Source organism: Clostridioides sp. ES-S-0001-03 (genome assembly GCF_020676075.1).
Lineage (GTDB): Bacteria > Bacillota > Clostridia > Peptostreptococcales > Peptostreptococcaceae > Clostridioides.
Map to the genome: position 1 here is coordinate 230,686 of NZ_JACVWJ010000002.1, position 230,686 is coordinate 461,371.

211 protein-coding genes and 2 other annotated features (2 of these 213 running past the window's edge) are annotated in these 230,686 nt (G+C 27.8%); of the genes, 155 read left to right on the top strand and 56 right to left on the bottom strand.

Going from position 1 to position 230,686, the window contains the following annotated elements:
- The 8 genes from IC174_RS04265 to IC174_RS04300 all read left to right on the top strand — a co-directional run.
- Positions 1-2,705: the 3' portion of a cell wall-binding repeat-containing protein gene (locus tag IC174_RS04265; protein ID WP_227482241.1), read on the top strand. 139 nt of this gene lie to the left of the window's left edge; the window shows 2,705 of its 2,844 coding nt (coding positions 140-2,844); its start codon lies off the left edge, out of view; the stop codon is at positions 2,703-2,705.
- 142 nt (positions 2,706-2,847) lie between these two features.
- Complete coding sequence (gene mnmA, locus IC174_RS04270; protein WP_227482242.1) at positions 2,848-3,927, top strand: tRNA 2-thiouridine(34) synthase MnmA; 1,080 nt, start codon at positions 2,848-2,850, stop codon at positions 3,925-3,927.
- A 141-nt stretch (positions 3,928-4,068) separates the two neighbouring features.
- Positions 4,069-4,313, top strand: a binding site (T-box leader).
- Between the two features lie 67 nt (positions 4,314-4,380).
- On the top strand, positions 4,381-7,020 hold the full coding sequence (alaS, locus tag IC174_RS04275; RefSeq protein WP_227434193.1) for an alanine--tRNA ligase: 2,640 nt from the start codon (positions 4,381-4,383) through the stop codon (positions 7,018-7,020).
- Positions 7,021-7,044: 24 nt separating this feature from the next.
- The gene (locus IC174_RS04280) at positions 7,045-7,302 is read left to right on the top strand and encodes an IreB family regulatory phosphoprotein (protein ID WP_003419418.1); all 258 of its coding nucleotides are present in this window, start codon (positions 7,045-7,047) and stop codon (positions 7,300-7,302) included.
- Between the two features lie 9 nt (positions 7,303-7,311).
- Positions 7,312-9,483, top strand: coding sequence for a hypothetical protein (locus IC174_RS04285; protein ID WP_227482243.1), 2,172 nt, complete (start codon positions 7,312-7,314; stop codon positions 9,481-9,483).
- A 151-nt stretch (positions 9,484-9,634) separates the two neighbouring features.
- The gene (ruvX, locus tag IC174_RS04290; protein WP_227434195.1) at positions 9,635-10,060 is read left to right on the top strand and encodes a Holliday junction resolvase RuvX; all 426 of its coding nucleotides are present in this window, start codon (positions 9,635-9,637) and stop codon (positions 10,058-10,060) included.
- 77 nt (positions 10,061-10,137) lie between these two features.
- Complete coding sequence (locus IC174_RS04295; protein ID WP_009889069.1) at positions 10,138-10,425, top strand: DUF1292 domain-containing protein; 288 nt, start codon at positions 10,138-10,140, stop codon at positions 10,423-10,425.
- Between the two features lie 275 nt (positions 10,426-10,700).
- Positions 10,701-11,159 carry a Fur family transcriptional regulator gene (locus IC174_RS04300; RefSeq protein ID WP_227434196.1) on the top strand — a complete coding sequence of 153 codons (459 nt, stop codon included), beginning with the start codon at positions 10,701-10,703 and terminating at the stop codon, positions 11,157-11,159.
- A gap of 120 nt (positions 11,160-11,279) precedes the next feature.
- Here IC174_RS04300 and IC174_RS04305 read toward each other — a convergent pair whose 3' ends face one another.
- On the bottom strand, positions 11,280-12,017 hold the full coding sequence (locus IC174_RS04305) for a metal-dependent hydrolase (protein ID WP_227434197.1): 738 nt from the start codon (positions 12,015-12,017) through the stop codon (positions 11,280-11,282).
- 216 nt (positions 12,018-12,233) lie between these two features.
- Between IC174_RS04305 and IC174_RS04310 the strand changes: the two genes are divergently transcribed.
- From IC174_RS04310 to IC174_RS04320, 3 genes are all read left to right on the top strand, one after another.
- Entirely contained in the window at positions 12,234-13,910 is a 1,677-nt protein-coding gene (locus tag IC174_RS04310) for a ribonuclease J (protein ID WP_227434198.1), read from the top strand.
- Between the two features lie 201 nt (positions 13,911-14,111).
- Complete coding sequence (locus tag IC174_RS04315; RefSeq protein ID WP_227434199.1) at positions 14,112-14,312, top strand: CD1290 family small acid-soluble spore protein; 201 nt, start codon at positions 14,112-14,114, stop codon at positions 14,310-14,312.
- Positions 14,313-14,365: 53 nt separating this feature from the next.
- Entirely contained in the window at positions 14,366-15,529 is a 1,164-nt protein-coding gene (locus IC174_RS04320; protein WP_227434200.1) for a D-alanyl-D-alanine carboxypeptidase family protein, read from the top strand.
- A gap of 114 nt (positions 15,530-15,643) precedes the next feature.
- Here the strand turns inward: IC174_RS04320 and IC174_RS04325 are convergent, their stop codons facing one another.
- From IC174_RS04325 to IC174_RS04335, 3 genes are all read right to left on the bottom strand, one after another.
- Positions 15,644-16,066, bottom strand: a complete 423-nt coding sequence (locus IC174_RS04325) for a DUF2000 domain-containing protein (protein WP_227434201.1) — start codon at positions 16,064-16,066, stop codon at positions 15,644-15,646.
- A gap of 3 nt (positions 16,067-16,069) precedes the next feature.
- Complete coding sequence (locus tag IC174_RS04330) at positions 16,070-16,924, bottom strand: AraC family ligand binding domain-containing protein (RefSeq protein ID WP_227482244.1); 855 nt, start codon at positions 16,922-16,924, stop codon at positions 16,070-16,072.
- A gap of 192 nt (positions 16,925-17,116) precedes the next feature.
- Positions 17,117-17,266 (bottom strand): hypothetical protein, encoded by a 150-nt coding sequence (locus tag IC174_RS04335; protein ID WP_227482245.1) that lies wholly within the window; start codon positions 17,264-17,266, stop codon positions 17,117-17,119.
- Between the two features lie 258 nt (positions 17,267-17,524).
- On the opposite strand from IC174_RS04335, the gene IC174_RS04340 reads away from it, so the two are divergent.
- The 8 genes from IC174_RS04340 to IC174_RS04380 all read left to right on the top strand — a co-directional run bounded on the left by IC174_RS04340 (position 17,525) and on the right by IC174_RS04380 (position 24,009).
- The gene (locus tag IC174_RS04340; RefSeq protein WP_227434204.1) at positions 17,525-18,121 is read left to right on the top strand and encodes a site-2 protease family protein; all 597 of its coding nucleotides are present in this window, start codon (positions 17,525-17,527) and stop codon (positions 18,119-18,121) included.
- A gap of 29 nt (positions 18,122-18,150) precedes the next feature.
- Positions 18,151-18,870 carry a segregation and condensation protein A gene (locus IC174_RS04345; RefSeq protein ID WP_227434205.1) on the top strand — a complete coding sequence of 240 codons (720 nt, stop codon included), beginning with the start codon at positions 18,151-18,153 and terminating at the stop codon, positions 18,868-18,870.
- A gap of 1 nt (position 18,871) precedes the next feature.
- Positions 18,872-19,411, top strand: coding sequence for an SMC-Scp complex subunit ScpB (scpB, locus tag IC174_RS04350; protein ID WP_227434206.1), 540 nt, complete (start codon positions 18,872-18,874; stop codon positions 19,409-19,411).
- 219 nt (positions 19,412-19,630) lie between these two features.
- Positions 19,631-20,263: a DUF2953 domain-containing protein gene (locus IC174_RS04355; protein WP_227434207.1), complete on the top strand. Its 633-nt coding sequence runs from the start codon at positions 19,631-19,633 to the stop codon at positions 20,261-20,263.
- Entirely contained in the window at positions 20,217-20,645 is a 429-nt protein-coding gene (gene ytfJ / locus IC174_RS04360) for a GerW family sporulation protein (RefSeq protein WP_227434208.1), read from the top strand. The genes IC174_RS04355 and ytfJ overlap by 47 nt, the downstream gene beginning before the upstream one ends.
- A gap of 260 nt (positions 20,646-20,905) precedes the next feature.
- Positions 20,906-21,346, top strand: a complete 441-nt coding sequence (locus IC174_RS04365) for a MarR family winged helix-turn-helix transcriptional regulator (RefSeq protein WP_227434209.1) — start codon at positions 20,906-20,908, stop codon at positions 21,344-21,346.
- A gap of 15 nt (positions 21,347-21,361) precedes the next feature.
- The gene (locus IC174_RS04370) at positions 21,362-22,813 is read left to right on the top strand and encodes a leucyl aminopeptidase (RefSeq protein WP_227434210.1); all 1,452 of its coding nucleotides are present in this window, start codon (positions 21,362-21,364) and stop codon (positions 22,811-22,813) included.
- 1,046 nt (positions 22,814-23,859) lie between these two features.
- Positions 23,860-24,009 carry a hypothetical protein gene (locus IC174_RS04380; protein WP_227434212.1) on the top strand — a complete coding sequence of 50 codons (150 nt, stop codon included), beginning with the start codon at positions 23,860-23,862 and terminating at the stop codon, positions 24,007-24,009.
- Positions 24,010-24,221: 212 nt separating this feature from the next.
- On the opposite strand, the gene IC174_RS04385 is transcribed toward IC174_RS04380, so the two are convergent.
- Positions 24,222-24,542 (bottom strand): MazG-like family protein, encoded by a 321-nt coding sequence (locus IC174_RS04385; protein ID WP_009905401.1) that lies wholly within the window; start codon positions 24,540-24,542, stop codon positions 24,222-24,224.
- Between the two features lie 118 nt (positions 24,543-24,660).
- Positions 24,661-25,398, bottom strand: coding sequence for an NAD-dependent protein deacylase (locus tag IC174_RS04390; protein ID WP_227482246.1), 738 nt, complete (start codon positions 25,396-25,398; stop codon positions 24,661-24,663).
- A 314-nt stretch (positions 25,399-25,712) separates the two neighbouring features.
- On the opposite strand from IC174_RS04390, the gene IC174_RS04395 reads away from it, so the two are divergent.
- From IC174_RS04395 to IC174_RS04545, 31 genes are all read left to right on the top strand, one after another.
- Positions 25,713-27,542, top strand: coding sequence for an SH3 domain-containing protein (locus tag IC174_RS04395; RefSeq protein WP_227482247.1), 1,830 nt, complete (start codon positions 25,713-25,715; stop codon positions 27,540-27,542).
- Positions 27,543-27,754: 212 nt separating this feature from the next.
- Positions 27,755-32,053, top strand: a complete 4,299-nt coding sequence (locus IC174_RS04400; protein WP_227482248.1) for a PolC-type DNA polymerase III — start codon at positions 27,755-27,757, stop codon at positions 32,051-32,053.
- A gap of 212 nt (positions 32,054-32,265) precedes the next feature.
- On the top strand, positions 32,266-32,727 hold the full coding sequence (gene rimP, locus IC174_RS04405) for a ribosome maturation factor RimP (protein ID WP_227434216.1): 462 nt from the start codon (positions 32,266-32,268) through the stop codon (positions 32,725-32,727).
- Between the two features lie 29 nt (positions 32,728-32,756).
- Positions 32,757-33,911 carry a transcription termination factor NusA gene (gene nusA / locus IC174_RS04410; RefSeq protein ID WP_227434217.1) on the top strand — a complete coding sequence of 385 codons (1,155 nt, stop codon included), beginning with the start codon at positions 32,757-32,759 and terminating at the stop codon, positions 33,909-33,911.
- Between the two features lie 6 nt (positions 33,912-33,917).
- Positions 33,918-34,199 carry an RNase P modulator RnpM gene (gene rnpM, locus IC174_RS04415; RefSeq protein ID WP_227434218.1) on the top strand — a complete coding sequence of 94 codons (282 nt, stop codon included), beginning with the start codon at positions 33,918-33,920 and terminating at the stop codon, positions 34,197-34,199.
- Positions 34,189-34,500, top strand: a complete 312-nt coding sequence (locus IC174_RS04420) for a L7Ae/L30e/S12e/Gadd45 family ribosomal protein (protein ID WP_227434219.1) — start codon at positions 34,189-34,191, stop codon at positions 34,498-34,500. The genes rnpM and IC174_RS04420 overlap by 11 nt, the downstream gene beginning before the upstream one ends.
- A gap of 21 nt (positions 34,501-34,521) precedes the next feature.
- Complete coding sequence (gene infB / locus IC174_RS04425) at positions 34,522-36,462, top strand: translation initiation factor IF-2 (RefSeq protein ID WP_227434220.1); 1,941 nt, start codon at positions 34,522-34,524, stop codon at positions 36,460-36,462.
- Positions 36,463-36,504: 42 nt separating this feature from the next.
- A complete protein-coding gene (gene rbfA / locus IC174_RS04430; RefSeq protein WP_227434221.1) occupies positions 36,505-36,885 on the top strand; it encodes a 30S ribosome-binding factor RbfA in 381 nt (126 codons plus the stop codon).
- A complete protein-coding gene (locus IC174_RS04435) occupies positions 36,866-37,849 on the top strand; it encodes a DHH family phosphoesterase (RefSeq protein WP_227482249.1) in 984 nt (327 codons plus the stop codon). The genes rbfA and IC174_RS04435 overlap by 20 nt, the downstream gene beginning before the upstream one ends.
- Positions 37,850-37,861: 12 nt before the next feature.
- Positions 37,862-38,767, top strand: coding sequence for a tRNA pseudouridine(55) synthase TruB (gene truB, locus IC174_RS04440; protein WP_227434223.1), 906 nt, complete (start codon positions 37,862-37,864; stop codon positions 38,765-38,767).
- 131 nt (positions 38,768-38,898) lie between these two features.
- Positions 38,899-39,828 carry a bifunctional riboflavin kinase/FAD synthetase gene (locus IC174_RS04445; protein WP_227434224.1) on the top strand — a complete coding sequence of 310 codons (930 nt, stop codon included), beginning with the start codon at positions 38,899-38,901 and terminating at the stop codon, positions 39,826-39,828.
- 103 nt (positions 39,829-39,931) lie between these two features.
- Complete coding sequence (rpsO, locus tag IC174_RS04450; RefSeq protein ID WP_227434225.1) at positions 39,932-40,189, top strand: 30S ribosomal protein S15; 258 nt, start codon at positions 39,932-39,934, stop codon at positions 40,187-40,189.
- A 238-nt stretch (positions 40,190-40,427) separates the two neighbouring features.
- Positions 40,428-41,273, top strand: a complete 846-nt coding sequence (locus IC174_RS04455) for a DegV family protein (RefSeq protein ID WP_227482250.1) — start codon at positions 40,428-40,430, stop codon at positions 41,271-41,273.
- Positions 41,274-41,397: 124 nt separating this feature from the next.
- The gene (pnp, locus tag IC174_RS04460) at positions 41,398-43,509 is read left to right on the top strand and encodes a polyribonucleotide nucleotidyltransferase (protein WP_227434227.1); all 2,112 of its coding nucleotides are present in this window, start codon (positions 41,398-41,400) and stop codon (positions 43,507-43,509) included.
- Between the two features lie 157 nt (positions 43,510-43,666).
- Positions 43,667-44,083 carry a MarR family transcriptional regulator gene (locus IC174_RS04465; protein ID WP_227482444.1) on the top strand — a complete coding sequence of 139 codons (417 nt, stop codon included), beginning with the start codon at positions 43,667-43,669 and terminating at the stop codon, positions 44,081-44,083.
- Positions 44,084-44,130: 47 nt separating this feature from the next.
- On the top strand, positions 44,131-45,531 hold the full coding sequence (locus IC174_RS04470; protein WP_227482251.1) for an MDR family MFS transporter: 1,401 nt from the start codon (positions 44,131-44,133) through the stop codon (positions 45,529-45,531).
- 384 nt (positions 45,532-45,915) lie between these two features.
- Complete coding sequence (locus IC174_RS04475) at positions 45,916-46,659, top strand: polysaccharide deacetylase family protein (protein WP_227434229.1); 744 nt, start codon at positions 45,916-45,918, stop codon at positions 46,657-46,659.
- 156 nt (positions 46,660-46,815) lie between these two features.
- Entirely contained in the window at positions 46,816-48,063 is a 1,248-nt protein-coding gene (locus IC174_RS04480) for a M16 family metallopeptidase (protein ID WP_227482252.1), read from the top strand.
- A gap of 34 nt (positions 48,064-48,097) precedes the next feature.
- A complete protein-coding gene (locus IC174_RS04485) occupies positions 48,098-48,343 on the top strand; it encodes a YlmC/YmxH family sporulation protein (protein ID WP_003419503.1) in 246 nt (81 codons plus the stop codon).
- A 9-nt stretch (positions 48,344-48,352) separates the two neighbouring features.
- Positions 48,353-49,576, top strand: coding sequence for an aspartate kinase (gene dapG / locus IC174_RS04490; RefSeq protein WP_227434231.1), 1,224 nt, complete (start codon positions 48,353-48,355; stop codon positions 49,574-49,576).
- Between the two features lie 111 nt (positions 49,577-49,687).
- Positions 49,688-50,422, top strand: a complete 735-nt coding sequence (locus IC174_RS04495) for a ClpP family protease (protein WP_227434232.1) — start codon at positions 49,688-49,690, stop codon at positions 50,420-50,422.
- 122 nt (positions 50,423-50,544) lie between these two features.
- Positions 50,545-52,956: an FtsK/SpoIIIE family DNA translocase gene (locus tag IC174_RS04500; protein ID WP_227482253.1), complete on the top strand. Its 2,412-nt coding sequence runs from the start codon at positions 50,545-50,547 to the stop codon at positions 52,954-52,956.
- A 2-nt stretch (positions 52,957-52,958) separates the two neighbouring features.
- Entirely contained in the window at positions 52,959-54,017 is a 1,059-nt protein-coding gene (mnmH, locus tag IC174_RS04505) for a tRNA 2-selenouridine(34) synthase MnmH (protein ID WP_227482254.1), read from the top strand.
- On the top strand, positions 54,011-55,345 hold the full coding sequence (rimO, locus tag IC174_RS04510; RefSeq protein ID WP_227482255.1) for a 30S ribosomal protein S12 methylthiotransferase RimO: 1,335 nt from the start codon (positions 54,011-54,013) through the stop codon (positions 55,343-55,345). The genes mnmH and rimO overlap by 7 nt, the downstream gene beginning before the upstream one ends.
- Positions 55,332-55,874 carry a CDP-diacylglycerol--glycerol-3-phosphate 3-phosphatidyltransferase gene (pgsA, locus tag IC174_RS04515; RefSeq protein WP_227434236.1) on the top strand — a complete coding sequence of 181 codons (543 nt, stop codon included), beginning with the start codon at positions 55,332-55,334 and terminating at the stop codon, positions 55,872-55,874. The genes rimO and pgsA overlap by 14 nt, the downstream gene beginning before the upstream one ends.
- Before the next feature lie 289 nt (positions 55,875-56,163).
- Complete coding sequence (gene recA / locus IC174_RS04520) at positions 56,164-57,210, top strand: recombinase RecA (RefSeq protein WP_227434237.1); 1,047 nt, start codon at positions 56,164-56,166, stop codon at positions 57,208-57,210.
- Between the two features lie 175 nt (positions 57,211-57,385).
- The gene (gene rny / locus IC174_RS04525; protein ID WP_227434331.1) at positions 57,386-58,927 is read left to right on the top strand and encodes a ribonuclease Y; all 1,542 of its coding nucleotides are present in this window, start codon (positions 57,386-57,388) and stop codon (positions 58,925-58,927) included.
- A gap of 325 nt (positions 58,928-59,252) precedes the next feature.
- Positions 59,253-61,046 (top strand): histidine kinase, encoded by a 1,794-nt coding sequence (locus tag IC174_RS21335; RefSeq protein WP_227434238.1) that lies wholly within the window; start codon positions 59,253-59,255, stop codon positions 61,044-61,046.
- 111 nt (positions 61,047-61,157) lie between these two features.
- Positions 61,158-61,856 carry a response regulator gene (locus IC174_RS04535; protein WP_227482256.1) on the top strand — a complete coding sequence of 233 codons (699 nt, stop codon included), beginning with the start codon at positions 61,158-61,160 and terminating at the stop codon, positions 61,854-61,856.
- A gap of 346 nt (positions 61,857-62,202) precedes the next feature.
- Positions 62,203-64,536 (top strand): diguanylate cyclase, encoded by a 2,334-nt coding sequence (locus IC174_RS04540; RefSeq protein WP_227482257.1) that lies wholly within the window; start codon positions 62,203-62,205, stop codon positions 64,534-64,536.
- Positions 64,537-64,889: 353 nt separating this feature from the next.
- Positions 64,890-66,677 (top strand): UvrD-helicase domain-containing protein, encoded by a 1,788-nt coding sequence (locus tag IC174_RS04545; protein ID WP_227434241.1) that lies wholly within the window; start codon positions 64,890-64,892, stop codon positions 66,675-66,677.
- A 77-nt stretch (positions 66,678-66,754) separates the two neighbouring features.
- On the opposite strand, the gene lepB is transcribed toward IC174_RS04545, so the two are convergent.
- Both lepB and IC174_RS04555 read right to left on the bottom strand, forming a co-directional pair.
- Positions 66,755-67,285: a signal peptidase I gene (lepB, locus tag IC174_RS04550; protein WP_227434242.1), complete on the bottom strand. Its 531-nt coding sequence runs from the start codon at positions 67,283-67,285 to the stop codon at positions 66,755-66,757.
- Between the two features lie 39 nt (positions 67,286-67,324).
- Positions 67,325-68,149: an undecaprenyl-diphosphate phosphatase gene (locus IC174_RS04555; RefSeq protein ID WP_227434243.1), complete on the bottom strand. Its 825-nt coding sequence runs from the start codon at positions 68,147-68,149 to the stop codon at positions 67,325-67,327.
- Positions 68,150-68,404: 255 nt separating this feature from the next.
- Between IC174_RS04555 and IC174_RS04560 the strand changes: the two genes are divergently transcribed.
- The 3 genes from IC174_RS04560 to IC174_RS04570 all read left to right on the top strand — a co-directional run bounded on the left by IC174_RS04560 (position 68,405) and on the right by IC174_RS04570 (position 71,664).
- Positions 68,405-69,316: a tyrosine-type recombinase/integrase gene (locus IC174_RS04560; RefSeq protein ID WP_227434244.1), complete on the top strand. Its 912-nt coding sequence runs from the start codon at positions 68,405-68,407 to the stop codon at positions 69,314-69,316.
- A 140-nt stretch (positions 69,317-69,456) separates the two neighbouring features.
- Positions 69,457-70,902, top strand: a complete 1,446-nt coding sequence (purB, locus tag IC174_RS04565; protein WP_227482258.1) for an adenylosuccinate lyase — start codon at positions 69,457-69,459, stop codon at positions 70,900-70,902.
- Between the two features lie 309 nt (positions 70,903-71,211).
- The gene (locus tag IC174_RS04570; protein WP_227434246.1) at positions 71,212-71,664 is read left to right on the top strand and encodes a MarR family winged helix-turn-helix transcriptional regulator; all 453 of its coding nucleotides are present in this window, start codon (positions 71,212-71,214) and stop codon (positions 71,662-71,664) included.
- Positions 71,665-71,751: 87 nt separating this feature from the next.
- Here the strand turns inward: IC174_RS04570 and IC174_RS04575 are convergent, their stop codons facing one another.
- Complete coding sequence (locus IC174_RS04575; protein WP_227434247.1) at positions 71,752-72,948, bottom strand: pyridoxal phosphate-dependent aminotransferase; 1,197 nt, start codon at positions 72,946-72,948, stop codon at positions 71,752-71,754.
- A 374-nt stretch (positions 72,949-73,322) separates the two neighbouring features.
- Here IC174_RS04575 and galT point away from each other — a divergent pair, with 374 nt between their 5' ends.
- Together galT and IC174_RS04585 are read left to right on the top strand one after the other, a co-directional pair.
- Positions 73,323-74,273 (top strand): galactose-1-phosphate uridylyltransferase, encoded by a 951-nt coding sequence (gene galT / locus IC174_RS04580; protein ID WP_227434248.1) that lies wholly within the window; start codon positions 73,323-73,325, stop codon positions 74,271-74,273.
- 135 nt (positions 74,274-74,408) lie between these two features.
- The gene (locus IC174_RS04585) at positions 74,409-75,161 is read left to right on the top strand and encodes an exodeoxyribonuclease III (RefSeq protein WP_227482259.1); all 753 of its coding nucleotides are present in this window, start codon (positions 74,409-74,411) and stop codon (positions 75,159-75,161) included.
- 92 nt (positions 75,162-75,253) lie between these two features.
- Here IC174_RS04585 and IC174_RS04590 read toward each other — a convergent pair whose 3' ends face one another.
- Positions 75,254-76,030, bottom strand: a complete 777-nt coding sequence (locus tag IC174_RS04590) for a 3'-5' exonuclease (protein WP_227434250.1) — start codon at positions 76,028-76,030, stop codon at positions 75,254-75,256.
- Between the two features lie 313 nt (positions 76,031-76,343).
- Here IC174_RS04590 and IC174_RS04595 point away from each other — a divergent pair, with 313 nt between their 5' ends.
- Positions 76,344-78,242, top strand: coding sequence for a glutamine synthetase (locus IC174_RS04595; RefSeq protein WP_227434251.1), 1,899 nt, complete (start codon positions 76,344-76,346; stop codon positions 78,240-78,242).
- 144 nt (positions 78,243-78,386) lie between these two features.
- Here the strand turns inward: IC174_RS04595 and IC174_RS04600 are convergent, their stop codons facing one another.
- Positions 78,387-79,517: an MGDG synthase family glycosyltransferase gene (locus IC174_RS04600; protein ID WP_227482260.1), complete on the bottom strand. Its 1,131-nt coding sequence runs from the start codon at positions 79,515-79,517 to the stop codon at positions 78,387-78,389.
- Positions 79,518-79,706: 189 nt separating this feature from the next.
- Between IC174_RS04600 and IC174_RS04605 the strand changes: the two genes are divergently transcribed.
- The 8 genes from IC174_RS04605 (at position 79,707) to IC174_RS04640 (ending at position 86,489) form a co-directional block, all read left to right on the top strand.
- The gene (locus IC174_RS04605) at positions 79,707-80,039 is read left to right on the top strand and encodes a PadR family transcriptional regulator (protein ID WP_009889116.1); all 333 of its coding nucleotides are present in this window, start codon (positions 79,707-79,709) and stop codon (positions 80,037-80,039) included.
- Positions 80,026-80,955, top strand: a complete 930-nt coding sequence (locus IC174_RS04610; RefSeq protein WP_227482261.1) for a DUF1700 domain-containing protein — start codon at positions 80,026-80,028, stop codon at positions 80,953-80,955. Before IC174_RS04605 ends, IC174_RS04610 begins: the two co-directional genes overlap by 14 nt.
- Complete coding sequence (locus IC174_RS04615) at positions 80,948-82,021, top strand: DUF4097 domain-containing protein (RefSeq protein ID WP_227482262.1); 1,074 nt, start codon at positions 80,948-80,950, stop codon at positions 82,019-82,021. The genes IC174_RS04610 and IC174_RS04615 overlap by 8 nt, the downstream gene beginning before the upstream one ends.
- A gap of 101 nt (positions 82,022-82,122) precedes the next feature.
- The gene (locus IC174_RS04620; RefSeq protein WP_227482263.1) at positions 82,123-82,653 is read left to right on the top strand and encodes a hypothetical protein; all 531 of its coding nucleotides are present in this window, start codon (positions 82,123-82,125) and stop codon (positions 82,651-82,653) included.
- Positions 82,654-82,779: 126 nt separating this feature from the next.
- Positions 82,780-83,487, top strand: a complete 708-nt coding sequence (locus IC174_RS04625; RefSeq protein ID WP_227434256.1) for a lantibiotic protection ABC transporter ATP-binding protein — start codon at positions 82,780-82,782, stop codon at positions 83,485-83,487.
- Between the two features lies 1 nt (position 83,488).
- Positions 83,489-84,208, top strand: coding sequence for a lantibiotic immunity ABC transporter MutE/EpiE family permease subunit (locus tag IC174_RS04630; RefSeq protein WP_227482264.1), 720 nt, complete (start codon positions 83,489-83,491; stop codon positions 84,206-84,208).
- 1 nt (position 84,209) lies between these two features.
- Complete coding sequence (locus tag IC174_RS04635; protein ID WP_227482265.1) at positions 84,210-84,965, top strand: lantibiotic immunity ABC transporter MutG family permease subunit; 756 nt, start codon at positions 84,210-84,212, stop codon at positions 84,963-84,965.
- A gap of 132 nt (positions 84,966-85,097) precedes the next feature.
- The gene (locus IC174_RS04640) at positions 85,098-86,489 is read left to right on the top strand and encodes a sensor histidine kinase (RefSeq protein WP_227434259.1); all 1,392 of its coding nucleotides are present in this window, start codon (positions 85,098-85,100) and stop codon (positions 86,487-86,489) included.
- Between the two features lie 80 nt (positions 86,490-86,569).
- Here the strand turns inward: IC174_RS04640 and IC174_RS04645 are convergent, their stop codons facing one another.
- Complete coding sequence (locus IC174_RS04645) at positions 86,570-87,391, bottom strand: pyridoxamine kinase (RefSeq protein ID WP_227434260.1); 822 nt, start codon at positions 87,389-87,391, stop codon at positions 86,570-86,572.
- A gap of 250 nt (positions 87,392-87,641) precedes the next feature.
- Here IC174_RS04645 and IC174_RS04650 point away from each other — a divergent pair, with 250 nt between their 5' ends.
- From IC174_RS04650 to IC174_RS04660, 3 genes are all read left to right on the top strand, one after another.
- The gene (locus IC174_RS04650; RefSeq protein WP_227434261.1) at positions 87,642-88,796 is read left to right on the top strand and encodes an amidase domain-containing protein; all 1,155 of its coding nucleotides are present in this window, start codon (positions 87,642-87,644) and stop codon (positions 88,794-88,796) included.
- Between the two features lie 182 nt (positions 88,797-88,978).
- Positions 88,979-89,179: a cold-shock protein gene (locus tag IC174_RS04655; RefSeq protein WP_227434262.1), complete on the top strand. Its 201-nt coding sequence runs from the start codon at positions 88,979-88,981 to the stop codon at positions 89,177-89,179.
- Positions 89,180-89,601: 422 nt separating this feature from the next.
- Complete coding sequence (locus tag IC174_RS04660; protein WP_227434263.1) at positions 89,602-90,030, top strand: CBS domain-containing protein; 429 nt, start codon at positions 89,602-89,604, stop codon at positions 90,028-90,030.
- A 148-nt stretch (positions 90,031-90,178) separates the two neighbouring features.
- Here the strand turns inward: IC174_RS04660 and IC174_RS04665 are convergent, their stop codons facing one another.
- The 3 genes from IC174_RS04665 to IC174_RS04675 form a co-directional block, all read right to left on the bottom strand.
- On the bottom strand, positions 90,179-90,934 hold the full coding sequence (locus IC174_RS04665; RefSeq protein WP_227434332.1) for a peptidylprolyl isomerase: 756 nt from the start codon (positions 90,932-90,934) through the stop codon (positions 90,179-90,181).
- 709 nt (positions 90,935-91,643) lie between these two features.
- Positions 91,644-92,150, bottom strand: coding sequence for an ImmA/IrrE family metallo-endopeptidase (locus IC174_RS04670; RefSeq protein ID WP_227434264.1), 507 nt, complete (start codon positions 92,148-92,150; stop codon positions 91,644-91,646).
- A gap of 82 nt (positions 92,151-92,232) precedes the next feature.
- A complete protein-coding gene (locus IC174_RS04675; RefSeq protein WP_227434265.1) occupies positions 92,233-92,553 on the bottom strand; it encodes an XRE family transcriptional regulator in 321 nt (106 codons plus the stop codon).
- Between the two features lie 467 nt (positions 92,554-93,020).
- Here IC174_RS04675 and IC174_RS04680 point away from each other — a divergent pair, with 467 nt between their 5' ends.
- The 14 genes from IC174_RS04680 to IC174_RS04745 all read left to right on the top strand — a co-directional run bounded on the left by IC174_RS04680 (position 93,021) and on the right by IC174_RS04745 (position 104,085).
- A complete protein-coding gene (locus IC174_RS04680) occupies positions 93,021-93,461 on the top strand; it encodes a hypothetical protein (protein WP_227434266.1) in 441 nt (146 codons plus the stop codon).
- A 251-nt stretch (positions 93,462-93,712) separates the two neighbouring features.
- Positions 93,713-94,156, top strand: a complete 444-nt coding sequence (locus IC174_RS04685; protein WP_227434267.1) for a DUF6838 family protein — start codon at positions 93,713-93,715, stop codon at positions 94,154-94,156.
- 4 nt (positions 94,157-94,160) lie between these two features.
- Entirely contained in the window at positions 94,161-95,225 is a 1,065-nt protein-coding gene (locus tag IC174_RS04690) for a phage tail sheath subtilisin-like domain-containing protein (RefSeq protein WP_227482266.1), read from the top strand.
- Positions 95,226-95,238: 13 nt separating this feature from the next.
- A complete protein-coding gene (locus IC174_RS04695) occupies positions 95,239-95,667 on the top strand; it encodes a phage tail tube protein (RefSeq protein ID WP_009896262.1) in 429 nt (142 codons plus the stop codon).
- Positions 95,668-95,748: 81 nt separating this feature from the next.
- On the top strand, positions 95,749-96,195 hold the full coding sequence (locus IC174_RS04700; protein ID WP_227434269.1) for a phage tail assembly chaperone: 447 nt from the start codon (positions 95,749-95,751) through the stop codon (positions 96,193-96,195).
- 26 nt (positions 96,196-96,221) lie between these two features.
- Entirely contained in the window at positions 96,222-96,389 is a 168-nt protein-coding gene (locus tag IC174_RS04705) for a hypothetical protein (RefSeq protein WP_227434270.1), read from the top strand.
- Complete coding sequence (locus tag IC174_RS04710) at positions 96,389-98,662, top strand: hypothetical protein (protein WP_227482267.1); 2,274 nt, start codon at positions 96,389-96,391, stop codon at positions 98,660-98,662. Before IC174_RS04705 ends, IC174_RS04710 begins: the two co-directional genes overlap by 1 nt.
- Positions 98,662-99,084 (top strand): hypothetical protein, encoded by a 423-nt coding sequence (locus IC174_RS04715; RefSeq protein ID WP_227434272.1) that lies wholly within the window; start codon positions 98,662-98,664, stop codon positions 99,082-99,084. Before IC174_RS04710 ends, IC174_RS04715 begins: the two co-directional genes overlap by 1 nt.
- A gap of 271 nt (positions 99,085-99,355) precedes the next feature.
- On the top strand, positions 99,356-100,840 hold the full coding sequence (locus IC174_RS04720; RefSeq protein ID WP_227434273.1) for an NlpC/P60 family protein: 1,485 nt from the start codon (positions 99,356-99,358) through the stop codon (positions 100,838-100,840).
- Between the two features lie 14 nt (positions 100,841-100,854).
- Positions 100,855-101,181 carry a DUF2577 family protein gene (locus tag IC174_RS04725; RefSeq protein WP_227434274.1) on the top strand — a complete coding sequence of 109 codons (327 nt, stop codon included), beginning with the start codon at positions 100,855-100,857 and terminating at the stop codon, positions 101,179-101,181.
- On the top strand, positions 101,181-101,612 hold the full coding sequence (locus IC174_RS04730; RefSeq protein ID WP_227434275.1) for a DUF2634 domain-containing protein: 432 nt from the start codon (positions 101,181-101,183) through the stop codon (positions 101,610-101,612). Before IC174_RS04725 ends, IC174_RS04730 begins: the two co-directional genes overlap by 1 nt.
- The gene (locus IC174_RS04735) at positions 101,605-102,657 is read left to right on the top strand and encodes a baseplate J/gp47 family protein (RefSeq protein WP_227482268.1); all 1,053 of its coding nucleotides are present in this window, start codon (positions 101,605-101,607) and stop codon (positions 102,655-102,657) included. The genes IC174_RS04730 and IC174_RS04735 overlap by 8 nt, the downstream gene beginning before the upstream one ends.
- The gene (locus IC174_RS04740; protein WP_227434277.1) at positions 102,654-103,271 is read left to right on the top strand and encodes a putative phage tail protein; all 618 of its coding nucleotides are present in this window, start codon (positions 102,654-102,656) and stop codon (positions 103,269-103,271) included. The genes IC174_RS04735 and IC174_RS04740 overlap by 4 nt, the downstream gene beginning before the upstream one ends.
- A gap of 1 nt (position 103,272) precedes the next feature.
- Complete coding sequence (locus IC174_RS04745; protein WP_227482269.1) at positions 103,273-104,085, top strand: phage tail protein; 813 nt, start codon at positions 103,273-103,275, stop codon at positions 104,083-104,085.
- A gap of 129 nt (positions 104,086-104,214) precedes the next feature.
- Here IC174_RS04745 and IC174_RS04750 read toward each other — a convergent pair whose 3' ends face one another.
- Together IC174_RS04750 and IC174_RS04755 are read right to left on the bottom strand one after the other, a co-directional pair.
- On the bottom strand, positions 104,215-104,670 hold the full coding sequence (locus IC174_RS04750) for a hypothetical protein (protein WP_227482270.1): 456 nt from the start codon (positions 104,668-104,670) through the stop codon (positions 104,215-104,217).
- Between the two features lie 235 nt (positions 104,671-104,905).
- Positions 104,906-105,316 carry a helix-turn-helix domain-containing protein gene (locus IC174_RS04755; RefSeq protein WP_227434280.1) on the bottom strand — a complete coding sequence of 137 codons (411 nt, stop codon included), beginning with the start codon at positions 105,314-105,316 and terminating at the stop codon, positions 104,906-104,908.
- A gap of 298 nt (positions 105,317-105,614) precedes the next feature.
- Here IC174_RS04755 and IC174_RS04760 point away from each other — a divergent pair, with 298 nt between their 5' ends.
- Positions 105,615-105,824 carry a helix-turn-helix transcriptional regulator gene (locus tag IC174_RS04760; protein ID WP_227434281.1) on the top strand — a complete coding sequence of 70 codons (210 nt, stop codon included), beginning with the start codon at positions 105,615-105,617 and terminating at the stop codon, positions 105,822-105,824.
- A gap of 37 nt (positions 105,825-105,861) precedes the next feature.
- On the top strand, positions 105,862-106,071 hold the full coding sequence (locus IC174_RS04765) for a hypothetical protein (RefSeq protein WP_227434282.1): 210 nt from the start codon (positions 105,862-105,864) through the stop codon (positions 106,069-106,071).
- A gap of 231 nt (positions 106,072-106,302) precedes the next feature.
- On the opposite strand, the gene IC174_RS04770 is transcribed toward IC174_RS04765, so the two are convergent.
- The 3 genes from IC174_RS04770 to IC174_RS04780 all read right to left on the bottom strand — a co-directional run bounded on the left by IC174_RS04770 (position 106,303) and on the right by IC174_RS04780 (position 110,197).
- On the bottom strand, positions 106,303-106,710 hold the full coding sequence (locus tag IC174_RS04770) for a helix-turn-helix domain-containing protein (protein WP_227434283.1): 408 nt from the start codon (positions 106,708-106,710) through the stop codon (positions 106,303-106,305).
- Between the two features lie 432 nt (positions 106,711-107,142).
- Positions 107,143-109,650: an MFS transporter gene (locus tag IC174_RS04775; RefSeq protein WP_227434284.1), complete on the bottom strand. Its 2,508-nt coding sequence runs from the start codon at positions 109,648-109,650 to the stop codon at positions 107,143-107,145.
- 4 nt (positions 109,651-109,654) lie between these two features.
- Positions 109,655-110,197, bottom strand: coding sequence for a TetR/AcrR family transcriptional regulator (locus IC174_RS04780; protein WP_227434285.1), 543 nt, complete (start codon positions 110,195-110,197; stop codon positions 109,655-109,657).
- A gap of 260 nt (positions 110,198-110,457) precedes the next feature.
- On the opposite strand from IC174_RS04780, the gene glpK reads away from it, so the two are divergent.
- Complete coding sequence (gene glpK / locus IC174_RS04785; RefSeq protein ID WP_227434286.1) at positions 110,458-111,972, top strand: glycerol kinase GlpK; 1,515 nt, start codon at positions 110,458-110,460, stop codon at positions 111,970-111,972.
- Positions 111,973-112,085: 113 nt separating this feature from the next.
- Here glpK and IC174_RS04790 read toward each other — a convergent pair whose 3' ends face one another.
- The gene (locus IC174_RS04790) at positions 112,086-112,715 is read right to left on the bottom strand and encodes a TrkA C-terminal domain-containing protein (protein WP_227434287.1); all 630 of its coding nucleotides are present in this window, start codon (positions 112,713-112,715) and stop codon (positions 112,086-112,088) included.
- Between the two features lie 585 nt (positions 112,716-113,300).
- Between IC174_RS04790 and IC174_RS04795 the strand changes: the two genes are divergently transcribed.
- From IC174_RS04795 to IC174_RS04810, 4 genes are read left to right on the top strand one after another with little or no spacing between them, the layout of a single operon-like run.
- The gene (locus tag IC174_RS04795; RefSeq protein WP_227434288.1) at positions 113,301-114,092 is read left to right on the top strand and encodes a LamB/YcsF family protein; all 792 of its coding nucleotides are present in this window, start codon (positions 113,301-113,303) and stop codon (positions 114,090-114,092) included.
- Between the two features lie 28 nt (positions 114,093-114,120).
- Positions 114,121-115,341, top strand: a complete 1,221-nt coding sequence (locus tag IC174_RS04800) for an NRAMP family divalent metal transporter (protein WP_227434289.1) — start codon at positions 114,121-114,123, stop codon at positions 115,339-115,341.
- A gap of 19 nt (positions 115,342-115,360) precedes the next feature.
- On the top strand, positions 115,361-116,056 hold the full coding sequence (gene pxpB, locus IC174_RS04805; protein WP_227434290.1) for a 5-oxoprolinase subunit PxpB: 696 nt from the start codon (positions 115,361-115,363) through the stop codon (positions 116,054-116,056).
- Between the two features lie 29 nt (positions 116,057-116,085).
- A complete protein-coding gene (locus IC174_RS04810; protein WP_227482271.1) occupies positions 116,086-117,072 on the top strand; it encodes a biotin-dependent carboxyltransferase family protein in 987 nt (328 codons plus the stop codon).
- Positions 117,073-117,274: 202 nt separating this feature from the next.
- Here IC174_RS04810 and IC174_RS04815 read toward each other — a convergent pair whose 3' ends face one another.
- On the bottom strand, positions 117,275-117,841 hold the full coding sequence (locus tag IC174_RS04815; RefSeq protein ID WP_227434292.1) for a helix-turn-helix domain-containing protein: 567 nt from the start codon (positions 117,839-117,841) through the stop codon (positions 117,275-117,277).
- 340 nt (positions 117,842-118,181) lie between these two features.
- Between IC174_RS04815 and IC174_RS04820 the strand changes: the two genes are divergently transcribed.
- Genes IC174_RS04820 through IC174_RS04830 form a run of 3 tightly spaced genes read left to right on the top strand, consistent with a single transcriptional unit; the run spans position 118,182 to position 122,539 of the window.
- Positions 118,182-119,249 carry a mandelate racemase/muconate lactonizing enzyme family protein gene (locus IC174_RS04820; protein ID WP_227482272.1) on the top strand — a complete coding sequence of 356 codons (1,068 nt, stop codon included), beginning with the start codon at positions 118,182-118,184 and terminating at the stop codon, positions 119,247-119,249.
- 19 nt (positions 119,250-119,268) lie between these two features.
- Positions 119,269-120,429: a DUF819 domain-containing protein gene (locus IC174_RS04825; protein ID WP_227434294.1), complete on the top strand. Its 1,161-nt coding sequence runs from the start codon at positions 119,269-119,271 to the stop codon at positions 120,427-120,429.
- Positions 120,430-120,442: 13 nt separating this feature from the next.
- Entirely contained in the window at positions 120,443-122,539 is a 2,097-nt protein-coding gene (locus IC174_RS04830) for a CocE/NonD family hydrolase (RefSeq protein ID WP_227482273.1), read from the top strand.
- Between the two features lie 96 nt (positions 122,540-122,635).
- Here the strand turns inward: IC174_RS04830 and IC174_RS04835 are convergent, their stop codons facing one another.
- Positions 122,636-122,980 (bottom strand): RidA family protein, encoded by a 345-nt coding sequence (locus IC174_RS04835; protein WP_227434296.1) that lies wholly within the window; start codon positions 122,978-122,980, stop codon positions 122,636-122,638.
- Between the two features lie 301 nt (positions 122,981-123,281).
- Between IC174_RS04835 and IC174_RS04840 the strand changes: the two genes are divergently transcribed.
- Positions 123,282-124,181, top strand: a complete 900-nt coding sequence (locus tag IC174_RS04840) for a DMT family transporter (protein ID WP_227482274.1) — start codon at positions 123,282-123,284, stop codon at positions 124,179-124,181.
- Between the two features lie 186 nt (positions 124,182-124,367).
- The gene (locus tag IC174_RS04845) at positions 124,368-125,654 is read left to right on the top strand and encodes a Gfo/Idh/MocA family protein (RefSeq protein ID WP_227482275.1); all 1,287 of its coding nucleotides are present in this window, start codon (positions 124,368-124,370) and stop codon (positions 125,652-125,654) included.
- Between the two features lie 78 nt (positions 125,655-125,732).
- On the opposite strand, the gene IC174_RS04850 is transcribed toward IC174_RS04845, so the two are convergent.
- The 4 genes from IC174_RS04850 to IC174_RS04865 form a co-directional block, all read right to left on the bottom strand.
- Positions 125,733-126,176 (bottom strand): regulatory YrvL family protein, encoded by a 444-nt coding sequence (locus tag IC174_RS04850; protein WP_227434299.1) that lies wholly within the window; start codon positions 126,174-126,176, stop codon positions 125,733-125,735.
- Positions 126,177-126,198: 22 nt separating this feature from the next.
- The gene (locus tag IC174_RS04855; RefSeq protein WP_227434300.1) at positions 126,199-126,993 is read right to left on the bottom strand and encodes a M55 family metallopeptidase; all 795 of its coding nucleotides are present in this window, start codon (positions 126,991-126,993) and stop codon (positions 126,199-126,201) included.
- 617 nt (positions 126,994-127,610) lie between these two features.
- The gene (locus tag IC174_RS04860; protein ID WP_227482276.1) at positions 127,611-128,087 is read right to left on the bottom strand and encodes an SAM-dependent methyltransferase; all 477 of its coding nucleotides are present in this window, start codon (positions 128,085-128,087) and stop codon (positions 127,611-127,613) included.
- A gap of 97 nt (positions 128,088-128,184) precedes the next feature.
- A complete protein-coding gene (locus IC174_RS04865; RefSeq protein WP_227482277.1) occupies positions 128,185-129,354 on the bottom strand; it encodes a M20 metallopeptidase family protein in 1,170 nt (389 codons plus the stop codon).
- Positions 129,355-129,527: 173 nt separating this feature from the next.
- Between IC174_RS04865 and IC174_RS04870 the strand changes: the two genes are divergently transcribed.
- Positions 129,528-130,391 carry a S66 peptidase family protein gene (locus IC174_RS04870; RefSeq protein WP_227434303.1) on the top strand — a complete coding sequence of 288 codons (864 nt, stop codon included), beginning with the start codon at positions 129,528-129,530 and terminating at the stop codon, positions 130,389-130,391.
- Positions 130,392-130,461: 70 nt separating this feature from the next.
- Positions 130,462-131,055, top strand: coding sequence for a DUF3867 domain-containing protein (locus IC174_RS04875; protein WP_227482278.1), 594 nt, complete (start codon positions 130,462-130,464; stop codon positions 131,053-131,055).
- A gap of 222 nt (positions 131,056-131,277) precedes the next feature.
- Here the strand turns inward: IC174_RS04875 and IC174_RS04880 are convergent, their stop codons facing one another.
- Positions 131,278-131,916: an isochorismatase family cysteine hydrolase gene (locus tag IC174_RS04880; protein WP_227482279.1), complete on the bottom strand. Its 639-nt coding sequence runs from the start codon at positions 131,914-131,916 to the stop codon at positions 131,278-131,280.
- Positions 131,917-131,995: 79 nt separating this feature from the next.
- Positions 131,996-132,727 carry a glycerophosphodiester phosphodiesterase gene (locus tag IC174_RS04885; protein ID WP_227482280.1) on the bottom strand — a complete coding sequence of 244 codons (732 nt, stop codon included), beginning with the start codon at positions 132,725-132,727 and terminating at the stop codon, positions 131,996-131,998.
- 336 nt (positions 132,728-133,063) lie between these two features.
- Here IC174_RS04885 and IC174_RS04890 point away from each other — a divergent pair, with 336 nt between their 5' ends.
- The 3 genes from IC174_RS04890 (at position 133,064) to IC174_RS04900 (ending at position 137,932) form a co-directional block, all read left to right on the top strand.
- Positions 133,064-135,253 carry an amino acid adenylation domain-containing protein gene (locus tag IC174_RS04890; RefSeq protein WP_227482281.1) on the top strand — a complete coding sequence of 730 codons (2,190 nt, stop codon included), beginning with the start codon at positions 133,064-133,066 and terminating at the stop codon, positions 135,251-135,253.
- 410 nt (positions 135,254-135,663) lie between these two features.
- Positions 135,664-137,592, top strand: coding sequence for an OPT family oligopeptide transporter (locus tag IC174_RS04895; RefSeq protein WP_227434308.1), 1,929 nt, complete (start codon positions 135,664-135,666; stop codon positions 137,590-137,592).
- The gene (locus IC174_RS04900; protein ID WP_227434309.1) at positions 137,579-137,932 is read left to right on the top strand and encodes a PqqD family protein; all 354 of its coding nucleotides are present in this window, start codon (positions 137,579-137,581) and stop codon (positions 137,930-137,932) included. Before IC174_RS04895 ends, IC174_RS04900 begins: the two co-directional genes overlap by 14 nt.
- A 146-nt stretch (positions 137,933-138,078) precedes the next feature.
- Here IC174_RS04900 and IC174_RS04905 read toward each other — a convergent pair whose 3' ends face one another.
- The 4 genes from IC174_RS04905 to IC174_RS04920 form a co-directional block, all read right to left on the bottom strand.
- Positions 138,079-139,998 (bottom strand): ABC-F family ATP-binding cassette domain-containing protein, encoded by a 1,920-nt coding sequence (locus tag IC174_RS04905; RefSeq protein ID WP_227482282.1) that lies wholly within the window; start codon positions 139,996-139,998, stop codon positions 138,079-138,081.
- A gap of 25 nt (positions 139,999-140,023) precedes the next feature.
- The gene (locus IC174_RS04910) at positions 140,024-140,806 is read right to left on the bottom strand and encodes a M15 family metallopeptidase (RefSeq protein ID WP_227482283.1); all 783 of its coding nucleotides are present in this window, start codon (positions 140,804-140,806) and stop codon (positions 140,024-140,026) included.
- An 81-nt stretch (positions 140,807-140,887) separates the two neighbouring features.
- Entirely contained in the window at positions 140,888-142,336 is a 1,449-nt protein-coding gene (locus IC174_RS04915; RefSeq protein WP_227434312.1) for a PLP-dependent aminotransferase family protein, read from the bottom strand.
- 23 nt (positions 142,337-142,359) lie between these two features.
- Positions 142,360-143,259: a D-alanine--D-alanine ligase gene (locus tag IC174_RS04920; protein ID WP_227482284.1), complete on the bottom strand. Its 900-nt coding sequence runs from the start codon at positions 143,257-143,259 to the stop codon at positions 142,360-142,362.
- A 259-nt stretch (positions 143,260-143,518) separates the two neighbouring features.
- Here IC174_RS04920 and IC174_RS04925 point away from each other — a divergent pair, with 259 nt between their 5' ends.
- On the top strand, positions 143,519-144,775 hold the full coding sequence (locus IC174_RS04925) for a competence/damage-inducible protein A (RefSeq protein WP_227482285.1): 1,257 nt from the start codon (positions 143,519-143,521) through the stop codon (positions 144,773-144,775).
- Between the two features lie 69 nt (positions 144,776-144,844).
- Complete coding sequence (locus IC174_RS04930) at positions 144,845-145,624, top strand: HAD family hydrolase (protein ID WP_227434315.1); 780 nt, start codon at positions 144,845-144,847, stop codon at positions 145,622-145,624.
- A 193-nt stretch (positions 145,625-145,817) separates the two neighbouring features.
- Here IC174_RS04930 and IC174_RS04935 read toward each other — a convergent pair whose 3' ends face one another.
- Positions 145,818-146,402, bottom strand: a complete 585-nt coding sequence (locus IC174_RS04935; RefSeq protein WP_227482286.1) for a zinc dependent phospholipase C family protein — start codon at positions 146,400-146,402, stop codon at positions 145,818-145,820.
- A gap of 199 nt (positions 146,403-146,601) precedes the next feature.
- A complete protein-coding gene (locus tag IC174_RS04940; RefSeq protein WP_227482287.1) occupies positions 146,602-148,023 on the bottom strand; it encodes a sigma-54 interaction domain-containing protein in 1,422 nt (473 codons plus the stop codon).
- Between the two features lie 325 nt (positions 148,024-148,348).
- Between IC174_RS04940 and IC174_RS04945 the strand changes: the two genes are divergently transcribed.
- Positions 148,349-149,293 carry a DMT family transporter gene (locus IC174_RS04945; RefSeq protein ID WP_227434318.1) on the top strand — a complete coding sequence of 315 codons (945 nt, stop codon included), beginning with the start codon at positions 148,349-148,351 and terminating at the stop codon, positions 149,291-149,293.
- A gap of 153 nt (positions 149,294-149,446) precedes the next feature.
- On the opposite strand, the gene IC174_RS04950 is transcribed toward IC174_RS04945, so the two are convergent.
- Together IC174_RS04950 and IC174_RS04955 are read right to left on the bottom strand one after the other, a co-directional pair.
- A complete protein-coding gene (locus IC174_RS04950) occupies positions 149,447-150,388 on the bottom strand; it encodes a TIGR01212 family radical SAM protein (protein ID WP_227482288.1) in 942 nt (313 codons plus the stop codon).
- A 118-nt stretch (positions 150,389-150,506) separates the two neighbouring features.
- Positions 150,507-151,055, bottom strand: coding sequence for a DUF308 domain-containing protein (locus IC174_RS04955; protein ID WP_227434320.1), 549 nt, complete (start codon positions 151,053-151,055; stop codon positions 150,507-150,509).
- Between the two features lie 152 nt (positions 151,056-151,207).
- On the opposite strand from IC174_RS04955, the gene IC174_RS04960 reads away from it, so the two are divergent.
- Positions 151,208-151,636 (top strand): DMT family transporter, encoded by a 429-nt coding sequence (locus IC174_RS04960; protein WP_227434321.1) that lies wholly within the window; start codon positions 151,208-151,210, stop codon positions 151,634-151,636.
- A gap of 90 nt (positions 151,637-151,726) precedes the next feature.
- Positions 151,727-152,377, top strand: coding sequence for a diphthine--ammonia ligase (locus tag IC174_RS04965; RefSeq protein WP_227434322.1), 651 nt, complete (start codon positions 151,727-151,729; stop codon positions 152,375-152,377).
- 111 nt (positions 152,378-152,488) lie between these two features.
- On the opposite strand, the gene IC174_RS04970 is transcribed toward IC174_RS04965, so the two are convergent.
- On the bottom strand, positions 152,489-153,844 hold the full coding sequence (locus IC174_RS04970) for an MATE family efflux transporter (RefSeq protein WP_227434323.1): 1,356 nt from the start codon (positions 153,842-153,844) through the stop codon (positions 152,489-152,491).
- Between the two features lie 948 nt (positions 153,845-154,792).
- Here IC174_RS04970 and IC174_RS04975 point away from each other — a divergent pair.
- A complete protein-coding gene (locus tag IC174_RS04975; RefSeq protein ID WP_227482289.1) occupies positions 154,793-155,080 on the top strand; it encodes a hypothetical protein in 288 nt (95 codons plus the stop codon).
- A gap of 701 nt (positions 155,081-155,781) precedes the next feature.
- Here the strand turns inward: IC174_RS04975 and IC174_RS04980 are convergent.
- Positions 155,782-156,099 (bottom strand): hypothetical protein, encoded by a 318-nt coding sequence (locus IC174_RS04980; protein ID WP_227482290.1) that lies wholly within the window; start codon positions 156,097-156,099, stop codon positions 155,782-155,784.
- 28 nt (positions 156,100-156,127) lie between these two features.
- Positions 156,128-157,114: a CPBP family intramembrane glutamic endopeptidase gene (locus IC174_RS04985; protein ID WP_227482291.1), complete on the bottom strand. Its 987-nt coding sequence runs from the start codon at positions 157,112-157,114 to the stop codon at positions 156,128-156,130.
- A gap of 196 nt (positions 157,115-157,310) precedes the next feature.
- Between IC174_RS04985 and IC174_RS04990 the strand changes: the two genes are divergently transcribed.
- On the top strand, positions 157,311-157,481 hold the full coding sequence (locus IC174_RS04990; RefSeq protein WP_227482292.1) for a hypothetical protein: 171 nt from the start codon (positions 157,311-157,313) through the stop codon (positions 157,479-157,481).
- 670 nt (positions 157,482-158,151) lie between these two features.
- Here the strand turns inward: IC174_RS04990 and IC174_RS04995 are convergent.
- Both IC174_RS04995 and IC174_RS05000 read right to left on the bottom strand, forming a co-directional pair.
- Entirely contained in the window at positions 158,152-159,885 is a 1,734-nt protein-coding gene (locus tag IC174_RS04995) for a sensor domain-containing diguanylate cyclase (protein WP_227482293.1), read from the bottom strand.
- A 413-nt stretch (positions 159,886-160,298) separates the two neighbouring features.
- Positions 160,299-162,533: an EAL domain-containing protein gene (locus IC174_RS05000; protein WP_227482294.1), complete on the bottom strand. Its 2,235-nt coding sequence runs from the start codon at positions 162,531-162,533 to the stop codon at positions 160,299-160,301.
- Between the two features lie 410 nt (positions 162,534-162,943).
- Between IC174_RS05000 and IC174_RS05005 the strand changes: the two genes are divergently transcribed.
- A complete protein-coding gene (locus IC174_RS05005; protein WP_227432767.1) occupies positions 162,944-163,753 on the top strand; it encodes a MerR family transcriptional regulator in 810 nt (269 codons plus the stop codon).
- 440 nt (positions 163,754-164,193) lie between these two features.
- Positions 164,194-164,877 carry a hypothetical protein gene (locus IC174_RS05010; RefSeq protein WP_227482295.1) on the top strand — a complete coding sequence of 228 codons (684 nt, stop codon included), beginning with the start codon at positions 164,194-164,196 and terminating at the stop codon, positions 164,875-164,877.
- Positions 164,878-164,920: 43 nt separating this feature from the next.
- Here IC174_RS05010 and IC174_RS05015 read toward each other — a convergent pair whose 3' ends face one another.
- The 3 genes from IC174_RS05015 to IC174_RS05025 all read right to left on the bottom strand — a co-directional run bounded on the left by IC174_RS05015 (position 164,921) and on the right by IC174_RS05025 (position 166,727).
- Positions 164,921-165,595, bottom strand: coding sequence for an MgtC/SapB family protein (locus IC174_RS05015; protein ID WP_227432770.1), 675 nt, complete (start codon positions 165,593-165,595; stop codon positions 164,921-164,923).
- Positions 165,596-165,815: 220 nt separating this feature from the next.
- Positions 165,816-166,370, bottom strand: a complete 555-nt coding sequence (locus tag IC174_RS05020; RefSeq protein WP_227432771.1) for a cysteine hydrolase family protein — start codon at positions 166,368-166,370, stop codon at positions 165,816-165,818.
- 78 nt (positions 166,371-166,448) lie between these two features.
- On the bottom strand, positions 166,449-166,727 hold the full coding sequence (locus IC174_RS05025; RefSeq protein WP_413926667.1) for a winged helix-turn-helix transcriptional regulator: 279 nt from the start codon (positions 166,725-166,727) through the stop codon (positions 166,449-166,451).
- A 312-nt stretch (positions 166,728-167,039) separates the two neighbouring features.
- Here IC174_RS05025 and IC174_RS21050 point away from each other — a divergent pair, with 312 nt between their 5' ends.
- Positions 167,040-167,174, top strand: coding sequence for a hypothetical protein (locus IC174_RS21050; protein WP_255287760.1), 135 nt, complete (start codon positions 167,040-167,042; stop codon positions 167,172-167,174).
- A gap of 195 nt (positions 167,175-167,369) precedes the next feature.
- Entirely contained in the window at positions 167,370-168,155 is a 786-nt protein-coding gene (locus IC174_RS05030) for a GNAT family N-acetyltransferase (RefSeq protein WP_227482296.1), read from the top strand.
- A gap of 93 nt (positions 168,156-168,248) precedes the next feature.
- Here IC174_RS05030 and pdaA read toward each other — a convergent pair whose 3' ends face one another.
- The gene (gene pdaA, locus IC174_RS05035; RefSeq protein WP_227432773.1) at positions 168,249-169,073 is read right to left on the bottom strand and encodes a delta-lactam-biosynthetic de-N-acetylase; all 825 of its coding nucleotides are present in this window, start codon (positions 169,071-169,073) and stop codon (positions 168,249-168,251) included.
- A gap of 224 nt (positions 169,074-169,297) precedes the next feature.
- Here pdaA and IC174_RS05040 point away from each other — a divergent pair, with 224 nt between their 5' ends.
- Together IC174_RS05040 and IC174_RS05045 are read left to right on the top strand one after the other, a co-directional pair.
- Positions 169,298-172,408 (top strand): helicase C-terminal domain-containing protein, encoded by a 3,111-nt coding sequence (locus IC174_RS05040; RefSeq protein WP_227482297.1) that lies wholly within the window; start codon positions 169,298-169,300, stop codon positions 172,406-172,408.
- Positions 172,409-172,432: 24 nt separating this feature from the next.
- Positions 172,433-173,032, top strand: coding sequence for a ribonuclease H family protein (locus IC174_RS05045; protein WP_227482298.1), 600 nt, complete (start codon positions 172,433-172,435; stop codon positions 173,030-173,032).
- Between the two features lie 184 nt (positions 173,033-173,216).
- Here the strand turns inward: IC174_RS05045 and IC174_RS05050 are convergent, their stop codons facing one another.
- Positions 173,217-175,340, bottom strand: coding sequence for a peroxiredoxin (locus IC174_RS05050; RefSeq protein WP_227432778.1), 2,124 nt, complete (start codon positions 175,338-175,340; stop codon positions 173,217-173,219).
- 264 nt (positions 175,341-175,604) lie between these two features.
- Here IC174_RS05050 and IC174_RS05055 point away from each other — a divergent pair, with 264 nt between their 5' ends.
- The 26 genes from IC174_RS05055 (at position 175,605) to IC174_RS05180 (ending at position 199,847) form a co-directional block, all read left to right on the top strand.
- The gene (locus IC174_RS05055; protein ID WP_255612780.1) at positions 175,605-175,853 is read left to right on the top strand and encodes a hypothetical protein; all 249 of its coding nucleotides are present in this window, start codon (positions 175,605-175,607) and stop codon (positions 175,851-175,853) included.
- 164 nt (positions 175,854-176,017) lie between these two features.
- Entirely contained in the window at positions 176,018-177,409 is a 1,392-nt protein-coding gene (locus IC174_RS05060) for a UbiD family decarboxylase (RefSeq protein WP_227482299.1), read from the top strand.
- A gap of 123 nt (positions 177,410-177,532) precedes the next feature.
- Complete coding sequence (locus IC174_RS05065) at positions 177,533-179,002, top strand: VanW family protein (protein WP_227482300.1); 1,470 nt, start codon at positions 177,533-177,535, stop codon at positions 179,000-179,002.
- Positions 179,003-179,066: 64 nt separating this feature from the next.
- The gene (locus tag IC174_RS05070; protein WP_227432784.1) at positions 179,067-179,660 is read left to right on the top strand and encodes a GAF domain-containing protein; all 594 of its coding nucleotides are present in this window, start codon (positions 179,067-179,069) and stop codon (positions 179,658-179,660) included.
- Between the two features lie 130 nt (positions 179,661-179,790).
- Positions 179,791-181,191 carry a tetratricopeptide repeat protein gene (locus IC174_RS05075; protein ID WP_227855086.1) on the top strand — a complete coding sequence of 467 codons (1,401 nt, stop codon included), beginning with the start codon at positions 179,791-179,793 and terminating at the stop codon, positions 181,189-181,191.
- 180 nt (positions 181,192-181,371) lie between these two features.
- Positions 181,372-181,743, top strand: a complete 372-nt coding sequence (locus IC174_RS05080) for a CidA/LrgA family protein (protein ID WP_227482301.1) — start codon at positions 181,372-181,374, stop codon at positions 181,741-181,743.
- Positions 181,736-182,425: an LrgB family protein gene (locus IC174_RS05085; protein ID WP_227482302.1), complete on the top strand. Its 690-nt coding sequence runs from the start codon at positions 181,736-181,738 to the stop codon at positions 182,423-182,425. Before IC174_RS05080 ends, IC174_RS05085 begins: the two co-directional genes overlap by 8 nt.
- 511 nt (positions 182,426-182,936) lie before the next feature.
- Positions 182,937-183,803, top strand: coding sequence for a YitT family protein (locus IC174_RS05090; RefSeq protein ID WP_227432788.1), 867 nt, complete (start codon positions 182,937-182,939; stop codon positions 183,801-183,803).
- 245 nt (positions 183,804-184,048) lie between these two features.
- Positions 184,049-184,858: a hypothetical protein gene (locus IC174_RS05095; protein ID WP_227482303.1), complete on the top strand. Its 810-nt coding sequence runs from the start codon at positions 184,049-184,051 to the stop codon at positions 184,856-184,858.
- A gap of 159 nt (positions 184,859-185,017) precedes the next feature.
- Complete coding sequence (locus IC174_RS05100) at positions 185,018-186,082, top strand: CAP domain-containing protein (protein ID WP_227432791.1); 1,065 nt, start codon at positions 185,018-185,020, stop codon at positions 186,080-186,082.
- A gap of 27 nt (positions 186,083-186,109) precedes the next feature.
- Entirely contained in the window at positions 186,110-186,829 is a 720-nt protein-coding gene (locus IC174_RS05105; RefSeq protein ID WP_227432793.1) for a polysaccharide deacetylase family protein, read from the top strand.
- Positions 186,830-186,854: 25 nt separating this feature from the next.
- Positions 186,855-187,439 (top strand): anthranilate synthase component II, encoded by a 585-nt coding sequence (locus IC174_RS05110; protein ID WP_227432795.1) that lies wholly within the window; start codon positions 186,855-186,857, stop codon positions 187,437-187,439.
- 1 nt (position 187,440) lies between these two features.
- Complete coding sequence (gene pabB, locus IC174_RS05115) at positions 187,441-188,790, top strand: aminodeoxychorismate synthase component I (RefSeq protein ID WP_227432797.1); 1,350 nt, start codon at positions 187,441-187,443, stop codon at positions 188,788-188,790.
- Positions 188,780-189,520, top strand: a complete 741-nt coding sequence (locus IC174_RS05120; protein WP_227432799.1) for an aminotransferase class IV — start codon at positions 188,780-188,782, stop codon at positions 189,518-189,520. Before pabB ends, IC174_RS05120 begins: the two co-directional genes overlap by 11 nt.
- Positions 189,521-189,556: 36 nt before the next feature.
- Positions 189,557-190,258: a hypothetical protein gene (locus IC174_RS05125; RefSeq protein WP_227432800.1), complete on the top strand. Its 702-nt coding sequence runs from the start codon at positions 189,557-189,559 to the stop codon at positions 190,256-190,258.
- A gap of 25 nt (positions 190,259-190,283) precedes the next feature.
- Positions 190,284-190,856 carry a GTP cyclohydrolase I FolE gene (gene folE, locus IC174_RS05130; RefSeq protein WP_003429416.1) on the top strand — a complete coding sequence of 191 codons (573 nt, stop codon included), beginning with the start codon at positions 190,284-190,286 and terminating at the stop codon, positions 190,854-190,856.
- Positions 190,857-190,922: 66 nt separating this feature from the next.
- Complete coding sequence (folP, locus tag IC174_RS05135; RefSeq protein ID WP_227432802.1) at positions 190,923-191,714, top strand: dihydropteroate synthase; 792 nt, start codon at positions 190,923-190,925, stop codon at positions 191,712-191,714.
- 10 nt (positions 191,715-191,724) lie between these two features.
- The gene (gene folB / locus IC174_RS05140; protein ID WP_227432804.1) at positions 191,725-192,090 is read left to right on the top strand and encodes a dihydroneopterin aldolase; all 366 of its coding nucleotides are present in this window, start codon (positions 191,725-191,727) and stop codon (positions 192,088-192,090) included.
- A complete protein-coding gene (folK, locus tag IC174_RS05145; protein WP_227432806.1) occupies positions 192,083-192,589 on the top strand; it encodes a 2-amino-4-hydroxy-6-hydroxymethyldihydropteridine diphosphokinase in 507 nt (168 codons plus the stop codon). The genes folB and folK overlap by 8 nt, the downstream gene beginning before the upstream one ends.
- On the top strand, positions 192,570-193,355 hold the full coding sequence (gene aroF, locus IC174_RS05150) for a 3-deoxy-7-phosphoheptulonate synthase (RefSeq protein WP_227482304.1): 786 nt from the start codon (positions 192,570-192,572) through the stop codon (positions 193,353-193,355). Before folK ends, aroF begins: the two co-directional genes overlap by 20 nt.
- A gap of 263 nt (positions 193,356-193,618) precedes the next feature.
- The gene (gene dnaG / locus IC174_RS05155) at positions 193,619-195,406 is read left to right on the top strand and encodes a DNA primase (RefSeq protein ID WP_227482305.1); all 1,788 of its coding nucleotides are present in this window, start codon (positions 193,619-193,621) and stop codon (positions 195,404-195,406) included.
- A 17-nt stretch (positions 195,407-195,423) separates the two neighbouring features.
- A complete protein-coding gene (gene rpoD / locus IC174_RS05160) occupies positions 195,424-196,590 on the top strand; it encodes an RNA polymerase sigma factor RpoD (RefSeq protein WP_227432810.1) in 1,167 nt (388 codons plus the stop codon).
- 148 nt (positions 196,591-196,738) lie between these two features.
- Positions 196,739-197,428: a class I SAM-dependent methyltransferase gene (locus IC174_RS05165; protein WP_227482306.1), complete on the top strand. Its 690-nt coding sequence runs from the start codon at positions 196,739-196,741 to the stop codon at positions 197,426-197,428.
- Between the two features lie 13 nt (positions 197,429-197,441).
- Positions 197,442-198,539 (top strand): Nif3-like dinuclear metal center hexameric protein, encoded by a 1,098-nt coding sequence (locus IC174_RS05170; RefSeq protein WP_227482307.1) that lies wholly within the window; start codon positions 197,442-197,444, stop codon positions 198,537-198,539.
- Positions 198,540-198,601: 62 nt separating this feature from the next.
- Positions 198,602-199,183: a flavodoxin family protein gene (locus IC174_RS05175; RefSeq protein ID WP_227432814.1), complete on the top strand. Its 582-nt coding sequence runs from the start codon at positions 198,602-198,604 to the stop codon at positions 199,181-199,183.
- Between the two features lie 142 nt (positions 199,184-199,325).
- Positions 199,326-199,847 (top strand): GNAT family N-acetyltransferase, encoded by a 522-nt coding sequence (locus IC174_RS05180; protein ID WP_227432815.1) that lies wholly within the window; start codon positions 199,326-199,328, stop codon positions 199,845-199,847.
- Between the two features lie 342 nt (positions 199,848-200,189).
- Here IC174_RS05180 and IC174_RS05185 read toward each other — a convergent pair whose 3' ends face one another.
- From IC174_RS05185 to IC174_RS05195, 3 genes are all read right to left on the bottom strand, one after another.
- The gene (locus IC174_RS05185) at positions 200,190-200,792 is read right to left on the bottom strand and encodes a TetR/AcrR family transcriptional regulator (RefSeq protein WP_227482308.1); all 603 of its coding nucleotides are present in this window, start codon (positions 200,790-200,792) and stop codon (positions 200,190-200,192) included.
- Positions 200,793-201,036: 244 nt separating this feature from the next.
- A complete protein-coding gene (locus tag IC174_RS05190; RefSeq protein ID WP_227482309.1) occupies positions 201,037-201,756 on the bottom strand; it encodes a hypothetical protein in 720 nt (239 codons plus the stop codon).
- Positions 201,757-202,054: 298 nt separating this feature from the next.
- Positions 202,055-202,522, bottom strand: a complete 468-nt coding sequence (locus tag IC174_RS05195) for a pyridoxamine 5'-phosphate oxidase family protein (protein WP_227482310.1) — start codon at positions 202,520-202,522, stop codon at positions 202,055-202,057.
- Between the two features lie 146 nt (positions 202,523-202,668).
- Positions 202,669-202,935: a binding site (T-box leader), on the top strand.
- 170 nt (positions 202,936-203,105) lie between these two features.
- On the opposite strand from IC174_RS05195, the gene IC174_RS05200 reads away from it, so the two are divergent.
- Positions 203,106-203,657, top strand: coding sequence for a tryptophan transporter (locus IC174_RS05200; protein ID WP_227482311.1), 552 nt, complete (start codon positions 203,106-203,108; stop codon positions 203,655-203,657).
- 118 nt (positions 203,658-203,775) lie between these two features.
- On the opposite strand, the gene IC174_RS05205 is transcribed toward IC174_RS05200, so the two are convergent.
- From IC174_RS05205 to IC174_RS05215, 3 genes are all read right to left on the bottom strand, one after another.
- Positions 203,776-204,252, bottom strand: a complete 477-nt coding sequence (locus IC174_RS05205; RefSeq protein WP_227432822.1) for an HD domain-containing protein — start codon at positions 204,250-204,252, stop codon at positions 203,776-203,778.
- 118 nt (positions 204,253-204,370) lie between these two features.
- Entirely contained in the window at positions 204,371-205,468 is a 1,098-nt protein-coding gene (locus tag IC174_RS05210) for a DUF5808 domain-containing protein (protein WP_227482312.1), read from the bottom strand.
- Positions 205,461-205,850, bottom strand: a complete 390-nt coding sequence (locus tag IC174_RS05215; protein WP_227432825.1) for a GntR family transcriptional regulator — start codon at positions 205,848-205,850, stop codon at positions 205,461-205,463. The genes IC174_RS05210 and IC174_RS05215 overlap by 8 nt, the downstream gene beginning before the upstream one ends.
- Before the next feature lie 206 nt (positions 205,851-206,056).
- Between IC174_RS05215 and IC174_RS05220 the strand changes: the two genes are divergently transcribed.
- The 6 genes from IC174_RS05220 (at position 206,057) to IC174_RS05245 (ending at position 213,543) form a co-directional block, all read left to right on the top strand.
- A complete protein-coding gene (locus IC174_RS05220; RefSeq protein ID WP_227432827.1) occupies positions 206,057-206,512 on the top strand; it encodes a hypothetical protein in 456 nt (151 codons plus the stop codon).
- A 268-nt stretch (positions 206,513-206,780) separates the two neighbouring features.
- A complete protein-coding gene (locus tag IC174_RS05225; protein WP_227482313.1) occupies positions 206,781-207,485 on the top strand; it encodes a response regulator transcription factor in 705 nt (234 codons plus the stop codon).
- On the top strand, positions 207,472-208,722 hold the full coding sequence (locus IC174_RS05230; protein WP_227432829.1) for a sensor histidine kinase: 1,251 nt from the start codon (positions 207,472-207,474) through the stop codon (positions 208,720-208,722). The genes IC174_RS05225 and IC174_RS05230 overlap by 14 nt, the downstream gene beginning before the upstream one ends.
- Before the next feature lie 79 nt (positions 208,723-208,801).
- Positions 208,802-209,479, top strand: a complete 678-nt coding sequence (locus IC174_RS05235) for an ABC transporter ATP-binding protein (protein ID WP_227482314.1) — start codon at positions 208,802-208,804, stop codon at positions 209,477-209,479.
- Positions 209,480-212,044: an ABC transporter permease gene (locus IC174_RS05240; RefSeq protein ID WP_227482315.1), complete on the top strand. Its 2,565-nt coding sequence runs from the start codon at positions 209,480-209,482 to the stop codon at positions 212,042-212,044.
- A gap of 224 nt (positions 212,045-212,268) precedes the next feature.
- Positions 212,269-213,543 (top strand): 4Fe-4S dicluster-binding protein, encoded by a 1,275-nt coding sequence (locus IC174_RS05245; protein WP_227482316.1) that lies wholly within the window; start codon positions 212,269-212,271, stop codon positions 213,541-213,543.
- Positions 213,544-213,618: 75 nt separating this feature from the next.
- On the opposite strand, the gene IC174_RS05250 is transcribed toward IC174_RS05245, so the two are convergent.
- A complete protein-coding gene (locus IC174_RS05250) occupies positions 213,619-216,663 on the bottom strand; it encodes a serine hydrolase (protein WP_227482317.1) in 3,045 nt (1,014 codons plus the stop codon).
- Between the two features lie 208 nt (positions 216,664-216,871).
- On the opposite strand from IC174_RS05250, the gene IC174_RS05255 reads away from it, so the two are divergent.
- Positions 216,872-217,171 carry a rhodanese-like domain-containing protein gene (locus tag IC174_RS05255; protein ID WP_227482318.1) on the top strand — a complete coding sequence of 100 codons (300 nt, stop codon included), beginning with the start codon at positions 216,872-216,874 and terminating at the stop codon, positions 217,169-217,171.
- Between the two features lie 303 nt (positions 217,172-217,474).
- Here IC174_RS05255 and IC174_RS05260 read toward each other — a convergent pair whose 3' ends face one another.
- Positions 217,475-218,044, bottom strand: coding sequence for a TetR/AcrR family transcriptional regulator (locus IC174_RS05260; RefSeq protein ID WP_227432836.1), 570 nt, complete (start codon positions 218,042-218,044; stop codon positions 217,475-217,477).
- 200 nt (positions 218,045-218,244) lie between these two features.
- Positions 218,245-220,473 (bottom strand): YhgE/Pip domain-containing protein, encoded by a 2,229-nt coding sequence (locus IC174_RS05265; protein WP_227432838.1) that lies wholly within the window; start codon positions 220,471-220,473, stop codon positions 218,245-218,247.
- 291 nt (positions 220,474-220,764) lie between these two features.
- On the opposite strand from IC174_RS05265, the gene IC174_RS05270 reads away from it, so the two are divergent.
- The 10 genes from IC174_RS05270 to IC174_RS05315 form a co-directional block, all read left to right on the top strand.
- Complete coding sequence (locus tag IC174_RS05270) at positions 220,765-222,540, top strand: ABC transporter ATP-binding protein (RefSeq protein WP_227482319.1); 1,776 nt, start codon at positions 220,765-220,767, stop codon at positions 222,538-222,540.
- 12 nt (positions 222,541-222,552) lie between these two features.
- Positions 222,553-224,376 (top strand): ABC transporter ATP-binding protein, encoded by a 1,824-nt coding sequence (locus IC174_RS05275; protein ID WP_227482320.1) that lies wholly within the window; start codon positions 222,553-222,555, stop codon positions 224,374-224,376.
- Positions 224,377-224,494: 118 nt separating this feature from the next.
- Positions 224,495-225,040 carry an NADH peroxidase gene (locus IC174_RS05280; RefSeq protein WP_107594844.1) on the top strand — a complete coding sequence of 182 codons (546 nt, stop codon included), beginning with the start codon at positions 224,495-224,497 and terminating at the stop codon, positions 225,038-225,040.
- Positions 225,041-225,204: 164 nt separating this feature from the next.
- Positions 225,205-225,816 (top strand): dienelactone hydrolase family protein, encoded by a 612-nt coding sequence (locus IC174_RS05285; RefSeq protein ID WP_227432842.1) that lies wholly within the window; start codon positions 225,205-225,207, stop codon positions 225,814-225,816.
- Between the two features lie 509 nt (positions 225,817-226,325).
- Positions 226,326-226,535 (top strand): FeoA family protein, encoded by a 210-nt coding sequence (locus tag IC174_RS05290; RefSeq protein WP_227432843.1) that lies wholly within the window; start codon positions 226,326-226,328, stop codon positions 226,533-226,535.
- Positions 226,536-226,547: 12 nt separating this feature from the next.
- Positions 226,548-226,769, top strand: a complete 222-nt coding sequence (locus tag IC174_RS05295; RefSeq protein WP_227432844.1) for a FeoA family protein — start codon at positions 226,548-226,550, stop codon at positions 226,767-226,769.
- A gap of 99 nt (positions 226,770-226,868) precedes the next feature.
- Entirely contained in the window at positions 226,869-229,025 is a 2,157-nt protein-coding gene (feoB, locus tag IC174_RS05300) for a ferrous iron transport protein B (protein WP_227432845.1), read from the top strand.
- Positions 229,026-229,050: 25 nt separating this feature from the next.
- Entirely contained in the window at positions 229,051-229,203 is a 153-nt protein-coding gene (locus IC174_RS05305; RefSeq protein WP_227432846.1) for a FeoB-associated Cys-rich membrane protein, read from the top strand.
- 180 nt (positions 229,204-229,383) lie between these two features.
- Positions 229,384-230,094, top strand: coding sequence for an AIM24 family protein (locus tag IC174_RS05310; RefSeq protein WP_227432847.1), 711 nt, complete (start codon positions 229,384-229,386; stop codon positions 230,092-230,094).
- Between the two features lie 88 nt (positions 230,095-230,182).
- On the top strand, positions 230,183-230,686 hold the 5' portion of the coding sequence (locus IC174_RS05315; RefSeq protein WP_227482321.1) for an ABC transporter permease. The gene runs 267 nt beyond the window's last position; the window shows 504 of its 771 coding nt (coding positions 1-504); it begins with the start codon at positions 230,183-230,185; its stop codon lies off the right edge, out of view.

Here is a 230,686-nt window from a genome sequence, read left to right on the forward strand (position 1 = left end):
GTAAAAAAGGATGGGATACATCTAAAAATGTGATATTAGTTAATGATAATACTATAGTAGACGCATTGACTGCAACTCCTTTTGCTGGTTCTAAGAATGCACCAATTCTTTTGACACAAAACAATAAATTAGATGATAGAACTAAAGCAGAAATAATAAGGTTAAAAGCAGAAAAAGTATATTTAATAGGCGGGACAAAAACTTTAGGTTCAGAGGTAGAGACACAATTAAAATCATTAAAAATTGATACAGAAAGAATCTCAGGAAATGATAGATATCAAACTTCTTTAGAAATAGCTAAAAAATTAGATGAGTCTCTTGTAAGAAAAACAAGTAGTAATATTTCAGAGATAGTTGTAGTTAATGGAGAAAAAGGTCTTGCTGACGCAGTAAGTGTAGGAGCTGCGGCTGCTCAAAATAAAATGCCAATAATTCTTTCTAGTCCAGAAGATGGAATAAAACAATCAAATCAATTTATAAAAGATAAAGGTATAAAAACATCTTATGTAATAGGAGGAGTGCAGTCGATTTCAGAAGCTACAAAAAGCACTTTACCTAGTCCTAAAAGATTATCAGGAAAAGATAGAAATGAAACTAATGCGGCTGTTATAAGTGGATTATATGGTTCAAAAGAGTTGAAAAATGCATATATAACAAAAGATGGTATGAATAAACAAGGAGATCTTATAGATTCATTAGCAGTAGGTTCATTGGCAGCAAAAAATAATTCACCAGTAGTTTTAGTTGGAAATAAATTAAATAAAGAACAAGAAAAAGTATTAAATACTAAAAGCTTAAAAACAGTTACACAGGTTGGTGGTTCAGGCAATGAGAATGCTTTTTCTGAGATAAAAAAATCACAATCTACAACAACATATGAAGTTAAAAATATAGAAGAGTTAAAAATAGCTTTAGATAAAGCTGATGCAAATGATGTTATAAATATTAAGCCATCAGGAACTATGTCAAATGATTTATCATTGAGTACTAATAATTCAATTTCTGTAAATTTAAATGGTACATATACAGGTACGATAGTAGTAACTGCTCCAAATGCAGATATAGTAAATAAAGGTACAATAAATAAAGTTTTGGTTAAGGATAGTAAAGGTGGAACAATAATAAATGAAAGTGGAGCAAAAATAGAAAAAGTAGAAATACAAAATAATTCTAGCAATGTTGTAGTTAAAAACAACGGAAAAATAACAAACATAAAAAATGATGCTACAGGAACAAATATAAAAAATGAAGGAACAATAACTGACAAAGTAGAAGGTTCTCAGACTCCAAGTGTAGATGGCACTAAACCAGGTGGAAGTTCATCTGGAGGCTCTTCATCAAGTGGAGGAAGTTCAAGTGGTGGTTCATCTGTAAAAGATAAATTGATAACATCAATAACAGCACTTGATAATTCAATAAAAGTACAAAATGTAGAAAATGGAACGGAATTAAGTAAGTTAAACTTACCAAAAGAGTTATCAGCAACTGTGTCTGGAGTGGCTAATACAAAAGTAGGTGTAACTTGGAAAAGTACACCAGAATATGCTAGCCAAGTAGCAGGAAAGTATATATTTAGTGCAAGTCTATCAAGTGGATATAAGCTATCAGAAGGAGTATCACTTCCAACTATTACAGTAACGGTAGCTGAACCTGCTAAAGTGGAGACAATAAAGATTACTGATACTGATACATTAGAAGAAGCACTTGCTTTACAAGAAGATGGTCAAGTGTGGGAAATAAGTGGACAAATAGATGTTAAAAAGCCAGTTGTTATAGATAAAAAAATAGTTATAAATGGTATTAATAATGCTGAATTGAAAAAAGCTGTAGAATTTACTGATACTAAACCAGGGTACGAAAATATAGTAACAATAGACAGAAAAGATGGTGTAAAAATAAACAATCTAAAAGTAACAGGTTTAGATTCAGACAAATTAAATAAATCAGGAATGCATGTTTATTTATCACGAAATGTTGAATTAAACAATGTAACTTTAAATAATAATAAGGGGGCAGGTTTAATAGTAAATGGTTCATCAGTAATAGCTTCAAATCTTGTAACAAGTGGAAACGGATGGTATGGAGTTAATGTAGAATATGTAAAAGATGATGGAATTGTAAATGAAACTAATGCAAGACTAGATTTAACAGGTGATTGCAATATAAGTGAATATACTCCAATAAAAACTGACAACTATGATAAAGATAAAGTGATTATTAATGGATATGGAGATTGTACATTATCACAAGATTCAAAAACTGCTACTTGGGGTAAAGCTTCTATAACTATAAATGAAAATAATGATATAGCTAATATAACGGAAGAAAATAAAATAGATGAGGATGAAAATGGCAGTATACCTAAGTTTGAAAGTGTAGATGGTAGAACGCCTGTAAAGATTACACTAAATAAAGGCAAAAATGATTATAATAATGTAAGAGTTCAAATAAGTCCAGAAGAAGGTTCAGCAGACTTAGATGGAATACAACTAATTGCTAAGGATAGCAATGGGAACTGGTTTAACATAGTAAACACAGGATGGGGACCAAAGGAAGGTTTTCCATTGCAAGGTGCAACAACAGAAGTTTATCTAGTTGGAAATAAAGAAGGTACTTATAAGGTGAAAATAGAACTAGTTGATGTTAGTAATTCTAATAATATAATAACAGAAACAACAGCGTCAGTAGTGGTAGTTAATAAATAAAAAATTACCCTTAAATCTTTTAAAATTACCTAATAATATTATTTTTTTTAGAAAATAGAGCAAGCTATATTTTAAATAAATACAATGCTTGCTCTATATGGTATAATAATAAGTAATGCAAAAGATGAGGTGAAATTTGTTTATGAATAAAAAAGTAATGATAGGTATGAGTGGAGGAGTAGATAGTTCTGTAGCTGCATATCTTTTAAAACAGCAAGGATACGACGTCATTGGTGTTACTATGAAATTATGGCAAGACGATGACGAAGTTGAAAATGAAGGTGGTTGTTGCTCTTTATCAGCAGTTGAAGATGCTAGAAGAGTAGCAAATAAAATAGGAATACCATTTTATGTTCTTAATTTTAGAGAAGTATTTAAAGAAAAAGTAATAGATTATTTTATAGATGAATATTTAGAAGGAAAAACTCCTAATCCTTGTATAGCTTGTAATAAACATATAAAATTTGACGATTTTTATAAAAGAGCTAGACAAATAGGATGTGATTATGTGGCTACAGGTCACTATGCAAAAATAGAAAAAGATGAAGATACAGGAAGATATTTATTAAAAAAATCTGTTACAGATAAAAAAGACCAGACTTATGCACTTTATAATCTTACACAAGAACAATTAAAACATACACTACTACCAATAGGTGATTATGAAAAGGATAGAGTAAGAGAAATTGCTAAAGAAATGGGAATGGCAGTCCATAATAAACCCGATAGTCAAGAAATTTGTTTTGTTAAAGATAATGACTATGCAAATTATGTAAAAAAACATTCTGAAAAGCGTATTGAAGAAGGTTTTTTTGTAGATACTAAAGGAAATGTACTTGGAAAACATAAAGGGATACTATACTATACAATAGGACAAAGAAAAGGTCTTGGAATTACTTTTGGCAAACCAATGTTTGTAGTAGATATAAATCCAATAAATAATACTATTGTCCTTGGAGACAACGAAGAATTATTTAAAAAAGAACTTATTGCAAAAGATGTTAACTTTATATCAATAGACAAACTAGAAGAGCCATTAAGAGTTCAAGCAAAAATAAGATACTCTGCAAAACCATCACCAGCTACTATTTATAATGTTGGAGAAAATACTATTAAAATAGTATTTGATGAAGCTCAAAGAGCTATTACAAAAGGTCAATCTGTTGTAATGTACGATGGAGATATTGTAGTAGGCGGAGGAATAATAGAGAAAAGTTTATAAAAATATCTAAGAAACTTATAAAATAAGTAATATAGTCTATAAATCTAAAACAAAGTTTATAAAATAAATTTATTGTATATGAAAATATAGTATTGATTAATTTTGTAAAATTTAGTAATATAATTATTATATTAATTAAAAACAAATACAGTGATAAGGAATAGTAAAGTATTTGATGTCTTACAGAGAGAGGGAACATGCTGAAAGCCCTTAGAATAAAATATTTGAAGCAGCCTTTTAGTAGCAATTTTGAACAATGTACTTTGAATTAACAAGGTAGATTTAAGTAGAGATTGACGGTAGTTACGTTATAGCTAAGGTTTTCCGAAGATATCATAATTTTTTATGATAATTAGGGTGGTACCGCGATTGTCCTCGCCCCTATAAATTTATTTATAGGGACGAGGTTTTTTATTTAAACGAAAAAATATAATTTATTAGGAGGAACATAATATGGAAAAGATGGGACTAAACGAGATAAGAAGTAAGTTTTTAGAATTTTTTGAGTCAAAAGGTCACTATGTAGCAGATAGCTATTCTTTAGTACCAAACAATGACAAGAGTTTATTGCTTATAAACTCAGGTATGGCACCTTTAAAAAATTATTTTTCAGGTGTAGAAGTACCTCCAAGTTTAAGAATGTGTACATCTCAAAAATGTATAAGAACTGGAGATATAGAAAATGTAGGTATAACTGCAAGACATGCCACTTTTTTTGAAATGATGGGTAACTTCTCATTTGGAGATTACTTTAAAAGAGAATCAATTAAATGGGGATGGGAATTTGTCACAGAATGGCTAAGTATCCCAGAAGATAAAATATGGGTAACTGTATATGAAGAAGATGACGATTCTTATGATATATGGGCAAAAGAAATGAATTTTCCAGAAGAAAGAATGGTTAGACTTGGTAAAGATGATAACTTCTGGGAGATAGGTACAGGTCCTTGTGGTCCTTGTTCAGAAATATATTTTGATAGAGGAGAAGAATATGGATGTGATAATCCAGACTGTAAACCAGGCTGTGACTGTGACAGATACCTAGAATTCTGGAACCATGTATTTACTCAGTTTGATAGAGATGAAGAAGGAAACTACAGTTTATTAGAAAGTAAAAATATAGATACAGGTATGGGCCTTGAAAGAATGGGATGTATCATGCAAGGTGTGGACACTATCTTTGAAGTAGATACTATTAAGTCTATATTGGAAGCAGTTGAAAAGTTAACAGGAGTAAAATATGGAGTAAATCCAAAAAATGATATATCAATAAGAATAATAACTGACCATATAAGAGCTGTGACATTCTTAGTTAGTGATGGAGTACTTCCATCAAATGAGGGAAGAGGCTATGTTCTTAGAAGACTTCTTAGACGTGCTGCTCGTCATGGTAAACTATTAGGTGTAAAAGAATTATTCTTACAAAAACTGATAGATGAAGTTATAAAGGTAAATGATAAAGCATATCCAGTTTTAGTTGAAAAAGAAAGTTATATTAAAAAAGTTGTTGGAATAGAAGAAGAAAAATTCAATGAAACTATAGACCAAGGAACAGAAATATTGAACTCATATATAGAAGCATTAAAGAATGAAGGAAAAACTGTTTTAAGTGGTCAAGAAGCCTTTAAACTGTATGATACTTATGGATTCCCTATAGACTTAACTAAAGAAATTTTGGAAGAAGAACATTTATCTGTAGATGAAGAGTCTTTCAATGAAGAAATGGAAAAACAAAAAGAAAGAGCTAGAAATGCTAGAGGAAATATGGATGGAGAAAGTTGGAAGGAAGACCCTCTATCAAAATTAGAGTCTACTATAGATAGTATGTTTAATGGATATAGTGAATTATATGGTGAAGGAATTATTGAAGCTATAGTTAAAGAGGATGAATTAGTTCAAAATGCAAAAGAAGGTGATAAAGTATCTATAGTACTAGACAATACTACTTTCTATCCTGAAGGTGGAGGACAAGTTGGTGATTGTGGATTAATAACTAACGAAAATTTAGTAGTGGAAGTATTAAATACTAAAAAAGGTGCTAATAATAGTATAAAACATATAGGTATAATAAAATCAGGAAAAATAAGTAATGGAGATAAAGTAAAGACATTAGTAGATAGAGATGTTAGAATGTCTGCTGCAAGAAACCATAGTGCTACACATTTACTTCATAAAGCACTAAAAGAAGTATTAGGAGAGCATGTTAATCAAGCTGGTTCTTTAGTTACTCCAGATAGATTAAGATTTGATATTACTCACTTTGAAGCTATATCAAATGAAGAATTAAAAGTTATAGAAGAAAAAGTAAATAATGTTATTTTATCATCTTTAGACATAAAATGTGATATTATGAATATAAAAGAGGCAAAAGAAAAAGGAGCTACAGCACTATTTGGTGAAAAATATGGTGATGAAGTAAGAGTAGTTTCTATGGGAGATTATTCTACAGAACTTTGTGGAGGAACTCACTTGACAAATACTTCTCAGATAGGAATGTTTAAAATATTGTCTGAAGGTGGAGTAGCAGCAGGAGTAAGAAGAATAGAAGCAATAACAGGAAAAGCTGTTTATGAATACTTAAAAGAAAAAGAAGGAATTATATCTGAAGTTTGTGTAAATTTAAAATCTAAAGAAGATAATTTAATTCAAAGAATAAGTTCTTTATTAGAAGAAAATAAAAATTTATCTAAAGAATTACATGATATAAAGACTAAAATGAGTTTACAATCAGCTGATTCTATTTTTGATTCTAAGCTTGAAGTAAATGGAGTTAACTTAATAACTAATAAATTTGAAGGTATGGATATGGATACACTAAGAGAAACAGCAGATAATTTAAGAGATAAGCTTGGCTCTGGTGTAGTAGTATTGGCAAATGTAGTAGATGATAAAGTTAACTTTGTAGTTACTGCTACTAAAGATGTGTTAGATAAAGGAATACATTCAGGGAATATAGTTAGAGAAGTTGCAAAAATAGCTGGAGGAAAAGGTGGAGGAAGACCTAATATGGCACAAGCAGGAGCTAGTGACATATCTAAGGTTGACCAAGCTCTAAGCTATGCAAGTGAGGTTATTAAGACACAAGTTAAATAACATTCACTTAAGGAGGTTTTTAGTTTGGAAAAAGATTTAGACTACACTATGAAATTTGAAGGAATACCAGAAGATAGAATGAGTGTGGGAGATACGATAGATTTTGTATATAAAGCACTAGTTGAAAAAGGATATAACCCTATAAATCAAATTATAGGGTATCTCCTTTCTGGCGATTCTAGTTATATAACTAGTCATAAAAATGCAAGAGCTATAATTAAAAAATTTGAAAGAGATGAGATACTTGAAGAAGTAATCACGCACTATCTGAATAGAAAGTAGGTCAAATAAATGAGAAAAAAGATTATGTCATTGTTGGCAGTAGTTATTATGATTTTTGTATCAACTGCTAGCTACAGTTCTGCTGAAGAAAAGGGCAAAGTCATATTTATTGATATGAATAGGACCAATCTTGGAAGTATGTTGAAGGTTCCAATCTTAAAGAGTGAGCTAGAAAAGAGAGGTCATATAGCTCTTATGAATATAAGAGGGGATCAAGGTACTGATGATAGAAGGTCTTATGCTAGTATGGGTGCAGGAGTAAGAGCTGATGTAACTACTGAAGACTATATCAATTTTCAAAAAGTAGACCAAGATACTGCTAAAACTTTTGAAGTTGCAACAGGTCAAAAAGCTAAAGAGATAAATAATTTAAGTATTAATAGGTCAATAAATGAAAATCTAGAGTATGGAGAATATGGAGCAACCTTAGGTTCATTGGGAAAAACTTTATCAGAAAATGGACTAAAAACATCCGTAATTGGAAATGCTGATATAATTGAAAATAACCAATTGGTTAAAAATAGAAATTTATGTTTAGTTGCTATGGATCAATATGGAAGAATTGATTCTGGGAATATTGATGATATTAACAAAAAAGATTCTAAGATGCCGTTTGGAATAGTTACAGACTACGATAAGTTATTAGATGAAACTAAAAAGTCTTATAAAAATAGTGATGCTATATTTGTAGAACTTGGAGATACATATAGATTAGATATGTATAGATTGAATTTAAATGATAATACTTATGCTGCAATGAAGAAAAATATTGTAAAAAATATAGATAAATACCTTAAAGAAGTATTTTCTATGGTTGGAGAAAATGATACTGTTTATGTATCAAGTGCTTTTCCAAGTGATTTAGATTATAAAAATAAGAGAAGACTTTCTCCAATAATAAAATTTAGTGGAGAAGGAAAGGGTCTATTGGAATCTGCTACAACAAGAAAAGCTGGTATTGTTGCAAACTTAGATGTTGGAGTGGACATATTAAATGAGTTTGGTCTTAAAAATGATGAAATGGTGGGTAGAAGTTATACTTTGGTTGACAAAGAAGATAATGCTAGTTACCTAAAATCACTTTATAAAAAGATAGTATCTATATCATCTATAAGGTCAAGTATCATAAATGGATTTGTAGGTGTAATATCTGCCTCTTGGGTGATTGCAATGTTTGCAATATTCTTTAGAAATTACATGCCACATAAAGAGCGTGTATTCAAAGTACTTAAGGAGTTTATAAAATTGGGTATAATAATGCCTCTGTCATTTATGTTGGCTCCTTTGATGAATTTTAAGACCCCAATTACAATATCTTTGGGAATCTTTGTAACTACACTAGTGTTATACTTATTAGGTCGAAAGTTATTTAAAGACAATGATATAAAACATATGGGATTTTTTGCAACACTGACTATTTTAATAATAGTCATAGATTCTGTATTTGGAACATACTTAATGCAAAATAATATAATGAGTTATGATGCTGTTATTGGTGCCAGATACTATGGTGTAGGAAATGAGTATGAAGGTGTAACCATAGCAAGTGCAGTATTTGGTTTAGCAGTTTTATTACATTACAAGAAGGTTTCTAAGCCACTTGTTGTAATATTTTCATTAATAATACTTATAACTAGCGCATATCCTTCTATGGGGGCAAATGTTGGTGGAGCAATATCAGAATGTGTAGCATATTTGTTGTTTATAATGCTTATATATGATGTTAAACTAGACATTAAAAAAGTTGCACTATTAGCTATTTCAGCTGTGGTTGTTGTTTGTGCATTTGCAGCTCTAGATATAATCTCAGGTAGTGAATCTCACTTAGGAATGTTTGTACAAAGAATTTTCTTAAATGGACCAGGAGAGATATTGCAGACATTTGGAAGAAAAATTCAAATGAATATGCAATTAGCACAGACAAGTGTATGGGTAAATATTTTACTTGTGGGAATTGCTGTGATTGCAGTACTTATATTTAAACCATCTAGACACTTTAGAAAGATAATGAATAATTTTCCGATTTTGTTTAAAGGATTCATTGCATCTATGGTTGGTTGTATAATTACTCTTTTAGTTAATGACTCTGGTATAGTTGCTGCATCTACAGCATCTATATATATACTTATACCACTTATAATAATAAGCATAAACATGATAATATTTGAAAAAAATAACTAAAAATTTTTTAATGTATATATGCTTTGAATAAAAAGTTGCAATATGATTATTAATGTAAACCAAACAGCTTACATCAAAAATTCATATTGCAATTTTTGTAATTAATGAAATGTATATGTTTTATAAAATAAGGTAAATAAAAGGAGAAAATATGTTAGATGGAAGAATAATGGGTCTTGATGTTGGAGATAAAACTATTGGAGTTGCTGTAAGTGATTTAATGGGATTAACTGCACAAGGGATAAAAACGGTAAGAAGAGTTGGCAAGAAGAAGGATATTGAAGAATTAAAAGCTATAATAAAAGAAAAACAAGTAAATAAAATTGTGTCAGGATTACCAAAAAATATGAATGGTACTTTAGGACCACAAGGAGAAAAGGTAATTAAGTTTTGTGAATTATTAAAAGAAGAAACAGGAATTGATGTAGAGTTTTGGGATGAGAGACTTTCTACAGTAGCGGCAGAGAGATCTTTGTTAGAAGCGGATGTTAGTAGACAAAAAAGAAAAAAGGTTATAGATATGTTGGCAGCAGTAATAATTTTACAAGGATATTTAGATTTTAAAATAAATTCATAAAAGAACTATAAAATTGAATACTTATGATATATAATATAAATAATAAAAATAAAAATAAATTTGAGGTGAATGACATTATGGAAGAAAATATAATAAATTTAATTGATGAAAATGGTGTAGAAAGCCAATTTGAAATAATATTAACATTAGAAGCAGAAGGAAAAGAATATGCAATATTAATGCCTTTAGATGATGAAGAGGCTGAAGAAGCTTTAATATTTAGAATTGATGAAGATGAAGAAGGAGAAATACTAATACCTTTAGAAAGTGATGAAGAGTATGAAACTGTTGTAGCTGTATATACTGCTATAATGGAAGAAGAAGGTTTAAATTACGACGAAGATGAATCAAATGGACTTAACTAGGTAAATAATTAAGTTTGTATATAAAAAATCAGGTATTTTACTGTATTTACTTTAATTAAGAATTATTAATTGTAAAAAGTATTTATAGTATATATCTGTTTTTTTATTTTTTATTAAAAAATTTATAGATTTTGGTGAATAATATATCTTTTATGGGTATATATTTATATTATGAGAAGAAATTAAATTTTTTCAAATGTCTTGACAAAAAAAGAATTATCAATTACAATATTATTTAATAAAGATTATCAATTGAAAATAGTAAGGGTGATGTTATGGCAAACACAATGGATTTATTAAAAGACAAGTTAAAAGAAACTGGTTTTAAGATTACGCCACAAAGAAGAGCAATAGTTGAGATATTGCTTCAACATGACCATTCACATTTAAGTAGTGAAGAAATCTATGATTTAGTTAGGGTTGACTGTCCTGAAATAGGTCTAGCTACTGTATACAGAACAATGCAGTTATTAGACGAAATAGGATTAATATCAAAACTAAACTTAGATGATGGGTGTATAAGATATGAGATTAGTCTACATAAAGAAGACTGTCATAATCATCATCATCTTATTTGTAAAAATTGTGGAAAGATAATGGAAGCTAAAGAAGACCTTTTAGACAATATAGAAAAAGAAATACAATCATTGTACAAATTTAAAATACTTGATCATGATGTTAAATTTTATGGATTATGTGATGAGTGCAATAAAATAAGTGATTCAGAAGAATAATTCTTCTGTAATTTAATGTTGATGGAAGAATAGTATAGAACTTTTATATTCTATGCTATTCTTCCATTTTTTATTATAAATTTAAATATATAGTATAAATATAAATAGCTTTAAAGCTTTTTATAATTTTAATATTGAAAATATAATTAATCCTATAAGTATGAAAATAAATGATTTTTCTATAAAATTACTAAATGGTCCTCCAACTGTTAAAAATCCTAAGGAAATCTTTTTTTCACTTAGTGGATAAAAAAGTGGTATTCCTTGTTTTGTAAATAAATCCCCTAAAAACATATGGCTTGCATAGCCAAGTGTTCCATAAAAAGATAAATTATTAATACTAGTGATTAATTCTATTTGTTTTAGTAAAAAATATATTATGATGGTTGCAAATATACTATGAGAAAAGCTTCTGTGCTTTAGCCAGGGAAAAATTGACAACATTAGACAAAAAATTATAAAATATATTTCAACTTCTACGATGTATAAGCATATAGCTAATAGTATAAATATTAATGATAGAAAGATTTTTCTCAGAAATGTATGGGTTAGTTTTGCCTCAATAATTATAATTGCAACAAATGTAATTATTGCACTTAAATAAAAATTATCATTTATATTTATTGAAATAAAGAAAATAATAATATTAATAGCGTATATAAAAATTCTATATATGTATTTGGATATATTGTTTTTTAGAATGAAATTTGAGACCATAGAATTAGATTTATCCAAATCGGGCAGTACTGCAAAAGTAGCTGAAACTAAAATATCTACTAGAGATATAGGAATTGTAAAAATTAAAGATGTCTGGATAGCTGTTAAAATTCCTATTGCACAATGAGTTTTACCACGCATAAATCCTCCTAAAATATCAGATATTAAATCATATAATATTTAGAGGATATCAAAATAAAATAGGTTTGTCAAAATAATACGTTAAATGTATTTTAAATATAGCTTAAAATATGATACGAATTATGGTACAATAAGAATAACTGGTAGCGAGTGCGTGATTTGATATTATTTAAGATTGTAGAACGTGTTAAAAAATTAAATAGACAGAAGGAGATGATGCAATTGTTCAAAAAGAACACCAACAAGATAAAGGTAATGGCTTTAGGTGGACTTAACGAAGTTGGAAAAAATATGACTGTTGTTGAGTATAAAGATGAAATAATTGTTATAGATGCTGGACTTAGTTTTCCAGAAGATGAAATGTTAGGAGTAGATATAGTTATACCAGACATAACTTATTTAGTCAAAAACAGGGATAAAATAAAGGGTATATTTATTACACATGGACATGAAGACCATATAGGAGCTCTTCCATATATACTAAAAAAGATAAATGTTCCTGTATATGGAGCGAGACTTAGTATAGGTCTTATACAAGTAAAATTGAAAGAACATAAGATGAATAATGTTAAGTTAAATGTCATAACTCCAAGACAAGTTATAAAGCTTGATAATATGGAAGTAGAGTTTTTGAAAAATAACCATAGTATACCAGATGCTTACTCTATTGCAGTACACACAGACCAAGGGATAATATACCATACAGGAGACTTTAAGATTGACTTAACTCCAATTGATGGTGATGTTATGGATATGCATAGAATCTGTGAGTTGAGCAAAAAAGGAGTTCTTTTAATGTTGGCAGATAGTACTAATGCAGAAAAACCAGGATTTACTATGTCTGAAAAAACTGTTGGAGTAGGTCTTGATGAGTTATTTGCAAAGGGAAATGGTAGAAGAATTATAGTTGCTACGTTTGCATCTAACATACACAGATTACAACAAATAATAAATACAGCTGAAAAGTTTAATAGGAAGGTTGCTATATCAGGTCGTTCAATGGTAAATGTAGTTGGAGTTGCCAAGGAATTAGGATATTTAGATATTTCTGACGATATGCTAATAGATTTAAATGATATATACAAGCATGAAGATGGCGAGTTAGTGATAATAACGACTGGTTCACAAGGTGAGCCTATGTCAGCTCTTGCTAGAATGGCTTTTTCAGAACACAAAAAAGTAGAAATAAAGAGTGGCGATTTAGTTATAATATCTGCTCATCCAATACCAGGAAATGAAAAATTAATATCAAGAGTAATAAACTTCTTATTTGAAAAAGGAGCAGAAGTAGTATATAGTGATATAGCGGATATACACGTTTCTGGACATGCTTGTCAAGAAGAATTAAAGCTTATACATGCATTAGTTAGACCAAAGTTTTTTATGCCAGCTCATGGTGAATATAGAATGTTAAAAAGACATGCTGAAATAGCTGAACAACTTGGAATGGACAAGGAAAATATTTTTGTCATGCAAACAGGAGATGTTTTAGAGTTAGATAAAAACTCTGCTAAAGTAGCAAATCGTATACAAACAGGAAATATACTAGTTGATGGATTAGGTGTAGGAGATGTAGGTAATATAGTCTTAAGAGATAGAAAGCATTTATCAGAAGATGGTCTTATGATAGTTGTAGTAACTATTTCTAAAGATGAAGGCAAAGTTTTAGCAGGTCCAGATATAATATCTAGAGGCTTTGTGTATGTAAGAGAGTCTGAAGATTTAATGGATGGAGCAAAGGATATAATTAAAAACGTTCTAAACGAGTGTGAAGAGAAAAATATTAAAGAATGGGCTTATTTAAAGAATAACATTAAAGAAAACCTAAAAGAGTATTTATATCAAAAAACTAAGCGAAATCCAATGATACTTCCTATAATAATGGAAGTATAGGATATAAAGTTTATAAAATTGAAAAGTAGACCTCTTGTAATTTTTAAAATGATATCAAAAGATTAAATTGATATCATTTTAAGAATTACAAGAGGTCTTTTTAATATTGAAAAATTCAGATATTACATAAAATACCAATTATAACAATCTTTTATTAGTAAAAACTACTTATATATAAATTTTATTAATAGGAGGATATTTATGGATAATATTTCAAAACAAAATGCTAGAAAAGCTTTAAAACAAACTAAGATGGAAATAGCAGGAGAATATGGAATGAATTATGAAGATGCCTTTGAAATAATAGAAAATGCATCGAATAAAGGTGTTTTAGAAGGTTATTTTAAAAAGCTTGAAAAGAAAAAAAATTTAGGTCAAGGTATATCTAGGCATTTAGAATAAAAAAAGTTAATTGTGAGAAAATAAGTTTAAATAAACTTTAAGAGGTGACATCTATGAAAAAATTAGCTAGTACTGCTTTGGCTATATTACTTGCATTTACTCCTTTGAGTTTTTCTTTTGCAAATAGTAAGGACAATGCTGATGCCAACCAACTAAATATATCTTCAAAATCGGCAATTTTGATGGATGTTGGTAGTGGACAAATTTTATATGAAAAGGATGCTCATAAAAAGCTTCCTCCTGCCAGTGTAACAAAGGTAATGACAATGTTACTTATTGTAGAAGCTTTGGATTCAGGTGATATTAAACTTGATGATGAAGTACAAGTGAGTGAAACTGCATCTAGTATGGGTGGTAGTCAAATATTTTTAGAACCAGGAGAAACTCAAAAGGTTGATACTTTATTAAAAGGTATAGCTGTTGCTTCTGCAAATGATGCCTGTGTAGCTATGGCTGAACACTTGGCTGGAAGTGTTGAAGGGTTTGTTGATAGGATGAATTCTAAAGCAAAGGAGCTAAATATGAATGATACTCATTTTGCAAATACAAATGGACTTCCAGTAGCAAATCACTATACATCTGCTCATGATATAGCTTTAATGTCCAGAGAATTATTAAAACATGAAATGATAAGCAAATACTTAACTACATGGATGGATAAGGTTGTAGTAGGTAAAAAACAAGTTACAGTAGGTCTTGCAAATACTAATAAGCTTATAAAGCATTATCAAGGAGCTACTGGTGTTAAAACTGGATTTACTCAAGAAGCTAAATATTGTCTATCAGCATCAGCAAAAAGAGGTAATACTCATTTAGTTGCGGCGACTTTGGGTGCAGAAACTTCTCCTGAAAGATTTAATGATGCATCTAGTCTTTTAAATTATGGATTTGCAAATTATGAAAGCGTTAAGCTGTGTAGTAAGGGAGATAATATCGCTACACTTACATTAGATAAAGCTGATGAAAATAAAGTCAAATTAGTTGCTAAAGAAGACTTAAATGCTCTTATTAAAAAAGGAAGTTCTAAAAAGTTTGAAAAGAAAATAGAAATAGTAAAAAATCCTAAAATGCCAATTAAAAAAGGTACTGTTTTAGGAAAGATAAAGATATGTAAAGATAAAAAAGTAATAGGTGAAGTAGAATTAATAAATAATAAAGATATAAATAAGGCAAGTTACCTACAAATGCTTCAAAGAATAATTGATAATATGATATAATAACTTGCGATAAGATACAGCTATAATTCACATAAAAAATGCCCGTATAGAAGTACTATATGGGTATTTTTATTTAGTATATTAAAGATTGTTATAAGTATATGCTTACAATGATTATCTAAGTAAAGGCATACTGCCTGTAAGTTTATTTACTTGCTTTTTATTTCCATATATTCCTATACCAAAATACTGTAGTTCATCTTCTTGGACAGTGGCAATTTTTTGTGTGAATTCCTCATAAATATTACAACCTTGTGCAACATCTGAAAAATCTACAACAGTTAATCCTTCAAATTCAGGAGTGTATAATTTTTTACGTAAATTCTTTATAATTTCTTTGTTTCCTTTTAAGATAGGCACAGGTATAGCAACAATTCCTAAATGATTATTACCTGTTTTGTCAACTACATCTGGACCTACTATTTCTGGAGTATATTTACCTAGTGTAACTCCCATTACTGCTGCTGTATTTGATATAATTCCCATTGGTAAATTTTCATCTATTACCATAACACATTTTACATTTTTATTTTCCATTTTTCAATTCTCCTTTTTATCCTCTTTAAAATTATTTTTATCATTGTTTATAAATATATTTTGATATTGTTTAGGTGTAAGACCAATAAAGTTTTTAAAGAAATTTGTAAAGTGACTTTGGTCCACAAAGCCTGTTTGTATAGCAGCATCTATAGGTTCTATTCCATTTTCTAAAAGTTTCTTAGCTTTATTTACTCTTATATTTTCAAGGTATCTATAGGGTGTAATACCTTTTAATTTTGTAAAATTACGAAGTAATGAGTACTTATTCATTTTTGCTAGATAACTTAATTCATCAAGTGCTATGCGTTCAGCATAATTATTTTCTAAATAATCACAGACTATTTGAATTTCTGTATTTATTTTTTCTGAGTTAGATTGTAAAACTGGCTCTGTATATTCATTGATTATTTGTTCAATTAGGAAAAAGAATATTTCTTCTTTTTTAAAATCTAATTGTTCTTCCATAATTATATGATGTAGTTCTTGTAGTAAAGGTACTAATTCACTACGAAATATTACCTGCTGATTGAATTGAGGTAAATAATTTTTCCCTGTAATTTCTAATATAGCTTTTTGCATTATTTCTGGTTTAATATTAATACATCTATAATCAAGAACTTCATTATCTATTTGTTCACAAGTATGACTATCAAAAGGATTAAAAAGTAATAAATCTCCTGTGCTTGTGGTATACTTTTTGTTTTTGCATGATAAATATCTTTGACCTTTTTCTATAAAACCAATCACATAGTGTTCATGAAAATGGTTTGGAAAATTTTGCATAATACCTTTGAATCTATATGCTTCAATTTCTAATTCACTATCAAAACATACTGTGCGTTCTTCTTGTTTCAACTGGACAACCTCCTTTCATAATGTATAAAGTGTAACATATATTTTTTTGTAGTTCTTGTATGATATTGACTAAAAATTAAGAACAACTAAAAAAATGACAACTTAATTTTTTTAGTTGTCAAATTAAATAATATTTATATGTAATTTATTTTGCTAACCAATTAAAACTTCTGCCTTTTTCTTTACAAATAGTTAATGATTAAGTATTTTTTCAGTTACAATAACTTCGTCTAACATGTTTTCATAAGAAGCAAGCTCTTTTATAAATTTTAATACAAGGTCTGTATCTGATTCAACTGTGTATCTAAATTTTAGTTCATTATTTTCTACAGTACTATTCATTTTGTTGTTACCTTCATTTGTAATACACCAATAAGATAACAACAATGTCAGTTTATGTCAATATAATATTATACTACCAATAAGTGTAATTATTATATTTTTACAGCTAATATGATATAATAATAAAAGTTATAAAGTAAAAAATGAATTTTAATTTTATGCTTATATACACAATTATTATAATATAAAATAATTTTGATTATAAGTTATTTAATTGTTATAATAGTATTAAAAATTTAATTTAGGAGATGTACATTAATGTTAAGTATGAATATAGGAGAAATCGTAGCAAGTTTAGTTGGTATAGCCATGGCAATATCAATACATGAGTTTGGTCATGCATACTCGGCACATTTATTAGGTGATGATACAGCTAAGGCTTATGGAAGAATGACATTAAATCCTGTAAGACATGTCGACCCAATTGGTCTTTTGGCTATGTTTATTCTTAGAATAGGATGGGCAAAACCAGTCCCAGTAAATCCTAATAATTTTAAAAATTACAAGATAGGCAATTTGATAGTTTCACTTGCAGGTGTTTTCTGTAATGTTCTGACCGCTATAGTCTGTGTCATTATAAATAAATATGTGCACATGTATGCGATAAATACAATAGCTGAATATGTATTCTTATATAGTATGGGATTTGCAGCTTTTAATTTACTGCCTATACCTCCACTTGATGGATGGGGAGTTATATCTACACTTGTTCCATATAAATGGAATGAATATGTATATAAATTTGAAAATATGAGTTATATAATTTTGTTGATTGCTTTATTTACAGGGATATATCAAATAATATTAACACCAATATATACAGTATTACTAAGAATAGTATATTTATTTGTTTAATAAAATAAATAACTTAAAGAGGGATTAATATGAAGTATAATATACAATTACAAGTTTATGAGGGACCATTAGATTTGCTGTATGACTTGATAACTAAACATAAGATAGATATAAAAGATATATCAATTATAGATATAACTAAGCAATATCTTAATTATCTAAAAATGTTAGACAAAATGGATTTAGAGATAACTAGCGAATTTATAACTATGGCATCTAAGCTTTTAGAGATAAAATCTAAATACTTACTTTACAAACAAAAGGATGAAGAAGAAGACCCAAGAATAGAACTTATGGAGAAATTAGAAGAATACAGAAAATTTAAAATAGCATCACAAGATATAAAGGAAAATATAACTTATATTAATGAAAGATTTTATAGAACTAAAGAAGAAATAGTTATTGATGATAATGTAGATTTAGAAGATATATCAATAGAGGCAATAAAAAATATACTTCCATATATATTTAAGGTTAAAACATCACAAATTGAAAATACTAATGATGAAAAATTGGATAAAATAGTGAGAAAAAAGATAATATCTGTGGAAGAAAAAATAGTGTATATAAGAAATGTCATAAAAGAGAAAATAGAAGTTACTTTTACAAATATCATAAAATCATATGAAAATGATGAAATAATTGCTACTTTTTTATCTATATTGGAGCTTATAAAAGAAAAAGAGATAGTAGTGGTACAAGATATATTTTTTGATGATATTTTAATTAGAAAAAGTTCGGAGTGTTAAAATGAAAAGAGAAGATATAAAGTGTATTATAGAATCTATTATGTTTGCATATGGTGACCCAATAAGTATAAAAGAATTAAATTATATAATAAATAAAGAACTTTCATCAAAAGAGATAGAGATTATGTTAAATTTACTTATTGATGAATATAGAGAAAAAAATAGAGGTATTCAAATAATCAAATTGGAAAACAAATATCAAATGTGTACAAATGAAGATTATGCAGAATATATAAAAAAAATTATTGAACCAAAGAAAAAGAAAAGTTTGAGTCAAGCTACACTAGAGACTCTTACTATAATTGCATATAAACAACCAATAACGAAGGTAGAGATAGAAGATATAAGGGGAGTAAAATGTGATAAGGTGCTACAAACTCTATTTGAAAATCAACTTATAAGAGAGGCTGGTAGACTTAATAAAATAGGAAAACCTATAATTTATAAGACAACAGATGAATTTTTAAAGTTGCTAAATATAGAAAGTCTTGAAGAGTTGCCTGCTATAGAAACTTATCAAGAAGCATTAACAAATGAATAAAATGTTATACAAAGAGAATCTTAATTTTACAATAGAAATGTTAATTTTAAAATAAAAATATGGAGAACACAGTAATTTAGTTTATAGTTTTAAATTTTTTAGAAGGTTTAAAATACTCTAAGTTATTGTGTTTTTTTGTGTGAATATAAAAAAGTGGTTTTGGTAAAATAAATATGGTTAATTAAGTATAAATAGTAATTTTTTGATGATAATATAGACATGGAGATTAATGAATTACTTAATTTTAAATACTTAATAATAGCAATAATTTTTATAATAAGTATAATTGTATTGTTTTTAATGTCTCATATAAATATCTTATTAATAGCAGATATAAACAATAAAGATGTTTGTTTAAAACTTAATATAAAATACATGTTTGATTTAATAAATATAAATAGACAACTATATCCAGCTGAAAATAGTAACAATAATGATAAAAAAGAGGGGATGAAGAATAATATAGACTCTAGTATATTATTAGCTGATGACCTTTTAAGTATTTATAGACTATTAAAAAAGATAAAAATACATGAATTTTATTCAAACATTGATTTTGGAACTAAAAATGTAAGTTTGACATCTTCTGTGTATGTATTAATAAATACTCTATATGGAAATTTATTTAATATAATTGATGCAGAAAAAATATATCTAAATGTAAATCCAAATTTTACAAAAGATTACTTTTTGGGAAATGTAAGGATACATATAAGGTCAAGAATAAAAGATTTATTTCATTTTATAATAATGGTTAATAAGGTTATGAATAAAAATAAAGGAAATTATAAGGGAGGTGATAGTAATGAGAGCAACAGGTTCGATACAAAGTCTTATGGAAACAACTCTTGAAACTATTAAAGGTTCTATAGATGCAAATACTATTATAGGAGACCCTATAAAAACAGATACTACAGTAGTTGTTCCTATATCAAAAGTAACAATTGGATTTGGTATAGGTGGAGGAGAATATTCAAAAGGATATGATGAGAAAGATAAAAATATTGAAATAAAAAGTGAAAAAGCAGATACAAATTTTGCAGGAGGTAGTGCAGGAGCTATATCTGTACAACCAGTAGCATTTGTAGTAGTTGAAAGTGGAGAAACTAGAATAATGAGTTTAGATAGTAATATTAATCTAGTAGATAATATCTTGTCTATAACTCCTAGAGTATTAGAAAAAATTCAGAATATATCTCAAAATAATAAAAATACAGACAAGAATAATATGTAGTATAAGATTAGAATACTTTTGAAAATAAAATATATCCTTAAGGAAAATAGTGAGATTGATATAAGTCTCACTATTTTATAATGTAATTTAAATGTTTTTTACTTTATACCTAATAATATTTTAGTTTAAAACAATTTAAATGGATAATAAAGTTTATCTATAGTATAATTATAAAAAGAAAAGAAGTATTATATTAGAGATATATAAACATATTGGGGGGATAAGAGGGAGTCCCAATTATTAATTTTGAGGTGAATTTTATGAGTGATAAAGAGTTATCTATTTTGTTGTTGGAAAGTATGAATAACTTTCATAATTTAATAAAGATTATTAATAATGAAAGATATAAAAAAGGTAAAGTACTTACAGAAAGGCAATTTTTTGCTTTAGTAAGTATAAGAAAGCATAATAAAATGGAACTTAAAAATTTAAGTAGAGACTTACATGTATCTACTTCTAGTTTGTGTATATTGCTTAATAAGCTAGTTGAGCAAGACTATGTATATAGAGAAGAAGATAGTAGAGATAGACGAAATACTTTTTATGGAATAACTGAAAGTGGAGAAAAAATACTAGATGATGAAATATTAAAATTTATATCTATAATAAGTGATAAAATGAACTGTTTAGATGTAAAAAACAAAGATAAATTATTTGATTCTTTGGAAGACTCTAGAAATATAATTGAGCAATTATTTTAAAAAGGAGAATTTGATATGCAGATAAAATGTTCTAAAGAAATATTAAAAAGCTTGGATGATGCTATAACTGTAGTTACTGTGTTTGAAGATGAGAATGTTTCTACAATGTTTGATAAATTAAATATTGTAAGTAAAAACTTCAGTGCTAAAGAAAATAACATAGAGATTGTGACATTGCTCGAAAATGAAAATCTAATAGATATTTGTCTAGTTGGTCTTGGTAAGAAAGAATCTTTAGATAAGGAAAAACTTAGAATCATAGGGGGCAATTTATGTAAAAAAATAAAAAGTATATTGAGAAATAAAGTATGTAAAAATAATGATATTAACATAATAAATATTAATTTAGATATAGAAGAGATAGGTGCTTTTTCAGAAGGAATATTGCTTGGAAACTATAAATTTGATAAATATAAGACAAAAAGTAAAGAATTTGAAGAAAGAGAAATAGAGAATATAATTATATTCACTGAAAAAGAAGCAGATTGTCAAATAGAAAAAGCTAGAATACTATCTAATTCAACTATAATAGCTAGAAATCTAGTTAACGAACCATCAAATATAATATACCCAAAGACATTGGCAATAGAGGCAGTTAGACTTGGGGCAGAGTATGGATTTAATGTTGAGATTTATGAAGAAGAAAAAATAAAAGCATTGGGTATGGAAGCTTTTTTTGCTGTATCAAGAGGTTCAGTTAATAAACCAAGATTTATAGTAATGAGATATTTTGGAGATGAAGAGAATTCAGATATACTAGGTCTAGTGGGCAAAGGATTGACTTATGATACTGGTGGATATTCTTTAAAATCAAATGCATCTATGCTAGATATGAAAACAGACATGGCTGGAGCTGCAAGTGTAATAGGAGCTATGTGTGCCATATCTCAGAGTAAATTAAAGAAAAATGTTATAGCAGTAGTAGCTGCATGTGAAAATGCTTTATCGGGAGGTTCATATAAGCCAGGAGATATAATTAACTCTATGGCAAGAAAAACTATCGAAGTTTTAAATACAGATGCAGAAGGTAGACTTACATTAGCCGATGCAATATATTACATTATTAATAATGAAAAAGTAACAAAAGTTGTTGATGTAGCAACATTGACTGGTGCAGCTTTAACATTATTAGGTAATGTTGCAACTCCTGTAGTAACAAATAATGATGATTTTTATTGTGAATTGGAAAAAGCATCTACTTTATCTGGAGAAAGAGTTTGGAAGATGCCTCTTTATGATGAGTTTAAAAATATGGTAAAGGGAGAAGAAGCAGACCTTAAAAATACTGGAGGTAAAAATGCTGGATGCATAACAGCAGGAGCCTTTATTGGAGAATTTGTTGGCAGTACTCCATGGATACATATGGATATAGCAGGTACAAGTACATCATCAAAATCAAAGGGATATAAATCAAAAGGAGCGACAGGAGAGCCTGTTAGGACATTGTATTATTTAGCAGAGGTATAAAATTATATATTACAAAAACTATAGTTTAATGTGTAAAGCCACTTGGATATTTTTAAAACTTAAAAAATATCTAAGTGGCTTTATTTATAAATTTAAACAAATTATTTACTCTTTTTCTTTTTTTCAAGGATAAAGGTATCTATATTGGATAAAAGAGGAAGTATGTACACAATGCTAGTAGCAAAAATAAATATGAAAATGGTAGTTGTATTGTAACTTAAAAAGCTATAGTAATATTGTGAATCAGTAAATGTATTTAGTAAAAATATAAATGAAAAATAAATAAGACAAATTCCAAAATTATCTCTAAATGCATGTCTGTTAACTTTAAATTTTCTTACATCAACCATATAAATATTTGCATATATTATCAAACATTTAGAGAAGATAAATAGAAAATATATGAAGCTAGGAAATTCGTATCCTAAGTTTTTAGAAAAAATAAGTTCTCCAACAGAACAAACTAAACTCCAAGAAAAAAATATGTTAAAAAAATGATACTGTTTAAAAACTAATATAGCTATACATATGTAGATACAAATATGGCTAATTCCAATTGGTAAGGAATTCAAGGTGCTATAATTCCCTGAAGAAATAATTAAAATTTGTTCTAAAGCAACGACTATTACCATTAAGGTACAAAGTATTTTTTCAACTGTGTAACTATAGGGTAAAATATTTTTTGTTAGCTTTGGACAATGATATAGAAATAATCCGAATATAAAAAGACTTACAAACTGTTCACTAGAAAAAAGAAAAATTTTAAACATAGAGCATTCTCTCCTATAATAAATTAATATGTACCTATATAAATATATTCATCCTCTGTCAATTTAATATATAAAAAATTTAATAAAGTTAAGATTTTATATAGAAAATTTAAAGAGATAAAAGTTTTTAAATTTCGTAGTCATAGTGGCCATATTAGAATCGTGTCAAAAAATAAAAATATTTTTATTTATTAAAGTTTTTGGGAATAATAATAACAAATATTAGAACTAATTAACAGTTTTTGTAAGTATTTGACAATAGAGAGGGTGTAACAAATGGGAATAATAGAATCAGCATCAAAGTTAGCTGAGATAGTTCATTTATTAGCAATTGAAAAAGGGATAACAGATATAGAAGCATGGGATGAAGCGATAGAAGAATATAGTAAAATTTATGAAAATAAGAGAGAACAATATAGAAGTTAAAAATAAAATTTTGCTGACAAAAAACTCATTATACTGGATAAAATTTAATTGTTTATGAAAATATCAAATAATATATACAAATAAAATAAAAAATGGTATCTCAATTACAATTTAAAAAATCATTTTGAGATACCATTTAATAGCAAATTTACATAGAAATTAAACATTTCAGACTTTAAATTTATTTTAATAAATATTTAGAGATAGAATGTTTACTTATCTATGTTTTTTATGTAGCCTCTTTTTTCTAGTTTTTTTATATGTTCTTTGCGTATTTCATCAAGATTAATACCATATTGTTCTTCTAGTTTAAACATCATAGTTACACATGTTTGAGCCACGTCCATCAATTCTTTAGCAGTTTTCTTTATAATATCAACTTCATCTAAGTCATTATTTTCTCCACTTAGATTTCTGAATTTGCCTATACATTCAGCTAGTTCGCCTTGCTCTTCACCCATTTTGATAAATGTAGATTCCAGTGTTGGGTCTAAATTATTAAGTTCTGGTAAAGATATAGTTTTTAGTTTCATAAAAAGCTCCTTTCAAATTATATATTTATACTAAAATACTATAACAAAAATAATAATAAAAAGAAACTTTAAATTCAACATAAAAACTCATATATATAATAAAAATATTGAAATAAATCTATATTTGTCTTAATACAGCTTCATATAGGACTTCTCCAATAGGTCTATTAATTACAAGAGATGCAGATTTATCATAAACTGTGTTTGCCTTATTAATAAGAGCAATATATTTACCTTTGTAATAATCTATAAAACTAGCTGCTGGATATACAGCCAATGATGTACCTCCTATAATCAGTAAATCAGCATTACTTATAGCAGAAATTGTCTTAGTAATAACATCACCATCAAGAGCTTCTTCATAAAGCACTACATCAGGTTTTACTATAGAGCCACAATCATCACAATGAGGAATATTACCTCCTAGATTTAGCATAGCTTCTAAATTAAAAAATTTACCACAGTTAGTACAGTAATTTCTATGTACAGAACCATGAAGTTCTAAAACATTCTTACTTCCAGCCATTTGATGAAGTCCATCAATATTTTGAGTTATAACAGCTTTAAGTTTCCCCATTTCTTCTAGCTTTGCCAAAGCTATATGGGCATTATTAGGTCTTGCATTAGGATATATCAGTTTATCTTTGTAGAATTCAAAGAACTCTTCTGGATATTTAACAAAAAAAGTATGTGAAACTAATTGCTCAGCAGTAAATTGTTTATTGAGTTTTTGACTAAAAAGTCCAGTAGAGCTTCTGAAATCTGGTATATTAGATTCAGTTGAAACACCTGCTCCACCAAAAAATACTATATTATTATGATTAGATATTAAGTCTTTTAGGTTATTTGCATCCATAGTTTACACCTCCAAAATTATTATATATAGATTGTACTACATATTATAAAGTTTATGTTACTTTATTAGATTCTGAGTATCTTCTTAATGTTTTACAAATCAATTTAAAGAGTGGGCATAAATAAAATTATATGAGCTAAAAGAGTTTATATTTTTCAATATATAAATAGATAAATTAAAATCAGAAATGAAAATAAAGAAAGTATAAATAAAATGTATACATAATATAAATAGACAATATTTACTAAAATCATAAGTTGTCGTATAATTATATTAAAATTGTTTTAGTGTTAAAAGAAGGGCGGGGGAAGTAAGTGAAGAAAAAAGCAGCTTTAGCAACATTAGCTGTATTGCCATTAACTATGGTAAATGCACATGCTGATGGAGAAATAGGTATAGTGACTATAAATTATTTAAATGTAAGAAATGAACCAACTGCCGAAAGTAGTATATCTTTTGTTGCTAAAAAAGATGATAAAGTTTTAATAAAAGACTCTTCTAATGGATGGTATAAAATAAAAGCTGAATCTGGACAAGAAGGTTGGGCTTCATCAAAATATATAGCAAAATCTAATGGTGACTTTTTAAGAACATCTACAAATAAAGAAAAACAGGTTACCTCAAATAGTTTAAATATGAGAAATGGAGCAGGAACAAGCTATAGAGTTATAACTGTATTAAAAAAGGGACAAAAAGTAGAAGTAATATCAGAAAGCAATGGCTGGTCAAAAATCAAATATGATGGAAGACTAGGTTATGTATCGAGTTCTTATCTAGGAGATGTATCAAGTTCAACTAATAAATCAAAAACTAAGCAGGTAAATACAACTTCACTAAATGTAAGAAGTGGCCCAAATACAAGCTATGGTGTATTAGGTAAGTTACAAAAAGGAAGTAAGGTAGAAGTAATATCAGAATCTAATGGATGGTCAAAAATAAAGTATAATGGAAAAGATGGATATGTATCTAGTATGTATTTATCAGATGCAGGTCAGAGTGATACAAATAATTCTAGCCAAGATACTGATAAAAAAAATACTAATAAATTTGTAAATACAGCCTCTTTAAATGTAAGAAGTGGTCCAGGCTCTACATATAGTAAATTAGGAAAAGTCTATAAGGGAAGCAAAGTAACTGTGATGTCAGAAAGTAGTGGATGGGCTAAAATTAATTTTAACAATAAAGAAGCATTTGTTGTGGGGAATTATCTAGCTGATTCGACAGATACATCAGATGATAATACAAATAATAATAACTCAAATAACAATTCCAATAATAATGGAAATAATGATTCTACAACGTCAGGACAAGTAAATGGTATGGCAAATATAAGTGGAGCTAAGATTGATTACAAATCTTTAAACTATACACTAGCTTCTCATGTAAGTAAACAAGTTGAGAAAGCAACAGCAGGAGGGAATGTAATAGCTCCAGGTAATAGAAAAAGTACCCCAAGTCCTGAATTTAGTACATTTTCAGCACAAAGAACAAGTTCATTTGTAAATGCTAGTTCAAGTGACATAGAATATTATTTAAATCCTAAAAACTTTACAAATACTACAAAAGGTATGATGCAATTCTTAAAAATTAATAGCTATAGAAGTGGTATATCAGAGTCAAGCTTAAATTCATACCTTAATGGATTATCTTCTAGTGTATTTAAGAATCAAGGAGCCGCATTTATAAACGCTGCTAAGAAGTATAATATAGATGTAGTATATCTAGTATCTCATGCTATGTGGGAAACTGCTTATGGTAAATCTACACTTGCACAAGGTCAGACATTGACTTCTTATAAAGGCCAAGCTCTTAGCAAACCAGTTAAAGTGTATAATTTTTTTGGAATAGGAGCAATAGATAAAAGTGCCAATGTTTCAGGAGCAGAGGCAGCATATTCTAATGGATGGACTAGTATTGAAGCTACGATAGATGGTTCTGCAAAATGGATATCTCAAAACTATGTAAATAGTTCTAAGTACAATCAAAATACTATTTACAAGATGAAGTGGAATTATGATTATACATGGCACCAATATGCAACTGATGTAAATTGGGCTAATGGAATTTCTGGAATTATGGAAAATTTAATTGGCCTTTATGGTGGTGGAAGTAGTTTAGTCTTTGAGGTACCACAATATAAGTAATACATAAGTAAAAAATATAGACTATGGGTAGTTTTTCATTTTGTTTAAATTATCTGTAGTCTTTTTGTATATAATTTACAAGATATAAATCTTAATATTAGCAAAATTTTTATGCTATAATATTAATTCTAAGTAAATATAAGTGAGTAATAGATAGAAATAGAGAAAAAGTGGTAATAATATATATATAATGTTAGGAAAGGAGGATATAAATGGAAAGTGTTAAGGAATATTTAGATAAATTAGAAATTAATAACAGCGGTCTTGGAAAGCAACTTAAAGAAGTTTACATAAGTAGAGTAGTTTATTTTAAAGAAAATAAAATTGTTTATTTTTACCTGACATCTAAAGATATTGTTTCACATGAACTTTTAGATAAATTTAGAGAAGAATTGATGTATAAGCTTGATTATTTTAAAGATATAAAGATGAAAATAAGATTTACTGGGTTTGAAAGAAAATCTAACAAAGATGTTATAAAAAAATATTGGAATAATATCTTGTATATATTAAAGTACCTGTGTCCATCCATTGCAGGATGGTATAAGCAAGTTGAATTTCTTTGTTTAGATGAAGAATTAAAAATAAAACTCCCAAAGGGTATATTTTATGAGAGATTAATAAAAAAAAATGTAGTTCATGTACTTAAAACTGTTCTTAGTGAAGAATTGGGATTGGATTTAGATATAACTATTGAAAAAGCTGTTGATGAAAAGGTAAATGTAGAAAGACTTATAAGAATAAATGATAGAGAAATGGAAGAAAAAATTAGAGCATTGGAAATTGGACAAATTAATAAGTGTGAAGAAAATGAAGAAGAAGGCTATGTTATTAAATCAGAAGTTGACGAAAATTTAGTCTATGGAGATAATGCAAATGCTATGATTGAAAATATATCTAGCTTAAATGCCTCTTCTGGAACAGTTGCAGTTGTTGGAGATATATTTGATGTTGAGACTAAAGAACTTAAAAATGGAAAAATACTTATGATAGCATCAATTACAGATTATACTAGTTCAATAAGTTGTAAGCTATTTTTAACAGATACCAATAAAGATGGAGTACTTGAAAATGTTAAAAAAGGAGCTTATTTAAAACTTAAAGGTGACATAGTTTATGATACATATCAAAGAGAAATTAGTATGATGATTAGTGGAATTAGACAAGAAGCTAGACCAGAGAGAAAAGATACTTCAGAAGAAAAAAGGGTGGAGCTTCATGCACATACTCAGATGTCTTCTATGGATGCTATTTGTTCTGTTAAAAAACTTGTAGAACGTGCAGCAAAATGGGGACATCCAGCGGTTGCTATAACAGACCATGGTGTTGTACAGGGATTCCCAGATGCTATGAATGCTGGTAAGGCAAACAACATAAAAATACTTTATGGAGTAGAAGGGTATTTAGTTGAAGATGATTCTCTTATTATAGAAGATGCAAATGATAAAGAACTTTCTCAGACGTTTGTTGTATTTGATATAGAGACTACTGGATTTTCTAATACAAATGATAAAATAACTGAAATTGGTGCTGTAAAAATAGAAAATTTTAAAATTGTAGATAGATTTAGTGAATTAATAAATCCTGAAAAAGATATTTCGTATAAGATACAAGAATTAACAGGAATAACTAATGAATTGATTAAAGATAAGCCAACTATTGAAGAAGTTCTTCCAAGATTTATGGAGTTTGTTGGAGATAGTGTACTAGTTGCACATAATGCGGAGTTTGATACTGGATTTATATCACAAAAGTGTAGAGAACAGGGGATAATGTATAATCACAAAAAAGTAGATACACTTATGTTAGCCAGAGTAATGCTTCCCAAGTTAAAAAGACATAGATTAAATGTTGTTGCTAAAGAGCTTGGCATACCTCTTTTAAACCACCATAGAGCAGTTGATGATGCGGAAGCAACTGCACTTATATTTAATAAATTTTTACAGATGCTTACAGAAAAAGGTGCCAAAACTTTAAGTGATGTGAATAATATTCTTGGAAAAATCGATTATACAAAGCTTAGTACAAATCATATAACTTTGATAGCAAAAAATTCTATAGGTATAAAAAACTTATATAAAATAATTTCAGATGCACATGTAAATCATTTTTTTAGAGCCCCAAGAATCCTTAGAAGTATTTTAAATGAGTATAAGGAAGGTCTCATAATTGGTTCCGCTTGTGAAGCAGGGGTTGTTTTTCAAGCTGTAAAGAAAAATGTATCTGATGAAGAAATGAAAAAAATAATAGATTTATATGATTATATAGAAGTAATGCCTATAGATAACAATAGGTTTATGATTGATAAAGGAGAAGTAAAGGATGAAGAAGAGCTGAGAGAATTAAATAGAAAATTAATTGATACAGCTAAGAGGTTTAATAAAATTCCAGTAGCTACTGGAGATGTGCATTTTTTAGATAAACATGAGGCTGTTTTAAGAAAAGTTCTAAAGTATTCTCAAGGATTTAAGGTAGATGAAGAAGAGACTTATTTACATTTTAGGACAACAGATGAAATGTTGGAGGAGTTTAGTTATCTTGGAGAAGAATTAGCATATGAAGTTGTGGTTGAAAATAGTAATTTGATTGCTGATATGGTTGAAAATATAAAACCTATACCAGATGATACATATCCACCAATTATAGAAGGTTCAGATGTAGAATTAAGGGAAATGTGCTATGAAAAAGCTAAACGGATTTATGGAGAGCCAATACCAGAAATAGTTCAAAAAAGATTGGATAGAGAATTAAATTCAATAATAAGTAATGGATATGCAGTTATGTATATTATAGCTCAAAAACTAGTTGCAAAATCTCTTTCAGATGGGTATTTGGTTGGTTCAAGAGGTTCTGTTGGTTCATCATTTGCAGCTACTATGAGTGATATAACAGAAGTTAATCCTCTACCAGCTCACTATATTTGTGAAAATGAAGATTGTAAATATTCCTTTTTTTATGAAATAGGTGAATGGGGGTCAGGTGTTGACTTGCCAGATAAGGATTGTCCAAAATGTGGAAGAAAACTTGCTAAAAATGGTCATGACATTCCGTTTGAGGTTTTCTTAGGTTTTGAAGGAGATAAAGAACCAGATATAGACCTAAATTTCTCAGGAAATTATCAGCCAACAATCCACAAATACACCGAAGAATTATTTGGAGAGGGATATGTATATAGAGCAGGAACTATAGGTACAGTAGCAGAAAAAACAGCTTTTGGATATGCAAGAAAATATGTAGAAGAAAATAATATAAGTGTACCAAATGCGGAGGTACTTAGACTTTCAAATGGGTGTACTGGCGTAAAAAGAACCTCAGGACAGCATCCTGGTGGAGTTATGGTTATACCAGACTATAAAGATGTATATGATTTTACACCTATACAATATCCAGCAAATGATACTTCTTGTGGCGTTATAACTACTCACTTTGATTATCATTCAATAAGTGGTAGGATACTTAAACTTGATATACTTGGACACGACGGTCCTACTATCATAAGAATGCTTGAAGATATTACTGGAATAAATATAACTGAAATTCCTCTAGATGATGAAGAGACTATGTCTTTATTTACATCTACAGAAGCGTTAGGAGTTACACCAGAAGAGATAAATTGTCCTATAGGATGTCTTGCTGTACCTGAATTTGGAACTAAGTTTGTACGACAAATGCTCCTTGATACAAAACCTACTACATTTGCAGAGCTCGTACGTATATCTGGTCTTTCTCATGGTACGGATGTTTGGGTAAATAACGCACAAGATTTAGTTAGAGAAGATATAGTGGGATTAAAAGATGTTATATCTACACGAGATGACATAATGAACTACTTAATATTTAAAGGCTTACCTCCTAAGATGAGTTTTACAATAATGGAGAGTGTAAGAAAAGGGAAAGGTTTAAAACCAGAACATATTGAAGAAATGAAGAAAAATAATGTTCCAGAATGGTATATAGGTTCGTGTAAAAAGATTAAATATATGTTCCCCAAAGCACATGCTGTTGCTTATGTTATGACCTCATTTAGAATTGCATATTGTAAAGTACATTACCCAGAAGCCTTTTATGCAACTTACTTTACTACAAAGGTGGAAGATTTTGATGCAGATTTAATTGTTAAAGGTTTAGATACTATAAAATCAAAAATAAATGAGATTGAAGCATTGGGAAATGATGCAACTACAAAGGAAAAAGGTATGTTGACCGTATTAGAAGTTGCACTTGAAATGTATGCAAGGGGGATAAGGCTGTTACCAGTTGATATATATAAATCGGATGCAAGTGACTTTATAGTTGTTGGAGAAAAAACATTACTTCCACCAATGGCAGCAATACAAGGTCTTGGAGGAAATGCAGCTTTAAATATTCAAAATGAAAGAAAAAATGGTGAGTTTATATCAAAAGAAGATTTAAGAAAGAGAGCAAAAGTATCAAAAACAGTAATAGAAACACTTACTAATCATGGCTCACTTGAAAATATGAGTGATGAAAACCAATTGTCACTGTTTTAGGTTAGTTCAAAAAGTTGCAAATAAAAGAATTTTATGATATCATAGTATAGAAAATAGTATACTTTGCAGAAACTAAGAGTGAGACAGCTGTTCTCACTCTTTTATTTTAAATATATTATTAAGAACTATTTTAAATTTATTAAATACATTTAATTTAAAAATTATTTAATAAATTTAAAATAGTCATTTACAATTGAATAGGAGGTAATTTAATGAAAAAAGATTTAGAAGTAGCAATTGAAGAAATTGTAACTAAAATAACGGATGAACATGGATTTGAAATGGTTGATGTTGAATATGTAAAAGAAGCGGGAGAATACTACTTAAGAGTATACATAGATAAAGAAGAAGGAATATCTTTAAACGAATGTGAATTAGTTAGTAGAGAACTAAGCCCAATATTAGACGAAAAAGACCCTATAAAAGAGAATTATTTCTTAGAAGTATCTTCTCCAGGGCTTGATAAAGCACTAAAAAAAGACAGAGATTTTGCTAGATACCAAGGTAGAGATGTAGATTTAAAATTATATAAACCATTAAATGGATGTAAACAATTTGAAGGTGAACTTGTAGGATTAACAGAAGATAATAATATAAAAATCATTATAAATGGTGAAGAAATGGAATTTAATAGAAAAGATGTTGCTATTGTTAGATTAGCAATAAAGTTTTAGTGGTATATTAAATAGGGAGGAAATAAAAAATGAATCATGAATTTATGGAAGCACTAAATGAATTAGTAGTTGATAGAGGTATAGATAAAGAAATACTTATAGATACTATAGAGCAAGCTCTTTTAACTGCATACAAAAAAAACTTTGGTTCAGCACAAAATGTTAGAGTTGAGTTTGATAGAGACAAAGGCGATATAAAGGTGTTTTCTCAAAGAGTAGTTGTCGATGAATCAGACTTGTATGATACTTTCTTAGAAATAGAGTTAGCAGATGCTAGAGAAATAAACCCTAATTATGAACTGGGTGATATTATAGAGCATGAAGTTACACCTAAAAACTTTGGGAGAATTGCAGCTCAGACAGCAAAACAAGTAGTTGTTCAAAGAATAAGAGAAGCTGAGAGAGAAATAGTGTATAATGAATTTATAGAAAAAGAAAATGAAATAGTTACAGGAGAGGTTGCTAGAGCAAATAAAAATATTGTTTATGTAAATCTTGGAAGAATAGAAGGGATAATGACTCAAAGTGAACAAATCCCATTTGAAAATTATAAAGCAGGTCAAAAAATAAAATTCTATATACTTGAAGTTAAAAAGACTAACAAAGGACCTCAAATAGTTGTATCAAGAAGTCATCCAGGTCTAGTAAAGAGATTATTTGAAGAAGAAGTTCCTGAAATATATGAGGGTATAGTTCAAATAAAATCAGTAGCAAGAGAAGCTGGGTCAAGAACTAAAATGGCAGTAAGATCTATAGATGAAAAAATAGACCCAATTGGAGCTTGTGTAGGTCCAAAAGGACTTAGAGTAAAAAATATAGTGGATGAACTTGGTGATGAAAAAATAGATATAATAAAATATAGTGAAAATCCAGCAGAGTTTATATCAGCAGCACTTAGCCCATCAAAAGTTGTTAAAGTAGATATAAATGAAGATGAAAAATCTGCCTTAGTTATTGTTCCAGATTATCAGCTATCACTTGCTATAGGTAAAGAAGGCCAAAATGCAAGACTTGCAGCAAAATTGACAAACTGGAAGATAGATATTAAGAGCGAATCTCAAGCAGAACAAGAAATGATAAATCTTGAAAATTCCAAAGAAATAGAAGATGAGGGTATTAAAGCTGAATTTATCAATCAAGATGAGTTAGATATCTCAGATGATAATTTCAAAGAAGAAGAGTAAGGAGGGATGGCTTTGAAAAAAGTAAAAAAAGTGCCTCAAAGAAAATGCATAGCGTGTCAAGATAGAGACTCTAAAAAAGAGCTTATAAGAATAGTTAAAAATAAAGAAGGAAAAATATTTTTAGACCCAACAGGAAGAGCTAATGGAAGAGGAGCATATGTGTGCAAAAGCTCTGAATGTCTAAAAAAAGCTATAAAAAGCAAAGCATTAAATAAAGCTTTTAAAATTGATGTTCCTGATGAAGTCTATGATAATCTACTTATGGAGTTAGAAGAATATGAAAAATAATAAAGAAAAGATACACTCGTTCTTAGGACTCGCAACTCGTGCAGGGAAAATAGTGTCTGGTGATGATTCAACTTTGCTTGACTTAAAAAAAGGAAAAGTAAAATTAATTTTAATTGCAGAAGATGCATCAAATAACACAAAAAAACTTTTTAAAGATAAATCAACTTTTAGAAATATTCCATATCTATTTTTTTCAACAAAAGATGAAATAGGATTTGCAATAGGAAAATCTCCAAGAGCAGTCGTAGGAATAAAAGATGAAAATTTTGCTAAAAAGATAATTGAACTAATAGAAATTTAAAATAAAATAGGGGGTGATCTTGTGTCAAAAACAAGAGTATACCAAATAGCAGAAAAATTAAATATATCAAATGAAGAGCTTATAAATAAGTTAGCTGAATTAGATATTAATGTAACTGACAAAGATTCAGTATTAGAAGGTGAAGCGTTAGAATTAGCACTTGAAGTGTTAAGTGAAGATTCATCTCAAGAAAATGGAAATATTATAGAAATAGATGGACAGTTGACAGTACAAGTATTGGCAACTAAATTAGATAAATCTCCATCAGAAATAATTATGAAGCTTATGAAAATGGGAACTATGGCAACAATAAATCAAGAGATAAATTTTGAGATTGCTGCTTTAGCTGCCAAAGACTATGGATTTGAATTAACAGTAGCAGAAAGTGATGATACAGAAGCTTTAGAAATAGAAGCTTTAATGGAAATTGAAGAAGATAATGAAGAGGATTTAAAACCTAGACCACCAGTTGTTACAGTTATGGGACATGTTGACCATGGTAAAACATCTTTACTAGATGCAATAAGAAAAACTGATGTAATTTCAGGTGAAGCTGGAGGAATAACTCAGCATATAGGTGCTTCAGAAGTTAAAATTAATGGACAAAAAATAGTCTTTTTAGATACACCAGGGCATGAGGCTTTCACATCAATGAGAGCAAGAGGAGCACAAGTTACAGATATAGCAATATTAGTTGTTGCAGCAGATGATGGTATAATGCCTCAAACAGTAGAAGCAATAAACCATGTTAAAGCAGCAGGAGTACCTTTAATAGTTGCTATAAATAAAATAGATAAACCAGGTGCAAACCCAGATAAAGTTAAACAAGAATTAGCAGACCAGGGATTATTAGTTGAAGACTGGGGTGGAGAAGTAATAGCAGTTCCAGTATCAGCTAAGAAAAAAGAAGGAATAGATACACTTTTAGAAATGGTATTGTTGGTTGCTGAAATAGAAGAATTAAGAGCCAATCCAAATAAAAGAGCAGTAGGAACTGTTATAGAAGCTGAGCTTGATAAGGGAAGAGGTCCAGTTGCAACAGTACTTGTTCAGGGTGGTACTCTAACAGTAGGTGATCCAATTGTTGCAGGTGTTGCATGTGGTAAAGTTAGAGCAATGATAAATGCAAAAGGAAAAAGAGTAAAAACAGCAGGTCCATCTACAGCAGTGGAAATATTAGGGCTATCAGAAGTTCCACAAGGTGGAGACCAATTTGTTGAGGTTCCAACAGATAAAATTGCTAGAAGTGTAGCAGCAAGAAGACAACAATTATTTAGAGATGAGATGTTAAAATCAACTCAAAGATTATCACTAGATGCTTTATTTAGTCAAATGAGTGAAGGTGCTATAAAAGACCTTAACATAGTTATAAAAGCAGATGTACAAGGTTCAGTACAAGCAGTTAAACAATCTTTAGAAAAATTATCAAATGAAGAAGTACAGGTTAAAGTAATACATGGAGGTGTTGGAGCTGTAACAGAATCAGATATATTACTTGCAGCAGCCTCTAATGCAATAATAATAGGATTCAATGTAAGACCAGTTCCAGGTGCAGAATCTCTAGGAGAAAAGGAAAATGTTGATATAAGAACATATACTATAATATACAAAGCTATAGAAGATATACAAGCTGCTATGACTGGTATGTTAGACCCTGAATATGTTGATGAAGAAACAGGAAAAGCTGAAATAAGAGAAATATATAAAATATCTGGTATTGGAACAGTAGCTGGATGTTATGTAACTAATGGTAAAATATTTAGAAACTGTAAAATAAGATTAGTTAGAGATAGTATAATAATACATGAAGGTGAACTGGCAGCACTTAAGAGATTTAAAGATGATGTAAAAGAAGTTAATTCTGGATACGAATGTGGTATGAGTTTTGTAAATTATAATGACATAAAAGAAGGCGACATAGTAGAAGCTTATATAACTAAAGAAGTAGAAAGAAAATTATAAATTCGTATCAAAGAAAATCAGTTAGTAAAGAAGGTCGATGGTATGGCATCATATAATAGAACAAGAAGAATTGCAGAAGAAATAAGAAAAGTAGTAAGCACTATGCTTATAAATGGAGTAAAAGACCCTAGAATAACATCTTTGGTAAGTGTAACTGATGTAGAAGTTACAAATGACCTAAGATATGCTTATGTATATGTAAGTATTCTAGGTGGAGATGAAGAATCCACATTAGCAGGACTTAAGAGTGCTGGAGGGTATATAAGAAGAGAAGTAGGAAAAAATATAAAGCTTAGATATATTCCTGAGATAATATTTAAACTTGATGATTCAATAGAAAAAGGAATGTATATGGATAGCCTTATAAAGAGAGTAAATGAAAAAAATACTCAAAAAAATGAGGATGAAAATTATGATGAATAATATTGATAGTATTATAAATTATATATATGAAGGTGACTATTTTATAGTTACCTCTCATATTAGTCCAGATGGAGATAATATTGGTTCCACACTTTCAATGTATTATACACTAAAAAATTTAGGGAAAAATGTATATTATGTACTTGATGATGAAGCTCCATTAAATTTAAAGTTTTTAGTTGAAGGTATAGAAATTTATAAGTCTCATGAATTTGATATAAATAAGTATTCTCTAATTGCACTTGACTGTGGAGATAAGATGAGAATATGTGTAAGTGATGAAATCAAAAATAATGCATCAAAAGTAATCTGTATTGACCATCATGCGAGTAATGATTCATATGGAGACTTAAACTATGTAGATATTGATGCATCTTCTACTTGTGAACTAGTGTATAATTTATTGGTTAGATTTCAAGAAATAAAAGACATTAAGATTATAAATAAAGACATAGCAACATGTTTATACACAGGTCTTGTAACTGATACCGGAAATTTTTCCTATTCAAATGTGCATGCAAGTAGTTTTGAAATGGCAAAGGATTTACTTATTTTGGGTGCAGAAAAAAATACTATAATACAAAATATATATCAAAGTAATTCTTCTGATTATTACAAATTATTAGGTGAAGCTTTGAAATCTTTGGAGATATTTGATTCAAAGGTATCTAGTATAATTTTAACTCAGGATATGATGAATAGGAATAACATGAGTTTCAATGATGTTGATGGTATAACAACATATACTAGAGATATAAAGGATATTGAAGTTGGAATTTTATTTAAAGAAAAAAAACAAGATGAAATTAAAGTGAGTTTTAGGTCAAAAAATTATGTTGATGTAAGTGAAATAGCTAAGGTATTTGGTGGCGGTGGTCACATAAGAGCTGCTGGATGCACTATCAAAGATAGTATTGATAATGCTAAAAAAATGGTATTAGAGGCAGTGTTAAAATCAATTTAAGGTGACAATAAAATGAATAAGATTATAAATATATTGAAGCCTACAGGTATGACGTCTCATGATGTTGTAAGTAGGGTAAGAAAGATTTTAAATATGAAAAAAGTTGGGCATACAGGTACTCTTGACCCAGATGCATCAGGTGTTTTACCAATATGTATAGGAAAAGCTACAAAAGTATGTGAACTTATTTTAAACAAAGATAAATCGTATATATGTGAACTTACTTTAGGTATAAGTACAGATACCTATGATTCATCTGGCGAAATTATAAAAAAAGTTGATGATTTTAAGTTAAGTAATGAAGATATAGAAAGAGCTTTTGATACGCAAAAAGGTGAAATAGATCAACTTCCTCCAATTTACTCAGCTTTAAAAGTAAATGGAAAGAGAATGTGTGATTTAGTAAGAAGTGGTAGAGGCTCTGAGATTACTTTAAAAACTAGAAGAATAAACATAAAAGATATAAAAATCCTTAGTATAAAAGGTAATAAAGTAATGTTTTATGTTGAATGTTCTAAAGGGACTTATGTGAGAAGCATTTGCCATGATATAGGAGAATATCTAGGGTGTGGAGGACATATGTCGTTTTTAAATAGAACATCTTCTGGCAAATTTAACTTGGAAAATTCGATAACGCTGGAAGAATTAGAATTATTTTATGCAAATGAAACTCTGGATAAACATTTATATGATATAGATTATGTATTGGATTCGTTTAATTATATTGTATTAAACCCTAATGCTATAAAATATTATAGTAATGGTGGTTCAATAGATGATAAGAGATTTTTAAAGAACAATCTCAGTAAAGATGATGAATTTGTAAGAGTATACAGTAAAGATAACTTCTTAGGATTAGGAAAATTATCAAAACATAATAATACAATAAGTGTTAAAAGTGATAAGATGTTTGTATAATCAATGTATTTGAAAAAACACCAAAAGAGATAGTACTATAATAACTTCTATAGTCTATCTCTTTTACTTATGCTATAATAGTTTGTGAATAAGTTAAGAGTAAATTATAATTTTAGCGGGGAAAATTTATTATGGTGATTATAAAATCTATAGCAGAAATAGCAAACATAAAAGAAAGTGTCATTACCATAGGGAATTTTGATGGCATACACAAAGGACATCAAGTTCTTATAAAAAAAGCAGTTGAATATGCAAAAAAAGAAAATATACAGAGTATTGTATTTACATTTGCAAATCATCCTGTAAACTACTTTAGACCAAACTCAACAAAAAATATTATAAGCAATGAGGACAAAATAAGATTATTGGAAGAATTGGGAATAGATATAGTTGTAATCATACCATTTGATGAGTATATGACCAAAATACCTGCAAAGGATTTTGTAGAGGAGATACTAGTAAAAAAATTAAAAGCTAAAAAAATAGTAATTGGACATGACTTTACGTTTGCCAGAGCGAAGGAAGGTAATGTCAATCTATTAAAAAGCTTAGAAGATGAATTTGGTTTTGAGGTGGAAGTAATAAAACCAATCAAAATAAATGATGTAAGAGTGAGTAGTACTTATATTAGAAGTTTAGTATCCCAAGGTGATATGACTAATGTCAAAGAGTATTTAGGTCGTAATTACAAGTTGGAAGGCTGTGTTATACATTCTAAACACCTTGGAAGAACTATTGGATTCCCAACAGCAAATATTGACCTTAAGAATAATATGCTCATTCCAAAGAGAGGTATCTATGCTTCTATTGTACATATTGGAGATGAGGTTTATTTTGGTGCTACAAATGTAGGTTACAACCCAACGGTTAATGGAAAATCTTTGTCTATTGAAACAAATATTTTAGAATTTGACAGAGATATTTATGGTGAAAATATAATTGTTGAATTTTTGGAAAGAATAAGGGATGAGAGAAAATTTAATTCAATAGATGACTTAAAAAATCAATTGTCTAATGACATAAACTATGTATATGAAAACTATGTTTGCAAAAACAGGTAATGTATGATAAAATGATTAAGGAAAATAACCATTACTCAGCTTTTGAATACTCCAATCAATGCTTAGTAATAGGCGTTTCTAAAAAAATACGGAGGTAATCTAAATGATAAACAAAACAGAAATAATCAAAGAATATGGAAGAGTTGAAGGAGATACTGGTTCTCCAGAAGTACAAATAGCTTTATTAACAGCTAGAATAAATGATCTAAATGGACATTTAAAAACTCATAAGAAAGACCACCATTCAAGAAGAGGACTATTAAAAATGGTTGGTAGAAGAAGAAACTTATTAGCTTACTTAAAAGAAAAAGATCTTGAAGGATATAGAGCATTAATAGCTAAATTAGGATTAAGAAAGTAATTTCATTCTTTATAAAAAAGCAGGTATAGTGTATACCTGCTTTTTTATAGTTAATTTATTATAGAGTAAAATAGTTAATAATAAAAGTAATTTATACATTATAAAAAATTATAAAATGAATAATATTGGGTAAGAATATAAGGTAATATATAAATACATAAGCAATTAAAAAGGAAAGACAAGATAAATATAGAAACTTTATACTATAATATTTAGTTGGAATAAGGAGGAAATTATTTTGAAAATAAAGTTAGTATGTGATAGTTTGTGCGATATTCCAGATGAAATATCAAAGAAAGATTATATAGAAATAGTTCCACTTACAGTTATTTTTAATGATAGAGAATACATAGAAGGAGTGGATATAGATAAAGAAGAGTTTTACAAGAAAGTAAAAGAAATAAAACAAATACCTAAGACTTCACAAGCTACATATATGGAGTTTAAAGAAGTATTTGATAAGTTTATAGAAGAGGGATATCATATAATCTGTTTAACAGGTGCATCAAATGCCTCAGGAACTTTTCAAAGTGCTGTAATAGCTAAGAATGATATGAATGAAAAAGAAAAAATACATATATTTGATACTCGAAACTTATCACTTGGTAGTGGGCAATATGTTATAAAAGCCTGTGAACTTATTGAAGAAGGTTTGGGGTTTGAAGAAATAATAAATGAGTTAGAAAACATTCGTAGCAGTATAAGATTACTTTTTGCTCCATATACCCTTGATTTCTTAAAACAAAGTGGAAGGGTTCCAGTAGCAACTGCTTTAATAGGAAATATGTTGAATATAAAACCTATATTTTTCTTTGATAATGGGGAAGCTAAGTTGGTAAACAAGGTCAGAGGAGTAAAAAATATAGCAAGTAAACTAGTAGATATAATTTTAGAAATGAATGAAGGGTCTTTAGAAGGGAAAATAGTAACAATAGGCTGTGGAGATAATCTACATGATTGTAAAATATTAAAAGAAGAAGTAAATAAAAGAATAAAAGCAAGAAGAGTCTTGTTTACTAGAGGTGGAGTTTCTATTTGCTCTCATACAGGGCCAGATATATTAGCTATAAGTTGTTCTAATTAGCAGGAATATAAGCTTCTTGCATATATAGGCAAAGATAATTTTTATATTGTTAATTTATAGTATTTTTGATAATATAGTAAATAGAGTGATATACGTGTTTTTAATAAGAGGAGGACAAGCATTAATGTTTGAACATAAAATATTTAAAATGGATTTCGCAGGGAGAGAACTTTCTGTAGAAATAGGAAAAATTTGTGAAATGACTAACGGTAGCTGTATAGTTAGATACAGCGACAGTATGGTAATGGTAAATACAACTAAGTCAGCTAAGCCTAGAGACGGAATAGACTTTTTCCCTTTAAGTGTAGATTATGAAGAAAAATTATACTCTGTAGGTAAAATACCTGGAGGTTTTTTAAAGAGAGAAGGTAAGCCTTCAGAAAAAGCGATACTTACATCAAGATTGATAGATAGACCAATAAGACCATTATTTCCAAAAGGATTTAGAAATGATGTTCAGGTAGTTGCAACAGTTTTATCAGTAGATCAAGATTGCACACCAGATATAGTAGCAATGATAGGTTCATCTATAGCACTTTCTATATCAGATATACCATTTAATGGTCCAACAGGTTCAGTATGTATTGGTCTTGTAGATGGTGCATTTGTTGTAAATCCAAATGCAGAGCAAAGAGAGAAAAGTTCAATGCATCTAGTTGTTTCAGGTACAAAAGAAGCAATAATGATGGTTGAAGCTGGAGCAGATGAAGTTCCAGATGATATAATGCTTGATGCTATTTTATTCGCTCATCAAGAAATAAAAAAAGTGGTTGAATTTATAGATGGTATAGTTGCAGAAGTTGGAAAAGAAAAAATTGTTGTTGAATTATACCATGCAGGAGAAGAAATAACTCAATTGGTTCGTGAATTTGCAACTGCTAAGATGAAGGACGCAGTTCAAACTTTTGAAAAACTAGAAAGAATGGAAAAGATGGATAGAGTTAAAGAAGAAACTCTAGCTCATTTTGAAGAAACTATTGAAAATTTTGAAGAACTTATTGGTGATATAGAGGAAGTATTACAAGATATAATAAAAGAAGAAGTAAGAAAACTTATAGTGCATGAAAATGTAAGACCAGATAATAGAAAATTAGAAGAAATCAGACCTATATGGTGTGAAACTGGTATGATACCTAGAGCTCATGGTTCAGCTATATTTACTAGAGGACAAACTCAAGTACTTAATGTAGCTACTTTAGGTGCTTTAGGAGATGTTCAAAAGTTAGATGGATTAGATGAAGAAGAAAACAAGAGATATATGCATCACTACAATTTCCCATCATATAGTGTTGGAGAAGCTAGACCATCAAGAGGTCCAGGTAGAAGAGAAATAGGGCATGGTGCTTTAGCTGAGAGAGCTTTACTACCAGTGATACCATCTCAAGAAGACTTCCCTTATGCTATTAGATTAGTTTCTGAAGTATTGAGTTCAAATGGTTCTACATCTCAAGCGAGTGTATGTGGCTCAACATTATCTCTGCTTGATGCAGGTGTACCTATAAGAGACATGGTTGCAGGTATAGCAATGGGACTTATAAAGCATGATGGTAAAGTAGCAGTGCTTTCAGATATACAAGGTATGGAAGACCACTTAGGAGACATGGACTTTAAAGTGGCTGGAACAGAGCATGGTATAACTGCGATACAAATGGATATAAAAATAGATGGTATAGATAAAGAAGTTCTACAACGTGCTTTAAAACAAGCTAAGGAAGGTAGAATCCATATACTAGGAGAAATGAGAAAAACTATATCTCAACCAAAACCAGAGCTTTCACCATATGCACCTAAGATTGTTAAAATGCAAATAAATCCTGACAAAATAAAAGATGTAATAGGACCTGGTGGAAAAATAATAACTAAGATAATAGATGAAACTGGAGTTAAGATAGATATTGAACAAACTGGAGAAGTATTCATATCAGGTATTGAAATTGATATGATTAATAGAGCTCAAGAACTTATAAATAATATAGTTATTGAACCAGAAGTAGGAAAAACTTATAAAGGTAAAGTAAGTAGAATAATGAATTTTGGAGCATTTATTGAAATACTTCCAGGAAAAGAAGGATTACTTCATATATCTCATATAGCTCATGAAAGAGTTGCTAAGGTTGAAGATGTGTTAAATATAGGAGATGAAGTTGAAGTTAAAGTTACAGAAATAGATGAAAAAGGAAGAGTTAACTTATCTAGAAAAGTTCTTTTACCAAAACCAGAGCATAAAAATAAATAATATATTAAATAATTAAAGGCAAAATCCTAGGGTTTTGCTTTTTTTTATTGCTAATATGATAATGACTATTAAATATCGTGTTAATATTGATTTTATTTACAACATATGGTAAATTACTAATAGTATTAGCAATTAAGGAGGTGATAATGTGGACTATATGAAATTAGCACTTGAACTTGGAAAGGTTAAGACGTTGATGGTAAAAATACCACATAAAGATAAAATTGCAGATATACAAAGTGGTGAAAAATTTGTATTGGGTTATTTATCTAAAAATAATAAAAAAGTAAATCCAAAAGAAATAAGTAGTACTATGAATGTTAGTACTGCTAGAATGTCTGCTATTCTTAATCAATTAGAATCAAAGGAAATGATTGAACGCTGTGTTGACCCACAAAATGGTAGACAGACACTAGTTCAATTAATGGCTAAGGGAATACAACAGCAGAAAATAAATGAAAAAGAATTTTTAGAGTATACAGTTGAATTTTTAAAAGCACTAGGTCCAGAAGATGCTATTGCTTACATACGTATTCAAAAAAAGATTATAAAGTTTTTTGAAGATAAAAAATAGAGATATTTCTTAAGTGTTGCTAATAAAAACAGAAAGAAGGTAAAGACATGAGTTTAAATAAGCAATCTAGAAATATGATTTTTGCTGTACTATTGATTGGTTCTATAGTTGGCTCATTACTTCAGACATCTCTTACTACTGCATTGCCAGTTATGATGGGGGATTTAAATATATCAGCCACAACAGCTCAATGGCTTACTAGTGCATATACGCTTGCTATGGGAATTATGGTTCCTGCCACTGCATTTTTGATTAGGAGATTTCCAACAAAACCACTTTTCATTAGTGCTATGAGTCTTTTTGCTGTAGGATTGTTGCTTTCTGCTAGTGCATCTTCATTTACACCCCTTTTGTTTGGGCGTATATTGCAAGCAATGGGGAATGGAGTGTTGCTATCCATGACACAAGTAATAATTTTAACAATTTATCCTGCAGAGCAAATGGGTTCTATAATGGGTATATATGGTTTGGCTGCTGGTGCTGCTCCAATATTTGCTCCAACTCTAGCAGGAATTGTCATTGATATTTTTAATTGGCAAGCTATTTTTTGGTTTTCTTTAGTTATAAGTATTATTGATATTATTATAGCATCTAGAGTGTTACAAAATGTAATAGAGACAAAAAAACAATCATTTGATACGTTTTCTATGATTTTATGTGCAGTAGGATTTAGTGGTCTTTTACTTGGGCTTGGGAATATTGGGACAACTGAGTTTTTTAGTATAAATATTGCTTTACCATTATTTGTAGGGATAGTATCAATTATAGTATTTTCTTTACGTCAGATTCACTCAAAAGAGCCATTTCTAGAACTTCGTATTCTTAAAAATAAAAGTTATAGACTTGCTGTAATTATAAGTATGCTTTTATATGTTGTAATGATGGCAGGTTCCACTTTAATTCCAATATATATCCAGACAGTAAGAGGATTTTCAGCAACTAAGTGTGGTCTCATTATGATGCCAGGTTCTCTTGTAATGGCACTTATAAGTCCTTTTGCAGGTAGATTTTATGATAGGTTTGGAATACGAAAGCTAGTTGTATGTGGAAGTATATTCTTGGCAATAAGTTGTCTTGGTGTATCTTTTGTAGGAGAAGATACTTCAGTATTGTATATCTCTGCTTTTTATATTATACGTCTGATAGCTATTGGATTAATTATGATGCCTATTGTTACCTGGGGAATGAGTGTGCTTGGTGAAAAAAATATTGCTCACGGAACAGCATTACTTACTTCATTGCGTACAATAGCTGGTGCTATTGGCTCAGCAGTTTTTGTTGCAGTAATGACAACTGCTACAGTAACATCACGAGGTATGACAAATGCTACAGCAAATGTATTTGGAATGGATGTTGCATTTATTTGTATTTCAATTGTTGCAGTAGTTCAGCTTTTAGTGGCTTTCTTTTTTATAGAAAGAAAAAGTTTAAAGAAATCAACAAACTAAAGCTGATTTGTAGATTTTAAAAGCACAATTACATAAACATGTTCTAGTTATTATAATAAATTTTCAAGTATGAAATTAAACTTTTGAATATGAAATTAAAAGCCTATGTTACTTTTGCTAACAGAGGCTTTTTATATAAAATGTATTATGTCCTCTTATATTAAAGGTAATGGAAGGAAGTACTATAGGAAATTCTAAAATAATAGGAAAAATAAATAGCTAATTTAAAATTTTTTTAATAATAGAGGTTTAGTTAAGAGATTTTTAAGATAATTTTTTATTGATATACAGAGAAAGGTTTATGTTATATTTAGTGCATAAATAGAGCTTTCCTTTAATAGTATTAAATAAGAAACAATTTGTACATAATTAGGGGGAGTTTTAATGATAATGATGGTACTTAATAAGAGTAAGCTCAAAAAAATTATAATACTAATTTTAGTGATATTATTAGGATTGTCAGGAGGGGTAATGGTATTAAAATTGTTTAACAATAAGCCCGTTTTCAACTTATTTAATGGAGTAGATTTACCATATGAGAGAGGCACAAAAGATAAAAGTGGCTACGTTGCATTAACATGCAACGTAGACCTTGGATGGGAAACAGAGTACATAGAATCTATTTTGGAAACTCTCAAAAAAGAGAATGTAAAAATTACTTTTAATGTAACTGGGAAGTGGGCAGAAAAAAACAAAGATGAACTATTGAAGATAAAGAAACAAGGACATGAAATAGGAAATCATGGATACAAACACTTAGATTATTCGACACTATCATATGAAGATAACTATAAACAAATAGAAACCTCTAAAAAGATAATTGAAGAAATTATAAATGAAAAGACTAAGTTTTTTCAAGCTCCAGCAGGTTCTTTTGGAGCAGAAACAGTGAAGGCAGCTAAAGAATTAGGATATACTTCAATTAAATGGGATGCTGATACTATAGACTGGAAATATAAAGATCAACCAGAAGTAATTATAGATAGAATGAAGAAAAAAGATATTAAAGATAGTAGTATAATCTTAATGCATCCAACTGATGCAACGACAAAATGTATTGATGATATTATAGCAATTGTAAGAGAAAAAGGATTAAAACCAGGTAAACTTAGTGATGTATTTAAGTAGACAAAGTATAAAAATTTGATTAAGATTGTATAAGTTGTAGTTGAATTAATTAAAAGACTGACTTATAATGTAATACATATAAAAATAAATAGAATTAGAACATAGTGTTTTCAATAATCCAATGTAAAATAAAGAATAAATTTTTAGGAGAATGTAATGTATAAGACAAAAATACTGGAAAATGGGCTTACAATAATTGGTGAAGAAATACCATATCTAAAGTCAATAACATTAGGTATTTGGATAAATGCAGGGTCTAGAATAGAAGAAGAAGAGGTAAGTGGAACTTCTCATTTTATAGAACATATGATGTTTAAAGGAACCAAAAATAGAACCTCAAAAGAGATTGCTAGCACAATTGACAATTTAGGTGGGCAAATCAATGCATTTACAAGTAAAGAATGTACATGTTATTATGTAAAATTAATAGATGAGCATATAGATACAGGAATAGATGTATTAAGTGATATGATACTAAATTCTAGATTTGATAAAAATGATATAGATAAGGAAAGACTTATAATACTGGAGGAACTTAAGATGTATGAAGATTCTCCAGACGATTTATCTTATGATTTATTAGTCGAAAATATATATGCTAATGATGGTTTAGGGATGAATATAATTGGGACAAAAGATTCTCTATACAATATAACTAAGGAATCTATGTTAGAGTACTTAAACAAATATTATATTCCAAATAATGCAGTCATTTCTATAGTTGGAAACTTTGACTTTGATGATATGGTAGATAAACTTGAATCTAAATTTGGAAACTGGAAAAAGAGAAATTTAAATATAGACGTAACTGAGGCTACGTTTAATCCTTGTTTTATATCAAAAAATAAAGATACTGAACAGGTAAATTTGGCTATGTGTTTAAAAGGTATTCCATTTGAAAATGATGATGAAGTTTATTCAATGGCAGTGGTAAACAATATTTTTGGTGGAAGTATAAGCTCAAGACTTTTTCAGAAGATAAGGGAGGAAAAAGGGTTAGTATATTCAATATATTCATCACAAACACTATACAGAAAATGTGGTGAATTGGGTATATTTGCAAGTATGAGTACAGAAAATTTACAAGATGTTTATAATTTAATAAAAGAAGAAATTGAAAATATAAGAAAAAATTATCTTACAGAAAAAGAAATATTTGAAAGTAAGGAGCAACTAAAAGGTAATTATATATTGGATTTAGAAAGTACTAGCAGTAGAATGATGTCTACTGGTAAATCTATGTTATTGAGTAAAAAAGTAAAAACTACAGATGAAATACTTGAATGTATAAATAATGTTGATATTAATTCAGTAAAAAAAGTTGTTGATAAGGTATTCAATATAGAAAATATTGGTACATGTATAGTGGGAAGAGATGTAGAAGATATTCTGCACTTGGATTAATATCTTAAAAAGTAAATCTCTGGAGGTATAAAATATGAATTTATCTGAAATAGCAGGTAAGGAAATAGTTAACTTAGTCACAGGAGAAAGATTAGGAGTTATTGGAGAGTGTGACCTTATACTAGATGAAACTACAGGCGGGATATTGGCGCTTTTAATTCCAAAAGAAAAAGGCTTTTTTGCCAGAAGAAAAGATAAGTCATTTTTAGAAGTTCCATGGAGAAATGTAAAAAAAATAGGCAATGATATGATAATTATAGAATATGAGGGATATATTTAGGAGGAAAAAATGAGTATTTTAGTGCAAAAGTTTGGTGGGACATCAGTAGAATCATATGAAAAAATGAATGAAGTATGTAAAATAGTAAAAGCATACAGAGATAATGATGAAGAGTTACAATTAGTATTAGTAGTTTCAGCAATGGGTAGAAAGGGAGCTCCATATGCCACAGATACACTTATAAATCTATGTAATTCAGTAAATGACGAACCAAATAAAAGAGAACTTGATTTAATAATGTCTTGTGGTGAAATAATATCAGGGACAGTTCTTGCTAATTTATTAAATGCAAAAGGTATAGAATCTGTTTTCTTTACTGGTCAACAAGCAGGTATAATTACAAGTGATGAGTATTCTAATGCAAAAATAAAATATATAAACCCTAAAAAGGTAAAAAGAGCATTAGATGATGGTAAAGTTGTTGTTATAGCTGGATTTCAAGGTGTAACAGATGATGGTGAAGTAACGACTCTTGGAAGAGGTGGAAGTGATACATCAGCAGTTGCTATTGGTAAATCTTTAGAATGTGAGACAGTTGAAATTTACACTGATGTAGATGGTATAATGACTGCAGACCCTAGAGTAGAACCAAATGCTAAAGTATTGAGTTTTATAGATTATGAAGAAGTATTTCAAATGGCAGATAAAGGAGCTAAGGTAATACATCCAAGAGCAGTACAGTTGGCTAAAAGTGGAAATATAACTCTAGCAATAAAAAATACAATGAATCCAACTTTTGAAGGTACAAAAATAGGTTCTTTATGTAAGCATTTAGAACAAAATATAGAATATGAACAAGAAAAAGACCTTAAAGTTGCTGTTGCAAATAAAGATAGTGTTGCTCAAGTTAAGATTAAATCAGCAGAAGAAGTGTTTACAGAAGTATTAAATGAAATAGAAAAGAAACTTATAAATATAGATATGATAAATTTCTTTATATCAGAAAAAGCCTTTGTTATTGAAGATGCTGATATAAAAGAATTAAAAGAAATACTAGATAAATTTGAATTAGATTATGAAGTAAATAGAGATTGTGCTAAAGTAACATTGATATGTTCAAGAATAGCTGATGAAATGTCTGGTATCATGTCAAAAGTAGTTAGAGGGTTATCAAAAGCAGGAGTATCTCTTTTACAAACATCAGATTCAAATATGACTATATCTTGTTTAGTTAGTGAAGAAGATATGCATACAGCAGTACATGCAATACACCAACAATTTTATGTAAAATAAGAATCGTAATACAATTACTTTTATTCAAAATTTAATAATTTTGCTTATATCTTAATATATTTGATTTATTTGGTAAAACTAAGTTAAATATATTTTGATAGGAGTTTTTTTATGAAAGATTATAAAGATGATAATGAAACATTTGATAAAGATAATTGTAGAAGAGATTCTAGCTGTGAGGAAAGAGAATGTATAAAACAATTTGGCACTAGTGAGATGCCTCCTCAGCCTCCTAAAGATACCCAATGTATAACTATAATTGGAGAAATTGAAGGTCATTTTATAGGAAATCCTCAGAAAAAAGCTACGAAGTATGAACATATAATTCCAATGCTTTATTCAATTGAAGAAAGTAATGATGTTAAAGGAGTACTAGTTGTTTTAAATACTGTTGGAGGAGATATTGAGGCAGGTCTAGCTATTGCAGAACTTTTAAATAGTACATCCAAAAAAGTAGTTACTCTTGTATTAGGGGGAAGTCATAGTATAGGTGTTCCTCTTGCTACTGCTGGTGATTACTCATTTATAGCTCCAACTGCAACAATGATTATACATCCTGTAAGAACAACTGGACTTGTAATAGGTATAAATGAAACTTTCGAGTATTTTAAAAAGATGCAAGAGAGAATAATTCAATTTATCATAAGAACATCTAATATCGAAAGAGATATACTTGATAAACTTATGCATGAGAAAGATGAGCTTATAAGTGATGTGGGTAGTGTTCTAATAGGAAAAGAAGCTGTAGATTATGGGCTTATAGATGAAGTTGGTGGATTAAAAGATGCTATTAAAAAATTAAAAGAGCTTATAAAAGAGTCAGAAGAAGAAAAAAATAATGATTAAAATTTGTTTAAATAATAAAATTTATGATATAATGATGTAATAAAGTAGGAGTGTTAGTGTTAAGGCATTAGCACTTTTTGCTATGAAGGGGTAAAACTTGCTAAAAATAAGGAGTGATATTAATGGCCACGAAAAAGAAGAAAAAAAAGAAGGTAAATACCTTAAGCTTTAATGCAGAATATCATAATTTGATAACCATATTTATAGGTGTATTTTTATTATATAGTTTAAATTCTAATTCTATGGGATGGATACCTGTGATAATGCAAAATCTCTTTAAAGGATTATTTGGAGGACTTTCCATAGCAATACCATTTATAGTAATTATAACAGGACTTCTAGGATTTTTTGATGGAAATGAATATATATATAGACTGAGAAAGACTAAATTATACTACATAATTATTTTATTTATTTTTGTATTTTATGGATTGTTAAATGCAGGAACTCTTCCTGTAGATAGCCCACTAAAAGGTAATATGTTTGATGATGTTATGAAATTGGGTGTAAGTGGACAAGGTAGTGGTTTAATAGCAACAACCATTGCGTATTATATGAGTAAAATATTTGGTATAGCAGGTGGATGGCTAATAAGTATATTTGCTCTTATACTTTCTATAATGTTTATATTTAATATTTCTATAAAAGACTTGGTATCAAATGCAAAGTCAAAATCTAAAGCATCAAAAGACAGTAATTTAACTTTTAAAGATAAAATTTCAAATATGAAAAAATCTGCAATAGATATGATAACTGATGAAGTGGATGATACTACTGTAAACAAGAAGCCTGGATTTTTTAAAGGGCTAATGTCAAAAGGTCGTGACAATGAAGATGAAGAAGATGAGTATTTAGAAGAAGAAAATGGTGATGGTGTAGACGATAAAACTATTAAAATAGTTGGTTTTAACAAGGCAGAAGATGAATATTTAGAAATATTAGAAGGAACTCAAAGTATGCCAGAACTAGATGTTTTAAAAGAGTTACAGAAAGCTACAAATGAAAATTCAGTTGTAGAGACTAAACCAGAAAAGAAAGTTGATATAAGCAAATCTAATTTAGCTGTAGAAAAAACTCAACCAATAAGCATTGTATCAGAGTCAAATAATGAAGACTATTCAAATTATAAAAAACCTGGTGTTGAACTTTTAAATAAAGTAAATAAAAAATCTGATGAAAATGGCAAAAAGAAGGTTTTAAAAAATGCCTCTCTTTTAGAAAAGACACTTTCAGATTTTGGAGTGGAAGCAAAGATTAATCAAGTTACAGTTGGTCCGACTATAACAAGATATGAGATACAACCAAGTCCAGGGGTTAAAGTAAGTAAAATTGTAAACTTAACTGATGATATAGCTTTGAGTTTAGCAGCTAAAAGTATAAGAATTGAAGCACCAATCCCTGGGAAAAGTGCAATTGGAATAGAGGTTCCAAATGAGGAAGCTCAAATGGTTGGAGTAAGAGAAGTTCTAGAAAGTGAAGAGTTTAATAATTTTGATTCACCTCTTGCAATGGGACTTGGAAAAGATGTAGCAGGTAAAATTATAATTGGAGATATAGGTAAGATGCCACATTTACTTATAGCTGGTTCTACAGGTTCAGGGAAGAGTGTCTGTGTAAACACTTTGATAAGTAGTATATTATATAAGGCAAACCCTGATGAAGTAAAATTACTTTTAATAGACCCAAAGGTAGTTGAACTTGCAAATTATAATGGAATACCACATCTTCTGATACCTGTAGTTACAGACCCTAAAAAAGCTGCTAATGCTTTAAACTGGGCAGTGACAGAAATGAATAGAAGATATAAATTATTTGCAGATGCTCAAGTAAAAGATGTAACAAGTTATAATGAAAAATCAGAGGAAAAATTACCTAAAATAGTAATAATAATAGATGAGTTAGCAGATTTAATGATGGCAAGCGCAAATGATGTAGAGGATTATATTTGTAGACTAGCTCAGATGGCCAGAGCTGCTGGAATGCACTTGATTGTAGCTACACAAAGACCATCTGTTGATGTCATAACGGGTGTTATAAAAGCTAATATACCATCTAGAATAGCATTTGCAGTGTCATCTCAAACTGATTCAAGAACAATACTTGATATGGGTGGAGCAGAGAAACTTTTAGGTAAAGGTGATATGCTATTTTACCCACTTGGAGCGGCAAAACCAGTTAGACTTCAAGGTGCATTTATATCAGAAAGTGAGTCAGAAAGAGTAATTGATTTTGTAAAAGACCAAGTTAAGGATGGAATAAAGTATGAGGAAGATATAATTGAAACTATATCTAAAGTTAACACATCAAAATCTAGTGATGAGGATGAATTTTTAAGTGAGGCAATAGAATTTGTTGTAGATAGTGGTCAAGCATCTGCTTCTATGTTGCAAAGAAGATTTAAAATAGGATTTAATAGAGCGGCTAGACTTATTGACTCTATGGAAGAAAGAGGTATAATTGGAGCTAGCGAGGGAAGCAAACCGAGAAAGGTACTAATAAGCAAACAAGATTTGCAGAATTTAGAAGGTGAATAGAATTGTCAGTTATAGAAATAGAAAAAGCACTTAAGCTAGAAAAAGTAGTTTTTGTAGATGTAAGAACAGAAGGGGAATATGAAGAAGACCATATATTAAATGCTTTTAATATGCCTCTTTTTAAAAACAATGAGCATAATGAAGTCGGAACTATTTATAAGATGCAGGGAAAACATGAAGCAATACAAAAAGGATTTGATTATGTATCATATAAGCTAAAGGATATATATTTACAGGCAGCAGAGCTTGCAGCAAATTATGATAATATCGTCATATATTGTGCAAGAGGCGGAATGAGAAGTGGAAGTATAGTAAATGTATTGTCATCATTAGGTGTAAATGTTTATCAACTTGAAGGTGGATATAAGGCTTACAGAAACTTTGTATTGGATTACTTAAGAAATATAATGAATACAAAGAACTTTATATCTGTGCATGGATTAACTGGTTCAGGAAAGACTGATTTATTGCATTTATTGAAGAAAAAAGAAATAGATGTATTAGATTTAGAAGGTATAGCTAAAAATAGTGGTTCAACCTTTGGTTTTATAACATTTGATGAGAAGCCACCATCTCAAAAGAACTTTGAAACTAATTTATTTGAAAGTATATTTTTCTCAAAGAAGGATTATATATTTGTTGAAAGTGAAAGTAAGCGAGTTGGAAGTGTCATAGTTCCTAATGAAATCTTCGATGCAATGATACGAGATGGGTATCATATACTACTGGAATGTGATATTGATAATAGAGTCAATAGACTTTGTAGAGATTATATTTATGGTAAAGGTGAAGATAATATATTGGTTTTAAAAGAGTGTATAAATAAATTCAGAAAAAGATTGGGTCATAAAGAAGTAGATGGATATATTGATTTATTAGAATCAGGTAAATATGAAGAGCTTGTAAAAAAATATCTTATAGAATATTACGACCCACTTTATATGCATTCAGTGGAAAAATATAAGTACAATAAAATTGTAAATTTTGATGACACACAAAAATCCCTAGAAGATGTTATAGGCTTATATGAGAGCATATTGGAAGGAGAGAAAAAATGTTAAAGATAGCATTAGAATCATTAGGATGCTCAAAAAATTTGGTGGATGCAGAAATAATGATGGGAATTTTAAATAAAAAGGGTTATAAATTAATAGGAGATTTTGAAGAAGCTGATGTAATTATAGTAAATACTTGTGGGTTTATAGAGTCAGCTAAGCAGGAATCAATTGATACGATAATAGAATTTGCAGAATTAAAACAGACTGGTAATCTAAGGCTATTGATAGTAACAGGATGTCTAGCTCAAAGATACTCTGAGGAATTAAAAACTGAAATTCCAGAAATAGATGCAATAGTTGGTACAGGAAGCTACCAAAATATAGATGACATACTTAAAGATTTGAGTGAGAAACATCAAATTGTAAGCCTTGATGATATAGAGTTTGTATTTAATGAGGACTTACCAAGATATCTATCTACACCTAGCTATATGGCATACTTAAAAATTGGAGAGGGATGTTCCAATAATTGTACTTATTGTATAATACCTAAGCTTAGAGGTAAATATAGAAGTAGAAAATTTGAAGATATAATTAAAGAAGCGAATAAATTGGCTGAATCTGGAGTAAAAGAACTCGTAGTTATAGCTCAAGATACTACAAAGTATGGTTTTGATTTATATGGTAAAGAAAGATTACCAGAACTTTTAGAAGAGCTTGCAAAGATAAATGGGTTTAAATGGATAAGAGTCATGTACTCATATCCAGAATCGATAACAGAAGAACTGATTAAAGTTATAAAAGAACATGATAATATATGTAGCTATTTTGATATGCCAATACAACATGCAAGTAACAGTATTTTAAAGTTAATGAATAGAAAAACTAGTAAAGAGGATATATTAAATAAAATTAAACTTATAAGAAAGAATATACCAGATGCTATACTTAGAACTACGATAATAGTAGGTTTTCCTGGTGAAACAGAAGAAGATTTTAAACAGCTTGTAGATTTTGTCAAAGAAGTTAAATTTGATAGGCTAGGTGCATTTGCATATTCAAGAGAAGAAGATACACCAGCAGATAAATTACCAAATCACATAGATGAAGAAGTAAAAATACAAAGAAGAGATACTTTAATGATGATTCAACAAAAAATATCTGAAGAACTTAATGATAAAAAAATAGGAAAAACATATGAAGTCCTTATAGAAGAGCAAATAGAAAATAATGTATATACAGGAAGAACACAGGGTGATGCAGAAGAAATTGATAGTATAGTATATGTAAAAAGTGTAGATAATCTTGAAGTAGGAGAATTCGTAAGTGTTCAAATAAATGATGCAATGGAATACGATTTAATGGGAGATGTTGTATATGAACTTGCCTAACAAATTAACTTTGTTTAGAATATTTTTAATTCCAGTATTTGTTTTAATAATGTTATTTAATGTACCGAACAAGTTTTTATTAGCTTGTATTATTTTTATAGTAGCTTCAATTACTGATGCACTAGATGGAAAGATAGCTAGAAAGTATAACTTAGTTACTGATTTTGGGAAGTTTATGGACCCATTAGCAGATAAGTTATTAGTAATCTCAGCACTTACATGTATGATAGAAGATGGTCTTGTAAGTAGTTGGATGGTAATTATAATAGTAGCTAGAGAACTTACAGTTAGCATATTGAGGGCTATAGCAGCTGCTGATGGAAAAGTAATAGCAGCTGGTGGCAGTGGAAAGCTTAAAACGATAACTCAAATGATATCAGTAGTAATTTTATTGTTAGGGGCTCAGTTTGAAAATGAATTAATACTAAATATAGGTGGAATTCTTATACTTATAGCAACACTGCTTACTTTATATTCTGGATGGGAATACCTATATAAAAATAAAGAACTTTTCATGTCTTCTAAATAGAATATTATCATTTAATAATCATAAATTGATTGATTAATAAATAAAAAATAGCAACTTAAAATTTTAAAAATGTAAAAAAGGGTATACTATAATAGTATACCTCTTTTCTTTTTTAGGAATATTTTCTTTTGTGTATATAATTATTGATAATGGTTTATAAATAAAATGTAGCAAATAAAAATATAATCATTAGGAGCGTTTTTAAATTGACTAGGTTTGATTTATGTTATATAATTAATATATAACAAGAGAACAAATGTTTGTAGATAAATGAAGGGATGGTATAGAGATGAGTGTAGATCAAGAAAAATTAAAAGCGTTGAATGAAGCTTTAGGTAAAATTGAAAAAGATTTTGGTAAAGGTTCAGTAATGAAATTGGGAGAAGCAACGTCTATGTCTATAGATGTTATATCAACAGGAGCAATTGGTTTAGATATAGCTATTGGTATAGGAGGTCTACCTAGAGGGAGAATAGTTGAAATATATGGTCCTGAATCTTCTGGTAAGACGACTGTTGCACTTAGTTGTGTAGCATCAGCTCAAAAAAATGGAGGAATAGCTGCATTTATAGATGCTGAACATGCGCTTGACCCAGTATATGCAAAAGCATTGGGTGTGGATGTTGATAATCTAATCATATCTCAACCAGATACAGGAGAGCAAGCCTTAGAAATAGCAGAGGCATTAATAAGAAGTGGTGCAATTGATATAATAGTAATAGATTCAGTTGCAGCATTGGTTCCAAAAGCAGAAATAGACGGAGATATGGGTGATTCTCATGTAGGTTTACAAGCTAGACTTATGTCTCAAGCACTTAGAAAATTAACTGGTTCGATTAAAAAATCAAATTGTGTTGCTATATTTATAAACCAATTAAGAGAGAAAGTAGGAATAATGTTTGGAAATCCAGAAACGACTACTGGAGGACGTGCATTAAAGTTCTATTCATCTGTTAGATTGGATGTTAGAAAAATAGACACAATAAAACAAGGTGACAAGGTTATAGGAAGCAGAACAAGAGTTAAGGTTGTTAAAAACAAAGTAGCACCACCATTTAAACAATCTGAATTTGATATAATGTATGGAGAAGGTATATCAAAAATTGGAGATCTTTTAGATATAGCTGCTGACATAGATATAGTTAAAAAATCAGGCTCATGGTATAGTTACAATGACACTAAACTTGGACAAGGAAGAGAAAATGTAAAAAAATTCCTAGAGGATAATATGGATTTAACTAATGAAATAGATGAAAAAGTTAGAACATTTTACAATTTAAATGAGGTTAGTGAAGAAGCCGGTACTTTGGTATCAGAAGAAGTTGTTGAAAAATAAGTGAAAATATAAAAAAATAACTATTAAATAAGGACATACCACGCTCCCTATTAGCTTGACACAATGTTGAAAAAATTATAAAATTAAGTGAGGATAAAATATCTAAATTTAATTTTAATTATTAGGAATATTTTTTAATCATAGTGATGACATTTTGGGATTATTAACGAAGGAGGTGGATGTCATAGATAGTGTAGTAATGATTGTAATAGGTGCAGCTGTTGGTATTATAGCTGGATATTTTGTTAGAAAAAATATATCTGAAGCAAAAATTGGACAAGCTGAAAACTTGGCCAAAGAAATAATAGATAAAGCACACCACGACTCAGAAACAGTACAGAAAGAAAAGTTATTAGAAGCTAAAGAAGAGATCCATAAATGGAGAACAGAAGCTGAAAGAGAAAACAAAGAAAGAAGAACAGAAGTACAAAAGTATGAAAAAAGAGTAGTACAAAAAGAAGAAGTCTTAGATAGAAAATTACAAAATTTAGAATCTAAAGAAGTAAATTTAAGTGAAAAATTAAAGACAGTTGAAAAGAAAGAAGAAGAAGTTGAAGTAATAAAAACTCAACAATTGGAAAAATTAGAAAGCATATCAGGAATTACATCTGATAAGGCTAAAGAAATTATTTTAACAAATGCTGAGAGAGATGTAAGACGTGAAATGTCTATAATGATAAAAGAGATAGAAGGTCAAGCTAAAGAAGAAGCTGATAAGAAATCAAGAGAAATTATAGGATATGCAATTCAAAAATGTGCAGCAGATCACGTAGCTGAAACTACTGTTACAGTAGTAAGCTTACCTAATGATGAAATGAAGGGTAGAATAATAGGTAGAGAAGGTAGAAATATAAGGACTCTAGAAACTTTAACAGGGATAGACCTTATAATAGATGACACTCCAGAAGCAGTAATTTTATCAGGATTTGATCCAATAAGAAGAGAAATTGCAAGAATTGCTCTAGAGAAGTTAATAGCAGATGGAAGAATACATCCAGCTAGAATTGAAGAAATGGTTGAAAAAGCGAGAAAAGAAGTTGACAATATTATAAAAGAATATGGTGAACAAGCTGCATTTGAAACTAGTGTACATGGAATTCATCCAGAATTAATAAGATTATTAGGTAGACTTAATTATAGAACTAGTTATGGACAAAATGTTCTTAAACATTCTATAGAAGTTGCTCATATAGCTGGTATAATGGCTGCTGAGATAGGTGCAGATATTAGATTAGCTAAGAGAGCTGGTTTGTTACATGATATAGGTAAGGCTGTAGACCATGAAATGGAAGGTACACATGTTGAAATAGGTATGGATTTACTTAGACGTTATAAGGAATCTAAAGAAGTTATACATGCTATGAGTACACATCATGGAGATTATGAACCTCAAACAGTAGAAGCTGTATTAGTTACAGCAGCAGATGCAATATCAGCTGCTAGACCTGGTGCTAGAAGAGAGACTTTAGAAGCTTATATTAAGAGACTTGAAAAACTAGAAGAAATAGCTAATTCATACGAAGGTGTAGAAAAATCATTTGCTATACAAGCTGGTAGAGAAATTAGAATAATGGTAAAACCAGAAGCTATAAATGATGAAGAAATACACTTATTAGCTAGAGATATGACTAAGAAAATAGAGGATGAACTTGAATATCCTGGACAAATAAAAGTAAGTATAATAAGAGAAACAAGAGCTATAGAATATGCAAAATAAAATATAAATATCTAAATGATAATAAAAATATTTTTAAAAATTTAGATTTGCCACAGGATTTAATAATTTATCCTGTGGCTTTTTAATTTTCAAGGTATAAAATGATATAATTTGAAATAATTATAAGGCTGATAAATATTAATTATAAAGAATTAATAAAATTAATCCTTATATACACATTGTTTGTATAATTATTTAAGTTTGTTTGATATAATGAAGTGATAAAATAATCTATTATATCTAAATAAATATTTTTAGGTTATATAATTTTTTTATATATTCAAATATATAAAAGATATACATATATTTTATGGAGGAAACTATTGTGGAAAAGAAAACATCTAGATGGTATATGTATTATTTACCAGTATTACTAACTTTATCAGTAATACTGTTGTTTGTTTGTGCTTTTAAATCAGATAAACATTCAAATCCTCGAAGCAATCTTATTCCAGTTTCATTTATTGGAGAATTTAGAACATCTAATTCTGAAAATCTTCAGCCGTTTATCAATGTTGACTCATTGAATGATATAAGAAAAGAGTCTATTTATTTGCGTGGACATTTTAGCAGAAATATTCCAGCTGGAGAGACACTTTTGCTACATATCAGCCATCTAAAAGTTGATATTCGTGTATCTAATAAAGAGGTATTTTCCATACAAGAAGGTAGAGAAAATGCACTAACAAAGTCTACAGGTCATCTTTGGACAGGTTTTAAATCTGATGGAATATCGGTTGACGATTTAGTTGAGATAAATATACAACGAGTGTACCCTAGTGGGCGAGCATTACAATTAGTATGTTTTTTTGATGAAATGCAGATTGGCTCCAAGGGCGATTTAATTGTTAGTATACTCCACGAAAACAGGATTGGTCTTATATTTACTATGTTAACAATATCTTTTGGCTTATTTGGTCTAATTGCAAGTATCATTTTGTTTTTTTTGAAAAGTGAGCTAACACGTCAGATTTTTTTGTTATCATGTTTTGCTATATTTGGAGGAATTTGGTGTTTAGCAGATTTTAATATACTTACTCTTATTATCCAATCTCCAACTCTTGTCAGTATTTTGGAATTACTGTCGCAGTTTTTACTTCCAACTTTTTGTATACTTTATTTGTCTACTTACTTAACTGAGTGGAGATTGAACGTTATAAATTTATGTGTGTATTTAATTATGACTATCATACTACTTTGTGTTATTCTCCAAATACTTCATATTTATGATTTGCATGAGTTTCTGATTTTACAAAATAGCATCTGTATTCTAATTGTATTACTTGGTATGGGGTTCTTGGTTATTGAAATTATTATATACAGAGAATCTGATGCTAAGATTGCTTTGTTTGCTTATCTACCAGCAACTATAGGTGGTATTGCAGAAATAGCAAATTATTATACTATATACATTAGAAGTCTACCATTTTTTTGTACAGGTTTTCTAACCACTATTGTATTACAGATTGGGCATATGATGCTATCTATCAAGAGAAAGGAAAAGTTTCAACAGAGATTAGAGGGAGAATTGATGGAAAATCGTATTTCTATAATGCTTAGTCAAATACAGCCTCATTTTTTATATAATGCACTTAACACTATCCAATATTTGTGTAAACATGATTCTAACATGGCAGTTCATGCAGTAGAAAAATTTTCTTCTTATCTTCGTGGAAATATGGATTCTCTTACACAAAAAAAGCTAATTCCATTTGAAAAAGAATTAGCTCATTTAAAAAATTATTTGTACATAGAGTTATTACGCTTTGGAGAGCGTATAAAAATACATTATGAGCTTACAATTACTGATTTTTTTATTCCTGTTCTCACTATACAACCAATTGTTGAAAATGCGATACGACATGGTGTTACAAAACAAAAAGAAGGGGGAACAATTATAGTATCAACATTCAAGGATGAAAATAACATTTATATTGTTATAAAAGATGATGGAGTAGGTTTCCAACCCTTTGAAAGAGTTAATGATGGAAAAAGCCATGTTGGTATTCAAAATGTAAAAAGACGATTAGAGACACAATGTAATGGAATTCTAAATATAGAAAGTGGTATAGGAAAAGGTACAATAGCAACAATAATCATTCCTATTAGAAAGGGGTAAAATTATGAATATAATTGTCGTAGATGATGAGCAAATTGCTCTTAAAAATTTGAATGAAAAATTAACATATATTTCTGGTATTGAAAAAGTTACTCTTTTGATGAACCTAAGTTGGCGCTAGAGTATTTAAAAAGAAATTTTGTAGATATTGCATTTCTTGACATTGAGATGTACGGTATGAATGGACTAGAGTTTGCATGTCTAGCAAAAGAAATTTTACCAAACATAAATATTATTTTTGTAACTGGTTATTCAGAATATGCGTTAGATGCATTTTCAATGCATGCCAGTGGATATCTTCTAAAGCCTGTTACAATAGAAGGAATTCAGAAAGAAATAGAAAATTTACGTTCTCCTGTTGTTTTGAACCATAAGAGCCATATATTTATTCATACATTTGGTAACTTTGAGGTATTTGTAGATGAAAAGCCATTAACTTTTAGTAGAGCAAAATCAAAAGAATTACTTGCTTATTTAGTAGATAGGAAAGGAGCAAGTGTGACTATTGCTGAAATTGCAGCAGTACTTTGGGAAGACAAAGAATACAATCGTTCTTTGCAAAATCAAACGCAAACTGTTATATCACATCTGATGAAAACCATAAAGGATGCAAAAATTGAATATGTAGTTATTAAAAAATGGAATAGCCTTGCAGTAGATATTACAAAATTTGATTGTGATTATTATAATATGTTAAGGTGGGATATGATGGCAATTAACACATATGCTGGAGAATACATGACAAATTACAGTTGGGCAGAATTAACTACAGGTATGCTGTATCAAAAAACTTTTAATTATAATTGTTAAAGATAGATAATATGTTTTTATACAGCAGAAGTTCTTAAGTTTTTTGTTTTGTTGATGTGCTTTGGATGTGCATTATCGATTATATTAATATATTATAGGAATATTAAAAATATATAATAATAAATAAAAATTATATAATAGATTTATATTATTAAAAATGATTTAGATGAGCAATTTATATGTTTTTACATGTAATATCTATGCATTAATGTTGATTTATGAAATTTAATATTTGAAATAAAATTAAGTTTTTGAGATAGTTTGCTGATTAAAATTAATTATATTGTAAGCACTAAAAAGTTGAGAATACAATGAGCCAAAGTGATGATGAAAGAGAGGATACATGATGAAAAAAAATACACTTTTACATACAAATGTTATTGTTTGCGTTATTATTACTATTGGTTTTATAGCTACATCTGTGATTGGGTACCAATCTAATACTAATATTTTTAAAAATGATATTGAACACGTATCTACATTGGCTGCTGAAGGTATTTATTATCAGATAGATAAACTTCTTTCACAACCTATAAATGTATCACTTACCATGGCCAATGATAGTCTATTAAAAAATTTTTTAACTAGTGAGAAAGAATATATAAATGATAGGAACTTTGTTTATAAATTACAGGATTACTTAAATACATACAGAAATAAATATTCCTATGATTCTGTTTTTTTAGTTTCAACCAAGACAAATAATTATTATCATTTTAATGGACTTGATAGGACACTTAGTGCTGACAACTCAGAGAATCAGTGGTATTATGATTTTTTAAAACAGGATGAAGAATATTCATTAAATGTTGATAATGATGAGGCAAGTAATAATAGTATTACTGTATTTGTAAATTGTAAGATAAAAGATGATAATGGATCAACTATGGGAATTATTGGGGTTGGATTAAAAGTTGACTCATTACAAATGTTACTTAAAGAATATGATGAAAAGTTTGATGTTGTAGCACGTCTAATTGATGATAAAGGATTTGTTCAATTATCATCTGAGGAAACAGGCTATGAACATGTTAATTTATTTGAAGACGAAAGTAGTAATTTATCTGCTTCAAAAGATTTAATCTTGAGCAATAAAAAAGAACAGAATAGTTTTTGGAATTCATCAGAAAAATTAAAAAGTTATGTTGTATATCAGTATATCCCAAGTTTAAAATGGCATCTTGTTTTGGAAAATGATTTGACTACAATGAGTAGACAACTTCAAATACAGTTTTTAAAAGGGATTGCAATTATAATTTTAATTATAATGTTTGTACTTTTTACAATTACACGTGTGCTTAAGAAATACAAGCAACAAATAATTAATCTCAGCTCTTCTCAGAAATTAGAATATCAAAAGTTATTGAGTAAATCTACTGAAGATCTCTATGAAAATATTTTTGAGATTGATGTTACTAATAACAAAGCTGGTTGTGAAGATGCAAATCGATATTTTAAAGAGTTTGGCTTAAGTCTTAGCACACCATATGATGAAGCACTCTATATAATTGCTAAAGGGCAAATTAAAGAAGAGTATGCACAAGGTTATTTAGATATATTTTTACCTGAAAATGTTCTTAAGTGTTATAATAGTGGAATCAATAACATAAGTTATGACTTTTTAATTAAAAGAGATGAAGAAAATTATCATTGGATGAGGATTACTGCTAGAATTTTCTTTTGGACATCAGATGAATCTGTTCGTATGATTTCTTATCGTGAAAATATAGATGAAGAAAAAAATAGAGAATTGCTGCTTCTTGAGCGTTCACAACGTGATTCTCTTACTGGTCTTTATAATAAGGGAGTAACAGAGGACTTTATTAGTACATTTTTAAAAAGTGATAAAAATCAAAATTCAGAACATATTTTTCTGATTTTTGATATTGATGATTTCAAAAATGTAAATGATAGATATGGTCATGCATTTGGAGATTTTATTATAAGTGAATTTGCATTAGAATTAAAGTCTCAATTTCGTGAAGATGATATTGTTGGGCGTATTGGTGGAGATGAATTTGTTGTGTTGATAAAAGATTTCAATAGCAGTAATTATGTAATTATGGATAAATTAGAGCGTTTTTGTTCTAAGATTAACCAGAAACGTTTTGCTGAACATGAAGAATTTTCTATTTCATGTAGCATTGGTGTGGCAGTATATCCTGAGCATGGCTGTAAGTATTCTGAACTCTATGAAAAAGCAGACCAAGCACTTTACTATACAAAGGGTCATGGAAAAAATTCTTTCCATATTTTTGGGGATGATTCTATTGATGGTATAGCATTTAATATAGACACTAGAGATGTAAAGTTATTGTTGGAGATGTCTACTGATGGTATTGCAAAATTTGCTTGTATGGAAAATTTGAAACTACTTTACTTTAATCAAAAAATGCTTGAGTTTACTGGTTATTCAGCTAGAAATGTTTCATCCAAAGATTTTGATGTACTTTCACCTATATTACCAGAGGATTTACAGGTTGTACTTGATACACTGAATAAAGCAATACCTAAGAGAGAAACTTTTGAAGTGATTTTTAACTTCCGTCATATAGATGGACACTATTTCCCTGTGAGAATGCAAGGTAAGTTTGTAAATGAACTATACCAAAATCGTTACCCTGTTTTTTATGCAGTTTACACAGATATATCAAACTTTAATGTTTTTTTAGGAAGATAATTTAAATAAAACCTGCTAATATGAATGAATTATTTTTTAGCAGGTTTTAAAATTTTTTGTTCGTTAATTTTTATATAATTAAGTAATATAAGTCACTAGTTAAAGAAATTTTACCTTTTTAGAGTAGATTTTATTTATTATTTAAAAAAATAATTCTGAAGTTTATTTTGTCAGTGCTTATCATAAAGAATTTTATATTTATATATATCTATACTTATTGCAATTTTTCTTTAATAGTTTTGTATTTATTTGTACTTATTTTGAATTTGTTTACGAAATTTGCCTATAAAAAGTATATATAAAAATATAGTTTAAAATGGTATAATTAGTTATAACAGAAGGAGGTAATATAAGTGAGCCAATACATAAATATAAACTCTCAGTTAGACGCCCTGAAATTGAAAGAATTCGAGAAAGTATTTTACGAAAATATCAATAAGGACGTTAAAGTAGTGCCAAAAGTTACTCCTTTTAAAGGAATAAATACTGACTTGTTGTATGTAAAAGATGGAAAAATTTTATTTATAAAATTTATGGATACAACAGAAGACATATATTTTATTTTGGAAGAAGAGTTACTTGAAGTTATGCATGAGGAATATGAGCTTTTGAAACTAAAAATGGGACAAAAGAATAGAAATATAAGCTATAACTATGTTTACATTATGCCATATGTTGAAGTAGACGAAGCTTATGAGTTTGAAGAATTTGTGAATAATAATATAATAGATAAAAATAAGCTTCAAGATATAATGGCTAGTGCTTCACTGGATGAATATCTTAAGGAAAAAAATGATGAAATAAATTTAAATTTATTTTTATTAGATATATGTTCAGAATACTATATAATAAATGACACACTTCACCTAAACGAAAAATTTAAAAAAATTTCCTTCTATAATGATGACTATAAGTATACAGCAACTATGATGGAAGAAATTCAAATTAAAGATGCTATTTCTATTAAATATGGAAATACACTTATTGAAGGCGGTTCTGGTATAGGAAAAACGGCAAATATGCTTTCTAGAGCTATAAAACTGGCAAAAGTATATCCACATCATAAGTTACTAATATTTACACATACAAAACAACTATGTAATGAACTTCGAGAAAGAATAGAATTATTATATAAAGACAATAACAATTTAGAAGTTCATACATTTAGTTCCTTTATATTTAAATTAGCTAAAAAATATAATCTAATTATTGACTATAATATGTTAAAAAATGATTATGAAAAAACATTTAATAATCTTGTAAAGCAAGCACAAAACATTATAAAGAATAAAAATATGTTTAAGGCGATTTTTATTGATGAAGCAGAAAGTTTTTTAGATTATGAAATAGATTTTATAAGAGAGTTTTTATATAAAACAAAATTCATATTTAATGTGTATTCTTGTAACTCTTTAAATATCTTTAATAGACTAAATATATTTAGGAAACTATACAGCAATATAGAGTTTGATGATAAAATAATATTAAATAAAAATTATAGGCAAGCTAAAGAAATTGTTGATTTTACAAATAATTTTTCCAATAATTCTAACGCTTATATTAATGAATTAAGACCTAATACAAAGTTTAATACTTTTTTTAATACAAAAGCACTTAGAGGTGGTAATAAGTCGGTTGATATAATAAAAGTAAGTGATTTAGATGACCAAATAAGTTCTGTAATATGGGAAATCGAATATTTAATAAGCAAAAAAGGTCTTGATTATTCTGAAGTTGCTATTGTATATCCTTATAATAAGAAGAAATTAAAAAGTGGAAAAACTATTTATTTTCAATACATGTTAAAAAAGGCATTAGAAGAAGCACAAATTCCTTATATATGTGCAGAAGATAACTTAACAAACATAAGTAAGAAGATAGGAACGACAATAGCAAATATATATACAATAAAGAATTTAGAATATAAAGCGATAATAATATGTGAGTTAGAAATGTTGTATAATCAAACAATAAATGATACAGAGCAAGATTATCAAGTAAATGACTTTGTAGGTGATTTAAATAAGGTTTATTTGGCTATGAGCAGGGCCACTGACTATCTAAGTATAGTAACAACCTTTAATGAAGATGCAAGTGATATAATAAGAATTATTACAGAATCAAAAGAAGATAGGGAATAAAATATATTTTGAATTCAAAAAATTAAAAGAGACTGAATTGTGTAGAATAAATATTACCAACTCAGTCTCTTATTTTTTTAACTTACTTTTCCAATATTATCAAAAGGTAATAACCTTACCATAACCTTACCAAGAATTTCGTCTTCATCAACCATACCTACATCTGGGAATCTACTATCATTACTATTTTCTCTGTTATCACCCATTGCAAATAACTTTCCTTCTGGAACAACTGTGTCTATATCTCCAGAAGTATAATTATTATGTATATATGGTTCGGTTAGTAATTTGCCATTTACATATACTTTAGAATTTGATATTTTTATACTGTCACCTTCAGTAGCTATAACTCTCTTTATTAAATCTTTTTTCTTTCCAGTATCTCCATCAACTAAATTAGTTTTAAAAACTACAATATCACCTTTTTCAGGTTTACCAACTTTATATGATATTCTATTTAAAATTAGATAGTCTTTATCATCTAAAGTAGGATACATTGATTCTCCACTAACAATAGAAGGTCTTATAAATTGTAATATTACAAATGCAAGTACAATAGCCATGGCTATTGACTTAATCCAATCAAATATTTCCTTTTTAACACTCATAATTTTTCTCCTTATCATTTGTCATTAAATTAAAATACTCTAGAATAAAAAGAAATAACCAAGAACAACTATACCCAAAATTATTCTATAATAGCCAAAGACTTTGAAATCGTGTTTTTTGATATAATCCATAAAAAACTTAATAACTACGATTGAAACTATAAAAGCTACTACAGAGCCAACACCTAAAATAAGCCATTCAAATCCAGTAAATCCAAACCCAGCTTTTAAAAGTTTTAATGCACTAGCTCCAAGCATTGTAGGAATAGCTAAGAAGAATGAAAATTCTGCTGCTACGTATCTAGAAGTACCAAGTAATACTGCACCGATTATAGTTGAACCAGATCTAGATGTACCTGGAATAAGAGCTAGACATTGGAATAAACCTATACAAAGAGCTAGTTTATATGTAACTTGAGAAAAATCTTTATATTTTGGTCTTTTATTTCTATTTTCAAGTCCTATCATTATTATACCATATACAATAAGAGCAATTGCAACTACTGTTGAATTGAAGAATAATCTGTCTATATCATCCTCAAACAGTATACCAATAACTCCAGATGGTATAACTGCAATTATAACCTTAAGCCATAAGCGAACTGTTTCTTTTTTTTGTTTAGTATTTTTTGCACTATCAAAAGGATTTAACTTCCTAAAAAATATAACAAGTACAGCCAATATTGAACCAAATTGAATTACAACTAAAAATGTATTTATAAATGTAGATGAAAAATTCAATTTTATAAATTCATCAACTAATATCATATGCCCTGTACTACTTACTGGTAGCCATTCTGTAATTCCTTGAACTATTCCCAAAATGACTGCTTTAAAAACTTCAAGCAAACTAAATGTTTCCAAATTTAAATACCTCCAATACAAATTTATAGTAGCATATTTTATTCAAAGATTAATAAAATATGCCATCTTTTACTAACTTATAATACCATAGTACTGTGTAGTGCACAATGGAAGATTGATATTTTCATAAAACCTTCATAATTTAAAATCATAAACTTGAAACTTGTCTATTGAATAAGGGGTATATATGAGGGGGAAATATATGGTATAGTAAAAGTATAACTATTTTATTTTATGAAAAGGAAAGGAGTTATTATGTATAGTACGAAAATATTGGATGATTATGAGTATGAAACTTTTAATGTTTTTTCTACAAAATTAAACCCAAATACAAAACACGATTATTTATCAAAGGTTATGTTATTTAAAGAGTTTCTAAAAGGAAAGGAATTAATTTATGTAACAAAAGAAGATTGTAAAAATTTTGTGGACTATATACAAACCAAATATGCAAAATCAACTTGTGAAAAGATATATAGTTATTTACATAGTTTTTACAACTTCTTAAAAAAAGAAGGATATATAGATATAAATCCATTTAGACATGTAGAAAAACCAACAGTAACTAGAATAAAGACAAAGGATGATGTTTTAAGCATACAGGAAATAAATAAGCTTATAGGTATTTTGCCAAAACTGAATATAAGAGATAGAGTGATAATAGTCTGTCTAGTTACTACTGGGTGTTTATTAAATGAATTAGTTAGCTTAAAGTGGAAAGACCTTATGGTAGATGAAAACGATAACTCGTATGTTAGACTAGGAAAGGGAAGAAAAGAGAGAGTAGTAAAGTTACATCCATACTTTTTTAGGCTTTTAGAAGACTACAGAAACTATTCTGGACTTCCAGAAGTAATAATACCTAATGATGATTTTATTTTTACAACTCAAAAAAGCAATTCTATAACAGATAGAAATGTCAGATTGATAGTAAAAAAAGCATTAGATTTAGCAGGACTTTCTCAATATTCAGCAAGAGACTTTAGACATTCATTTGCAGCAATAAGTTTAAGACTTGGGGCAGATGAGAGTGACGTAAAAAATCAACTTGGCTGGAGTGATAAATACTATGCAATTAGGTATAAATATGTATTGAATTTTGTTGATAGCGAGATTGTGGATTATTTAATTGAAAAAGATAATCTAGATATAAATAAAAAATATTAGCACATAAAAAATAATCTATATAAATATGAACAAAAAATAAAAAAGCCTTGTTATAGTTCGTAAAATTATATATAATTATTTATGTACTAATATGTACATAATAACTATACAACAAAAGATTTAAGGAAGGTGCTAATATAATGATAGATAACAAATATACTACGTACTCAAATCCGCTTACAGATAGATACTGTAGTAAAGATATGAGTTATATATTTTCTCCACAATTTAAATTTTCTACATGGAGAAGATTATGGGTTGCTCTTGCTGAAGGTGAGCATGAGTTAGGAATCAATATAACTGAAGAACAATTAGATGAGTTAAGAGCTAATATAGATAATATAAATTTTGATGAAGCTAGAAAAATAGAAAAAGAAGTAAGACATGATGTAATGTCTCATGTAAAAGCGTATGGTTTACAATGTGAAAAAGCTAAAGGAATCATTCATTTAGGAGCAACATCTGCTTATGTTGGAGATAATACAGATGTTGTACAAATGAATGAAGCTCTAAAACTTTTAAGAGTAAAGCTTGTAAATTTGATAAACAACTTAAAAGAATTTGCACTTAAGTATAAGGATATGCCAGCTCTTGGTTTTACGCACTTTCAAGCAGCACAACTTACAACAGTAGGGAAAAGAGCTTGTTTGTGGGCTCAAGATTTAATTCTTGATTTAGAAGACTTAAATTATAGAATAGACAATATGAAATTAAGAGGAGTTAAAGGGACTACTGGGACTCAAGCAAGTTTTTTAAGTTTATTTGAAGGAGACCATGAAAAAGTAAAAGAGTTAGATAAGAAAATCTGTAACAAAATGGGATATAGTTCTTCTTATGCAGTAAGTGGACAAACATACACTAGAAAGCTGGACTATCAAGTAATAAGTGTATTATCAGGAATAGCTCAAAGTATGCATAAAATGACTAATGACATAAGACTTTTACAAAGTCTAAAAGAATTAGAAGAGCCATTTGAAAAAAATCAAATAGGTTCATCAGCAATGGCTTATAAAAGAAATCCAATGAGAAGTGAAAGAATAGCTTCTTTATCTAAATATATAATATCTGAATCTATAAGCCCTGCAATGGTACAGGCTACTCAATGGTTAGAGAGAACATTAGATGACTCAGCCAATAAAAGATTAGCTATACCTCAAGCTTTTATGGCAGCAGATGCTATACTTGAAATAGGTATAAATGTAACTGATGGGTTAGTAGTATATGAAAATATGATAAATAAACGTGTAAATGAAGAACTTCCCTTTATGGCTACAGAAACAATACTTATGGAAGCTGTAAAAAGAGGTGGAGATAGACAGGAATTACATGAGATAATAAGAGAATATTCTATGAAAGCTGCTTATAGAGTTAAACATGAAGGTAAAGATAATAATTTAATTGAGCTTATAATGAATGATGATTCATTTAAAATGAGTAAGGAAGAAATATTATCTATAATGGACCCAAAAAACTTTATAGGTAGAGCTCCAGAACAAGTTGTAGAATTTGTAAATGAAGTTGTAGAACCAGCTATAAAAGATTATAAAGAAGATTTAGGAAAAGTAGATGTGGATTTAAGAGTGTAAGTTTTATAGATAAAATATAATTAAAAATGGCTATCTTATTTATAAATAAGATAGCCATTTTAATGGGCTAGCGTCTGCTCTTCACCGCTGTGAAGAGTTCTTCCTTATTTACTATATCATGAATTTAATAAAATAGCTATATAAATAATATTTAATCAGAGAAATATTATTAAAAATAAGAAAAACAATAAGATTACTAATTAAATTTAATCATTATTTAAAAACTATTGTACTTGCAATATTTTTAATGTAAACTGAAATAAGTTAGTTAGATAATTTAATAAATTTTAAAACAACTGAGGTGATTGTATGAAATACGTAGTAAAAGATACTATAAGTTTTTTGGTAAAAACATTTCCGAAGATTTATTCTAGCTTATATTTAGAAGACCTAAAAAAATTCGCACCAGACTATAATGTAAATAAAACACAATTAAGAGCATTAGTATTTATAAGAAATTATGGAGTAATAAGCATGACTGATTTATGCTCTAAATTAAATATAGAAAAAGGCAGTCTAACTAGTATGGTAGATGATTTAACAGAAAAGAAATATGTAACAAGAAAAAGAGATTTAGTTGATAGAAGAAAGTATTTAATTGATATTACAGAAGAAGGAGATAAGATAGCTTCTGATTTTATGGATAAATTGAGTGATGGATTAGAAGAGAAGCTTTCTAGACTAACTGAAGAAGATAGAAAGAACTATCTAGGAGCAATAAATACTCTTCAATATATATTAAATAAAGACGAATTTAGATAGAAAACTATGAAAAATCCCCTTTTCAAATATTGGTTGAAAAGGGGACTTTTTATCTGATAAAATTTACATAAAGTAAACTTTTAAAATTTATTTGTGTAAAGCTACATATTGCTCTAAACCTTCTTTTAATAATGTAGCAGCTCTATGAAGGTCAGTTTCATTTAGGATGTAAGCTAATCTTATTTCGTCACGTCCTAAACCTGGAGTAGCATAGAATCCTTCAGCAGGGCAAACCATAACAGTTTCATTATTTTTACTGAACTCTTTTAACATCCAGATTGTGAAATCTTCTGCATTTTCAACTGGTAATTTAGCAACTATATAGAATGCACCAGTTGGTTTTTTACATATAACACCTTCAACTTTCATTAATTCATTGTATAATACGTCTCTTCTTTTTTTGTATTCTTCATTAACTTCTTTGAAGTAAGAAGCTGGAGTTTTGTATAATTCAACAGCTCCTATTTGTTCTAATGTAGGAACACAAAGTCTTCCTTGACACAATTTAAGTATTTGAGCTATAAGACCTTTATTTTTACAAGCGATAGAACCAATTCTAGCACCACAAGCACTGTATCTCTTAGAAACACTGTCTATTATTATAACTCTGTCTTGTACACCTTCTAAGTTACCACAGCTAGTATACTCAAGTCCATCATAAACAAATTCTCTATAAACTTCGTCTGCTATTATCCATAGATTTTTTTCTTTAGCTATTTCAGCTAGGATATTAAGTTCTTCTTTTGTATAAATTGCACCAGTTGGATTTCCTGGGTTAGAAAGAATTATAGCTTTAGTTCTATCATCTACCTTAGAAGCTATTTCTTCTTTTGATGGAAGGTGGAAACCGTTTTCTGCTTTTGTTGTAACAGCATTAACTTCCACGTTTACACATTGACCAAATCCATTGTAGTTAGTATAGAATGGTTCTGGAACTAATAAATTATCTCCTGGGTCACAAACAGCCATCATAGTGAAAAGTAAAGCTTCACTACCACCATTAGTCACTAATAATTCATCTTTTTCAAAATCCATGTTGTAAGTTTTGTAGTAATTTTGAAGTGCTTCTAATAATTCTGGAATACCTTCAGAAGTAGCATATTCTAAAACTTCGCTATCAAAGTTTTTAACAGCATCAAAAAACCCTTGAGGAGTTTTTATGTCTGGTTGACCTATATTTAAGTGATATACTTTGATTCCTTTATCTTTTGCTGCTTGTGCAAATGGAACAAGTTTTCTGATTGGAGAGGCTTGCATTGCACTAACTCTGTTTGAATAATTCATTTTAATACCCCCTATTTAATTTAAATACGTATATTGTATTATGTAAATTGTATATTGGAATACAAGACATCTTTACAAGATAATAATAACATACTTATAGGTAAAAATCATCAAAAAAAATTAATATAGCTTTAAAATAAACTTTTAACAAATTACAGTGAAACACTCGTATTTATACTAATAAATTATATGTACATAAACTTATTTATAGTATGATAATATATGGATATATTAGTTATAATTTTTTTGTATTAGAAAATTAAAATACCTAATACTAAATATGTAAAATTATAAAAAATATTATAAATTTATTTAACAGATACAATAAATATCATATAATTATATTAAAGGCTATTAACTAAGAGGTGTTAATTATGAGAGAATTAAGAATAGATCCAATTACTAATGATGTTGTTATATTTGCTACTGATAGGCTGAAAAGACCATTAGATACAATTGATGTACCAAATGATGAAGAAGAAACGAATGAATACGATGAAGGATGCCCATTTTGTAAGGGAAATGAAGCTTATGCAACAGATACACTATTTGAAATAAAAGGTGATGAAGGTTGGCTTGTAAAATCTATATATAATAAATTTCCTATAATTGATGATTTGGCAAGAGATATATATGGTATTCATGAGGTAATGATAGAAAGCAATAAACATAACAGCAGTTTTTACAATATGAATCAAAAAGAATTTGAAGATGTTTTTTTTATGTATAGAAATAGATTTAAAGATTTGTCGAAAGATGACAAAGTAGAATATGTGAGTATTTTTAAAAATTTCTTGAGAAAGGCTGGAGCATCTTTGATGCATCCACATGCTCAAATACTATCTATGTCTTTTATTCCACCTGAAATTACAAATGAATTGTTGGTTTCAAAAGAGTATTATGATAGTAATAAAAGCTCTTTGTATAATGACTTGGTAGAAAATGAAATAAGTTTAAATAAAAGAGTGGTTTATAATGGAGACGCTTTTTTAGTGATTATACCATATGCAACTAAGTACAGTGGAGAAGTAAGAGTAATATTTAAAGACAACATAAAGTTTGATGAATTAACAGATAATAATGTAAAAGAGATTTCTATGATATTCGAAAAGTTATTTAAAAAATTATATAATATAAATGGGTATATGCCATTTAACTTATGTATCCATACTCATCCAACAAAAATTGAAACAAAATCATACTTTAATGTCCATATGCACATAATACCAAGAAAGTATAACCTTGGAGGATTTGAACTTGGAACAAATATGTATGTTTCTTCAATGAATCCTGAAGAATTAACAAAAAAATTAAAATTTGATTAAAGTATGTATCTTTTAGGTATTAAAGAAATAATGATTTTAAAATAAATTTATAGTATATTAATGTTAAAATAAAAACAAATAGAAAAATAAATAAAAAAACTAATAGAAAATTACTATTTAGATGAGGAGTGGAATATGAAATTTATATCGTGGAATGTCAATGGGATAAGAGCGTGTGTTGGGAAAGGATTTTTAGACTTTTTTAGAGATATTGATGCAGATATATTTTGCTTACAAGAGACTAAATTACAGGAAGGGCAAATAGAGTTAGATTTGCCAGGTTATTTTCAGTACTGGAATTATGCAGAGCGAAAAGGCTATTCAGGTACTGCTATATTTACAAAAAAAGAGCCTTTAAAAGTAATGTATGGAATAAATATAGAAGAACATGATAAGGAAGGTAGAGTTATAACTTTAGAATTTGAAGATTTTTATTTTATTACTGTATATACGCCAAATTCTCAATCTGAATTAAAGAGATTAGAATATAGAACTAGATGGGAAGATGACTTTATAGATTATTTAGTTAAATTAGATAATCATAAGCCTGTAATAGTGTGTGGAGATATGAATGTTGCACATAAAGAAATAGACTTAAAAAATCCTAAAAACAATACAAAGAACGCAGGTTTTACAAAAGAAGAAAGAGAAAAGTTCTCTAAATTATTAGATAGTGGATTTATAGACACATATAGATACTTTAATCCTGATAAAGAAGGAGTGTATAGTTGGTGGTCATATAGATTTAATGCAAGAAAAAATAACGCTGGATGGAGAATCGATTATTTTTGTGCATCTAAAAAATTAGAAGATAGATTGACAAGTGCAAATATACATACTGAGGTATTGGGGTCAGACCATTGTCCAGTAGAATTAGAGATAAGATAGAAGTTTAATCAGGATAAAAATTGGGCTGTAGATGTAAATTTAAAGTTAATTATTCTTTTAATCTACATGCCTTTTTTTAACCTAAATAAATTTCACTTATTTTTTCTTTGCTTAGAGTTTTCTAACTCAAATTGATTTGTTTTTCCCATGTTGTAAGCTAAATTAATAATTTTTTTCTCATCTTTAGTCAAATCACGATTTAGAATTTTCTTAAACTCATCAAATAATTTATCATAGTCAACTCTTTTTTTATTAGAATACTTTATAGATTTAGATTTAATATTTGTATACACATATATATCAGGTACTATGCTTGGATTATATATCTTAATAAAAACCTTCGCTGTATAATATGCATCATTTAAAGCGTTGTGATAAGACATTTTTTCATCAAGTTCCAATATAGAAATAGCATTTTTCAAGCCAATACTTTTTCCTGCTGGATTATTAAAATATTTAGATGCATGTTGTTGAATATTAATATAAGACTTAGGTAAAATATCTGATGCTAGCTTATGATAATTGATATTTCTGTATAACTCCTTTAAATCTCCAACCCCCCAAACACATAGTATAGGGTCGTGTGATGCTATGAATTTTATGAAATTGTTGTAAACCTCAGGAAAAGTAGGTGAATCGTTAAAATCAGAGTCTTTAATATTGGTCATACGACTAATAAAAGGGTGCATTGCCTTGTATAGTGTAGGTTTAATATAGCTATTAAATGTATCTACTATATTAAATTTAGAATCCAGTTTAATTGCTCCTATTTGTATAATTTCAAAAGGACATTTTTCATTGGACACAGTTTTATTGAGTTTTTTGTCAAATCCTTGGTTGAATTCCAAATCGAAAATTATGTATTCCATAAAGTTTATCTCCTAAATTTTTGTATTATTACTAGTATAGATTATATTATAAGCTAAATTAAATTTTTAAACAAAAATACTTTTATTTTAGTATACCCCATATTTATAAAAATGTTAAACTATTGTATGTATAATATTTTTCCAAGAAAAAATATTGCGAACTTTTTGTACTTGATATATAATAATATAAATAAAAACACGAATAAAACACGAATATTTTGCAAGAAAAATTCATAAATATAAGGAAAAATGAATTTTATCTTGTATATTTAATAAAATAAAATTTACACAAAAATCATAGGAGAGTGAAAAGATGGAGAGTTTATTATATGTAATAGAGAAAGATAAGCATACCAATGAAGAAATAAGAGAAATCCTAGAGAGCAATAAAAACATAAGGTTCGTTTCTTTAATGGGAGTTGACTTAGGAGGAAATGCAACAGATGAAAAAATTCCTGTAGAATTATTTTTAGAGGATATAGATAAATTCTTAGAATCAGCTATACAAACTGATGGTTCAAGTGTTGAACTTTACAATATAGCAACATTGAATAATGCAAAAGTAGACTTAATGCCAGATAAAAGTTGTCATTGGTATGTAGATTACAATATGGAATACATAGATGAAGAAGTAGGGTTGCCTGTAGGAACATTAAAGATACCTGCATTTCTAATACACGATAATAAAAAAGTATGTTCTAGGGGAATTCTTCAAAAAGCAGATAAATATTTTAAGAAATCTATGTTTGAAATATTTAGAGAATATCCACATGTAATAAACAATATAGGAATAAACTCAGTAGATGATATAGAAGAAATAATGTTAACAGCAGCTACAGAACTCGAATTTTGGGTTAATACTCCTGAAGATAAAGCTGACTTAGAAAAATTATATGTATCACAAAGCTTAAAAGAACAATACTGGAAAAGAACTCATGGTATTATAAGAACTTGTCTGGAACAAAGTTTAATAATACTTCAAAAGCTAGGTGTAAGCCCTGAAATGGCTCATAAAGAGGTTGGGGGAATTCAAAGTTCTATAAGTATAGATGGAAAAACAAACCATGCTATGGAGCAATTAGAGGTTTCTTGGAAGTTTTCTACACCACTACAAGCGGCAGATAATGAATTATTAGTAAGAGATGTTATAGAAGATGTATTTACATCGCATGGATTAGAAGTTACATTTAAAGCAAAGCCAATTCATGGAGTTGCAGGAAGTGGTGGTCATACACATGTAGGAGTAAGTGCAAAATTAAAAGATGGAAGTATCAAAAACTTATTTGCTCCAAAAGATTTAAAAGAAGACTATCTAAGTGAATTAGGGTATGGAGCTCTTATGGGACTTCTTTATAATTATGAAGTATTAAATCCGATTGTAACAGCTTCTAATGATGGATTTAATAGACTGGTTCCTGGATTTGAAGCACCTGTATGTATAGTTACATCTTTAGGTCATAGTTATGAAATGCCATCTAGAAATAGGTCGGTACTTGTTGGGTTAATAAGAGATATAAAGAATCCAAAAACTGTAAGATTTGAATTAAGATCACCAAGTCCTCTATCTAATACTTACCTAGTAATAGCAGGATGTTATCAAACAATGTTAGATGGTATAAAAGCAGCAGCTAAGAGTGGACTTAGTACTAAAGAACTAGAAAAAGAATTATCTAAAAATGTGGGAGAAGAAAGTTTCTATTTAGAAAAAGACAGAGCATATAGAGATGAAAATGATGTATTTGAACATTATAATTTAGAAGAAAGAAATGCAAGATTTGGAACACCTCCAGCAACAGTTTATGAAAATATGAAAAACCTAGAAATATATGCTTCTAAATTAAAATCTTTAAAACAAGGTGATGTATTTACTGATAGTATAATAGAATCATTTAAAGTTGGGGCAATAGATAAGTGGCAAAAAAAATTAAAAACTAGAATAATAGAAGCTGGAATTCAAAAGATAAGAAGTATTGTAAAAGTACACACAAAAGAAAATATGGATGCACTTGATGAAGTAGTTTGGAATTCAATATCAGACTTAAAGTTTAATATTATGAAAGATACTTTAACTAGGGAATCACTATTTACTAGAGTAAGAGAGGCTGTAGAAAATAAAGATTATCAAACTGCTTCGGATTTACAAATAGAACTAAAGAGAAGCATGGAAGAAATACAACAATTATATATGCAATACAAGAAAAATATATATTAAGATAAAGTAGTAATAATTTGATTTTGATGTTATAAAGGCAATTAAGTATGATTAAATCATTTTGAGTTAAATCTCAAATGTAAAAACCATACTCAATTGCCTTTAATTTTGGATTTTAAGTTTTACAATAAAATTAATATAAAATTAATTATATTGATTATCTATTAATTCTGATATATAATCAGCAATTTCATCTGGATGAATGACTGTTTTAAATTCTTCTAGATTCTTTTTCATAAAATTTATTATAGAATCAAACTCATTTGATACTAACTTATAAAATATATTTTTTAGGTCTAAGTCATCACTATAAATCATTCCAAGTCCTTTATCTATTATAAATTTAGCATTTTCAATTTCTTGACCAACTTTTGGCATTTTAACAAGTACTGGAGTTTGAGACTGGATTGCTTCAAATATAGTTGCTCCTCCAGGTTTAGTCAACATTAAGTCACATTCTTTTATCAGATTGTACATATCATTTACAAATCCAAGTACTTTTATATTTTTTAGAGGTTTTTTATGAGTTAAATTATCATATAGTTTTTTATTTTTACCTGTAACTATTGTAATCTCTATGGAATTAATTTGTTCTTCAATGAAGTCATCTATCCAATGCATAAAATCCTCATCTATATCAAATAGACCTCTTCCTCCACCCAAAAGCAATAGCCTATATTTTCCACAACAAGGTTCTTTACTTTCAATCTGGAATCTCTTATCTACAGGAACACCAGTAACCTTTATGGAATCTGGATTTATTCCTTTTTGAAAAAATCTATTTTTTATCTCTGGAGATGGAACAAAATATAAATCTGTATTTTCAAAAACCCATTCCATACTGTCTACAACATCTGTGATAACTGTCAATGTTGGTATATTTATATCAGGGTTTTTTATCTTGAAATTATTTACACAAGCAGCAGCTAGTGGAAATGTAGAGATAATCAAATCTGGATTTATATCAGAAATATACTCAGAAAGTTTAGGTGTATATAATTTATGAGAGAAATCATGTCTTGAGTCAAACGATTTCTTAAAATAATAATAATAATTATATAATCCAGGAGTATATTTTGTATTGTTTTCATAAAGCTTCACCATAGGCTTATTCATCATAGGTATACTTGCATTTATAAAGTTTTGTATAACAACATTGTAATTACTATATTTTTCCATGATACATTCTTTAACTGCTTTTGCAGCACTTATATGACCAGCACCAAATTGAGCTGTTAAGATTAATATAGTTTTATCTTCTTTTGTTTTAGACAATTTATCACCACTTTCATAAAATATATCTGATTAGAGTATTATACATTTACATAAGAATTTAATCAATAATAATATTAAAAAATAACTATTGTGTAAAACATAGTACTGTGTTATTATAAAAACATAAGAAGTTTTAACATAGTACCTTGTAAAACACAATACTGTGTATTTAAAGAAAGGATGGAGTATATGAACACACAATTTAGAAAGGGTGTCTTAGAAATTTGTGTACTTGCTCTAATATCTAAAAAAGATATGTATGGATATGAAATAGTACATAATATTTCCAAAGTAATAGATGTAAATGAAGGAACGATATATCCTATTCTAAGAAGACTGACAAAAGATTTGTATTTTGAAACGTATATACTAGAATCTAATGAGGGTCCTGCTAGAAAATACTATAGAATAACTTCACTAGGAAAAGAAAACTTATCCAATCTGATGGAAGAGTGGAGAGAATTTGTAAAAGCTGTTGAGATTTTAATAAGTGAAGATGAGGGAGGTAATGAACTTGAATAAAACTGAGTTTCTGGAAATTTTAAAGGATTATCTAAAAAAAGATTTTTCTGAGAGCGAAGTTAATGATATATTGAGAGATTATGAAGAATATTTTGTAGATGGGATTATAGAAGGAAAGAGTGATATGGAAATAATAGCATCGCTTGGTTCACCAAAATCTATAGCAAGAGAACTTATTCTACAGACAAAAGAAAAAAACATTGAAGATGAAAAAATAATAAACACAGATATTTTAAATGATAAGTTTAGTAAATTCAAGTTAGATATGAAAAAGGGTTATTCTATTTTAAAAGATGAAGCTAAAGAAAAGTACAATAAATCGAAAGAAAGAGTAAATGATAAGCTTACTCCAAGTATAGAAGAAGGTGTCGGAGGAGTATCTAGAGAAGCTATAAAGATTTTATTAGTATTTTTATCCTTATTATTGATTATTCCAGCATTTGCATTTGTATGTGCTATTATTTCAGTTGCTATTGGGTTAGTATGTACATTGATTGCTTTTGTCATATCAATTCCATTTGTGATTAAATTTATTTCAATGGTTCCAGATGTTACAATGTTTTGTATATTTGCGACTATAGCATTTATAGGTTTAGAGATACTTGCATGGCAAATTTTACTGTTTGTTATAAAGTTAGGTAAACAATTGTTAGGCAGTTATATAAATTGGATAAAGAGAAAAAACATTTATATAAATGCAAATAAAAAGATGGAAAAAAGAAATAAGGATACTTTAAGTGAGAAAGATTTAAATAAAGATAGTAATGAAGATTTATATGATGATTATTGTAATATAGAAAAAGAAGAGAATATAAAGGAATCTGATAATTACAACGATGATAGTATAAATTTTGAGGCAATGTATAAAGATTTTGAAGAAATAGATGATAAGAAAGGAGAAGATAAACATGAATAAGAAACTTGCCATATTTGCTGCGGTTTTATTGGTAATAGGTATAATTGGAACAACATGGTCAGGGATTTTAGTTATGCCAAGCTTAATAAACTTTGGACTCGAAAAAGAAGCTGAATTCAAAAAGGAAAATAAACTTTATCAAGAAAAAGTAAATATTGACAAGTTAGATGTATCTGTTGGCAATATAAATGTTACGATAAATAGACATTCAAGTGAAGATGTACGTGTGACAACAAGAGGAAACAATGAATTTTACAAATATAATGTAACTTTAAAGGATAAGACATTAGTTGTAAAAGGTGAAAGAAAATATGAAAATCGTGTTAAAAAAATTAAAAATTTTGACCAATTATTCAATACATCTATAAATAATATGTTTTCAGGAGATTATAGGGAAATAGTAATCTATGTACCAAATAATGTAGATATAAATGTATCAAGTGTAGATTCATCTTTATTAGTATATGATAATGTAGCTTCAAGCAATATAACATATAAGACTTCTTATGGAAGATTTGAGAGAGTTATAACTGAAAATAATATAAATAAGCTAGATACATTAAACTTAATATCTAGCAATAATCTTGAATTATCTACAAAATCAGTCTTAGGTGTTAAAAACGTAAATATAGAAACAGAATCATTAGATATATCTTCAGAATATGAAGACATATTTGTCAATAATGTAGAACAATATATACCTGAAAATATAAATATAAAAGAAAAAATAGGTAGAAATTCACATTACGATAACAACTTTAGCATATATTGTGATTTTCCAATTGCTAAAAATTTAGATATAGAGGTTCCAAATTCTAAAGTAAGTCTTAGTCTACCAGTAAATAAGTATAAGTTTAATTGCGATATAAAATCTAAAGAAAGAATAGAAGAAATTAATGATGAGTCAGAAGAATACAATGATAGTTCAATTGAATATGAACACAGTGAAGAAAATCATAACGCATATAAAAATATAAGAGAAATAAAAGGGCTTTTAAATGAAAACTTGTCGAATTTAGAACAAGAGTATACTATAAAAATAAATTCAAATAAATTAGAAATGTAAATAATTCATTACTATAATTAATAAATTGACCTAAAAGTATAAAAATATAGTCTATACTATGGTATAATAAGTATCGAAATAGAATTGGGAGAGGGATACTTATGAATAAAATAGCAGTAAGTTTTTTAATAATTGCTACTACTTTATTGAGTACAGCATGTATGGATTATAAAGTTGACAAAGTAGAATTGGTTGATTCTAGAGATTCTGCAGTTGTAAATAAAGGTGAAGATATCAAAGAAGAAACTGATACAATTAATCCTAGAAGAACAGCTAAAATACCTATAGAGATAGTTTCAAAGGATGAAAAGATAGTAAAATACTTACAAATAGATGAAGAAAGTACATTAAAAGAAAAACTACAGTTAATCTTAGATACTTTATCACATGAGTATTTTAATGGTTTAGATATGGAAGTAGAAGTTCAGGAAAAAGATAGTCTAGTTAAGATAAACTTAGTTGAACCTGATGAAAAGGGGAGAGTTTCTTGGAAAGATGATTATTTAAATGAACAAAATATAATATATACTATAAATAATATTATCAAAAATGTCATTCAAGAAGATGATAATAGTATTTGGATTGAAGAAGTAGAGATATACTACAATGGAGAATTAATAGAGTTAACATAAGAAATGATGTGTTTTATTTAAAAGCACATCATTTTTTTTATAATTTTTTAATTCTTATAAAATCCTTATATTTATGATTTAGAATGATTCTTGTAAATAAGTTTGACAAAAGAAAGGATGAAAATTATGAGTAATTATATTTTGGAAGTAAAAGGAGTTTCTAAAAAGTTTAAGGAGCAGGTTGCAGTTGATAATATTTCAATTGCAATTAAACATAATTCTATTTATGGATTATTAGGACCGAATGGAGCTGGGAAATCCACTTTATTAAAAATGATAACAGGAATCTTAAACCCCACTTCTGGGAAGATATTATTTGAAGGTCATAGATGGACTAGAAAAGATTTAGCAAACATTGGGTCTCTTATTGAATCACCTGCTATATATGAGAATTTAACAGCAAGAGAAAATTTAAAAGTTCATACTACATTACTTGGTCTTCACGACTCTCGCATTGAAGAAGTTTTAGGGATTGTTGATTTAAGAGATACTTTTAAAAAGCGTTCAGGTCAGTTTTCTCTGGGTATGAAGCAACGTCTTGGTATTGCTATTGCATTATTAAATCACCCAAAACTTTTAATCTTAGATGAGCCTACAAATGGACTTGACCCTATTGGAATTGAGGAACTTAGAGAACTGATTCGTTCTTTTCCAAAACAAGGAATTACAGTTATTTTATCAAGTCATATTTTATCTGAGGTTGAGCAAGTTGTAGATGAAATTGGAATAATTTCTAATGGAGTAATAGGGTATCAAGGAGAAGTATCAAGGGAACAAAATTTAGAAGAACTTTTTATGAAAGTTGTAGCTGAAAATAGAAAGAGAGGTAAGTAACATGGAAAGATTTGTTAGAGCAGAATTCCTAAAGATGAAAGGAACTTTTGGAATGAGATTGTCTTGGATAGCCCCAATATTTTCTATACTTATCTGCTTTGGACTAGGTGGAGGACAAAATGGTGCTTACAATTGGTGGTATACTATGTTTCTTCCAGGAGCAATAACTTTGATTTGTTCTTTAGTAGTACAAAAAGATGAAAAAAAGAAGTATCGAGGTGTATTGTCATTGCCAGTTGACAAAAAAAATATCTGGACTGGAAAAATACTTTATTGTACCATTATACTTTGTATATCTTCAATTATTTTCATGATAGGGATAGTTTTTATTGGAGTAGTTTATAAGAAAACTATTTTAATAAATCAAAATATTATTGGAACTATAGTACTTATCTTACTATTTATGTGGCAAATTCCACTTTGTATGTTTTTAGCCTCAAAATTTGGTTTGTTTATTACAGTTTTAATAAATATGTTTTTCACTGTATTTGGAGTAGCTGTTTTTTCAACTACAAGTTCATGGTGCTTATTTCCATATTCAATTCCATCAAGATTAATGGCTGCAATATTGCATATTTTACCAAATGGACTTCCTGTACCAGAAGGAAATGAACTTTTAAGCCCTAATGTCATTTTACCAGGTATATTAATATCTATTGCTTTATTTATATTATTTACTTTAGCTACAAGTGCTTGGTTTAAAAATAGAGAGGTGAAATAATATGGCACAACTAATAAGACTATTTAATTCTGACTTGATAAAACTAAAAAGAACTTACATAGTACTAATACACTTTTGTATTGCATTAGTAGGAATAGGCTTATTTTTAGGATATTACAATATTTCAGGTTATGATAGTATATCAAAGATAGTAGCATATTTACAAGTTATAGCTATAGCTTTTCCTTTATTATCAAGTATTATGTGTTCAATGTGCGTTGAACAAGAATATTACTCAGGAAATTATAAGCATATACTAACATCATCTAATCCAAAATACCTTACAATTATAAGTAAATATGTAATTTTAATATGCCTTGGTTTTGGAGCAACATTAGTTTCTGTGTTAGGTTTTGAATTTGGTATAGATACTATTTTTAATAATAATCATTTTACACTAAGTTTTTATATGATTTCAATTTTAATTTTAGCAGGAAGTAATCTATTTGAATATATATTACATTTATTCTTAAGTTTGAGATTTGGAAAAGGAGCATCAATTGGGGTAGGTATAGTGGAGACTTTACTTTCAGCACTATTACTAACTGGACTAGGAGATGGTATATGGCAGTATATTCCTTGTGCATGGGGTGTTAGATTTGTAAGTGTTTGGGCATCTTTTTCAAGTTCTAAAGAAATTGAATCAATTCAAGAGTTCCAGTCAATAGGTTTAATTTGTGGCTTTGCAACTATTTTTGCATTTGTAATTTTATGTATTTGGTTTTCTAAATGGGAAGGTAAGAAATCTGAAGAATAAAATAATTAATTGTTTATTTAGATTATTTGTATTATTATATTATAGTATAATTTGATAACAGAAAAGAGATAAAAATAATCAGATATACAGTTGCTTAGGTGTTAATTAAACTGTTTGGAGGATATGATACGAATGTTTCGGAAAAAAAATTCTAATAATAAAAAAGTTGTAAAGTTAAGAACTATTTTTGTAAGATATTTGTCTGTATTCTTTGTTACAACAATTACTTTGGGAGTTCTTTTAGTATTTTTGTTTTCTGTGTTATTATCATTAGGAGTAGTGTTGCCATCCAATTATACAGAAAAGCAAATCTACAAATATAAAGATGAAATTATTTCAAGTGAAAAAGTAACTAAAGATATAATACCAGATTTTTGTGACTATGGAATCTACACTTTAGATGGTAAATTGACTTCGGGAACTTTTAATAATAAAGAAGCAAAAAAAACCTGGAATTTAATGAAAGGTATTGAAGTAAAAAGTGGACATTCGTCAGACAATTATATAAAACTTTTTAGACAAAATGAAGTATGTATAATAAGATATGATATAGTATCAGAATTCAATTCTCCAGCTTTAAGAAAATATTTGCCAAAGCCAGAAGTATTAGGGATAATTATTTTTGTTGTAGCATTTTTTATTGAAATGGTTATACTATCAAAATCTTTTGGTAAAAAAATTAATGCAAAAATGGACCTTTTGAAAAATGCTACAGAAAAAATACAACAGCAAGATTTAGATTTTACAATAGAATCTAGTGATATTTATGAAATTGATAATGTTCTCTTTTCTATAGAAAAAATGAAGCTAGCATTAAAAGATTCTCTAGAAAAGCAGTGGAGACTGGAAGAAACTCGAAAAGAACAGATATCTGCATTAGCACATGATATAAAGACCCCATTAACCATTATACATGGAAATGCGGACTTATTGATTGAAATAAATGACAATCCTGAGCTATCAGAATATATGGAATATATAGCAAATGGTGTTACTCAGATAGAAAAATATATTAACACTCTAATATACATATCTAAAGCAGATAAAGGTTATACAATTAATAAAGAAAGTATTAATATTGATAAATTTATAGAGGATGTTTTGGTGCAAATAGAAGCACTGGCCAGTACAAAAAGTTTAGATGTGGAATTTTATAAGCAAGATGATTTACCTAAGAATATAACAATAGATAGAGAATTATTATTTAGAGCTATTATGAATATAATTTCAAATGCTATTGATTATTCAACAAATCAAAGTAAGTTATATTTTGATGTATTAGTAAATCAAAGATATTTAAAATTTGTAATTACAGATTGTGGAAGAGGTTTTTCTAAGGAAGATTTATCAAAAGCTACAGAACAGTTTTATACAGGCGATTCGAGTAGGAACTCTAAATCTCATTATGGTATGGGTCTATACATTGCAAATACTATTATACAAAAACATAATGGTAATTTAAATGTTGAAAATTCTATAAAAACTAGTGGAGCAATGATAACAATTGAAATACCAATAATTTAATAATTATATCCATTTTATAAATACCTAAATTTTATATACTTGGTAGGTATTTGTAAAATGGATAATTTTTGTGGTTAATTTTATATATTAATTAAATCTGATAAAAAGTTTTCGAACATCACTCCATCATTTCTATCAGTGTCAAATTGAGACGTATAATTTATCGTTTTATATATAAAATCTGTTGCAGTATTAACAGCTATTCCTAAGTCATGGTTATTCACTAGCATACCACAAAGTATAGATGTAAATATATCTCCAGTTCCACTATAAGAACAGTTATTGTATTTAACAGAAGTAAAGAATATATGGTCAGTATCTCTATCATAAGCTAAATTTAATATATTATCATCTTCTAATATACCTGTGATTACAACTTTACTAGGTCCTAAAGAAGATACAGACTTTGCAATATTTATAAGTTCATCTCTATTATAATCCTTTTTTGTATAGTCATTTCCAGTTAAGAAACAAGCTTCTGTTAAATTAGGAGTAGTTAAATCTGAATGTCTAACTAATTCTTTAATTTCATGTCTCATTTCTTCTGTAAAGATTGGATACATAATTCCATTATCGCCCATTACAGGGTCAACTACGATAAAAGCATTTGGATAATCATTTATAAAGTTTGCCACTATTTCAATTTGATGTTTTGAACCTAAAAAACCACTATATATACTATCAAAGTTGACTTTTAAATTTTTCCAAACAGTTGAATATTTTACCATCTCATCAGTGCAATCTAAAAATGTAAACTCAGGATAACCAGTTTGACTTGAAAGTATAGCTGTTGGAAATGGACAACATTGAACCTTTAATGCTGAAAGTATAGGTATAGCAACTGATAATGAACATTTTCCTATTCCAGATAAGTCATTAATTGCTGCGACTTTTTTTTGCATAAAAAACCCTCCATTAGTATGTATTAATCATAATGATATCAAAATATTTATATACATATATATTACTATAAAAAAAAGAAAAAAGTAGATTATAAAATAAAAATTTGTAAAAAAAACAGTGTATCAATACAATTAATTTTTAATATTGGACATAATAAGATAGAGAATTATTAAATATGAAAATTATTGTATATAATAATAGCTTTTTTGTGAATTTATTCGTAAGGTGTACTATTTGGGAGGTGTAGCTTTGAAAATACTGAAAAATAAAAATAAGTACATCAAAGGTATAATGGCATTTGTATTTTTATCTTTAGCTACTACAGCAGGTGTATTTTTAATTAATGATTTAAGTATGAAAAATATGAAAGAAAAAGTTATAGAATCTGCTACTGTTGAAGGTGATGATGTAAAAGACCAGTATAAGTTATTGCTTGAAAATTTATTTGACTACAGAAATAAGGCAATATTAGAGAAAAATGAAAATATTTTAAAAGGTCTTTATGAAACAGAAAAAAAGTTTGGTCTTTGGGCTTATGAAAATGAAGTAAAAAAGATGAAGTATTTAGAAAATTGGTCTAGTAAACAAGGTGTAAAGTTTAAAGACATAAAGACAAGAGTCAAAGTTAAAAAAATAAAAGAAAAAGAAAAAGACTTATATGGCATAATATGTTCTGTATCAACTGAGTATAAGTACTCATATGAAAATCAAAAGGACAAAGAAAATGTATTTAGAATAGGTACATATCACTATCTAAATGTAAAAATCATAGATAATCAATATGTAATAACTAAAGAGTGGTATACAGACCCTTTTGCAGATTCTTTAAATTTAGAAAATATAAAATCTGATGATATAAGAAGCTATATTGGTCAACAAAATGCTGTAGAGTTACAGCTTACAGAAGAGCAAAAGAAGGCTATAGATTATGCACATAAATACTGTGGAGCAGCAGCAGATGAAGAACATGGTATGAAGTTTAATCCAAATTATAGAGATTATAATCCAGAAGGTGGAGATTGTGCCAACTTTGCATCACAGATAATGTTTGAAAGTGGAAAGTTTAAGAAAAATTCAATCTGGAATTATAGTGAAAGAGCAGGAACAAAAGCATGGGTAAATGCGCAAGCTTTTAAAAATTATGCTCTCTATAGCGGAAGAGGTTCATTAATAGCTAAAGGTTCTTACGAAGATGTTTACAAAGAAGCTTATAATCTACGTCCTGGAGATTTTGTAGGATATGAAAAAAAAGGTAGAATAACACATGTTTCGACTGTAACGGGATTGGATTCAAGAGGATATCCTTTGGTAACCTGTCATAATACTGATAGAATGCTTGTGCCATGGGATTTAGGTTGGAGTGATAAATCTATAAGATTCCATATAATAAAAATAAACTATTAAAAATTTATAAAGAAAAATAAAGTATAAAAGATAACAATGATTTAATATTATAAATTAAAAAAAATGATTGTTAATGTATAAAAATAATAATAATTGACAAACATAGCTATATATGATAAAGTAGTAATAAGGTTACAGAAAAGAGTAGCTAAATAATTGTGTTTTTTTAGGAGGATTTATTAATGAAAACTGGTGTAGTTAAATGGTTTAACAATGAAAAAGGATTTGGATTTATATCTGTAGAAGGTGAAGGAGATGTTTTCGTACATTTCTCAGCTATAACAGGAGATGGATACAAATCATTAGAAGAAGGACAAAGTGTTGAATTCGAAGTAGTGGATGGAGCTAAAGGTCCTCAAGCTGCTAACGTAGTTAGATTATAATTAAAAATTCATATATATTAGTATTCTAGTAATATGACAGATAAGCCGCTAATCGTTTAGCGGTTTTTTCAGTTTTTTGTAAACTAAATTAATTGCAAAATAAATTAAAATTATTAAAATAAAGGCATTAATAATAAGATAAATATGTTAAAATTAATAGTGTAGAGTAAAACTATTATGGCTAAGTTTAAGTCAATTAACCTCTAGTTAATTTTCTATAAAAAGAATAAGTGACGCTGATAGACCATATAAAAATATTAATAAAGTATAGACATTTAAATCTATTAAAAGAAAAACGCTTGTTACAGCGTATAGTATCTAAAAAATACTTAGAAAATGAGAAAGGAGAAAGTTACTGCAAAAAAGTAACATTATAAATATTGGATAATATTTATAAGTTTTCGGTAACGGTGGGTAGTGTAATGAACATATTATTCTTTCTAACACCAAAAAGTGAAGTAGCATATATATATGAAGACTACACTATAAGGCAAGCCCTAGAAAAAATGGAATATCACAAATACTCTGCAATTCCAATAATAAGCAAAGAGGGTAAATATATTGGAACTATAACAGAAGGTGATTTTTTATGGACATTAAAAAACGACTTAAATCTGGACCTAAAAGGATTGGAAGATGTTCCAGTAACAGATATAAATAGAAAAATGGATAATTCTCCTGTTTCCATCAATGCAGATATTGAAGATTTAGTAATAAAATCTTTAAATCAAAATTTTATTCCTGTTATAGATGACCAAGATACATTTATTGGGATAATAAAAAGAAGAGATGTAATAGGTTATTGTTATGAGATAATACGTGGATATAAAAATTTAGCAGATGATAATTAGAAAATTTTTTGAAACTTTTCAAGTTTCTACTTCTATTCTTTGTAATAAAAGAATAATAATATGAAATTAAATTCTTAAACTTTAATATAAAGGCTGTCTTTTCTAAAAATTATAGATAAGACAGCCTTTTTTATCTTTTGTTTTATTATTAGTCGTTGTATTTTACAAGATTTCCATATTTAGCATTAAGAGAATTTATTTTATTTCCATAAACTTCATTTTGTTTTTGGTATAATAAACTTTTTTCAACTTCATCTTTAACTTCATCAAATGTAGATTCTGTACTTTCTTGAAGGTCTTCTAACTTTATTATATGGTATCCAAATTGAGTTTTAACTGGTTCACTTACTTCACCTTTAGCCATAGAGAATACAGCTTCTTCAAACTCAGGAACCATTTGTCCTCTACCGAATGTTCCTAAATCACCACCCATATCTTTAGATGGGCAAGAAGAATGTTTAACAGCAGCATCTTCAAAAGATATTTCTTCTGATTTTATTTGAGCAAGTATTTCTTTAGCTTTTTCATCACTATCTACTAGTATATGTTTAGCAGTTGCACTTTCTGGTTTAGAAAAAGAACTCTTATTAGCTTCAAAGAATTTTACTTTTTCATCTTCTGTTACATCAACACTAGATAAAACTTTATTTATAGCAAATTGCTTTAATACATTTGCTTCTATTTTTTTCATTTCTAACTTAAACACTTCTTCTTCATCTAATTTTTCATCCTTAGCATCTAAGAAGAATAGTTCTTGGTTTACTAAATCATTTAATAAATGTTTTTTTCCTTCTTCAGTTTTAAATTGCATTGCTTGATAAGGATCTAATGATTTTAATGCATTTTCAATATCAATATTAGTTATCTCTTTTTCTCCAACTGTTACTAAAACTTTTTTTTCCATATTTTCCATAATAGTTAACTCCTTTTATAGTGTATTTCATTATTAATATAAAGCTACCAACTTAAATAATATCAGAAAACGATGTATATGTCTAACATTTAAAGTCATATTAAGTCAAATAGACTTAGATTTAATAGAACAAGGTGATTACAATCAATAGAATTGAGGCCATAATTCCCACTATTCCTTCTTCATGTTTAAATTTAAGTGTTTTTACTATTGAATAATAAAAATATATTCCAGTAAAAACTATCTTTAGATACAAGAAAAATAAACTCTTTGGATATATCAAGAAACTAAAAAGAGTAAATATAAATGCAAGTAAAGTGCTTATCCTGTAAAAGAAATCTATTTGTGTAATGTCTTTATATTTTATTATAAATATTGAGTATAAAATGATGTAAATAATTGCAACAATTGTATAAGCAGTAAATAATGTATTTTCAAGAGTACCATTTGAAATTACTATCCACTTATACCACATAATTGGCCAAAAAAATAGTGCTAAGAACTTAAAATAATTATCAAAAAACTTTTCTTTATACATTCATCAAACAACCTTTCTTAAAAAAGCATGTATTTGTTTTTAGAATTTTAAATAATGTGCTATCATTATTATATATTAATATTGAGTTTATAGAAACCAAAATTTGCTAAAATAAATATATAGATTTTTGCTATTAAGTCAATTAAAATTACTACCATTTTATTATGAAATTGGATCAAATATGTAGAAATATGGCAAATTAGTTAATACAAGATATTTATTATTACCAAGTGGTAAAGTTTGTTTTTTTAATGATAAGAATTCCAATCTTTTTTGAAAAAATTTGATATCTACATTAAGCATATCAGCCATTTCATAAACACAAGTAATACCAGAATTAATTATATTTATTATATCTTCTTCTGTAATTAAAAATTCACAAGCCCATTTTAAAGCTTTATTTTCACATTTATCTATAATGATTTTTGTGTAATAATCATTATAAGAGGATATATAGTATCCAAAACTAGTGAAATGATGTCCAAGTTCCTCTGCTAATATGGATGTAAGTTTATTGGTATTTTGTTTTAAGTTACTGAGTAATGATATAACTTTTATACCATGCCTGTTTATATATAATCCTTCTAAGTCACCTGCAATATGAGTGGTATAATGAATTATTATCTCTTCCTGAGAAGCTAATTCAAAAAGTTTATCCAAATTATTCATAAAAATCCCCCTAATATAGAATGTATGTTTGATGAAAAGTTATATTAAAAGAGCAGAGAAATAAATCTGCTCATTATATAGTTTATTTTTTTTTATATTTATTTAGTAAAAATTCTATATAATCATTAAGTTGTTCTTGAGCTTCTTCAGGTAAGTCTTCATGTGGATTTTTTCTATGTGCCGCAACAGTGTCAATATTTTCCTTAACCAAGGTTCTTCCAAGAAGGTAATCAACTGATACATTAAATACATCAGCCAATTTATTTAAAATATGTTCATCAGGAAATCTGTTTTCTGTTTCATAGTATCCTAAAACTCTTTGAGAAACTCCTACTTTTTCACCAAGTTCTCTTTGAGTAAATCCAAATTCCTTTCTAAGTTCTCTTAATCTTTTGGCAAACATTATAACACCACCTTATGTATAAATTATAACAAATTGTTCTAAAAATTAAAACTAATAAAAGAAAAAAGAATGATTTTTTCTAAAAAATATTGATAAAGAACAAATAATTCTATATAATGAATATAGATAAGAACAAAATATTCTTAATTATACTAGGAGGAGAAAAGTATGTTTAAAAATAATTTAAAAGGTTACAGAGAATCTATAAGGTTGTCGCAAACTAAATTTGGAGAAAGCGGGAATTACAAATAATTATATATCAAGAGTAGAAATAGACATAAAAAGTTATGATTCATTTTGCATAAAAAATTCTGTTATTTCAGAACAAAATATGAATAAAATTTTTTGAATATATATAGAACAAAATGTTCTTTAAAGTTTGTGGAACTTGCAATAAGGCTATTGATTAGAAACTATCATTATAAAGTTAAGGATAAAGACAATAAAATATAAAAAGGAGAAATACAATGGATAATAAAAAAGATATATTACTTAAGGAAGTAGATGAAAGATTACATAATTACAAGTATTTGGATGTAAAGATAAAGAATATTAACCTAGATATAAAAAGATGTGAAAATGAATACTTTGGATGTGGAGCTGTAGTTTATACTGAAAAAACTAGTACTACATATAATATAAGTTCTTCTGTTGAAAATGAAGTTATAAAAAAAGAGGAGAGATTAAGAAAATTAAAAATGGAAAAAGATGATATAGAAATAGAAAAGGAAAAAATAGAAAATGCTCTAACTTGTCTAAATGATATGGAGATGGAATTTTTTAATCTCTTTTATAATAGTAAGACTAAAAATAATATGACCTATATTTCTATGAAATTGCATTTAGATAGAACTTCTTGCTACAACTTAAAGAAAAAGATGATTTGTAAATTAAGTGAAATATTATAAAAAACATAACACTTTTACAACACTTTATACACACTATAGCAACAACACCCACTGAAATACATGAGATAATGTTATTGTGAAAGAAATCTATAGTGAGGGAGGTGAGGAATTGAGAAACATGATATTACCTAAAAATATAGAGGGAACATAACAATAGAGAAATTAGATGTATCTTTAAAAATTACTTATGCTACTCATAAGAAGTTTGCCACATTAAGTAAAAAAATATTTAGTGATAGCGTGGTGATTATTTGCTTAAAAACAAAGAAATATTAGAAACAATTATTGATATACTTAAAAAAAGTTTTGATGAAAGTATTTTTATTGATGATGAAAGTATGCAAGGTTCAGAAGGGTCTTGTTTTTTTGTAAGTATGGTATCAGTTCTTTGTACACCCATAATGTTAAAGACAAACAACAAAGATGTTGTTATGTCTATAAAGTATTTACCAAGACCACAATCAAATAATATAAGAATGTATGAAGTTTCAGATGAACTTGATAAGCTATTTAATAGAACTGTAAATGTAAGAGATAGAAAATTAAATATAGCTAAAATTGAACAAAGCATTAAAAAAGAGGAGTCAATTTATACATTGAACTTTTCAATTACATTAAACTTTCTTGATAGTGTATATGAAGAAGAAGAAGTATATGAAAATATGGAAGAAATAAATTTAAACTTAGGAGAGTGATAGTATGGCTATAGGATTACCAAGTATCAATATATCATTTAAGGAGCTAGCTACAACTGTTAAAGAGCGTTCAGCTAGAGGAATAATTGCAATGGTGCTTAAAGATACCAAAGCACTAGGATTTAATGAAATACATGAAAAAGAAGATATACCAGCTGATTTATCTGCTGAAAATAAAGACTATATAAATATGGCTTTGATGGGAAATGTCAATGCACCAAATAAAGTATTAGTTTATGTGTTAGGAGAAGAGGAAGAGGTTCAAAGTTCCTTAGACTTTTTAGAAACTAAAGAATTTAATTATTTATGTATGCCTAAAGCAATAGAAGCTGATAAGAATGTCATCAAAAGCTGGATAATTAAACTTAGAGATACAGATAAGGTTAAAGTTAAAGCGATATTGGGCAAAGTTGCAGGAAATCATGAGGGAATAATTAATTTTACTACAGAAGATACATTAGTTGGAACAAAGAAGTATAGTGCTGAGGAGTTTACGAGTAGAATAGCTGGTATTATAGCAGGAACACCTTTAAGTCAATCAATAACTTATACTAAGTTTGGTGATGTTATTGATATACCTAAAAGCACTAAAGCTGATGCAGAGTCAAAAGTTAATAATGGAGAGCTTATCCTTATTAAAGAAGCTGGAGCTATAAGAATAGCTAGAGGAATAAATTCTTTAACTGATTTAACTGAAGAAAAAGGAGAGATGTTCCAAAAAATCAAGATAGTTGACACTTTGGATATTATAAATAATGATATAAAGAAAGTAATAATAGACGATTATATAGGCAAGATTCCTAATAGTTATGATAATAAATGTATATTAATAGTAGCTATAAAAGAATATCTAGAAGAATTAGAAAAAGAAGAATTAATAGAAGCTGGTTCAATTATAGATATAGATATAGAATCACAAAAACAGTATTTAAAATCTAAAAATATAGATATATCTAATATGAAAGAGCAAGAACTAAGAGAAGCTAATACAGGTTCAAAAGTATTCTTAACATCAAAAATAAAGATGTTAGATGCTATGGAAGATATAGATTTATCAATAGAAATATAGGAGGATTATTAATATGGCAAATATGGAAGCTAGAAATGTAATGAGTGGTACTTGGGGAGAACTTTGGCTTGATGGAGATAAAGTAGCAGAAGTAAAGAAATTTCAAGCAAAGATGGAATTTACAAAGGAAGATATTATAATAGCAGGTCAAATGGGAACTGATACGAAGTATATGGGATATAAAGGAAAAGGTTCAATAACTTTATATCATGTCAGCTCAAGAATGCATAAATTAATAGGAGAAAAGATAAAAAGAGGTTCTGAACCTAGATTTGTAGCTATATCTAAGCTAAATGACCCAGATTCTTATGGAGCGGAGAGAATAGCAGTAAAAAATATAGCTTTTGATGACTTAACTTTAGCTGATTGGGAAGTTGGAGTAAAAGGAGAAATAGAAGCTCCTTTCACATTTACTGAGTATGACTTCCTTGATATAATTTAGTTTTATCTGGATAGTTAGTAAATATATAGTTAATAAATGCTGTTAGTTAATAGAAATTGATTGATAAAGGAGTAGATAATAATGAGTGAAAATGGATTATCAAAAAATATAAATATAGTAGACTTACTTTTAAATGTAGATACAGAAAATTTAGAAAGACCAAGTACTATAGTTGAACTAAAAAGATTATCTAATATATTTGGCCAAGAGTTTAAAGTAATGTGTAGAGCATTGACAATAAGTAAAGATGAGGAGATACAAAATACTTGTCTTAAAATTGATGAAAATATGAAAACGGATATAGACTTACCAGAGATGCAGATGCTTACAATTATAGAAGGTGTTTGTGATTTAGATGGAAAGCTTTTATTTAAAAACAAGGAATTAATGAGTAAATTTAAGGCTCCAACTCCAAAGGAATTAGCAAGAAAGCTATTGTTACCAGGTGAAATTACTAATCTATACAGAATCCTTCAAGATGTAATGGGTTATGGTAAAAATGCAGTCATAGAAGAGGTAAAAAACTAATAGGGACGGATACCAAGACCACAATAATGTATTATTATTGGAAGACAAAAGGTATTAGACCGTCCCTTTTTTATGCAATGGATAAAGGCGAATTAAAGCTTATTGAAGCTTTTTTCGCCTTAGAAATTGAAGAGGAAGTTGAAAAAATGAAGCATGGATACGGAGTTTGTCCTTTGACAGGAGGTGGTATATAGTGGGTAATGTAAGAGAAGAAGGTATAAATATGTATCTTACAGATAATTACACTCCAAAAATGAAGCAAATCATATCAGTTACTGAGACTTTTAGAAGAGTTACTGTATCTGTTTCTCCTTCAACAAATGCAATGGCAAATAATATTAAGAGTTCTATGGCTAGCGCAAGTAGTAGTATAAGTAGTGTAAATTCTTCTATAAAAAAAATGAATGCAAGTATGAATAATTCAAATTCATCAAGTAAAAATTTTAGTGAAGATTTAGGGACAATTGGAAGAGAGGCAGAAAAGGCTAGAAGTAAGTTAGTTAGATTATCACAAATTGCAAATAGTAAAAAAGGAAGGGATACACATCCAAATGCAAGGTCCCAAAATAATAATTCTGAGGTTAATAAAGACGAGCGTAATAAACCTACAAAAATAAAAACTGTACAAGAGATTGTTCAGCGAGTTAAAACTAGAACAATAGATGTTCCCAAAAAAATGGTTACTGATAAATTACCTGGACTTAAGAATAAAATTTTTAATAGCAGAGTAGTGATGGATGTAAAAGGAAGTAACAGTGTTCAAAATATACTAAATATATTAAGTAAAATTAAAAATAGTAAATGGATTAGTGCCATTTCAGTTAAAGACTTAGCTAAAAATGTTTTAATAGGTACCTTATCAAAATTAAAGCAATTTGCTGGGAGAGTGTGGAGTGGAGCTATTTCAATAAAAGATAAAGCAAGTAGTGTATTAGGAGGAATAAAAGACAAAATATCTGATATTACTAATGGATTTTCAGTAGGTGAAGCTGTAAAAAAAGGTGTAGATTTAGTAGGTAAAGGGCAAAATCAAAAAGCTGTTTTAACTAATGTTGTTCAAAGAACTACAGGAATTAAAAATAAGGCTAAAGCTAAGTCTGAAGCTAATGATTATTACGATGATATAGTAAAAGATGTTGCATTAAAAACACCCTTTGATCCTAGTGAAGTTATTTCAATGAGTACTAAGGCAATGATGATTGGTGGAGGAGATGCTGGTAAATCAAAGAAGATAACTCAGGCTATGGTAGATGTCAGAGCATTAAATATGGATACCAGTAGTGAACAAGATGTGTCAGCAGCTTTTGTAAGTGCATCAAAGGGTAATATGGATGCACTAAATACTTTGGTTGGAGAAAATTATAAAACATTTGATGATGCACTTAAAGGTATAAAGGAGAAGCAAAATGGATTAGCTAATGAAATGGCTTCTACAATTCCTGGTTTATTATCTAGTGCATCAACTTACATTGATATGGGATTGAATAACATGATTGAACCATTTGATACTATATTACAAGGTGGATTAGAAAAGATAAATTCATTTTTAGAAAAAGTACCACAAAGTTTGGGTGGATTTTCTCAAAAAGTAGCAGATGTAATGAATGGAAAAAAGATTGCTGAAAATAAACAAAATCCAATTGAAACTCAGACAGCTACAGCACTAGGGCATATTCCAGGGGCAATAGGTAATACAGGTCAGATGCTTGCTCAAAATATTGATTTTACAGCATTAACAAATTCATTACTTCCTATAGTAAATCTTGTTAACGGATTATTAGACAGTATAAACAATAAATCACCAGTTGCACAAGGTATAATAAGTATATTTGGTACTGTAGTAACAACTGCATTTCAATTGATTGGACCTGTTGTAGAAGCCGTCAGCCCAATTATTACAAGAATTTTTACTTTTTTAGGAGAATATGCTCCTCAAATAAATAATTTTATAGAAACATTAGGAGTTATATGGAAAACAGTATGGGAGACATTAGGGCCTTTGTTAGAAACAGGATGGAAAATTGTAGAGCCAATATTAGGAGCTTTCTTTAACATATTAGATAAAGTGTGTAAAATAGTTAAAGATATATGTAAGTGGTGGCAAACTATGGTTAATAAGATAAAGAATGGAAGTATTACAGGAACTGTTTTAAAGTTAGTGGAAAAAAGTAAAAAAAATTATAAAGAGGATCCATATGCTGGAACAAAGGCTGGTGATTCTGGTAAAAATAATGCATTTGGTTTAAATTATGTACCATACAATGATTTTTCAACAAGACTTCATGAAGGTGAAATGGTTTTAACTAAACAAGAAGCAAATCAATATAGAAGTGGAAAAAATGGTGGAAATATAAGTATAGCTAAATTAGCTGATACAATAGTTATTAGAGAAGAAGCTGATATTGAAAAAGTAACATCAAAATTAGTTGCAAGCATACAAATGGCACAACTAGGAGGTGTTTTATAATGGAAATGTGGCTTAGACAAGCTGAAGATAGATTCAGATTTCCAGTAATACCATCCTCAATAAGTATAAATGGAAAAGCAACTATAAACTCATCAAATATACTTAAAGTTGGAGAAATAGCGACCTTTGGAGGAGTAGCCCTTAGAAGTATAAATATATCTAGTTTTTTTCCAAATAAGGAATACTCTTTTTGTAATTATAAAGGATTTCCATCACCATATGATTGTGTAAATAAAATTCAAAGGTGGATGAATGAAGGTTTCATATTGAGATTTACAGTTACAGAGACAAATATAAATATGGAAGTGATAATAGAAGGTTTTAGCTATGAAGAAAAAGATGGTACAAGAGATGTGTACTTTTCATTGGATTTAAGAGAATATAAAAGACTACAGATACCTAGAGCAAATCCTAAAAAGTAGCGTAATTGTTATAAAAAATTACTCAAAGTTTAAACAAAAAGGTAGGTGATTTTTTATTATAAAGATTTGGGTACACATAAAAAACGGAAATATATATGATATAAGCAATATTGTAGATACAGTTTCTTGGTCTGGAGACTATAAGTCTCCATCACGAACATTAGAGTTTTCAATAGTACAGTCAGCTTCAGATATTAATTTTCAGCAGATTGATATTCCAATAGCTAGTACGATTTGTTTTTATGTAGATGAAAAAGAACTTTTTAGAGGAATGATAATTAATAGGTCTAAAGACTCAAGTAGTGTTAACATCAATTTTACAGCTAAAGATATGGGATTTTTACTTTTACAAAGTGAAGTGTCATATAATTTTAAGGACAAGTTAGTAGAGGATATTGCAAAGCAAGTATTTGCAGATAATAAGCTTGCAATTGGTAATATACCAAAGACTAATGTAAAATATACTAAAATGTTTATATCTGTAAATGGATATGATACCATAATGAGTGCTTATACAGAAGCAAGTAAGACTACAAAGAAAAAATATATGATAGAGGCTAATCTTGATAAATTTAATGTTATTGAGAAAGGAACTGTTACATTAAATGTTACTTTTGAAGAAGGATTTAATCTTATCAATACAACTTTTTCAGAAAGTATGGAAAATGTAAAAAATAAGGTATTGGTAGTTGACCAATATGGTAATAAGATTAGTGAGAAGGTTAATGATTCGATATTTAAAGAAGTAAATGTAATAATGCAAAAAGTTATACAACAACAAGAAAATAGTACAACAGATGTAGAAAGTGAGTTTAAAGGAATTGAAAGGACTTGTTCTCTAAAAGGATATGGAGACATAAGCTGTGTAACTGGTAGAGGTGTAAAAGTAAAAGATTCATATACTAAGTTAGTAGGGTTATTTTATATAGATACAGATAAACATACATGGCAAAATGGAGATTATCAAATTGAACTAGAACTTAATTTTCAAAATATTATGGATGAAAAGTCTGTAGGGCAAGATGAGCAAAAGGAAATTGTTGATAGTGGTGATGGTATTATGAATGGGAATGAGGTTAAAGCTTTATTTACTGCATATTATCCTGCAAATAATTCTATGGAAGGTGGACTTTATGATGCACAAGGAAATAGACTAGACCCTAAAAAGAATACTTGCGCAGCACCAAAGAGTATAAAATTTGGAACAAAGATACAAGTAAAGGGAACTGGTACATCTAGAGATGGAAAAGTTTATACTGTTACTGATAGAGGAGGAGCAATAAATATAAAAAATGGAGTGTATCATTTTGATATATTGATGGCTAGTAATAAAGAATGTAATGCTTGGGGTAAAAAGAATGGAAAAGCAGTTATAGGAGATGGCACTTACTCTATTAATTCATCAGGAAAAGCTAAGACAGTTATAGATGAAGTTATGAAGCATAGAGGAAAAGCTTATAAGTGGGGTGCCACTGGTCCAAATAGGTTTGATTGTTCTGGTCTCATGGTATATTGTTTCAATAAAGTAGGGGTAAAATTACCAAGAACATCTAAAGAACAATCTAGATATGGAAAAGATGTAGGTAAAAATAATTTACAACCCTCAGATTTAGTGTTTTTTGGAAAAGAAGTTCATCATGTTGGGATGTATATAGGTAATGGAGAATTTATACATGCTCCAGGTACTGGAGATGTGGTAAAAATAAGTAAATTAAGTAAGAGAAAAGATTTTCATAATGCAAAAAGAGTTCTATAAAAGGTGGTGATATAGTGGCTAATCCAATCAATGAATTTATTGGAATAATGAGAGAAGAAGGTAAATTTCATAATGAACCTTCTTTTTTTGTTGGAATAATAGTAAATAAATTGCCTGATTTAAAAGTATCAATGAACAATATAGTTTTAGATAAAGATAATTTACTTATAGACTGTTGGTTGTTTGATAGAGCGACAAGGGATTTTATAACAAAACAGTCTGATAATCATACTCATGAATTGAATGAACCACTTACTAGTCAACTCAATAAAGGAGATACAGTAATAATGTTTAAAGTTGGAGAAAAATTTGCAGTAGTAAGTAAGTTGGTGAGTTTATAATGTCTAACATAATATTTCCATTTATAGGTGTTCCAGAGGATTACAGAATTCCTAAAAAAGAAGAATTAGGATTATTCCATGAAGTAGCATGGGACTTTGAAAAAGACGAGCCAATATTAGAAAATGGGGATTTTAAGACTGTTGAAAAAAATGAAGCCATAAGAGTTTGGGTTTATAAGTGTATAAAAACAAATAAATATGAACATGAAATTTACTCAGATGATTATGGAACTGAATTAACTGATTTAATAGGGCAAAAGTACAGCAAAGGTCTTACAGAAAGTGAAGCATCTAGATATATAAAAGAAGCTTTATTGATGAATCCATACATTCTACAAGTAAATGTATTAAATACTAACTTTAAAAAAGATGTATTAAGTGCAGATATAAAAATATCCACTATCTATGGGGAGGTGGAAATAAATGTATAGTGAACAAACCTATGAAGTAATAAAAAATAGAACTCTTAAAAATATAAATCTAGATGTTTATAAAGGAGAAGGCTCTTTTTTAAATGATATGGTTTCTGGAAATAACTTTGAACTTGCTAAAATGTATGTTGAACTCTCTAATATACATAAAATGGCTTTTATTGAAGATACTTATGACCAGTTATTAGATAAAAGAGTAAATGAGTTTGGTGTATATAGAAAACTTGGTAGTGAAGCTACTGGGGAAGTAGAGTTTATAGGGGATAATGGTGTAGAAATAGCAAATGGAACAATTATCTCTTATAAAGATTTATTATTTGTAGTAATAAAGGATGTTGTAATTGGTGATGAAGAAGGAAATATAAGTCCAGTTCAAGCATTAGAAATTGGAACTAAATACAATCTACCATCTGACTGTGAATTTAAATTAAATGACACTATATTTGGGGTTGAAAAGATAACAAATATAAATAAATTTTCAGGTGGTACAGAAATTGAAACTGATGAAGAATTGAGAGAAAGATTTTTCAAAATACAAAAGAATCAGGCAACAAGTGGAAATAAAGCTCATTATGAAGAATGGGCTTTAGAGGTTGATGGTGTATATAATGCAAAGATATATCCAAGGTGGAATGGCGCTGGAACAGTTAAAGTTCTTCTATTTGGTCAAAATAATCAGTCTGTTGAAGAAGAAATAATAAATAAATGCAGAGAACATATTGAAGAAGAAATGCCAATAGGGCCAACCTTAACAGTAACTACTCCAGTACCTATAAATATAAGTATAAGTGCTTCTATGGAATTAGAAGGGGAATACACTTTGGATATGGTAAAAAATAGATTTTTGGAAAATATAAATCAATACTTTAGAACCATAACTGGAGAAATTGTTTATACAAAAATTTTGGGTATTTTAATAAGTACTTCTGGAGTTCATGATTTAAGTAATTTACTTGTAAATAATTCAACAGATAACATAAAAATTGAGGATGATAAAATACCTAGTGTTACAACTTTAAATTTTAGTGAGGTGGAAGTTTTATGAAATTAATTGATAAACTTCCATCATTTTATAAGAATTATATAGTTGAAGCAATACAAAACTCTTATGATACTGAATTATCTTTATTGAAGGAAAATATTGATGATACTATAAATCAAATGTTTGTTGATACATCCACATGGGGTCTTGATATGTGGGAACAAATACTTTGCATTCAAAATAATGAAGATTTAAATTATGAAACTAGAAGAAGTAACATAAAAGCCAAAATACGAAGTTTAGGAACAACTAAAATAAAGGTTATAAAAAACATATGTGAGGCCTATACAAAGACTAATGTTGAAGTAGAAGTTCTTAGCAATGAATTTATATTTATACTAGAATTTGTAGTTAATAATTGTAGTTATAATTCAATTGTAGAGTTAGATAAAGTATTAGAAAGTGTAAAGCCATGTCATTTAGAACATAGGTTTAAAATGATTTTGTTGAATAAAAATGAATTGTTTTGTGGAACTGCTGTAAATACAGGAGAAACAGTTACTGTATATCCATGGACACCATCAAATATAGATATATTTGGAGAAATAAGTATTACTACAGGAAATGATAGAAGTATGGAAAAAGTAATATTATATCCTAAACAGGAGGCGATATAAATTGGCAGAACAAAAATATTATACAATTTTGACTAAAGCAGGTAAAGCATCTATTGCAAATGCTACTGCTCTTGGCAAGAAAGTAGACTTAGTGAAGTTACAACTTGGAGATGGTGGAGGAAATGAATACAATCCAACAGAGGAACAAACATCTCTTAAAAAGGTTGTTTGGGAAGGTGATATAAGTAATGTAAAAATAGACGATGAAAATTCTAATTGGATAGTTATAGAAACTGTAATACCAGGTAGTATTGGTGGATTTATGATAAGGGAAGTTGGTATATTTGATTCAGATAATAAGCTTATAGCTGTATCTAAATATCCAGAGACTTATAAACCAACTGTTGATTCTGGAAGTGTAAAAGATTTAATTATAAGAATTATTTTGGTAGTTTCTAATACATCAAGTGTAAATTTAAAGGTTGACCCAACTGTTATTTTAGCAACTTTGAAAGATATGCAAGAACTAGATAAGAAAATAGATATAACTAAAACATTTTTGAAAAATGATATAGAAGCTGCTAAAACAGAGTTAAATACTAAAATTGATGACAATAAGATAGAGATTAATAACAAAGTAGGGGATACAACTTTACTCAATACGACAGATAAAACAAGTCTTGTAAATGCAGTGAATGAGGTAAAACAAGGTCTTGATAGTATAGAAACAACAGCAGAGAAAACAAGTTATGATAATACAGTAAGCAAACTTAATTCTACTAATGTCCAAGGGGCAATAGATGAGTTATGTGTTAGTGTAAACACTGCTAGAGTGAGTTTAATAAATGATATAAAAGATATGTTACCAATTTAAAGGTTATAACTTTAAATTGGTAACAATGGTTAGTAGAAGCAACAACATATGCTAGTAAAATTAAAAAAATATATAAATATAAAAGAGGTAGCATTTAATGCTACCTCTTTTTATAATTAAACTATAAAATTATTGTCTGTTAACTAAAATAACTATCTTAGCATCTGGATTATAACTTATTTGAACCATTTGATTTTTCTTAATATGTTCAAGGTCTTCACCACCATAAGCAATTTGTAATTTAACTGGTAGTTTACCTTGTTTTATAATAGCAACATACTCTTTTTTACCTTTTTTCTCTAAACTAATCAAATTGCCAACATAAGGTTTAAAGTTTTGATACTTTTTACTAGAATTTCTTATGTAGAAGAAAGCACCAACAGCAATAACTAAATTTATGCCAAGTGTAACCCAAGAATTGATTTTCAGCATAGCTCCAGCGATTATTATCACGAACATTAAAACGATAGGTAATATAGCCTTCTTAAGAAGTAATTTACCCATTATTTCATTAGCCTTTTTCTCAGGGCCACTCATAGTTTTTGATCTAGCAAATGATTGCGCGAATTTGTCTTTTAAGCCCATTTTATCCTCCTAATTTTAATAAATATTTAGTTATAATAATGAGAGATTACTTGAAACTAAAAATTTACTACATTTATATTATGTTTGACTTTTGTATAAATAATTACATTCAAGTAAAGCAAAATATACTAATTATTTTATCATAAAACTATAAAAAAGAAAATAAATGAAATAAAAATATTAGAGCAAAGAAATGATGTAAAATCGTATCAAAAGCAACATAAAAATTATTTATCTATTTTTTATCTTTATTTTTATCATACTCAGTTTTTTCAAAATCTTTCTCTTTTTCATATTCATGAAGTTTTAATTCAATCATACCTTCTATTTTTGCTCTATCATAATCACTTAGTTTTCTAAAATTTTTTAAAAGTTTTATTTCATTAGAACTGATGCTATTAAATGGATAGTTTGGTGAGGAATCGCAAATTAAATTTGATTCTTGTGATATATTATCTCCATTTAATAGCCAGTCTACAGAAACATTAAATATATCAGCTATGGATTTTAATATCTCATAATTTGGTTTTCTAATATTTCTTTCAAATTTACTCAAATTATCACAGTTTAACATTTCTTCTAATTCATATTGCTTAAGGTTCTTTGTTTTTCTTAAATAAACAATTCTTTCTCCTAAAGTATCCATAAACACTCTCCATTCAATTAATGTCAGAAAGACTTTTTAAAATATAGATAGTTGCAAATTTAAGGTCAAAATGACATAAAAAATATTGACTTAAGGTCAAAATGACTTTATAATTAATTTAATGATACGAAATTACATCCTAATTTTAGCACAAAGTAATCAAAAAATCTTATTTAGTATTAAATAAATTCATGTACTTAATATTTGTACATATTTAAAAAATATACTAAACAGAGGGAGGTGTATAAGTTTAATAATAAAAATAAATATAAATTATTTAGAAAGGGAACTTGATTAAATGGATACTCGAAAAAAATGGATACCTTTTTTGGGAATACAGGTCAAGCAAAGGCTTATTGAATTAAACATGACTCAAAGGGAATTAGCAAAAAAAGTCGGTGTTAATGAAAACTATTTGTCAGCTATTTTAAATGGCAGAAGGACAGGAAAAAAATATAAATCATCAATTTATCAATTGCTTAATATAGAATACTCAGAAGAAGATTAATATTAATAACTAATATATGAAGAAGGGACATATTCTTATGTGTAAATTAGATTCAGATGGAGTAATAGAGTGCTGTAGAGCAATTGATGATTTTATTACAGCTCTCAATGGTGTACGAAGTTTAAACATGGAAAAATTGGATATTTTAACTAAATATTCTACTTCATGCTCAATCCTTCTTAAAGAGGAAAATTACGAAGGATGTACAATTGTATATAAAAAGATGTTGGAAGAATTAAAGACGTAAGTAATATATTAATTAGAGATAGAAAGAATTACATAGTGATATAGAATATTTTTAAAAACATATAAAAAACATATAAACTAAAATATGGATATGTTAATTCAACTACAATAAATGTATTTGTAATTAAATCATAGTTTATTTGAGCAATTTAATATCCATATTTTAGTTGCCAATTTATCACAAAAAAAGAATCTCTACAAATGATGTAAATTCGTATCAAATTATGTATGTTTAAACTGGTTTATCGTTATCCTCAGTAGGAGAATGTTTTTCTAATTCTTTATATTCAGATATCTTAAACTCTAGCATTCCTTCTATTTTTATTTTATCACGTTCATTCAATTGCCTATAGAGGTTTAATACCATCATTTCATCATCAGTTACATGTAGATTATACAAATAATCTTCCTTATTTTCTTTAACACTATTATTGGAGTTTACTTTTTCTTTTCCATATAGAAGCCAGTCAGTGCTAACATCAAAATAATCAGCTATTGACATTAATATATCGCAATTAGGCTTTCTACCTCCAGTTTCAAACTTACCTAAGTTTTCAAATTTTAAAATATCCATAAGTTTACGCTGGGTAAGTTTTCTGGAGTTTCTCAAATAAGCAATTCTTTTTCCTAAAGTATCCATGAAACACACTCCTTTCTTTTTATAAATAAAGTCCAAATGACATTAAAAATCGAGGTATATTCCTTTTCTTCTACAAAATTACTAAAATAAAGTCTGAATGACATTTTGCTTAAATTAATATACTCATACTATGATTTTAACATATTATAATTGAAAATATATGGTTTATTTTGATTTATAGATATCTTTGAATAGACAAAAGTAGATATTGAAAATAAAATAGTTTCAATAATATATTTTATAGATTACTTTTAAAGTATACTTGGGTATGAAAATATAATTTTCTAATAATGAAGAATATATAAAAATTATATTAAGGATAGATATTAGAAAGAGAATAGTATTATACTGTAGTTTATATTAGTTAAAGATAAAGAATTTCAAATGTTTAAAATATAATATAGGCTTACAATATAATACTATTGGATTTGTTTATCTAGTTTTGTTTTCTTTATAGAATAACAATACTATGAATGCAAGTAAATTTACGCAAAAAACTGTTATATACATCTGTCTAAATCCTAAATTTAGAGTAGATTGTAGTGTATTTTCTATTTTTGTTTTATTGTTTTCTATAGAATTTATATAATCTAGTTTTGACTTATTAAAAGCTTTTGGTATTTCATCTTTTAATTCCTGTGTTTTTGCTAGAACTAATTGAAGCGATTTTTTCTGTTGTTCCATTGTGTCAAAACCTTTTTCCATGTCTTGTTTTTTATTTATGGAATCATTTAATTTTCTCTGAAGTTCTTTCTTTTGAGATTCCATGTTTTTAAGTTTTTTACTTAATTCTTTTCTTTGAGATTTAGTTTTTTGCAATTTGGTGTTTAACTCAGCTCTTGCTTTTTTTAGTTGTTGTATTTGAGAATTTAGAGCTTCTTTTTTTTCATTTAAATTTGGTTTATTCTCACTAGAATTGTTATTTTTATTTTCTGTAGAATCATTTTTATTACTGTTTGAGTCAGAATTACTAGTGTCATTTTGCTCTTGATTATTTGATGAATTTTCATTATCAGAAGGAGTAGTACCTTGTGGTATTGTAGGTATTTTATTATAAGCAAGTGTCATTTCATTTATAGCTTTATCTTGTTTTTTTATACCTTGTTCCATACCTTTTATGCCTTTATCAGTGCCAGCGATACCTTTTTTTATTCCAGCTATTCCTTGATTAATACCAGTTCTAGCTTTTATCATATTGTCAATACCAGTTTGAATTCCTTTGATGCCACTGTTTAGTTTGTTTTCACCTTCTTCAATGCCATTTATTCCACTTTGAGTACCATCTATTCCTTTTTGGACATTTAATTCTATTTTCGTAATTACAGAAGGAACTTTTTCATCAAACATTGTTGTTGATATTTCTTTTGTGATGTTGGTAATATTGGTTGTATCTGCTGATTGAACTTTGTCTAGTAAGTATTTTGGGAGTTTGCCATCTGTCATATCCATATTAATACTTGATGAATCGTTCATGTTTGGTATAGAAATATTTTTCAAATTCTTAGCCATTTCTGGGTCTGACTTTAAATCATCTATCATAGTTTCAAGTTCTTCAAGTTGAACTATTTTAGGTGTTGATGGTTTACCAACTATATCCATAATATTATCCTGTACAGATAATCCTGCATGTGCTATAAATCCAATCATTATTGCAGGTGAAATTGAAGTTCCAATTGAACGTATCAGAGACAGTGTTGCAAGTGCAGAATTAGATTCTTCTATTTTTGTATTTGAAAGCATCATGTAATTTAAAGGTGTTCCCATAGTAAATCCCATTCCTAATCCCATAAATATAAGACTTACACATACACTAAATACTGTATTGGTTTTTAGTGCAATTAAAATCAGATAAAGAGAGCCTATCATAGATACTGAAAATCCAAGTAACAGTATCTTTTTTGCGCCAAACTTATCAATAAGTTTTCCGCTCAAAGGAGCAGCAATACCTGCAAATAATCCTAATATAGCAACAAAATATCCACCAGAACCAGCATTTATTTTTAATGCATTTTCAGCATATTGTGGAACAAATACCATACCCATCATTCCAATACCAACAATTAAAGATAAAATGAGTACTATTAGTATTCTTGGATTTAAAAAATATTCGAAATTCAAAATAGGGTCTTTAGCTTTATTTTCAACAAATATAAAAATAGGTATAAGTATTATAAATGTCAATAAATAAGGATAAACTGATGTATCTTGTAGAGAATTTTTAAAATTAAAAAAGTCTATATTCATAAGACCATATAACAAAGATACTATTATACATATCAACATTAATGTTCCTAATTTATCAATTTTCTCTGTAGATGTAGACTTATTATTTTTAATACATAGTATTCCTCCAATAATTATAACCAAGCATATTGGAAGGTTAACAAAAAACAACCACTTCCAATTTTGAGTTCCAAATATACTTAGTATTGTACTACCTATACTTGAACCTAAAATATTTGCTATACCATAAGTTGCTCCAACTAAACCTAAAGCCATACCTCTTTTGTTTTCTGGGAAAGTGGTTCCAAATTCTGCTGTAGCAATTGGCATAATTCCGCCTCCACCAATAGCTTGTATAACACGGCCAATTAGTAAAATGTAAAAGTTGGAAAATAATGATGATAATCCACAGATTAATGAGCCACTACCAAATAGAAATATACTAACTAAATATACATATTTTCTTCCTATTTTGTCTGCTAATTTACCAGAAATAGGGATTACAGATGCATATGTTAGTGTATATATAGTAATCATCCAAATTCCTGTTTTTTCATTTACACCTAGGCTATTTTGTATAATTGTTCTTGCTGGTGATACTATTCCAGTATCAATAGCTCCCATAAATATACCTAAAAGATAAAGAGTGAGTACTAAAAATAACTTTGGATTATTATCTTTGCTTTGAACACTAGTATTAGAATTCAAGGTAAACACCACCTTAATGTATTAATTTTTCAATATACGGATTTAAATCTTCAAATTCTATATGAAGATAGGTTGAGTATGAAAAAAACATTTTGATTATGATATTACATACTAATTTATCATTATTAAAGAAATCTTCTTGTTGTAAAGCTTCATATACTTTATTTGAAAGTTGCTCATGAAAATCATTTTTTTGTTTTTTCATTTCGATAAATCTTTTCATTTCAAAAGTATCTAAAAAATCGTCATATTGAATATTATGAACTTTGTTTATAAAATTTCTTATTTCTGTAAAGATAATATTTAGTTTTTCAATGTAATTATTACTATTTTTATTAGAGTATTCAATTCGCCTTATCAATAAATCCCATTCTGATTTTATAATATATTCTATTATTTCTTGTTTTGATTTGAAGTAATTATACACTGTACCTGCACTTATACCACACCTTTGGGCTATTTTTCTTATGCTAATATTTGAGTAATCTTCTTCCAAAATCATATCTCGAGACACTTTTAGTATATCTTCCTTTACATTTTCTAAAATCTTAGGCATATGACCACCTCTTTCATTAAAATTATTATGAATACTGTTTATTATAAACCTTTAAAATTTATTAATCAATATGCAAGCTATAATGTATAATATTAATATATAGATATGGCGTAAAATAGATGCCTTATTATATAAGTATTTAATCTAATTAGATTTATATTTTTTATATTTAAGCAGTAATATGTACTAAAATTATGTAATATTAGATTTTTCTTTTTAATAAGTTAATAATATTATTATATGATAAGGAGAATAAAATAATGGAAAAGAAATATGTAATGGCACTAGACCAAGGGACAACTAGTTCAAGAGCTATATTATTTAATAAAAAAGGCGAAATAGTAAAAATTGCGCAAAAGGAATTTAAACAGATTTATCCAAAAGCTGGCTGGGTAGAACATGACCCTATGGAAATATGGGGTTCACAAAGTGGGGTAATGAGAGAGGTAATAGAAACAGCAGGTATAAGACCAGAAGAAATTGCTTCAATAGGTATAACTAATCAAAGAGAGACGACCATTGTTTGGAGTAGGTATACTGGGAAACCGATTTATAACGCGATAGTATGGCAATGTAGAAGAACATCAGAAATCTGTGATGTACTCAAAAGTAAAGGATTAGAGGAATCAATAAAGGAAAAAACTGGTCTTTTGATAGATGCATATTTTTCAGCAACAAAGATAAAGTGGATACTAGATAATGTAGAAGGTGCTAAAGAAAAAGCAGAACAAGGCGAATTGTTATTTGGTACTATAGATACATGGTTAATATGGAACTTAACACGTGGGAAAGTACATATAACAGATTATTCAAATGCATCTAGAACAATGATGTACAATATAAATAACTTAGAATGGGATAAAGATATATTACGAGAATTAGATATACCAATAAGTATGTTGCCAGTAGTAAAACCTTCTAGCTATGTCTATGGGCATACAGATGAGCGTATGTTATCAGGGGCTAAAATACCTATTGCTGGATGTGCAGGAGACCAGCAAGCAGCCTTATTTGGTCAACATTGTATTGAAGAAGGTACTGCAAAGAATACTTATGGAACAGGTTGCTTCTTACTTATGAACACGGGTAGCAATATAGTTAAATCTAAACATGGTTTGCTTACAACGATTGCTTGGGGTGTTGATGGAAAAGTAACTTATGCATTAGAAGGAAGTATATTTATTGGTGGAGCATCTATCCAATGGCTTAGAGATGAACTTAAAATGATTGAATCTGCAAGCGACAGTGAATTTTATGCAAATAGAGTAGAAGATACTAATGGTGTGTATGTAGTACCTGCATTTACAGGTCTTGGTGCTCCATATTGGGATATGTATGCTAGAGGTTCAATATTGGGTCTTACAAGAGGTGCAAAAAAAGAGCATATAATTAGAGCGACATTGGAATCAATTGCATACCAAACAAAGGATGTATTAGAAGCAATGCAACATGATTCAAAATTAAAATTAAAGTCATTAAAGGTTGATGGAGGAGCCAGTAATAATAATTTCTTAATGCAATTCCAGTCAGATATACTAAATGTAGATATAGATAGGCCTAAAATAGTAGAAACTACAGCTTTGGGGGCTGCTTATTTAGCAGGATTGTGTGTAGGATTCTATATTGGAAGAAATGAAATTACATCAAAATGGTCAGTCGAAAAAGAGTTTAATCCAAATATGGGTGAAGAGAAGAGACGTCGATTATATAAAGGTTGGAAGAAAGCTGTATCAAGAGCTTTAAGTTGGGAAAAAGAAGATGAGTCAGAAATTTAAAGGTTAGATGTGTTTAAACTTAAAAGTAGGGCTTTGTAAAGCTCTACTTTTTTATTTTTACTTTTTTATTCTCAAATTTATATTTCTGCATAGTTGTAACCAAATAGTATAGTCTATTTTTCATTTTCGTATAAAAACATTGGTATAGAATTATAAATATGCTGGTCTCCAACAACCAAAAGAATATCTCCCTCTAAAAATTCAATATATGGACCAGGAGAGATTATAAGTTCCTCACCTCTTTTGATTGCAACAATTGTAGCTCCTGTATTTTGCCAAAACTTAGTTTGTGCAGCTGTTTGGCCAATGTACTTACAATTAGAATTTATTGTGAACTGAACGGGCACTAAGGGGTTTATTATTTCTAGTCTATTAGAATAATCTATAATTTTATTTATAGTATCTAAGATTTCATTTTCTAGATTTGATTTAGTATCTATTAAATTGTAAAGTGTTGATTTATATGATGATATATTTGTAATGTCTCTATATTTTTTTATAAAAGAAGAAGCTTTGTCTGGTGATAGTACAATAACACCTTTACCTTTTATGCTTTTAACAACGCCAATATCTTCTAAAATTTTAACAGCTCTTCTTATAGTTTCTGGTGATACATTGTATTTACCAGCCAAAACAGAGCGTCCAAACAATACTGAATCTTCCTGTATTTCACCTGTATATATTTTATTTGCAATATCCAAAGCTATCTTTTGGTATATCGGCATAGTATAGTTTTTTTCCATTGTTTTTCCTCCAATATAAAATTTATGTTAAAAAATATATAATCTTAATAATACTATTGTATAATTTATAAATTTATATGTCTACATTATGTACAAATATTGTCGTCTTTTTAAAATAATATTTTAACATGCATTTAGTATACATATTTAAATTTTTCCATTCAAAGTATGAAATGAAGTATTTAAGGGAATGTAGAGACATTCTATGGACAAAAATAGATAATTATATAGATGAAATAAACAAATGAATGAAAAAAAACACTTCTGTCTTGCATACAAAGTTATTAAAATTGAAAAATGCTTTAAAAATGAAAGTTAAAAGCTATAATTCATCTATAAATAATTAATTATTAACTAAAAAATGGGAAAAATGTTTTTGAAAAAGAAGTACAAATGAATGTCGATTTAAATTAATTGCAAAAAAATTCCTTAAATGGTAAAATTATATTAATTAAATGTATTAAAATAGTTGAAAAAATAGATTGCATACAAGTAATAAAATATTTCATGCAATATATATAATAAACAAAATTTAAAAATTAAAACTACTTATTCTATCAAAATGTTAGCAAGGGGGGTCATAAATTGTATAAAGTAGATTTAAATAGCGATTTAGGAGAAAGTTTTGGAACATATAAGATTGGTTTAGATGAAGAAGTCTTAAAATATATTTCATCAGCTAATATAGCCTGTGGATTTCATGCAGGAGATCCTAGCCATATGGATAAAACAGTAAAACTCGCTAAAGAAAATGGAGTTAAAATAGGAGCACATCCAGGGTTTTTAGATTTAATAGGATTTGGAAGACGTGAGATGAAAATAACAAAACAAGAAGCTAAAGATTATACAAAGTATCAATTAGGAGCATTAATGGCATTTGCAACTTCAAATGAATGTAATATACAGCATGTAAAGCCACATGGAGCTTTATATAATATGGCTGCAAAAGATAAAAATTTAGCTATGGCGATTTGTGAAGCTATATATGAAGTTAATAAAGATATTACATTGTTAGGGTTATATAATAGTGAAATGATAAATTCAGCTAAAGAGGTTGGACTTAAGTTTGCAAATGAAGTATTTGCAGATAGAGCCTATGATAGCAACGGATTTTTGGTTCCAAGAAATGTAGAGGGAGCCGTTATACATGATACAAAAACTGCAATAGATAGAGTTGTTAAGATGGTAAAAGAAGGAACAGTGGAAACTATAACTGGCGAAATTATACATATTAAAGCGGACTCTATATGTGTGCATGGAGACAATCCAAAAGCAATAGAGTTTGTTAAAGAAATAAGAAAACGTTTTGAATTAGAAAGTATAGAGGTTTGTCCATTAGAAAATATGGAAGTTTGTTCATCAGAGGACACATTGTAAGACTGATAATATGAGGGGGAAATAAAATATGAGTACAAAAAATATTACAGATAACGAAAAAGGTAAAAAAGACGTTGGGGCACTTATAGGGGCCGCATTTATAATGGCAACATCAGCAATTGGGCCAGGATTTTTAACTCAGACAGCGCAGTTTACTCAAGATTTTGGGCCAAGTTTTTCATTTGTAGTACTAATTACAACTATCCTTTTTATAGGAGCTCAAGTGAATGTATGGAGAGTAATTGGTGTATCAGGTCTTAGAGGTCAAGATATAGCAAATAAAATAGTACCTGGCTTAGGTTACCTTGTAGCTTTTTTAGTAGGCCTTGGTGGATTAGCTTTTAATATAGGAAATGTTGGTGGAGCTGCACTTGGTATGAATGTAATGTTTAATATGAATATGACATTAGGAACTGTATTAAGTGGATTAATAGCAATATTTGTATTTATGTCAAAAAATTCAAATTCTTTAGTAGATAAGATAACTAAGTTTTTAGCATTAGGTATGATAATTATAGTTGGATATGTAGCAATATCAAATCATCCTCCTGTTGGAGAAGCAGTTTATAGAATGGTAAAACCAGAAAATCCAAAGACACTGATATTTCCGATAATAACTCTACTTGGAGGAAGTGTTGGAGGATATATAACATTCGCTGGAGGACATAGATTAATAGATGGTGGAATAACAGGTGAAGAAAATATAAAAGAAATAACTAAATCATCTCTTTTAGGGATATTAGTTGCAACTATGATGAGGGTACTTTTATTTTTAGCAATATTAGCAGTGGTTTCAAAAGGGATTCAACTTGACCCAGAAAATCCAGCAGCTTCAGCTTTTAAATTTAGTGCAGGAGCGATAGGATATAAATTCTTTGGGCTTGTATTATGGTCTGCTGCAATTACATCAGTTATAGGAGCTGCTTATACATCAGTTTCTTTCTTAAAGACGCTAAATCCTTTCATAGCAAAAAATGAAAAGTATTTTATAATAGCATTTATAGCTATATCAACACTTATAATGGCGTTTATAGGAAAGCCAGCAACTTTATTAATTTTAGCAGGAGCTTTAAATGGTTTAATACTTCCAATAACTTTAGGAATAATGCTTATAGCATCTAAGAGAAAAGATATTGTTGGTGATTATAAACATCCTACATGGCTTTTGATATTTGGATTAATAGTAGTTTTAATATCTGCTTATGCAGGGATAACTTCTCTTAGTAGCCTGAGTACTTTATTTGCTTAATTTAAAAGAGGTGACATTTATGGAAACTAGATACTTGCTATCAGGAGACAAAGCAGTAGTTGCTGAATTTGGAAATGAAATATCGGAAGATATAAATAAAAAAGTAATTTCGTTTATGAGAGCGATAGAAATATCAAATCTTAAAGGTATTGTTACAGAAATGGTGCCAACATATAGGTCACTTATGATAAGCTACAATCCCTTGAAAATAGATTTTGATAGTTTAATTGAAAGCTTAAAAAAAATAGAAAATAATTTAGAAAGTATAGAGCTGCCAAAACCTAAAATACATGAAATTCCAGTATGTTACGATAAGGTATTTGGTATAGATATTGAAACTGTTGCAAGTTACAATAATCTGACTGTAGATGAAGTCATAAATATACACACAGACAGAGAGTATTTAATATATATGTTGGGATTTACTCCTGGATTTCCATATTTAGGTGGAATGGATGAAAGAATAGCTACACCTAGATTAGAAGTACCAAGAACTAAAATTTATGGTGGAAGTGTGGGAATAGCTGGTTCTCAGACAGGTGTATATCCTATAGATAGCCCTGGTGGATGGCAAATAATTGGTAGAACACCTTTAAAACTATATGACGAAAATAGAGAAGAACAAATTTTACTTCGAGCTGGAGATTTTATAAAGTTTGTTCCAATAACTTTAGATGAATTTATAGAAATTGAAAAAAATAATTTAAGTGTTTAAAAATAGTGATAATACAGGGAGTGGTATATATGGGATTTAAAGTAGAATTAGGAGGTTTCCAAACATTAATACAAGACAGAGGTAGAGTTGGATATGGACAATATGGTGTATCTGGGTGTGGAGCAATGGACGAATATGCACATAGAGTGGGAAATATATTAGTTGGAAACTCTGAAGATGAAGCTTCTTTGGAGGTTCTAATGTTAGGTCCTACAATTACCTTTGATGAATATACACAAATAGCAGTAACTGGTGGAGATTTAGGAGCTAGAATAAATGGAAAAGAGATTCAAAATTGGAGGTCATATCAAATAAATCCTGGTGACATATTATCATTTAGAGGTGTAAACTCAGGGGCTAGGGCATATGTATCAATAGCTGGTGGAATAGATGTTCCACTTGCAATGGGAAGTAAATCAACTTATACAAGAGCTAAGATTGGTGGATTTGAAGGTAGAGCACTTAAAAAAGGTGATTATATAAATACTTTTGCTCAAGAAAAAGATTTTACAATAAACAAAAAATTAAATTCAAAATACATTCCAAATTATAGTTCAGAAATAGTACTAAGAATTGTAAAAGGACCTCAATTTGATGCTTTTTCTAAAGAGGAAGTAGAAAAATTTCTATTAAATGAATATAAAGTTACAAATGAAATAGATAGAATGGGTTGTAGATTAGAAGGAGATAGTATAAAGCATATTAATGGAGCAGATATTATATCTGATGGTATTTCTTATGGAGCTATACAAGTACCTGGACACGGGAAACCTATCATAATGTTATCAGATAGACAAACTAGTGGTGGTTATACTAAAATAGGAAATGTTATAAGTGTAGATTTGTGTAAGTTAGCACAATCAAAGCCAAATGATGTAGTAAAGTTTGAGTTTGTAGATATATATGAAGCTCATAGATTATTGAAAGAACAAGAAGATAAGATTCAAGATATATATAAAAGTATGAAAAATATAAGAGTTGTTAAAGCCAAAGTATTAAACGATATAGCGGTTTAATTTAAATTTAATTAATATTAATTTTTGTTACAATTTAAAGTACAATTTAGAAATAGCTATTTACTATTTGCCATTATTAAAATGGTTTGAATTAGTCAAATAGCTATTTTTATTTGAGTAAATACATTAATTTTAAAAGAGCTTACGTTTTGGTTTTATGTATTAAAACATTTTACATATTAAACAATTGTATTGTAGATATTTACTTGGACTTTATTGGCCAAATGGGAGGTGATATAACACCATATCCACGAGCTGGTTTATCTTTACTTGGATTGATAATTTTATGAGGAGTATTAGCTTTTATAAATGTTGAATCCCCAGGATTTAATCTTACTATATTTTCACCTATACAAATATCAACTATACCACTTGTCAATACAACCACTTCTTCTGATGCATGAGAGATATAGTCTTTAGTATCTTCACTTTCTGGTTTAAGTTCAAATTCTAAAAATAAGATTGAAGGTGCAAAATCAGCTGTTGGCATTGGAGATACTATCTCATAAAACATTTCACTTTTTGGAAACTTCATCATAACTCTATCTTCTTTTCTGATGACTAAATCATCCGTGTTATTATCATCCATAAACATATATAAAGGAGTATCTAAAACTTCAGCGATTTTTCTTAATGAAGACAGGGATGGTTCAATAGCATCTCTTTCGATTTGAGATATATAACTTATAGATAAGTCTGTCAATTTGGAAACATCACTTAGTGTTTTTTTCTTGTTTTTTCTTATATTTCTCATCTTTTCCCCTAGCATAAGAACCTCCAAATAATAAAATTTATACAAAATATTCGATTAAAACAAAGTAATTATAGCATAACATAGAAGTAGTAGCAAGAAAGATGAATGGAAGATTTTAAGAATTAGCAATTAGTGAGGTGCAAATAAAATCTTATAAAAATAATTTGTTGATGAATCAATATAATGCAGAAAAATTTAATATAGGATTATTAATTTTAAAGGTATTATTGTAGGATATTTTAGAAAAAATTAAATTTTCAGTAAATTATATTGACAGATGTATTGAAGTAATAATATAATTTGAAGTATAAAAATAAAAAAATTAAATTATTACTTCAAAAATGAGGAGGTTAACATGAAAATAACAGATATTAAATTTGAAAAATTAAGAATCAAATTAAGAAAGCCTGTTGTAGTTTCGTTTGGAACAATTGAATATGGAGAGAGCATAATCTTAAAAATTGAGACTGATGAAGGTTACTGTGGATTTGGAGAAGCTGCTCCTCTTGCAGCAGTTACAGGTGAAGTTTTAGATACTGTAATTTCTATATTAATCATGTTTAAAAAGGAACTTATAGGTAAAGACCCATTAGATATTGAAACTATACATACAATTATGGATGGAATCATAATAGGTAATACTTCTGCCAAAGCAGCAATTGATATAGCTTTGTATGACCTTAAAGGTAAAATTATGAATGTACCTCTTTATAAAGTTCTTGGAGGATATGATAACAAAATTCAAACAGATATAACTATAGGTATAGATAAACCAGAGAAAATGGCAGAAGAAGCACTGGGAAGAGTTAGAGAAGGTTTTAGAATATTGAAACTTAAAGCTGGAATAAGACCTGAAGAAGATATTGAAGCTGTAAAATTAATTAGAGAAGCTGTTGGAGATAATATAAGAATTAGAATAGATGCAAATCAAGGCTGGAATGTAAATAGTAGCATAAATACTATCAAAAAACTAGAAGAATTTGGCGTTGATGCGATTGAACAAGCACTTCCACATTGGGATTTAGATGGAACTGCTTACATAAGAAATAAGAGTAATACTAAGATTATGATAGATGAGTCATTACATTCACCAATAGATGCAATTAAAGCTATAAAGAAAAATGCAGTTGATACATTTAATATCAAGTTAATGAAATCTGGTGGAATTTACCCTGCAATAAAAATCAATAATATAGCTGAAGCAAGTGGGGTTAATTGTATGTTAGGATGTATGCTTGAGACAAGGATTGGTATAACAGCAGCCGCAAATTTAATAGCATCTAAGAAGAATATAACAGAAGCTGACCTTGATAGTTTTATGTTTTGTGAAGAGTTAGAAAGTATATCTGGAGGATTTGAAATGGATGGAGATATTATGAATCTTATCGACAAACCAGGTTTAGGAATAGAAGTAAACTTATGATGAAATTAGGGGGTTAAATATGAATACACTTTTTTCAAGTACAGGTAGTATACTTGCAATAATGACAGCTATGGTTGCATTTGGATTTTACTTACAAAAATATAAAGTAACTAAGAGTCTAGGACCAGCACTTACAATAATCATAATGGGAATAATACTTTCAAATTTAAAGGTAGTTCCAGTAAGTACAGAATTGTATGGAACTATTTCTACATATGCTATACCAGTTTCTATGACTATAATGTTGATGAGTGTTGATTTAAAAGAAATGACAAAGCTATCAAGAGAGCCTTTAATAGCAATTTTTGTGGCAGTATTGACAGTAAGTATAATGGCGTTTTTATTTGGATTGGTATTTGCAGGTGAAATATCAGAAGGATGGAAAGTTGCAGGGATGTTTGTAGGTACATATACTGGAGGAAGTGCTAATCTTACAGCTATTGGAACAGGTCTTAATGTAAGTAGACAAACTCTAGCAGCAGCGAATGCAGCTGATTATGTAATTGGAGTTCCAACATTAATATTTATGTTTGCACTTCCAGCAATATTAAAAAATTCTAAGAAGTTTCAAAAGTTTTGGCCATATCATTTAGAAGAATCAGAGTTAGAAGATTGCCAGAATGAAGAATTTATGGAATCAAAAGAGTGGAGCATAAAAGATATCGCTTGGATGCTGGCTATAGGCTTTGTTGTTACAGAGGTTGCAACAATTCTTTCAGGATATTTTAGTTCAAGCTTTAGCAGTGCAGCAAGAATTCTTTTAGTTACAACAATTTCAATTATAATTGCTCAATTAAAACCAGTAAAAAAATTAAAGGGGAATTTAGATTTAGGATTGTTTGTTGCATTATTCTTTTTATGTACAATAGGATTTTCAGTAGATATAAAAGAATTTTTAGGTTCAACTTTTACTATAACATTTTATTGCTTTAGCATAATCTTTGCTTCATTTGTCTTCCATCTATTTGTAACTAGAATGTTAAAGATAAAGTATCAATATGTAATACTTTCTATAGTTGGAGCAATTGCTGATGGTCCAACGTCAGCTTTAGTAGCCGCTTCAGCAAAATGGAATTCGCTTGTAAGTGTAGCTGTAGTGATGGGGGTAATTGGTGGAGTATTAGGAAATTATGCAGGTATATCGGTGGCATATGCAATAAAAATGGTTCTTGGTCTCTAGGAGGTGAATTTTATTGAAAAAGTTTAAGTTATATATATCTGGTTTGTATAGTGGTAATGTAGTATTTGATGAAACATTACTTATTGAAAAATTAAATCCTTTTACAAATGAAATAGAAGAAATAAAACCTATGAATAAAGATGAAGGAATATATTATTTAAATCTTACAAAAATAGATTTAAACTTCTTATTTGAAAACTTTAATGTTTATAGTAATAGCTTAATAAACACAGATAAAAGTATGGTTGTAAATGAGTTAGGAGAAACATATTCTAAGTTTAATGACTATATCTGGGTTCAAAGAAATAAAAAATTTCCTTTAGATGTAATTGTTTTGGATAATAAAATAGTTGGTTTTATATGCTTGTCCAGGGAAACTTGTACTATACTAATTATGGATGAATATGAGGATTATACGATATTAAAAGAGTGGAATAAAACACATAAAAATGAAGCGATATATCCTATAAAATTTGATGGAAATTATATGATTGATATGAAAGATGGAATAAAACTTTCTACAGATGTATATCTTCCTAAGTTTGAAGACTCTACTAAAAAAGTACCTACAATTCTTATGAGAACTCCATATGGAAAAGAAAATGACAAAGAAATATATTATAAGTATGTACAAAGGGGATATGCTGTTGTAATACAAGATGTCAGGGGAAGAAATGAATCAGAAGGTAAGTGGGAGCCTATGATTTATGAAAGAGAAGATGGAGATAGTACTATAAATTGGATAGTAGCACAAGACTGGTCAAATGAAGTTGTTGGAATGATGGGAGCCTCATATCTTGGTTATGTTCAATGGGCAGCTGCATCTTCAGGAAACAAACATCTAAAAGCTTTAATTAGTATAGTTACAGCAGGTAGTCCTTTTATTGACATACCAAGAAAAGGTGGAGCTTTTGTATCTGGAATGCTTGCATGGGCATTTATGGTATCAAGAAATAAAGTTGATAGAAGTAAAATGCTAAGAGATGACTGGGATGATGTTTTAAATATAAGACCGATACAAAATATACCTATTGAAGCACTTGGATATAGAATAGAATTTTTAGAAGAGTGGATAAAAAGAGTAGAAAAGGATGAATATTGGGATAGGATGGATTGGCATCTAAAAAAAGATAAAATAAATGTGCCTGCATTAGTCATATCTGGATGGTATGATGATAATGGTATGGGTACTACAGAAGCTTTGGATGTAATAAAAAATTATGAAAGAGGAAAGAGAAAGGCTATATTAGGTCCATGGATGCATAATTCAAACACGATAAGGGATATAAATGATATTCCTTTTGGAGATAATTCATTGAGGTATGATGTAGACTATAACTATCTATTATGGTTTGATAAATACTTAAAAGGAGTAGAAAATGATATAGATAAGACTGCTCCAATAGAGTATTATTCAGTAGGTTCGAATGAATGGAAGATGGCAGATAATTGGCCAATAGCAAATAAAATAGATAAAAGTATCTATTTAATAAGTGGTGGAAATGCTAATACATCTTTAGGAGATGGAAAACTATCTTTTGAAGAATGTTCAAAAGAAAATTATGATAGTTACATATATAATCCAAAAGACCCTTCAATACAGTTGATTGATATGTCAGAAAATGAAGTGGGAGTTCCAAATAATTATAAAGATTTGGAGAAAAGAAGTGATATGTTGTGCTACACATCAGATGCTTTTAGTGAAGAATTTACTATAACAGGTGATATAAAGTTGGAATTTTTTGCATCAAGTTCGGCAAAAGATACTGATTGGGTTATAAAAATTATGGATGTGGATTTAGATGGAAACTCAATTAAATTAGCTGATGGTATACTAAGTGCTAGATTCAGAAATAGTTTTTACAAGTCAGAATTTATGGAAGAAGGAGAAATTTATAAGTTTACAATAACAACTTCAAAAATATCAAATACATTTAAAACTGGGCATAGAATTAGGTTAGATATAACATCTAGTGCGAAAAACTTTATATTCCAAAATAGTAACACTGAAGATAGTTATAATAGTATTGAGTATATAAAAGCAAAAAATGCAATTTATCATGGAGGAAAATATCCATCTAGGTTGATATTGCCAATAGAAAACAATTAAATTGATGAATTAAATAATAAGGAGATGTAGTATTAATCAATACTATATCTCCTTATAGGTTAAAGTAATTATATTTGCTTATTAAATTTAAAACAATTATTTTGTAGCAGCAACAACGCTCATTTCAACTAATAAGTGTTCTCTAGCAAGTCTAGCTTCAACACAAGCTCTAGCAGGTTCAAATCCTTTTTCAACCCAAGCATCCCATACAGAGTTCATAGCTTCAAAGTCCTTCATATCTCTTAAATAAATGGTAACAGATAGTAAATGTTGTTTGTCTGAACCATATTTGTTTAATAAATCTTCTATTTTATTTAAAACTTCAGTAGTTTGCTCAACTACTCCTCCTTCAGCATGAGTTTGTCCACATAAATAAACTGTATTGTTGTGAACTACAGCTCTACTCATTCTTCCAGTTCCTTCATATCTTTTTATTTCCATATTTTAAATACCTCCATAATTAAAAAATCCACTAAAAATCTAAATAATAAATTAAAAAAAGTCTATACTATATAAAATTATAGTATATATTTGGCGAATAATCTATAAAAAGATATAACTTTTTACTTATAATTATTATTGTTATTAATTGAAAAGATTTATTAGTTACTTGACATAATTTATACTTTTAATTATAGTATAAATTGGAATATTTAGATAATTATTATTTAATTTAGAAATTTTAGTTTTTTAAGTAGTTTTTAAATATAGGTTTATGTATTTGTATAGAAAAGAGGTAAATATGAGTAGTACAATCAAATCAAATCGAATAAAAGGTATAATGTTTATAATAGCATCAGCTCTTGGTTTTGCAATGATGTCTGCATTTGTAAAACTGGCAGGCGATTTACCAAGTTTTCAAAAAGTATTTTTTAGAAACTTGGTATCGGCTATAATAGCGTTTTGGCTAATCATAAAACATAAAGGAAGTTTAACAGGTAAAAAAGAAAATATGAAAGTTCTTTTATATAGGTCAATTTTTGGAACTTTAGGGGTTATATTTAACTATTATGCAATTGATAAGTTGATGCTTTCAGATGCTAATATGCTAAATAAAATGAGTCCTTTTCTCGTAGTTATATTTTGTGCAATTATTCTAAAAGAAAAAATAAACATAAAGCAGATAGGGGCAATTATAATTGCATTTATAGGAGCTTTATTTATAATAAAACCAACATTTAGTGTTGAAGTAATTCCATATCTAGGAGGAGTTGCAGGAGCTGTATTTGCAGCAATGGCATATACTTGTTTAAGAATTCTTGGAGATAGAGAAGATTATTATACAATTGTGTTTTTCTTTTCAGTTTTTTCATTAGTTACTGTAGGACCAATAGCTTTTGCAGTGTATGAACCAATGACTCTTATGCAACTTGTATATTTATTACTAGGTGGAGTATTTGCAAGTTTAGGTCAATTTGGTATAACTTTAGCATATAAGTATGCGCCAGCCAAAGAAATTTCTATATTTGACTATAGTAATATAATATTTTCAGCAATCTTGAGTATATTCTTGTTTAATGTTTATCCAGATATGCTAAGTGTTGTAGGATATGTGATAGTCTTTTCAGCAGCATTTTATATGTTTTTATACAATAAAAAATTAGACAAGCTAGAAAAAGAAATTGATAAGCAAAATAAATAAAAATAGTATTAAAGTTTACATTAAAAATAAATAATATTATGTTAAAAAAGAATAGAATATTAAATTAAAACAGCAGTTACAAGTAAAAAACTATAACTGCTGTTTCTTTTATCAAAAATATCCAAATATATTTAAAAATAGAATATAATAAAGTAGTAGAATAATATAAAGGGGATAATTTAAAGTATGGAAAAAGTAAAAGTTGCTGTGGTTGGAGCAGGCAATAGAGGTACATATGCATATGCTCCATATATTTATGAAAATTCTGATACATGTGAGATAGTTGCTGTAGCAGAGCCAAAAAAAGGAAGACGTGAATTATTTGCACAGAAGTATAACTTAAATAGCAAAAATGTATTTGAAAGTCTAGAAGAATTCTTTAAACAGGATAAAATGGCAGATGCAGTCATAATAGCTACAAATGATGATAGACATTATGATGTAGCAAGTTTAGCTCTTCAAAAAGGTTATCATATATTATTGGAAAAACCAATGTCTAATAGTTTAGATGGATTAGTACATATAAATGACCTATGTGAGAAGTATAAAGATAAGATTTTTATGATTTGTCATGTACTTAGATATTCTCCATTTTACAATAAATTAAGAGAAATTGTAGAAAGTAAAAAATTAGGAGAATTAGTTAGTATACAATATAATGAGAATATAGGCTATTGGCATTTTGCTCATAGTTTTACTAGAGGGAATTGGAGAAATAGTAATGAGACAAGCCCTTTGATTTTGGCGAAGAGTTGTCATGATATGGATATTCTATTATATTTGGTAGGTAGTAGATGTAAAAAAATCTCTGCATTTGGAAGTTTAAAGCATCTTAATAATGAAAATGCTGGGGGAGAAATGGCACAGAATTGCCTTCAATGTTTGGTAGAAAAGAAATGTCCATATTCTGCAAAACAAATTTACTTAGAAAATGACAGAAATATAAATAGAGCTGTGCATATAAATCCTACAAAAGAGAATCTTTTAAAGATACTTGAGACAAGTCCATATGGAAGATGTGTTTACAGATGTGATAATAATGTTGTAGATAACATGGTAAATATATTACAATTTGAAAATGGAGTAACTGCTACTTTTAATTTATGTGCATTTACTAAAGAAAATGGAAGAACTATAAAGATGATGTTTAGTCATGGAGAAGTTGGTGGAGATTTAAATAAAAATGAGATAAGAATTAAAGAATTTGGAAAAAATGAAGAAGTAGTTATAAATCCATCAAATAAGAAAGATATGGTAGAAGAATATGATAGAAATCTCATAACTGAATTTATTAAATTAGTTTTAAATAAAGACTTAGAAAAAGGAAGAGCAGCAGCAAAAGATGCTATAGAAAGTCATGTAATGGCGTTTGCAGCAGAGTATTCAAGATTGAGTGATGAAGTGGTGCATATAGATAAATTTTTTGATGATGCTATAAAGATGACTAAAGAAATAGAAGAAACTATATTTTAAATATAAAAGATTACACAAATAAAGATAGATTAGATAATAGGGATATATAAATCGTCTATTAAGTAATCTATCTTTTTATTAAGATTTTTTCTTATCTTTATCAAAAAAATCCATGCATTCAGATAAGAGATAAGAAAGTAAGGCAAATAAAATTTCTGTACTTAAAGGAATCATTATTGAATCCATAAATGTATCAATTATGTTCATAGCTAAAAAAGTCAGTATAAAATCAATTATAAATTCGCAAAATTTATAAATTGAATACGGCAATTTGTTTACATATCTAAATATATCTAAAATGGTAGTGCATAGAAAATCAATTGGGGTAGTTATACAAAAATATATTAAAAAGAAAATTAGTACAGACCCAAGAGATTTATATTCAAAACCTAAGAATGATAAGAAGCCAATTCCTATAACAGTGAAAATACAAAAAGTTATACCAAAAAAAACAGCAAAAAATAAAAATACAGAAATAAATTCGCCTAAAGGAATCCTTCTTTTATTACTTATCTTAATCAACTCCTTATGTATAACATGAAATTTATATAAATAACAACATTCTTAAAAATTCATAATAATCTTCTGTTTCAAATAGTATTGTTTGAGAATCTATTTTTTTCATACTTGGGTAAAAAGAAGCTTTAAAAGCCTTGTAATGTTCTCTAAACTTTATTTCAATTTTAAATTTGTTTGGTAATTTTATTAAGTGTCTAGATAAATTTCCAGATAAAGATTCTTGAACACCTTCTTCTATTTTTTTTAGTGCAAGATTTGGGTGGATTGAAATTGAGCCATTTCCAATTCCCTTTGAAACAGGAACAGTGATTATATTTGGGTTTAGTTTTTTTGCACTTTCACAAAGCATTTCATCTCCACTTAAAAATGCTACAGGAACATTATAGTATGCAGCAGCATAAGCATTTATAGTAAATTCAGATGCTATTTCATCATTTATTTTAAAATAGTCATAGTCAATATCCATAGTATGAGAAAGTGGATTCCCATTACAAGTAGCTCCAGAATGATAGCCAGTAAATACACATGCATCAAAACTTTTATCAATACCAGCCATCATAACTAGTGGGTCTTTAGTCCATCCTCTAAGGATTTTGACATTTTCAGGTAAAATATCTGGATTAATATTTCTACCACTATCATGTGCATCTTTAACAAGTATTTCATGCATACCAGACTGAGTAGCTCCATTACATGCAGCTGCTATTTCTTTGCTCATTTGTGTTCTATAGTGTTGTGAAAATTCACATTCAAGCTTTGTTTCATCCCAATTTACAATGCCACAAGTACCTTCTATATCGGCACTTAAATATAACTTCATAATATAAGCCCCCTTAAATTTATTATTAATGATAATAACAGATAACAGTAAACATACAATTAATAAGAGGTAGAAAAATATTATTTCTCATTATTAATTATTATTAAATCTGTAACTGAAAAATAACTGATATTAGAAATATAACACTAACTAGTATCTATTATCCTATTATTGCTATATACAATATTTATATAAAATTGTAACACAGAAGTAGCTACATTTACTAGTTTAACATACTTAAAACATTGATAGATATTATTTTTAAGTTTGTTCAATGGTTGTAGTGTTTTAAGATTAGGAGAAAGAGTGGAATTATAGAATTATTCTATAGAATTAGTAAAAAAGAAGATGTTTAAGGGGCTATAAATAGCTATCCATCCAAATAAATTTGCTGCTTGTAGACTAAATATTGTCATGAGTATTCTCCTTTATAATTATTTATATTAAGTATACAAGATAATTTGCCAATATGAAAGTGGATAAAATCAATTATATAATTCAAGAAAATGAAATACAACGAATACTTTATAGAATTAAAATATAATAAGGTAGAGTATTAAATTAGAATTTTTTAATTTAATACTCTACCTTTAATTTAATACTCTATCTAAAATAAATTAAAATTCAAATTCATTTTCCCAATCAAATTCCCCTGATTTTTCTACACATTTAGGCCAATGACTACACCATTCAGGGACTGAGGGATTTTCAACTCTATCAATACTTGGAGTATATGGTTTTAAGTCGATAACAGGGCTATTATCATTAGCATCGATATATGGAATTCTTATTATACCATGCTCATGGTCGATGCTAATAATTTGTACAGTAGTTAATGCTATTGGGTTAGGTCTAATAGGTGACCTTGTCGCAAATATTCCCATAACATCAGGTGCTTTTTTATAAGGCTTTGGAGTTTCTAAGATACTTCTTGCTTCAACATCATCAAATCCATCAAACCACCAGATTACATTTAAATGACTAAATTCATCAAGTGCTTTTAATGCAGGTATATACTTTTTATCCAATTTGATAGAAATTTCTTCACCTTGAACACGTATTTTTCCTATAGGGTTTACTAAAATTTGTTTCATAATATTACCTCCAATTATTTGGTTTGTTATTTGTAATTTTAGAGTAAACCCTAACACCATGTGAGAGTCAATATAAAAAGGAGATAGAAGCATATAATTAAAAGGATAATACATTTTTTGAATGAAGCATAACACCAGTAATAAGACAATCTTCATCAATATCAAAGGTATCTGTATGAAGAGGAGAATTAATATTTTTTCCCTGATTTGCACAACCAAGGTGATAAAAAACACCTTCACAATATTCCAAAAAATATGAAAAATCTTCAGCACCAAGAGTAGGTGTATCTTTAATCAAAATATTTTCTTTTCCAAATAATTCTACTGCATTTTGTTTAACATAATCTACAAGAGAATTTGAATTTATAAGGGAAGGATAACCTTCTTCAATTTCAACATCAATATTTCCACCAAATGTTTTGCAAGTAAAATCACAAACTTCTCTAATTCGTTTTTTTGAAAAATCTCTGGTTTCCTGCGTTAAAGTCCTTAAGGTTCCTTTTATAACAACTTTATCGCAAACTATATTTTCTTTAATTCCACCTTCAATTTTTCCTAAAGAAATAACTACAGAATCAGTGGGGTTTGTATTTCGACTGACAATTGTCTGCAAAGCAGTTATGATATGAGCAGAGATAACTATAGCATCAACACCTTGATGAGGATAAGCTCCATGGCATTTTGAGCCATATACAGTTATACAAAGTGTATCTGTTGATGCATTTAAAGTATTGTATTTTAGTTCAATTAAACTTTTATCAATATTGGGATTTACATGAAGACCAAATATATAATTTACATCTGGATTTTTCATACATCCATCTTCTATCATAAGTTTAGCGCCACCAATGGTTTCTTCAGCAGGTTGGAAAAAAAACTTTACATTTACATTTAAATAATCCTTTAATTTAAATAGTATATTACAAGTGCCAAGTAAAATAGCAGTATGTGCATCATGGCCACATGCATGCATTTTACCTAAATTAATGGATTTATAAGGAAGATTGAGTTTTTCTGTTATAGGTAAAGCATCTATATCAGCTCTTATAGCAATTGTCTCAAAGTTTGGATTTACATTTATATATGCAGTTACTCCTGTGTGATTTTCATATTCAATATAACTTATACCTATTTCATCTAAATATTTAATAATTTTTTTCTTAGTTTGAAATTCTTCTAAGCCAAGTTCTGGAGTTTTGTGTAAATCTCTTCTAATATCTATAACCCAATCATTTATATCATGGCAAAGAGCTTTAATATTAATCATAAAACACATCCTAACTATATTAAAATTAAAAATTTATTTTTCTTCATTATTATAATTATATTATTCTATATAAAACATTATTCTGTATCAAGTATAAATAAAATGTCTTATAATTATAGTAGAGATGTTTAGCATAAATTAGAATATATCATTTTAGAAGAAGAGGTGTTTAGATGTTAGGAGTAATTGCGCCTTCTGGACCATTGAGAAATATAAGTCTAGGAGAAATAAAATTTAATTTGGAGAAGTATGGTTATAAAGTTAAATTTTCTGAAAGTTGTGGACTAAATTATAAAGGTTATTTAGCTGGGAATGATGATATTAGAGTAAGAGATATAGAAGAGATGTTCTTAGATGAAGAAGTAGATATAATTATGTGTTTAAGAGGAGGTTATGGAACAACAAGAATACTAGATAAAATAAATTACGAAATAATAAAACAAAATCCTAAACCATTTATAGGTTTTTCTGATATAACAGGTTTAAATCTAGCTTTTTATAAAAATTGTGGTCTTTTACCATATCATGGAATAATGGCAGCGAATGTAGCTAAATGGGATGAATTTACTTATAAATCTCTAGTAGATGCTTTAGAATTTAAAGATGAGTTATACTTAGAAAATCCAAAAGAAGAAAAGATTTATACTGTATGTGAAGGCAAAGCAGAGGGAATAATAATGGGAGGAAACTTATCTCTAATAATTTCTACAATAGGAACTAAATATGAAATAGATGCAAAGGATAAAATTTTATTCATTGAAGAAATTGGAGAATGTCAATATAAATTAGACAGGATGTTAACTCAATTGTATTCTTCAGGAAAACTGGATGAATGTAATGGTATAATTTTTGGAGATTTTAAAGACTGTATCAAAGAAGAAGATTTAATAGAACTATTGGAGGAATTTGCGCAGAAGGTTAATAAGCCAGCTATATATAATCTACAATCTGGGCACTGTATACCAATGATAACTATTCCTTTAGGAAGAATGTGTGAATTAGATGCAACAGAAAAAATGGTTAAATTAAAAAAATAGTGTATATATAAATATATTAGAAGTATGGTATAATCTTATACAAGTAAAAATTTAGCTAGGAGGATAAAAAATGTCTGATGATAGAATAATTGACTTTAACGAATTAAAAAACAAAGTTAAAGATTCTGATGTAGATAAATTTGAGCAATACATATATAACTTATATTTTTCTGTTATGGATGGAAAGATGTCGATGGCTGAATTTTCAAGAAAAATATTTGATTATATGAAAGATAATGACATATCTCAAGAAAAGTTTATGAAAATACAAAAACAGTTCATGGAAAGATATGGTATGGACACTGAAGAAGTAGAAAAACAACTTAGAAACTTTGGAATCGACCCTTCTACAGCAGGTTTTATGAGTAATAATACTTCCAGCAAAGTATCTACAGAAGATTTAGAATCGTTTAAAAAGAGTGCAGGATTTTATGAGAAATATGGTGAAAAAATTCAACCTAAGAGTTGTATAACAACATTCATAAAAAATGATTTAAATGATATTAATGTAATAATAGATAAAGAAAAAATAATGCTTTGTAGTGACAAAAAAATAAATCTTATGGACTCAGAATTAAATGAGTTTTTATTAGAATATAAGAATATGTTTAATAAAAAGATAAAAGTAGTTATGTGTGAAACTACAAATAAATACGATTATTAAAAAGTAAATTTAACTATTGAAGCGGTATGGTTGATTAGTATTATGTAAAAAATAGAAATCGCAATTTAATTTCTCCTACAGAAGATGTATAGAAGAATATTTAAATTGCGATTTCTATATTTATATACTTTAGTTATGTTAAATTAATTGTATTAAGTAATATTTGTATAGAACAATCTTATTATCAAAGTTGTATCCCTATATAAATCTATAAAGTATTTATTATAAGCTAATTTCCTTTAATACCTTAATTCCATTTTGAAGCATACTATTAAAAAATACTAGGTTTAAAATCTCTGCAGGATGAACATTAGGAATGTCATAAGTGTCTACTAAATTCATAGGAACAACTATATTTTTTTCGATATTATATTGATTAAAATAAGATTTTAGAGTTATTGCAAATTGATATATACATATATCTGTGCAATCACCAACTATAATTATATTGTCTATCCCATCAAAGTCTAAATTTTCTAGTGCGAAAAATCCATTAGTAGAGTTTTTAGGGAAAACTTGTAGATTTTTTATAGACTTAAGTTCGTCAACTAGTTCACTTTCCACATCACTTTCTAAACAGTGAACAGGATAACTTAAAAGTTCTATAGATTTAGGTGTATGACAATCAGTAAATGCAATTACTTTATTTAGTTTATTTGATATTTTTTTTGCGAAAATTTCAATTGGTTTTATCAAAGATTCTACTCTGGGAGAGTATAAGGCACCTTGTTTTGCAAAACCATTATTGACATCAATTATAAACAAAACTGTTTTACTCAAATCGTAATTTTCTATTTTTTCTATTGGTAAATTATCCAAATTACTTTTTAAAGCTTCAAGTTCATTTAATAAGTTATCCATAAGTATACCTCCAAGCTAAATTTAATAAAATTGTACATATTAATCATATAAAAGTCAAGGAGTATAAACTACTATATAACTAGCTATATTGCTTTGATTGTAAAAGGTTTAAAGCTATATCTGGATAGTTAGTAAAAATACCATCTACATTAAGAGATAGGCAATGTAGCATATCTTCTTCTTCATTTACAGTATACACATTGACACCTAGTAAATTTTTGTGACAAAGTTCAACTAGAGATTCATTTACTAAAATTAAAGGAGGGTGAAGATAGCTATTTCCTAGAAGTTTAGCAAATTCAACTACATTATTTATAGGTAAGTAGCATAATAAAGCTGTTTTTATACTGGGTTCTAACTTATGAAAATTTTTTAAGCTATTACTATTAAAACTAGATATAAGAACTCTGTTTTTCATATTATACTTTAAAATAAGTTTCAAAACATCTTTTTCTATATTAGTGTAATTTACTTTGTCAGTTTTTAGTTCTATATTTAAGATAAGGTCTGTAGGCGAAATTAAGATTAAGACTTCTTCTAAAGTTGGAATTTTACATTCTTTATTGTTTTGGTAACCCTCAAAGGATGAGTTCAATGTTTTTAGTTTTCTTAAAGTAAGGTCTTTTACAAAACCATGTCCATTAAAAGTTCTATCAACCGTTTCATCATGAATAACTACAATTTTTCCATCTTTAGTCTTGTGAACATCAAGTTCTATTCCGTATATATCCATATCTAAGCATTTTTTAAAAGCGAGAATAGTGTTTTCTGGATATTTTCCACTAAAACCTCTGTGAGCATAAATGTTCATTTGTAAAGCTCCTTTCAATAAATATAACTTATTCTTATAAAATTTTAATTAATATAATATATCATATTCTAAACAATATAATTATACATTAATTAAATAACAATTTATAATTTATATATTATATAAATGTAAGAAAATAAAATCATATCTGTGTTATAATATATTTTAAACATTATAAATATTACGAATTTAATAGTCATAATATATAAGTATAAGTTTATGCAAGCTCATGTGTTTAGAGCTTGCATATATATTATTAATATATTTCTGTATTTAAAAAAATGAAATTCCAAAAGAATTTTTTCTATAGATTTAGTAGTAAGGGGGAATTTTGATATGTATGAAGTTAATTTAGAACGAGCTATGAATTATTGGATGGATTTGTTAGATGATTATACCAATCTAGCAAAAATTCCAAATGATTTTTTTTATAAAGATTGTTCTGACGAAGTTGTAGATGAAATTTTTAAGATTGATATTGAAAAACATGAGAAACTAATTCAATATTCTAAAATGAATAATATAAGCATAAGTTCTATTATAGAAACTATCTATGGACTTATATTACAAAAGTATACATATGAAGATGATGTAGTTTTTGGAAAAACAATAAATATAATTCCTATAAGAGTTAAGGTTCGACAAAGCGAAAAGTTTATAGATGTTGTAAAAAATTTAAAAAGGCAATGGAGTAGGTCTTTAGAATATGGATACTATTTATTATCAGATATAGAGAATAAAAATCATCTGAATACTAAACTTATAAATACAATATTTGTAGCTAAAAGTTTTGATTTATCATATGACTATGACATAGAAAAAAAAGGATATGATTTATCTGTAATAGTTTATACTAAAAGGGCATTAAAAATAAAAATAAAATATAAGCCATCTATATACAAAAGAGAAACTATTAGAAGGATATTAAATCAATTTGATTATATAATAGAGCAGATAATAAGGAATAACAATATTTTAATAGAAGATTTAGAATTTGTATGTAAGAAAGAAGAAAAAATATTATTGAAAGATTTTAATGATAATCAATGTGAGATACCATATAACAGAAGTTATATTAATTTATTTAGGGAACAAGTTGAGAGAACACCTAATAATGTAGCTGCTAGAGACGAAAATAGAAATTTGACATATAGAGAACTTGATGAGTTAACTGATAGATTTGCAGGCTATTTAAATCATATAGGGGTAAAAAGTGAAGATATAGTAGCTGTAATGTTGCCAAGAGACATTAATATAATTGTTACAGCCATAGGAATTATGAAATCAGGAGGAGCATTCTTCCCGATAGACACAAGTAATCCAGAAGAAAGATTAAATTACCTTCTTGAAGATAGTAATGCAAAAGTAGTAATAACTACAGACGAACTTAGATGTAAGGTTATAAATGAAAACACAATAGTAATTGATATAAATGATGAAGATATATTTAAAATTAGATATGACTTAACTGAAAAAATAACACCATCAAACTGTGCATATACAATATCTACATCAGGGTCAACTGGTAGACCAAAGACTATAGCTATAGAGCATAAGAGTTTAGTAAATATGTGTTATTATAGTATAGAAGCTATAAGTGCTACAGAAAATGATATATGTGGGATATATTTAAGTTTTAGTTTTGATGCTGTAATGAAACAACTATTTCCATATCTATTGATGGGTGCTTCAATAAACATTATGCCAGAAGAAGCAAAATTTGATGAATATACAGTAAATGAGTATTGTGAGGAAAATGATATAACCATATTAGCATTACCAACAGCGTTTGCAAGATTATTTATACAAAACTGTAACAACAGTTCACTTAGGATTGTGCAGACAGGAGGAGAAAGATTAAAAGGATATAGAAAACGTAACTATGAGTTATATAATGAGTATGGACCAACAGAATTTACTGTTGTATCAACTTCTTTTCATGTGGATAAAGAGTATGGGAAAATACCAATAGGTAAGCCAATCTTTAATACTTATGCATATGTATTAGATAAAAAAAATAAACTATGCCCAATTGGAGTTCCAGGAGAACTCTGTCTATCAGGAATCCAAATATCAAGAGGCTATTTAAATAAAAAAGGTTTAACAGAGCAAGTATTTGTAGAAAATCCTTACAAAACTTGTGAACATAATAAATTAATGTATAGAACTGGTGATTTGGTAAGATGGCTAGATGATGGAAATTTGGATTATATTGGTAGGATGGATAATCAAGTAAAAATTGATGAATTTAGAATAGAGCTGTATGAGATTGAAAACATAATAAACAATATTACAGAAATTAAAAGTGTTGTTTGTATCTCAAGAACAAATGAGGATGGAGATATGTATATATGTGCATATTATGTGATTGATGATGAGGATAGTGAAAAAATAAATGACATAACAGTTAGAGAATATTTAAATGAGTATTTACCTCCATACATGATTCCAACAATAATAATGAGGATAGATAAAATACCAGTTACACCAATTGGAAAAGTAAATAAAAGGGCATTGCCAGAGTGATTTTGTATTATGACAGGTGTTATAAAGGAACTATAGAAGTTTCTTTATGACACCTATTTTCAAGAATGAATCAATTGACATAAAAGAAAGAATTTTCTGTACATTTTTACTGTGGTGAAAATCTGTTTATAAGGATGATTATTGTATTTTTTATACTTTTCCGTGTTTTAAAGTGTTTTTATAACAAATTTAATTTTAATATAAAAAAAATTTTTATTTTTTATCTTAATCCTTTTTAGTATAATCGAAAAATAAAAAGAAAATTAGCATAAAAATATCTAAAAATAGAAATTAATAATATGGGATTAAATTTTAGTAGTTTTTACTCGCTATTTGTAAAATAATAAAAAGTTAAGTTTTATATGTATATATGTTATAATATATACAAACTGAAAAGGGGTGAAAATTTTATGAACAAAAAATTACCTAAGGGAGCTTATGGTGAGGTTAGTGGAAAAGATTACGTTCCATACATCACAGATAAGTCCAGAACCGGTGGAAATGTAGCTGTATTGATTATCGGTATCATTTTAGCTGCCATTTTTGCCGCATCTACAACTTATTCTGGAATGAAAGCTGGTCTTACAGTTGCAGCAGGTATTCCAGGAGCTATAATAGGTTCTGCTTTTGTTGGAGCATTTGCTCGCCAAAAGGGTATTCTTGGTAAGAACTTAATCCAAGGTATGTCAAGTGGTGGGGAATCTGTTGCAAGTGGATTCATTTTCGTATTACCAGCAGTTATCTTAATTGGAAGCCAAATCACATTTTTAGAAGGCTTAGCTGTTGGAGTTGGTGGTGTTTTATTTGGTATAGGAGTTGCAGCAATAGTTCACAATTATTTAATAATTGAAGAACATGGTAAACTTATGTACCCAGAATCAATGGCTATATCTGAAACACTTGTTGCTTCAGAGGCTGGTGGAGACTCAATTAAATACATGGGAATTGGATTTGTAATAAGTGGATTTATCACTGTATTAACTGGTTCATTCTTAAATGTAGCAAACAATGTAATGAGTCTTGTAGGAAGTAAATTCTACAAATGGAAATTTGATATTGAAGTAAACCCTCTACTTTTAGGAATTGGGTTTATAGTAGGGCTTGAAGTTTCTTTAACAATGTTTGCAGGAAGTATCTTATCAAACTTTGGTATTGCACCTTTAATAGGTTACTTTACTGATATGGCTAAAGATGGAGCTATGGTATGGAATAATCCTGCAATGCCTCTTAACCAAATGGATGTTGGAGCTATATCTAGTAGTTATGTAAAATATATAGGTGCTGGTATGATGCTTTGTGGAGGTATTATTGGTGCAATAAAACTTATCCCAACTATAATCGCTTCTATAAAAGAAACACTTAAAGCTAAATCAAGTACTGGAGATGCAGAAGAAGGTTCATCTATACAAATGATACTTTTATTAGGTGGAGTAGTAGTTGGGTTCTTAGCAGCGTTCTTGATTTCTGGTAATATTGCTATGGCAATTATTGGAGCTATCATATCTCTTTTATTATCTTTATTATTCGTCATAGTAGCTGGACGTTTAACAGGAACAATAGGAACATCAAATCTTCCAGTTTCTGGTATGACTATAGCTTCTTTAGTTATTGTAACATTAGTATTTGTTATAATGGGATGGACTGATTTAGAAGCTAATAAATCATTACTTTTATTTGGGTCATTTATAGTTGTTGCTATTGCTATAGCTGGAGGATATACTCAATCTCAAAAAGTAACTTACATCATTGGTGGTAGCAAAAATGAAATGCAACGTTACTTCACAGTTGCAAGTATAGTTGGTGTTATAGTTGTTGTAGGAGTAATCTTATTACTTTCTGACCAACTTAAAGCTACTGGTGATAATGTACAATTTGCATTACCACAAGCAAACTTAATGTCAACATTAACTTCTGGTATTATGTCAGGTAGTTTACCTTGGGTTATGATTATTGTTGGAGTATTTATGGCAATTGTGTTATATGCATTAAACTTACCAATAATGACTATAGCTATAGGATTCTATTTACCAATAGCAACAACTTCTATAATATTAGTTGGAGCATTAATTCGTTTATTTGTTGAACTAGTATCTAAATCTGAAAAAGAAAAAGAAGCTAAAGTTTCTAATGGTATAAGTTTATCTTCTGGTCTTGTTGCAGGTGGATCTATCATTGGTTTAATAGGTATAATATTACAAGTAACTGGAGTTATAACTCCAAAAGTACCAAGTGGTTTTGCTGCTACAAATTCAATGGCAATTGCTTTATTAATAGTTTTAGTTGTACTTACAACATTACCTATCATTTTATCTAAAGTAAAAAATAATGAGCAAGAGTAATGATGTTTTAGATATTGTATTTAAAATTACTGATGGACTTGAATATGAAGTAGATGAAAATGGTATTGTAACTATACTTGAAAAACAGGACCATAAGATTCAAAAGTTTTTTAGAAAGTTAAAAGCTAGAATACCTAAATATAAAAAAATAGAGCTAGATGAATATTCTAGTTTTGTATTTTTACAAATTGATGGTCAAAAGACTGTTAGGGAAATAGGTGAAAACTTAGAATCCAAATATGGAGAAGAATCTCATCCACTTTATGAAAGGTTATTGGTTTTTTTAAATCATATTGATGTCAATTGTCACTATGTTGAAAGAATGGATATAGACTTATAATAAAGAATTATTATAGGATATATCAGAATATAAAAATTAGAAGATAGTTAAAAAAGAGCTATATGTTTTTAAAGACATATAGCTCTTTTAAATATTTATAACTTATAAACTTAAAGTAAAGGTTATTAAACTTAGATGTTTTAATATTATTTATTATTAGCTATTTCGTCAGCTAAATTATTTAGATATTCCCATCTTTCATATTTGTACTCAAGTTCTTTTTCCAATTTTGATTTTTCATCTAAAATTTCTTGAAGTTTAGTAAAATCAGTTGCAAATTTTGAAGTACTTTCATCAAGTTTTGCAATTTTAGATTCAAGTTTTTCTATGTCAGAATCAATATTTTCAAACTCTCTTTGCTCATTGTATGAGAATTTAAGTTTTTTATCATTTTTAGGTTTTTCTTTTTTTGGAGCAGTTGAATCATCATTTTTAAGTGATTCTTTTTTAGATTCTTCAAATTCAATTCCTTGAATCTCTCTATAAATAAGATAGTCACTATAATTACCTGTATAAATATGAATTTTTCCATTTCCTTCATATGCAAATATTTTATTACAGATTCTATCTAGGAAATATCTATCATGTGATACTGTAATTACTACACCTTTAAATTCATCAAGATATTCTTCTAATATTTTTAGTGTTTCTATATCTAAGTCGTTTGTAGGCTCATCCAAAAGAAGTACATTAGGAGCTGTCATAAGAATTCTAAGAAGGTGTAGTCTTCTTCTCTCACCACCAGATAGTTTGCCTATCAAAGTATACTGCATGGTACCATTAAAAAGGAATCTTTCACACATTTGAGAAGCTGTAATCCTAGTACCATCAGAAGTTTCTATATAATCACTAGCTTCTTTTACATAGTCTATAGCCCTTATGCCAATGTTCATATGAGAATCATCTTGAGAAAAGCAACCTATTTTTACAGTTTCTCCAATTGAGATATATCCACTATCAGGGGCTAATTTCCCATTTATTATGTTTATTAGAGTTGATTTACCCATACCATTTTTACCTATTATGCCAATTCTATCTGTACGTGCTAAAGTATATTCTAAATTATCTATAACTGTAACTTCTTCAAAAGATTTAGATATATTGTGTATTTCTATTATTTTATTTCCAAGCCTACTTGAGGCAACCGATATATCAATATTTTCATCAGGTTTGAAAGAGTCTCTATTTACAAGTTCATCAAATCTTTGTAGACGAGCTTTTTGTTTTGTGCTACGAGCTTGAGCTCCACGTCTAACCCATGCAAGTTCTGTTCTAATTAAATTTTGTCGTTTATCCTCAATACTTGATTCTAATGCAAGTCTTTCCATTTTCTTTTCTAAAAATATTGAATAATTACCATCATAGCTAAATAATCTACCTTTATCTAATTCAATTATTCTATTTGTAACACGGTCTAAAAAATATCTATCATGAGTTATCATAAGCAATGAACCTTTTCTTGAATTTAGGTATTCTTCAAGCCAATCGATGGTATCATTATCTAGATGGTTTGTTGGTTCATCTAGTATTAAAAGCTCACAAGGAGTAATAAGAGCTGAGGCTAGAGAAACTCTTTTTCTTTGACCACCAGAAAGTTCTATTATTTTTTGATTGAAATCATTTATACCAAGCTTTGTAAGTACAGATTTGGCTTCGCTTTCTAAATCCCAAAGGTTTAAAGCATCTATCTTCTCATGCATGGATAATAATTTTTTATTTAGTTCATCTGTAAAGTTAGAATTAAGTTTTTCTAAAGTTTCTTGGTATTTACCAAGGAGTTTTAATTCTTCTGAAGTTCCATTAAATACTTGTTCTAGAACAGTTGAATTTTCATCATAAGTTGGGTTTTGAGGAAGATATTCTACTCTAATACCATTAGCCTTTGTTATATTGCCAGTTTCACTTTCTTCAGTTCCTGCAATAATTTTAAGTAAAGTAGATTTACCAGTACCATTTACACCAATAAGTCCTATTTTTTCTCCATCATTGATACCAAGAGATATATTTTCAAGTAATTTTTTTTCAGAATAGCTTTTACTTATATTTTCCAATGTCATTAAATTCATATAATTCACCTTTATTTCTAATCTATTATTTTTCAAAATGTTGGTAGTCTGGGTTTTTCCAATATCCACCCCAACTCCAACCTCTGCTTACAAAAGCATTATAACAATCATCACCCTTTTTTATCATTCCAAATTTTAAAGCAGACCTATCTGCATAAACAGTGCTTACCTTAGGGCTAACATTGTCTCCAGAAACATGTGGGTTTTGTAATGGATTTATATCTATAGCACGTCCTTTACCATGATTTGAGACAGTATTTGTACCAGCTACAGTTCTATAACAAAATGCAGATGTATTATTATCAGACATAGATTTTTCATCTACAGCATCATAATCATCTATTAATTTAATTTTTTCAATTGGATATTTTTTTTCATATAACTCTTTAAAAATATCGACAACTTCTGAAGCTAGTTCACTATTTACTATCATCTCACCTTGATGAGTTTTTTCATCAAATCCGTAGTAGGTAAGTTGCAAGTAAGATAAACTATCAAATCCTATATGTTCATCAGAAGGCATAGATTTACCAATCATTTTGTTTTTTATGTTATCTGGTATTGAAGAATATGAAAAAGTGGGCTTAATGTTGTTATCTTCCTGTTTTTTAGTAGAGTTTTGATTATTTTTAGAATCCTCTGTTGTATTGTTTTTATCTTGTATAGTTTCTTGACTTTTTATATTATCTTCTTTGTTGGATTTAGAGAAAAATATCTCATATATAGATAGTAAGGCAAGAAATAATACAGTTATTACAATTGTTAGCTTTAATTTATTAATCTTCTTTCGTTTTGACTTTTTACTCATATTATCCCCCATGTTAGATTCATATAAACTATATATATTATACCTCATAAAAATAAACTAGGCTAACAATATTTAGTTAACCTAGGACATTTCATCTATAGTTTCTCCTATTATTTTTATACCAGTTTCAATATCTTCAAAAGAGAGTCTCGAAAATCCAAGTCTTAAAGTGTCAGAACCAAAGCCATTTGTAAAAAATAAATCTCCAGGCATGAAGATAACATTTTTTTTGTAACATTTTTCTAATAGCTTTCTAGTATCTATATTCTTAAGCTTGATAAATATATGCAAACCACCATCACCTAAGATATATTCCGTTTGCATATATTTTTTTACACATTCATAGGCAAAGTTAAATTTATCCCCATAGAATTTACGTATTTTTTTTACGTATTTTTCAAATCCTCCATTACTTAAATAATCAAATAAAATACCTTGGTCTAAAAAAGATACATGTATATTTCTGCACCTTTTTACACTTTCTAACTTATCTATAACTTTTTTATCTGCAAAAATCCATCCAATTCTTATTCCAGGAAATAAAATTTTTGAAAAGCTACCAATATATACAACACCATTATTCATATTATCAAGAGAGCAGATGGGAAATATATGAGAACTATTGTAGAGTAATTCTTCATTAAATCCATCTTCTATAATTGCTATATTGTATTTTTTCATAAGATTATAGAATCTATATCTATTTTCAGGGGTCATTACAATCCCTGTTGGGTTGTGATAAGAAGGTGTAATATATGCAAATTTTATTTTATTTTTGTACTCAATTAAACGATTTTCGAGCATATTGAAATCTAAACCATTTTCAGATATATCCACACCTAAAATATTGAGATTGTGTGACTTCATAATTTTTATAGCTGTGTTGTGAGTAGGATTTTCACAAATTATATAGTCTCCTTCTTGAGTGAAAGAGGACATAATAATATCAAAGCCTTCTGTAAATCCATTTGTAATTAATATATCTTTGTTATTAATATCAACGCCCTTATTTGTCATATATTCAAGCAAATAGTCAATAAGAGGTTTATAACCTTGTGCATATCCATAGTTAAGTAGTTTGTGACCTTCTAATGAGATTCTATTTAAAAAAGATTTTTTTAATTCCTCCATATCAAATAAATCTCCATCAGGAGATATACTTTTAAATGATATTAGGTTAGAGCTCCAAGGTATTTCGCTTTTTATAATATCTAATTCATTAGCTTTTTTAGAGTATGTATTCTCTAAACAATCCCAATTTAAAGACCATGTAGTGTTTGAAGATTTATTTTTTGAATTAACAAATGTACCTTTTCCTGAAACAGAGTAGATTAAGCCCTCTGATTTTAGTTCTTCATAAGTTAAGACTATGGAATTTCTACTAACTTGTAAAAGCTGACTAAGCTCCCTTGTAGAAGGGAGCTTACTATTGTCTGGAATTAATCCTTTTGATATCATATCACTTATATAATTTTTAATTTGTATATAAATTGGTTCACTATCATTTAATCTTAGATTTGAAAATATCAAATTACCACCTCAAATTGTATTATCTAATTTAAAGAGTATTCTATAAGTTTATCTAATAATTGGCTATACTCAAGACCTTTAGCAGCGGCACTTCTAGGTATTAAACTAGTTTTAGTCATGCCAGGAAGAGTATTTAGCTCAAGAACATAAGGAATACCTTCACTTATAATCATATCAACTCTTACATATGCTTTGCAATTAAAAATTTTCCAACAAGTCTCAGAAATCTCATTTACTCTTTTTTGAAGTTCATCATCTAAATAAATAACTTCTTCTTTTGCTCCTTTTTCAAGTGAGTATTTAGCTTCATAATCAAAGAATCCTGAGTCTGATTTTATAGATATAGTAGGAAATACTTCGCCATTTAATATGAATGAAGTATATTCTCCACCTGGTATATATTTTTCAATCATTACAAACTCATCAACTTCTAAACCTTTACGAACTGCTTCTTCAACTTCATCTTTGGAATGGATGAAGAATGTAGCAACACTTGAACCTCCTGAATTTGGTTTTATAAATACTGGATAGCCTATTTTGTCTATCTCATCATAATTTATTTCATCAATTGATTTTACTAAAGCCCATGGAGCAGTAGGAAGGTCTGAATCTCTAAGCATTTTTTTAGTGATGTTTTTGTCCATACACATTCCACTACAAAGAGGTCCACATCCAGAATATGGTATATCCATAGTCTCAAGTACTGACTGAATGCATCCATCTTCACCAAATTTCCCATGTAGTGCTAGTACTGCAAAATCTGTATCTTCTGGTATTTTTGTAAATATATCTTTTTTATCATCTATTATCACCTTTACAACATCGTATTTACTTTTATCAAGATTATTATATATTTCTTTTCCTGAATTTAAAGAAACTTCTCTCTCTGATGATATTCCACCCATTATAACTGCTATTTTCATATTATACACTCCTATTTTAAATTTTATTATTTTTAAATTAAATTTTTTAATTTACTTACTTAATTATATGAATTAATGGTTGATGATGAAAGTACCACTACATGTGAAGTTTATATTATGTGTGGTTTTAGAGTGATAATCTAACTTACAGATAGATTTGAATGATTTTTTAACTTTATTTATATCATTATTTTTGCTAAAATTAGTGGTATGAACTTAAGACTAGTCTTAGTGGCTATAAATCAAGGAGTGATAAAATTTGAAAGCAGAAATAATAAGTGTAGGAACAGAGATACTGTTGGGAGATATAGTAAATACAAACTCTCAATTTTTAGCTAAAGAACTTGCAGCATTGGGAATAGAAGTATACCATCAAAGTACAGTTGGAGATAATAAGCAAAGACTCTTAGAATGTTTTGATGAAAGCTTAAAAAGAAGTGATTTAGTAATTACTACAGGAGGTCTTGGACCAACTGGTGATGATATGACAAAAGAAACTGCAGCAGAGTATTTTGGACAGGAATTAGAATTACATAAACCATCATTAGAAGTCTTAGAATCATTCTTTGTTAAAACAGGAAAAAAAATGGCCGAAAATAATATGAAACAAGTATATTTTCCAAAGGATGCTATAGTATTAAAAAATAATAATGGAACAGCACCAGGAGCTATTTTAAAGAAAGATGATAAAAGTATAATAGTACTACCTGGACCTCCAAGAGAAATGAAGGCAATGTTTAATGAAAGTGTCAAACCTTACCTACAACAATTTACAAAGGAAATGCTAGTATCAAAAACTTTAAGATTGTATGGAATAGGGGAGTCAAACCTAGAATTGGAAATTTTAGATATAATTGATGAACAAACTAATCCAACAGTTGCTTTGTATGCAAAGGAATTAGAAGTTACAATAAGAATAACTGCAAAAGCTGAAAATGAAGAACAAGCTTTTGAATTTATAAGACCAGTAGAAGAAAAGATAAAGGACAGAGTAGGTAAATATGTATATACTGAAGGAGATATTTCAGTATCTGAAGGAGAGTCTGCATTAGAAGATGCTGTTTCTAAGCTTCTTGTAGAAAAAAACTTAACAATAGCAGTGGCTGAATCTTGTACTGGAGGTTTGGTATCTTCATCTCTTATAAACTACCCAGGAATATCTTCTGTATTTCTTGAAGGATGTGTAACATATTCTAATGAAGCCAAAATGAAAAGATTGGGAGTAAAAAAAGAAACTTTAGAAGACTTTGGAGCAGTAAGTGAACAAACAGCAATAGAAATGGCTGAGGGCGTTGCTAAAGGGCTTGGAGCTAATATAGGTATATCTACAACTGGAGTAGCTGGACCTGGTGGAGGAACTGAGGAAGAGCCTGTAGGGTTGGTTTATACTGCAATATATATAAATGGAAAAATAATAGTGAAAAAAAATATATTTAATGGAGATAGAAGAAAAATAAGATTGAGAGCTACTAGAGATTTACTTAATGAGTTGAGAATACAATTAGAAAAACTTTAAACTATTGTGATATTGATTATATTTAAAGTATTGGTATAATATAAAATCATTTTTGGAGGCTTTTAATTTATGATAAAACATATATTTTGTGATTTAGATGGAACTTTATATGAAAATGGAGCTATAACAAAAGAAGATATAGTAGCAATTGAGGAAATAGAAAAAAGAGGAGTACAGTTTAATGTTGCTACAGGTAGAGTTTTCAAACAGGCTCGTGATATTATCGAAGGGAGCTTAGATATGAATGGCTATTATATATGTGAAAATGGTGCATTTATACATGATAAAGATTATAATGTGATTTTTAAGCAAACTATAGATGATAAATTAGTAAAAAAAGTTATTGATAGATTTGAATCAACTGATGCACAATTGTATTTTAAATATAAAGGAGATGTAATTGTAGATAGTGACACAACAGCTTTTAGACATTATTCTAGCGATTTTATAGTGGACCCCGATTTTGAGAAAAGAGATAGTTTTGATAATCTTATAGGCAATATTGGTATATGCTCTGAAAATTTAGAAGAGTTGTCTAGAATAGAATTATATTTAAAAAGTGAGTTTAGTGAAGTGTTGGAAATATATTTTTCTAGTACTTATACTTTAAACATAGTTCCTAAAAGTGTATCAAAAAGAGGTAGCATAGAACATGTAATAAAAACTCTAAATGTAAGTCCAGATGAAGTTGCTACTATTGGAGATTCTCCAAATGATATTTGTATGTTAGAGGGATTTAAATATAGTTTTGTAATGTCAAAGGCAAGAGAAGAAGTAAAACAAAGTGCAAATTATGTAGTAGATAGTGTAAAAAGTGCTATAGATGCTATCATAAAAATAAATAGTTAGATATAAGATTGATGAGAAGTAATAAAAAATTAGTAAATTATTTTTGTTTGTTGATTTACTAATTAATCAATTTTATAAGGTATTACCTATTCAGTATAAAAAAATGACTGTTCAGTAGAATTATAAAACTAGATTTTATATTCTGTAGAGCAGTCATTTTGATTATATTAATTGTCAGTTTAAAATTCTTAAGTTAACCACAATTTGCTATATGGTATGATTTTATTGTATTAGCTAAAATAGAATCTAATATATAATTTATAACACTATTGCAAGTATACGCTGAAAATTTTAAATCATTCATATAGTCGCTTTTCTTTTTGTATTCATTGTAAAGTTTAACAAAAAATTTTTCAAATCCACTATTTATAGTATTACCTTTAATTTTAGATAAATCAACATCCTTTGCAAATGCTCCAAGTTCTCTTTCATAAGTAACATGTTTATTCAAACTATGCTTAAATTCCCAGCGTTCACTATGAGCTAAGCAGAAAAAATCGCATAAAAAGTGGCAGATAACACCAAGCTCTTGACTAAGTCTACTTACTGAAAAATATTTAGAAACACTGTCTATAGTAAGACTGCACAGATATTTTATTTTAGAAGCAATCATATTAAATGATTCATCCATATAATGTTTTTTTAATTTATATTTAGAAAAAGCATCTGGCTTTATATTACCATATATAAAATTTTTTTCGCTTATAAAGAATGTTTTATTTTCATCTATATTATTAAGTATCGATTTTGCCATAATAAAATGGGTATTCATTAACATATTTACACCTCGTATAGTTTATTAGACTTATTAAATATATTATTATGATATGATATTTATGATAAAAGTTTAATGGTAAATATATGAAATTAAGTCAATAACATTTATTTAAATAATTTCAACCATATTCATAATACCAGTAATTGGCGAAATTTACAATATGTAAATAATGTTAAGTTTTTATTTATCAAATTTAAAATTAAGTATTAGTATACTTTCTAATTAGCCTATTAGCCTTGGATTGAGAAATTTCAAGTTGTCTAGCTACTTTATAAGAACTACCAAATTTCTCATAAGCATCCAAAATTACATTTTTTTCATACTCCATAATCAAGGTGTCAAAGTTTTTGTTTTTATAATCAATATGTAGAGAATTATCTACATTGGTTGTGTATGTTGGAGGGTTATTTCCATAACTTACAATATTTACATTTTTAGTGAGTATACTTGGTAAATCGTCTGTTGTTATATGATTATCTCTACAAGTAAGTAAGATTTTTTGAATTATATTCTGTAACTCTCTTATATTACCTGGAAATCTGTAGTTTGCAATAATACTTATAGCTTCTTTTGAAATTGTCTTGTTTAGATTAAAGTCACTTGAATATCTATTAAAATAATATTTTATAATCTCTACTAAATTATCCTTTCTTTCTCTAAGTGGAGGGAGTTTTATTTCTATAACATTTAATCTATAATATAAATCTTCTCTAAATTTTTTTTCTTTTACTTTAGAAATTAAGTCAGCATTTGTAGCGGATATAATTCTTATGTCAACTTTTTTATTTTTTAAACTTCCGACTGGAGTAAAAGTCCTATCTTGTATCAATTGTAAAAATTTTGCTTGTAGATTTTGTGGTATATCACCTATTTCATCTAAAAAAAGAGTTCCTCCGTTAGCCAATTCTACAAGACCAACTTTACCTTTGGTACTTGCACCTGTAAAAGCACCTGAAGTATATCCAAAAAGTTCAGATTCAAGTAGTTGTGGAGATATGGTTGCACAGTTTATAGTTATAAATGGACCACTTGACCTGTTGCTATTGTGATGTATATATCTAGCAAGTGAACTCTTTCCTGTTCCAGATTCTCCTAATAATAGTACACTTACATCAGTTTTAGAAACATGGTTGACTGTATTCATAATAGGTCTCATAACTATGCCATCCATAATTACTGTATCTTCAATCCTAAGAGCGGTTCTATATAGTGTTTCCACTTCAGATTTGTATTTTTTTACTTGTTTTTTTGTATCTTCAAGTTTATTTTTTATATTATTAAGTTCGGTTATATCTCTACAATTTTCAACAGTGAATTCTAGCTCACCATTTTCATCAAATACAGGACTTGCAGTTATAATAAGTTTTTTTCCTGTTTGAGTATCTTGTTCAAGTGAAAATTTAGACTTTGTTCTCAATACTACTGGTATGGGGCTTTTTGTTGAATATCCAGATTCTTCTAAGAAAGAAACATTTTTTCCTAAAATATCTTCTTTTTTTAGACCATAATTTTCTTCAAATGCCTTATTACAATATATTATTATACCTTTATCATCAGATGCACATATTTCGTCATGAGAAGCCTCTAATATTTTTTTATAAAACTCTAAATCTAAATCCATTTTCCCTATTGTCCCCCTAAATTTTTAATGATATATTAAAATATATTTAATTTATTAAATATAATTAAAAGTATAATCTTTATATAATACATAAACTTCAGTCTATTTTAACTTTGAATAAGTTATATATAACTTATTTTACAATTAAAGCGAGTCTAAATCAACTTAAAATATACTTGAAATAACTATAGAAAAGTTGAAAAACTAGTAATATTGTTGCAAATTCTAAGTTTTTAGTGTCGATATAAATAAAATAAAAGTGGCATGGTTTTTGCTTGATAAAAATGATGTGTATTGACTAAATAATAGTAGAGGGGTATTTAAGATGGGAGAAAAAAGTAAAGGGTATGTATTTATAGCAACAGCAGGAATCTTATGGGCTACACTTGGGTTGTTTGGAAAGTTTCTGATGGGAAGTGGATTGACATCAGAACAAGTAGCATTTACAAGATTATTTTTTGGATTTATAGTTTTAGGTGTTTATTCAGCTATAAGAACACCACATATTTTGAAAATAAACAAAAGAGGAATTATTTATTCAGTAATAATAGGAATTATATGTCAAGCTATGTTTAATTTATGTTACTTTAAAGCTATTGATACTGTAGGTGTATCTGTAGCAGCAGTTTTATTGTATACATCGCCATTGTTTTTAGCTGTATTTTCAAAATTTTTTTATAAAGAGAGTATTACTAGAAGTAAAATATTTTCGCTGATTTTTTGCTTTATTGGAGCTATTATGGCAGTAACTGGTGGAAGTTTAAATTTTCAAAACTTAAGTACTATGGGATTATTGCTTGGAATATTATCTGCAATAGCGTATGCACTTATGCCAACTATTAGTAAGAATGCCTTAAAAGAATTTTCAAGTTCAACAATATTAGTTTACAGCTTTTTATTTGGAGCGATATTTATGATTCCTTCTGCTAGACCATGGGAAATATTAACCTATGCTAAAGATTTAAATATTTTATCTTGTATGTTGATGTTGGGGGTTGTTCCAGCGGCACTTGCATATATTTTTTATGCAGCAGGTATATCTAAAGGTGTAGAGTTATCTGTTGCAGGTGTTGTAGCATCAGTAGAATTAGTTGGCTCTGTTATAATTGGATGCACTATGCTAGGAGAAAGTTTTTCTATAGGAAAGCTGTTTGGAGTGATGTTAATGTTGATATCAGCTGTAATAGCACTTAATCTTTCTTATGATGGAATAAAAATGTTCTATAAGTCTAATAAATTAAAACAAACTGAGAAAACAGAAAGTATTTAAGAGTATGTATTTTGTCCTTATATATTTATATAGGGGTATTTTTCATTGTAATTTTTAATATGAAATTTGCTTTGGAAACAATAAAATAACTATAGATAGATTTATGTTTATATAAAGCTATCTATAGCTATTATGTTATCTTTAATCATTTATTTAACCTTGAATAAATTTACACCCCTGATAGGAGTTTCGAGATTTTAATGTATCATCAATTTGATTTAAAATCTCCCATTTTTTTAAACTCCATAAAGGTCCAACCAGTTCATCTCTTTTACCATCACCAGTAAGTCTATGAATTATCATAGTTTCAGGTAATATTTCTAGTTGGTCACAAACAAGATTAATGTATTCATCTTGGCTCATAAGAGTTAACATCCCATTTTGAAGCATTTTCTCCATAGGAGTATCTTTTATAACATGTAATAGATGTATTTTTATACCATCCACATTCATTTTGCCGACTGCCTTAGCAGTTTCCATCATCATATTATAATCTTCACCAGGTAGACCATTTATAATGTGTACAACTACTTTTATATTTTTAGCCTTTAATTTTTCAACACCTTCAACAAATGTTTTATAATCATGTCCTCTATTTATAATTTTAGATGTAGAATCATGAATTGTCTGAAGTCCAAGTTCAACCCATAGATTAGTTCTTTTATTAAGTTCAGATAGATAATCAACTACATCATCTGGTAAACAGTCAGGTCTTGTTGAGATTGAAAGGCCTATAACATCATCAAGAGATAGTATAGTTTCATATTTATCTTTTAAAACCTCAAGAGGTGCATAAGTATTTGTATAAGCTTGAAAGTAGCCAATATATTTAGCATGAGGCCATTTTTTTAACATCATTTCTCTTATATTATAAAATTGATTAATAAGATTATCCTTAGGATTTCCAGCAAAGTCGCCTGAACCTTCTTTACTGCAATAAGTACAACCACCATAGCCAATACTTCCGTCAATATTTGGGCAAGTAAATCCTGCATTTATTGATACTTTAAAGACTTTTTCTCCAAATGTATTTCTAAGGTAGTAATTCCAAGTATGATATCTTTTATTATCAAAAGCATATTTAAATTTATCCAAAGTAATCACCTATTTCTAATAAAATTGTACATTAAATTTGTACAAAAAACATATTACCACAAATAGGTGACTTAAACAAATTCTATTTTAAGTAATGAAGAATAAAGCAACAAAATAATTAATACTTTCTAGATTTGTTTCCAGAAAAAAATAGAGCAAGTCCAAATAATATTATAAAAAATGACATTATTGAGACTATAAATCTAGATAAAAATAGTGGTGACAATATAAGGCATATACCAAATAAAGTTTTAACTATATTCCAAGTTGTAAACTTAGAATATGGATTATTTTTACTATTTACAAACACTACGAGTTGATTAAAAATTAAATAAAAGCCCAAAAGTAATGAGAAAATACTCTGTATTTTTTGAGGAAATATAAAAAGTAGTATACATGTAATTATTAGAATCCATTGAACATTGGTAGATGGTTTAATTTCTTCTTTAGTAGCATATCTTTTTAACTCATTAATGTTTTTAAGATTTAAATATGCAAAGAATAAAAGTGCAACTCCAAAAGTCCAAGAAATTAATTTTATACCTAGAGTCTTAAACGTAAGGCACAAGAATCCTAATATAACAAGTAACACTCCCATTATCATAAATTTAGTAGCATTTTCCTTTTTATTAAAGTTATCAAAATTGATATTAAAATTTGTATACATAAAATCACCTCCAAAATCAATAGAACAATTATAACAGAAATTTATACTCAAATAAAGCCACATAGTATAAAAATAAAACTCTAGTTAGTAATTAATTAATAGGTTGTATCATAAACTCTTATTAATAGAATTATATAGGAGGAGGTTTGTCCATGACAAAATTATGGGCAATAATATTTGCATTATTGGCGGGTGGGTCTACTGCTCTTGAAGCTTTTATAAATGGAGAATTAGGTAAGAGTACAACAGCATTGGTTGCCACCTTTATAAGTTTGACTGTAGGAGCAATATTTTTTCTTGCAAGTATAATAGTTGCTGGAGATTTAAAATGTTTAGTATCTTTAAATGGTTTTAATTATAAGTTATTGCTAGGAGGAGTATTTGGAGGGCTAATAATATATTTTACAGTAAAAGCAATTCCAAACTTAGGGGTATCAAATACACTTATATTAACACTTGTATCTCAAGTTCTAATCGGTTTTTTTATTGATAGTGTGATTTTGGGACAAGAAACAATGCATTTATACAAATACATAGGGGTTATACTTTTAATTTTAGGTACATTCTTTATAGTAAACTAATGATTTAAAATACTATATAATTTGCTATATAACTTAAAAATTTGGTATAATTAGGATAGTAAGTAAAGTTAAAAGAAAGAGGTGTTAGGAATGGCTGATGAAAAATTTGTAATGTCATTTAGTGGTGGTAAAGATAGTATATTAGCATTAAATAGAATGTTGGAAAAAGGATATAAGCCTGTGGCACTCTTGACAACTATAAGTGAAGAACATGGAAAATCATGGACTCATAACTTAGAGCATAAGATGCTTAAACAAGTAAGTGATAGTATTGGACTACCTTTGTTAGTTGCTGAATGTGGAGTAGAAGGGTATGAAGAGAGTTTTGAGAGAGCTTTAATAAAAGCTAAAAACATGGGAGCAACAATATGTGCATATGGAGATATAGATATAGAAAGTCACAAAAAGTGGGACTCTGACAGATGTGATGCAGTTGGTATGAAGGTAGAACTACCATTGTGGCAAGAAAGTAGAGAGGAATTGGTATATGAATTTATAGATAGTGGATTTTGTAGTGTCATAACAAAAGTAAACTTAAAGCATTTAGGAGAGGAATTTCTAGGAAAAAAATTAACCAGAGAACTTGTGAAAAAGATAAAAGAAACAGGCTCAGACCCATGTGGAGAGCATGGAGAATATCATACATTTGTAGTAGATGGGCCAGTATTTAGAACTCCTGTAGAATATGAAGTAAAAGGAAATGTAATAAAAGATGGTTATGGTTATTTAGAAATAAAATAAGTACATAAATAAAATACCTATTATACAATCTTAATGTATGCAAAGTATTGATGTTTGCAAGATTGTATAATAGGTATTCTGTATTTTATATATTATTATTGCTACTTTTGTTTAAGCTATTTTTTTTAGACTAGAATCTAATGTAGAAAAATTCTTCTTTAAGAAAATTATTGATGCAATAAGGCATATAAATTCAGAAACAATAGTAGTCATCCATATTCCTTGACCACCAAACATTAGTATCATTACAATTAAACTTAGAGAGACGATTATAAGACCTCTACCAAGAGATATAACTGTAGAAATTGATGGTTTTTCTACTGAAACAAAGAATCCTGAAATTATTACATTAAATCCAACTAATAAGAATGATATAGAGAATATTTTAAATACACGAACTCCTTCATTGAATAATATAGTCTCTTCTGGGTGAATAAACAGAGAAACTATTGGTTCTGAAAAAGTCATACAGATTGCAAATACAGCTATTGAAGCTATTATTGTAGCTTTTACACCCATCTTCAATAATTTCTTTACATTATCTATGTTTCCTGCACCATAATAAAAACTAGTAAGTGGTTGCATACCCTGAGTGATACCCATCATAGTCATAAGAACCAATGTGTTTATATAGTTTATAACACTATAATAAATAAGCGCATTTTCTCCTATATATTTAGTAAGACTCAAGTTAAAAAGTAAAACAACTATACCGCAGCTTAATTCAGTAGTTGAATCAGGGAAACCTATAAAGAGAATTTTTCTAAGTGTCTTAAAATTAACCTTAAATTTAGAAAAATTCAAAGTTGAGTTTTTTCTAAAAAAGTGTATTAAGAAAAAAACAGTAGAAAAAACTTGAGACAAACCAGTCGCAATACCAGCACCCTTTACACCCCATCCAAACTCTATTACAAATAAATAATCTAGTATGATGTTTGTAAGGGCTGATATTATAACACCAACAGTAGCCAATATTGGGAATCCATCAGTTTTTATTATAACTTCTAAAGAATAGGAAACTATAAAGAAACCATTAAAAAATATTATTATTCCTAGGTAGTCTTTAACCATACCAATTGTAGATTCTGTGGCACCTAAAAATAATGCCAATCTATCTAAGTTAAAAAAGGTTACTGCCAATATAATTAATGATAGTATAATTATTGATACTAAATTAAATGAAAAAACTTCATTTGCAGATTTGATATCTTTTTTTCCTAGATAAATTGCGATTATAGTAGATGCACCAGTTGAAAATAACAAAGAAACCGCAAATATAAAATTAATAAAAGGCATAGATATATTAACAGCAGCTAAGGCTAATTCTCCAACTCCTTTACTTACAAATATTCCATCAACCATTGTATATAATGAGAAAACCCACATTGCAACTACAGATGGAGCTAAGTATTTAAAAAACCTTTTGCCCAAACTTATGTTTTCGTCTATAGATATTTTTGTATCCATTTATTATCACTCCTTGTAAAGCTATTATAAAAATTATGAAACTATTAATTAATAATTTTATTTATTACTAATATAGATGATAAACTATAGTATAGTACCAATGTCAACAGCAAATAGTAAATAATTATAAATTTTATTAAACAATAGTGATTTTAAATGTTTTATAAGTAAATTGTATTATCTATATTACTGACATTTAACTGACAAATAGAAAAAAAGTATTTTAACTGACCATCTAAGTGATACAGCTTTACCAAAATGCAATCCAAGAGTTAGCATCAGAAAAATTGGTATACCTATAAGGATATTTTTCTATTTTTCTAATAACAATTGTGCTTCTTGTTTTGTATAAAACTTAGAATTTGAATTATTTATTTTGCTTGGAGTTGCACCAATATTATCGGATATATTTTAAATGATTCAAAGCCTACAGCAATGTTAATTGAAAGTTTTTTCTGTGACAATAAAGAAGATTATTAGAGAACTAAAAAACTTGGATATGAAAGTATGGCCAAGTTAATTGTAGAAGGTATATTAAATAAGAGTATTGTAAATAATGATGTGAAGCAAATGTATAAACAATTGTTTATAGTGGTGATGATAAAGTATCAGCAGACATTTTAGGACTATATTACAAGAGAGTAAAAGAAAGTTATCTAGTTACAGATATAGAAGCCTATAAGCCACATTAAACACAAAATCTGTATGTAATTGGTGGAGTAACTTGCAATAAAATAAAAGAAATGAGTAAGATTATAGGAAAAAAATTCACTCAGATATATGACAATGATGTGTGGTCTACAATGGATAAGGCTAGAGAGTTTGTAAAAGCTAAATTATAGATTTAATATTTTATTATAAATAATTATGAAAAATATGGAAAATATGTTTAATATGATTTTGATTAAGGTATAAATTTAATAAATAGAATGATAAGGGGTGGATAAGATGTTAATAAATGATAAGAGTTTTTATCCAAATAATATTTATCCAGCGATAGACTTTCTCAAGATAAAAAGACAATTAAAATCAATATACAAGAATGATTTATCAGATTGTGGAAGCATATGTATAATAGAAAGAAAAGAATATTCTATAAGTATAAATAGCATCGGTGAGATAAATATATATTATGATTTAGAACATGAAAATAAGATACAAAGTATAATTGACGAGATTGAGCAGTTATTTAAGTCTCAAGTTGAAAATTTTAGTATATCAAAACTTAAGAATTGATGGTTAGAAGGTAGCAACTAGAGTTATTTGTTACCTTCTTTTTATATATTTTCTTTCTATAAATTTTTTATTTTCCATGTCATCCAACATTTGTAATGAAGTCATGCAATATATCTGGTATTCTTTAAACTCTATTGATTTTTTATTTGCTTTACCTAGAATAAGAATAAAGAAAATCAAGATAAAACTTTCAATGATAATAAAGTATATTTTTAATTTACTAATTATAATTACAAAGAAGGTTGTTAAAAATGCTACATACAAAGTAATATAAAATGAGGTTACAGGGTTATTTTTAGATTTCAAGGATGACTTAATTCTAGCCTTTTCTTATATTTTCAATAGAGTTCATTTCTTTCATATTATTATAAAATTTAAAACTATAATCATAATATTTTCTATATCAATTATTTCCTCTTTATGAATTTTTTCAATTCATCCATATTATATATCTCATTATTAGATTTAGGCATATTAAAAATCCTTCCTTAGTCCATCTACATTCTGTAAATAATATACTTTAATTTATAGCATATTTAAGAGTTTATATCAGCAATTTGTTGAACGATTTTATATAAAAATAGAGTTAGTTAACAAAAACAGGATGAAATCATACAATATTAGACTAAGCAAAAGGTGATAGAGTAATCATATCACCTTCTTTTGATTATCACTTATATTAGCATTTTATTATAAATAATTTATACAGTTATATATTTCTTTCTGACTAGATAATAGGATACTATTGTTATAATAGATACTAATATTAATGCTATTATTGCAACATCTAATTTTCTTATGAATAAACCTATAACTATGTACTCAAGTCCTATTACATAACGATAAAGTACTTCCAACTTAACAATTCTTTTTTTATCTATATTTCCATACATTGATTCTAATTTATTAAAATATTTTTCACTACAAAAAATAATTTTATATTTAATTAAGTATATTATTGTAGTTAATATTATAATTCCTATTCCAATAAATATAAGATAGGTATTCCAAAAGTTCATATAGTATATCTCCTTTACATAATAATTTTTATATGTTTTGCTTATATTCTTTTGTAAATAGAAATGGAACATAAAAAATTAAAATAAGTATGGATATTTCTAATATATCAGAATAAGTAATAGTTGAACAATAGGTAATACTAGAACCTGATATAAGAAAAGATGTATTATTTAAAGCGTGGATTATAGCACAAAACCATACATTTTTAGTCTTCATGTATACATATCCTAAAAATATTGAAATTCCAAATATATATATTGAGCGAGTTATTAAGCCTAATACTGGTGTTTCGGGTGTATATAATGTAAATATTAGAGGTAAATGCCACAAACTCCAACACATACTTAGTGCTAGAATACCAATTTTTTTACCAAATCTATCAAAAAATATATCTTGCAAAAATCCTCTCCAACCATATTCTTCACCAAAAAAAGGGTATATATATAAGAATAACATCATAGAAGAGAATATATAATTAAAAATACCTTCATAGTTAGGTTGATTTCCTTGTATTATTAGGCTAAGTGATTCTGGAATAATTTTGGAAAACATGAAATAAAAAATTAATAAACAACCTACTTTAATATTTTTTATGGGAGACAAATCTTTTATACTGTCAGAATAAAGAATAATAGATAAACTACTTATAATAACCAATATAGTATTTAATGATTGAAATTGCTGATTATTTATTAAGTTTAATAATTCAATAATAAGTAAAAATAAGTAAATTAGAAAAAATAATATTATTAATGAATAAAATTTATATTTATCATTAGTCATTCCTTCTGTATAAAATTTTGCGATTGCAACTGAGGATAAGGGCAATATCATCATAAATAATCCAAAATTTTCTGGGTCAATAAACTTATTGAAATATAATAGAAAACCTAATAAATAAGTTAAACCAAAAGTTATAGAAAAAAATATTATAATCTGTATTTTATTTCTTTTTTCCTCGTTTTCAATATATTTTGGGTTTAATAAATCAATCCATTTTTCTTTTAACTTCAATAGAAAAACCTCCTTTAAGATATGACTTTTTTTAAATAATCACAAAATTATATTAGATTTAATTTTCCTAATCAAAGTATAGCAGTAGTATAAGTATAAAGAGTGTCTAAAAAATTACAAATACAAATTGATTTAATTTCAAATATAATATAATAAAAATAAATTAATAAAATTTTATTTAGAAGGGCTAATTTTTATGGAAATAAAAAAGATAGATAGTAATTATATAGAACATTTACTTAATAAATTAATCAATGAAGATAGCATAAATGAAAATATTTTATCCAATTTACTTGAAGTGGAAGTAGAAAAATTAAAAAATTATAAAAAGTATGAAAAAGAGTTAACAATAGATTTAGATACTTGAGTAAATGGGTAAACTTAGCACTACAACTTGAATATACTATAAATGTTGATTAAGATTCTAGATTTAGAGGTATTTTAAGTTTATTAATTGATTTAAAGTAGCGACTTCCTGAAATATCAAGTTTTTTGACATTTGGAAAAATCGCATTTCCATCTTTTGATGCCAAGAAAAAACTGTCAGTAAAAGGGGGATATTCTTTAAATTTTTTGTTTTCATAGTATTTTTATTCTTTAAGCATATGAAAGATGTTTTAAATAATTTCAGTATATCATCGAGATGACTTATAAACAATAACACAAATTAAAAATACATCTTATTAAATTGACAAATATTTTAACTTATACTATTGATTATAAAATTAGAAACTTATATATAACGAAATGTTTTTATACAAAAATATTTCGTTATATATAAAATATGTATAAGATTAAAAGATAGTATAAAAATCAGTAAAGAGGTCTATATGTTAACCTCAGAAAGTTTAATATATAAGTAGTAGTTAGAGGATTGGAGCATATAGTAAAGAAGTTGAATTATTAAAAATTATATTGATTGTAATAATTTAACTTGGGAAGAATTTACTGTTTACAGTGCTTCATTATAGCATTTATAAAAGTATATGTCTTATAAATTATATTTATATTAATATGGAATATGTTAAATAAATATATTATTCACATATTCTGTAACAATTTTTACCACTTGCTTTTGCTAAATACAAAGCTTCATCTGCTTTAGAAAATAAGTTTTTATATGATTTACTTGAATCTGTAGCAAAAGCAATACCAATACTTAATGTTATTTGATGATTGTTTTTTACTTTTATTTTGCTTACATCAGTTAAAATATCATTAATACTTTTTATTACAAAATCCTTTGTCAACGATTTCATAAATATCATAAACTCATCTCCGCCAATACGAGCAACTATATCCTTATCATCTGCATTTTGCATTAATATTTTTGAAACAGCAACTAAAACTTCATTTCCTTCCAAATGTCCAAAAGAATCATTTACAGTTTTAAAGTCATCAATGTCAATGACCATTAAAGCTTCACTATTTTTTTGTTTAGTATTGTTAAGATACTCATCTATAAAATTTTCTGATGCTTTTTGATTATAAAGCTGTGTTAATGGATCTCGTTGAGTTTGAGCAATTAATTTTTCTAATTTAGATTTGTCTTCAGTTATATCTTTCAAAACACCAATTGTTTTGATTGGATTATAATCACCATCATAAATAACTGAACATTGAACACGAATCCATCTCCATTCATCTTTAGTTAATGATTCTAACTGTCGTATTTCAATTGTTTCACGAAGATTTCCGCGAAGTACTTCTAATAATTTACCAATATCATCAAGATGAATGCTTTTTCCATCTTTCAATATGTTAGAATAATTTTTCGTTTCAAAATTTTCTAGTTCAATTTTTCGGTCTATTTCAACTCGTTGATATATCATAAAGTTATCGTTTTCAATGTCATATTCAAACATAATATCTGTAATGTTTTGTAAAGCAATGCGATAGCGTTCTCTCTCTAACTTTAATTCAGACTCTATATTTTTTAGTTGAGTGATATCTGTAATAATGCTATTAATTTTTACGATACCATCACTATTTAAGGATTTCATTCCAGAGTCTAATACCCACATTAATGTTCCATCTTTTTTACGTATTCTATATTCAGATGAATAGGTAGTGCCTTTTGCAAAACAACGTTGGCAATCTTCTAGTGCTTTAGGTAAATCTGGTGGGTATACAGCACCTACTGCAGAGCCACCACTCATTTCAATAAACTCATCGTATGTATATCCTAATATTTTGGGTAATCCTTCATTGACATAGAAGAATGAATATGTATCATCATCATTACTTCCTTTTAATCCACCATTGATATTATTGGTAATCATTTCAATTACTTCTGTTTTTTCCTTTAGTAATCTTTGCAAATAATCATAACTTTGTGTTCCTATTTTATTAGGGAAGAATTCATCAACTTGCATTTCACTATATGGATTTGATATGTGCATATGTCTCACCAATAACTGTCCATTATTTTCAATTATTTCAAATGTACAACGCTGACACACCTCTAAAATCATTTGGTCATTTTCTTTAGTACGAATAGTATATTTTCCTACTACAATACATCTATATTTATCTTCACTTACAACTTCAAATGTTTCATTATTCATATCACAAGAAGGGACTTCATTTTGACCAGCATAAAAATAGTCTTTTATTTCATTAAAAGAAGTGAGAAACTCTTGTTCCCCTGGACCAATCCAAGTAATATCTTTTGACAGATATCTTAATACCTCATTAATATCTCGATTTACATAAAAACTCATTAAAATATGTCTTACCAATTCAGGTGCTTTTTTTGAGAGTGTGCTCATGATATTCCCCTTTCTTAATATTATATAAATTAATTATATTATACATTAATGCTTTTAAATTAGAAAACTTTGTTGAACTATGACATTTCTATGAAATAAGAAAAATTTATGCAATATTTTAAGTAAAAGTAGGTTTTTTATATAAAAACTTATTTTATCTATGTTAACTCTGATTTATAGCATCAAATGATTTTATTATAAAAACACAAATAAATCAAAAATAGTTACTCTAAATAGCCTAGTGCCTTAAATTTAAATTAATTTTATTGCATTATATATTAACTTATAGCACATAGTGGGAATTTTATCATCAATTTGTCGAACGATTGTTATTAATTATACATAAATTGGAATTTTAATTTAATAAATCTATAACAGTATTTGTAATTTATTTATAGTTGAGACAGTTAAAATTAAATATCTATTAAATTTTTTATTTTATCAACATCGATATACATACCTTGTGCAATAGATCTTCCATCAATTGCAGAAAGATTACATTGTTTATACATAACTGTAACAATCTGACCATTACGTTTTATAAATCTGTATAAAAAAGGATTAATATTATTTGTGTCAATCATTTCTAAACTTTTTTTATAAACAAAATCTAAATCATCTGGATGAACAATTGCTCTTAAGTTGCCACTCATTTCACCAAAAAATTGTTCTTTTGTATAACCTATAATATCAAACATTTCCTCATTCATATATGTAATAATCATATCACCAAGTAAATCATAGCGAATGATACCTACAGGTAGCATTGAATAAAATTGTGATAAAGTACTACTTTCATCGAGATGAGTGTTTGTCATTTTAGGTATTGAATATGATTCAAATTCATTTATATAACCAGCAGTTTTAATTAAATCTAAATGTATTTTTGTTAAGATTAATTTATTTTCTGAAATAATACAATTTGCACTAAAATAGAAATTACTATATTTTTGATAATCAGTAGTTTCATCAGATAAAACAGCTTCTCCACTAATTAGTAATGAATCTGAACCAACATCATGTGGAGTTATACTTTTATAAAGAATAGAAAATTTTTTACCTTTGATATGTTTTTCAAAGTGTTCTATCACCTCAGAAAAAGATATAAGTTCTTTTTTGTTATAAAAATCAAACCATTTAATATTTTCAATAACATTTGCTCTTAGTTTTTGCATATCTTGCATAATAAAAAATGCATCAAAGATTTTTTCTATTAAAGATTTTCCTATATCAGAATATTTGATAAACATTTTATCTGAAGTATTTTTTTTAGATAGTAACTTTTCAAATTGCTTACATTCCATAGGTTTTGCATAATAAAAACCTTGAGCAATGTCACAGTTTATGCTTTTGATAAACTCTACTTGTTGTTTTGTTTCAACACCTTCACATACTGTAAGCATACCAAGAGCTCTTGCAATATTTATTATAGAATACAAAATTGTTGTATTTTTAAAATCATTTAAGTCATGGGATAAAAATATTTTATCAATTTTTATTATATCCAAAGGGAGATTTTGCAACATACCAAAGGATGAATATCCAGAGCCAAAATCATCTATTGATACAGAAAAACCAAAAGAACGTAATTCGTTTAGTTGTTGAATAATTGTATTTGTATCTTCTATTAATATATTTTCTGTAATTTCAATGCTAAAATTTGATGTAGATATACTGTATTTCTCAGTAATATTTTTTAAAGTACTTGGAAAATTAGGGTTAAAAAAGTGAAGACGAGAAAAATTACAACAAATTGATACAAACACATCATTGTTATCAATCCATCTTCTTATATTTCTACAGTTTTCTTCAAATAAATATAAATCTAATTCTATTATAAGTCCAGAGTGTTCAAATAAAGATATAAATTTATCTGGAGTGAGAAGCCCTTTAAGAGGATGTCTCCAGCGTGCAAGTGCTTCACATCCAACTATAGTATTACTTTTTATGTTATAAAGTGGTTGGTAAAATACCTCAATTTGTTTATCCAATAAAGCATATGATATTTCTGATAAAAATTCTTTATCACTTTCTAATTTATTATAAAAATTATTATCATTAAAATCAAATGAAATGTATCTATTTTTACCTTCACTTTTAGCTTTTTTTAAAGCACTATATACTTGATTTAAAAGTATTAAAGTAGTTACATCTGATTTACCATTCCAAACTGTACTACCAATACTAAATGTAACATTAGAATAGACTTCTTTTTCATTAGGAAGTTGTATTTTTAATTCCCTAGCAGATTTTATAATAGATGTTCCCATATCATCTAATTTTTCCTTTGATATATTTGGGATAGCAATCAAAAATCCTTCTCCTTTTAAATGGCCAACTATTCCTTTAGATTCTGGAACATAATACAATAGTTTTTGAATGAGATTAATTAATAAATTTTCTCCAACTAGGTATCCGTATATATCATTGAATAATTTAAAATTATCAATATTTAATAACATAATTCCAATAGAAGTATTTTTTGAAATACAATTATCAATATATTGATATATACATTTTCTATTTGGCATTTTAGTAAAAAAATCTATTTCGTTTGAGACTTTTAATTTACAATTTCTTTTCTCTAAATCTTTAGACAATAGTTCTACTTTTTTATTTAACATTTTTATATAATCATAATTTGGCATAGCATTCCTCCATAAGATACTTTGATTTTTTGATACTAACTGTGTTTATATTAAAAATATTTAAATGTTAATTAATATTTGAACAATATACTGAAATAATATATCAATATTATTAAATTTATAAAGGTATATTTTGGAAATAAAAAATATCATATAAAAACATAATGGCATAGATGTAAATACAAAGTCAAATATATCTTTTGAAAAGCGTAGAGTCAGAAACATCATAATCAATATTATAATAGAATAATGAACAAAATATAGATATATTTAGATAGTTAACAAAATACAATTTATTTTTGAAAACTTGTTTTAGACGATTTTTTAGTATATTCTAAAATAGAATTAGGGAAATAGACGAGTTATTTATTTTTAAGAAAAAATATAATTATGGAGGTCTTTATATATAAATGAAAGATTATTATAAAATAGGAGAAATATCTAAAATATATGGTATAGGAAGAGATTCTTTAATGTACTATGAAGAAATAGGAATTCTAAAACCATTTAGAGATACCAATGGATATAGAATGTATAATATATCTGATATATGGAAATTGAATTTGATAAAAGAATTTAGAAGTTTGAATTTTCCAATGAAAAAGATAAAAGAATATTTAGACGATAGAAGTATAGAATCTACAAAAACTATATTAAATGAAGAACTTGATTTAATTGACAAAAAGATGCTTGAACTTGTAAGTCACAAGGAAAATATCATAACAAGATTAAGTTCAATTGAAAGTGTGATTCAAAATACTAAAATAGATGAGATAGAAGTTGTATATATAGAAAAAAGAAAAGCCTTAGAATTAAATGCTGATATAGAAAGAGATGAGGATTTTGATTTCTTAATTCAAAAGCTTCAAAAAGAATATGAAGACAGATTTAATATACTTGGAAATAATAATATTGGTTCTGCTTTTTCTATTGAAGCAATCAATAATGGTATCTTTAATGAGTTTAAGTCTGTATTTTGTTTTTTGGAAGATAATGAGGAGATATATAATATAGTTTTTGATGAGGGGTACTATGTAACATTAAATTATACTGGAAGTAACTCTAATAATAAAATATATATGGAAAAAGTATTTAGATTTATAGAAGAAAATAATTATAAAATAAATGCTGCGCCAATAGAGATATATAAAATAGATATACATGAAACTGGAATTGTAGATGAATTTGTAACTGAAATTCAAGTTCCTGTAAATAAATAGCTAAATTTTAATAAACTAGACAATAAATAACATAAAAAAATGTAAATTTGCCACCAATTTGCCACTTTATTATAAAATCGGTGGCAAATTGTATTTTAAGAACTTCTAAAATATTTACTGTTTCATTTCCATTCTATGTGTGACATAAGAATAAGTCTTAATTATGTTTTATATTGGTTAAAGTATAAGTAGATAGTGTTTAGATTGAAAATTAGTAATAATTATCTTTATACCCAATTAACAATATATAATTTTGATTTTCGACAACATTTATTATTTGTTTACTATATAATTTAATTAATAATGTATAAACAGGGGGATATAGGATGAAAATTAAGGGATTATTAAAAATTAACATCAATATTTATCAGACTTAAATCTTATTAGATTGATAGTCATGGATGATAAAGTAGTTAACTTAATGTTTTGGAGGGGAATTTATGTTTGAGAAGTTTAAAGTATTAAAAAGTTGGCAAAAGATATTAATTGTTATTATAGGAATTTTATTATTACCATTAACATTATTATTATTGTCTATTCTATTTTTAGTAAAAAGTGTAAATAAAAATAGTAATAAAATAGTAAAAACATTAAAAGTTGTTATAAGCCTATTTGTAGTGTTTATACTCTTAATGTTCAATTGGGTATGGTGGGGAGCAACGTTCAAAGTAGCAACAGAACCTAACTTAAATGAGCAACAAGAAATAAAAAGAAAAGAAGAACAGGATACAAAAGACAAGGAAGTAAAAGAAAAACAAGAATTAAAAGCAAAAGAAGAAAAAGATAACTTAGAGAAACAAAAGAAAAAAGAGTTAGAAGAAAAGAAAAAACAAGAGGAGTTAGAGTTAGCTCAGAAAGAAAAAGAAGAAAAGGAAAAAGCAGAAAAACTTGATAAAGAAAGTGTCGATAAGTCAACTGAAAACGTTCAAGTTCAAAATCCTAAAACTGAAGAATCAAATCCAAACAACCAAAAAACATCTGAAACTGTATATGCAAATGGAGGAAAATCTAAATCAAATAAATATCATTCTTCTCCTACTGCACATAATATGGAAGGTGCAATTTCAATGAGTAGAGAAGAAGCAGAAGCAAATGGATATGTAGCTTGTAAAATATGTTATTAGTAACAAAGAAATAGACTAGTGTTTAGCTAGTCTATTTTTTATATTATATCTCTAAAGATTCTATAAGAGGATTATCACTAAACAACTTTAACAGATTTGTCTTTTTATATCCTTTGGGTAATTTAGTATAGATAATTACTTCTAGCCAATCTCCATCAATGCGTTTAATATTCATATTTATAATTTCAATTTTAGACTGCTTAAATTTTTCTTCAATATATGAGATTGAATCAGTGCTGTTAGAAATTTTGAGAGAGACCTGCTCTGCTGTAGGGAGTTTCATCCATTTCCTATCTCTATGAAGTAGTATTTGCGTGATAACGATAATAATGCTTGAAACAATACCAAGTAAGTATAATCCACAACCAATTGCAAGCCCTGTACCTGCTGTCGCCCATATACCAGCAGCTGTAGTAAGTCCACTCACTGATTGATTTCTGATAAATATCAATCCAGCTCCTAAAAAACCTATCCCACTGACAACCTGTGCTGCAACACGGGCAGGGTCTAAACCAATACCTGGAGTACCTACTACATCATCAAACCCATATTTAGAAACAATGATTATAAGTGCTGATCCTAGTGCTACTATAAAATGAGTTCGGATTCCAGCTTCTTTTAGCCTATTCTTTCTTTCATATCCAATCAAAGCTCCACATAAACCAGCAATAATGATTCTTGCTATATATTCAAATTGAATAAGTATATGATTATTCATCTATTTAGCACCCCCTTTTATGTAATATTATATATACTATAACACTACATTTTTTATGTGGATATAGTAACATTTGAAAATTATATGATTGTTGCACCTAAATCTAAAATCAGAAAAAGTATTTTATATATATAAAAATACTAGAAGGGATATATAAGATTATATGATTAAAGAGCAAACTTAAATTAATTAAGTTTGCTCTTTATAATGGTAAATATTTTTATTTACAATAATTAGACAAAAAAATGTCTGTATTTTTTATATCTGCAAAACTAGATTGTAAGGATGCCATAAATACTTGATGTACAATTTCAGCATTAATCTCTTTGTCATCCCAAAATAAATTTTTTGTTGTGCAAGCATCGCTTATAAGCGTAATATCGTATCCAAGTTTCTTTGCTGTTCTTACACTTGTATCAATACACATATGACTCATCATTCCACAAATCACTAATTTATCTATGTTTTTTTCTTCAAGACAACTTTGTAAACGTGTTTTAAAAAAACTATCTGGTGTATTTTTAATGATAATTTCTTCATTCTCAAGTGGAAAAACATTTTTATTTATTTTTGCACCATAAGTGTCGGGGAGAAAGAATGATGAAGTTGAACTCATTGATATATGCTGTATATGAATAATTGGTAAGTTATTTTTTCTAAAGAGTGTCAGTATTTTTTTAGCATTTTCAGCAGTTTTTTCTGTATTAAATAATTCACATTTCCCATTTTTAAAATAATCATTTTGAATATCAATTAAAATTAAAGCTATAGACATATTTATACCTCCTTATATATTTTAATTATAATACTGCTAAATGAAATGTAAATTACTTACTTTTTGGTATGTATAGAATTATTTATTATAACAGATTCCTTTATTGTCTAAAAATTCTTGTTGTCCATGTTCAAGCATATATTCTATACCTATTTCTTGCATTATCTCTACAGCTTGTAGCATTTTTTTGCCACGATTGGTAAGAAAATATTCAGTATGTAATGGATATCCAGTTGAACTGATTTTATCAACAATACCAAATTCTCTAAGTTCTTTTAATTGTTGGATTAACATTTTTTGACTTATTCCATCTATACTATGCTCTAAGTTAGAGAATGTTTTATTACATTGTCTCAACTTGAATACAATTATAGTCTTCCATTTCCCTTTAATGATATCATGTACAATTTCAAGAGGGCATGTATATTCATCTCTTATTTTTATAATATATCACCTCCATAAAATGATAATAAATTATATCACTGTTTTTATAATATGACAAATCTATATGAAGTATATATAAAATTTGTGTTTTATTAAGTTCTAAATTTCTTCTAATATAGTTCACACTTAGTACACAAATAGTTAGTAATATATAAGTAAGTAATATATTTGATACAAATTAAATAATTTTAAAATAATTTATGATAATTTAGAGGAGGAAAATATATGAATATATCAAGAAAAGCTATGAGAATAATAGAATTAGCACAAAGGATTGCAACCAAGAGAGGTATCTCAGTAGAAGAAGCCTGGGATGAGGCATTAAAAGAATATAAACAGAAATACCAACATATTGCATAGAAATTTAAAAATATAGTTCAATTTTGTAAAGTAGAAAATATAATATAATCACTGATTGATTTTTCTGAAAAAATTATAAATTTACAAATTTAAATTATTTACAAAAATTTAGAATATTTAGTAGAAGTTAATAACTTTAAATGATACTATAAATTATAAGGTATATCATTATTAACACAAAAGGAGGATGTACACTTGATTGTAAAAATAGATAATACTTTAGAAAAAAAATTCTGGCAATATGTATCACATGAAGAAAGTTTAAACTTATTTATAATTGGATATGTTGAAAACTATGGATTTAGTTCTGATTCTCAAGAAGTATGGTCTCAGACAAAAGAAGGAAGTATAACTTCTATAATATTAAAAAATAAGTCAACACTTATAATCTATAGTTTAGAAAATAATTTTGATGTAGAAGAAATGAAAAGCCATATAAAAGGATTAGATATAGAAAGTATAAGTGGAAAAAAGTGTGTAATAGATAGACTAGTGAGTATATACAAAGATTTTTATGAAAAATTGGATAATAAATTTTGTATATTAAAGAAAATAAAAGAGCTAGATTTTTCTACTATGAATGAATATAGGATAGAAAAGGCATATGAAAAAGACATTGATGAAATAGGAAAACTTTTAAATGAATCAGGATATAAGGTAAGTCCAAATTACATAGAAGCAAGAAAAGAGTACTTAAAAGAAGGTAACGTAAGAGCATATTTCATAAAAGATAATAATTCTATGATTAGTACTGTATCAACTGGTATGGAAACTAGTTTTTTGGCAATGATAGTTTCTGTAAGTACAGACAAACAGCATAGAAAAAAAGGGCTTGCTAGTTATATGGTGTACAATTTAAGTAAAGAACTATTGTCAGAAGGGAAAATACCATGTCTTTTTTATAATAATGAAATAGCAGTAAAAATATATCAAAATATAGGATATGAAGAGATAAATGAATGGACAATGCTTTTTAAATAATTCTAAAACACAAAACTCCATCAAGAATTAAAGTATTTATAAATAGATTTATTTTTACTATAATTCATGAGGAGTTTTATTTTAATTAAAATGTTATTTTTTACTGCTTAAATAGTCAAGTGTTTTAAGTTTGTAACCTTCTTTTTCCCAATGTGTAAGTACTTCATCCAATATCTCAGTATTAGTTGAAGAATTTGGATGTAATAAAACTATTGCACCAGGATGTGTTCTAGAGTAAATTTTGTTTTTAGCAAACTCATGAGTAGGTTGTTTCTTTTCATACCAATCTACATAAGCAAAACTCCAAAATATAGATTTATAACCCAAGTCTTGTGTATATTTTAAAGATTGTTCACTAAATTTACCCATTGGTGGTCTAAAATATTTAGGCATTTCTTTTCCAGTAACATCTTTATATGCTTTTTCTACACTTGTAATTTCTTCTTTGAATTTTTCAAAATCTGTAATTCCAGCCATTGATGGATGACTTTTTGAGTGATTACAAACCAAATGACCTTCTTTTTCCATACGTTTTATTAAATCTGGATTACTTTTTATATAACTCTCAACTACGAAAAATTGTGCCTTTGCATTGTGTTTTTTTAGTGTATCTAGCAACTTTGGAGTGTTCCCACTTTCATATCCAGCATCAAATGATAAGTATATAACTTTTTCATTAGGGTTTCCTACATAATATGAATCATATTTCTTAAAAAAATTGGCTTCTTTTATAGGTGATGGTTGTTTACCATCCTCTCTAGGATTAAAATACCAATCATATTCATGTGTATCAAGTGTTGGACTAGAAATTTGAGTTTTTGTTTTATCTAGGGATTTAAAGTTCATACTAGCAATTCCAAAAAGTATTAAAGCGAATGCTCCTATCATAATGTATTTTTTCAGGCTATCTTTTTTCACAATGTCACCTCTTATTTAAAATTTCAAGTAAATCTTTCTTATAATATAGTTTGAATATTTATAGTTAAAAATATTCATATATACAAATAATAAATTAAAGAAGTTTCTTTTAAGATATATAAAATAACATTAATTATCTTAAACAAAATACATTATAAATGATAAAATATAAGGAGCAATTATTGTGTAGAAGTGAAATTGGTTTAACTTGAAGGGATAAAAAAATGAATAATATAATAAGTATATTGAATGATGTTGTTTTTTTAGATATAGAAGTTAGTGGAATAGACTATTTAAATTCAGAAATTTTAGAAGTTGGAGCTGTTAAAATTAAAGATTGGAAAGCTGAGACATATCAATCGTTAATAAAAAATAAAGCTGAAGTACCTATAGAAGTATTCTCTCTATGTGATAATCTTAAAAAAATTGATTTAGAAGATGCTTTTAATCTAAAAATGGTAGAAGAGGAGTTAAGAAATTTTGTAGGAGATAGTCTGATTATATGTCATGATTTAAGTTTTAAAATAAAGTTTTTTGAGTACTATATGCCAAAGCTAAAAAATAAATTTATTGATTCAATTGAGTTGGCAATTATTTTAGAGCCATATCATAAGGATTATAGTTTGGTGTATTTAAAAAGTATTTTAACTAGCGATAAATCTGAGACCAAGAATAGAGCTTTATCAGATGCTATTGATACTATAAATATTGTAAATTCTCTTTTAATAAGATTTAATAACCATGAGAAAACTAATTTAGAGCCATTAAGTTTTAAAATAAATTCATATCTAAATAAGTTTAATCTTGGAAAATGGGAATGGAGTAAATTTTTAGAAGAAGCAAACTATGATTTATCTCATGATGTAAGTATTATAAAAGAAGATGAGGAGTTTAATCCAAAAGAAGAAAATATAAAAGAAAAAGAAACTTTAAAAATTTTACGTGAGCAAGAAAAGAAATATGAAGAATTATTAAAATATAAGCATATATGGGAGAGTAAAGAGGGATTTACATATGAATATAGACCAGGTCAGTATGAGCTTACTAAGGCAATACGAGAATTGTTTAGAAATAATGAAGATGACGAAAAAATTGCGTGCATAGAGGCGCCAACAGGGATAGGAAAAAGTGTTGGATACTTATTGCCAGCTATATTAGAAGCTAGAATTAATAAAAAAAGATTGCTAATTTCTACTGATACAAAAGAATTGCAGATACAATTGATAAATAAAGATATTCCAAATGTGTTAAATTCTTTAGGGTTAAATGGTAAAGTAAGTTATGGATATATAAAGGGAAAAAACAACTATATATGTATAGATAGATTAGAAGCATATATAGCAGATTATGAGTCTCAAGAACCTACTAAAGAAGAAATATTATCTTTAATATTTTTAGAAAGATTAGTTGAAGGTGGTAAATATGGAGATATAGAAGAAATAAATTATTGGGTGTTGGATAACTTCAAGGAAATAAATACTCACTTAAGAAATATAAGTTGTGACCCAAACATGTGTAAACCTAAAAAATGTAAAAAAGATTGTCTATATAAAAATAGGACAGAAGAGTTAAAAGATGAACATATAACAGTAATAAACCACTCTTTACTGGCTAAATGGCCATATAAAGATGAAAAGCCTTTAGAAAATATAATAGTAGATGAGGCTCACAATTTAACTGAAAAAGGATATGATTTTTTTTCAAGTATCATAAATTCAAAGTCTTTAAGATACTTATTGCAAGAAATTTATCCTTATGAATTTATACAAGATAGTAGTTTTATGTATAAAAAAACTAATACAAACATGAAGAAAATAAAGGCTTTTGATAAATTCTATCATATATTAAAAATTGAAAGAAAAGATAAACAAAAGATTGCTAGGAGTATAAATCTTATTATTGAAGAAATAGATTCAATATTAGCATTTGGCAATTGTAGTGAATATGGTAATGTAAGCAATTATAACCTAAGATGGGAATTAAATTTACAAATAGATGAAATTGCAGGAAAAATAAAAAAAGATGATATAGATACTGAAGTTAGCTATAGATTGTATAGTGAAAAGATAAAACTAAGTTGTGAAAAAATAATAAAAAATTTAGTTTCAATAATAATTGTAATTTATAGGAATATTGATGATGATAGTATAGATAAAGAAACAGATATATATAAGTTTGGAAAAGCAAAGACAAGAGATTTAGAGGATATAAAAATTGTTTTTGAAATTTTCTTAGAGTATGATGAGAATGATGATTATGCAAGAATAGTTGAAATTGAAAAGAATTATAATGATTTTGAATTTAGAGTAGTTCCATTAAAAATAGCAGATTTATTTGAAGAAAATATTTTATCTCAGCTAGAGAAAGGAATATTTTTATCAGCAACCTTAAGTTTATCTCAAAATATGTCTTATTTTAAAACTACATTGGGAATAGATAGGGTTAAGAATATAGAAAAAATTATAGAACCAATTTTTGATTATAAGAATATGGTTTCTGTAGTAGCGCTTTCTGATATTTGTGAGTATAAAAATGCTGAATTTCCAAATGAAATAAGTAAAATTATATCGAATATATCATGCATTACAGAAGGGCATATGTTAGCTCTTTTTAATAGTAAAAATAGACAAGAAAAAACTTATGATATATTAAAAAAATATTTGCATGGTTTAAATTTAGAAATTTATGCTAATAAAAAAGGTGTTAGACATCTTAATGATTTAAATAGAAAGTGTGTAGTACTTGGCTCAAAAGGATGTTTTGAAGGTGTAGACATTCCAGGCGATGGTTTGGTATGTGTAACTTTGGACAAGCTTCCTAATTTAAACCCTAAAGACCCTTTGTATTATACTATAATGAAGAAGTATAATATAGATTATTACAGTATAAATTATCCCCAGATGACTATAAAAGTAAAGCAAGCTATGGGAAGACTTTTAAGAAGTAAATATGATTATGGATGCTTTGTGATTTTTGATGTTGGCACTAATATAAGCACATTAAAAAGACTAGAGCAAGATTTGCATGGTTGTAAAATTTTAAAGATGAATAGTAACGATTTTTATACTTATGCAAAAAAACACTTAAATAAATCTAGAAGCCTAATACTAAAATCTGTTATATTTGATACTATAAAAGCATTACAGGTCAATACTAAAATAGAAAATGATGAAGTTGATAAAAATACTATAAAAAAAGATATCAATGAAAATATAAGGCAAAGAGCTGTAAAAGGAGAAGTATATCATATAGATATTGAAAACAAAGATATGAGAGTAAAGTATTTCGATAAAAATTATCTAATAAATCTAGATATATTTATGAGAGAAACATAAAAACTAATGGTGGGAGTGATATATTTGGCAAAACAAAAGTTTTATGCTGTAAAAAAGGGCAAAAAAATTGGAATATATGAGACATGGGATGAGTGTAAAAAACAAGTAAATGGATTTTCAAGAGCTGAATACAAGAGTTTTACTACATCACAGGAAGCAAAAGAGTATGTTTATGGAGCAACAAAACCAACATTTAAAGAAGATGAAGAATTTATAGAAGCATATGTTGATGGTAGTTATGAGCATTCAATAAAGATGTATGGTTCAGGTGTTGTAATTCTAAAGAAGAATGAAGTTATAAAAACTTATAGTAAAAATGGAAAAGAGCAAACTTTAGTAGGTATGAGAAATGTGGCGGGTGAGATAGAAGCTTCTAAAATTGCAATGCAGTACTGTATTGATAATAATATTCAAAACCTGATTTTATATTTTGACTATGAAGGTATTGAAAAGTGGTGCACTGGAGTTTGGAAAACAAATAAAGAAGGAACTATAGCATATAAAAACTTTTATGATAGTATCAAAACTGAGTTAAATGTCAGATTTATGAAAGTTAAAGCGCATTCTGGAAATAAATATAATGAAGAAGCTGATAAGTTAGCCAAAAAAGCTATTGGTATATAATTAGGAATTAGCATGCTATTAAAAAAACATTGACTTATAACCAAAAAAGCAGGATTGTATTATAATAAGATAAGTTTCTGATTTCAAAATAATTGATATTATTATCAATTAAGTAAAACTCATTTAATATAATGCAATCTGCTTTTTTATATGTCAAAAGTATAAAATTTTATATTATGTCTAATTAGAATTGACCATAAAGACCTTCAAGTTCTTCTTTTAACAATTCAGGGTCATTTATACCAATAGACATAGTTCTAGCTAATATATTTGCCTGGTCATAAGTTGATGTCCAAGAGAATACACCACCTAAACAGTTTCTAAGCACATATTGAGTTTTTAAGAATATAGATAATGAATCATCATATGACATTGCAAATTCTCCATCTTTAACTAAATATGGAACCTGAGCAACTCTATCAAATCTATATTCATATCCATTTTTATTTATATAATCTTTTCTAAGTTCATCATAAGTTCTTGTTATAGTGGCACCTAATCTTCCATAAAATGGAAGGCCAAGAAGGATTTTTTCAGAAGGCATTCCAGCATTTTCAAGGTTTCTAACCATTGCATCAACACTATATCCTGGTAAGGATAAGTCTGAGTCAAAAAGGTTTGCCTGATGTTTTCTGCCATTTGGCCCTGTTTCACCTGCTGTGAAATCATAACTCATAAGATTAAAATAATCTATTATTGGAGCTATTTTATCTATTTCAGCACTTGAGTTTATATATCCCATATCCCCTGTTCCAGCTACACTAAGCCATTTCTCATCTCCTATAACGTCTCTTATAGCTGTTAGTAAAAGTGTGAAATTTTCTCTATCTTGAGGTCTCGATTTTATACCAGCTGCACTACTTCCAGGATATTCCCAGTCAATATCAACTCCATCTAAAGCATATTCATTTATCATTTGATTGACTTGTCTTGCAAAGTTATATCTGGATGTAGGCGTTAAAGCTGCATCGGAGAATCCTTCAGCTCCCCAACCACCAATGGCTACAATTACTTTTAAGCTAGGCTTTTCAGCTTTAAGCGCAAGCAATTGGTTTAGGAATCTAGGATAAGGAATAAATAAATTACCATATTGGTCTATTTCAGCAAATGCAAAAATAACTGCATCTAATAACTGAGCATCTACATTAGTTGGATTACCAAGAACATATTCCATTACAATAGGATTTATATCTGGACAATTTATATTTTCAACTATTGGATTATATGGGTCATTTATTTGTGGTCTAACTAACTTCTTTGAGTCTTTTAATGTTTTCATAGCTATTTTTTTAGAATTTTTTTCACTTGTATAATCATAGTTTTTATAATTTTGTTTATAGAAATCCTCATAGCTATTATCTTCTTTATCGCATTTATCATAGCTATTATCCTCTTTACTACATTTATCGTATTTGTATTTTATTTCATCACAGGATTTATCTTTAAGTTTATCCTGTTTGGAGTTATGAATTTTGTTAGTATTTTTAGTATGTTTTTGTTCACAATCACAACTATCTTTAACATCCTTATTGTATTCTTGTTTATGGTCATGAGATTTGTTTATACACTTAATATTTTCTTGTTCGTAATCATTTTCAATATTTTTAGTATGTTCTTTTTTACAACTGTAAGTATCATCAATATTTTTAGTATATTCTTCATCTGTGTAATTATCTGGCACAAAACATAAGTACCAATCCATACATGAATACTTTTTATTACAACTATTTACTCTATTTTTTAACTCTTTATAGTTTTTAGGATATGGCAAGATAACAGGCATTCCAGGGAACCAGTTTGCAGGAGTAACTACATTATCTCTATCACTAGTTTGAAGAGCATCTACTATTCTAAGTATTTCTGGTATATTTCTTCCTGTAGTCAATGGATAATAAAGAATAGTTCTTAATATTTGATTATTATCTATAATAAATACAGAACGGATAGTAGATGTATCACTCATTGGTTTTGATATCATGCCATATAATTTGGCAATTCTCATATCTCTATCTTCTATGATAGGGAATGGGATTTCTACACCTGTAAGTAAAAACATATTGTACATCCAAGCTAAATGAGAGCTATTGCTATCAACACTTAGGCCGATTAATTCTGTATTTCTTTTCTTAAATTCATCATAATATTTAGCAAAGCATAAAAATTCAGTAGTACAAACTGGTGTAAAATCACCAGGATGTGAAAATAAAACAACCCAATTACCTTTGTAATCAGACAGTCTAATAGGGCCATCTGTTGTATTGGCTTTAAAATCAGGAGCCTTGGATCCTAAACTTGGCAAATTTGGCATGTAAATCACCCCTCAATAAATTATCATTTATTTCATTCTATTAATTAGCACAGATTAGTGTTACTATTTTATAAAAATGAAGGAATACTAATGTCAAAAAAAGATATTTATTAAAAATATTTAATATTTTCGTAATATAAATGACAATAATAATTGCTATTTTTTTACTAATTTGGTATAGTAATGGATAAGGGGTAGTGTCAATATTAGTGATTATACGAGGTGATTGGATTGAAAAAAATTCTAAGAATTTTAGTTATCTCCATGATGATATGTTTTGCAATGACTTTTGCATTAGTATTAATAAATTCAGTTATGGGAGTACATGTAGGATTGGATTATTACTTTTTAATGGCGAGTGTGCTTACAGTATGCTTGACTACAGGAGTTGTTTTATGCAATGCTAGAAAAATATTTGCTAACAAAACTATACATACAACAAGAATGAAAAATGTCAGTGCTAATAAAAAACAAAAAAGTCATTCTAGGGATATAAAAAGAAAGATATCATAATTTATGTAAAGGAAATATTTATGTATAAAATAATGATTGGTAGGTAAAATAAAAACACGATTTAACTTGTGTTTTTATTTTTTTTCAGGAATTATGATATAATAACCAATAAGAAATTTAGTTTATCATAAATATAAATATTGCTAAATAGAGAGGGAACTATAATGAATTTTAGAGATTTATTTGAAAAAACTGTAGATTTTATTGATGAAAAAAGAAAATCTATAGTAGCAGTTTCATTATCAGCATTAGGCATACTTGTTTTACTCATAGTATTTTTCTTAAGTAGTAATGAATTTAGTGTAGGAAATGAAGCAAATGAGTTGTTAAAAATTGTAGAGAAAAGACAATACTCTATTGCTGTGGATTACTATGCAAGTGTAGATAAAAAGTTTTCTGATTCAAAAATGGAAAGGTTTAATAAATCCATTTCTAAAAAAATAAATAAATTATTATTAAATAGTGGTGACAAATATTTAGATGGAGATATAAGTCAAGAAAGTTTTATTGGATTAATAAATACAGTAAAATCATTAGATAAAATAAATATAAATGTAGATGATTTAATAACTCAAGCTAATAGAGTTGGAGAAATGTATAAAGAAGAAAATATTACTTACAATGTGGCAATTTCTTACATAAATACTATTTCAATTTTAAATGGTATAGGTGGCAACTTAGATGTATACAAGCAAAATGTAGAAACAATTAAAGAATCTAGAGATGTTTATGACTCTGCAGTAAAAGACCAAAAAGTATATAAATATTATGATGCTATTGAAAAATATAATAAAGTATTAAAAGAAGACGAAAAATATTATAACCTAGCTCAAAATGCTAAAAAACAATGTGTTGAAGAAATGTATGATTACTATATAAGTAAAGCAGAAGAAGCAAACACTTCTGGTGATTATGAGAAAGCATTACAGTATATAGACTATCTAAAAGAAGACTATTCAGACGATGAAAAGGTACAAAGTTTAGAGAAGAAATATAAAAAGAATTTATCATTGTATACTTTAACATCTGATGACATTATAAATATAATCTCTAAAAAAAGTGGGAAAGAAAAGGCAAATCTATCTATAAACTCACTTCCACAAATGGTAAAAAACGATAAATACTATTATGCTGAGGTATATGAGTATGATAAATTAATAAATGAAGTTTTAATAAGTGCAAAAACTAAAGATTTATATTCATATAAAGATGGTAAAAAAGATTATAAGGTGGACTATGGAGAAGGATATTTTAGAATACTAGAAGATGGAAGCTATCAATTTGGTATTACTAAAGATAAAGCTAAATTTGTGTTGACTAATACTCTTGATGAAAAAGAAAATAAATATAAAAAGATTGATATATTGGATATAGAAAAAGCTGATAAATATGTAAAAAGTAAAAAAAGTTTAGAAGAATTATTTGGAAAACAAAAAAATATTTATTATTATGCTGTAGTAAACAAAGGTTTATTTAGAGGAAAAGAAGTTTATGCTATCAACATATACAATGAAAAAATATATTCTATATCAGAAAAAGGATTGAGTGAATATTAGTTATTTATATTGATAATGTTAAATTATTATATAATTAAAAAATTTTTAGGTTTTTAAGGCACATTATGTAGTAATATAATAGTAGGTGTATATAAATAATTTTATTGTAAGGAGAAGTAAGGGATGATTAATGTGAACAAAAAGCTAGTTATAGCTATTGGAGCTGTAGCATTATTATTAGTAATATTTGTAGGTATAATGTGTATACAGTTTAAAGGGGAGAAAATAGCAAAAAACACATATGTTAATGGCATAAGTGTTGGAGGATTAACTAAATCTCAGGCTAAGCAGGAATTAGCTAAAAAATACAATTTAGATAATGTTGAATTTAATTACAACGATAGAAATTGGAAAGTTAAAAGTCAAGACCTAAATTTATCTGCTGATTTGGATAAAACTGTAGAAAATGCATATAATTTAAATAGAAAGAATGGTTTCTTTAGCAACCTATCAAAAACTATTTCAGCAAATTTTGGTAAAAAGAGTGATTTAGTAGTAGTAACAAATTATGATAAAAATAAGTTAAAAACAGAAATGGAAAAAATAGCTAAAGAAATAGATGTAGAGGTAAAAGATGCAACAATTGATATAAGTAGTGATAAGGTAAAGGTTGTACCAGATTCTGATGGCCTTAAAATGGATATTTCTAAGAGTATGAATAGTTTTGACAGTCAGGTTAAAAAAGGAAAGTATACAAATAAGTTAGTGGTAAAAGCTACTTCAGCAAAAATAAAAAAAGAGCAACTTGCTAATATAGACACAAATTTAGGTAAATATGCAACAACATTTAAAACTTCTCAGGTAAATAGAAGTATAAATATAAAATTAGCAACAGATAGTATAAGTAATATTTTACTTATGCCAGGAGAAACTTTTTCGTTTAATGAACATACAGGAAAAAGAAGCAAAGCGAATGGCTACAAAAGTGCTCCTGTTATAGTAGAGGGAGAAATGGAAGAGGATTATGGTGGAGGAGTTTGTCAAGTTTCATCAACTCTATATAATTCTGTTTTATATGCAGGCTTAGAAATTACTAATGTAAAAAATCATACTATACCATCAAGTTATGTTCCAAAAGGAAGGGATGCCACTGTTGCAGACAGCGGAATAGATTTCTTATTTAAAAACAATCTTAAGCATCCAATTTACATAAAAAATTATGTTTCAGGAAATCAAATTGTTTGCAATATATATGGAAGTGCAGAGGATAAACAAAATATAACAATATCAACAAAATTAGATGGAGTTTCACAAACTACAATGAAGAGGGTCAATGATTCTTCAATGCCTAAAGGAAAAGAAAAAGTAGATAAGAGTGGAAGAAATGCATACTCTGTATCAACATATAGAACATTTAATGATGCAAATGGCAAGAAAATTAAAACTGAAAAAATAGCTAATTCATATTATCCTAAGAAGGAAGGTATTATATTAGTTGGAACTATGGAACCAAAACCAGAAGAAAAGCCAAAGACAGATGAAAATAAAGATAATCAAAATACAAATAATCAAAATACAGATAATAAACCAAAACCAGAAACACCACCAACTGATAATAAACCTAGTGAGACACAACCACAACCACAAGCTTAAAGTTCTCAAGAATAGGATTTATGTAGAGTATTAAAAAATATAAATCTAAATAGGAGGGATTACTTTGAATTTAAATAATATAACTAATTACGTTCAAAGTATTTGCGAGAATATTTCTAATGTGTTAGATGTAGATGTTACTTTAGTTACAAAAGATTTGACTAGGATAGCAGGAACAGGAATATTCAGAGGTAAAATAGGAGAAACAATATCAGAGAAATCTGTGTATTCTCTTGTTTTAAAAGATGGAAAATCCTATGTTATAAATAAGGAAATAGAAGAGAACTGTAATAAGTGTGCAAATAGAGAAAACTGTAAAGAGTTAGCAGATATCTGTACTCCTGTTAAAATGGGAGAACATATACTTGGAATATTGGGTATAGCTGCATTTAATGAAGAGCAAAAAGAAAAGATACTTTCAAAAGATAAGGAATTAACTGCTTTTGTAAGGAGTATGTCTGATTTAATATCTTTTAAATTGGATGAACTATACAAACAAGAGGTTAAGACTATGGATGACCTTGAAAGAGAAGCTATAGAAAATGCTATCAAAAAATATGGCAGTAATACAGAAGGAATGAAAAAAGTAGCAGAAGCATTGAATATAGGTATAGCTACTCTTTATAGAAAAGTAAAAAAATTCAACATTAAAAGTTAGTAATATTGTAAAAAAGGTAACCTTTTCATAAAAAGAATTGGATTACCTTTTTTATTGTGAGAATAATGGCAAAAAATGTATAGTTTTGACTTGACATATTAAATATGTTATCTTAAATATATATTTTGAAGTGGAGGTGATTATTATTTTAGTAAAAGATATAAAACAAGATATAGAAAACATGCCTAGAAAAATTTTAGATATATCTTTGATAGAAGAAAATAAAAGCGATTTAACTTTTTTTAACATAGAAGAAGAAGATGGTGATGAGACACTAAAAGCATTAAAACAAAGCTATGTGACTACTAATTATAAAGAAGAGACTCTTTTAAATTTACAAGGAGCTTTGAAGTCAAAGTCAGATACAACATCAAAGGAGTTAAAATTAGAATCATATAAAAGGTACAATAATGCATTGGACTTAGCGTATAAAGACTATATAACTAGTGCTGTTAATATGGTAAATAAAGCTTTAGAAATAAATCCTAAAGATATTGATATATTAAATCTTAGAGGGCTTCTAAAGTTATTAAAATGCGATTTTGCTAAATCATTTGAAAGTTTTTATACTGCTCTATGTTATGAAAATAATCATATATCAAGAAAATATGTTAATTTAATTTCATCTGAAGATTTCAAAACATTTTTAGGCAGATACAATCATTCTATAAGGTTTATAAATGAAGAAATGAATTATGAGTCAATACATATTTTGGAGAATATAGTAGAGGAAGAACCACAACTAATAGAACCATATGTAATCTTATCTTTATTGTATGATAAACTAGGTAATGTAAAAAAGAGAGAAGGATATTTGGACAGACTCAAAGAGATAGATAAAGATAATCCAGTATTTGAAAAAGAAGAAGAGAAACCAGAAGATACAAGTAAAAAAGAAGAGGAAAAACGAGTTAAAAAGAAGAAGAAAAATAGCTTACCATATATTATATTTGCTTGTATTGTAATTGCAATGGGTGTATATTTTATTCAAAGTAAAAAGAGAATAGAAACCTTGAATAATCAGATAAGTAAGAAAGATGAGAAGTTAACTGAAACTGATAAAAAACTGGGTGAAACAAATAAAGAATTAGAAAAAACAAATAAAGAGTTAGATGAAGCTAAAAATAAAGAACCAGAAAAAGAAATCACTGTAGCTAATGAGGAAGACTTATACTATAAGGCTTTAGATTTAAAGAAAAATAAAGAGTATGAAAAAGCGATAGATAGTTTCAAAAGTATAGTTTCCTCAGGAAAAACTAAAAAATACATTTCTGAATCAATATATCAATTAGCAATAACAAATAAAGCATTGAAAAATAAGGATGAAGCTATAAAGTATTATAAGAAGTATATAAATACGTATACTAAAAATGACCAGTACTATGATGATTCATACTATGAGTTAGGCATGCTATATTATGATAATGGAGATTTAGAAAATGCAAAAAAAACTTTTTATAGTTTAAGAAGTGAAGTTCCAGATAGTATGTATAACAATTCAAAAATAAAAGAAATTTTAAGCAAAAAATAGATTTATATAATTAAGTTTTTTGAAACAACCAAGTATGTATTTTATTAAATTAAAATAAAAATAAATTTAAAGAGAGATTGTATTAAATCATAACTTTCTATTTGAAGAAAGATATTTGCTTGTTTATAAGACTACAAATATATGGTTTGAAACAATCTCTTTAGTTTTTGGAGGTGGAAAATGAAAGTTTTCAATCAATTAGTAATAATTTTATGTATATGGGTAATAGGAGAGTATATAAGTTCATTTATACAAAGTATTATACTTATTCCTGGGAGTATAGTTGGTATGCTATTATTATTCCTATTGCTACAATTTAAAGTGTTGGATTTAAGCAGTATAGAAAATATAAGTGGATTTTTCCTTGATAATATGGCTGTATTTTTTATACCAGCGGGAGTGTCTCTTATAAAATCACTAGACCTAATAAAAGAAAATGTATTAGTACTTTTACTAGTTATATGTCTAAGTACATTAGTAGTAATGTACACCACTGGAATTATAGTGGAAAAAATGATAAAAAAGAAGGAAGAAGGACAAAAGAATGTATAATGTATTACAAACACCAGTATTTGGTATAATAGTAACAATCGTGTTTTTTAATTTAGGGAGATACATTCAGCGAAAAACAAATAATCCTATATGTAACCCTATGTTAATTGCTATTGTAGGAATCATATTATTTCTAAGCATAATAAAAATTCCGTATGAAAATTACAAGATAGGAGCAGATAGCATAAATTTCTTTTTAGGACCTGTTACAGTAGTGCTTGCAGTTCCACTTTATAAACAGTTTGAATTATTTAAAAAGCATATGCTTGAGATTGTTATAGGAATAGGTTGTGGTATAATAATTTCTTTTGCATCTGTATTAATAATTGGTAAAATAGCTAATTCAGATGTAAGTATAATAAACTCACTTATTCCAAAATCTATAACAACACCAATGGGAATATCTTTAGCAAATTCTTTAAATGGTGTAGAGTCAATAACAGTAGTAGCTATAATTTTTACAGGTATTTTTGGTGGGATGGTTGCTTCAACTGTATTTAAACTTGGAAATATAAATCATCCAGTTGCTAAAGGAATTGCACTTGGGACATCAGCACATGCTCTGGGAACAACTAAAGCTTTTGAACTTGGAGAAGTAGAAGGAGCAATGAGTGGAGTTTCTATTGGGGTTTCTGGTACGATTACAGTAATATTAATCCCAATTATAATGAATTTTATGTAAAAATATAAAGTAACAATAGGCGTCTTTGAATACTTAAAACAAAATAAAATAAAAAAATTTTAAAGTAAAAACTGAATGAAAAAATTGCAAATAATGAAATAAAAAAATCATGTACTGAAATTATAAAAATAAAAATTTCATTTAAAACTTAATTATGAATAAAGAATTATATGGTTAAGTTTACTAAAATACTATAAAAATAAATATTTAAGAAAAAATACTATAAATTTACTATATTGCAAGTTGCATAATATATAGTATCATATTGTGCTAGAAGAATTTTAATTTGGAGCATAAATGAGAGAATTTAAGTACTTTGAAATTTTGGAATATAAAAAAATGCACTAGACATATATATAAAAGATACTATAATAGATGATGTAATAGATGACAGTTCAAGAAACTCTATGAAAAAATTTGCTTGAAATATTATCTATTACATCAGTAATAATATATATAAAAGTAAGTTTTTAAAATTCTAAAGATTTATAAGAATTGAAGGGAGAAAGAAATGAGTGAAGTTAAGAATACCCTACAAAAACATCCAGCTTTAAGATATTCAACAATGCTACTGGGGATGTTGATGACATCTATAGGAATAAATGGGTTCTTAAGACCAGCACATCTATTAAGTGGAGGTGCTACAGGTATAGCAACATCTATAAACTATTTGACAAATATCAATGTGGGTCTATTAACATTTTTAATCAATATTCCAATATTTATTTTAGGTTTTATATACCTAGAAAAAGAATTTTGTATTTCAAGTTTATTAAATATGATTGTATTTTCATTATTATTAGGTGCAACTCAGGAAGTAAGTAATATCATACCTATCAATGATATATTGCTTCAAAGTGTGTATGGAGGTATATTATCTGGTTTAGGAGTTGGTATTGTATTTAGAACTAGGTCTTCTCAAGGTGGTACAGACATTATAGCTGCAATACTAAAAATTAAGAAAAATATAGAAATGAAAGATACTGCTTTAGCAATAAATGGTTTGATAGTACTTACAGGAAGCTTTTTATTTGGTTTAGATTTAGCATTATATACTCTCATAGGATTATTTCTAAATGCATATTCAATGACTTTTATTAAAGATGCAATGAATTATCAAAAATCTGTTATGGTAATGTCAACTGAAGTCGATTTGATAGCAGAAGACATAATGAGAAGTTTAGTTAGAGGTGTAACTTTCTTGGATGCAGAGGGTGCATACACTCATCAAAAAAAGAAGATTATATATACAATAGTTGCATCAAGTGAGATACCAAAGATAAAGGATATAGCTTTAAAATATGATAAAAAAGCATTTATATCTGTAAATGATGTTACAGAGGTAAAAGGAAGAGGATTTAAAGCAAAAGACTTATAAACTATAAAAATATAAGCTGAGGGTTTGTAATATGTAAATTTATATATTATAGTCCTCAGCTTCTTTTATTTAAAAATATAATAAATATGGTTTATTTACTATTTGTGTATCACTTTAAAAGAGGTTATTTTAAAATTAAAATTGAAAAAATTACTCAATGTGTAGAAAACATGACCAGTATTAGGATATAATAAATTTAATAGATTTAATAAAATATCTATGAATAACGTTGGAGGAATGGCATTATGAATTTATCTAAAGAATATGTTGATTTGTATGATAATTATTTAAAATATATAAATGAAGTAAATAAAGAGATTAAGAGCATAAAAAATATGAAAAAACGTGTTTTAAAAAAGGGTGATTTTGCATCAGAAAGTGAAGTCTTGGAATTAGAAGGAAAAACAATTCGTGATATAGATGATGTCGATACAAAAAAGCCAAAAAACAAAATATATAAATTTTCTAATGGAGATGTATATGTAGGAAAGTTTTTAGAAGGAAAGATGGAAGGTCAAGGTTCATATACTTTTTTTGTTGATGAAGGAACTGATATGGAGTACATAGGAGAATTTAAACAAGATAAAAAAAATGGAAAAGGAAATTTTGTATTTTCAAACGGTAATGAGTATATAGGTTATTTTGAGGAAGACATGATGAATGGCATTGGGAATATGCTCTATAACAGTAAAGATGAATATATTGGAACTTGGAAGAATGGCAAAAAAGATGGAAAAGGTATTTATAAATGGAATGAAGGATGTATATATGCAGGAGAATTTAAAGGTGGAAAGATGGAGGGATATGGTATTTGTTATAATAGTGAAGGAGAAATACTTTATGAAGGAGAATGGAAAAATAATTTGATTCATGGAAAAGGAACTTACATATGGTCAAAAGGAAAGAAGTATGTAGGAGAGTTTATGCATGGTAAAAAACATGGTCAAGGTACTTTTTATCTAAATAATGAATTAGTTTATGAAGGAACTTGGAAATTTGATAAGCCATCTATCTTTGATAGAACTTTAGATGAAATATTTTCATTAAGATTGTAGCTTTATCTATTAATAGGTAAAGCTTTTTTATAATACTTATTAAATAAAAAACATATAAAGAGATGTTAATAGGATTTAATTAGTATATATTATCAGTATTAATACATGATAATGTATATATTAGAAATTTTTAGTGAAGCTTTTTAAAGGAGGAATATATTGAAAAAATTAATTGCTTTAGTATTAGTAATACTTATTGTTTTATTTTATAGTCCTGAATTATTGAGAGAAGTAGATGATTTGAAGGAAAAATTTTTTCAAAGCGAAATATGGAATGAGTTTTTAGATAAAATAAACTTAAGTGATAATTCAAAGAAAAAGGAAGATGAGAAAAATCAAAGCTCACAACTAAATAATAATGGAGAGAATAATTTAAACGAGACTAATATAAAAAATTTTGAAAAACTAAATTTAGGAGAAAACTTAAATCAAGTTTTAGCTAATATTGGAAAGCCTGGTAGAATTGATACTAGTGAATATGGATTTGACTGGTATGTATATAATCAATATGGAAAAGATTTTGCAATGGTTGGTGTTGAAAATGATGAGGTAGTTGCACTTTACAGTAACTCTATGAACTCATGTGAAAATCAAGATATAAAAATAAATCAAGATAGACAAACAGTAAGAAACAAGATTACTCCATTAAAATATAAGAAAAAAGGAAATACTAGATATATAATAAATTCAGAAAATCAATATGATATAATAAATAAGGAAGGTAAATATATTACAATTTTCTACGATATTCATGAAAAAAATAGAGTTTGTTCATATTTAATAATTGATAAAAGTACAGAAGATGAGTTCAAAGAATTATATCCAACTGATAAAGAAGAACTTAAAAAATGCTTTGAATTTGAAATTATAGACCTTGTAAATAGTGTTAGAAATCAAAGAGGATTGAATTCACTAAGATACAGTGAGCAAGCCACTTTAAGTTCAAGAAAACACAGTGAAGATATGAGAGATAATAATTTTTTTGACCATATAAACAAAAAAGATGAAACTCCTTTTGATAGAATGAAAAGAGAAGGAATAATATATACTTCAGCAGGAGAAAACATAGCAGCAGGACAGATTAATGCAATATATGCACATGAAGCTTGGATGAATTCAGAAGGACATAGAAAAAATATTTTGGGGAATTATAATAATATTGGAGTTGGAGTAATATTTGGAGGAAGTTATAAAACGTACTACACTCAAAATTTTTATAAATAACTAAAATATTTGAAAGGAAGTTTAAAAATGACACCAGGGAAAAAAAAGACAATATTTAAGAGTTTAATAGCAGTAGTCTTGTTTTGTGGAATAATACTAATAGCCAATTTTAGTAAAGTTTCTGCTTTAATGATGGAAACGAATGAAAATATTTTAATTAAACATGGTTCAAGGGAAAAGAAACTAATAGCAATTACCTTTGATGATGGACCTCATCCTAAAGAAACTGATCAAGTTTTAGATGTGTTAAAGAAGTATAATGTAAAGGCTACATTTTTTATAGCTGGAAAACATGCACAGTGGTATAAAGAACCACTGGTAAGAGCAAGTAAAGAAGGGCATGAAATAGGAAATCATACTTTTAATCATCCTGATATAAGCAATTTAACTTCTAGTCAAATTGAAGAGGAGATTGTTAAGTGTGAAGAAATTTTAAAGAAAGTTACTGGAAAGAAACCTACATTATTTAGACCACCATTTGGGAGTTACAGAGAAAAGGATTTAGTAGAAATTGCAAAAAAGCATGATTACAAAGTAGTTTTATGGACAGGCGTAGATGTGAGGGATTGGAAAAATCCTGGAGCTAATAGTATCGCAGATAAAATAATTAATAAAGTACAAAATGGAGATATAATACTTTTACATGACTATGCAACTGATGATACAGTCAAAGCTTTGGATATATTTATTCCAAAGATGATAGAAAAAGGTTTTAAGTTTGTTACAGTTTCTGAATTAATTAAATAATTTTTTGGGGGGGGAGATTTATAGTATGATTCTCATGATAGACAATTATGATTCTTTTGTGTATAACTTAGTACAATACATAGAAGAATTGGGGGAAACAGTTATAGTAAAAAGAAATAATGAAATAACATTAAGAGATATTGAAGAACTAAATCCAGAGATAATTGTGTTATCTCCAGGTCCATGTTCTCCAAAAGAAGCTGGGGTTTGTATAGATATTGTTGAATATTTCAAAGATAAGAAGCCTATACTAGGAATTTGTTTAGGTCACCAAACTATTGGACATGTTTTTGGTGGTAACATAATAAAAGCACAACAACCTGTTCATGGAAAAGTATACAGTATAAACCATAGTAATAAGGGAGTTTTTAGTAGTCTTAAAAATCCTTTAAATGTTACTAGGTATCATTCGCTTATAATTGATTCTGATACAGTTCCAGATGAACTTGAAGTTACAGCAACAACAAGTAAAGGTGAAATAATGGGAATTAGACATAAGAAGTATTTAATAGAAGGAGTACAATTTCATCCAGAAGCTATTTTATCAGAGTATGGTCATGAAATGCTGAAAAACTTTATAAAAGAAGCTAGGGAAAGGATACATAGATAAAATGATAAGAGAAATAAAAACTAAATTAAATTCTTTTGAGATATTTACTATTTTTAGAAATGAAAATGATAGTTTTATATTAGATAGTGCTATGGACAAAGAAAAGTTAGGAAGATATTCTTTTATAAGTAGCCAGCCATTTAAAGTGTTAAGATATAAAAATACTGATGAAAATCCATTAGAAAATTTGAAAAAAGAATTAGATAAATATAAAGTTGTAAATAAAACTGACTTACCGTTTATAGGTGGAGCTGTAGGATATTTGTCTTATGATTTGGGAAATTATATAGAAAAATTACCTAGAACTGCTATAGATGATATTGAGATGCCTGATATGTATTTTGGATTTTATAACCATGTTATAGTAATAGACCATTTGAAGGGAAAAACTTACATAGCCACTCCAGATATAGATATAAAAGTAGAAGAAAAAATAATAGCTGATATAGAAGAAAAAATATTAACAGGAGAGAAAAAAGGAATAGATAGTATATGCTATCAGGAAAAAGATGTAAAACCTATTCAACTTAAATCTAACTTTACAAAGGAAGAATTTAAAAATGCAGTTGGAAATGTTAGAGAGTACATAAGACAAGGTGACATATATCAAGCTAATTTGACACAAAGGTTTAGTGGGGAAACAGAATTGACAAGTTTTGAGTTATATAGAGATTTAAGAAGATTTAGTCCAGCACCATTTGGAGCATTTTTAAATTTTGAAGAAGCACATATCTTATCAAATTCTCCAGAGAGATTTATAAGATGTATTGATAAAAAAATAGAGGCAAGACCAATAAAAGGCACTCGACCAAGAGGTAAAAATAAGGAAGAAGATTTAAAGCTTCAAGAGGAACTTAAAAATAGCGAAAAAGATAGAGCAGAGTTACTTATGATAGTGGATTTAGAAAGAAATGATATTGGTAGAATATCCAAAACTGGAAGTGTCAAAGTTCCAGAGTTGTTTGTAATTGAACCTTATGCAAATGTAAATCATCTGGTTTCAACAGTTGTAGGTGAACTAAAAGATGATAAGGATGCTACTGATATAATAAAAGCAACTTTTCCAGGTGGTTCTATAACAGGAGCACCTAAAATTAGAGCAATGGAAATCATAGACGAACTGGAACCAACACAGAGAAATGTATATACTGGTTCAATTGGATATATAGGTTTTAATGGTGATATGGATTTTAATATAGCAATTAGAACTATAATAAAAAAAGACAAAAAAGTATACTTCCAAGTTGGAGGAGGCATGACTTGGGATTCTGACCCAGATGAAGAATACCAAGAAACACTAGATAAAGCAAAATCTATAATGAAAGCCTTGAGGGGATATTATGAAGAATAATTTAAGCTTTAATAGTAGCTTGAGTAAATTTGGAATTGGGTTATTTGAGACTATTAAAGTTAAAGATGGTATAGCTATAGATTTAAATACACATATAGATAGGATGCTCAATTCGATAACATGTTTGGATTTGAATATAAATTATGAAAAGCGATTTCTAATAGATGAAATTATTAAATACATAAAAAAAGAAAATATTATTAATAAAGCACTTAGGATTACCGTTTTTGATGAAGGTTACAATATATCTATTAGAGAAATTCCATATAATAAAGAAGCATATAATAAAGGTTTTAAATTGACTATATCTCCTATAGTTAGGGGAGATAGCCTAATTTATAGACATAAGACTACTAATTATTTTGAAAATATATATACTAAAAATATTGCAAATAAGAATGGATACAATGATGGTATATTTATAAATTCAGATGGTGTGATTTTAGAATGTTCTATGAGTAATATATTCTTTATAAGAGGAAGTAAAGTATATACACCCAGTAGTAAATTACCAATTTTAAATGGAACAATAAAAAAAAGGATTATAAAGATTTGTGACGAATTACATATAGAGTTGATGGAAAATGAAATTAACATATCAGAAATTAGTAGTTTTGATTTTGTTTTTGTCACAAATAGTCTTATGGGAGCAATGAAAGTTACAGAAATTGACAAGACAGAATTTGGCAAAGAAAATATTATTTTTAATAAAATAATAGAGTGTTTGTAATAAATTAAAATATTAACAATTTATTGGAGATAAGAGATGGCAAGTCATACTTATAAAGTATATAGTGAAAATATTAAAAAAATAATAGACAATCCAAATACATTAGCAGTATTTCTAGTGGGTTCTAGTAAAGATGTAGATTTTAGTTTTTATAATGTAGAAGTTAATGATATTGATGTATTCGTTTTTGTAAAAGAAGGGGAAAAACAAGAGCGAGTACTGTTTGAACAAAAGGGAATAGAATTTGATATAAATTATTTTTCAAAAGATGGTGTAAAAAAATTATTGTCAGATAGAGAGTACTTCTTTGTGAAAGAGATGAAGGATGCTAAAGTACTATTTGATATGGAGAATATATCCAATACTATAAAAGATATGAGCAGAGATATTTACTTAAAAGGTCCTAGCAAATTGTCTTTAGAAGAAAAGTCTTTTTTAAAACAAGATATTGAAACAAAAATATCAAAGTTGAAAAATAAAGAAAAATTTGATGTTTTTGAATATCATTTTTTGACGAATTTATATTTAAAAGATATAATAATTGGGTACTTTAATATAAATGATAAATGGGTACCAAAAGATAAAAAATTGCTAAAAGTTTTGAAAAAAGAAAATAAGGAACTTTTTAACCTAGTATCAAAGGTAAGTGAAAGTTATGACTATCAAAAACTTTTAGATGTTTATAATTATATTTTTAAAGAAATTGAGACAAAAAAGATTATAAAATTAATCTTCTAGTCACGAGTCAATGGGGGGAGTTTAAATGAATAAAGTAGATAAAGAAAAAATACAACATGCAGTAAGAGAAATATTAGAAGCAATTGGTGAAGACCCAGATAGAGAAGGTCTAATAGAGACTCCAAATAGAGTTGCTAGAATGTATGAAGAGATATTCTCTGGTCTTAGTGAAGAACCAAGAGACCACTTAAAAGTTCTTTTTGCAGATGAAAAGCATGAAGAACTAGTACTAGTAAAAGATATTCCATTTTATTCATGCTGTGAGCATCATTTGGTTCCTTTTTTTGGAAAGGCACATATTGCTTATTTACCAAAAGGTGGAAGACTTACAGGGCTTTCTAAGCTTGCTAGAGTAATAGACACATTAGCAAAAAGACCTCAATTACAAGAAAGAATTACTAAAAATGCAGCAGACATAATAATGGAAGAGCTACAGCCATATGGTGTTTTAGTAGTAGTGGAAGCTGAACATATGTGTATGACAATGAGAGGTGTAAAAAAGCCTGGTTCAAAAACTGTTACATCAGCAGTTAGAGGTATATTTGAAAAAGATATTGCATCAAGAGCTGAGGCTATGAGTTTAATTACTATGAAGTAGTAAATTATTGTAGATAAAAATCGTTTGATAAGATATAAATTTTAATTTAAGGGAGTGTCATTAACTGTGTTTGATTATGGTAAAAGAACTTATATAATGGGTATATTAAATGTAACTCCAGATAGTTTTTCTGATGGAGGAGACTTTAGTAATTTAGACATAGCAATAAAACATGCAAAAGAAATGGTTGAACAAGGTGCTGATATAATTGACTTAGGTGGTGAATCTACACGTCCAGGTCATAGATATGTAGATTCAGAGGAAGAACTAAGAAGAGTAATCCCTGTGATAAAAAAACTTAAAAAAGAATTAGATATACCAATATCAATAGATACTTACAAGGCAGATGTTGCAGAAGAAGCTCTAAAATTAGGTGTCACTATGGTAAATGATGTTTGGGGGCTTAGAAGAGATAAGAATATGGCTTCTGTAGTAGGAAAATATGATGCAGAAGTATGTATAATGCATAATCAAGATGGGACAAACTATGACAAAGATATAATGGAGTCAATAAAGGACTTCTTTAAAGAGAGCATAAAAATGGCAATAGACTGTGGTGTAAAAAAAGAAAAAATAGTTCTTGATCCAGGGATAGGGTTTGGGAAGACATTTGAGCAAAATATAGAAGTATTAAGAAGATTAAATGAATTGAAAGAATTAGACTATCCTATTTTACTTGGAACATCTCGAAAATCAGTAATAGGGAAAGTACTTCCAGTTGAACCTAAAAAGAGATTGGAAGGAACAATAGCTACTACTGTACTTGGAATAAGAGATGGTGTAGATATAGTTAGGGTGCATGATGTTTATGAAAATTTAATGGCAGCTAAAATGACTGATGCAATATATAGAAAGTAGGTGTAGTATAATGGATAAAATATTACTTAGTAATCTAGGATTCTATGGATATCATGGTGTGCTTAAAGAAGAAAATTTTCTAGGTCAGAAATTTTTTGTCGACATGGAACTTTATGTTGATTCAAGAGAAGCAGGACTTAGTGATGATATAAATAAATCTGTAAACTATGCTGAAGTTTATAGTGTTGTTAAGGATATTACAGAAAATAAACAATTTAATCTTTTGGAGGCTTTGGCAGAGAACATTGCTGAAGAAGTCTTAAATAAATTTAACCTTGTAAATGGAGTTATGGTTAGAGTTAGAAAGCCAGAAGCTCCTGTAAATGGAATTTATGACTACTTTGGTGTTGAGATAAGGAGAACAAGAGATGAATAAGGCTTATTTGGGAATAGGGACGAATATGGGCAATAGATTTGATAATTTATCAAAAGCATGCGAACTTTTGAGAGATAGTGATTCTATATATGAAGTAAAAGAATCAAAATTATATGAAACAAAGCCATGGGGATATACAGAACAAGCAGATTTTCTAAATATGTGTGTAGAGATAGAAACAGAGTTTGAACCTTATGAGTTGTTAGAATATTGTCAAAAAATAGAAGAAGAATTGCATAGAGAGAGAATAGTACATTGGGGTCCAAGAACTATTGATGTAGATATACTATTTTTTAATGATGTAGTTTCAACTGATGAAAGATTACTAATACCACATCCAAGGATTCAAGATAGAGCTTTTGTTTTGATACCACTTATGGATTTGAATGAGGAACTTTTAATAAATAAAAAATCAATAAAAGAATATTTAAATCTCCTATCTGCTAAAGAAATAGAAGAAGTAAAGGAGCTTGTAGGTTATGAGAAAAAACCTATTTAATGATAATTCAAAGATAGTGATAAATACAAATGATAAAGAAATAACTGTAAAAGAAGATAAACTTGTAATAGCTGGGCCATGTGCAATAGAAAGTTATGAGCAACTTTTAAAGACTGCTAAATTTGTAAAAAGTCATGGTGCAAATATTTTAAGAGGAGGAGCATATAAGCCAAGAACATCACCAAACTCATTTCAGGGATTAAAAAAAGAAGGTCTTGAAATATTAAAAGCAGTTAAAGAAGAGGTTGGGATAGCTGTTATTACAGAACTTATGGATATAAGAGATATGGATGAATTATATAGTATCAGTGATATAATTCAAATTGGCTCAAGAAATATGCAAAACTTTACTCTTTTAAGTGAAATCGGAAAACAAAATAAGCCTGTTATGTTAAAAAGAGGAATCGCATCAACAATTACTGAATGGATAGGTGCAGCAGAATATATAGCAATAGAAGGAAATAGTAACATTATAATGTGTGAGAGAGGTATAAGAACATACAATGATTATACTAGAAATACATTAGACTTAGCGGCTGTACCGATTATTCAAAAAGAAACGGGACTTCCTGTTGTAGTAGACCCAAGTCATGCTACTGGAGTTAGATATTTAGTAAAACCTATGTCAATGGCATCACTTGCATGTGGAGCAGATGGAATAATGGTAGAAGTTCATCCAGACCCAGAAAATGCTCTATCAGATGGGATTCAATCTCTCTGCTTTGATGAATTTGAAGATTTGATGAAATCAATTAGTGTTTATTAAAAAGAGGCAAGAGCCTCTTTTTTATTCGTGATAGTTTTGATGTAAATTTATAAGATAATAGATATATAATTTAATAGTTAGATTATTTGACATAAATAAAAATCTAATATTGATGTAATTAACATAAAAAATAAAAATTTTTTGATTAATAAGAAGGATATCAATAAAAAAAGTCGAATTCTGTATATTGAGTGATTGACAAATTTAGAATATAGTGTAGAATAGAAATGTTAACACAAAAAATTACACCAGAAGGTGATAATATGAATGATATAAAAGACGTTATCGAAGAAATAAAAGCTAGATGTGATATAGCAAGTATAATATCTGAATATATGAATATAAAACAATCTGGAGCTAATTATAAAGGATTATGTCCATTTCATGGAGAAAAAACTCCATCTTTTTATATAAATACATCAAAACAAATTTATAAGTGTTTTGGTTGTGGTGAAGGTGGAGATGTGATAAATTTTGTCATGAAAATGGAAAATTTAGATTTTATGGATGCTGTAAAAATTTTAGCAAATAAATGTGGTATAGAAATTAATACCAACATGAATGAAGAAACTAGAATGAAAATAGAGAAATCTAAAAAGTTTCAAGATATTCATACAGAAGCTGCTAGATTTTATCTTTCAAACTTATTGGGAAGTAAAAATCTTGGGTATGAATATTTAAGGATTAGAGGATTAGATGATAAAATAATTAAAAAATTTGGTCTAGGATTTTCTTTGGATTCATGGAATTCTCTTATGAATGCTCTTATTAATAAAGGGTATACAAAACAAGATTTATTGGAGTGCGGTCTAATTGCAAGAAATAGAGATGGAACTAATTGCTATGATAAATTTAGAAATAGAGTTATGTTTCCTATATTTGATTATAGAGGAAATATAATTGGATTTGGAGGAAGAGTACTAGATGATTCTTTACCAAAATACTTAAATTCTCCAGACACATTAATTTTTAATAAAAAACAAAACTTATATGGACTAAATTTTGCTAGAAAAAATTTAGATAATAAAACTATAGTCTTAGTTGAAGGATATATGGATTTAATTTCACTTTATCAGTATGGTATAAGAAATGTAGTAGCAACCCTTGGAACAGCCTTGACTGAACAACAAGGTATTTTAATAAAAAGATATGCGGATACTGCTATTATATCTTATGACTCTGATGAAGCTGGAATAAAAGCGACTTTAAGAGCTATAGATATACTTATTAAATTAGGTATTACTGTAAAAGTTTTGGATTTGAAAGACTCTAAAGACCCAGATGAATTTGTAAGAAAGTACGGACTTAGTGATTATAAAAAGGCAATGGATGTTTCTACTCACTACATAAAATATAAAATAGATCATCTTAAAAAAGAATTCAATATTCAAAAAGATGAAGAACGAGTGAAGTTTGCAAAAGAAGCTTCTAAGATTATAAAACAATTGACAAGTCCTGTAGAAATTGATTTTTATACAAAATATTTAAGTAATCAAATAGATATTAATGTCGAGTCTATAAAAAGGGAAGTGTATGGTAAAAACTACAATAAGCCATATAATAAAAACCAGAAAAAGATAGAAGAAAAAGTAATTGAAAAAGTCGAAGTTAGACAAGATGGAAAACAATTAGTTGAAGAAACTCTAATAAAAATAATGTTAGAAGACAAAAAAATTAGAGAAATAGCTCTACTTAAAGTAGAAGAAAGTGATTTTTTATTGAATGAAAGTAAAGAAATTTTAATTTACATGATTAAAAATCAAGAATTGGACAAAATAACTATTGACAAATTGAAAAGTTTAAACATATCCGAAGAATACTTAAAAGAATTAAATTCAATTTCTTTGAATAGTATAAACTTAGAGAACACAAAAGAAATAGAAGGAATAATAACAAATATCAGAAAGAACTCATTAGAAGAACAAATTAATAACTTGTTGAAAGAACAACAGGAATTAGAAAATAATAATGATATGAAAGAGGTAGATGGTAAAGTTATGGAAATTGCTTTAAAAATAGTTGAGATAAATAAAATTTTAAAAAGCTTGTAGAGAAAGGAGGTTTGAGTGTGGAAAATAAGTCGAATAAAAAAGAGTTAAAAAAAGTTACCGCTAAGACACTAATAGAAAAAGGAAAAAAGCAAGGTTCATTGACGCTTGCAGAAATAATGGAAGCTTTTTCTGAAACTGAACTTGATAAGGATCAGGTAGAAAATCTTTATGAAACTTTAGGTAATTTGGGAATAGAAATAACAGAAACAAAGAACTATAAAGCTGATATAGACTTTTCGGCTACTGATGACGATTTAAATATGAGCCACATAGATGAAGATGCAGAAGTAATTTCACATGAGGACTCTTCTGCAATAGAAATAGAAACTGTGGATTTATCTTTACCAAAAGGGATAAGTATAGACGACCCTGTTAGAATGTACTTAAAAGAAATAGGAAAAATTCCTCTACTTAAGCCACATGAAGAGGTAGAATTTGCTAGAAGAATGCATGAAGGTGATGAGATAGCAAAGCAAAGATTAGTTGAAGCGAACTTAAGACTAGTTGTAAGTATAGCAAAAAGATATGTAGGTAGAGGTATGCTTTTCTTAGACTTAATACAAGAAGGAAATTTAGGTCTTATAAAAGCTGTTGAAAAATTTGACTATACAAAGGGCTATAAGTTTAGTACTTATGCAACATGGTGGATAAGACAAGCTATAACACGTGCTATAGCAGACCAAGCGAGAACTATAAGAATACCAGTGCATATGGTAGAGACTATAAATAAATTAATAAGAGTATCAAGACAACTACTTCAAGAACTTGGAAGAGACCCAAAACCAGAAGAAATTGCAAAAGAAATGGAAATGACAGAAGATAAAGTAAGAGAGATAATGAAAATAGCTCAAGACCCAGTGTCTTTAGAAACTCCAATAGGCGAAGAAGAGGACAGTCATTTAGGAGATTTTATTCCAGATGATGATGCACCAGCTCCAGCTGAGGCAGCAGCATATTCTTTACTTAAAGAACAAATAGAAGATGTACTTGGCTCATTAAATGATAGAGAGCAAAAGGTATTAAAGCTTAGATTTGGTCTTGAGGATGGAAGAGCTAGAACTCTTGAAGAAGTTGGAAAAGAGTTTGATGTAACTAGAGAAAGAATAAGACAAATAGAAGCAAAAGCACTAAGAAAATTAAGACATCCAAGTAGATCAAAAAAACTTAGAGATTATTTAGATTAAAAAGATACATCATTAATGTTTTTGCAATAAAGGCCATGGGATAAGTGATATCTCATGGCTATTTTGTGGTAGAGATTTTATATTATTTTTTATCTTGGTTTTAGTTTAAAATCAAGAACAAATAAAAAGATTGAAAGGAGATATATCTTTGAAACTAACAGATAGATTATTAAAAATAGCATCATTGGTGTCAGATGGTAAAAAGATAGCTGATATAGGAACGGACCATGGATACATACCAGTTTATTTGCTAAAGGAGGAAAGAGTTCCATTTGCAGTGTTGGCAGATGTTAATAAAGGACCTCTTGACAATGCACGAAAAGAGGTCATACAGAACAATCTTTTAGAGAAAGTCGATTTACGATTGGGTTCTGGTATAGAGGTACTAGTAATAGGTGAAGTTGAAGAAGTAATAATTGCTGGTATGGGAGGTATATTGATAAGTGAGCTTCTAGAAGCTAAAAAAGAAGTAGCACATAGTATAGAAAAATTGATATTACAGCCTATGCAGGCACAAGAAGAGCTTAGACGCTATCTTCTGAATAATGGATATGAAATTTTAACAGAGGCTTTAGTGAGAGAAGATTTTAGGATATATGAAATAATAGTTGCCAAATATACAGGTAAAAATACTATAATAGAAGATGAGATACAGTTTGAAGTTGGAATAAAACTTTTAGAAAATAAAGATTCTCTTTTTTATGACTTTGTAGAAAAAAAAATAAAAACATATAGTGCTATAGTTAATCAACTAGAAGGTAAACATGGAGAAGAAATAGATAGGAAGAGAGAAGAAAGTAAAATAGCAATAAGAAAACTTGAAAATTTAATAAAATAAATAGGAGGTAAATATGTTACTGAAGAGTCTTACTAGAAAAATTGAAAAAAAGTATCCTCTAAGCTTAGCTGAAGATTGGGATAATGTAGGTCTTATAGTTGGAGATTTTGATATGGATGTAAAGAAGATTCTGGTATCCTTAGAAGCCAATGAAAATGTAATCAATGAAGCTATATCTCAAAATGTTGATTTAATTGTTACACATCATCCTTTTATATTTGGAAAAATTAATAAGATTAATAGCGCCGACTTAAAAGGTAGACTTATACAAAAACTCATTAAAAATGATATAGCCCTTTATTCTATGCATACCAATTTTGACATAGCATTTGATGGTCTAAATGATTATTTCATGGAGATTATGGGATTTAATAACTCAAAAGTTTTAGATGTCACTGAAAATGAGACTTTATACAAACTTGCAGTATATGCTCCATGTAATTATTCAGAAGTGTTGAGAAAGGCACTAAGTAATTCAGGAGCAGGCCATATAGGAAATTATAGTAACTGTACATTTTCTATAGAAGGAGAAGGTCAATTTAAGCCATTAGAAGGCTCAAATCCGTTTCTTGGAAGTATAAATGATATAGAAAGTGTAAATGAGGTTAAAATTGAAACTGTAGTACCACAGAAGCATTTAGGTGGAGTGATAAGTTCTATGATAGATGCACATCCTTATGAAGAAGTTGCTTATGATTTGTACAAGCTAGAAAACAAAGGAAAAACATTTGGATTAGGTAGAATAAGTAAACTTGATGAAAGTACAACATTAGAAAATCTTTCTAATAAAATAAAAGAAAAATTAAATATGAAGCATATAAGGGTAGTTGGAAGTCTTAATACCGAGATAACAAAAATTGCTGTTGTAACAGGAGCTGGTTCTGAGTTTGTGAAAAAGGCTAAGAGACAAGGCGCAGATGTTCTAATAACTGGTGATGTAAAATATCATGAGGCACAAGATGCACTTGATATGGGAATATGTATAGTAGATTGTGGACATTTTGATACAGAAGATATATTTAAACATGTTATGAAGAGATTTTTGGATGAATTTGAAGAGATTGAAACAATAAAAAGTAATGTATATTTAAATCCATTTAGTATCATTTAATGGTACTTGATAATAAAAGCACTATATAAAAAATAAATTTGATTTTGATTAGGGGGATAAAAATGAAAGTAGCAGTGATTTTTCATAGCGTTTGTGGAAGTACATATTTATTAGCAAGGGAGTATAAAAAGGTACTTGAAGAAATGAATATAGAGGTAGATATATTTAAAGTAAGTGATGAGGTTGCAAAAACACTTCCTCAGTACTATTTGATAAATTCAAAGGAACATAAAGATGAATTTGAAAGTATAAATGTAATTAAATCTGGAAAAGAATTACTAGATTATGATGCAATATTTATGGGTTCACCAACATATTATGGAAATGTATCTGGTCAAATGAAGATGTTTATGGACAGTTTTTCTGATGTATGGGTAGGAGCACCTTTAAGTGGAAAAATATTTGGTTGTTTTGCTACTGCAGGTTCACAACATGGAGGAGGAGAACTAGCTTTACAATCAATGAATATATTTGCTCAACATATGGGGATGACGCTTTTATCAGTTCCATGTACAGTAAGAGGAGGTCATCCAGCATATGGAATACTTCATATAGCAGGAGATAACTCTGATATAAGACCAAGTGATGATGTTAAGTTTGGTATAAGAGATTATCTAAACAGTCTTAGTATATATAAAAAATAGATATATTTTCAGCAATGGTTTAACCTTACAATTCATTTTATACTTGGACAGATATTATAATCTAAATAAGAGCTAATTAGAGTTTCATTAGACTAAAAAGATGTGGTGCGAAGGTTGTTTTATATAATAGGAGGATAGCAAAATGCGCTTTGAGAGGCTAAGAACATATGAAGATAAATTGTATTTAGAGGCAATAAAGTTATACAATGTAAGTTTTCCTTTTCATGAACAGAGAAACCCATCTTTACAAGCAGAAATTATGGGTCATGAAGAATATCAATTTAACTTAATTTATGATGAAAACGACATGGTTGGTATCATTTTATGCTGGGAAACAGAGAATTTTATTTATGTGGAACATTTCTGTATCAATCCTGAAATGCGCAATAAAAAGTATGGAAAAAGAGCTTTGGAGCTGTTAAACCAGCGAGGCAAAACTGTTATTCTAGAAATCGACCCTCCCATTAATAAAATTTCCATCAAGCGACAAGGTTTTTATGAGAGGGTTGGATATAAGGTAAATGATTTTGAACATATTCACCCACCATACCATGAAGAATGCAATGGACATCAGTTAATTTTGATGTCTTATCCAGAAACATTGACAAAAGTTGAGTATGGTAATTTCAATCAGTATTTAAGAAGAACAGTAATGGGGTTATGATTCAGAGTAGGTATAATTTATATGTGCCTTATTGAGATATTTTACGAAACATCATTTTTGCTGTTTTTAAAAATGGCAAGCATAAAAGAGTGGTATATATCAGCCCATTCTTGCCAATCATATTTTCATGCAAGTCAAGAATAAGGAAAACACCAAAACTCGTATAAACACTACATTTTTGTGAGTTGTTGGTGTTTTCTATATTTTTAACTCAGTTTTCTTTGCTTACTCATAATAACGAATGCCAAATCTTATATCAGTTTTTAATGCCATTTTCTCTCAGATATACTTTTGATGTCATTGTTCAATTTTAATACATAGATGTTCATTGTCGATATTCTCTTATTCTTCAAACAAGCTATATGGAACTTGTAAAGTTCTGCATAGTAAATTTATAATTAAAAGCATCTGTTTTTCTTTGCTTAATTCAGCAAATGATTTATCATGTAATAATCCACTGATACCTTTTAGTACAAATGGCGCAAGCCATTTAGACTCACTTAAGTCTTTTTTATCTGCTAATCTGAGTATTTCAATAATCATTGTTCTAAAAGAGGGCAGAATTGCTTCTAAGGTTAAGCTGTGAATAGATGATAAAACTGACCAATGAATAGCTCCATCAGATAATTTCGAAAATTCATCCATTCCGCTGTCATAGCATTCTATAAGTTGTTCCAATCTCATTCGTGGGGAAATCTTATCGGATTTCTGACTCATCAGTTTAGAAGTTCGCTCTCCTTGAATTTTCATGAAGAGTCTTAAGGCTTCATCAAATAATTCTTGTTTGGAAGAAAAGTAATGATAGAACATTCCAACTTCTCCACCAACCTCATTTAATATCATGCGAATAGAGGTGCTTTCATAACCGTTTTTTAGAAACAACTGTAAAGCACATTTAAGTATTTCTTCTCTTTTACCACCTTCTAAAATAGGTTTTCGTGCCATTTATTTAATCCTCCCTTAAACAGAATGGTGTTTTGCTTAAAGAATATCACAATGTATAAATAACGTCAATAATAAAAAGAATAATGTTCTTATAATTATTATTTGTGGATGAGTAATATGTTCAATTTTACCTAGTGCTATGATATATGTACTCATATCCAAAAGGAAAAATAAACAATAAAATATAAAGATGAATACAGGAAGGCAAAGAAAAAGAAGGCTAAAGCCCTCAATTTTTTATGTTTTAATCTCTAAAATCAACATTAGTAAATCCTGTTAGCGAAATGTCAATTTGATTTTTTCTCGTACCATTCTTATATTCAAATCCTTTATTCATCTTAGTAAAATAGTCTGGATAATTAATTAGACCATATTTAAGAAATTCTTTATCTGTTGCGGATAGAGAAATAGTGCTATTTTTGTATTGATTTTTTGAAGTAAATTCGATACTTGAATCTTTGGAAGTAACATTTATTGCATCAATACAATTTTCGGGTAAATCATAACTAAAGCTACCATCAAGCACATTTACATCCATATTGCATTTTATATTTGGAATATGGAGTTGAACATAGCTAGAATTGCCCATTTTAGCTGTTTTTCCTGATATAGATACAACCCATTTTCCGTTTTGTTCTATCATTTTAATATTGTAGTATTGGTTGTTGTAATTTGCTATTATTTTGTTGGATGAGGTTGGTAGTATTTCTACTCCTCCATTGTAGATGTCTAAAGAAACATTAAGGTTTTGTGCATTGTGAGGTAAGCTATCACTGCTTTTTTGTGAGTCTGCACCTACCTTGGAATTAGCAGAGGTATTGAAAGTTCCTCTATTGCTGATATCGCTATCGCCATGTATTTGTGATGATGTATGGATTTCTAAAGCTGTTGCTCCTGTTGATAATATAGTTATTATTAAAAATGTAATGAGTAGTAAAAACTTTGGTTTTTTCTTGAATTTCATAATTATTTTCAACCTCTCTTTTAATAATTACTTACTTTTTTTGATAGTTTTAATGGCAAAAAAATTCTGTAATTTATGTTGATATTTGACATATATGACTGTATTATTTTCAAGTTTTTATATGGGTGTGGAAAAATTTATGTCAGCTTGGATACAAGTAACTTTGTGTTGTATCTACATAGGTATTGAGGAAGTTCCTTAAAGTGTTTTGAGCATTTTCAATTAATAAAAATAATGATAAATAAATATATTTAAAGTGACCATACATATAGCCACTTTATTATATCGTATTAGATTATTATAAACGAGAAGCTTTACCAGAAATATGGTCTATTTCTATTTTAACTACAGTTGTCAAATTTATATCTTTTTCTATGTACTTCATACCTTCTTCAATAAAGCCCTTAGAATATTTTTTTATTATTTCTACAAGAGCATTTTTCTTTTCCTCATTGTCTACTGTTGAAGCTTTTCCAAATACTACAGCGCTAGCATATGTAGTACTAAATTTATCTGGAAGAACACTTTCATTAGCCACTACTAAGAAAGAAACCTTGTTATTTGCTGAGATATTATCTAATTTATGTCCACTTCTTGCACAATGAAAATATACAGAATCATTAAAGTATACATAATTTACAGCAACTCCATAAGGATAGCCATTTTCACTTATAGTAGAAAAAGTACCAAATTCACCATTTTTTAATACTTCTATAGTATCTTCTTTTGTCATTTCTCTCTTTTTTAATCTCATTTCTCTAAACATAATATCATCCTTCCTAATTCAATATTTAAATAAAAGTTTAAAGCATTTATAAAAATTATTCTACACTTTTTGTAAATTTTAAATAAAATAAAAAATACAGTTGACAATTATAAAAATTTAGAATATTATAATAGCAACAGCAAATTAAAAATCCTATGACAAGGAAGAGTAATTATGTTTAGCTTCAACATAGAGAGCTGAGGATGGTGGAATCTTAGCAAGAAGGAATATAGTGAATGGACCTTAGAGGAATAAATTGAAATCATATTTTTATGAGAGTAGACTTTATCGTCAGTCGCACGTTACAGCGAATAGGGTATGTAAGTACTTGATAATGAGATATATAAGAATTAAGTTTTAAGCTTATTTTTTATATAATTTAGGTGGCAACGCGGATAATCTCCGTCCTATTGATTTAGGACGGAGTTTTTTATTTTGCAAAAACTATTAATAAAGAAATTATATAATTTAAAATAAAAGGTGGTGAGAGAGATGTTATGAACTTCTAAAGCTAAAGAGAATGATATGGAAAATTGGAACGAAAATGAAATAAATATTAAACAAATTAGGGGGAAATATTACAATGAAAACAAATACAAAAAAATTAACTTTAAATGCAATACTTTTAGCTATGGGATTATTGATACATCAACTTACACCTGCTATAGGACTTCCAATGCAACCAGATATATCACTAGCAATGATGTTTATAATAATGATACTAAATAAGGATGATTATAAGATTTGTTTGGTAGCAGGAATTGTAACAGGAATATTTGCAGCATTAACAACTAAATTCCCAGGTGGTCAGATTCCAAATATACTTGATAAAACTATTACAATAAATATAATGTTCATGATAATGTATATAATTTATAAATTACCATTTATGAAAAAATTGAACAGTAAAAAACAAGATTTAATAGCTGCAACAATAATATTCCCAGTAGGGACAGTTATAAGTGGAACTCTATTTTTACTAGTTGCTCAAGCTATAGTAGGTCTTCCTGGAGCTTCATTCACAGCGTTATTTATGGTAGCAGTGGTACCAGCAATATTGATAAACTTAATAGCTGGTATGTTATTATTTAAAGTAGTAAGTATCTCTATAAGAAGAATAAGTTATCAAGGATAAGATTATATTTTATAAGCATATGACAAAAATAAATAATAAATTAATAAAGAGGTATTAAGTTAAATGTAATCTTAATACCTCTTTTTAAATTAAATTATAACAATATCAAAGACCTATTTTATATGTGGTAAGGAGAGAGTAGTGAGTGTATCCTTAGAGTCTCAACTAGACAACAAAATTTATCTAATAAGCAAACAATTAATGCTTCTTTGTATCTAGGAGGTCTAACAGTAAGTGGCCACATATGTTTTAAAATAATGTCTGTTTCTTTTTCATTTATTTGAAAGAATAAATTTGCGTTTTTTAGTGCTTCTTTAGGATGAGTAAAACCATGTAATCCCTTTCTATCACCTTTATAATGCCAGTCATAAAGAAAAAAATCATGCAGTAGAGCCCCTCTAATAACGCTTTGAATTTCAACATTTAAATGCAATTTTTTACATAATAGATAACTATAATATGCTACTGATAAACTATGTTCAAGACATGAAACATTGCCATGATGAGGAAATGTTCTCATAAGTTGTACTTTTTCAGATGAAAGTATCTCAGAAGCACAATCATTAAAGTATTTAATTTCAGTTTTTGACAACATTATGCAAATCTCCATTCCTAGTAATATATAAATACTATATTTCAATGATAATATGAAATATTTCTTATCTTACAAAATATAATACCCAATAATACAAGTAAGATACCTTTTATGGTATTTAAAGTAAAAGAGATTTTATAACACTAAAAAGTGAAAAAATTAAAAATATAGCTATAAGAATATATAATATCTTTCCAATCGGATTTCCCAAATTTATAGTCCATCCTATGCCAAATCTTTTATCAACCATAAATGATGGGTCGTTTGGATTATTATATATAATACCTCCTATCCAGTACTTTTCATCATTATCTGGAGTATAAGAAGAATTGGATTTTAAATTTGGAGAATTAATATATGTTACCATTAAATAAATTATAACTAAAAGCATTATTATATTTATAACAGTTAATAAATTTGGATTTGTTTTTAATGATAAAAAAACGATAAAGAATTGTACTATCATCATAATCATCAATATAAAAAACAAATAACCAATTTTATTTAGATATTTAATGTTTTTAGTTTTACTTTCTTCAATTTTATTTGTATCTACTTTAATTCTCGCTTTTATAGCTCCAATAGAAGTTATATATAATAAAATCATTATACAAAACTCAAGACCTATTAATTTAAACACACCAAGATAGGATTTTTTCATAAATCCATCAGGTTTTCCTGTTATAGTAGAGTGCGTAGTAATTAAATCTGGTAATTGATTATAGTTAAGCAATATAAAAATACTTATTCCAAAAGTAAGTAATACTGGTATTAAATACAATATCTTAAATTTTTTTATTATTTTATTTTTTTCATTTATAAAATCCATATCTATTACCAATTTTGAGTCTGCACTTATCTGACTTAATTCAGTGAAAAACTTGGATTTAGTCATTTTAACTTCTTTATGAATATAGATATATAATATACTTTCATATAGTAAAAACCCTATAATACTAATAGAATAAGAAAATTCTATTTTATCAAACATAAAAACTAGAGCTAAAACTAAAATAAAAATCACAATGAATCCTATAGATAAAAGTTTTTTAAATTTTTTATCAAGTATTATAAAATCAGGATAGTTTCTATGTTCTTGGTTTATAGAAACACCATAAATGTGATTTTTGCCAATAAGATGTGGCATAAAATAAAAAGTAGCATACATCAAAATTAAGGTTGAAAATATTGTAAATAAACATTCAATCTTATTCATAGTATTTCACCTCATACTTATCAAATAGATTTTTACTTAACGTCAAGAACTCTTCTTTATTGATACCTGATAAATAAGATTTTGCTACTAAAAGTTCTAAATCAATTCTATTTTTTTGGCGAGTTGAATTTTCTGTTTCCATTGGAAGTTGAGCTACAATTGCACCTTTTCGCCTATCAATATTTAAAAATCCTTCTTCTTTTAGTTCATTATAAGACTTATTTACAGTATGTAGATTTACACCAATATTTTCAGCCATACTTCTTACAGATGGAAGTGATTCATTTATTTTTAATTCTCCTGAAGCTATAGCTTTAGTTATCTCTTCTTTAATTTGTACATAAATAGACTTATCACTATTAAAATCTAAATTTAAAATCATAAAAAACCTCCATAATATCGTTATAAATAAAAATACTTGTTATATATATAGTATAACATAAAAAACATTATCAAGTACAAAATATAAATTTATATTCTACAAGATGATTTATATTATTTGTAAAAATTGTAATTTAAAAATAACATAATTTTTATCAAAATAATACAGATACTATCTATAAATAGAAATCAGAAAGGAGAAAAAATATGTTAACATATTTAATTAAAAGACAAATGAATAAAAAAGATGATGGAATGAGTAAGCCAATGATGTTTGCAGGAGCCGTGATTACAGGAGTGGGTGCATATGCAACTTATAGGATGATAAAAAACATTAAATCTAAATCTCAAATGTCTCAAATGATTGATACAGAGTATTATGGAAATAATCAATACAATGACTATAAATATGATGAGTTTGGTTATGAATGTGATTGTAGTGATAAAAAACAAGATTATGAATATGAAGAATTAAAAAAAAAAGTAAGAGAATTTAATTCAAGAAGAATAAATTGTGAAAATTGTCCACATGTTTCTCAAGAAGAAATGATGCATTATGTAAATAGTGTTAAAAATGATAAAAAAGACATTGATTTACATGAAGATGACAAAAAAAATAATATTTATAAAGAAGAAGAATATAAAAAATATGAGGAAGAATAAAGTAAGCTTTAAATAGTTAAACAGATGAGAATACCAGTTTATATAAAATTAAATATCTAAAATGTGAGTTGTAGCTTAACTTGAGAAAAATCTATACTATTTTCAAAATAGTTAAGTGTCAACTTGCATTTTTATTTTTATGTTTTTTAGTAATTGTTTGTGACTATTTTGTAATTCTAAATATATTTTAGTATCTAAAACAATTGTGTATAATAAAAGTTGTATATGTAAATAGTTTAAAATTAAAATGTTAAGAAGGGAAATAGTTATGTTAAAGTTATTGATAGTTGAGGATGACAGTACTATCTCTTTTGGAATAAAGTATGCATTGGAGCAAGAGGGATTTAGTGTAGATATATCAAAGGATTTATCAAGTGGAAAAGAAATGATATCTTCTAATGAATATAGTATGGTACTACTGGATGTAATGTTACCAGATGGAACAGGATATGAATTTTGTGAGTATGTAAGAAAGTTTTCTCAGATTCCCATAATATTTTTAACTGCTTGTGATGAAGAAGTAAACATTGTACTGGGTCTTGATATAGGTGGAGATGACTATATAACAAAACCTTTTAGAATTAGAGAATTAATATCGAGAATAAAAGCTGTTTTAAGAAGAAAAGGTGACGCTACAGAAGAAAATAAGAAGATACTTAAATATAGAGATTTAAATATATATACATTAGAAGCTAGAGTATATAAAAATGACAAGGAAATATTTCTGACATCTGTTGAATATAAGCTTCTTTTAATTCTTATACAGAATAAAAATACAGTTTTGAGTAGAAGTCAAATACTAGAAAAGCTTTGGGATGTAACTTATGATTTTGTTAGTGATAATACTTTAACTGTTTATATAAAAAGACTTAGAGAAAAAATAGGAGATGACTTATGTAAACCAATTTACATAGAAACTGTAAGAGGACTAGGTTATAAATGGATAGGAAGTGAAAATAATGTTTCTATATAATCCTGAAGTAAAGAACTTTTTTAGTAAATATATTATTTTAATGTTGATGGTAATTCTTATATCAATTGGATTTGGTATAATCAATATAAATACAACTAAAAATACGATTGTAAAAAATAATCAAGCTATAATAGGAACCTTAGTTAACAAGTATCCAAAACTAGAAAGTGATATCGTAGATATAATAACACAAGGAAAGTCCATGCAAAATGTAGAATTTGGTGAGAAAATATTAAGTAAGTATAACTATGACAAAACTATTAGAATAAATTCTGAGCCTCTTACTTCCAAATTACTTTCAAACACTATAAAAATAAATATAATCTTAGTTTGTATAATTTTTATGATGATATTTATGTTGATACTTAAATATTTTAGAACTATATATAATGATTTATCAGATATGACTAAGTATGTTTACTATAGTTCAGAAGGAAAAGAATTTGATATGAAAAATAGAAATCAAGAAGGGCAGATAGGTCTTTTAAAAACAGAGCTATTGAAGATGACAACAATTCTTAATGAAAAAGTTGAACTTTTAAATTCAGAAAAAATATTTTTAAATAATACAATTTCAGATATATCACATCAGTTAAAAACTCCCATGACTTCCTTAATCATACTAAGTGATTTATTATATAATGATGTACCATATGAAGTGAAAATAGATTTTTTAGACAAGATAAAAAATCAACTAAATCGTATGGATTGGTTGATTAAAAGTATGCTTAAATTATCAAAAGTAGAAGCTAAAGTTATAAAGTTTAAGAGAGAAAAAATAAAGTTTAGTGAACTTATACATAGAGCAATCCAACCAATGAAAATACCTATGGAGATTAAAAACCAAAAGTTAAGTATAGAAGGCAATGGTAATGTATCTTATGTTGGTGATATTGATTGGTCAGTTGAGGCTTTAGTAAATATAATAAAAAATTGTATAGAACATACTCCTGAGTTTGGAAATATAAGTATAATTTACAAAGAAAATCCATTATTTTCAGAGTTAATAATAAAAGATGATGGTGAAGGTATAGATAAAAAAGATATACCACATATTTTTAAACGTTTCTATAGAGGGAAAAGTAGTTCAAAAGAGGATAGTGTAGGTATAGGGCTTGCAATGGCAAAATCCATAATAGAAAGCCAAAATGGAGATATTTATGTAAATAGTGAAAAAGGTAAAGGAACTGAATTTCATATAGCATTTCATAAGATATATGATGATAATAGTGACTAATCTGTAATATTTAATTCACTTTATAGTAATAGCTTGAGTCTAATATATGAAGTATAGAATATAAATATTGGAGGTAGTTATGGAAATTTTAAGAGTAGAAAATCTGACTAAAAGTTATGGTAAAAATGAAACAAAAGTCGATGCAATAAAAAATGTAAGCTTGTCTATAGAAAAAGGTGAGTTTATAGCAATAACAGGTCCAAGCGGAAGTGGAAAGAGTACATTATTACATTTATTAGGAGGTGTTGATAGACCTACTAGTGGTAAGGTTTATATAAATGATGTAGATATATATAATCTAAAAACTAAGGATTTGGCAATCTTTAGAAGAAGAAATATAGGTATTATATATCAATTCTATAATCTGATTCCAGTTTTAAATGTCAAAGAAAATATATTACTTCCAGCAGAGCTTGATAATAGAAAGATTGATAAAGAATACTTGAATGATTTGATGAAAACATTGGGTCTAAGCAACAGAGAAAATCATCTTCCTAATCAATTATCAGGAGGTCAACAACAAAGAACATCTATAGGACGTGCCTTAATTAATAGACCATCTATAGTATTAGCAGATGAACCAACAGGTAATCTAGATAGCAAAAACTCAAAAGAAATACTAGAGTTATTAAAATTATCAGTGAAAAAATATAATCAAACATTAATAATGATAACTCATGACAAAAATATAGCACTTCAGGCGGATAGAATTATAGGCATAGAAGATGGAATTATAAAAAGTGATGAGGTGATATAAATGAATCTATATACATCTCTAACTGTTAGATATTTAAAACAAAATAAAAGACGAACTATTGTAACTATAATTGGAATAATACTTTCCACTGCTCTAATTTGTGGTATAGGTAACATATTTGAAAGTTTTATGGATTATCAAATAAGAGAAACCATAAAAAATGATGGGAGTTTTCATGCTAAATTCTACAATGTAAACAAAAAAAATATAGACTATGCAACAAAATCGGCTGAAATAAAAAGTTATGCACTTACTAATCAACTTGGATACTCTAGAATAGAAGATACTGTAAATGGTATATTAAGCGTTAAGCAATATGATAAAAATGCTATGGAAGGATATAGAGTTTCTATAAAAGAAGGTAGATTTCCAGATAAAGATGGAGAAATTATTTTAAGTGAAAACATAGTTAATCTTATGGAGAAAAAGCTAAAAATAGGAGATAAGATAACCTTAAAAGTAGGTGATATGTTTGATAGTAATAACAAAAAAATTGATGATATGAGTGTATTTCATGAAGGTGATTATATTGCCAATGAAAAAGAAAAGACATTTAAAATTGTAGGTATAATCAAAAGGCCAGGGTTTGAACTCACTGACCAAGTTGCTACTGGTTTAACTTACTTTAATCCTATAGATAATAATAAAGAGACAGTGAATATATCAATAACAGCAAAAAATCCTAAAGATATATATGAAATAACAAGAAAAATAAGTAATAATATATATACAAATAAAGATAAAGCATCAAACTCTGAAATGATAAAATACAATGAACATTTATTGAGATTACAAGGAGCTAGTAAGTATGCAAATATAAATAGTTCTATAAAAGCTATAATTACTATGGTAACTATTTTAGTAATTATATGTACAATTGCTACAGTATATAATTCTTTTAGTATTTCTATAACTGAACGAAAAAAGCAGTTTGGAATATTAAATTCTATAGGAGCTACTACTAATCAAATTAAAAGATTAGTTTTTATTGAAGGTATTATAATTAGCTGTATTGGAATACCAATAGGACTATTGTCTGGAACAGTAGCTATAGATTTAGTATTTAAAGCTATAAATAAATATCTTACAGAATCAGTTGTATCACAGATGGGTTTACAAATAGTATATAATCCATTAATAATAATTATCAGTATAATAATTGTTTTACTTACAATTTTTATATCAATTCTCCTACCTGCAATAACAGCCTCTAATATTTCTCCTCTTAGTGTAATAAGGAGTAGTGGAGATTACAAAGTAGGTAAGGTTAAAAATTCGAAACTTATTAAATTAGTTTTTGGAACAGAAGGTGTACTTGCATATAAAAGTGTAAGAAGAAATAGAAAGAAATTTATTGTGACACTTTTTTCTTTAATAGTAAGTATAGTAATATTTATATCTTTTAGCGGATTTATGGCGAATTTCTTAAAAGGTGAAGAAATCAGAAATTCTCAAAGAAACTACGATTTATATTTAAGTTCAAGACAAATATCTAAGTCTATGGATGATACTATAAATAAACTAAAAAATATATCTGGAATAAAAAACTTTGAAGTAGCTGTAGGAGAGTATATTTCTATAGGAGTAGATAAGGATAAAATAAATAAATCTAAAGAAAATCTAATTAAGGATTATTATCAACAACGTAAGGTTGGAGATAGTTATGTATATGAGTTTAACAACAACGAACTAATTTTTCCTGGAGAAACTGCAATACAAAATAAAACAAAAAACTTAATAAAAGGCTCTTTTGATAAAGAAAGAGCGATTAAAGAAAATGGAGTGATATTTGTTAGAAAAAGTTACTTTGAATCAAAGGGTAAGAAAGGCGTAATAGAGTTAACTAATTACAAAGTTGGAGATACTGTAACTTGTGAATATACTGGCGAAAATGATTCAAAGAAAAAAGTAAACATAAAAATTCTTGGTATAACAGATGAAAAACGTCTAGGAATGGGTTATCAAAATATGGGATTGCAATTTTTAACTTATGATGAGGTTGCTGAAAATATGGATTTAAAGTTAGAGAAAGGTATTGTCTTTATTGACTCAGGGGGAAGTGCTCAGACTAGGAAGAGTATAGAGTCTTTGGCTAAGAAAAATAATGTCAATTTTCATGATGAAAATACAAGTGACAAAAGTGAAAAGCAAAATTTAAAAGCTATTAAAGTTTTTGTATATGGGTTTATAGTAGTGATATCTCTAGTAAGTGTTACAAATATACTAAATACAATAAGTACAAGTATAAATCTAAGAAAAAGAGAACTAGCAATGATACAATCAATAGGTGTTACTCCTGTAGGTTTTAGAAAAATGATATACTTAGAAAGTTTTATCTATGGTATTTTATCTTTATTGTTTGGCGTACCAATTGGTATTGGGTTGATATTAATTATGAATAAATTAGTTTCAGGTGTAATTGAGTTTTCTACAGTTATACCATGGACAGCAATTGGCATATGCATAGTTAGTGTTTTTATAATAACCTTTATAGCAGCATATATACCTATGAACAAATTAAATAAGGAGAATATAATAGATAATATAAGAAAGGAAAGTATATAAAATACTATAAAAATAATTTATAGATATGTAAAATATTATTAAAATCGTTTAATTGGTATAAACTATAATTATGCTGATTAAACGGTTTTTATTTATATAAGAAATCTAATAAATAAATTGCTAGAGGTATTTAACTATTTAGAAAGAATTGGTATTATATAAAGTAGGAGTTTAGATAATAAAGAAAGATATTTGATTATATTGGAAAACAAAAGAAAAAGAAGGTGATTACTATTTCTCATATAACTGCTAAAAACATGTATAAAAGCTTAGAGGAAAGAATAAATAAATTTCCACAGGGTGCTCCACCCTCTGATACATTATATAAAATACTAAATGTACTTTTTACAGAACAAGAGGCAAAATTAGTGGCACAACTTCCAATAAAGCCTTTTAGAGTAAAAACAGCAGCTAAAATTTGGAGTATAAGTGAAAGTGAAGCATATAGGGTGCTAGATAAGCTAGCTAGCAGGGCACTAATACTAGATATAGAAGATAAAAAAGGTAAAAAATATATAATGCCTCCTCCAATGGCTGGTTTTTTTGAGTTTGCCATGATGAGAACAAGACACGATATAGACCAAAAACTTTTATCAGAACTTTACTATCAGTATATGAATGTAGAAGAAGATTTTATTAAAGATTTATTTTATTCAACAGAAACAAAACTTGGAAGAGTTTACGTTCAAGAAGAAGTATTGACTAATGATAATGAAGTAAGTATTTTAGATTATGAAAGAGCTACTCATATAATTGATGAATCGACTCATATAGGTATAAGCATGTGTTATTGTAGACATAGAATGCAACACGTTGGAAAAGCCTGTGATGCTCCTATGGATATATGTATGACATTTGACAATGTAGCTAATTCTTTAATAAACAATAAATTTGCAAGACGTGTAGATAAAGTAGAATGTAAGGAATTACTTCATCAAGCATATGAACATAATTTAGTTCAATGTGGAGAAAATGTTCGAAAAGGAGTTACATTTATATGTAATTGTTGTGGTTGCTGTTGTGAGGCGCTAGTAGCAGCAAAAAGATTTGGAAATCTTCACCCAGTACAAACAACTAGTTTTATACCAAATATAAACCATGAAAGTTGTGTAAAGTGTGGTAAATGTATATCTGCATGTCCAATAGATGCAATAAGTAAAGTAAAAGAAAATGATAAAGAATATATAAAAGTTGATGAGGATAGATGTCTAGGCTGTGGCGTTTGTGTTAGAAATTGTCACAAAAATAGTATTATGCTATTAAAGAGAGATGAAAAAATAATAACTCCTGCAAATTCAGTACATAGAGCAGTTCTCATGGCAATCGAGAAAGGGCAATTACAAAATCTAATTTTTGATAATAATGCCTTAGCTAGTCATAGAGCTATGGGAGCTATACTATCAGCTATATTAAAACTTGAACCAGCTAAAAAAGCTTTGGCTAGTAAGCAGCTAAAGTCAGTATACTTAGATAAATTACTAAGTATGAATGATAAATAAAGATTAATTTTATAATTGTAATAAAAACGGGCTATATTCAAATAAAATTATTTGAATATAGCCCGTTTTAAAATATTAAGCTATTTCTTTAATTTGTTTAAATGAATTTTCATTTCCATTTCCACCAATTTGTGTTACTGATTTAAATCTCATAGTTTTAAATAGTTCTTTTTGACTATAGTCTAGTAAATTTCCTACTAGTATTACAGGAGATTTAGTTTTTCCAGCTAAAACCCCAACAGATAAACCATCTATTAAATCATCTTGTTTATTGATTCCATTTTTAGCTACATATAGGTTGCTTATAGTAGAATCCTTGTAGAACTCTTTTATTACTTTTGCATTTGTTTCATTTCTAGTACTACCTGATATTCTTTGTGGATTTTTAAGTTTACTTTCTATATTTTTAGAAACTGTGTATTCTCCACCTATTATATAAGATTTATCTATTTTTTTATCTTTGAATAAATCATTTATTTCAGTTATATTACTATTTTCATTAGTAAGTATTATAGGCATATCATTTTGAGCTGATGCTGCACCAATACTTACTGCATCTGCTAATCCTTTTTCACCATTAACTACTGATATTTTTGATACATTACTAATTCCTTTTAATTCTTTAGCAAGATTTAGAGAAGTCTCATATCTATCATTTCCTGAAATTCTAGATACAGACATATTATCTGACTTTATAGTATCTAAAGATTTTTCGTTTACAGAAGCTTCACCACCGATTACATATACATTTTTAACTTTTAATCTCTTTAATTCAGCTAAAGTTTTTTCATTTATTTGAGAACTTCCAGTTAACAATATAGGAGCATCTTTTTTATATGCAAATGGTGTTGCAGCCAAAGCATCTGCAATTGCAGAATCATTTATTAAAACAGCATTTTCAGCATTTTCCCAACCTGCTTGGCTTATCTTAATAGAAGTTTCATATCTATCAGTTCCTGTTAATGCATTTGTATTTACTTCATCTTGGTATGTAACTTCAAATTTGGCATTTGGACTTCCTAAGAAAGCTATTACGCCTCCTTTTGGCAATCTAACTCTATTATTCTTTGTCACTAAAGAGTAATTTACAGGAGTTCCTTTATCATCATAAACTGCAAAAGATGAATTTTGAGGAAGATTAACTTCTATTTTTTTATTTGCTATATCATCGCCAATTTTGTACCATTTTGCATACCCCTTTGAATCTATTTGATATGTAAAAGATTTTTCTGATGATAAATTAGTTAGGGAATCTTCACTTACATATGTTTGTGTTGCAAATTTTAGGTATTCTGTACCATTTTCTTTATACAGTTTGATATCACTCAAATCACGACCCATTACACCAGGTATTTCTATAAAAGCATTTGAATTATTCTCATCTATTATTTTAGTATTAGCTAAAAAACCTGGAGTTTTATCAGAAACACCAAGAATTGCTTTAACAGAACCAAGCATATAGTGTTGAGAACTATATTTTTCATCCACTATATAGTAGCCTTTTTCACCTCTTTTTTCCCATGCTTCTTTGACACTATCTGATATATCATTGTCATCTACCTTTTGAGCTACGTAGTATAAACTTGCTGTCTGACCTAATCCAGGAACATCATCATAAGAGCTCATATTTAAATATGTGATATTATTTTTTTCTTTTACAAATTTTAGGCAACTATTACCTTTTTCAGATACAAATCTATCTTGACCTATGTATACATATTTATCTTCAGGTCCATTTTCTATGTATGGAGAAGATACTGTTAGAGTACCATTATCATTAACATCGATTTTTAGCATATTTGAAGAAGCATAAAGTCCACTATTTTCTTTTAAGTAACTTGGCATTTTGACTTGTTGTGGCTTACTAAATGTTTTATCAGGTTTTATTTCTTTAATTTTACCTTTTTCTTTTAGTGCAGATAGTAAAATTTCTTGTCCGATTACTTCGTTAAGTTGACTACTTCCACCAGAAGAAACAACTGCAACTGCCATATTTTCATCTGGAAGCACTGTAAGATTACTATGGAATAATAAAGAATCTCCACCTTTTGTAAGTGCTTTTAGATTATATTGATTAAATGGATAAGTGTTGACACAATCCCATCCTAAACCATATCCAAGGATAGAGTCTTCTCCCTCAGGCCATAGACCATTTAAATATTCTTTACTTTCCATAGCTTTTACTGAAGCAGGAGAAAGAATTCCATTTGATTTTTTCATAAATGTTTGTGCAAATGTACATAGATTTTCTGCACTTGAATATAAGCCACCCATACCTATAGTATTAAAGTTATCTTGTGGAACTGCATCTTCCCAATAAGGTACATAGGCTTTTGCAAGTTTTGAACTATCAAAGCTATTTTCTGGAGTTTTTGTGTTTTGTAAGTTAAGTGGATTATTTATGTACTTATCAAGAAAATTAGTAAATGACATACCAGATACTTTCTCTACTAAAATTTCAGCTAAAGTAAATCCATCATTACAATAAACGGAAAAAGCTCCTGGCTTAGCTTTTAATCTTTGTTTCTTTAATTCTTCTAAGAAATTATCATGACTATAAGAATCATTGTCTCCCAATAAAAGGGCATTTTTTAAACTTCCTCCCATTAGCCCTGATGAGTGATTTAATAACATTCTTGGAGTGATTTCTTTATATCTATCATCAGCCATCTTAAATTCAGGTATATATTTTACAACAGGAGTATCTAAATTTACTTTTCCCTGTTCAACCAACTTCATAACAGCTGTAGTAGTAAATACTTTACTGATAGAGGCAATATTATACATATTATCCTTAGTTAAATTTTTATTATCTTGTTTGCTGTATACTCCACCATTTCCAGAAATCTCAATTTTACCATTATCAATTAGAGCATATTGAGCGCTTACAGCACCATATTTAGATAGTAAAGTTTGAATTTTCTCTTTAGCAAGAGCTCTAGTTTTTGTGTAAGACTCCGAACCTTTACTATAATCATTTAACTCTATATCAGAGCTTTGATACTTATCGGAGATATTGTTTGTGTCATTATCAGCAAAAGTAATACTTGGAGTAGCAGTAAATAACATACTAAGTACTAATGTGCTAGATAATAACTTACATAATCTTTGCTTAAACATATTAAATTACCTCTTTTCCCTTTTAATAATTATAATTAGCATAACATTCTTAATTATTTTAATCAACAGATTATTGTTTTAAGAAAAGTGTATTTATAATAAGTATACATTTTATATATATGAGAAAAATAAAAATATAATATTTTGTTATCTGATAAAAAATAAAGGGTATAAGTAATATATAAATAAAATGGAGGAATCTTAAATTATGTACAAAACTATAAATAAAAATCAACTTAAGGAAATGATGAAAAATGAAAAAGATGTTTTATTGTTAGATGTAAGAACTAAAGATGAATTTAATGAAAGTAAAATAGAAAATGCGATAAATATATCTTTACAAGAGTTAATTAATAATATAGATGAAATTTATGAATATAAGGATAAAAAGGTAATAGTTTATTGTAGAAGTGGTCACAGAAGTGTTACAGCATGTAATTTATTAGTCGAGGAAGGTTTTAAGCATTTGTATAACTTAAAATCTGGAATAACTGATTATATGAATTAAATACTTAGGTTATGTTAGGTGAAGTAATTTAATATTAAATTTTTATGATATGCTTTTATAAATTATAAAGGCATATTTTTATTTAAAGAAAATAAAGCTAGAATATATGTAAAAGTTATATTTATTTTTTAGAGGAAGAGAATTACAAAGGATTAATGTAACTACAAGTTTATCTAAAGATATGCAGAGTGGTATAAAAAGTGTCAATCTGTGTATCTTTAGATATAGAAGTAAGAGATAGAGTATAATGCTAAATTGTATTTGTAAAATATATGTATCTCTGATTATTGAGCTGGTATATATTTAAATATTCATAAGATAAGTTAGAAAAGAACGAATTCTTTCTATCTTTTCATCATTAGAAATGTCATTACGTAGTAATATACCTTGTTGACCGTATACACAAAAGTATGCTGTTGTATCGGAATCAGGAACATCAATTTCTCCTCGCGAATGAGCTAGTTCAATTTGTTTTTTTACAATTGGCAAAAGCTTTTCACAGACTTTTAAAGATAACTGGTCATGAATTTTTTTGTTTTGTTCTCCATGACATATTTTGTAATAAAGATTATCATCAGTTTCTATATCAATAAATGTTGGTACTTCTTCAATTATTTGTTTTAATGTTTTATTTTTATCGTTTAGTATAGATAGCATTTTATCTACTAAAGTTTGTGCATACTGATCTATAGCACTATCAAATAAGATTTCTTTTGATGGAAAATAACGATAACATAAACCTTGTGCAACATTCATATATTTTGCAATATCAGTAATAGAAGTTTTTTCATATCCATTTTCATAAAATAACTTCATTGCAGTATCTAAAATTTCTTGTCTACGCTCATTAGGTTCTTTAGTAATACGTGGCATATAGCATCCTCCTTCTGATTTCAAGTACATAATAGCATATGGGATTTTGAAAGTCAATGAATGAATATCAGTCATTTATAAGTAATTGTGAGGGATAGTCTATTAACTAGAAAAAGGTAGTAACTGAGAAGCTACTACCTTTAATATAAACTTAAACTATAGATTATTTTTATAGGATTTTTAAAGATATAATCAAGTGTTTAATGTCCAGTTAAATTACTATCACCAAATTTTTTGTTAAATGGTTTTATAACTCTATTTATAGGCCCTTTTAAAAGTACATTTAAGCAGATGAACAAAATCATAAATAATAGTAATACTAATACATCCTTAATTAAATTTGGAGGATATATACCACCAACAGCCTCCCTTGTGGCACCTATTGCGTAAGTAAATGGCATTATAGGGTTTATTCTTTGGAAGAATGTAGGTGTAACTTGTATAGGGAATGTACCACCAGAAGAACCAATCTGTACAACTAGTAGTACTATTGCAATTGCCTTTCCTATATTTCCAAACACAGACACTAAAGAGTAAACTATAAAATTAAACACCATACTAGTAAACATGAGTAGAATTATTAGTAAAATTGGATGTTCTGCTGTTACTCCTAATAATAATATATCTCCAGTTCCAATTATAAATCCTTGAACGAGGGCTATACTTAAAAAAGTAAGTCCTCTTCCAAAATAAATCTCATAAGGTTTATAGTTTCCATGTACAGATGTAGATAATAATGCTGAAAGCAGTAATATACCTACCCATGTAGAAAGAACACTATAAAATGGTGTCATTGCAGAACCATAGTTGGCAATTGGATATAATTTTTCTGTCTTTACTTCAACAGGTTCCTTTAAAAAGTTTGATTTTGTCAATATATCACTTTCAAGTAAGTTAACTAATTTTTTCATATCCTCGCCATTGCTAATTTTACTTAAAGTATCAACTAAGTCATCCAACATTCCTTTTGCCAAAGGCAGTTTTTCTCTTATTAATGATATACTTTCTTGTGCATTTCCTGAAAGACTTAAAGAAGTAGTAAGAATTTCTTCAACCTTTGGAAGTTTTGCTTCTGCTTTATCTAAAACAGTAATTATATCATTTGCTACATTTATGCTTTTTTCAAATATACTGTTTATAGGTTTTGATATTTTTGAGTCAAAATTATTCAAAATATTTAAATTAATTCTTCCTATACCATTTGATAAACTTAAAACATTATTTAAGGCACTTATAGATGGCTGTTGCCCAGATATAACCTTATCTTTAATATCATTTAATGTTGATATAGAAGAATCTATTTTATTGCTGGAATCTTCAAGGCTATTTATTACATCATCCAGTCTATTGTTGGATGTAAGCTGATTCAATTTAGTTAAAAAATCTTCTAAAGTATCATTTAAAGATTGTAAGTTAGAAAGCTTTTCTGATAAATTGTCTATCAATTTTGGTACATCTTCACTTCCACTGTTTACAGCATCAATTAAATTTAATGTAAGAGAAGAAGCAGAAGATGAAAGGTCAACCATTAAATTTAAATCAGACTTTATAAGAGGAGAAAGTTCATCTACATTGTTATTTGTATCCTCTAAGAATTTTTTTACATCACTTGATAATAATTTTGTATCATTTAAAGTCTTTTTAATTGTAGGTAAATCAGCCTTAATATCTCTAACTGTACCTGATAATTTTGAAGTAGCATCAGCAGCTAAATCGACCGTTTTATTTATATGGTCAAATCTTTTTTGAAGGTCCATAAGAGAGTTTTCAACTTTTGTTAGTTTTGGAAGACCATGTTCAATTCCTGCACCAACTCCATTTGATACACCAAGAACTATTTCACTCACTGTCTTTATTATTGTTTGATTAACTTGTAACTGTATTGCAGAAGCTCCCTTGTCAGTAATCTTTGGTGCAACTGCATTTATCTTTTCATTTACTGTATAGATAAGTTCACCCTTTTTGACATCATCTGTAATTAGGGAAGTTAAATCTTTTGTGAAATTCTTTGGAATCTTAAGTGATGCATAATAAGTACCTTTTTTAACACCTTCAAGAGCCGTTTTCTCATCTACAAACTGCCAACCTAAACTTTTATTATCTTTAAGTTGTTCAATTAACTGGTCTCCGATATTAATTTTCTGTCCTGCTATCTCATTACCTTTATCTTCATTTGTTACTGCTACAAGCATATTAGCAGTACTCCCATATGGGTCCCAAGATGCTTTTATGTTAAACCAAGCATATAAAGATGGTAAAAAAGCAAGTCCTACAACTATTATAAGTACTGCATAATTTCCACGTATATCTTTTAGGTCATTTTTAAAAATTTCTAATATATTTTTTAAACCCTTTGAAGGTCTTAAATTTTTCATATTATTCCAGTTTAAAATTTCTTTTAAACCATTTGTTTTTTTCAAATCTCTCACCTCCTGAATATTTTAATAGATAAAAAAGTTAGATTTATAATCAATTTTAAATTATATTACTTTTTACACAAATAGTAAAGTTAAAGTTTTGTCTTAATTTTAATACATATATATTATATATAATAGTATGCTATAAATATATATAAATATGGGAAATAAAAACAAATAATTTATAAAATATATAGTATAAAAATTAAGAATAAATCAAATATTTATAATTGATATAATCAATTAAATTATTGATTGTGATATACTTTTAATAGTTAGAAAATGCTATGAAGGGATGGTTGAATGAGGTATTTTAAAAAATATATAAAAAAATATATAGTGTTGTTTTTAACAGCAATATTTTTCTTAACATTGGAAGCTTTTTGTGATTTGGCACAACCAACTATAATGGCTAAAATAATTGATATAGGGGTTTCAAATAAGGACTTAGATTACATATTATCAACGGGAGCATTAATGATAGGTATAACTTTTTTAGGAGCAGTATTTTCAATAATAAGAAGTATAATCTCAGCAAGAGTTTCTCAGTGTTTTTCTTATGATTTAAGACAGGATGTATTTGAAAAGATAAATACATATTCATTGAAGCAAGTAGATAAATTTGGTAGAGCCTCACTAATAACAAGAATTACTAATGATATTAATCAGATACAATTATTTGTTCATGGAATGATGAGAGTTTTTATAAAATCACCAATTATGTGTATAGGAAGTTTAATTATAGCGATAAAATTAAATTTAAAAATGTCAATAATTATTTTAATTGCAGTTTCAATTATATTTATTATAATATTGCTTAACATGAAGATTGGATATAAGTTGTTTAAAAAAGTACAAGAAAGTACAGATAAGATAAACTCAAAATTGAGACAGTTTTTAGGTGGAATAAAGGTAGTTAAATTATTCTGTAGATATGATTATGAGAATAAACGTTTTGAAGAATTAAATAATGAACTTTTTCAAAATAGTAGAAAAGCCACAACAATGATGTCATTTTTTAGACCAACAATTACAATAATTATTAACATTGCTATAATAATAATATTGCTAATTGGGAGATATTTAATTTATTCTGGAGAAATTAAAATTGGAATTATAGTTGCCTATGTAAACTACATGACTAGAATATTAACATCACTTATAATGATTTCACACGTTTTTAATGTTTTTGTGAGAGCAAAAGCTTCTTATGAAAGAATAAGTGAAGTCCTAATTGATGAGAATGAAGAAGTAATTATCAAAAATACTGATTTAGATGCTAAAGAAAGAGAGTTAGAATTTATAAATGGTGATATAATTTTTGAAAATGTAGATTTTTCGTATAATAAAAATATAGATGAGAAGATATTAAAAGACATATCTTTTAATATAAAAGAAGGGCAAAATATTGGCGTGATTGGTCAAACTGGTTCAGGAAAGACTTCTTTAGTCAATTTAATCCAAAAACTATATATAGTTGATAAAGGAGATATTAAGATTGGAGAGCATAGCATATACAGTATATCTAAAGATAGTTTAAGAGAAAAAATAGGTGTAGTCTTTCAAAATAGCAGTGTGTTTGGAAAGAGTATATCAGAAAATATAATTATGGGAAGTAAAGATATAAGTAAAGAAGATGTTGTAAAAGCATGCGAAATAGCAAATGCAAATCAATTTATAACAAAACTTGAAAATTCTTATGATGAAGTTTTGTTTCAAAGGGGTAAAAACCTATCAGGAGGACAAAGACAAAGAGTTACAATAGCTAGAGCTATAGCAAAAAAACCACAAATATTAATTCTTGACGATTGTTTTAGTGCGATGGACATCAATACAGAAACAGTTATAAGGAAAAATATAAAAGATTATATAAATAATTTAAGAGAAAATGAAAACAAGAAATGTACTATTATAACTATTTCACAAAAAATTAGTTCTATAATTGACTGTGATAAGATTTTAGTCTTAGATGAGGGAGAGGTGGTTGGATTTGCTGCACATGAAGATTTACTGGTTAGTTCTCCAACTTATAAAAAGATTTTTGAGTTGCAAAATCTAGTAAATGAAGATGTAAATTAAGGAGGAAGTGTATTGAATTTGAGTACTGGAAATCAAAAGGTGAGTAGATTAAAGAAAAAAGCAAAGCCTAAAGATTTTAAAAAAACATTTAAAAGAGTTTTTATGTACTTTAAAAAAGATAAAAAAATTACTAGATTAATTTTTTTACTAGTAATAATTGATTCAATTATATCAACTATAATACCATATACTCTTGGAAAAGTAGTTGACATAATAAATATTGATATATATTCAAAGTCTATTTTCTTAAAAGGAATACTTATTTTACTTTTATTTTATATAATTGAATTTTTAGTTAAGTTGTTCAAGGGGATATTTACAGCTAGATTATCTCAAAGCATAGTTAGAGATATGAGAAGTAATTTATTTCTAAAATTCAGGAATTTACCAATAACTTTCTTTGATAAGAGTGCTACTGGAGATATTATGAGTAGAGTAACAAATGATGTTGATAATATTAGTACAGGTATTTCAACTTCATTAGTACAATTAATTACAGGAATTTTGAACATATTGCTAACTTTCATTATGATGTTTATATTAAGCCCTATTTTAACTTTTTGCAGTATCGTATTAATACCAATAGTAATGTTTCTAAGCAATTTCATTGCAAAGAGGACTAGAGTTTTTTTTAAGCAACAACAAGTAGAATTAGGAAAACTAAATTCTCATATTGAAGAAATGATATCAAATATAAATGTAGTAAAAGCTTTTAATTATGAAAAAAAATCTGTAGGTGATTTCAAAGTAATCAATGATAGGCTTTTGAGTATTTCACTTAAATCACAGATTTATACATCTCTTTTAATGCCTATTATGAACGTAATTAGTAATATAGGATTTGCAATTATATGTATTATAGGTGGAGTACTTGCGTCTAAAGACGTTATAACTATAGGCGTTATAGCAAGTTTTTTAAGTTATGTAAGACAATTTACAAGACCTTTAAATGAATTAGCTAATTTATTCAATACATTGCTTTCAGCTGTAGCAGGATGTGAAAGAATCTTTGAAGTTATGGATGAGCAAGAAGAAGAACAAATAAATAGTAACACTAAAAGTGACATTTACAACAATAAAAATAATAATTTAAAAAAATCTTTTATAAATGGAGATATTGAATTTAAAGATGTAAGTTTTTCATATGACTCAAAAAAGAATATTCTAAGTGATATAAACTTAAAAATCAAGGCTGGAACATCAAATGCCATAATAGGAGAAACTGGCAGTGGAAAAACGACAATTATAAATCTGATTACAAATTTCTATCAAGTAGAAAAAGGGAAGATATTTTTAGATGGGAATGATATATATTCAGTTGATAGGAATTGTTTAAGAAATTATTTTGGAGTAGTTCCACAAGAAAGTTATATATTTAATGACACTGTTATGGAAAATATAAGGTATGGAAACCTAACAGCAACTGATGAACAGGTTATATCTGCTAGTAAAATAGCAAATTTACACAAGTTTATAATTAAAATGCATGGAGGATATGAGACTGTTTTATCAGATAGGGGTGAGGATTTAAGTGAGGGGCAAAAACAATTAATTAGTATTGCTAGGGCGGTATTAAAAAATGCACCAATACTTATTTTGGATGAAGCTACGAGTAATATAGATATAGCAACTGAAGCTAAGATTCAAGATGCAATAAATAATGTGACTTATGGAAAGACTAGTATAATTATAGCTCATAGACTAAGTACTATATCAAATTGTAACAATATAATAGTTTTAGAAAATGGACGAATTGTAGAATCTGGAAATCATAAAGAACTAATGAAACTCAAAGGTCATTACTACAGAAATATACTGCTGACAAATCGAAATTAAAAATTAATAAAAAATTTTAAAAAAAATTGTTTGAAGGTATATGACACGGGTATATATAGAATAACTTAGAAAATAAAAAATTAAATTTGATATATAAAATATTAGGAGGAAATTAATTATGAAAAAATTTGTTTGTACAGTATGTGGATATATACATGAAGGGGATGCTGCACCAGCACAATGTCCAGTATGTAAAGTTGGAGCTGATAAGTTTGAAGAAATGAAAGGCGAAAAGAATTGGGCTGATGAGCACAGAATAGGAGTAGCTCAAGGTGTAGATGAGGAAGTAATCGAAGGATTAAGAGCTAACTTTGTTGGTGAGTGTACAGAAGTAGGAATGTATTTAGCAATGAGTAGACAAGCTGATAGAGAAGGATATCCAGAAGTTGGAGAAGCTTATAAGAGAATAGCTTTTGAAGAAGCAGAACATGCTGCTAAATTTGCAGAACTTCTTGGAGAAGTTGTAGTTGCAGATACAAAAGAAAACTTAAGAGTTAGAGTTGACGCTGAATATGGTGCAACTGATGGAAAATTAAAATTAGCTAAAAAAGCTAAAGAATTAGGATTAGATGCTATACATGATACAGTACATGAAATGTGTAAAGATGAAGCTAGACATGGTAAAGCATTCTTAGGATTATTAAATAGATATTTTGGAAAATAAATTTAATATAAATTAAGTAAACTTTTAGGAGTATTTCATTCATGGTTTTTAAAGATTATGAGTGAAATACTCCTTTTTGAGTAAATTAGATTCTAAAACAGTAAATTGACATACATATAGGAATACATTAAACTAAGTATAAAAATATTGACTATTTAATAAAGGTGGTGGATAAACTGATTAAGTATACACATAAAAGTAATATAGCTATTGTAGTGCTACATGAAATTTATGGAGTTAACAATTTTATAAAGGATATTTGTGAAAAATACTATCAAGATGGATATGATGTATTTTGCCCTGAACTTTTGGGTAGCGGGAAAGTTTTTTCTTATTTAAAAGCTCAAGATGCATATAATTTTTTTATAAGTAATATAGGATTTAATATCTATGAAAAAGTAGAAAAACTTATAAATGATTTAAAATTAAAATATAAGCATGTATTCGTTATTGGATATAGTGTAGGTGCAACAATTGCATGGAGATGCAGTGAAAATTCCTTATGTGATGGAATAATTTGCTGTTATGGTTCTCGAATTAGAGATTATATGGATATAATTCCAAAATGTCCTGTTTTATTAGTATTTGCAAAATACGATTCATTTGATGTTGAGTTTGTTGCCTCTCAACTTCTTGCCAAAAAACAAAATATTCAAATTGAAATCGCAGATGCAAATCATGGTTTTGTTGATACATACTCAAAAAATTATTCCAATATTCATACACAAACATTTAATCTTCAACAAATAGAGTTTCTATCTAAATATTCAAGTTAATAGAGAATATAATTATTTATAATAGAATTTAAACTTTGTTTGTCACACTCTCATACATAGAAGAAGAGAGTATGTCAAAATACATTTGTTTGTTGATATTTTAAAATTAGATAAAGACATTTTTACAGAAAAAGATGAAAGTAATAATGAAAATGTTTCCAAGTAAGAATTAAGTATATAAATAAATATAAAATAGATGAAAAATAAAGATGCTTTTAGATAGTCAAAGATACTATCTAAAAGCATCTTTATTTTATAAAAATTATGTTAAGATAAATAAGATTTGTATGAGGAATAAAAGTAATTGAGAGAAAAAATCAAAAGAATACAATAATCACTTGCAAAAACTATACTATTATGATAGACTTAAATCAAAATTAAGAATTGTAAAAAGAAGGAAAAAATAGGCAATCATTTTAATGAACCACAATTTAAAAATAAGATACTAGAATTTAAATAGAAGGAAAAGTCTACATATAAATTTAAATTAGTATAAGGAGGAATATCGTATGCCATTAGTATTATCAAATATAGGAGAAGAAGTAGTTATAAAGAAGATTTCAGGAAGTGATAAGACAAGAACATTTTTAAATAGCATAGGATTTGTAGTAGGAACAAATGTTAAAATAATTTCTAAGATAGATGGTAATTTAATAATAGATGTAAAGGATACTAGAATTGCATTAGATAAAAAAATGGCAAGTAGAATAATAATATAGGGAGGTAGTAATATGAACAAGCTAAAGGATATTAAGTGTGGGGAAACTGTAAAAGTTAAAAAATTAGAAGGAGAAGGAGCTACACGAAGACGTATAATGGACATGGGAATTACAAGAGGTGTTGATGTATTTGTGAGAAAAGTAGCTCCTCTTGGAGACCCAATTGAAATAACAGTTAGAGATTATGAACTATCAATTCGTAAATCAGATGCAGAAAAAATTATTGTGGAATAATAAAGTTAATTATAGTAGAGTTAATGCAATTATATAGTGAGAATGATTTTCTGTATCAAAAATAATTTATATATCTAAATATTAATGGAGGGAATGGAAATGTCAATAAAAATAGGTCTCATAGGAAATCCTAATTGTGGCAAGACAACAATGTTTAATGGACTTACAGGTTCATCACAATATGTTGGTAACTGGCCAGGAGTAACAGTTGAAAAAAAAGGTGGAAAATTAAAAGGAAATAAAGATGTAGAAATAGTAGATTTACCAGGTATTTATTCTCTATCACCATATACATTAGAGGAAGTTGTTACACGTAATTTTATGCTTGATGATAAACCAGATGCAGTAATAAACATTGTAGATGCATCAAATATAGAGAGAAATTTATATTTAACAACTCAGGTTTTGGAATTAGGTATACCTACTGTTATAGCTCTTAACATGATGGACGTTGTTAAGAAAAATGGAGATAAGATAAATATTAAAAAATTATCAGAGGTTATAGGTTGCCCTGTAGTAGAAGTAACAGCTGTTAAAGGGCAAGGAATTATGGAAGCTGCTCAAAAAGCAATTGAAATTGCAAGTGGTAACAATAAATTAGATTTTAAGTTACCTTTTGTTGATGAAAGCAAAGGAGCAATAGAAAAAATCGAAAAGATAATAGAGGAAAAAACTCCATATATAGATATGGAAACACGTTGGTTAGCTATAAAGTTATTTGAAAGAGATGAAAATGTTATACAAAAGCTTGATATTTCTAAAGTAATATTAAATGACATAGAAGAGATAACTAGAAATTGTGAAGATGAATTGGATGATGATAGTGAAAGTATAATCACAGCAAATCGTTATGAATTTATTAGTTCAATAATTTCAAGCATAATAAAGAAAAATAGAAATGGTAAAGAAACTGTTTCAGATAAAATAGATAAGTTTGTAACAAACCGTATATTAGCACTACCTATTTTTGCACTTATAATGTGGGGAGTTTACTACATAGCAGTAAGTTCATTGGGTGCTATAGCAACTGATTGGACAAATGATGTATTGTTTGGAGAAATTATTCAAGGTAATGTAAGTAATTTCTTAGCTTCCGTAAATGTAGCTGATTGGTTACAAGGTCTTGTAGTTGATGGCTTAATTGGTGGAGTTGGAGCTGTATTAGGATTTGTACCACAAATCATGCTTTTATTTTTGCTATTATCAATACTTGAAGATTGTGGATACATGTCACGTGTGGCTTTTATAATGGATAGAATATTCCGTAAGTTTGGTCTTTCAGGAAAGTCATTTATACCGATGCTTATAAGTTCAGGTTGTGGAGTTCCTGGTGTTATGTCAACTCGTACTATAGAAAATGACAGAGATAGAAAAATGACTATCATGTTAACTACATTTATTCCATGTGGAGCTAAGATTCCAATAATAGCTTTATTTGCAGGAGCACTGTTTGGAGGGGCCTCATGGGTAGCACCATCAATGTATTTCTTAGGAATTGTAATGATAATTGTTTGTGGAATTATATTAAAAAGAACTTCTTTATTTGTTGGAGAACCATCTCCATTTGTTATGGAACTACCTCAATATCATGTTCCTAGTGCAAAAGGAGTTTTAATTCATATGTGGGATAGAGGAAAAGCATTTATAATCAAAGCAGGTACAATTATCTTTGTTGCTTGTGGAGTAATATGGTTCTTACAATCATTTAACTGGTCACTACAAATGGTAGATGCAGGAGATAGTATATTGGCTAGTCTAGGAAATATAGTTGCACCAATATTTGCACCTCTTGGATTTGGAAACTGGCAATCATCAGTAGCAACAGTTACAGGTCTAGTAGCAAAAGAGAATGTAGTTGGAACATTTGGCGTTTTATTTGGTATATCAGATGCAACAGAACAAGACCCAACACTTCTTGGTTCAGTTGCAAGTATGTTTACAGTAGTCAGTGCATTTTCATTTATGGCATTTAACATGCTTTGTGCACCTTGTTTTGCAGCTATTGGTGCTATAAAAAGAGAAATGGGTTCATGGAAATGGACATGGATTACATTAGGGTTCCAAACTTTAACAGCTTATATAGTTGCTCTTCTTATCAATCAAGTTGGAAGTGTACTTTTAGGAACTGGTGGAAGTATTGCTGGGGCAATAATATCTATAGTTATAGCAATAGCTGTAGTATTTGGGGTTTTAACTTATTCAAATCGAACAATAAAAAAAGATAAAATTGGTAATTTGAGCTATATGAAAAATTAGTTCATATAAATAAGGAGTGATGATTATGGCTACATTTATTATAGCAGCTATTGTGGTAGTATTAATGGCATTGGCTGTGATGCATATGGTTAATAACAAGAAAAAGAATGGCAGTAGTTGTGGATGTGGTTGTTCTGGATGCTCAAGTAGTAAGAGTTGCCATGATACTAAAAGATAGATAAAATAAGAGTCTGATAATAAAGTAAGTTAAACTTTTTATCAGGCTCTTATTTTTTATATAAATAATAAATTTCATATTTGAAGTCAATTAGACTATATTATATTTTTACTGTATAATTATAGACAAATATATGATTAGGAGGGATTATTGCTAAATACAGCAATATAAATGTTTATTATGTTTAAATTTGATGTAACAAATGAACTTATGTGTATAGCAAGAGGAAGTGGTAAATTTTTTGCTAAAAAAGGTGCTATGGTAGCATTTAAAGGAAATTTTAACTTTGAAAAATTAATATTAGGCCCAAATAATGGTGGTGGTTTAGGTAGAGCATTGCTAGGACATGTTCAAAGGTCATTGACAGGAGAACAAATGCCAATAATGGTTGTTGAAGGTGAAGGTGAAATTTACCTAGCACAAAATGCTTATCATGTAGATGTAATATCAATTGACCCAGGTGACTCGATTTGTGTTGAGAGTGAAAACTTATTAGCATTTTCAGAACAACTAGATTATAGTGTAAAATTAATTGGTTCAGGAGTAATATCTCAAAAAGGACTTTTTACTACACATTTAATAAATAAAACAAGTCAAAATCAAGATATTGCCATAATAACAGATGGGAACCCTCTAATACTTGAAGGGCCTTGTTGTGTCGACCCAGATGCGTTAGTAGCATGGACTGGAAGGGAACCATATCCTAAAGTAGCAAAACTATCATGGAAAACTTTTGTTGGTCAGACTTCAGGGGAATCTTATCATATGGAGTTTGTTGAGCATGGTCAAATTGTTATTATACAACCATCTGAAAGATTGTCTAGCTTGAATACAGATGCAACACCTTCTGACAGAATGAGGTCAGGTGGAGTAAGAATTGGCATAGATTAATTTTTATAGTGAATTTTAATTGTAGCTTAAAATATATTTAAAGAATAAAAAGGGTAGCAGGGGTAGGTATATTAAAAAGGAGTATTAGATGCTGGAGAGAATTCATAGAAAGTTTAAAGGATATTACATTTTCTTACTAATCTTAATTTTATGGAAAATTGTATGTGTTTTAGGTATATGGAGTAGCTATATTTTGCCTCCGCCTGAAAGAGTTTTGGAAACTTTTATAAAAATGATAAATGATGGTTCTATTTTTTTAAATGTTTATGCTAGTGTGAAGAGGATATTTATAGGTTTTTTAATAAGTTCATTGATAGCAATACCACTTGGAATCGTGTTTGGTGTAAATAAAAAAATGTATGAATATTTCAAGCCATTATTTGAATTTATGAGAAGTACACCTCCACTAGCCTTAATACCTATGCTGATTTTATGGTTTGGTATAGGTGAAGAGTCTAAAATTATAATTATAGTTTTAGCATCGTTTTTTCCAATATTTTTAAATACACTAAAAGGGATAAAAAATTGTGACAGTAAATTAATTGAAGTAGGCAAGTCTTTTAATTTATCTAAGAAAAGAATTTTTTGCAAA

Coding starts and splice junctions, on each gene's coding strand:
- IC174_RS04890 (WP_227482281.1), top strand. CDS start 133,064: ATGTATGAAGTTAATTTAGAACGAGCTATGAATTATTGGATGGATTTG.
- lepB (WP_227434242.1), bottom strand. CDS start 67,285: ATGAGTGTTAAAAAGGAAATATTTGATTGGATTAAGTCAATAGCCATG.
- IC174_RS04700 (WP_227434269.1), top strand. CDS start 95,749: ATGAGTGAAAATGGATTATCAAAAAATATAAATATAGTAGACTTACTT.
- IC174_RS04800 (WP_227434289.1), top strand. CDS start 114,121: ATGAGTACAAAAAATATTACAGATAACGAAAAAGGTAAAAAAGACGTT.
- IC174_RS05055 (WP_255612780.1), top strand. CDS start 175,605: ATGATGATATGTTTTGCAATGACTTTTGCATTAGTATTAATAAATTCA.
- IC174_RS04820 (WP_227482272.1), top strand. CDS start 118,182: ATGAAAATAACAGATATTAAATTTGAAAAATTAAGAATCAAATTAAGA.
- IC174_RS04570 (WP_227434246.1), top strand. CDS start 71,212: ATGAAATACGTAGTAAAAGATACTATAAGTTTTTTGGTAAAAACATTT.
- rbfA (WP_227434221.1), top strand. CDS start 36,505: ATGGCATCATATAATAGAACAAGAAGAATTGCAGAAGAAATAAGAAAA.
- dapG (WP_227434231.1), top strand. CDS start 48,353: ATGAGTATTTTAGTGCAAAAGTTTGGTGGGACATCAGTAGAATCATAT.
- IC174_RS05250 (WP_227482317.1), bottom strand. CDS start 216,663: ATGTTTAAGCAAAGATTATGTAAGTTATTATCTAGCACATTAGTACTT.
- IC174_RS05005 (WP_227432767.1), top strand. CDS start 162,944: ATGAAAGATTATTATAAAATAGGAGAAATATCTAAAATATATGGTATA.
- IC174_RS04835 (WP_227434296.1), bottom strand. CDS start 122,980: ATGGAAATAAAAAGATATGAAGGAACTGGAAGAATGAGTAGAGCTGTA.
- pxpB (WP_227434290.1), top strand. CDS start 115,361: ATGGAAACTAGATACTTGCTATCAGGAGACAAAGCAGTAGTTGCTGAA.
- folK (WP_227432806.1), top strand. CDS start 192,083: ATGAATAAGGCTTATTTGGGAATAGGGACGAATATGGGCAATAGATTT.
- IC174_RS04965 (WP_227434322.1), top strand. CDS start 151,727: ATGGCTGATGAAAAATTTGTAATGTCATTTAGTGGTGGTAAAGATAGT.
- IC174_RS04340 (WP_227434204.1), top strand. CDS start 17,525: ATGTTAAGTATGAATATAGGAGAAATCGTAGCAAGTTTAGTTGGTATA.
- IC174_RS04485 (WP_003419503.1), top strand. CDS start 48,098: ATGAATTTATCTGAAATAGCAGGTAAGGAAATAGTTAACTTAGTCACA.
- IC174_RS04840 (WP_227482274.1), top strand. CDS start 123,282: ATGAGTAGTACAATCAAATCAAATCGAATAAAAGGTATAATGTTTATA.
- IC174_RS04940 (WP_227482287.1), bottom strand. CDS start 148,023: ATGGATTTAGATTTAGAGTTTTATAAAAAAATATTAGAGGCTTCTCAT.
- IC174_RS04790 (WP_227434287.1), bottom strand. CDS start 112,715: ATGGAAAAAAACTATACTATGCCGATATACCAAAAGATAGCTTTGGAT.
- IC174_RS04730 (WP_227434275.1), top strand. CDS start 101,181: ATGTCTAACATAATATTTCCATTTATAGGTGTTCCAGAGGATTACAGA.
- IC174_RS04970 (WP_227434323.1), bottom strand. CDS start 153,844: ATGGATACAAAAATATCTATAGACGAAAACATAAGTTTGGGCAAAAGG.
- IC174_RS04980 (WP_227482290.1), bottom strand. CDS start 156,099: ATGAACTTTTGGAATACCTATCTTATATTTATTGGAATAGGAATTATA.
- IC174_RS04345 (WP_227434205.1), top strand. CDS start 18,151: ATGAAGTATAATATACAATTACAAGTTTATGAGGGACCATTAGATTTG.
- IC174_RS04285 (WP_227482243.1), top strand. CDS start 7,312: ATGAGAAAAAAGATTATGTCATTGTTGGCAGTAGTTATTATGATTTTT.
- IC174_RS05125 (WP_227432800.1), top strand. CDS start 189,557: ATGGCAAGTCATACTTATAAAGTATATAGTGAAAATATTAAAAAAATA.
- IC174_RS04740 (WP_227434277.1), top strand. CDS start 102,654: ATGAAATTAATTGATAAACTTCCATCATTTTATAAGAATTATATAGTT.
- IC174_RS05240 (WP_227482315.1), top strand. CDS start 209,480: ATGAATCTATATACATCTCTAACTGTTAGATATTTAAAACAAAATAAA.
- IC174_RS05095 (WP_227482303.1), top strand. CDS start 184,049: ATGAATTTATCTAAAGAATATGTTGATTTGTATGATAATTATTTAAAA.
- IC174_RS04640 (WP_227434259.1), top strand. CDS start 85,098: ATGTTTCGGAAAAAAAATTCTAATAATAAAAAAGTTGTAAAGTTAAGA.
- IC174_RS05230 (WP_227432829.1), top strand. CDS start 207,472: ATGTTTCTATATAATCCTGAAGTAAAGAACTTTTTTAGTAAATATATT.
- IC174_RS04540 (WP_227482257.1), top strand. CDS start 62,203: ATGAAAAAAAATACACTTTTACATACAAATGTTATTGTTTGCGTTATT.
- IC174_RS04715 (WP_227434272.1), top strand. CDS start 98,662: ATGGAAATGTGGCTTAGACAAGCTGAAGATAGATTCAGATTTCCAGTA.
- pnp (WP_227434227.1), top strand. CDS start 41,398: ATGTTTGAACATAAAATATTTAAAATGGATTTCGCAGGGAGAGAACTT.
- IC174_RS04875 (WP_227482278.1), top strand. CDS start 130,462: ATGTCTGATGATAGAATAATTGACTTTAACGAATTAAAAAACAAAGTT.
- IC174_RS05310 (WP_227432847.1), top strand. CDS start 229,384: ATGTTTAAATTTGATGTAACAAATGAACTTATGTGTATAGCAAGAGGA.
- IC174_RS05015 (WP_227432770.1), bottom strand. CDS start 165,595: ATGAATAATCATATACTTATTCAATTTGAATATATAGCAAGAATCATT.
- IC174_RS05225 (WP_227482313.1), top strand. CDS start 206,781: ATGTTAAAGTTATTGATAGTTGAGGATGACAGTACTATCTCTTTTGGA.
- IC174_RS04315 (WP_227434199.1), top strand. CDS start 14,112: ATGGATAATATTTCAAAACAAAATGCTAGAAAAGCTTTAAAACAAACT.
- IC174_RS04445 (WP_227434224.1), top strand. CDS start 38,899: ATGGTGATTATAAAATCTATAGCAGAAATAGCAAACATAAAAGAAAGT.
- IC174_RS04385 (WP_009905401.1), bottom strand. CDS start 24,542: ATGAAACTAAAAACTATATCTTTACCAGAACTTAATAATTTAGACCCA.
- IC174_RS04680 (WP_227434266.1), top strand. CDS start 93,021: ATGGATAATAAAAAAGATATATTACTTAAGGAAGTAGATGAAAGATTA.
- IC174_RS04810 (WP_227482271.1), top strand. CDS start 116,086: ATGGGATTTAAAGTAGAATTAGGAGGTTTCCAAACATTAATACAAGAC.
- IC174_RS04705 (WP_227434270.1), top strand. CDS start 96,222: ATGTATTATTATTGGAAGACAAAAGGTATTAGACCGTCCCTTTTTTAT.
- IC174_RS05255 (WP_227482318.1), top strand. CDS start 216,872: ATGTACAAAACTATAAATAAAAATCAACTTAAGGAAATGATGAAAAAT.
- alaS (WP_227434193.1), top strand. CDS start 4,381: ATGGAAAAGATGGGACTAAACGAGATAAGAAGTAAGTTTTTAGAATTT.
- folE (WP_003429416.1), top strand. CDS start 190,284: ATGAATAAAGTAGATAAAGAAAAAATACAACATGCAGTAAGAGAAATA.
- IC174_RS05200 (WP_227482311.1), top strand. CDS start 203,106: ATGAAAACAAATACAAAAAAATTAACTTTAAATGCAATACTTTTAGCT.
- IC174_RS04660 (WP_227434263.1), top strand. CDS start 89,602: ATGAACATATTATTCTTTCTAACACCAAAAAGTGAAGTAGCATATATA.
- IC174_RS04420 (WP_227434219.1), top strand. CDS start 34,189: ATGAAAAATAATAAAGAAAAGATACACTCGTTCTTAGGACTCGCAACT.
- IC174_RS05040 (WP_227482297.1), top strand. CDS start 169,298: ATGAATAATATAATAAGTATATTGAATGATGTTGTTTTTTTAGATATA.
- IC174_RS04825 (WP_227434294.1), top strand. CDS start 119,269: ATGAATACACTTTTTTCAAGTACAGGTAGTATACTTGCAATAATGACA.
- IC174_RS05010 (WP_227482295.1), top strand. CDS start 164,194: ATGTTTGAGAAGTTTAAAGTATTAAAAAGTTGGCAAAAGATATTAATT.
- IC174_RS05215 (WP_227432825.1), bottom strand. CDS start 205,850: ATGATTTTAAATTTAGATTTTAATAGTGATAAGTCTATTTATGTACAA.
- IC174_RS05000 (WP_227482294.1), bottom strand. CDS start 162,533: ATGCCAAATTATGATTATATAAAAATGTTAAATAAAAAAGTAGAACTA.
- IC174_RS05185 (WP_227482308.1), bottom strand. CDS start 200,792: ATGGCACGAAAACCTATTTTAGAAGGTGGTAAAAGAGAAGAAATACTT.
- IC174_RS04620 (WP_227482263.1), top strand. CDS start 82,123: ATGAATAAAATAGCAGTAAGTTTTTTAATAATTGCTACTACTTTATTG.
- IC174_RS04695 (WP_009896262.1), top strand. CDS start 95,239: ATGGCAAATATGGAAGCTAGAAATGTAATGAGTGGTACTTGGGGAGAA.
- IC174_RS04780 (WP_227434285.1), bottom strand. CDS start 110,197: ATGCCTAAGATTTTAGAAAATGTAAAGGAAGATATACTAAAAGTGTCT.
- IC174_RS05190 (WP_227482309.1), bottom strand. CDS start 201,756: ATGAAATTCAAGAAAAAACCAAAGTTTTTACTACTCATTACATTTTTA.
- IC174_RS04355 (WP_227434207.1), top strand. CDS start 19,631: ATGGAGATTAATGAATTACTTAATTTTAAATACTTAATAATAGCAATA.
- IC174_RS04370 (WP_227434210.1), top strand. CDS start 21,362: ATGCAGATAAAATGTTCTAAAGAAATATTAAAAAGCTTGGATGATGCT.
- IC174_RS04720 (WP_227434273.1), top strand. CDS start 99,356: ATGATAATTAATAGGTCTAAAGACTCAAGTAGTGTTAACATCAATTTT.
- IC174_RS05105 (WP_227432793.1), top strand. CDS start 186,110: ATGACACCAGGGAAAAAAAAGACAATATTTAAGAGTTTAATAGCAGTA.
- IC174_RS04910 (WP_227482283.1), bottom strand. CDS start 140,806: ATGAGTAAAAAGTCAAAACGAAAGAAGATTAATAAATTAAAGCTAACA.
- IC174_RS05180 (WP_227432815.1), top strand. CDS start 199,326: ATGCGCTTTGAGAGGCTAAGAACATATGAAGATAAATTGTATTTAGAG.
- IC174_RS05065 (WP_227482300.1), top strand. CDS start 177,533: ATGATTAATGTGAACAAAAAGCTAGTTATAGCTATTGGAGCTGTAGCA.
- IC174_RS04365 (WP_227434209.1), top strand. CDS start 20,906: ATGAGTGATAAAGAGTTATCTATTTTGTTGTTGGAAAGTATGAATAAC.
- IC174_RS05290 (WP_227432843.1), top strand. CDS start 226,326: ATGCCATTAGTATTATCAAATATAGGAGAAGAAGTAGTTATAAAGAAG.
- IC174_RS04300 (WP_227434196.1), top strand. CDS start 10,701: ATGGCAAACACAATGGATTTATTAAAAGACAAGTTAAAAGAAACTGGT.
- IC174_RS04595 (WP_227434251.1), top strand. CDS start 76,344: ATGGAGAGTTTATTATATGTAATAGAGAAAGATAAGCATACCAATGAA.
- IC174_RS04325 (WP_227434201.1), bottom strand. CDS start 16,066: ATGGAAAATAAAAATGTAAAATGTGTTATGGTAATAGATGAAAATTTA.
- IC174_RS04855 (WP_227434300.1), bottom strand. CDS start 126,993: ATGAAGTTATATTTAAGTGCCGATATAGAAGGTACTTGTGGCATTGTA.
- IC174_RS05110 (WP_227432795.1), top strand. CDS start 186,855: ATGATTCTCATGATAGACAATTATGATTCTTTTGTGTATAACTTAGTA.
- IC174_RS04865 (WP_227482277.1), bottom strand. CDS start 129,354: ATGATTAATATTAAAGCTCTTTGCCATGATATAAATGATTGGGTTATA.
- IC174_RS04465 (WP_227482444.1), top strand. CDS start 43,667: ATGAAATTAGCACTTGAACTTGGAAAGGTTAAGACGTTGATGGTAAAA.
- IC174_RS04435 (WP_227482249.1), top strand. CDS start 36,866: ATGAAAATTATGATGAATAATATTGATAGTATTATAAATTATATATAT.
- IC174_RS04610 (WP_227482261.1), top strand. CDS start 80,026: ATGAACTTGAATAAAACTGAGTTTCTGGAAATTTTAAAGGATTATCTA.
- folB (WP_227432804.1), top strand. CDS start 191,725: ATGGATAAAATATTACTTAGTAATCTAGGATTCTATGGATATCATGGT.
- IC174_RS04305 (WP_227434197.1), bottom strand. CDS start 12,017: ATGCGTGGTAAAACTCATTGTGCAATAGGAATTTTAACAGCTATCCAG.
- IC174_RS04635 (WP_227482265.1), top strand. CDS start 84,210: ATGGCACAACTAATAAGACTATTTAATTCTGACTTGATAAAACTAAAA.
- IC174_RS04295 (WP_009889069.1), top strand. CDS start 10,138: ATGGAAGAAAATATAATAAATTTAATTGATGAAAATGGTGTAGAAAGC.
- rpsO (WP_227434225.1), top strand. CDS start 39,932: ATGATAAACAAAACAGAAATAATCAAAGAATATGGAAGAGTTGAAGGA.
- IC174_RS05090 (WP_227432788.1), top strand. CDS start 182,937: ATGAGTGAAGTTAAGAATACCCTACAAAAACATCCAGCTTTAAGATAT.
- IC174_RS04990 (WP_227482292.1), top strand. CDS start 157,311: ATGGAAATAAAAAAGATAGATAGTAATTATATAGAACATTTACTTAAT.
- IC174_RS04735 (WP_227482268.1), top strand. CDS start 101,605: ATGTATAGTGAACAAACCTATGAAGTAATAAAAAATAGAACTCTTAAA.
- IC174_RS05020 (WP_227432771.1), bottom strand. CDS start 166,370: ATGTCTATAGCTTTAATTTTAATTGATATTCAAAATGATTATTTTAAA.
- IC174_RS04995 (WP_227482293.1), bottom strand. CDS start 159,885: ATGAGCACACTCTCAAAAAAAGCACCTGAATTGGTAAGACATATTTTA.
- IC174_RS05085 (WP_227482302.1), top strand. CDS start 181,736: ATGTATAATGTATTACAAACACCAGTATTTGGTATAATAGTAACAATC.
- rimO (WP_227482255.1), top strand. CDS start 54,011: ATGTTAAAGATAGCATTAGAATCATTAGGATGCTCAAAAAATTTGGTG.
- IC174_RS04770 (WP_227434283.1), bottom strand. CDS start 106,710: ATGGATACTTTAGGAAAAAGAATTGCTTATTTGAGAAACTCCAGAAAA.
- IC174_RS05305 (WP_227432846.1), top strand. CDS start 229,051: ATGGCTACATTTATTATAGCAGCTATTGTGGTAGTATTAATGGCATTG.
- IC174_RS04905 (WP_227482282.1), bottom strand. CDS start 139,998: ATGAATTTAATGACATTGGAAAATATAAGTAAAAGCTATTCTGAAAAA.
- IC174_RS04380 (WP_227434212.1), top strand. CDS start 23,860: ATGGGAATAATAGAATCAGCATCAAAGTTAGCTGAGATAGTTCATTTA.
- IC174_RS05260 (WP_227432836.1), bottom strand. CDS start 218,044: ATGCCACGTATTACTAAAGAACCTAATGAGCGTAGACAAGAAATTTTA.
- IC174_RS04860 (WP_227482276.1), bottom strand. CDS start 128,087: ATGAAACAAATTTTAGTAAACCCTATAGGAAAAATACGTGTTCAAGGT.
- IC174_RS04310 (WP_227434198.1), top strand. CDS start 12,234: ATGCAATTGTTCAAAAAGAACACCAACAAGATAAAGGTAATGGCTTTA.
- ytfJ (WP_227434208.1), top strand. CDS start 20,217: ATGAGAGCAACAGGTTCGATACAAAGTCTTATGGAAACAACTCTTGAA.
- scpB (WP_227434206.1), top strand. CDS start 18,872: ATGAAAAGAGAAGATATAAAGTGTATTATAGAATCTATTATGTTTGCA.
- IC174_RS04690 (WP_227482266.1), top strand. CDS start 94,161: ATGGCTATAGGATTACCAAGTATCAATATATCATTTAAGGAGCTAGCT.
- IC174_RS04625 (WP_227434256.1), top strand. CDS start 82,780: ATGAGTAATTATATTTTGGAAGTAAAAGGAGTTTCTAAAAAGTTTAAG.
- IC174_RS04845 (WP_227482275.1), top strand. CDS start 124,368: ATGGAAAAAGTAAAAGTTGCTGTGGTTGGAGCAGGCAATAGAGGTACA.
- IC174_RS04400 (WP_227482248.1), top strand. CDS start 27,755: ATGGAAAGTGTTAAGGAATATTTAGATAAATTAGAAATTAATAACAGC.
- IC174_RS04335 (WP_227482245.1), bottom strand. CDS start 17,266: ATGAATAGTACTGTAGAAAATAATGAACTAAAATTTAGATACACAGTT.
- purB (WP_227482258.1), top strand. CDS start 69,457: ATGATAGATAACAAATATACTACGTACTCAAATCCGCTTACAGATAGA.
- rimP (WP_227434216.1), top strand. CDS start 32,266: ATGAAAAAAGATTTAGAAGTAGCAATTGAAGAAATTGTAACTAAAATA.
- IC174_RS04575 (WP_227434247.1), bottom strand. CDS start 72,948: ATGAATTATTCAAACAGAGTTAGTGCAATGCAAGCCTCTCCAATCAGA.
- ruvX (WP_227434195.1), top strand. CDS start 9,635: ATGTTAGATGGAAGAATAATGGGTCTTGATGTTGGAGATAAAACTATT.
- IC174_RS04475 (WP_227434229.1), top strand. CDS start 45,916: ATGATAATGATGGTACTTAATAAGAGTAAGCTCAAAAAAATTATAATA.
- IC174_RS21050 (WP_255287760.1), top strand. CDS start 167,040: ATGAATATATCAAGAAAAGCTATGAGAATAATAGAATTAGCACAAAGG.
- IC174_RS04920 (WP_227482284.1), bottom strand. CDS start 143,259: ATGAAAATAGCAGTTATAATGGGTGGAATATCATCAGAGAGAGAAGTT.
- IC174_RS05175 (WP_227432814.1), top strand. CDS start 198,602: ATGAAAGTAGCAGTGATTTTTCATAGCGTTTGTGGAAGTACATATTTA.
- IC174_RS04960 (WP_227434321.1), top strand. CDS start 151,208: ATGACAAAATTATGGGCAATAATATTTGCATTATTGGCGGGTGGGTCT.
- IC174_RS04765 (WP_227434282.1), top strand. CDS start 105,862: ATGTGTAAATTAGATTCAGATGGAGTAATAGAGTGCTGTAGAGCAATT.
- IC174_RS05050 (WP_227432778.1), bottom strand. CDS start 175,340: ATGCCAAATTTGCCAAGTTTAGGATCCAAGGCTCCTGATTTTAAAGCC.
- pabB (WP_227432797.1), top strand. CDS start 187,441: ATGATAAGAGAAATAAAAACTAAATTAAATTCTTTTGAGATATTTACT.
- IC174_RS05220 (WP_227432827.1), top strand. CDS start 206,057: ATGTTAACATATTTAATTAAAAGACAAATGAATAAAAAAGATGATGGA.
- IC174_RS04870 (WP_227434303.1), top strand. CDS start 129,528: ATGTTAGGAGTAATTGCGCCTTCTGGACCATTGAGAAATATAAGTCTA.
- IC174_RS05205 (WP_227432822.1), bottom strand. CDS start 204,252: ATGTTGTCAAAAACTGAAATTAAATACTTTAATGATTGTGCTTCTGAG.
- IC174_RS04560 (WP_227434244.1), top strand. CDS start 68,405: ATGTATAGTACGAAAATATTGGATGATTATGAGTATGAAACTTTTAAT.
- IC174_RS04585 (WP_227482259.1), top strand. CDS start 74,409: ATGAAATTTATATCGTGGAATGTCAATGGGATAAGAGCGTGTGTTGGG.
- IC174_RS04895 (WP_227434308.1), top strand. CDS start 135,664: ATGAACAAAAAATTACCTAAGGGAGCTTATGGTGAGGTTAGTGGAAAA.
- nusA (WP_227434217.1), top strand. CDS start 32,757: ATGAATCATGAATTTATGGAAGCACTAAATGAATTAGTAGTTGATAGA.
- IC174_RS05210 (WP_227482312.1), bottom strand. CDS start 205,468: ATGAATAAGATTGAATGTTTATTTACAATATTTTCAACCTTAATTTTG.
- IC174_RS04815 (WP_227434292.1), bottom strand. CDS start 117,841: ATGCTAGGGGAAAAGATGAGAAATATAAGAAAAAACAAGAAAAAAACA.
- recA (WP_227434237.1), top strand. CDS start 56,164: ATGAGTGTAGATCAAGAAAAATTAAAAGCGTTGAATGAAGCTTTAGGT.
- feoB (WP_227432845.1), top strand. CDS start 226,869: ATGTCAATAAAAATAGGTCTCATAGGAAATCCTAATTGTGGCAAGACA.
- rnpM (WP_227434218.1), top strand. CDS start 33,918: ATGGCTTTGAAAAAAGTAAAAAAAGTGCCTCAAAGAAAATGCATAGCG.
- IC174_RS04885 (WP_227482280.1), bottom strand. CDS start 132,727: ATGAACATTTATGCTCACAGAGGTTTTAGTGGAAAATATCCAGAAAAC.
- IC174_RS04670 (WP_227434264.1), bottom strand. CDS start 92,150: ATGAATAATTTGGATAAACTTTTTGAATTAGCTTCTCAGGAAGAGATA.
- truB (WP_227434223.1), top strand. CDS start 37,862: ATGAATAAGATTATAAATATATTGAAGCCTACAGGTATGACGTCTCAT.
- dnaG (WP_227482305.1), top strand. CDS start 193,619: ATGAATGATATAAAAGACGTTATCGAAGAAATAAAAGCTAGATGTGAT.
- IC174_RS04750 (WP_227482270.1), bottom strand. CDS start 104,670: ATGGGCTTAAAAGACAAATTCGCGCAATCATTTGCTAGATCAAAAACT.
- IC174_RS05170 (WP_227482307.1), top strand. CDS start 197,442: ATGTTACTGAAGAGTCTTACTAGAAAAATTGAAAAAAAGTATCCTCTA.
- mnmA (WP_227482242.1), top strand. CDS start 2,848: ATGAATAAAAAAGTAATGATAGGTATGAGTGGAGGAGTAGATAGTTCT.
- glpK (WP_227434286.1), top strand. CDS start 110,458: ATGGAAAAGAAATATGTAATGGCACTAGACCAAGGGACAACTAGTTCA.
- IC174_RS04930 (WP_227434315.1), top strand. CDS start 144,845: ATGATAAAACATATATTTTGTGATTTAGATGGAACTTTATATGAAAAT.
- IC174_RS05280 (WP_107594844.1), top strand. CDS start 224,495: ATGAAAAAATTTGTTTGTACAGTATGTGGATATATACATGAAGGGGAT.
- IC174_RS04760 (WP_227434281.1), top strand. CDS start 105,615: ATGGATACTCGAAAAAAATGGATACCTTTTTTGGGAATACAGGTCAAG.
- IC174_RS04615 (WP_227482262.1), top strand. CDS start 80,948: ATGAATAAGAAACTTGCCATATTTGCTGCGGTTTTATTGGTAATAGGT.
- IC174_RS04935 (WP_227482286.1), bottom strand. CDS start 146,402: ATGTTAATGAATACCCATTTTATTATGGCAAAATCGATACTTAATAAT.
- IC174_RS04900 (WP_227434309.1), top strand. CDS start 137,579: ATGAGCAAGAGTAATGATGTTTTAGATATTGTATTTAAAATTACTGAT.
- IC174_RS04470 (WP_227482251.1), top strand. CDS start 44,131: ATGAGTTTAAATAAGCAATCTAGAAATATGATTTTTGCTGTACTATTG.
- IC174_RS05270 (WP_227482319.1), top strand. CDS start 220,765: ATGAGGTATTTTAAAAAATATATAAAAAAATATATAGTGTTGTTTTTA.
- galT (WP_227434248.1), top strand. CDS start 73,323: ATGAGAGAATTAAGAATAGATCCAATTACTAATGATGTTGTTATATTT.
- IC174_RS04955 (WP_227434320.1), bottom strand. CDS start 151,055: ATGTATACAAATTTTAATATCAATTTTGATAACTTTAATAAAAAGGAA.
- IC174_RS04880 (WP_227482279.1), bottom strand. CDS start 131,916: ATGGATAACTTATTAAATGAACTTGAAGCTTTAAAAAGTAATTTGGAT.
- IC174_RS04975 (WP_227482289.1), top strand. CDS start 154,793: ATGTTAATAAATGATAAGAGTTTTTATCCAAATAATATTTATCCAGCG.
- pgsA (WP_227434236.1), top strand. CDS start 55,332: ATGAACTTGCCTAACAAATTAACTTTGTTTAGAATATTTTTAATTCCA.
- IC174_RS05195 (WP_227482310.1), bottom strand. CDS start 202,522: ATGTTTAGAGAAATGAGATTAAAAAAGAGAGAAATGACAAAAGAAGAT.
- IC174_RS04500 (WP_227482253.1), top strand. CDS start 50,545: ATGGCCACGAAAAAGAAGAAAAAAAAGAAGGTAAATACCTTAAGCTTT.
- IC174_RS04390 (WP_227482246.1), bottom strand. CDS start 25,398: ATGGATGCAAATAACCTAAAAGACTTAATATCTAATCATAATAATATA.
- IC174_RS04665 (WP_227434332.1), bottom strand. CDS start 90,934: ATGGAAAAAAAAGTTTTAGTAACAGTTGGAGAAAAAGAGATAACTAAT.
- IC174_RS05120 (WP_227432799.1), top strand. CDS start 188,780: ATGAAGAATAATTTAAGCTTTAATAGTAGCTTGAGTAAATTTGGAATT.
- IC174_RS04675 (WP_227434265.1), bottom strand. CDS start 92,553: ATGTTTGCCAAAAGATTAAGAGAACTTAGAAAGGAATTTGGATTTACT.
- IC174_RS05235 (WP_227482314.1), top strand. CDS start 208,802: ATGGAAATTTTAAGAGTAGAAAATCTGACTAAAAGTTATGGTAAAAAT.
- IC174_RS04480 (WP_227482252.1), top strand. CDS start 46,816: ATGTATAAGACAAAAATACTGGAAAATGGGCTTACAATAATTGGTGAA.
- IC174_RS04320 (WP_227434200.1), top strand. CDS start 14,366: ATGAAAAAATTAGCTAGTACTGCTTTGGCTATATTACTTGCATTTACT.
- IC174_RS04495 (WP_227434232.1), top strand. CDS start 49,688: ATGAAAGATTATAAAGATGATAATGAAACATTTGATAAAGATAATTGT.
- IC174_RS05295 (WP_227432844.1), top strand. CDS start 226,548: ATGAACAAGCTAAAGGATATTAAGTGTGGGGAAACTGTAAAAGTTAAA.
- IC174_RS04605 (WP_009889116.1), top strand. CDS start 79,707: ATGAACACACAATTTAGAAAGGGTGTCTTAGAAATTTGTGTACTTGCT.
- IC174_RS04590 (WP_227434250.1), bottom strand. CDS start 76,030: ATGGAATACATAATTTTCGATTTGGAATTCAACCAAGGATTTGACAAA.
- IC174_RS04945 (WP_227434318.1), top strand. CDS start 148,349: ATGGGAGAAAAAAGTAAAGGGTATGTATTTATAGCAACAGCAGGAATC.
- IC174_RS04655 (WP_227434262.1), top strand. CDS start 88,979: ATGAAAACTGGTGTAGTTAAATGGTTTAACAATGAAAAAGGATTTGGA.
- IC174_RS04630 (WP_227482264.1), top strand. CDS start 83,489: ATGGAAAGATTTGTTAGAGCAGAATTCCTAAAGATGAAAGGAACTTTT.
- IC174_RS05080 (WP_227482301.1), top strand. CDS start 181,372: ATGAAAGTTTTCAATCAATTAGTAATAATTTTATGTATATGGGTAATA.
- IC174_RS05060 (WP_227482299.1), top strand. CDS start 176,018: ATGAATTTTAGAGATTTATTTGAAAAAACTGTAGATTTTATTGATGAA.
- IC174_RS04755 (WP_227434280.1), bottom strand. CDS start 105,316: ATGGATACTTTAGGAGAAAGAATTGTTTATTTAAGAAAAACAAAGAAC.
- IC174_RS04645 (WP_227434260.1), bottom strand. CDS start 87,391: ATGCAAAAAAAAGTCGCAGCAATTAATGACTTATCTGGAATAGGAAAA.
- aroF (WP_227482304.1), top strand. CDS start 192,570: ATGAGAAAAAACCTATTTAATGATAATTCAAAGATAGTGATAAATACA.